This is a genomic window from Micromonospora tulbaghiae (assembly GCF_900091605.1).
Lineage (GTDB): Bacteria > Actinomycetota > Actinomycetes > Mycobacteriales > Micromonosporaceae > Micromonospora > Micromonospora tulbaghiae.
The window spans coordinates 162,873-389,993 of the sequence record NZ_FMCQ01000006.1; the positions used below are offsets into that span (position 1 = coordinate 162,873).

At 73.7% G+C, this 227,121-nt stretch carries 217 protein-coding genes and 2 pseudogenes (1 of these 219 cut by a window edge); 134 read left to right on the top strand and 85 right to left on the bottom strand.

Annotated elements, in window-relative coordinates; translation table 11 throughout:
• Positions 1-89: 89 nt before the first annotated feature.
• A complete protein-coding gene (locus GA0070562_RS18880) occupies positions 90-839 on the top strand; it encodes an SDR family NAD(P)-dependent oxidoreductase (RefSeq protein WP_276526482.1) in 750 nt (249 codons plus the stop codon).
• Positions 840-1,041: 202 nt separating this feature from the next.
• A complete protein-coding gene (locus GA0070562_RS18885) occupies positions 1,042-2,904 on the top strand; it encodes an AMP-dependent synthetase/ligase (protein WP_091423729.1) in 1,863 nt (620 codons plus the stop codon).
• On the opposite strand, the gene GA0070562_RS18890 is transcribed toward GA0070562_RS18885, so the two are convergent.
• Positions 2,812-3,783: an oxygenase MpaB family protein gene (locus GA0070562_RS18890; protein WP_091424537.1), complete on the bottom strand. Its 972-nt coding sequence runs from the start codon at positions 3,781-3,783 to the stop codon at positions 2,812-2,814. The two genes, GA0070562_RS18885 and GA0070562_RS18890, sit on opposite strands and share 93 nt — an antisense overlap.
• Before the next feature lie 153 nt (positions 3,784-3,936).
• Here GA0070562_RS18890 and GA0070562_RS18895 point away from each other — a divergent pair, with 153 nt between their 5' ends.
• Positions 3,937-5,154, top strand: coding sequence for an oxygenase MpaB family protein (locus GA0070562_RS18895; RefSeq protein WP_091423732.1), 1,218 nt, complete (start codon positions 3,937-3,939; stop codon positions 5,152-5,154).
• 13 nt (positions 5,155-5,167) lie between these two features.
• On the opposite strand, the gene GA0070562_RS18900 is transcribed toward GA0070562_RS18895, so the two are convergent.
• On the bottom strand, positions 5,168-6,331 hold the full coding sequence (locus GA0070562_RS18900) for a TetR/AcrR family transcriptional regulator (protein ID WP_175438794.1): 1,164 nt from the start codon (positions 6,329-6,331) through the stop codon (positions 5,168-5,170).
• Between the two features lie 93 nt (positions 6,332-6,424).
• Positions 6,425-7,633 (bottom strand): TetR/AcrR family transcriptional regulator, encoded by a 1,209-nt coding sequence (locus tag GA0070562_RS18905; RefSeq protein WP_091423739.1) that lies wholly within the window; start codon positions 7,631-7,633, stop codon positions 6,425-6,427.
• Between the two features lie 162 nt (positions 7,634-7,795).
• Between GA0070562_RS18905 and GA0070562_RS18910 the strand changes: the two genes are divergently transcribed.
• Together GA0070562_RS18910 and GA0070562_RS18915 are read left to right on the top strand one after the other, a co-directional pair.
• Positions 7,796-9,010 (top strand): acetyl-CoA C-acetyltransferase, encoded by a 1,215-nt coding sequence (locus tag GA0070562_RS18910; protein ID WP_091423743.1) that lies wholly within the window; start codon positions 7,796-7,798, stop codon positions 9,008-9,010.
• A gap of 9 nt (positions 9,011-9,019) precedes the next feature.
• Positions 9,020-11,167: a 3-hydroxyacyl-CoA dehydrogenase NAD-binding domain-containing protein gene (locus GA0070562_RS18915; RefSeq protein WP_091423747.1), complete on the top strand. Its 2,148-nt coding sequence runs from the start codon at positions 9,020-9,022 to the stop codon at positions 11,165-11,167.
• 48 nt (positions 11,168-11,215) lie between these two features.
• Here the strand turns inward: GA0070562_RS18915 and GA0070562_RS18920 are convergent, their stop codons facing one another.
• On the bottom strand, positions 11,216-11,584 hold the full coding sequence (locus tag GA0070562_RS18920; RefSeq protein WP_091423750.1) for a winged helix-turn-helix transcriptional regulator: 369 nt from the start codon (positions 11,582-11,584) through the stop codon (positions 11,216-11,218).
• Positions 11,585-11,679: 95 nt separating this feature from the next.
• Between GA0070562_RS18920 and GA0070562_RS18925 the strand changes: the two genes are divergently transcribed.
• A complete protein-coding gene (locus GA0070562_RS18925; RefSeq protein ID WP_091423753.1) occupies positions 11,680-12,612 on the top strand; it encodes an NAD(P)-dependent oxidoreductase in 933 nt (310 codons plus the stop codon).
• Here GA0070562_RS18925 and GA0070562_RS18930 read toward each other — a convergent pair.
• Entirely contained in the window at positions 12,572-13,723 is a 1,152-nt protein-coding gene (locus GA0070562_RS18930; protein WP_091423756.1) for an acyl-CoA dehydrogenase family protein, read from the bottom strand. The genes GA0070562_RS18925 and GA0070562_RS18930 overlap by 41 nt on opposite strands.
• A 76-nt stretch (positions 13,724-13,799) precedes the next feature.
• Here GA0070562_RS18930 and GA0070562_RS18935 point away from each other — a divergent pair, with 76 nt between their 5' ends.
• Positions 13,800-15,290 carry an aldehyde dehydrogenase family protein gene (locus GA0070562_RS18935; protein WP_091423760.1) on the top strand — a complete coding sequence of 497 codons (1,491 nt, stop codon included), beginning with the start codon at positions 13,800-13,802 and terminating at the stop codon, positions 15,288-15,290.
• Between the two features lies 1 nt (position 15,291).
• Here the strand turns inward: GA0070562_RS18935 and GA0070562_RS18940 are convergent, their stop codons facing one another.
• Complete coding sequence (locus GA0070562_RS18940; RefSeq protein WP_091423763.1) at positions 15,292-15,972, bottom strand: GntR family transcriptional regulator; 681 nt, start codon at positions 15,970-15,972, stop codon at positions 15,292-15,294.
• A gap of 43 nt (positions 15,973-16,015) precedes the next feature.
• On the opposite strand from GA0070562_RS18940, the gene GA0070562_RS18945 reads away from it, so the two are divergent.
• From GA0070562_RS18945 to GA0070562_RS18960, 4 genes are read left to right on the top strand one after another with little or no spacing between them, the layout of a single operon-like run.
• Complete coding sequence (locus GA0070562_RS18945; protein ID WP_225853075.1) at positions 16,016-16,825, top strand: enoyl-CoA hydratase-related protein; 810 nt, start codon at positions 16,016-16,018, stop codon at positions 16,823-16,825.
• Positions 16,822-17,982: a CaiB/BaiF CoA transferase family protein gene (locus GA0070562_RS18950; RefSeq protein WP_091423770.1), complete on the top strand. Its 1,161-nt coding sequence runs from the start codon at positions 16,822-16,824 to the stop codon at positions 17,980-17,982. The genes GA0070562_RS18945 and GA0070562_RS18950 overlap by 4 nt, the downstream gene beginning before the upstream one ends.
• The gene (locus tag GA0070562_RS18955; RefSeq protein WP_091423774.1) at positions 17,982-19,010 is read left to right on the top strand and encodes an LLM class F420-dependent oxidoreductase; all 1,029 of its coding nucleotides are present in this window, start codon (positions 17,982-17,984) and stop codon (positions 19,008-19,010) included. Before GA0070562_RS18950 ends, GA0070562_RS18955 begins: the two co-directional genes overlap by 1 nt.
• A gap of 23 nt (positions 19,011-19,033) precedes the next feature.
• On the top strand, positions 19,034-20,167 hold the full coding sequence (locus GA0070562_RS18960; protein ID WP_091423779.1) for an acyl-CoA dehydrogenase family protein: 1,134 nt from the start codon (positions 19,034-19,036) through the stop codon (positions 20,165-20,167).
• Here the strand turns inward: GA0070562_RS18960 and GA0070562_RS18965 are convergent.
• The 4 genes from GA0070562_RS18965 to GA0070562_RS18980 all read right to left on the bottom strand — a co-directional run bounded on the left by GA0070562_RS18965 (position 20,153) and on the right by GA0070562_RS18980 (position 24,369).
• A complete protein-coding gene (locus GA0070562_RS18965) occupies positions 20,153-20,860 on the bottom strand; it encodes a TetR/AcrR family transcriptional regulator (RefSeq protein ID WP_091423782.1) in 708 nt (235 codons plus the stop codon). The genes GA0070562_RS18960 and GA0070562_RS18965 overlap by 15 nt on opposite strands.
• A gap of 137 nt (positions 20,861-20,997) precedes the next feature.
• Complete coding sequence (locus GA0070562_RS18970) at positions 20,998-21,750, bottom strand: succinate dehydrogenase/fumarate reductase iron-sulfur subunit (RefSeq protein ID WP_091423785.1); 753 nt, start codon at positions 21,748-21,750, stop codon at positions 20,998-21,000.
• Positions 21,747-23,684 (bottom strand): fumarate reductase/succinate dehydrogenase flavoprotein subunit, encoded by a 1,938-nt coding sequence (locus tag GA0070562_RS18975; protein ID WP_091423788.1) that lies wholly within the window; start codon positions 23,682-23,684, stop codon positions 21,747-21,749. Before GA0070562_RS18975 ends, GA0070562_RS18970 begins: the two co-directional genes overlap by 4 nt.
• Before the next feature lies 1 nt (position 23,685).
• A complete protein-coding gene (locus GA0070562_RS18980; protein ID WP_091424539.1) occupies positions 23,686-24,369 on the bottom strand; it encodes a succinate dehydrogenase cytochrome b subunit in 684 nt (227 codons plus the stop codon).
• Positions 24,370-24,452: 83 nt separating this feature from the next.
• Between GA0070562_RS18980 and GA0070562_RS18985 the strand changes: the two genes are divergently transcribed.
• The gene (locus GA0070562_RS18985; RefSeq protein ID WP_091423792.1) at positions 24,453-25,382 is read left to right on the top strand and encodes a LysR family transcriptional regulator; all 930 of its coding nucleotides are present in this window, start codon (positions 24,453-24,455) and stop codon (positions 25,380-25,382) included.
• Between the two features lie 104 nt (positions 25,383-25,486).
• On the opposite strand, the gene hrpA is transcribed toward GA0070562_RS18985, so the two are convergent.
• Positions 25,487-29,482 (bottom strand): ATP-dependent RNA helicase HrpA, encoded by a 3,996-nt coding sequence (hrpA, locus tag GA0070562_RS18990; protein ID WP_091423796.1) that lies wholly within the window; start codon positions 29,480-29,482, stop codon positions 25,487-25,489.
• A gap of 140 nt (positions 29,483-29,622) precedes the next feature.
• Here hrpA and GA0070562_RS18995 point away from each other — a divergent pair, with 140 nt between their 5' ends.
• Positions 29,623-30,096, top strand: a complete 474-nt coding sequence (locus GA0070562_RS18995) for a cytidine deaminase family protein (protein WP_091423799.1) — start codon at positions 29,623-29,625, stop codon at positions 30,094-30,096.
• A gap of 37 nt (positions 30,097-30,133) precedes the next feature.
• Here GA0070562_RS18995 and GA0070562_RS19000 read toward each other — a convergent pair whose 3' ends face one another.
• Positions 30,134-30,493, bottom strand: coding sequence for a YciI family protein (locus tag GA0070562_RS19000; RefSeq protein WP_091423804.1), 360 nt, complete (start codon positions 30,491-30,493; stop codon positions 30,134-30,136).
• A 4-nt stretch (positions 30,494-30,497) separates the two neighbouring features.
• Positions 30,498-31,430, bottom strand: a complete 933-nt coding sequence (locus GA0070562_RS30925) for a MerR family transcriptional regulator (RefSeq protein ID WP_091423809.1) — start codon at positions 31,428-31,430, stop codon at positions 30,498-30,500.
• Positions 31,431-31,549: 119 nt separating this feature from the next.
• Between GA0070562_RS30925 and GA0070562_RS19010 the strand changes: the two genes are divergently transcribed.
• From GA0070562_RS19010 to GA0070562_RS19025, 4 genes are all read left to right on the top strand, one after another.
• Entirely contained in the window at positions 31,550-32,596 is a 1,047-nt protein-coding gene (locus GA0070562_RS19010) for a FecCD family ABC transporter permease (protein WP_091423812.1), read from the top strand.
• 128 nt (positions 32,597-32,724) lie between these two features.
• Positions 32,725-33,735: a FecCD family ABC transporter permease gene (locus GA0070562_RS19015; protein WP_091423816.1), complete on the top strand. Its 1,011-nt coding sequence runs from the start codon at positions 32,725-32,727 to the stop codon at positions 33,733-33,735.
• Entirely contained in the window at positions 33,732-34,634 is a 903-nt protein-coding gene (locus tag GA0070562_RS19020; RefSeq protein ID WP_091423819.1) for an ABC transporter ATP-binding protein, read from the top strand. Before GA0070562_RS19015 ends, GA0070562_RS19020 begins: the two co-directional genes overlap by 4 nt.
• Positions 34,635-34,666: 32 nt before the next feature.
• On the top strand, positions 34,667-35,617 hold the full coding sequence (locus GA0070562_RS19025; protein WP_091423822.1) for an ABC transporter substrate-binding protein: 951 nt from the start codon (positions 34,667-34,669) through the stop codon (positions 35,615-35,617).
• Between the two features lie 55 nt (positions 35,618-35,672).
• Here the strand turns inward: GA0070562_RS19025 and GA0070562_RS19030 are convergent, their stop codons facing one another.
• From GA0070562_RS19030 to GA0070562_RS19045, 4 genes are all read right to left on the bottom strand, one after another.
• The gene (locus tag GA0070562_RS19030) at positions 35,673-36,932 is read right to left on the bottom strand and encodes an Nramp family divalent metal transporter (RefSeq protein ID WP_091423825.1); all 1,260 of its coding nucleotides are present in this window, start codon (positions 36,930-36,932) and stop codon (positions 35,673-35,675) included.
• A gap of 76 nt (positions 36,933-37,008) precedes the next feature.
• Positions 37,009-37,194 carry a hypothetical protein gene (locus GA0070562_RS19035; protein ID WP_091423828.1) on the bottom strand — a complete coding sequence of 62 codons (186 nt, stop codon included), beginning with the start codon at positions 37,192-37,194 and terminating at the stop codon, positions 37,009-37,011.
• Positions 37,195-37,266: 72 nt separating this feature from the next.
• Complete coding sequence (locus GA0070562_RS19040) at positions 37,267-38,136, bottom strand: manganese catalase (RefSeq protein ID WP_091423832.1); 870 nt, start codon at positions 38,134-38,136, stop codon at positions 37,267-37,269.
• A gap of 15 nt (positions 38,137-38,151) precedes the next feature.
• Positions 38,152-38,895, bottom strand: coding sequence for a sensor histidine kinase (locus tag GA0070562_RS19045; protein WP_091423835.1), 744 nt, complete (start codon positions 38,893-38,895; stop codon positions 38,152-38,154).
• Positions 38,896-38,960: 65 nt separating this feature from the next.
• Here GA0070562_RS19045 and GA0070562_RS19050 point away from each other — a divergent pair, with 65 nt between their 5' ends.
• Complete coding sequence (locus GA0070562_RS19050; RefSeq protein ID WP_091423838.1) at positions 38,961-39,611, top strand: response regulator; 651 nt, start codon at positions 38,961-38,963, stop codon at positions 39,609-39,611.
• 227 nt (positions 39,612-39,838) lie between these two features.
• Here the strand turns inward: GA0070562_RS19050 and GA0070562_RS19055 are convergent, their stop codons facing one another.
• The 3 genes from GA0070562_RS19055 to trmB form a co-directional block, all read right to left on the bottom strand.
• Positions 39,839-40,486 carry a hypothetical protein gene (locus GA0070562_RS19055; protein ID WP_091423841.1) on the bottom strand — a complete coding sequence of 216 codons (648 nt, stop codon included), beginning with the start codon at positions 40,484-40,486 and terminating at the stop codon, positions 39,839-39,841.
• Positions 40,487-40,605: 119 nt separating this feature from the next.
• Entirely contained in the window at positions 40,606-43,110 is a 2,505-nt protein-coding gene (locus GA0070562_RS19060; protein WP_091423844.1) for a DEAD/DEAH box helicase, read from the bottom strand.
• A gap of 75 nt (positions 43,111-43,185) precedes the next feature.
• On the bottom strand, positions 43,186-43,812 hold the full coding sequence (gene trmB / locus GA0070562_RS19065; RefSeq protein WP_254663828.1) for a tRNA (guanosine(46)-N7)-methyltransferase TrmB: 627 nt from the start codon (positions 43,810-43,812) through the stop codon (positions 43,186-43,188).
• 139 nt (positions 43,813-43,951) lie between these two features.
• Here trmB and GA0070562_RS19070 point away from each other — a divergent pair, with 139 nt between their 5' ends.
• Entirely contained in the window at positions 43,952-44,533 is a 582-nt protein-coding gene (locus GA0070562_RS19070; protein WP_091423850.1) for a hypothetical protein, read from the top strand.
• A gap of 377 nt (positions 44,534-44,910) precedes the next feature.
• A complete protein-coding gene (locus tag GA0070562_RS30295) occupies positions 44,911-45,579 on the top strand; it encodes a class F sortase (RefSeq protein ID WP_175438796.1) in 669 nt (222 codons plus the stop codon).
• Positions 45,580-45,849: 270 nt separating this feature from the next.
• Here GA0070562_RS30295 and GA0070562_RS19080 read toward each other — a convergent pair whose 3' ends face one another.
• The 3 genes from GA0070562_RS19080 to GA0070562_RS19090 are packed head-to-tail and all read right to left on the bottom strand — an operon-like array spanning position 45,850 to position 47,945.
• Positions 45,850-46,164 (bottom strand): antibiotic biosynthesis monooxygenase family protein, encoded by a 315-nt coding sequence (locus GA0070562_RS19080; protein WP_091423856.1) that lies wholly within the window; start codon positions 46,162-46,164, stop codon positions 45,850-45,852.
• 25 nt (positions 46,165-46,189) lie between these two features.
• Positions 46,190-46,987 (bottom strand): exodeoxyribonuclease III, encoded by a 798-nt coding sequence (locus GA0070562_RS19085; protein ID WP_091423859.1) that lies wholly within the window; start codon positions 46,985-46,987, stop codon positions 46,190-46,192.
• A gap of 37 nt (positions 46,988-47,024) precedes the next feature.
• Positions 47,025-47,945, bottom strand: a complete 921-nt coding sequence (locus tag GA0070562_RS19090; RefSeq protein ID WP_091423861.1) for a proteasome assembly chaperone family protein — start codon at positions 47,943-47,945, stop codon at positions 47,025-47,027.
• 393 nt (positions 47,946-48,338) lie between these two features.
• Here GA0070562_RS19090 and GA0070562_RS19095 point away from each other — a divergent pair, with 393 nt between their 5' ends.
• From GA0070562_RS19095 to GA0070562_RS19100, 3 genes are all read left to right on the top strand, one after another.
• Positions 48,339-49,184 (top strand): peptidase M23, encoded by an 846-nt coding sequence (locus GA0070562_RS19095; protein ID WP_091423864.1) that lies wholly within the window; start codon positions 48,339-48,341, stop codon positions 49,182-49,184.
• 92 nt (positions 49,185-49,276) lie between these two features.
• Positions 49,277-49,423 carry a hypothetical protein gene (locus GA0070562_RS30300; RefSeq protein ID WP_013285352.1) on the top strand — a complete coding sequence of 49 codons (147 nt, stop codon included), beginning with the start codon at positions 49,277-49,279 and terminating at the stop codon, positions 49,421-49,423.
• Positions 49,424-49,463: 40 nt separating this feature from the next.
• Positions 49,464-50,207, top strand: coding sequence for an EcsC family protein (locus tag GA0070562_RS19100; RefSeq protein ID WP_091423867.1), 744 nt, complete (start codon positions 49,464-49,466; stop codon positions 50,205-50,207).
• A gap of 47 nt (positions 50,208-50,254) precedes the next feature.
• Here GA0070562_RS19100 and GA0070562_RS19105 read toward each other — a convergent pair whose 3' ends face one another.
• Positions 50,255-51,097: a GDSL-type esterase/lipase family protein gene (locus GA0070562_RS19105; protein ID WP_091423870.1), complete on the bottom strand. Its 843-nt coding sequence runs from the start codon at positions 51,095-51,097 to the stop codon at positions 50,255-50,257.
• 99 nt (positions 51,098-51,196) lie between these two features.
• Positions 51,197-51,790 carry an antibiotic biosynthesis monooxygenase gene (locus tag GA0070562_RS19110; RefSeq protein ID WP_091423872.1) on the bottom strand — a complete coding sequence of 198 codons (594 nt, stop codon included), beginning with the start codon at positions 51,788-51,790 and terminating at the stop codon, positions 51,197-51,199.
• A gap of 162 nt (positions 51,791-51,952) precedes the next feature.
• Between GA0070562_RS19110 and GA0070562_RS19115 the strand changes: the two genes are divergently transcribed.
• Genes GA0070562_RS19115 through GA0070562_RS19135 form a run of 5 tightly spaced genes read left to right on the top strand, consistent with a single transcriptional unit; the run spans position 51,953 to position 56,520 of the window.
• A complete protein-coding gene (locus GA0070562_RS19115; protein WP_091423875.1) occupies positions 51,953-52,216 on the top strand; it encodes a DUF6343 family protein in 264 nt (87 codons plus the stop codon).
• A 12-nt stretch (positions 52,217-52,228) separates the two neighbouring features.
• Positions 52,229-53,641: an NADP-dependent succinic semialdehyde dehydrogenase gene (locus tag GA0070562_RS19120; RefSeq protein ID WP_091423877.1), complete on the top strand. Its 1,413-nt coding sequence runs from the start codon at positions 52,229-52,231 to the stop codon at positions 53,639-53,641.
• 32 nt (positions 53,642-53,673) lie between these two features.
• Positions 53,674-54,648 (top strand): TIGR03885 family FMN-dependent LLM class oxidoreductase, encoded by a 975-nt coding sequence (locus tag GA0070562_RS19125; RefSeq protein ID WP_255474079.1) that lies wholly within the window; start codon positions 53,674-53,676, stop codon positions 54,646-54,648.
• 37 nt (positions 54,649-54,685) lie between these two features.
• On the top strand, positions 54,686-56,266 hold the full coding sequence (locus GA0070562_RS19130; protein ID WP_091423881.1) for a Na+/H+ antiporter: 1,581 nt from the start codon (positions 54,686-54,688) through the stop codon (positions 56,264-56,266).
• Positions 56,263-56,520, top strand: a complete 258-nt coding sequence (locus tag GA0070562_RS19135) for a UBP-type zinc finger domain-containing protein (protein WP_091423884.1) — start codon at positions 56,263-56,265, stop codon at positions 56,518-56,520. The genes GA0070562_RS19130 and GA0070562_RS19135 overlap by 4 nt, the downstream gene beginning before the upstream one ends.
• A 1-nt stretch (position 56,521) precedes the next feature.
• Here GA0070562_RS19135 and GA0070562_RS19140 read toward each other — a convergent pair whose 3' ends face one another.
• Positions 56,522-57,055 carry a GNAT family N-acetyltransferase gene (locus tag GA0070562_RS19140; protein ID WP_091423887.1) on the bottom strand — a complete coding sequence of 178 codons (534 nt, stop codon included), beginning with the start codon at positions 57,053-57,055 and terminating at the stop codon, positions 56,522-56,524.
• Positions 57,056-57,078: 23 nt separating this feature from the next.
• Positions 57,079-58,326, bottom strand: coding sequence for an MFS transporter (locus GA0070562_RS19145; RefSeq protein WP_091423891.1), 1,248 nt, complete (start codon positions 58,324-58,326; stop codon positions 57,079-57,081).
• Positions 58,327-58,673: 347 nt separating this feature from the next.
• Between GA0070562_RS19145 and GA0070562_RS19150 the strand changes: the two genes are divergently transcribed.
• Entirely contained in the window at positions 58,674-59,204 is a 531-nt protein-coding gene (locus tag GA0070562_RS19150) for a DinB family protein (protein WP_091423894.1), read from the top strand.
• 21 nt (positions 59,205-59,225) lie between these two features.
• Here GA0070562_RS19150 and GA0070562_RS19155 read toward each other — a convergent pair whose 3' ends face one another.
• Positions 59,226-59,546 carry a DMT family transporter gene (locus GA0070562_RS19155; RefSeq protein ID WP_069089914.1) on the bottom strand — a complete coding sequence of 107 codons (321 nt, stop codon included), beginning with the start codon at positions 59,544-59,546 and terminating at the stop codon, positions 59,226-59,228.
• Between the two features lie 53 nt (positions 59,547-59,599).
• Positions 59,600-62,206, bottom strand: a complete 2,607-nt coding sequence (locus GA0070562_RS19160) for a glycoside hydrolase family 9 protein (RefSeq protein ID WP_091423898.1) — start codon at positions 62,204-62,206, stop codon at positions 59,600-59,602.
• 213 nt (positions 62,207-62,419) lie between these two features.
• On the opposite strand from GA0070562_RS19160, the gene GA0070562_RS19165 reads away from it, so the two are divergent.
• Positions 62,420-63,145 (top strand): PP2C family protein-serine/threonine phosphatase, encoded by a 726-nt coding sequence (locus GA0070562_RS19165; protein ID WP_091423904.1) that lies wholly within the window; start codon positions 62,420-62,422, stop codon positions 63,143-63,145.
• Between the two features lie 3 nt (positions 63,146-63,148).
• Here the strand turns inward: GA0070562_RS19165 and hrpB are convergent, their stop codons facing one another.
• The gene (gene hrpB, locus GA0070562_RS19170; protein WP_091423908.1) at positions 63,149-65,758 is read right to left on the bottom strand and encodes an ATP-dependent helicase HrpB; all 2,610 of its coding nucleotides are present in this window, start codon (positions 65,756-65,758) and stop codon (positions 63,149-63,151) included.
• A 131-nt stretch (positions 65,759-65,889) separates the two neighbouring features.
• A complete protein-coding gene (locus GA0070562_RS19175; RefSeq protein ID WP_091423912.1) occupies positions 65,890-66,711 on the bottom strand; it encodes a SigB/SigF/SigG family RNA polymerase sigma factor in 822 nt (273 codons plus the stop codon).
• 333 nt (positions 66,712-67,044) lie between these two features.
• Here GA0070562_RS19175 and GA0070562_RS19180 point away from each other — a divergent pair, with 333 nt between their 5' ends.
• On the top strand, positions 67,045-67,782 hold the full coding sequence (locus GA0070562_RS19180) for a hypothetical protein (protein ID WP_091423915.1): 738 nt from the start codon (positions 67,045-67,047) through the stop codon (positions 67,780-67,782).
• Here the strand turns inward: GA0070562_RS19180 and GA0070562_RS19185 are convergent.
• The gene (locus GA0070562_RS19185; RefSeq protein ID WP_091423917.1) at positions 67,731-69,320 is read right to left on the bottom strand and encodes a phospholipase D family protein; all 1,590 of its coding nucleotides are present in this window, start codon (positions 69,318-69,320) and stop codon (positions 67,731-67,733) included. The genes GA0070562_RS19180 and GA0070562_RS19185 overlap by 52 nt on opposite strands.
• Positions 69,321-69,460: 140 nt before the next feature.
• On the opposite strand from GA0070562_RS19185, the gene GA0070562_RS30930 reads away from it, so the two are divergent.
• Entirely contained in the window at positions 69,461-69,589 is a 129-nt protein-coding gene (locus tag GA0070562_RS30930) for a hypothetical protein (protein ID WP_255292629.1), read from the top strand.
• Between the two features lie 44 nt (positions 69,590-69,633).
• Here GA0070562_RS30930 and GA0070562_RS19190 read toward each other — a convergent pair whose 3' ends face one another.
• Positions 69,634-70,620: a pirin family protein gene (locus GA0070562_RS19190; protein ID WP_091423920.1), complete on the bottom strand. Its 987-nt coding sequence runs from the start codon at positions 70,618-70,620 to the stop codon at positions 69,634-69,636.
• An 11-nt stretch (positions 70,621-70,631) separates the two neighbouring features.
• Positions 70,632-71,114 carry a MarR family winged helix-turn-helix transcriptional regulator gene (locus GA0070562_RS19195; protein ID WP_091423922.1) on the bottom strand — a complete coding sequence of 161 codons (483 nt, stop codon included), beginning with the start codon at positions 71,112-71,114 and terminating at the stop codon, positions 70,632-70,634.
• Positions 71,115-71,227: 113 nt separating this feature from the next.
• Here GA0070562_RS19195 and GA0070562_RS19200 point away from each other — a divergent pair, with 113 nt between their 5' ends.
• Positions 71,228-71,812: a DUF1684 domain-containing protein gene (locus GA0070562_RS19200; protein ID WP_091423925.1), complete on the top strand. Its 585-nt coding sequence runs from the start codon at positions 71,228-71,230 to the stop codon at positions 71,810-71,812.
• A 53-nt stretch (positions 71,813-71,865) separates the two neighbouring features.
• On the opposite strand, the gene GA0070562_RS19205 is transcribed toward GA0070562_RS19200, so the two are convergent.
• A complete protein-coding gene (locus tag GA0070562_RS19205) occupies positions 71,866-72,453 on the bottom strand; it encodes a general stress protein (RefSeq protein WP_091424544.1) in 588 nt (195 codons plus the stop codon).
• Positions 72,454-72,564: 111 nt separating this feature from the next.
• Here GA0070562_RS19205 and GA0070562_RS19210 point away from each other — a divergent pair, with 111 nt between their 5' ends.
• On the top strand, positions 72,565-74,382 hold the full coding sequence (locus tag GA0070562_RS19210; protein WP_091423929.1) for a glycoside hydrolase family 15 protein: 1,818 nt from the start codon (positions 72,565-72,567) through the stop codon (positions 74,380-74,382).
• Between the two features lie 82 nt (positions 74,383-74,464).
• Positions 74,465-74,965, top strand: coding sequence for a metallophosphoesterase family protein (locus GA0070562_RS19215; protein ID WP_091423932.1), 501 nt, complete (start codon positions 74,465-74,467; stop codon positions 74,963-74,965).
• A gap of 2 nt (positions 74,966-74,967) precedes the next feature.
• Here GA0070562_RS19215 and GA0070562_RS19220 read toward each other — a convergent pair whose 3' ends face one another.
• Complete coding sequence (locus GA0070562_RS19220) at positions 74,968-75,192, bottom strand: DUF3072 domain-containing protein (RefSeq protein ID WP_091424546.1); 225 nt, start codon at positions 75,190-75,192, stop codon at positions 74,968-74,970.
• Positions 75,193-75,293: 101 nt separating this feature from the next.
• On the opposite strand from GA0070562_RS19220, the gene GA0070562_RS19225 reads away from it, so the two are divergent.
• The gene (locus GA0070562_RS19225; protein WP_175438806.1) at positions 75,294-76,232 is read left to right on the top strand and encodes an NAD(P)/FAD-dependent oxidoreductase; all 939 of its coding nucleotides are present in this window, start codon (positions 75,294-75,296) and stop codon (positions 76,230-76,232) included.
• A 50-nt stretch (positions 76,233-76,282) separates the two neighbouring features.
• On the opposite strand, the gene GA0070562_RS19230 is transcribed toward GA0070562_RS19225, so the two are convergent.
• The 3 genes from GA0070562_RS19230 to GA0070562_RS19240 form a co-directional block, all read right to left on the bottom strand.
• Positions 76,283-77,572, bottom strand: coding sequence for a cation:proton antiporter (locus GA0070562_RS19230; protein ID WP_091423938.1), 1,290 nt, complete (start codon positions 77,570-77,572; stop codon positions 76,283-76,285).
• A gap of 101 nt (positions 77,573-77,673) precedes the next feature.
• Positions 77,674-78,351, bottom strand: a complete 678-nt coding sequence (locus GA0070562_RS19235) for an HAD family hydrolase (RefSeq protein ID WP_091423941.1) — start codon at positions 78,349-78,351, stop codon at positions 77,674-77,676.
• 9 nt (positions 78,352-78,360) lie between these two features.
• Complete coding sequence (locus tag GA0070562_RS19240) at positions 78,361-80,517, bottom strand: ATP-binding SpoIIE family protein phosphatase (RefSeq protein WP_091423944.1); 2,157 nt, start codon at positions 80,515-80,517, stop codon at positions 78,361-78,363.
• A gap of 200 nt (positions 80,518-80,717) precedes the next feature.
• Here GA0070562_RS19240 and GA0070562_RS19245 point away from each other — a divergent pair, with 200 nt between their 5' ends.
• Positions 80,718-81,578: a mechanosensitive ion channel family protein gene (locus GA0070562_RS19245; protein ID WP_091423949.1), complete on the top strand. Its 861-nt coding sequence runs from the start codon at positions 80,718-80,720 to the stop codon at positions 81,576-81,578.
• Positions 81,579-81,638: 60 nt separating this feature from the next.
• On the opposite strand, the gene GA0070562_RS19250 is transcribed toward GA0070562_RS19245, so the two are convergent.
• The gene (locus tag GA0070562_RS19250; RefSeq protein ID WP_091423954.1) at positions 81,639-82,001 is read right to left on the bottom strand and encodes a DUF6401 family natural product biosynthesis protein; all 363 of its coding nucleotides are present in this window, start codon (positions 81,999-82,001) and stop codon (positions 81,639-81,641) included.
• 163 nt (positions 82,002-82,164) lie between these two features.
• Between GA0070562_RS19250 and GA0070562_RS19255 the strand changes: the two genes are divergently transcribed.
• The gene (locus GA0070562_RS19255) at positions 82,165-82,611 is read left to right on the top strand and encodes a hypothetical protein (protein WP_091423956.1); all 447 of its coding nucleotides are present in this window, start codon (positions 82,165-82,167) and stop codon (positions 82,609-82,611) included.
• 1 nt (position 82,612) lies between these two features.
• On the opposite strand, the gene GA0070562_RS19260 is transcribed toward GA0070562_RS19255, so the two are convergent.
• The 5 genes from GA0070562_RS19260 to GA0070562_RS19280 all read right to left on the bottom strand — a co-directional run bounded on the left by GA0070562_RS19260 (position 82,613) and on the right by GA0070562_RS19280 (position 85,372).
• The gene (locus tag GA0070562_RS19260) at positions 82,613-82,825 is read right to left on the bottom strand and encodes a hypothetical protein (protein WP_018784964.1); all 213 of its coding nucleotides are present in this window, start codon (positions 82,823-82,825) and stop codon (positions 82,613-82,615) included.
• Positions 82,826-82,988: 163 nt separating this feature from the next.
• Positions 82,989-83,249, bottom strand: a complete 261-nt coding sequence (locus GA0070562_RS19265) for a hypothetical protein (protein WP_030499857.1) — start codon at positions 83,247-83,249, stop codon at positions 82,989-82,991.
• Between the two features lie 99 nt (positions 83,250-83,348).
• The gene (locus tag GA0070562_RS19270; RefSeq protein ID WP_091423965.1) at positions 83,349-83,810 is read right to left on the bottom strand and encodes an SRPBCC family protein; all 462 of its coding nucleotides are present in this window, start codon (positions 83,808-83,810) and stop codon (positions 83,349-83,351) included.
• Between the two features lie 56 nt (positions 83,811-83,866).
• A complete protein-coding gene (locus GA0070562_RS19275) occupies positions 83,867-84,283 on the bottom strand; it encodes a DUF2795 domain-containing protein (protein ID WP_091423971.1) in 417 nt (138 codons plus the stop codon).
• Positions 84,284-84,340: 57 nt separating this feature from the next.
• Positions 84,341-85,372, bottom strand: a complete 1,032-nt coding sequence (locus GA0070562_RS19280; protein WP_091423974.1) for a YihY/virulence factor BrkB family protein — start codon at positions 85,370-85,372, stop codon at positions 84,341-84,343.
• A 139-nt stretch (positions 85,373-85,511) separates the two neighbouring features.
• Between GA0070562_RS19280 and GA0070562_RS19285 the strand changes: the two genes are divergently transcribed.
• Positions 85,512-85,916 carry a ChaB family protein gene (locus GA0070562_RS19285; RefSeq protein ID WP_091423977.1) on the top strand — a complete coding sequence of 135 codons (405 nt, stop codon included), beginning with the start codon at positions 85,512-85,514 and terminating at the stop codon, positions 85,914-85,916.
• Positions 85,917-85,990: 74 nt separating this feature from the next.
• Here GA0070562_RS19285 and GA0070562_RS19290 read toward each other — a convergent pair whose 3' ends face one another.
• Positions 85,991-87,424, bottom strand: coding sequence for an aldehyde dehydrogenase family protein (locus GA0070562_RS19290; protein WP_091423982.1), 1,434 nt, complete (start codon positions 87,422-87,424; stop codon positions 85,991-85,993).
• Between the two features lie 72 nt (positions 87,425-87,496).
• Here GA0070562_RS19290 and GA0070562_RS19295 point away from each other — a divergent pair, with 72 nt between their 5' ends.
• The gene (locus GA0070562_RS19295; RefSeq protein WP_091423987.1) at positions 87,497-89,089 is read left to right on the top strand and encodes a phytoene desaturase family protein; all 1,593 of its coding nucleotides are present in this window, start codon (positions 87,497-87,499) and stop codon (positions 89,087-89,089) included.
• A 557-nt stretch (positions 89,090-89,646) separates the two neighbouring features.
• Here GA0070562_RS19295 and GA0070562_RS19300 read toward each other — a convergent pair.
• Complete coding sequence (locus GA0070562_RS19300) at positions 89,647-90,414, bottom strand: polyprenol monophosphomannose synthase (protein ID WP_091423991.1); 768 nt, start codon at positions 90,412-90,414, stop codon at positions 89,647-89,649.
• A gap of 90 nt (positions 90,415-90,504) precedes the next feature.
• Entirely contained in the window at positions 90,505-90,951 is a 447-nt protein-coding gene (locus GA0070562_RS19305) for an SRPBCC family protein (RefSeq protein ID WP_091423995.1), read from the bottom strand.
• A gap of 256 nt (positions 90,952-91,207) precedes the next feature.
• Here GA0070562_RS19305 and GA0070562_RS19310 point away from each other — a divergent pair, with 256 nt between their 5' ends.
• Genes GA0070562_RS19310 through GA0070562_RS19345 form a run of 8 tightly spaced genes read left to right on the top strand, consistent with a single transcriptional unit; the run spans position 91,208 to position 99,850 of the window.
• Complete coding sequence (locus tag GA0070562_RS19310) at positions 91,208-92,797, top strand: HAD-IIIA family hydrolase (protein WP_175438807.1); 1,590 nt, start codon at positions 91,208-91,210, stop codon at positions 92,795-92,797.
• Entirely contained in the window at positions 92,794-93,768 is a 975-nt protein-coding gene (locus tag GA0070562_RS19315; RefSeq protein WP_091424001.1) for a glycosyltransferase, read from the top strand. The genes GA0070562_RS19310 and GA0070562_RS19315 overlap by 4 nt, the downstream gene beginning before the upstream one ends.
• Entirely contained in the window at positions 93,753-94,970 is a 1,218-nt protein-coding gene (locus GA0070562_RS19320) for a glycosyltransferase (protein WP_091424004.1), read from the top strand. Before GA0070562_RS19315 ends, GA0070562_RS19320 begins: the two co-directional genes overlap by 16 nt.
• Positions 94,970-95,677: a D-sedoheptulose-7-phosphate isomerase gene (locus GA0070562_RS19325; RefSeq protein ID WP_091424009.1), complete on the top strand. Its 708-nt coding sequence runs from the start codon at positions 94,970-94,972 to the stop codon at positions 95,675-95,677. Before GA0070562_RS19320 ends, GA0070562_RS19325 begins: the two co-directional genes overlap by 1 nt.
• The gene (locus tag GA0070562_RS19330) at positions 95,674-97,164 is read left to right on the top strand and encodes a PfkB family carbohydrate kinase (RefSeq protein ID WP_091424012.1); all 1,491 of its coding nucleotides are present in this window, start codon (positions 95,674-95,676) and stop codon (positions 97,162-97,164) included. The genes GA0070562_RS19325 and GA0070562_RS19330 overlap by 4 nt, the downstream gene beginning before the upstream one ends.
• 55 nt (positions 97,165-97,219) lie before the next feature.
• Entirely contained in the window at positions 97,220-97,921 is a 702-nt protein-coding gene (locus tag GA0070562_RS19335; RefSeq protein WP_091424016.1) for an SDR family oxidoreductase, read from the top strand.
• Entirely contained in the window at positions 97,918-98,877 is a 960-nt protein-coding gene (locus tag GA0070562_RS19340; protein ID WP_091424018.1) for a glycosyltransferase family 9 protein, read from the top strand. The genes GA0070562_RS19335 and GA0070562_RS19340 overlap by 4 nt, the downstream gene beginning before the upstream one ends.
• On the top strand, positions 98,861-99,850 hold the full coding sequence (locus GA0070562_RS19345; RefSeq protein ID WP_091424021.1) for a DNA topoisomerase IB: 990 nt from the start codon (positions 98,861-98,863) through the stop codon (positions 99,848-99,850). Before GA0070562_RS19340 ends, GA0070562_RS19345 begins: the two co-directional genes overlap by 17 nt.
• Before the next feature lie 173 nt (positions 99,851-100,023).
• Here the strand turns inward: GA0070562_RS19345 and GA0070562_RS19350 are convergent, their stop codons facing one another.
• From GA0070562_RS19350 to GA0070562_RS30935, 5 genes are all read right to left on the bottom strand, one after another.
• Positions 100,024-101,067, bottom strand: coding sequence for an AraC-like ligand-binding domain-containing protein (locus tag GA0070562_RS19350; protein ID WP_091424024.1), 1,044 nt, complete (start codon positions 101,065-101,067; stop codon positions 100,024-100,026).
• A gap of 124 nt (positions 101,068-101,191) precedes the next feature.
• Positions 101,192-101,695: a hypothetical protein gene (locus GA0070562_RS19355; protein WP_091424027.1), complete on the bottom strand. Its 504-nt coding sequence runs from the start codon at positions 101,693-101,695 to the stop codon at positions 101,192-101,194.
• A gap of 63 nt (positions 101,696-101,758) precedes the next feature.
• Positions 101,759-103,390 (bottom strand): RecQ family ATP-dependent DNA helicase, encoded by a 1,632-nt coding sequence (locus GA0070562_RS19360; RefSeq protein WP_091424030.1) that lies wholly within the window; start codon positions 103,388-103,390, stop codon positions 101,759-101,761.
• 49 nt (positions 103,391-103,439) lie between these two features.
• Positions 103,440-104,390: a TIGR03557 family F420-dependent LLM class oxidoreductase gene (locus tag GA0070562_RS19365; protein ID WP_091424033.1), complete on the bottom strand. Its 951-nt coding sequence runs from the start codon at positions 104,388-104,390 to the stop codon at positions 103,440-103,442.
• Between the two features lie 95 nt (positions 104,391-104,485).
• Positions 104,486-104,608: a hypothetical protein gene (locus GA0070562_RS30935; RefSeq protein ID WP_255474080.1), complete on the bottom strand. Its 123-nt coding sequence runs from the start codon at positions 104,606-104,608 to the stop codon at positions 104,486-104,488.
• 139 nt (positions 104,609-104,747) lie between these two features.
• On the opposite strand from GA0070562_RS30935, the gene GA0070562_RS19370 reads away from it, so the two are divergent.
• The gene (locus GA0070562_RS19370; protein WP_091424036.1) at positions 104,748-106,247 is read left to right on the top strand and encodes a glycoside hydrolase family 3 protein; all 1,500 of its coding nucleotides are present in this window, start codon (positions 104,748-104,750) and stop codon (positions 106,245-106,247) included.
• A 45-nt stretch (positions 106,248-106,292) separates the two neighbouring features.
• On the opposite strand, the gene GA0070562_RS19375 is transcribed toward GA0070562_RS19370, so the two are convergent.
• Both GA0070562_RS19375 and GA0070562_RS19380 read right to left on the bottom strand, forming a co-directional pair.
• Complete coding sequence (locus GA0070562_RS19375; protein WP_091424039.1) at positions 106,293-106,580, bottom strand: GNAT family N-acetyltransferase; 288 nt, start codon at positions 106,578-106,580, stop codon at positions 106,293-106,295.
• Positions 106,577-107,803 carry a cysteine desulfurase-like protein gene (locus tag GA0070562_RS19380; protein WP_091424043.1) on the bottom strand — a complete coding sequence of 409 codons (1,227 nt, stop codon included), beginning with the start codon at positions 107,801-107,803 and terminating at the stop codon, positions 106,577-106,579. The genes GA0070562_RS19375 and GA0070562_RS19380 overlap by 4 nt, the downstream gene beginning before the upstream one ends.
• Before the next feature lie 98 nt (positions 107,804-107,901).
• On the opposite strand from GA0070562_RS19380, the gene GA0070562_RS19385 reads away from it, so the two are divergent.
• The 7 genes from GA0070562_RS19385 to GA0070562_RS19415 all read left to right on the top strand — a co-directional run bounded on the left by GA0070562_RS19385 (position 107,902) and on the right by GA0070562_RS19415 (position 112,192).
• Complete coding sequence (locus tag GA0070562_RS19385; RefSeq protein WP_091424045.1) at positions 107,902-108,261, top strand: hypothetical protein; 360 nt, start codon at positions 107,902-107,904, stop codon at positions 108,259-108,261.
• 65 nt (positions 108,262-108,326) lie between these two features.
• Complete coding sequence (locus GA0070562_RS19390) at positions 108,327-109,148, top strand: DUF1206 domain-containing protein (protein ID WP_091424047.1); 822 nt, start codon at positions 108,327-108,329, stop codon at positions 109,146-109,148.
• A 75-nt stretch (positions 109,149-109,223) separates the two neighbouring features.
• A complete protein-coding gene (locus GA0070562_RS19395; protein ID WP_091424049.1) occupies positions 109,224-110,420 on the top strand; it encodes a mechanosensitive ion channel family protein in 1,197 nt (398 codons plus the stop codon).
• A gap of 238 nt (positions 110,421-110,658) precedes the next feature.
• The gene (locus GA0070562_RS19400) at positions 110,659-111,093 is read left to right on the top strand and encodes a phage holin family protein (protein ID WP_013474843.1); all 435 of its coding nucleotides are present in this window, start codon (positions 110,659-110,661) and stop codon (positions 111,091-111,093) included.
• Positions 111,090-111,431, top strand: a complete 342-nt coding sequence (locus tag GA0070562_RS19405) for a DUF3618 domain-containing protein (RefSeq protein WP_013285415.1) — start codon at positions 111,090-111,092, stop codon at positions 111,429-111,431. Before GA0070562_RS19400 ends, GA0070562_RS19405 begins: the two co-directional genes overlap by 4 nt.
• Positions 111,428-111,700 carry a DUF4235 domain-containing protein gene (locus GA0070562_RS19410; RefSeq protein WP_091424052.1) on the top strand — a complete coding sequence of 91 codons (273 nt, stop codon included), beginning with the start codon at positions 111,428-111,430 and terminating at the stop codon, positions 111,698-111,700. Before GA0070562_RS19405 ends, GA0070562_RS19410 begins: the two co-directional genes overlap by 4 nt.
• A 288-nt stretch (positions 111,701-111,988) precedes the next feature.
• Positions 111,989-112,192: a cold-shock protein gene (locus tag GA0070562_RS19415; RefSeq protein WP_091424054.1), complete on the top strand. Its 204-nt coding sequence runs from the start codon at positions 111,989-111,991 to the stop codon at positions 112,190-112,192.
• An 82-nt stretch (positions 112,193-112,274) separates the two neighbouring features.
• Here GA0070562_RS19415 and GA0070562_RS19420 read toward each other — a convergent pair whose 3' ends face one another.
• Together GA0070562_RS19420 and GA0070562_RS19425 are read right to left on the bottom strand one after the other, a co-directional pair.
• Positions 112,275-112,466 carry a hypothetical protein gene (locus tag GA0070562_RS19420; RefSeq protein WP_091424056.1) on the bottom strand — a complete coding sequence of 64 codons (192 nt, stop codon included), beginning with the start codon at positions 112,464-112,466 and terminating at the stop codon, positions 112,275-112,277.
• Positions 112,467-112,548: 82 nt separating this feature from the next.
• Positions 112,549-113,532: an aldo/keto reductase gene (locus GA0070562_RS19425; protein ID WP_091424059.1), complete on the bottom strand. Its 984-nt coding sequence runs from the start codon at positions 113,530-113,532 to the stop codon at positions 112,549-112,551.
• An 84-nt stretch (positions 113,533-113,616) separates the two neighbouring features.
• Between GA0070562_RS19425 and GA0070562_RS19430 the strand changes: the two genes are divergently transcribed.
• Positions 113,617-114,408: a trans-aconitate 2-methyltransferase gene (locus tag GA0070562_RS19430; RefSeq protein WP_091424062.1), complete on the top strand. Its 792-nt coding sequence runs from the start codon at positions 113,617-113,619 to the stop codon at positions 114,406-114,408.
• Positions 114,405-115,430, top strand: a complete 1,026-nt coding sequence (locus GA0070562_RS19435) for an adenosine deaminase (RefSeq protein ID WP_091424067.1) — start codon at positions 114,405-114,407, stop codon at positions 115,428-115,430. Before GA0070562_RS19430 ends, GA0070562_RS19435 begins: the two co-directional genes overlap by 4 nt.
• Here GA0070562_RS19435 and GA0070562_RS19440 read toward each other — a convergent pair.
• The 3 genes from GA0070562_RS19440 to GA0070562_RS19450 form a co-directional block, all read right to left on the bottom strand.
• Complete coding sequence (locus GA0070562_RS19440; protein WP_139135471.1) at positions 115,387-115,662, bottom strand: hypothetical protein; 276 nt, start codon at positions 115,660-115,662, stop codon at positions 115,387-115,389. The genes GA0070562_RS19435 and GA0070562_RS19440 overlap by 44 nt on opposite strands.
• A gap of 234 nt (positions 115,663-115,896) precedes the next feature.
• Positions 115,897-117,288: a HAMP domain-containing sensor histidine kinase gene (locus GA0070562_RS19445; RefSeq protein ID WP_175438808.1), complete on the bottom strand. Its 1,392-nt coding sequence runs from the start codon at positions 117,286-117,288 to the stop codon at positions 115,897-115,899.
• A gap of 29 nt (positions 117,289-117,317) precedes the next feature.
• Entirely contained in the window at positions 117,318-118,007 is a 690-nt protein-coding gene (locus GA0070562_RS19450) for a response regulator transcription factor (protein ID WP_013285422.1), read from the bottom strand.
• A 73-nt stretch (positions 118,008-118,080) separates the two neighbouring features.
• Between GA0070562_RS19450 and GA0070562_RS19455 the strand changes: the two genes are divergently transcribed.
• A complete protein-coding gene (locus tag GA0070562_RS19455) occupies positions 118,081-119,010 on the top strand; it encodes an ADP-ribosylglycohydrolase family protein (RefSeq protein WP_091424076.1) in 930 nt (309 codons plus the stop codon).
• A 90-nt stretch (positions 119,011-119,100) separates the two neighbouring features.
• Here GA0070562_RS19455 and GA0070562_RS19460 read toward each other — a convergent pair whose 3' ends face one another.
• Positions 119,101-119,952, bottom strand: a complete 852-nt coding sequence (locus tag GA0070562_RS19460) for a YcnI family protein (protein ID WP_225853160.1) — start codon at positions 119,950-119,952, stop codon at positions 119,101-119,103.
• A 203-nt stretch (positions 119,953-120,155) separates the two neighbouring features.
• On the opposite strand from GA0070562_RS19460, the gene thrS reads away from it, so the two are divergent.
• The 4 genes from thrS to GA0070562_RS19480 all read left to right on the top strand — a co-directional run bounded on the left by thrS (position 120,156) and on the right by GA0070562_RS19480 (position 124,706).
• A complete protein-coding gene (gene thrS, locus GA0070562_RS19465) occupies positions 120,156-122,174 on the top strand; it encodes a threonine--tRNA ligase (RefSeq protein WP_091424079.1) in 2,019 nt (672 codons plus the stop codon).
• 74 nt (positions 122,175-122,248) lie between these two features.
• Positions 122,249-122,809 carry an HIT family protein gene (locus tag GA0070562_RS19470; RefSeq protein WP_091424084.1) on the top strand — a complete coding sequence of 187 codons (561 nt, stop codon included), beginning with the start codon at positions 122,249-122,251 and terminating at the stop codon, positions 122,807-122,809.
• A 32-nt stretch (positions 122,810-122,841) separates the two neighbouring features.
• Complete coding sequence (locus GA0070562_RS19475) at positions 122,842-123,459, top strand: CG0192-related protein (protein ID WP_091424548.1); 618 nt, start codon at positions 122,842-122,844, stop codon at positions 123,457-123,459.
• Between the two features lie 188 nt (positions 123,460-123,647).
• Entirely contained in the window at positions 123,648-124,706 is a 1,059-nt protein-coding gene (locus GA0070562_RS19480) for an aldo/keto reductase (RefSeq protein ID WP_091424087.1), read from the top strand.
• Positions 124,707-124,846: 140 nt separating this feature from the next.
• Here GA0070562_RS19480 and GA0070562_RS19485 read toward each other — a convergent pair whose 3' ends face one another.
• Positions 124,847-127,003: an elongation factor G-like protein EF-G2 gene (locus GA0070562_RS19485; RefSeq protein ID WP_091424091.1), complete on the bottom strand. Its 2,157-nt coding sequence runs from the start codon at positions 127,001-127,003 to the stop codon at positions 124,847-124,849.
• Between the two features lie 252 nt (positions 127,004-127,255).
• Between GA0070562_RS19485 and pgsA the strand changes: the two genes are divergently transcribed.
• The 7 genes from pgsA to GA0070562_RS19520 all read left to right on the top strand — a co-directional run bounded on the left by pgsA (position 127,256) and on the right by GA0070562_RS19520 (position 133,193).
• Entirely contained in the window at positions 127,256-127,876 is a 621-nt protein-coding gene (pgsA, locus tag GA0070562_RS19490; RefSeq protein WP_091424094.1) for a phosphatidylinositol phosphate synthase, read from the top strand.
• On the top strand, positions 127,873-128,805 hold the full coding sequence (locus GA0070562_RS19495) for a phosphatidylinositol mannoside acyltransferase (RefSeq protein WP_091424098.1): 933 nt from the start codon (positions 127,873-127,875) through the stop codon (positions 128,803-128,805). Before pgsA ends, GA0070562_RS19495 begins: the two co-directional genes overlap by 4 nt.
• Before the next feature lie 9 nt (positions 128,806-128,814).
• Positions 128,815-129,975 carry a glycosyltransferase family 4 protein gene (locus GA0070562_RS19500; protein ID WP_091424101.1) on the top strand — a complete coding sequence of 387 codons (1,161 nt, stop codon included), beginning with the start codon at positions 128,815-128,817 and terminating at the stop codon, positions 129,973-129,975.
• Between the two features lie 83 nt (positions 129,976-130,058).
• Entirely contained in the window at positions 130,059-130,562 is a 504-nt protein-coding gene (locus GA0070562_RS19505; protein WP_091424106.1) for a hypothetical protein, read from the top strand.
• 126 nt (positions 130,563-130,688) lie between these two features.
• Positions 130,689-131,600: a pyridoxal 5'-phosphate synthase lyase subunit PdxS gene (pdxS, locus tag GA0070562_RS19510; protein ID WP_091424110.1), complete on the top strand. Its 912-nt coding sequence runs from the start codon at positions 130,689-130,691 to the stop codon at positions 131,598-131,600.
• Between the two features lie 7 nt (positions 131,601-131,607).
• Positions 131,608-132,213, top strand: a complete 606-nt coding sequence (gene pdxT, locus GA0070562_RS19515) for a pyridoxal 5'-phosphate synthase glutaminase subunit PdxT (RefSeq protein ID WP_091424113.1) — start codon at positions 131,608-131,610, stop codon at positions 132,211-132,213.
• A gap of 230 nt (positions 132,214-132,443) precedes the next feature.
• Positions 132,444-133,193: a YebC/PmpR family DNA-binding transcriptional regulator gene (locus tag GA0070562_RS19520; RefSeq protein ID WP_091424116.1), complete on the top strand. Its 750-nt coding sequence runs from the start codon at positions 132,444-132,446 to the stop codon at positions 133,191-133,193.
• A gap of 67 nt (positions 133,194-133,260) precedes the next feature.
• Here GA0070562_RS19520 and GA0070562_RS19525 read toward each other — a convergent pair whose 3' ends face one another.
• The 4 genes from GA0070562_RS19525 to GA0070562_RS19540 all read right to left on the bottom strand — a co-directional run bounded on the left by GA0070562_RS19525 (position 133,261) and on the right by GA0070562_RS19540 (position 137,257).
• A complete protein-coding gene (locus tag GA0070562_RS19525) occupies positions 133,261-134,322 on the bottom strand; it encodes an ABC transporter permease (RefSeq protein ID WP_091424119.1) in 1,062 nt (353 codons plus the stop codon).
• Positions 134,319-135,212, bottom strand: coding sequence for an ABC transporter ATP-binding protein (locus tag GA0070562_RS19530; RefSeq protein ID WP_091424124.1), 894 nt, complete (start codon positions 135,210-135,212; stop codon positions 134,319-134,321). Before GA0070562_RS19530 ends, GA0070562_RS19525 begins: the two co-directional genes overlap by 4 nt.
• A gap of 81 nt (positions 135,213-135,293) precedes the next feature.
• Positions 135,294-135,971 carry a response regulator gene (locus GA0070562_RS19535; protein ID WP_091424128.1) on the bottom strand — a complete coding sequence of 226 codons (678 nt, stop codon included), beginning with the start codon at positions 135,969-135,971 and terminating at the stop codon, positions 135,294-135,296.
• Positions 135,968-137,257 carry a sensor histidine kinase gene (locus tag GA0070562_RS19540; RefSeq protein WP_091424133.1) on the bottom strand — a complete coding sequence of 430 codons (1,290 nt, stop codon included), beginning with the start codon at positions 137,255-137,257 and terminating at the stop codon, positions 135,968-135,970. The genes GA0070562_RS19535 and GA0070562_RS19540 overlap by 4 nt, the downstream gene beginning before the upstream one ends.
• Before the next feature lie 87 nt (positions 137,258-137,344).
• On the opposite strand from GA0070562_RS19540, the gene GA0070562_RS19545 reads away from it, so the two are divergent.
• Complete coding sequence (locus tag GA0070562_RS19545; protein ID WP_091424137.1) at positions 137,345-137,905, top strand: GNAT family N-acetyltransferase; 561 nt, start codon at positions 137,345-137,347, stop codon at positions 137,903-137,905.
• Positions 137,906-137,951: 46 nt separating this feature from the next.
• On the opposite strand, the gene GA0070562_RS19550 is transcribed toward GA0070562_RS19545, so the two are convergent.
• The gene (locus GA0070562_RS19550) at positions 137,952-138,551 is read right to left on the bottom strand and encodes a hypothetical protein (protein WP_091424141.1); all 600 of its coding nucleotides are present in this window, start codon (positions 138,549-138,551) and stop codon (positions 137,952-137,954) included.
• 119 nt (positions 138,552-138,670) lie between these two features.
• On the opposite strand from GA0070562_RS19550, the gene GA0070562_RS19555 reads away from it, so the two are divergent.
• Positions 138,671-140,083, top strand: coding sequence for a serine/threonine-protein kinase (locus GA0070562_RS19555; RefSeq protein WP_091424145.1), 1,413 nt, complete (start codon positions 138,671-138,673; stop codon positions 140,081-140,083).
• Between the two features lie 9 nt (positions 140,084-140,092).
• Here the strand turns inward: GA0070562_RS19555 and GA0070562_RS19560 are convergent, their stop codons facing one another.
• The 4 genes from GA0070562_RS19560 to GA0070562_RS19575 form a co-directional block, all read right to left on the bottom strand.
• The gene (locus GA0070562_RS19560; RefSeq protein ID WP_091424149.1) at positions 140,093-140,662 is read right to left on the bottom strand and encodes a hypothetical protein; all 570 of its coding nucleotides are present in this window, start codon (positions 140,660-140,662) and stop codon (positions 140,093-140,095) included.
• Positions 140,655-141,194, bottom strand: coding sequence for an RNA polymerase sigma factor (locus GA0070562_RS19565; protein WP_091424153.1), 540 nt, complete (start codon positions 141,192-141,194; stop codon positions 140,655-140,657). The genes GA0070562_RS19560 and GA0070562_RS19565 overlap by 8 nt, the downstream gene beginning before the upstream one ends.
• 172 nt (positions 141,195-141,366) lie before the next feature.
• Positions 141,367-142,311 carry a permease prefix domain 1-containing protein gene (locus GA0070562_RS19570; RefSeq protein WP_091424158.1) on the bottom strand — a complete coding sequence of 315 codons (945 nt, stop codon included), beginning with the start codon at positions 142,309-142,311 and terminating at the stop codon, positions 141,367-141,369.
• Entirely contained in the window at positions 142,308-142,649 is a 342-nt protein-coding gene (locus tag GA0070562_RS19575) for a PadR family transcriptional regulator (RefSeq protein WP_091424162.1), read from the bottom strand. The genes GA0070562_RS19570 and GA0070562_RS19575 overlap by 4 nt, the downstream gene beginning before the upstream one ends.
• A 184-nt stretch (positions 142,650-142,833) precedes the next feature.
• On the opposite strand from GA0070562_RS19575, the gene dnaE reads away from it, so the two are divergent.
• On the top strand, positions 142,834-146,367 hold the full coding sequence (dnaE, locus tag GA0070562_RS19580) for a DNA polymerase III subunit alpha (protein WP_091424165.1): 3,534 nt from the start codon (positions 142,834-142,836) through the stop codon (positions 146,365-146,367).
• Positions 146,368-146,395: 28 nt separating this feature from the next.
• On the opposite strand, the gene GA0070562_RS31045 is transcribed toward dnaE, so the two are convergent.
• Positions 146,396-147,346, bottom strand: coding sequence for a golvesin C-terminal-like domain-containing protein (locus GA0070562_RS31045; RefSeq protein WP_393351431.1), 951 nt, complete (start codon positions 147,344-147,346; stop codon positions 146,396-146,398).
• Between the two features lie 792 nt (positions 147,347-148,138).
• On the opposite strand from GA0070562_RS31045, the gene GA0070562_RS19590 reads away from it, so the two are divergent.
• Positions 148,139-149,017, top strand: coding sequence for a DUF2268 domain-containing putative Zn-dependent protease (locus tag GA0070562_RS19590; RefSeq protein WP_091424550.1), 879 nt, complete (start codon positions 148,139-148,141; stop codon positions 149,015-149,017).
• 218 nt (positions 149,018-149,235) lie between these two features.
• On the top strand, positions 149,236-150,273 hold the full coding sequence (locus GA0070562_RS19595; RefSeq protein ID WP_091424173.1) for an aminotransferase class V-fold PLP-dependent enzyme: 1,038 nt from the start codon (positions 149,236-149,238) through the stop codon (positions 150,271-150,273).
• A gap of 125 nt (positions 150,274-150,398) precedes the next feature.
• Here the strand turns inward: GA0070562_RS19595 and GA0070562_RS19600 are convergent, their stop codons facing one another.
• Positions 150,399-150,914: a peptidoglycan-binding domain-containing protein gene (locus tag GA0070562_RS19600; RefSeq protein ID WP_175438797.1), complete on the bottom strand. Its 516-nt coding sequence runs from the start codon at positions 150,912-150,914 to the stop codon at positions 150,399-150,401.
• A 90-nt stretch (positions 150,915-151,004) separates the two neighbouring features.
• The gene (locus GA0070562_RS19605) at positions 151,005-152,177 is read right to left on the bottom strand and encodes an acyl-CoA dehydrogenase family protein (RefSeq protein WP_091424180.1); all 1,173 of its coding nucleotides are present in this window, start codon (positions 152,175-152,177) and stop codon (positions 151,005-151,007) included.
• Positions 152,178-152,264: 87 nt separating this feature from the next.
• On the opposite strand from GA0070562_RS19605, the gene GA0070562_RS19610 reads away from it, so the two are divergent.
• From GA0070562_RS19610 to GA0070562_RS19625, 4 genes are all read left to right on the top strand, one after another.
• Positions 152,265-152,918 carry a TetR/AcrR family transcriptional regulator gene (locus GA0070562_RS19610; RefSeq protein ID WP_091424185.1) on the top strand — a complete coding sequence of 218 codons (654 nt, stop codon included), beginning with the start codon at positions 152,265-152,267 and terminating at the stop codon, positions 152,916-152,918.
• Between the two features lie 45 nt (positions 152,919-152,963).
• Positions 152,964-154,406, top strand: coding sequence for an aldehyde dehydrogenase family protein (locus tag GA0070562_RS19615; RefSeq protein ID WP_091424189.1), 1,443 nt, complete (start codon positions 152,964-152,966; stop codon positions 154,404-154,406).
• A complete protein-coding gene (locus GA0070562_RS19620) occupies positions 154,403-155,479 on the top strand; it encodes an alcohol dehydrogenase catalytic domain-containing protein (protein WP_175438798.1) in 1,077 nt (358 codons plus the stop codon). The genes GA0070562_RS19615 and GA0070562_RS19620 overlap by 4 nt, the downstream gene beginning before the upstream one ends.
• Positions 155,480-155,568: 89 nt before the next feature.
• Positions 155,569-156,207 (top strand): transcriptional regulator, encoded by a 639-nt coding sequence (locus tag GA0070562_RS19625; protein WP_225853445.1) that lies wholly within the window; start codon positions 155,569-155,571, stop codon positions 156,205-156,207.
• Between the two features lie 77 nt (positions 156,208-156,284).
• Here the strand turns inward: GA0070562_RS19625 and GA0070562_RS19630 are convergent, their stop codons facing one another.
• Entirely contained in the window at positions 156,285-156,842 is a 558-nt protein-coding gene (locus tag GA0070562_RS19630; RefSeq protein ID WP_091424197.1) for a TetR/AcrR family transcriptional regulator, read from the bottom strand.
• A 54-nt stretch (positions 156,843-156,896) separates the two neighbouring features.
• Here GA0070562_RS19630 and GA0070562_RS19635 point away from each other — a divergent pair, with 54 nt between their 5' ends.
• The 3 genes from GA0070562_RS19635 (at position 156,897) to GA0070562_RS19645 (ending at position 160,264) form a co-directional block, all read left to right on the top strand.
• Positions 156,897-157,958, top strand: coding sequence for an FAD-dependent monooxygenase (locus GA0070562_RS19635; RefSeq protein ID WP_091424199.1), 1,062 nt, complete (start codon positions 156,897-156,899; stop codon positions 157,956-157,958).
• A gap of 120 nt (positions 157,959-158,078) precedes the next feature.
• Positions 158,079-159,644, top strand: coding sequence for an MFS transporter (locus tag GA0070562_RS19640; protein ID WP_091424202.1), 1,566 nt, complete (start codon positions 158,079-158,081; stop codon positions 159,642-159,644).
• Positions 159,645-159,655: 11 nt separating this feature from the next.
• Positions 159,656-160,264: a TetR/AcrR family transcriptional regulator gene (locus tag GA0070562_RS19645; RefSeq protein WP_091424205.1), complete on the top strand. Its 609-nt coding sequence runs from the start codon at positions 159,656-159,658 to the stop codon at positions 160,262-160,264.
• Between the two features lie 43 nt (positions 160,265-160,307).
• Here the strand turns inward: GA0070562_RS19645 and GA0070562_RS19650 are convergent, their stop codons facing one another.
• Positions 160,308-162,227, bottom strand: coding sequence for a helix-turn-helix domain-containing protein (locus GA0070562_RS19650; RefSeq protein ID WP_091424207.1), 1,920 nt, complete (start codon positions 162,225-162,227; stop codon positions 160,308-160,310).
• Positions 162,228-162,241: 14 nt separating this feature from the next.
• The gene (locus GA0070562_RS19655) at positions 162,242-163,024 is read right to left on the bottom strand and encodes a 3-hydroxybutyrate dehydrogenase (RefSeq protein ID WP_091424211.1); all 783 of its coding nucleotides are present in this window, start codon (positions 163,022-163,024) and stop codon (positions 162,242-162,244) included.
• Between the two features lie 184 nt (positions 163,025-163,208).
• Between GA0070562_RS19655 and ruvC the strand changes: the two genes are divergently transcribed.
• The 10 genes and pseudogenes from ruvC to GA0070562_RS19700 all read left to right on the top strand — a co-directional run bounded on the left by ruvC (position 163,209) and on the right by GA0070562_RS19700 (position 173,583).
• Positions 163,209-163,736: a crossover junction endodeoxyribonuclease RuvC gene (ruvC, locus tag GA0070562_RS19660; RefSeq protein ID WP_091424213.1), complete on the top strand. Its 528-nt coding sequence runs from the start codon at positions 163,209-163,211 to the stop codon at positions 163,734-163,736.
• Positions 163,733-164,335, top strand: a complete 603-nt coding sequence (gene ruvA / locus GA0070562_RS19665) for a Holliday junction branch migration protein RuvA (protein ID WP_091424215.1) — start codon at positions 163,733-163,735, stop codon at positions 164,333-164,335. Before ruvC ends, ruvA begins: the two co-directional genes overlap by 4 nt.
• Positions 164,336-164,348: 13 nt before the next feature.
• Positions 164,349-164,687, top strand: a pseudogene (locus GA0070562_RS31050) (Holliday junction branch migration DNA helicase RuvB); the annotation flags it as partial.
• A pseudogene (locus tag GA0070562_RS30990) lies at positions 164,667-165,365 on the top strand (LAGLIDADG family homing endonuclease); the annotation flags it as partial. The pseudogenes GA0070562_RS31050 and GA0070562_RS30990, both read left to right, overlap by 21 nt.
• 51 nt (positions 165,366-165,416) lie before the next feature.
• Positions 165,417-166,421 (top strand): Holliday junction branch migration DNA helicase RuvB, encoded by a 1,005-nt coding sequence (gene ruvB, locus GA0070562_RS30715; protein ID WP_225853377.1) that lies wholly within the window; start codon positions 165,417-165,419, stop codon positions 166,419-166,421.
• 140 nt (positions 166,422-166,561) lie between these two features.
• Positions 166,562-166,906 carry a preprotein translocase subunit YajC gene (yajC, locus tag GA0070562_RS19680; RefSeq protein ID WP_175438799.1) on the top strand — a complete coding sequence of 115 codons (345 nt, stop codon included), beginning with the start codon at positions 166,562-166,564 and terminating at the stop codon, positions 166,904-166,906.
• 224 nt (positions 166,907-167,130) lie between these two features.
• A complete protein-coding gene (secD, locus tag GA0070562_RS19685; RefSeq protein ID WP_175438800.1) occupies positions 167,131-169,032 on the top strand; it encodes a protein translocase subunit SecD in 1,902 nt (633 codons plus the stop codon).
• 1 nt (position 169,033) lies between these two features.
• On the top strand, positions 169,034-170,221 hold the full coding sequence (gene secF, locus GA0070562_RS19690) for a protein translocase subunit SecF (RefSeq protein WP_091424224.1): 1,188 nt from the start codon (positions 169,034-169,036) through the stop codon (positions 170,219-170,221).
• 97 nt (positions 170,222-170,318) lie between these two features.
• Positions 170,319-170,885 (top strand): adenine phosphoribosyltransferase, encoded by a 567-nt coding sequence (locus GA0070562_RS19695; protein WP_091424226.1) that lies wholly within the window; start codon positions 170,319-170,321, stop codon positions 170,883-170,885.
• Positions 170,886-171,135: 250 nt separating this feature from the next.
• Complete coding sequence (locus GA0070562_RS19700; protein ID WP_175438810.1) at positions 171,136-173,583, top strand: RelA/SpoT family protein; 2,448 nt, start codon at positions 171,136-171,138, stop codon at positions 173,581-173,583.
• A gap of 71 nt (positions 173,584-173,654) precedes the next feature.
• On the opposite strand, the gene GA0070562_RS19705 is transcribed toward GA0070562_RS19700, so the two are convergent.
• Positions 173,655-174,497 (bottom strand): peptidylprolyl isomerase, encoded by an 843-nt coding sequence (locus tag GA0070562_RS19705; RefSeq protein ID WP_091424564.1) that lies wholly within the window; start codon positions 174,495-174,497, stop codon positions 173,655-173,657.
• A 96-nt stretch (positions 174,498-174,593) separates the two neighbouring features.
• On the bottom strand, positions 174,594-175,463 hold the full coding sequence (locus tag GA0070562_RS19710; RefSeq protein ID WP_091424231.1) for a peptidylprolyl isomerase: 870 nt from the start codon (positions 175,461-175,463) through the stop codon (positions 174,594-174,596).
• Between the two features lie 236 nt (positions 175,464-175,699).
• On the opposite strand from GA0070562_RS19710, the gene GA0070562_RS19715 reads away from it, so the two are divergent.
• From GA0070562_RS19715 to GA0070562_RS19725, 3 genes are read left to right on the top strand one after another with little or no spacing between them, the layout of a single operon-like run.
• Complete coding sequence (locus GA0070562_RS19715) at positions 175,700-176,419, top strand: MBL fold metallo-hydrolase (RefSeq protein ID WP_091424235.1); 720 nt, start codon at positions 175,700-175,702, stop codon at positions 176,417-176,419.
• Positions 176,420-176,473: 54 nt separating this feature from the next.
• Complete coding sequence (gene hisS, locus GA0070562_RS19720; protein WP_091424240.1) at positions 176,474-177,814, top strand: histidine--tRNA ligase; 1,341 nt, start codon at positions 176,474-176,476, stop codon at positions 177,812-177,814.
• Positions 177,815-177,865: 51 nt separating this feature from the next.
• Complete coding sequence (locus GA0070562_RS19725) at positions 177,866-178,804, top strand: acyl-ACP desaturase (protein WP_091424244.1); 939 nt, start codon at positions 177,866-177,868, stop codon at positions 178,802-178,804.
• Between the two features lie 103 nt (positions 178,805-178,907).
• Here the strand turns inward: GA0070562_RS19725 and GA0070562_RS19730 are convergent, their stop codons facing one another.
• Positions 178,908-179,408, bottom strand: a complete 501-nt coding sequence (locus GA0070562_RS19730) for a PaaI family thioesterase (protein WP_091424247.1) — start codon at positions 179,406-179,408, stop codon at positions 178,908-178,910.
• Between the two features lie 56 nt (positions 179,409-179,464).
• On the opposite strand from GA0070562_RS19730, the gene GA0070562_RS19735 reads away from it, so the two are divergent.
• Positions 179,465-179,941 (top strand): winged helix-turn-helix transcriptional regulator, encoded by a 477-nt coding sequence (locus tag GA0070562_RS19735; protein WP_091424250.1) that lies wholly within the window; start codon positions 179,465-179,467, stop codon positions 179,939-179,941.
• A 201-nt stretch (positions 179,942-180,142) separates the two neighbouring features.
• A complete protein-coding gene (locus GA0070562_RS19740; protein ID WP_091424253.1) occupies positions 180,143-181,192 on the top strand; it encodes a S1 family peptidase in 1,050 nt (349 codons plus the stop codon).
• Between the two features lie 58 nt (positions 181,193-181,250).
• On the opposite strand, the gene GA0070562_RS19745 is transcribed toward GA0070562_RS19740, so the two are convergent.
• Positions 181,251-181,949, bottom strand: a complete 699-nt coding sequence (locus tag GA0070562_RS19745; protein ID WP_254663825.1) for a DUF998 domain-containing protein — start codon at positions 181,947-181,949, stop codon at positions 181,251-181,253.
• A 150-nt stretch (positions 181,950-182,099) separates the two neighbouring features.
• On the opposite strand from GA0070562_RS19745, the gene aspS reads away from it, so the two are divergent.
• The 4 genes from aspS (at position 182,100) to GA0070562_RS19765 (ending at position 186,910) form a co-directional block, all read left to right on the top strand.
• Positions 182,100-183,923, top strand: coding sequence for an aspartate--tRNA ligase (gene aspS, locus GA0070562_RS19750; protein WP_091424257.1), 1,824 nt, complete (start codon positions 182,100-182,102; stop codon positions 183,921-183,923).
• Positions 183,924-183,988: 65 nt separating this feature from the next.
• Positions 183,989-184,798 (top strand): sugar nucleotide-binding protein, encoded by an 810-nt coding sequence (locus GA0070562_RS19755; protein ID WP_091424261.1) that lies wholly within the window; start codon positions 183,989-183,991, stop codon positions 184,796-184,798.
• Positions 184,799-184,859: 61 nt separating this feature from the next.
• Positions 184,860-185,474, top strand: coding sequence for a winged helix-turn-helix domain-containing protein (locus GA0070562_RS19760; RefSeq protein ID WP_091424265.1), 615 nt, complete (start codon positions 184,860-184,862; stop codon positions 185,472-185,474).
• Complete coding sequence (locus GA0070562_RS19765; RefSeq protein ID WP_091424269.1) at positions 185,471-186,910, top strand: MFS transporter; 1,440 nt, start codon at positions 185,471-185,473, stop codon at positions 186,908-186,910. Before GA0070562_RS19760 ends, GA0070562_RS19765 begins: the two co-directional genes overlap by 4 nt.
• 414 nt (positions 186,911-187,324) lie before the next feature.
• Here GA0070562_RS19765 and GA0070562_RS30720 read toward each other — a convergent pair whose 3' ends face one another.
• Positions 187,325-187,696, bottom strand: a complete 372-nt coding sequence (locus GA0070562_RS30720; protein WP_254663826.1) for a GNAT family N-acetyltransferase — start codon at positions 187,694-187,696, stop codon at positions 187,325-187,327.
• Positions 187,697-188,198: 502 nt separating this feature from the next.
• Between GA0070562_RS30720 and GA0070562_RS19775 the strand changes: the two genes are divergently transcribed.
• The 11 genes from GA0070562_RS19775 (at position 188,199) to GA0070562_RS19840 (ending at position 201,729) form a co-directional block, all read left to right on the top strand.
• Positions 188,199-188,411, top strand: a complete 213-nt coding sequence (locus tag GA0070562_RS19775) for a hypothetical protein (RefSeq protein ID WP_013285485.1) — start codon at positions 188,199-188,201, stop codon at positions 188,409-188,411.
• A 74-nt stretch (positions 188,412-188,485) separates the two neighbouring features.
• Positions 188,486-189,976, top strand: a complete 1,491-nt coding sequence (locus GA0070562_RS19780; RefSeq protein WP_091424272.1) for a replication-associated recombination protein A — start codon at positions 188,486-188,488, stop codon at positions 189,974-189,976.
• 2,963 nt (positions 189,977-192,939) lie between these two features.
• Positions 192,940-193,557 (top strand): hypothetical protein, encoded by a 618-nt coding sequence (locus GA0070562_RS30995; RefSeq protein WP_091424570.1) that lies wholly within the window; start codon positions 192,940-192,942, stop codon positions 193,555-193,557.
• A gap of 146 nt (positions 193,558-193,703) precedes the next feature.
• Entirely contained in the window at positions 193,704-194,165 is a 462-nt protein-coding gene (locus GA0070562_RS19800; protein ID WP_013285490.1) for a DUF948 domain-containing protein, read from the top strand.
• 32 nt (positions 194,166-194,197) lie between these two features.
• The gene (locus GA0070562_RS19805; protein WP_013285491.1) at positions 194,198-194,503 is read left to right on the top strand and encodes a hypothetical protein; all 306 of its coding nucleotides are present in this window, start codon (positions 194,198-194,200) and stop codon (positions 194,501-194,503) included.
• A complete protein-coding gene (gene alaS / locus GA0070562_RS19810; protein ID WP_091424282.1) occupies positions 194,500-197,181 on the top strand; it encodes an alanine--tRNA ligase in 2,682 nt (893 codons plus the stop codon). Before GA0070562_RS19805 ends, alaS begins: the two co-directional genes overlap by 4 nt.
• 184 nt (positions 197,182-197,365) lie before the next feature.
• Entirely contained in the window at positions 197,366-197,827 is a 462-nt protein-coding gene (gene ruvX, locus GA0070562_RS19820; protein WP_091424289.1) for a Holliday junction resolvase RuvX, read from the top strand.
• Positions 197,824-199,029 (top strand): endolytic transglycosylase MltG, encoded by a 1,206-nt coding sequence (gene mltG, locus GA0070562_RS19825; RefSeq protein ID WP_091424293.1) that lies wholly within the window; start codon positions 197,824-197,826, stop codon positions 199,027-199,029. The genes ruvX and mltG overlap by 4 nt, the downstream gene beginning before the upstream one ends.
• 34 nt (positions 199,030-199,063) lie before the next feature.
• Positions 199,064-199,900, top strand: coding sequence for a shikimate dehydrogenase (locus GA0070562_RS19830; protein ID WP_091424574.1), 837 nt, complete (start codon positions 199,064-199,066; stop codon positions 199,898-199,900).
• An 85-nt stretch (positions 199,901-199,985) separates the two neighbouring features.
• Complete coding sequence (gene aroC / locus GA0070562_RS19835; protein WP_091424577.1) at positions 199,986-201,164, top strand: chorismate synthase; 1,179 nt, start codon at positions 199,986-199,988, stop codon at positions 201,162-201,164.
• Between the two features lie 55 nt (positions 201,165-201,219).
• A complete protein-coding gene (locus GA0070562_RS19840; RefSeq protein ID WP_091424298.1) occupies positions 201,220-201,729 on the top strand; it encodes a shikimate kinase in 510 nt (169 codons plus the stop codon).
• Positions 201,730-201,890: 161 nt separating this feature from the next.
• Here the strand turns inward: GA0070562_RS19840 and GA0070562_RS19845 are convergent, their stop codons facing one another.
• Both GA0070562_RS19845 and GA0070562_RS19850 read right to left on the bottom strand, forming a co-directional pair.
• Positions 201,891-202,712, bottom strand: coding sequence for a cytochrome c oxidase assembly protein (locus GA0070562_RS19845; RefSeq protein ID WP_091424301.1), 822 nt, complete (start codon positions 202,710-202,712; stop codon positions 201,891-201,893).
• Positions 202,709-203,251: a DUF2243 domain-containing protein gene (locus GA0070562_RS19850; RefSeq protein ID WP_091424304.1), complete on the bottom strand. Its 543-nt coding sequence runs from the start codon at positions 203,249-203,251 to the stop codon at positions 202,709-202,711. Before GA0070562_RS19850 ends, GA0070562_RS19845 begins: the two co-directional genes overlap by 4 nt.
• A gap of 92 nt (positions 203,252-203,343) precedes the next feature.
• On the opposite strand from GA0070562_RS19850, the gene aroB reads away from it, so the two are divergent.
• The 4 genes from aroB to nusB all read left to right on the top strand — a co-directional run bounded on the left by aroB (position 203,344) and on the right by nusB (position 205,961).
• On the top strand, positions 203,344-204,420 hold the full coding sequence (aroB, locus tag GA0070562_RS19855) for a 3-dehydroquinate synthase (protein WP_091424306.1): 1,077 nt from the start codon (positions 203,344-203,346) through the stop codon (positions 204,418-204,420).
• Entirely contained in the window at positions 204,417-204,857 is a 441-nt protein-coding gene (gene aroQ, locus GA0070562_RS19860) for a type II 3-dehydroquinate dehydratase (protein ID WP_091424309.1), read from the top strand. Before aroB ends, aroQ begins: the two co-directional genes overlap by 4 nt.
• Positions 204,858-204,969: 112 nt before the next feature.
• Positions 204,970-205,527 carry an elongation factor P gene (gene efp, locus GA0070562_RS19865; RefSeq protein ID WP_091424312.1) on the top strand — a complete coding sequence of 186 codons (558 nt, stop codon included), beginning with the start codon at positions 204,970-204,972 and terminating at the stop codon, positions 205,525-205,527.
• A gap of 23 nt (positions 205,528-205,550) precedes the next feature.
• Entirely contained in the window at positions 205,551-205,961 is a 411-nt protein-coding gene (nusB, locus tag GA0070562_RS19870) for a transcription antitermination factor NusB (protein WP_174361785.1), read from the top strand.
• A 64-nt stretch (positions 205,962-206,025) separates the two neighbouring features.
• Here nusB and bldD read toward each other — a convergent pair whose 3' ends face one another.
• Complete coding sequence (bldD, locus tag GA0070562_RS19875; protein WP_013285505.1) at positions 206,026-206,514, bottom strand: transcriptional regulator BldD; 489 nt, start codon at positions 206,512-206,514, stop codon at positions 206,026-206,028.
• Between the two features lie 286 nt (positions 206,515-206,800).
• Here bldD and pyrR point away from each other — a divergent pair, with 286 nt between their 5' ends.
• From pyrR to fmt, 18 genes are all read left to right on the top strand, one after another.
• Positions 206,801-207,382, top strand: a complete 582-nt coding sequence (gene pyrR, locus GA0070562_RS19880; protein WP_091424314.1) for a bifunctional pyr operon transcriptional regulator/uracil phosphoribosyltransferase PyrR — start codon at positions 206,801-206,803, stop codon at positions 207,380-207,382.
• A gap of 58 nt (positions 207,383-207,440) precedes the next feature.
• Positions 207,441-208,367, top strand: coding sequence for an aspartate carbamoyltransferase catalytic subunit (locus GA0070562_RS19885; protein ID WP_091424316.1), 927 nt, complete (start codon positions 207,441-207,443; stop codon positions 208,365-208,367).
• Entirely contained in the window at positions 208,364-209,641 is a 1,278-nt protein-coding gene (locus GA0070562_RS19890) for a dihydroorotase (protein ID WP_091424319.1), read from the top strand. Before GA0070562_RS19885 ends, GA0070562_RS19890 begins: the two co-directional genes overlap by 4 nt.
• Before the next feature lie 61 nt (positions 209,642-209,702).
• Complete coding sequence (gene carA, locus GA0070562_RS19895; RefSeq protein ID WP_175438811.1) at positions 209,703-210,905, top strand: glutamine-hydrolyzing carbamoyl-phosphate synthase small subunit; 1,203 nt, start codon at positions 209,703-209,705, stop codon at positions 210,903-210,905.
• On the top strand, positions 210,898-214,245 hold the full coding sequence (gene carB, locus GA0070562_RS19900) for a carbamoyl-phosphate synthase large subunit (RefSeq protein ID WP_091424322.1): 3,348 nt from the start codon (positions 210,898-210,900) through the stop codon (positions 214,243-214,245). The genes carA and carB overlap by 8 nt, the downstream gene beginning before the upstream one ends.
• 112 nt (positions 214,246-214,357) lie before the next feature.
• Positions 214,358-215,371: a quinone-dependent dihydroorotate dehydrogenase gene (locus tag GA0070562_RS19905; protein ID WP_091424325.1), complete on the top strand. Its 1,014-nt coding sequence runs from the start codon at positions 214,358-214,360 to the stop codon at positions 215,369-215,371.
• Positions 215,372-215,504: 133 nt separating this feature from the next.
• Positions 215,505-216,779 carry an adenosylmethionine--8-amino-7-oxononanoate transaminase gene (locus tag GA0070562_RS19910; RefSeq protein ID WP_091424327.1) on the top strand — a complete coding sequence of 425 codons (1,275 nt, stop codon included), beginning with the start codon at positions 215,505-215,507 and terminating at the stop codon, positions 216,777-216,779.
• An 86-nt stretch (positions 216,780-216,865) separates the two neighbouring features.
• Positions 216,866-217,705, top strand: coding sequence for an orotidine-5'-phosphate decarboxylase (gene pyrF / locus GA0070562_RS19915; protein ID WP_091424330.1), 840 nt, complete (start codon positions 216,866-216,868; stop codon positions 217,703-217,705).
• Positions 217,706-217,880: 175 nt separating this feature from the next.
• Positions 217,881-218,198 (top strand): integration host factor, actinobacterial type, encoded by a 318-nt coding sequence (mihF, locus tag GA0070562_RS19920; RefSeq protein WP_013285515.1) that lies wholly within the window; start codon positions 217,881-217,883, stop codon positions 218,196-218,198.
• Between the two features lie 25 nt (positions 218,199-218,223).
• Complete coding sequence (locus tag GA0070562_RS19925) at positions 218,224-218,775, top strand: nucleoside/nucleotide kinase family protein (protein ID WP_091424333.1); 552 nt, start codon at positions 218,224-218,226, stop codon at positions 218,773-218,775.
• Positions 218,776-218,778: 3 nt separating this feature from the next.
• A complete protein-coding gene (rpoZ, locus tag GA0070562_RS19930; protein WP_013285517.1) occupies positions 218,779-219,045 on the top strand; it encodes a DNA-directed RNA polymerase subunit omega in 267 nt (88 codons plus the stop codon).
• 14 nt (positions 219,046-219,059) lie between these two features.
• The gene (coaBC, locus tag GA0070562_RS19935) at positions 219,060-220,268 is read left to right on the top strand and encodes a bifunctional phosphopantothenoylcysteine decarboxylase/phosphopantothenate--cysteine ligase CoaBC (protein ID WP_091424336.1); all 1,209 of its coding nucleotides are present in this window, start codon (positions 219,060-219,062) and stop codon (positions 220,266-220,268) included.
• 82 nt (positions 220,269-220,350) lie between these two features.
• Complete coding sequence (gene metK, locus GA0070562_RS19940; RefSeq protein WP_030271053.1) at positions 220,351-221,556, top strand: methionine adenosyltransferase; 1,206 nt, start codon at positions 220,351-220,353, stop codon at positions 221,554-221,556.
• A 59-nt stretch (positions 221,557-221,615) separates the two neighbouring features.
• A complete protein-coding gene (locus GA0070562_RS19945; RefSeq protein ID WP_091424340.1) occupies positions 221,616-223,553 on the top strand; it encodes a primosomal protein N' in 1,938 nt (645 codons plus the stop codon).
• A gap of 226 nt (positions 223,554-223,779) precedes the next feature.
• Positions 223,780-224,757: an AAA family ATPase gene (locus GA0070562_RS19950; protein WP_091424343.1), complete on the top strand. Its 978-nt coding sequence runs from the start codon at positions 223,780-223,782 to the stop codon at positions 224,755-224,757.
• Positions 224,758-224,851: 94 nt separating this feature from the next.
• The gene (locus GA0070562_RS19955; RefSeq protein WP_175438801.1) at positions 224,852-226,114 is read left to right on the top strand and encodes a cytochrome P450; all 1,263 of its coding nucleotides are present in this window, start codon (positions 224,852-224,854) and stop codon (positions 226,112-226,114) included.
• A 42-nt stretch (positions 226,115-226,156) separates the two neighbouring features.
• Entirely contained in the window at positions 226,157-226,717 is a 561-nt protein-coding gene (gene def / locus GA0070562_RS19960) for a peptide deformylase (RefSeq protein WP_091050384.1), read from the top strand.
• A gap of 5 nt (positions 226,718-226,722) precedes the next feature.
• Positions 226,723-227,121 carry the 5' portion of a methionyl-tRNA formyltransferase gene (fmt, locus tag GA0070562_RS19965; RefSeq protein ID WP_091424584.1) on the top strand. 528 nt of this gene lie beyond the right edge of the window, so the window shows 399 of its 927 coding nt (coding positions 1-399); the start codon lies at positions 226,723-226,725; its stop codon lies off the right edge, out of view.

Here is a 227,121-nt window from a genome sequence, read left to right on the forward strand (position 1 = left end):
AGCACGTGGTAACGGTGTCCACAAGGCTCGCGATGACAACTGTCGATGGATCAAGAAGAGGGGAGCCCGCCGTGGCGGTGGTCGAGGGGATGCTGTCGGGCAGGGTCGCGTGGGTGACCGGAGCCAGCCAGGGCATCGGCGCGGCGATCGCCGAAGGGCTGGCGCGGGCCGGCGCGTCGGTGATCCTCCAGTCGCGGCGCCCGGACGCGCTGGACGAGGTGCGGGACCGGATAGCGGCCGGTGGTGGCACAGCGGCAGTGGTCGCCGGTGACGTCGCCGACGAGTCCGCCGCGGACGCCGTGCTGACCCTCGCGCGGCAGCGCTGGGGGCGGCTGGACGTCCTCGTCAACAACGCCGGCATCAGCCCGGCGCTGCACCGCAGCGAACGGCTGAGCCTGGGGGACTGGCAGCAGGTGATCGACACCAACCTGTCCGGGGTGTTCGTCTGCGCCCGCGCGGCCGGCGCCGTCATGGTCGAGCAGGGCGCGGGCAGCATCGTCAACATGTCCTCCGTGCACGGTCAGGTCGGTTTCCCGCGCCTGGCCGCCTACAGCGCCAGCAAGGGCGGCGTCGAGCAGCTCACCCGCACGCTGGCGCTGGAGTGGGCGGCGGCCGGCGTACGCGTCAACGCGGTCGCGCCCGGCTACCTGGAGACCCCGATGACGGAGGGCCTGCGCGGCCACGAGCAGTGGTCGAGGCGGCTGCGTGACCGCATCCCGATGGGCCGGTTCGGCCGCCCCGAGGAGGTCGTCGGCGCGGTGCTGTTCCTGGCCTCGGACGCCGCGAGCTACGTCACCGGCAGCGTGTTGCACGTGGACGGCGGCTGGACCGCGCAGTGAGCCGCGGACCGCTTGGTTAGTCGGCGTTCGTCACCGCGTCACCGTCGCATGTCGATACAGCGCCAGATCGCGGGCGATCCTTCCCAGAAAGTTAACCCTCGTTTACAGTGCTGCCATCGGCTGCGGAACCCGCGCGGGCACCACGGCGGGGTGCGGCCAGCCCTGCCACCACCAGGCCCGGTTGCGTGTGAAGGAGTAGCCCATGGACCCCGCCGACGTCCTCGCCGAGGACTGCGCCAAGAAAGCCGCCGACCTGACCGTCCCGGCGCTGCTGCACCGCAACGCCACCGAGCACGGCGACCGGCCCGCGCTGACCACGCTCGGCCGCGACGACACCCGCACCTGGGCGCAGCTGCGCGACGAGGTCGCCGAGCTGTCCGCCGGCCTGGCCGAGATCGGCCTGGAGGCCGGGCGGCACATGCTGGTCATGATGTCCAGCCGCGCCGAGCACTGGCTGGTCGACCTCGCCGCGGTCCACCTGGGCGCGGTGCCCTCCACGATCTACCCGACGCTCAGCCCCGAGCAGATGCGCTACCTGGCGCGGCACAGCGCCGCCCAGGTGCTCGTGCTGGAGGGCCCGGCCGAGCTGGAGCGCTGGCGGCCGATCCTGCCCGACCTGCCCGACCTGCTCCGGGTGGTGCTGGTGGACGATCCGGGCGAAGCGTCGACGGAGGCCGTGCCGCTGTCCCGCGTGCGTACCCTCGGCCGCACCGCCCGCGAGGCGGACCCGGACGCCTTCGAGCGGCGCTGGCGCACGATCCGGCCCGAGCAGCCGGTGACGCTGCTCTACACGTCCGGGACGACGGGCGACCCGAAGGGCGTCGTGCTCAGCCACCACAACGTGCTCTACCAGGCGGTGGCGCTGGAGGCGATGGTGTCCGTCCCGGACCACGCGCCGACTGTGGCCTACCTGCCGCTCGCGCACATCGCCGAACGGTTCCTCGGCATCTACAACCCGATCTACCGCGCCGGGCACGTGACCATCTGCCCCGACGCCACGCAGCTCGTCGCGGCGCTGCGCACCGTCGGTCCCGCCTCGTTCTTCGGGGTGCCGCGGGTCTGGGAGAAGATGGCCGCCGGCGTCCAGGCCCACCTGGCCGGCGCCGAGCCCGCGGTCCGCGCCGCCGTCGCCGCCGCGACCGCGGTGACCCTGGAGGCGTACGAGCTGCGCGCGGCCGGGAAGCCGGTGCCGGACGAGCTGGCCGCGCGGGTGGCGCAGGCCCGCGACACCGTGCTGCGACCGTTGCAGTCGACACTGGGCCTGCACAACATGGTCTGGCCCGGCAGCGGCGCCGCCCCGATCCCGGTGGACGTGCTGCGGTTCCTCGCCGGGCTCGGCGTCGACGTGCTGGAGGTGTGGGGTCTGACCGAGACCACCGGCACCGCCACCCTCAACACCCCCGACCGATTCCGCACCGGGACCGTCGGCCGTCCCAACGTGGGCATGGAGGTGCGCCTCGCCGACGACGGCGAGGTTCTCGTCCGGGGTCCGCTCGTGTGCTCCGGCTACCTGCGCGAGGACGGCACCGTCGAGCCGGTCGTCGACGCGGACGGCTGGCTGGCCACCGGCGACGTCGGGACGCTCGACGACGACGGCTTCCTCACCATCACCGACCGCAAGAAGGAACTCATCATCACGTCCAGCGGGAAGAACATCTCGCCGGCGCAGATCGAGAACCTGCTGCGGGCGCACCCGCTCATCGGTCAGGCGGTGGCGATCGGCGACCGGCGGCCGTACGTCACGGCGCTGATCGTGCTGGACGAGGAGGTGGCGCCGCAGTGGGCGCGCACGCACGGCGTCGCCGACCCGCAGCTGCCCGCCCTTGCGTCGGACCCGGTGCTGCTGGCCGAGATCCAGGCCGCCGTGGACGCGGCGAACGCGCGGCTCGCCCGGCCCGAGCAGGTCAAGACGTTCCAGGTGCTGCCGTCGGCGTGGACGCCGGAGTCGGGCGAGCTGACCCCGACGTTGAAGCTACGGCGCCGGGTCGTCGTCGACCGGTACGGCGACCGGATCGACGCCCTCTACCGGCCGGGCGACGCGGTGGCGGAGCCCGTCACGGAGTAGCGCCGGGTCGATGCCGGGCGGGGGTGGCGGCGCGCCGAGGTCGGCGGGCCGGTACCCCCGCGGGTAGCCGGGATAGGTGCGGTTGCGCGGCGCGCGGGTCAGCCGGCTCACCGTCCGCGCGGGCAGCAGCCGAACCACGGCGGCCCGGGCGCGCAGCGCGCCGCCGACCAGCGCGGTCAGCGGCCGTGGCGCGGCCGGGAGCCCGAAGGCGGCCCGCATCTCGGGCGGCAGCAGCGCGCGCACGCCGAGGCGCGCGGCCGGGCGCAGCGGCGCCGGGTACCAGGACGCGAACAGGTCCAGCGTGTACGCCGCGACCCGCTCGTTACTCGGCGTGCGGCGGAACGTCTCGCGCTCGTACGCGTCCTTGAAGGCCCGGAACGCGGCGAAGTCCGCCGGGACGTCCCGGATGCCCATGCGCCCGCCGACGGCGCGGTAGTAGTGGAACGCGGCCAGCCGTTCGTGCTCGTGCAGCGGGCGCCAGCCGTAGCGGTCCAGCCAGTCGATGGGCTCGTAGACGAACGTGGACAGCACGTAGCGCATGTCGTCGTTCGAGATCGCGTACCGCCCGTGCGCCCGGTTGACCACCCGCAGCGCCTCCCGGCCGCGCGGCGAGTCGTACCCGTGCTCCAGCAGTTCGGCCATCAGCAGCGCGGTGTCGTCGTAGCGCTGCTGCGCCCGCAGCCGGAACTCGCCGGTCGCGTCGAGCAGCGCGGAGATGCCCGGCACGCAGAACGTGCGCAGCAGCGCCAGCTCCAGCGCCCGCTGGTAGTCGAAGGGGAACTCGTACCCGGCGGAGAGCCGGTAGATCTCGTGGTGGTCGCGTACCGGGTCGAGCGTCTCGATCCGGCGCAACCAGCGGTACCGCCCGTCACGAGCCATCGCGACCACCTCCACCGTCCACCCTTGCCCATGCAGTCAAGCTCCTCTATGTTAATAGAAAATCACATCCCCGGATAACTCGAAACCTGCTTGTGCGCACCTCACGGGCCGGTGTTCAGGGCGATGTCCGGTCGAAACCGGGAAGTGGTGCTAATGGAGAATCTCAGTAGACGAAGCGTCCTGACGCTCGGTGCCGCGCTGGGACTGGTGGCGGTGGCGGACACCCCGAAGGCGTGGGCGTGGTCGTCGTCCGGCTCGATCGCCGGGACCGACACGGTCACCGACCCGTGGGACGTCTGGGACGACGACACCGACCCGCTCGTCGCCTCGCTGCTGGACGCCGGTCAGATCCCGGCGGTGAACACCGCGTTCGCGTCCTGGATCCGCAACGGCGACGCGCTGCCCGCCGGCCTGCCCCCGGCGCTCACCACCTACCTGCGGCGCGTCAACACGCTGCCGTCCTGGGCCGACCAGGCCAAGCTGGACCGCGCCGCCCAGTTCAACAAGCGCATGAGCATGTACCTGTTCCTGCTCTACGGCCTGGGCAGCGGGATCATGAGCACGGTGATCCCGCGCGAGGCCCGCAACGTCTACTGGTCCGAGGGCGGCGCGGACATGAAGTCGCGCGCCGCGAAGACCTTCACCTACGGGTACGACCTGAGCGCTCCCGACGCGTTCAAGGCCACCGGCAGCTTCGTGGTCACCTCGCACAAGACGCGGCTCACCCACGCGGCCGTACGGCACCTGCTGCCGCAGTCCGCGCCGTGGCGCGGCGTCACCGACCACCCGATCCCGATCAGCAACGGCGACATCCTCATCACCTTCCACAGCCTCGGCACCTACGTGCACCGCAAGCTGCTCGACTGGCGTCGCTGGGGCCTGCGGATGTCGGCCGCGGAGGAGGAGGCCTACCTGCACATGTGGCAGGTCGCCCTGCACCTGCTCGGGGTCCGCGACGAGTTCATCCCGAACAGCTGGGCCGCCGCCGAGGAGCAGTCCCGGTACGCGCTGAACCCGCTCCTCGCGCCGACGCCCGAGGGCATCGACCTGGCCGACATCCTGCTGAACCTGACGTCCTCGGTGGACCTGGGCGTCACCCGGGGATTCCAGCGGGAGTTCGCGCGCTACGTGCTCACCGACCGGATCGGCGACTGGCTGCGGCTGCCCCGCGACTACATCTCCCGGGGTGTGATCGAGGCCGGCTGGCCGACGTACGTGATGTTCCGCGAAGGGCTCTCGCCGCTCATGCCGGAGACGTTCGGCCTGTTCGACAGGTTCATCCGCGGGCTGGCGATGCTGTTCCTCAACAACGGCTCGTCCGCGTCGCACACCCCGATCACGATCCCGGTCATGAACCGGCCGGGCACCTGAGGCGCGTGCGGCTTCACAGCGTCAGGGCGCCGGTGACCAGCGCGGTCACCGCGTCCCGGTGGCCGGGCGAGTCCTGCCAGCGCAGGGCCCGCCCGGCCTCCACCGCCACGCCGAAGCCGGCGTGCACGAGCAGCCGGGCCTGCCGCCGGTCCAGGTCCGGCCGGACCGCCCGCAACTGCTGCTCCCAGACCGCGATGTGCTCCCGCTGGGCGAGGATGAGCGGACGCCGGACGTCGTCCGGAAGCCCGGCCACCTCGGCCTCGGCGACGCTGTTGAGGGTGTTGTGCTCGAAGCAGTAGGCCACGTACGCCGCCGCCAGCGCGACCACCGCCTGACGAGGATCGGCCGCCCGCTGGAGGCTGCGGTCCACCGCCTGGGCGAGCAGTTCCGCCGCCTGGAGGCAGGCGGCCACGAGGATGTCCACCTTGCCGGGATAGTGGCGGTAGATCGCGGACGGCGCGAGCCCCACCGCCTGGGCGATCTGCGCGTTGGTGACGGTGGCGAAGCCGTCCCGGGCGAACAGGGGCACGGCCGCGGCCAGGATCTCCGCGCGCCGGGTGCGGGGCACCGGCTGGGCGGGCAGCTCGACCAGCCGCGCCGTCCCGGCGGCGGTCGTCGGGTCGGTGGCCACGACCCGCATCGCGGACCGGAGCACCAGATCCTCGATCCGGCGCTGGGCGATCGAGGTGTGGTGCATGGTCACCGAGCCGATCACACCGAGCGCCGCGACCGCCCGCAGCCGCTCTTCGGGCAGCGGGTACTCCCGCCGTACCATCTCGGTGACCCGGCCCACGACGTGGCCGAACTTCGCGCGGAGCAGGTGGCGGTCCGCGCGCCCGAGGTAGCGGGCCTCCCACCGGTAGATGCCGCCGGAGGCGCGGTGCGCGACGGTGACCCGGGTGAGGGCCACCAGCACGTCGGCCAGCGCCGCGTCGGGCGGCCACTCGTCGACGACCCCGACCAGGTTGTCCACCATGACGTTGGCGCACTCGGCGAACAACGCGTACTTGTTCGGGAAGTGCCGGTACAGCGCCGGCGCGCTGATGCCGACCGCCGCGGCGATCTCCTCCATGGACGCGCCGTGGTAGCCGCGCTCGCTGAACACCTGCCCGGCCGACTCCACGATGACCTGCCTGCGGTTGCGTGGCCGGGTGGCCGCGGCCGGCCCGGTGGTCACCGGACCGTCCGGGCGGACGCGGACGGGCACAGGACCATGGGTGTCAGTCAACCACAGCGGTTCACGCCGCCCGCGCCCTCGCGATGACGCCGCTCAGGCGTGCAGCACGGCGAGCGCGAGCCGGGCGGTCCAGGTGTCGTAGCCCGCGGTGCGGTCGAAGCGGCCGAGCCGTCCGACGTCGGTGACCACGTTCAGCGCGGCGTGCACGAGGACGCGGGCGTCGCCGGCCGGCAGGTCCGGCCGTACCGCCCGGACCAGGCCCACCCACTCCTCGACGTGCAGGCGCTGCGCGCCGCGCAACTCGTGGCGGTCCCGGTCCGGCAGGTTGTTGTTCTCCGCCAGGTACACCGCGACCAGGTCGCTCTGGCCGAACGCGAAGTCGACGTAGGCCCGCACCACCCGGTGCAGCGCGTCGGCCGGGTCGCTCGCGTCGGCGATCGCCGCGGTGGTGGCACCGGTCAGCCGGTCGGTGGCCCGGTAGTAGGCGGCCGCGAGCAGGTCGGCCTTGCCGGGGAAGTAGCGGTACACGCTGGATGCCTGAATGCCCGCGGCGCGGCCGATGTCCTCGACCGCGACGGCGTGGTAGCCGTGCCTGTGGAACAGCCGCATCGCCTCGATCAGCAGCAGCTCGCGGCGCGACGCCGGGCGCACCGGGCCGGTGGCGGGCGTGTCCTCCGGCGCGGGACGCCGCCGCGGCGGCACCGCCGGCGCGTCGGTCCGCAGCAGCGTCCAGGCGACCCGGGTGAGCAGGTGCTCGGTGTCGGTGCCGGTGGCCGCGGCCCGGTACGTGGTAACGCTGCCGAACGCGCTCAGCGCCGCGTTCACCAGCAGGTCCGCCTGCCCGGCGGTCAGCTCGGGACGCAGCTCGCGCAGCGGCGCGGCGACGCGGCCGACGAGCGTGGCCATCGACGCGGCGAACTCCTGCCGGTGCTCGGGCGTCAGGTAGCGGCCCTCCCACTGGTACAGCCCGGCCACCCGCCGCCTGCTCACCGCGACCTCGGCGAGCGCGCGCAGCAGTTCGTCGAGCAGCCCGTCGGCGCTGTTCGCCGCCGGCCGCCCGGTCGCGGCGAGCAGGGCGCCGACGACCTCGCGGGTGGCGTGCACGAGGATCGCGTACTTGTTCGGGAAGTGCCGGTAGACGGCCGGCCCGCTGATGCCGACGGCGGCGGCGATCTCGTCCACCGAGACGCCGTGGTAGCCCCGCTCGCAGAACAGCTCGGCACCGGCGAGCGCGATCCGGGCCTTGCGGTCCTTGGGCCGTCTGACCGGTGCCGGGGCGGTGTCGCTGGCTGTTCGTCGCACCGCTACACGTTAGCGCCCGCTCGCGTGGATCCGGTGACGCCCCTCGGCGGTTTCCGTCGCGGAGCCGGAGCCGGACAGCGCGGAACGCTTCTTGACAAGCGGCGGCAGGCTCAAGAAAAGTTAGGCGAAATTCGCATGCGGGTGAGCAATGAGGAGCTTGGCATGACGACCGATGCGTTCATCTACGACGCGTTGCGCACGCCGCGCGGGCGGGGCAAGCCGACCGGAGCGCTGCACGGGGTGAAGCCGGTTTCGCTGATCACCGGCCTGATCGAGGAGACCCTGCGGCGGATGCCCGGCCTCGATCCGGCGCTGATCGACGACATCGTGCTCGGGGTGGTGTCCCCGCTCGGCGACCAGGGCGCCGACATCGCCCGGACCGCCGCCGTCGCCGCCGGCCTGCCCGACACCGTGGCCGGCGTCCAGCTCAACCGCTTCTGCGCCTCCGGCCTGGAGGCGGTGAACATCGCCGCGCAGAAGGTGCGCTCCGGCTGGGAGGATCTCGTCCTCGCCGGTGGCGTCGAGTCGATGTCCCGGGTGCCGATGGGCTCCGACGGCGGGGCGTGGGCGCTCGATCCGGAGGTCAACTACACCACCGGGTTCGTGCCGCAGGGCATCAGCGCCGACCTCATCGCCACCATCGCCGGCTTCGACCGGGAGACGGTCGACGCGTACGCGCTCCAGTCGCAGGCGCGGGCCGCGAAGGCGTGGGCCAACGGCTACTTCGCCCGGTCCGTGGTGCCGGTCCGCGACCGCAACGGGCTCACCGTCCTGGACCGGGACGAGCACATCCGGGCTGACTCGACGGCGGAGAGCCTCGCCGCGCTGCGCCCCTCGTTCGCCGAGATCGGCCAGAAGGCGGGCTTCGACGCGGTCGCGTTGCAGAAGTACCACTGGGTCGAGCGGATCGAGCACGTCCACACCGCGGGGAACTCCTCCGGCATCGTCGACGGCGCCGCGCTCGTCGTGGTCGGCAGTGAGGCGGCCGGCGCCGCCGCCGGCCTCACCCCGCGAGCCCGCGTCCTGGCGACCGCGCTCAGCGGCGCCGACACCACCATCATGCTCACCGGTCCGGCCCCGGCGGCCCGCAAGGCGCTGGCCAAGGCCGGTCTCGGCGTCGACGACCTCGACCTGGTGGAGATCAACGAGGCGTTCGCCGCGGTGGTCCTTCGGTTCGTCGCCGACCTCGGCCTGAACCCGGACACCGTCAACGTCAACGGCGGGGCGATCGCGATGGGACACCCGCTGGGCGCGACCGGCGCCATGATCCTCGGCACGCTCGTCGACGAACTGGAACGACGCGGCGGCCGCTACGGCCTGGCCACGCTCTGCGCGGGCGGCGGCATGGGCATCGCGACCGTGATCGAACGAATCTGAGGAGCACGAATGGCCAACACCATCCGGTGGGAGCACGGCGACGACGGCATCGTGCTGCTCACCCTCGACCACCCCGGCCGCTCGGCGAACGTGATGAACGCGGAGTTCGGCGCGAGCCTCACGGCCACTGTGGACCGGCTCGAAGCCGAGCGCGACCGGATCACCGGCGTGATCGTCACCTCGGCCAAGAAGACGTTCTTCGCCGGGGGCGACCTGGAGACCCTGGTGCGGCTGACCCCCGCCGACGCCGAGGCGTCAGCGGCCGGCGCGGCCGCGCTCAAGCACGCCGTACGCCGGCTGGAGACGCTCGGCCGGCCGGTCGTCGCCGCGATCAACGGATCCGCCCTCGGCGGCGGACTGGAACTGGCGCTGGGCTGCCACCACCGCGTCGTGCTCGACGACCCGGCGATCGAGATCGGCTTCCCCGAGGTCACGCTCGGCCTGCTGCCCGGCTGCGGTGGCGTGGTGCGTACCGTCCGGCTGCTCGGTGTCACCGCCGCGCTGACCGACTGGCTGCTGCGCGGCCAGCGCCGCCGGCCGCAGGACGCGCTCGCGCACGGGCTGGTCGACGAGCTCGCCACCGACCGGGACGCCCTGATGGCCGCCGCCCGCGACTGGATCGCCGCCCACCCCGACGCGACCCAGCCGTACGACCGTAAGGGCTACCGGATGCCCGGCGGCACCCCGTCCAGCCCGGGGCTCGCGGTCCAGTTGCCGGCCATGCCCGCCCTGCTGCGCAAACAGCTCAAGGGTGCGCCCTACCCGGCGCCCCGCAACATCCTCGCCGCCGCCGTCGAGGGCGCCCAGGTCGACCTGGACACCGCGTTCACCGTCGAGGGGCGGTACTTCACCGAGCTGGCCACCGGCCAGATCGCCAAGAACATGATCAAGGCACTGTTCTTCGACCTCCAGACCGCCCGGTCCCGGGCCGCCGGCGGGGCACACGAGCCGGTGAGCAGCGTCGCGGTGGTCGGCGCGGGCATGATGGGCGCCGCCATCGCGTACGTCTGCGCCCGTGCCGGGATGCGGGTCGTGCTCAAGGACGTCACCGCCGAGGGGGCGGCGCGGGGCAAGGCGTACTCGGCGGGCCTGCTCGACAAGGCGGTCGCCCGGGGCCGGTCCACGCCAGACGAGCGCGACGAGATCCTGGGCCGGATCCACGCCACCGGCGACCTCGCCGACCTGGCCGGCGTCGACCTCGCGATCGAGGCGGTCTTCGAGGACCCGGCGCTCAAGCACAAGGTGTACGCCGAGATCGAGCAGGTCGCGCCGGGCGCGCTCATCGCCTCCAACACGTCCACGCTGCCCATCACGCTGCTCGCCGAGGGCGTCAGCCGGCCGGATGAGTTCGTCGGGCTGCACTTCTTCTCCCCGGTGGACAAGATGCCGCTGGTCGAGGTGATCCGCGGTGAGCGGACCGACGAGACCACGCTGGGCCGAGCGCTGGGCGTCGTACGCCGGCTGCGCAAGACGCCGATCGTGGTCAACGACAGCCGGGGCTTCTTCACCAGCCGGGTCATCGGGACGTTCACCAACGAGGGCGTGGCGATGCTGGCCGAGGGCATCCCGGCGGCGACCGTCGAGCAGGCCAGCAGCCAGGCCGGGTATCCCGCGCCGGTCCTCGCGCTGATGGACGAGCTGACCCTGACCCTGCCCCGGAAGATCCGGCAGGAGACGGCCGCGGCCACAGTCGCCGCCGGTGGCACCTGGACGCCGCACGCGGCCGACGCGGTGATCGACCGGATGATCGACGAGTGCGGCCGGACCGGGCGCTCCGGTGGCGCCGGCTTCTACGACTACCGCGACGGGAAACGGGCCGGGCTCTGGCCGGGGCTGCGGGAGCAGTTCGGCGGCACGAACCTGGACACGCCGTTCGAGGACCTCAAGGAGCGGATGCTGTTCATCGAGGCGATCGAGTCGGTGCGGTGCCTGGACGAGGGCGTGCTGACCTCGGTGGCCGACGCCAACGTCGGCTCGATCCTGGGCATCGGCTACCCGAGTTGGACCGGCGGCGTCCTCCAGTACGTCAACCAGTACGACGGCGGGCTGCCGGGCTTCGTGGCCCGCGCCCGGGTGCTCGCCGAGCGGTACGGGCAGCGGTTCGACCCGCCGCCGCTGCTGGTGGCCATGGCCGAGCGGGGCGAGCGGTTCGAATAGGGTCCGGCCGGCCGCGGCCTCGACGAGTGGCCGCGGCCGGCGCTCTCCTCAGACGCCCCGGCCCGTCTTCGCCAGCCCTCGGGCGATCGGCCGCTCGCGTCCCCAGGCGGCCAGCGGCTCGAGGGCGTCGTTGAGGCGCACGCCGTCCGCGGTCAGCGAGTACTCGACGCGGGGCGGCACCTCGTCGTAGGAGACGCGGTGCACGACGCCGTCCGCCTCCATCTCGCGGAGGTGTGCGGCCAGCACCTTCTCGGTGACCCCCGGCAGCAGTCGACGCAACTCGCCGAAGCGGCGGCAGGGGTGCTCGTGGAGGGCCCAGAGGATCAGCACCTTCCACTTGCCCCCGATCACCTCCATCGCGGTGTCGATCCCGCAGACGTGGCCTCCTGGTGCGCCCGGCCGGTTCAACGTCGCCATGCCCCGCCCCTCCGACGTGCTCGCTCACCTCAGGGTAACCACCTACTCCGAAGTGCGTACTTGATCATCTTTTGGCCTGCGACCAGCCTGAGGGCATGGCACCGAACACTGTCGACAAGACCCCCGTCACGCTGCTGGGCCTCGGCGCGATGGGCACCGCGCTGGCCCGCACCTGGATCGCCGCGGGCCACCCGCTCACCGTCTGGAACCGCACCCCGGCCCGCGCAGCGGCGATCTCCGACGAGGGGGCGGGGCTCGCGGACAGCGCCGCTGCGGCCGTCGCGGCGAACACCCTGGTCGTCGTCTGTCTATTGGACGACGACTCGGTCGGGGAGGTGCTGGCCGGCACCGACCTGACCGGCAAGGATCTGGTCAATCTGACCACCGGCACCCCTGCCGAGGCCCGCTCCCGAGCCGAGTGGGCCCGCGAGCGCGGTGCCCGCTACCTGGACGGCGGGATCATGGCCGTTCCTCCGATGATCGGCCTCCCGGAGGCCGGCGGTTACGTCTTCTACAGCGGCTCGCGGGAGCTGTTCGAGCGGCACCGGGAGACGTTGGGCGTCCCGGCCGGCACCACCTACGTCGGCCGGGACGCGGGCTTCGCCGCCCTGCACGACGTGGCCCTGCTCAGCGCCATGTACGGGATGTTCGCCGGGGCAGCGCACGCCTTCGCCCTGATCCGCAAGGAGGACATCGACCCCGCGTCGCTGGCCCCGCTGCTCGCCGACTGGCTCGTGACGATGGCCCCGGCAGTTCATCAGACCGCCGACCAGCTGCGCGGCGGCGACTACACGAAGGGTGTCGTCTCCAGTCTCGCCATGCAGGTGGCCGGCACGCCGACCTTCCTGAGCACCGCCGAACAGCAGGGCGTCAGCCCGGAACTGCTCAGCCCGTACTTCGAACTGATGCGCCGCCGCCTGGCGCAGGGCGGCGGCGAGGAGGACCTGACGGGCGTGATCGACCTGCTGGTGCGCGGGCCGGATCACGTCAGGACATCTGCTCGGACAGCCCGTACGTCTTGGCGATGATCTCGCGCTGGATCTCGCTGGCGCCGCCGTAGACGGTGGACACGATCGACGAGCGCACCAGGCGCTCCATGTCGAACTCGGTGGTGTAGCCGTAGCCGCCCATCATCTGCATCGCGTCCAGGGCGACCCGGCGGGCGGTCTCGGTGGCCTTGAGCTTCGCCATCGAACTCTCCCGGGGCAGCACCGTGTCCGGCGCCTTGTCGACCTTGGCGGCGGTGTCGTAGACCAGCAGCCGGGCGCACTCGATCTCGGTGGCCAGGTCGGCCAGCCGGTGCCGGAGCACCTGGAACGATCCGATCGGCCGGCGGAACTGCCGCCGGTGCTTCACGTACTCGACGACGTCGCCGAACGCCCGCTGCGCGGTGCCGAGCATGACGCTGGCGAGGATCAGCCGCTCCATGTTGAGCCCGGCCATCAGTTGCCGCCAGCCGTTGTCGACCTCGCCGACCACGGCGTCGGCGGGCAGCACGCAGTCGGTGAAGTAGAGGTCGTTCACCTCCCGGCCGCCCATGGTGTCGATGCCGGAGACGGTCAGGCCGGGCGCCGAGGCGGGGACCAGGAACATGGTCAGGCCGTGGTGGTCGCCGGCCCGGCCGGAGGTGCGGGCGACCAGCAGGATGTGCTCGGCCAGGTGGGCGTTCGAACACCACGTCTTCTGGCCGTTGACGACGTACCCGTCGTCGCGGCGCTCGGCGCGGCAGCTCAGGTTCGCCACGTCGGAGCCGGCCTCGGGCTCGGACATCGCGACCGCCTCGATGACGCCGCGGGCCACTCCGGACAGGATCAGCTTCTTCTGCGCCGGCGTGCCGAACCGCTGGTAGGTGGCGGCCACGATGATCGAGGTGGTGAAGCCGCCGATCGGGGCCATCGCGCGGGCCGTCTCCTCCAGGAACAGGCACAGCTCCGTCATGCCGGCGCCGCCGCCATCGAACTCCTCCGGCAGGGACAGGCCCAGCCAGCCGAGGTCGGCCATCTTGCGGTACAGCTCCGGGCTGTGCGGTTCCCGGCCGCCGTTCGTGAGGTTCTGCCGCTGCTCGCGGGTGCCCACCTCGCGGCGGCAGAAGTCCCGCACCGCCTCGACCAGGGATCGTTGCTCGTCGCTCCACTCCACTGCGGTACCTCCAGCGCGTCAGCAGGGATTGACAGCAAGGCTAGACTATCGAATATCAAATGTCAGGAGGCTGTCGATGACGTCCCTCGTGGAGCACCCTCGCCGGCTGCGCGTCGTCGACCCGGTGACAGGTGAGCACCGCGCCGACTACGAGATCGCCGACGACGCCGCAGTGCGCGCCGCCGTGTCGCGAGCCCGCGAGGCGGCCGGCTGGTGGGCCGGCCTGGACGCCCGGCAACGCCGCCGCCACCTGCTGGCGTACAAGGCGGCAGTCGCCGGCGGTATCGAGGAGCTGGCCGGGATCGTCCGGAGCGAGACCGGCAAGAGCCTCGCCGGGGCGCAGCTCGAGGTGATGCTCGCCGTCGAGCACCTGGACTGGGCGGCCCGGCACGCCGCGCGGGTGCTCAGGCGGCGCTCGGTCCCCTCCGGCCTGCTCGCGTTCAACCAGGCCGCCTCCGTCGAGTACGTGCCGTACGGCGTGGTCGGCGTGATCGGCCCGTGGAACTACCCCGTCTACACGCCGATGGGTGCGGTGTCGCACGCGCTGGCCGCCGGCAACGCTGTGGTGTTCAAGCCCAGCGAGTTCACCCCCGGTGTCGGTGTGTGGCTGGCCGAGCGCTGGCACGAGCTGTTCCCCGACCACCCGGTCCTCCAGGTGGTCACCGGCGACGGCACGACCGGCGCGGCGCTGTGCCGCGCGTCGGTCGACAAGATCGCGTTCACCGGGTCGGCCGCGACCGGGCGCGCGGTCATGGCCGCCTGCGCCGAGAGCCTGACACCGGTGGTGATCGAGGGCGGGGGTAAGGACGCTCTGATCGTCACCGCCGACGCCGACCTCGACGCGGCCGCGCGGGCGGCGGTCTTCGGGGGACTGGGCAACGCCGGGCAGACGTGTGCCGGCGTCGAGCGCGTCTACGTCGAACGGTCCGTCTACCAGCCGTTCCTGGCCACGCTCACCGAGCTGGCGCGGCAGGTCCGGCCGGGCGCCGAGCCGGACGCGCCGTACGGGCCGATGACCACGCCCACCCAGCCGGACGTCGTGCGGCGCCACGTCACCGACGCGCTCGACCGGGGCGCCCGGGCGGTGGTCGGTGACGTGGATTCGGTACGTCCCCCGTTCGTGGAGCCGGTCGTGCTGACCGACGTGCCCGAGGACAGCGCCGCCGTCACCGAGGAGACGTTCGGCCCGGTGCTCGTGGTCAACCCGGTGGCCGACGCCGACGAGGCGGTACGCCGGACGAACGCGACCAGCTACGGGCTCTCCGGTTCGATCTTCACCCGCGACCGTCGCCGTGGCCTGGCGCTCGCCGGGCGGCTGCGGGCCGGCGCGGTGTCGGTCAACTCCGTGCTGGGGTACGCGGGGGTGCCGTCACTGCCCTTCGGCGGTGTGGGCGACTCCGGATTCGGGCGGGTCCACGGCGCGGACGGCCTGCGCGAGTTCAGCCGGGCGCGATCGGTGACGTGGCAGCGGTTCCGGCCGCTGATCGAAGTGATGACGCTCCAGCCGTCCGCCTCCGCGATGAAGCGCTCGCTGGTGATGTTCGCGTGGCGTCATGGCCGCCGGTGACTCACTCGTTCCACACGCCCAGTCCGTCGAGGTGCTTGACCAGCCGTTCCGCGCCGTCGGTGAAGTGCCGGGCCATGACCGGCCGGACGGCCTCCGGGTCGCCTGCCGCGAGCGCGTCGAGCAGCGCCTCGTGATCGGCGACCATGCCGGCCCGCCACTCCGGGTCGGCGGCGTAGAACCGCGACGGCGTGTAGCGGGTCACGGTCCGCAGCAGCCAGGACAGCTTGCGCGCGTCGGCGAGCCGGTTGATCCGGCGGTGGAACTCGTATTCGAGCTGCTCGACCCGGCTGGTCTGCCGGGCCTGGGCGGCGCGGCGCAGCCGTTCGTGCTGCTGCCGCAGGTCGTCGAGCTGGTCCGGCGTGATGCTGACGGCGACCCGGGCGGCCAGCTCACCGGCGATGTGGCCCTGGAGGCTGAACACGTCGATGATGTCCTGCCGGGACAGCGGCGCCACCACGTGCCCGCGTCGCGGTTGCAGCTCGACCATGTCCTCCGCGCGCAGCATCAGCAGCGCCTCACGCACCGGTGTGATGCTCAGCCCGGTCTCCTGGGCGATTTCCTCCAGCCGGATTCGTTCGCCGGGGCGCAGCTGGCCGGACATGATCCGGTCGCGCAGCAAGCTCGCCACCGTCTCGGAGAGCTGGGGCTGGGACACGCTCGGGGTCTTGCCACGTTCCGCCACCGGACAAGGGTATCAAATGTCAAATGTCACAAGGATCGAGTCGGTGAGCGCGTCCGAGCAGGCCGGTGACGGTCTGCGGGCCGCCACCGCCGACGGCGTACGCACCATCTGGTTCGACCGGCCCGACCGGCGCAACGCGATGACGCTGGAGATGTTCCGCGACTACTACGCGGCTCTGGTGGCGGCCGACGCGGACCCGGAGGTACGGGCGGTCGTGGTCACCGGCACCGGCGACTGGTTCTGTGCCGGCGCCGACCCGGAGGCGCTCGCCGCGCTGCTCGACGAGCACAACCGCGATCTGCTGGCGGGCGAGTTCGGCTTCCCGCCGCACCTGCCGTTGACGCTCGGCACGCCGATCGTCGCCGCGGTGAACGGCGGCGCGGCGGGCCTCGGCCTGGTCCACGCGCTCTACGCCGACGTGCGGTTCATGGCGGCGCAGGCGCGCCTGTCCACCACGTTCAGCCGGCTCGGCCTCGTCGCCGAGTACGGCAGCGCCTGGCTGCTGCCCCGGCTGGTCGGCCTCGGCGCCGCGCTGGACCTGCTGGTGTCCGGCCGCAAGGTCGACGCGGTGGAGGCGTTCCGGATCGGGCTCGTGCAACGCGTGCTCCCGCGCGAGGAGGTGCTGGCCGAGGCACAAGCCTATGCGGCGGACCTGGCGCAGCACTGCTCACCGGCCTCCATGGCGGTGATCCGGCGGCAGGTGTTCTCCGGCCTGGAGACCGGCGCCGCCGAGGCCGCCGCCGACGCGATCCGGCTCATGGTCGAGTCGCTGGCCGGCGCCGACTTCGGCGAGGCCCTGATCGGCCGGGCCCAGGGGCGCGCGCCCCGCTTCGCCCCACGGGCCGGCGCGTGAGCGGCCCGCTCGCCGGCGTCCGGGTCGTGGAACTGGCCGGGATCGGCCCCGGCCCGTTCGCCGCCATGCTGCTCGCCGACCTCGGCGCCGACGTGGTGCGCATCGACCGGCCGGAACCCGGCGCGTTCGCGGCCGGCGACCCCGCGCGGAACCTGCTCAACCGGGGCAAGCGCTCGATCGTGGTCGACCTGAAGCACCCCGACGGCGCCGAGGTGGTCCTCGCGCTGGCCGGCCGGGCCGCGATCCTGATCGAGGGCTGGCGCCCCGGTGTCGCCGAGCGGCTCGGCGTCGGACCGGAGGCCGCCCTGGCCCGCAACCCGGGGCTGGTCTACGGGCGGATGACCGGCTGGGGACAGGACGGGCCGCTGGCCCGCGCCGCCGGCCACGACATCGGCTACATCGCGGTGGCCGGGGCGCTGCACCCGATCGGCCGCGCCGGCGGGCCGCCGCAGATCCCGCTCAACCTGGTCGGCGACTTCGGCGGCGGCGCGCTCTACCTGGTCGTCGGCATCCTGGCGGCGCTGCACGTCGCCGGCGCCACCGGGCGTGGGCAGGTCGTCGACGCCGCCATCGTGGACGGCGCGGCCCACCTCACCACCCCGTTCGCCGGGCTGCTCGCGCAGGGCGCCTGGCGACCCGAGCGGGGCCGCAACCTGCTCGACGGCGGCGCGCCGTTCTACGACGTGTACGCCACCGCCGACGGCGGGCACATGGCGGTCGGCGCGCTGGAACCCCAGTTCTACGCCGAACTGCTGCGGCGGCTCGGGCTCGCCGACGCGGACCTGCCGGACCGGCACGACGTCACCGGATGGCCGGTGCTGCGCGCCCGCTTCGCCGAGGTGTTCGCCGGGCGTACCCGCGACGAGTGGACGGCCGTGTTCGACGGCACCGACGCCTGCGTCGCGCCGGTGCTGTCGCTCACCGAGGCGCCGGGTCACCCGCACCTGGCCGCGCGTGGCACGTACGAGGAGCACTTCGGCGTCCGGCAGCCCGCCGTGGCGCCCCGTCTGTCCGGGACACCCGGCCGGGTCGGCGGCCCGCCGCCCGTGCCGGGCGCGGACACCGAGCCCGTCCTCACCGACTGGGGGCTGGACGAACACCTACCGCGGTGGCTGGACGGCGGCGCCGTCGGCCGGAAGCAGGGAGCAGCGCACTGATGCGTATCGGGACGACACTGGCGTACGCCGCCGACCCCCGCAGCGGCGCCGACGACGTGGCCGCCTGGGAAGAGGACGGCCTGGACGTGGTCTGGGTGTCCGAGGCGTACGGCTTCGACGCGCCCACGGTAATGGGTTACCTGGCCGCCCGGACGAGCCGCGTCCACATCGGCTCCGCGATCCTGCCGATCTTCTCGCGTACCCCGGCTCTGCTGGCGCAGACCGCGGCGGGCCTGGACGCGATGTCCGGCGGCCGGGCCATCCTCGGCCTGGGCGCGTCCGGACCGCAGGTGATCGAGGGATGGCACGGCGTCGCGTACGACCGGCCGCTGGCCCGCACCCGTGAGGTGATCGAGATCTGCCGGCGGGTGTGGCGGCGCGAGACGCTGACGAACGACGGCCTCTACCGGCTGCCGCTGCCGCCCGGCGACGGCACCGGGCTGGGCAAGCCGCTGAAGATCCTCACCCACCCGGTACGCGACCGCATCCCGATCCACGTGGCCAGCCTGGGTGACCGCAACGTCCGGATGACCGCCGAGATCGCCGACGGGTGGCTGCCGTTCCTCTACGACCCGCGGCGCGCGGGCGACGTCTGGGGCGCCGCGCTGGCGGCCGGCCGGGCGAAGCGGTCGGCCGATCTCGGGCCGTTGGAGGTGGTGGCCGGTGGGCCGCTGGCCATCGGACCGGACGTGACCGGGCTGCGCGACCTCGCCCGGCCGCTGATCGCCCTGTACGTGGGCGGGATGGGCGCCAAGGGCCGCAACTTCTACCACGACCTGCTGTGCCGCTACGGCTACGCCGCCGAGGCGGACCGCATCCAGGAACTCTACCTGGACGGCCGCAAGGCCGAGGCCGCCGCCGCGGTTCCGGCGGAACTGCTGGAACGCACCAGCCTGATCGGGCCGGAGAGCTACGTGCGCGACCGGGTCCAGGAGTACCGCGACGCCGGCGTGACGATCCTCAACGTCGCGCCGCTGGGCGAGGACCCCCGGCGCCTCGTCGCCGCCGTCGCGGACATGGCCCGGTAGCGCGGAGGAGGGAGCTGACACACATGGACCGCACCGTCTTCACCGCCGACCACCTCGCGTTCGCCGAACTGGTGCGCGCGTTCATCGACAAGGAGATCACCCCGCACCACGAGCGCTGGGAGGCCGACGGCATCGTCGACCGCGGCGTGTGGCGGGCCGCGGGCGCCGCCGGCCTGCTCGGCTTCTTCGTCGACGAACGGTACGGCGGCGCCGGGGTGACCGACCGGCGCTTCCACGCCGTGCTGACCGAGGAACTGGCCCGGGCCGGTGCGAGCGGGCCGGCGTTCGGCCTGCACAACGACATCATCGGGCCGTACCTGACCGACCTGACCACCGAGGAGCAGAAGCAGCGCTGGCTGCCGGGCTTCTGCTCCGGCGAGATCGTCACGGCTATCGCGATGTCCGAGCCCGGCGCCGGCAGCGACCTGGCGGGCATCACCACCACGGCGGTACGCGACGGCGACGACTACGTCCTCAACGGGCAGAAGACGTTCATCAGCAACGGCATCCTGGCCGACCTGGTCGTCGTGGTCGCCCGTACCGATCCCGGGGCCGGGCGGCGGGGGATCAGCCTGCTCGTGGTCGAACGCGGCATGCCCGGGTTCGAGCGTGGCCGCAACCTCGACAAGCTCGGGCAGAAGGCGCAGGACACCGCCGAGCTGTTCTTCGCCGACGTACGGGTGCCCGCGGCCAACCTGCTCGGCACCGAGGGCGAGGGCTTCGCCTACCTGATGCGCAACCTGCCGCTGGAGCGGCTGTCGATAGCCGTCGCGGCGCTCGCCGGCGCCGAGACGGTGTTCGCGCAGACGCTCGACTACTGCAGGCAGCGCCAGGCGTTCGACCGTCCCATCGGCAGTTTCCAGCACAACCGGTTCGTGCTCGCCGAACTCGCCACCGAGCTGCGTCTGGGCCGGGTCTTCGTGGATCAGTGCCTGGTCGCGCCGGACCTCACCGCGGAGACGGCGGCGATGGCGAAGTGGTGGTGCACCGAGTTGCAGCAGCGCGTCGTGGACCGGTGCCTCCAGTTGCACGGCGGCTACGGCTACATGCGCGAGTACCCGGTGGCCCGCGCCTACCTGGACGCCCGCGTCCAGACCATCTACGGCGGCACCACCGAGATCATGAAGGAGGTGATCGGCCGGTCACTCGGCCTGTGAGCCGGGCTCCAGCATGGGTACGAGGAACCGGCGGGCCATGGCGCGCAGCTCGTCGGCGTCGTCGAGGTCGATGACGTGACTCGGGGTGAGCAGGAAGGAGCAGGACAGCCGGGTCATCAGCTCGGCGACCACCTCGACGTCAACAGTGGCGGCGATGGTGCCGGCGCGCTGCTCGCGGCGCAGCTGCCCGGCCACGAACCGCTGCACAGTCGCCAGCGTCCGCCCGCCGTCGCTGATCATCGAGGGGATGAGCACGTCCGGTTCGACGCTCATCAGCCCGCCGATCAGCGGGTTGCGGCGGATCGCGTCCAGCGCGCTGACGAAGCCCAGCACCACCCGGTCGCCGACTGTCTCCGCCTGCTGGATGTCGACCAGGAACCGGTCGAAGTAGCGCCGGAACTCGCGGCGGACCACCTGCTCGACCAGCCGGTCCTTGGTGGCGAACCGGCGGTACGCGGTGATCCGGGAGACGCCCGCCCGCCGGGCCACGTCCTCCATGGTGGAGCGGCGGATGCCCATCCGGCAGAACTGCTCGTAGGCGGCGTCGAGGATCCGGGTGGCCACCTCGTCGGCGTCGTCGGCGCTGTGCAGCGCCTCGGTGAAGGCGCGTTCCAGCAGCGACTCCGGCGGGCCGGCCGGTTCGTCGTGACCCGCATCGGGGGAGGACGCCTGCGCCGGAGCGGTCCGGGCCATGGGTGCCCTCCCGGGAGAGACAGTGACGCGGTTGGCGCTTCACCGTACCAATCGCCGGGGCGTACCCCCGTGCGAGCGCGACCGCCGCGCCCCGCGGATGCGGGGCGCGGCGGTCGCCTGGGTCGTGCGGTGTCCGGTCAGGAGCCGGCGCGCTTGGCCGTCGCCTTCAGGTAGTCCCGGTTGAGCCGGCCGATGGTGTTCAGCGGGATGCCCTTCGGGCAGGCCGAGGCGCACTCGCCGATGTTGGTGCAGCCGCCGAAGCCGGCCTCGTCGTGCGCGTCCACCATGCCGATCACCCGGGTGTAGCGCTCCGGCTGGCCCTGCGGCAGCAGCGAGAGCTGGGTGATCTTCGCGGCGGTGAACAGCATGCCGGAGCCGTTCGGGCAGGCCGCCACGCAGGCGCCGCAGCCGATGCAGGCCGCAGACTCGAACGCGGCGTCCGCGTCGGCCTTCGGCACCGGCACCGAGTGCGCCTCCGGGGCGCTGCCGGTCGGCGCGGTGACGTAGCCGCCGGCGGCGATGATCTGGTCGAACGCGTTGCGGTTGACGACCAGGTCCTTGACGACCGGGAAGGCGCGGGCCCGCCAGGGCTCGATGTCGATCGTGTCGCCGTCGGAGAACTGCCGCATGTGCAGCTGGCAGGCGGTGGTGCCGCGCTGCGGGCCGTGCGCCTCACCGTTGATCATGAGGCTGCACATGCCGCAGATGCCCTCGCGGCAGTCGTGGTCGAACGCGATTGGCTCCTCGCCGTCCAGGATCAGCCGCTCGTTGAGTACGTCGAGCATCTCCAGGAAGGACATGTCCGGGGACACGTCCTGCACCGGGTAGGTCACCATCCGACCCTTGTCCTCGGGGCCGTGCTGGCGCCAGATGCGCAGGGTCAGGTTCACTTGTAGCTCCGCTGCGTGGGGTGGACGTATTCGAAGGTCAGGTCTTCCTTGTGCAGCACGGGCTCACCGGTGCCGGTGTACTCCCAGGCCGCCACGTAGGCGAACCGGTCGTCGTCGCGCTGCGCCTCGCCGTCGGGCGTCTGGTGCTCGGCCCGGAAGTGGCCGCCGCAGGACTCCTCGCGGTGCAGGGCGTCGATGCACATCAGCTCGGCCAGCTCGAAGAAGTCGGCCACCCGGCCGGCCTTCTCCAGCGACTGGTTGAGCCCCTCGCCGTCGCCCGGGACGCGCACCCGCTGCCAGAACTGCTCGCGCAGCGCGCGGATCTCGTCGATCGCCTTGCGCAGCCCGGCCTCGGAGCGCTCCATGCCGCAGTGCTCCCACATGATCTGGCCCAGCTCGCGGTGGAACGAGTCCACGGTGCGGTCGCCGTTGATCGCGAGCAGCCGCTTGATCCGGTCCTCGACCTCGGTACGCGCCGCGACCGCCTCGGGGTGGCTGGCGTCGACCTTGTCCAGCGGGCCGGAGGAGGCCAGGTAGTTGGCGAGCGTGTTCGGCAGCACGAAGTAGCCGTCGGCCAGGCCCTGCATCAGCGCCGAGGCGCCGAGCCGGTTCGCGCCGTGGTCGGAGAAGTTGGCCTCACCGATCACGAACAGGCCGGGGATGCTCGACTGGAGGTCGTAGTCGACCCAGAGACCGCCCATCGTGTAGTGCACGGCGGGGTAGATCCGCATCGGCACCTCGTACGGATCCTCGCCGGTGATCCGCTCGTACATCTCGAAGAGGTTGCCGTACTTGGCCTCGATGGCCTTGCGGCCGAGCCGGTTGATCGCGTCGGCGAAGTCCAGGTAGACGCCGAGGCCGGTCGGGCCGACGCCGCGTCCGGAGTCGCAGACGTTCTTCGCAGCGCGGGAGGCGATGTCGCGGGGGACCAGGTTGCCGAAGGACGGGTAGATCCGCTCCAGGTAGTAGTCCCGCTCGTCCTCGGGGATCTCCCGCGGGCTGCGCTGGTCGCCCTTGGCCTTGGGCACCCACACCCGGCCGTCGTTGCGCAGCGACTCGCTCATCAGGGTCAGCTTCGACTGGTGGTCGCCGGAGACCGGGATGCAGGTCGGGTGGATCTGGGTGTAGCAGGGGTTGGCGAAGTACGCGCCCTTGCGGTGCGCCCGCCAGGAGGCGGTGACGTTGCAGCCCTTGGCGTTCGTGGAGAGGTAGAAGACGTTGCCGTAGCCGCCGGAGGCGAGCACGACCGCGTCGGCCATCTCGGTGCTGATCTCGCCGGTGACCATGTCGCGCACCACGATGCCGCGCGCACGGCCGTCGACGAGGACCAGTTCGAGCATCTCGTGGCGGGCGTTCATCTCCACGTTGCCCAGGCCGATCTGCCGCTCCAGGGCCTGGTACGCGCCGAGCAGCAGCTGCTGGCCCGTCTGGCCCCGGGCGTAGAAGGTGCGCTGCACCTGGGCGCCGCCGAAGGAGCGCGTGTCCAGCAGGCCGCCGTACTCGCGGGCGAACGGCACGCCCTGGGCCACGCACTGGTCGATGATGTTGACCGACACCTCGGCCAGCCGGTGCACGTTCGACTCACGGGAGCGGAAGTCGCCGCCCTTGACCGTGTCGTAGAAGAGCCGGTGCACCGAGTCGCCGTCGTTGCGGTAGTTCTTGGCGGCGTTGATGCCGCCCTGCGCGGCGATCGAGTGGGCCCGGCGCGGGCTGTCCTGGTAGCAGTAGGACCGCACCTGGTAGCCCTGCTCGGCCAGCGTGGCGGCGGCGGAGCCGCCGGCCAGGCCGGTGCCGACCACGATCACCGTCATCTTCCGGCGGTTGGCCGGGTTGACCAGCTTCATCTCGAAGCGGTGGCGCTCCCACCGCGTCTCGACCGGGCCGTCCGGGGCCCGGGTGTCGGCGATCGGGTCGCCCTCGGTGTAGAGATCCATGTCAGGCCACCAATCCGGTGATCACGGCGAACGGGACCAGCAGGTAGCCGCCGACGAGCGCGACGGCGAAGACGAGCGCGGCGATCCGGGCCCGGCGCTCGCCCTTGGGCGTCTGCTGGCCGAGGCTGCGGAACGCGCTGAAGGCGCCGTGGCGCAGGTGGAAGCCGAGGGTCACCAGCGCGAGGGTGTAGAAGAGCGTGACGTACCAGCGCTCCGGCGCGAAGCCGGCGACCACGTTGCCGTACGGGTTCGACGGGTCGCCCTGCGGGTTCAGGTGACCCGTGGTCAGGTCCAGGATGTGGTAGATCACGAAGAGCAGGATGATCACACCACCCCAGCGCATCGTGCGGGCCGCGTAGTTCACGTGGATCTTGCGGCGGTGCGCGTACTTCACCGGGCGGGCGGCCCGGGACCGCATCGCGAGCACGGTGGCGGCACCGATGTGCCCGAGGACGGCCGCGGTGAGCACCGTGCGCTGGATCCACAGGAACCAGGTCGTGGGCAGCAGCGGCGTGCCGATGTCCCGCAGCCAGTGCGCGTAGTGGTCGAACGACGTCTCGCCCGTGAAGATCTTCAGGTTCCCGAGCATGTGCAGGATCAGGAACAGCACAAGGATGATGCCCGTCACCGCCATGACGGCCTTGAGGCCGACGTTCGAGCGGATGGGCGACCGAGTTTTCGTGATTACCACGCGAACGACGCTAGGAGCACTTCGATCAGGCGTCCAATGCATCGAAATCGCAGTGTTGATAGCCGTAAGCTATGTAGATGCAGCTCCATCAGCTTCGGTACTTCGTAGCGGTCGCCGAAGTACGACATTTCACCCAGGCAGCCGATCTTGTCGGCATAACCCAGCCCTCGTTGAGTAAGCAAATTCACGCGCTGGAGGCCGACCTCGGTGCCCCGTTGTTCGAACGGGTAAGGGGCAACATCACACTCACCGCGGCCGGCGAGGTGCTGCTGCCGCTGGCCAAGCGGATCCTGGCCGACGTGGAGACCGCGACCCGCGAGGTGCAGGAGCTGGTGGGGCTGCGCCGTGGCCGGGTCCGGCTCGGCGCCACACCCAGCCTGGCCACCTCGCTCGCCCCGCCGGTGCTGCGGCGGTTCCGCGACGCGTACCCCACTGTCGACCTGCGGGTCGAGGAGGGCGGCTCGCAGGACCTCGTCCGGGACCTGCTCCGCGGCGACCTCGACCTCGCCCTGATCATCATGCCGTCGGCCGGCACCGACCCGGGGCTGCGCGCCGACCCGATCCTGCGCGAGAGCCTCGTGGTCGCCTCGGTCGATCCGCTGCCCGGCGCCTCGCCCGAGGGGGAGCTGCGCATCACCGACCTGCGCGACCAGCCGCTCGTCATGTTCCGCGAGGGCTACGACCTGCGCGACGCCACGCTCCAGGCGTGCCGTGCGGCCGGCTTCGAGCCGACCCTGTCCGTGGACGGCGGGGAGATGGACGCGGTGCTCAGCTTCGTCGAGGCCGGGCTCGGCGTCGCGCTGGTGCCCGGCATCGTGGTGGCCCGCCGGGCCGGCATCCGGGTCACCCGGCTCGTCCCGCCCGGCGTCCGCCGGACCATCGCGGTGGCCCGCCGCCGCGACGTGGTGCCCACCCATGCCGGGCGCGAGCTGCGCCGCATCCTCCTGGAGTACGTCCACGACGCCACCGCCACCGCCGAACTCCCCCCAGGCGTAGAGCCGCTGTAGCCCCGCCCCGCCGCGTCGTTGATCTTGCACATTGGGCCCCGGCGAAAGGGGCGAAAACCCCGGTGCGGGGGCGCCAAGTGCAAGATCAACGCGTCGAGGGGGGGTCAGCGGCCCTCGGCGTCGTCCATGGCTCGGTAGATGCGCTGCTCCGACACCGGGTAGGGGGTTCCCAGGGCCTGGGCGAAGACGTTCACCCGAAGCTCCTCGATCATCCAGCGGATCTGGCGGGCCGCCGGGGTCGCGCGCCTCGGCGGGGGCAGCGCGGCGAGCATGTCCTGGTACTCCTTCTGCACCACGGCGACGCGGTCCTGCTGAGACTTGTCCCGCTGCGGGTTGCCGGCCAGCCGGTCCAGCCGCCGCTCGATCGCGGTCAGGTAGCGCAGCAGGTCGGGCAGGCGCGCGTACCCCGTCTCGGTCACGAAGCCCTTGTGCACCAGGCCGGTGAGCTGGCCGCGGATGTCGGCCAGCGCGGCCACCACCGCCAGGTTGCGGGTGGCGCCGAGCCGCTGCTCCACCGCGTACCCGGCGGCGAGCACCCGCCGCACCCGCTCCATCACCTCGACGACCGTGTCCACCAGGTCGGCGCGCACCCTGTCGCGCAGCGCGGCGAAGCCCTCGGCATCCCAGGCGGGACCGCCCGCGTCACCGATCAGCTTGTCGATCGCCGCGCCGGCCGCGTCCTCGATCAGCTCCGGCACGCTGCCGTGCGGGTTGCGGGACAGCGCCAGTTTCGCCTCGTTGCTCAGCCGCCCCTGGAGGAACTTCGCCGGCGACGGCAGCGTCAGCCGCAGCAGCCGCCGGGTGCCCGCCCAGTGCGCGGCCTCCTGCTCGGCGGCGGAGTCGAACACCTTCACCCCGACCGTCGCGCCCTCGTCCACCAGCGCCGGGTACGCGGTCACCGCGAAGCCGGCGCGTACCTGCTCGATGCTGCGCGGCAGCGCGCCGATCGACCACTCGGTCAGCCCGGTACGGGCCACGTCCGGCGCGGCGGCGGCCACGACCTGGCGTACCTCCTGGCGCAGCTCGCGTTGCAGCGCCGGCAGATCCTTGCCCTCGGCGACCGGCTTGTCGTCGTCGCCGAGCACCCGGAACGTGACCCGCAGGTGCGGCGGCAGCCGGCCCAGGTCCCACGCGTCCGCCGGTACGGTCACGCCGGTCATCCGGCGCAACTCCCGGGTCAGCGCGGCGAGCAGCGGCTCCTCGCCCGGGGTGATCGCGGCCAGCGCGGCGCGGGCGAAGTCGGGCACCGGCACGAAGTTGCGCCGCACCGGCTTGGGCAGCGACCGGATCAGCGCGATCACCAGTTCCTCGCGCAGCCCCGGCACCTGCCAGTCGAAGGTCTCCGCCGGCACCTGGTTGAGCAGCGGCAGCGGGATGTCCACCGTCACGCCGTCGGTGGGCGCGGTCGGGTCGAACGTGTACGTCAGCGGCAGCGTCACGCCGTCGGCCCGCCACTCGTCCGGGAAGTCCCCCTCGTCCACCCCGCTCCGGCCGTCGTTGACGAGCAGTTCGCGGGTGAACGTGAGCAGCTCGGGCTGTTCCCGGCGGGTCTTCTTCCACCAGGAGTCGAAGTGCCGGCCGGAGACCACGTCGGCGGGGATCCGCTGGTCGTAGAAGGCGAAGATGGTCTCGTCGTCGACCAGGATGTCGCGGCGCCGGGCCCGGTTCTCCAGCTCCTCGATCTCGGTCAGGAGCTTCTGGTTGTCCCGCCAGAACTGGTGGTGCGTCTGCCAGTCGCCCTCCACCAGGGCGTGCCGGATGAACAGCTCCCGGCTCAGACCTGCGTCGATCCGCCCGAAGTTCACCTTGCGGGAGGTGACGATCGGGATGCCGTACAGCGTGACCTTCTCGTAGGCCATCACCGCGGCCTGCTTCTTCTCCCAGTGCGGCTCGCTGTAGCTGCGCTTGACCAGGTGCTGGGCCAGCGGCTCGACCCACTCCGGCTCGACCCGCCCGGCCACCCGGCCCCACAGCCGCGACGTCTCCACCAGCTCGGCGGCCATCACCCAGCGCGGCGGCTTCTTGAACAACGCCGACCCGGGGAAGATCCCGAACTTCGCGCCCCGCGCGCCGAGGTACTCGTGCTTCTGCGCGTCCTTGAGGCCGAGGTGCGACAGCAGGCCGGGCAGCAGCGACTGGTGCACCTTCGGGGTGTCGATCTCCTCCGGCAGGTCGGCCCCGGCGCCGCGGCGGCCCTCACCCTTGTCCGAGGTACGCAGGACCTGGCGCAACTGGCTGACGATGTCCTGCCACTCGCGTACCCGAAGGTAGTTGAGGTATTCGGCCTTGCACATCCGGCGGAACGCGCTGGAGGACAGTTCCCGCTGCTTCTCCCGCAGATACCGCCACAGGTTCAGGTACGCGACGAAGTCCGACTCGGAGTCGGCGAACCGGGCGTGCGCCTGGTCGGCCTGGGCCTGCTTGTCGGCCGGGCGTTCGCGCGGGTCCTGGATGGACAGCGCGGCGGCGATCACCACCACCTCGGTGGCGCAGCCGTTGCGCTCGCCCTCCAGGACCATCCGGGCCAGCCGGGGGTCGACCGGGAGCTGGGCCAGCCGCCGCCCCAGGGCGGTGAGTCGCTTCGCCGGGTCGGTCTCGGCCGGGTCCAGCGCGCCCAGCTCGTGCAGCAGGTTGACGCCGTCGGCGACGTTGCGCCGGTCCGGCGGGTCGATGAACGGGAACGCCGCGACGTCGCCGAGCCCGATCGATGTCATCTGGAGGATGACCGAGGCCAGGTTGGTCCGCAGGATCTCCGGGTCGGTGAACTCGGGGCGGGAGGTGAAGTCCTGCTCGTCGTAGAGGCGGATGCAGATGCCGTCCGAGGTACGCCCGCAGCGGCCCTTGCGCTGGTTGGCGCTGGCCTGCGAGACCGGCTCGATCGGCAGCCGCTGCACCTTGAGCCGGCTGGAGTAGCGGGAGATCCGGGCGGTGCCCGGGTCCACCACGTACTTGATGCCGGGCACCGTCAGCGAGGTCTCCGCGACGTTCGTGGCCAGCACCACCCGGCGGTTGCTGTGCGCGGCGAAGACCCGGTGCTGCTCGGCGGTGGAGAGCCGGGCGTACAGCGGCAGGATCTCGGTGCCGAGCAGCGACCGCTTCTTCTGCACCAGCTTGCCCAGCGCGTCGGCGGTGTCCCGGATCTCCCGCTCCCCGCTGAGGAACACGAGGATGTCGCCCGGCCCCTCGGTGGCCAGCTCCTCGACCGCGTCGCCGATCGCCTGGATCTGGTCCCGGACGTTCTCCTCGTCGGCCTCGTCCTCCTCCTCGGTCTCGGTGACCTCGACCAGTGGCCGGTAACGGACCTCCACCGGGTACGTGCGCCCGGACACCTCGACCACGGGCGCCGGGTTGCCGTCGGCGTCGGCGAAGTGCTTCGCGAACCGGTCGGTCTCGATGGTCGCCGAGGTGATGACCACCTTGAGGTCGGGCCGGCGGGGGAGGAGCTGCCTGAGATAGCCGAGGATGAAGTCGATGTTGAGGCTGCGCTCGTGTGCCTCGTCGATGATCAGTGTGTCGTACTGCCGCAGCATCCGGTCGGTCTGCAACTCGGCCAGCAGGATGCCGTCGGTCATCAGCTTGACCAGGCTGTTGTCGCCCACCTGGTCGGTGAAGCGCACCTTGTAGCCGACCACGTCGCCCAGCTCGGTGCCGAGTTCGTCGGCGATCCGGTCGGCGACCGTGCGGGCCGCCAGCCGCCGGGGCTGGGTGTGCCCGATCAGGCCGGTGATGCCGCGCCCCAGCTCCAGGCAGATCTTGGGGAGCTGGGTGGTCTTCCCGGAGCCGGTCTCGCCGGCCACGATCACCACCTGGTGGTCGCGGATCGCGGCGGCGATGTCGTCCTTGCGCTCGCTGACCGGCAACTGCGGCGGATAGGTGATCGCCGGCACGGCCGCGCGGCGCGACGCCAGCCGCGCCTCGGCCCGGGTCACCTCGGCCCCGATCTCGGCCAGCGCCGCCTCCCGCCGCTGCGGGTCGCGCAGCTTGCGCACGCCGTCGAGCCGCCGCTGGAGCCGCCGCTGGTCGCGGAACATCAGGGGGCCGAGGCGGCGGTGCAGGTCGCGGGCGGTCTCAGGGGCGGCGGGTACGGCTGGATTCTGCATGTCGTCGCCAAGGATAGGCAGCCGCGCGGCGGACCGCCCCCGGGTTACCGGCGCCGGGCGTGCCCTCCCTGCCCGGGCCGTCCCCGCCGGATAAAGTTGCCGCCGACGAGGCCGACGGACGAGGCCGACGAGGGGCGGGGATGATCATGCGGGACACCGACCGGGCGCTCGTGCAGGCTGCCACCGCCGTCGCGAAGCTGCGTTGCCGCAGCGACAACCACACCGTCGCCGCCGCCGTGCGGAGCACCGAGGGCCGGGTGTTCAGCGGCGTGAACGTCTACCACTTCACCGGCGGCCCGTGCGCCGAGGTGGTGGCTCTCGGGGCCGCCGCGACACAGGGCGCGGGTGAGCTGGAGGCCATCGTCGCGGTGGGGGACCGGGGCCGGGGCGTCCTGCCGCCGTGCGGGCGCTGCCGTCAGGTGCTCCTCGACTACTTCCCGTCGATCAAGGTGATCGTCGGCCCGCCCGACGGGCTGCGCGCGATCCCGATCGCCGATCTGCTGCCCGAGACGTACGTCTGGTCCGACCAGCAGGTCGAGGTGCCGGCCGGGCCGCGTGCCGCCCTGTGGCCGGTGCCTGTGGTGCCCGGCGTCCGGCAGGCCGCCGAGGACTGAAGCCGGGCCCGGGGCCGGGCGCGGCGAGCCGCGGCACTCAGTCGCCGGCCGCGGCCTCCAGCATCGAGCGGGGGACCGGCACCTCCTCGAAGCGAACCTGACCCTCCGGCACCATCCAGCTGCTGACCTGCGCGACCAGCCGGCCCGCGCGGACCGCCGGGTCGTTCGCGTACAGCTCACGGGCCATCTGCGGGTCCACCGACAGCACCACGAAACCGCGGACGCGCCCGTCGTCGCCGTCCAGGAACGGCCCGGCCGCGAGCACCGCGCCCTGCTCCACCAGCCCGGCCTGGTGCGCCAGGTGGGCGTCCTGGATCCGGTCGAGGGCGTCCTGCGGCAGGTCCGGCGCGTCGTCCGGGCGGACCAGGAGCACCACCGTGTGCCTGTCGAATCGCATGTCCTCAGGCTAGGGGCTGCCGGGCGTGCAGTGCCCGGATCGACCAGTCCAGCACCGGCGCCAGGCTCTCGGGCGGTGGCCAGCCGTTGACCACGGCGAGCAGCTCCAGGTACCGCTCCCGGCGAGGGTCGCGCGCGGTCCGCAACCGGTCCAGCATCCGCCGGCGCAGGCCGGCGTCGTCCGGCCGGCCGCAGAGCCGCGCGTACCGGTCCGCCGCCCGGGCCAGAACGGGGTCTGCCCCGGGTGAGGCCGGGTCGACACCGGCGGCCAGCGCCGGGGCCACCTCCTCCCGGACCACGGCGACCACGTCCCGGCGTACGCCCTCGGCGCCCGCCCGGTCGGCCGCGTGCTGCTCGGCCAGCCGGCGCAGCCCGGCCCGGAACTCCGGGTCCAGAGCCAGCTCGGCCAGCTCCACCCACGCCTCGATCTGGCAGTCGTCCGGATCGTCCGGCAGCTCCGGTGTGAGTGACCGGCGGATGCCCGCGAACCCCGGATCGGTCAGCCCGCCGAAGGACGCGTCGAGGAACTCGTCGACCAGCCGCCGTCGTTCCCGTTCGGCCAGGCCCGCCAGCCGGTGCAGCAGGTCGGCCTGCGACGGGGTGGCCCCGCGCCGGGCGATCACCGTGAGCACCGCGCGGCGCGACCGCAGTAGGCGGATCTGCGCGGTCAGCGCGTCCGCGTGCGCCGAGGCGACCTCGGCCAGGGTGACCTCCCGGGTCACCACCCGGCGCACGGTGGTCAGGTCCACGCCCAGCTCGCGCAACGTCCGTACCAGGTCGAGCCGGGCCACCGCGGCCGCGTCGTAGCGGCGGTGGCCGGCCGGCCCTCGGTCGGTGGGCGGCACGATGCCACGGTCGGACCAGAACCGGATGGTCTTCACCGGCAGCCCGGTCCGCCGGGCCAGGTCACCGATCGAGTAGCGCTCCGCACCGTCCATGCGCCCACCATCGCGCCTCCCCCCGGTGGAGGCGCAACCCCATCGACAGCGCCCGCTTAGGTACGCCTTAGCAGGTCAGTTAAGGTAAGGCGCACCTAACTGGAAGGCCAAGATCCCTCGTGACCACCGTCGCCGTCCGGCCCGCGCGGGCCGGGGCTCCCGTCCGCCGCGGCACCGTACGCCGCGTCGCGGTCACCGTGGCGGCGGCACTCCTGCTCCTGCTGGCGCTGCTGGCCAGCCTGGCGCTCGGCAGCCGGCACCTGCCCGTCGACCAGGTGTGGCACGCGCTGGTGTCCCCGGACGGCGGCGACGCCACCACCGTGGTCCGGGAACTGCGGCTGCCGCGTACCGCCCTCGGGCTCGTCGTCGGCCTCGCGCTGGCGCTGGCCGGGGTGCTGTTCCAGGCGGTCACCCGCAACCCGCTGGCCGAGCCGCGCATCCTCGGCATCAGCGCCGGGGCGTCGTTCGGCGTGGTGCTGGCCATCGCCGTGTTCGGCGTCGGCACGCTCGCCGGGTACGTCTGGTTCGGCATCGCCGGTGCGCTGCTCACCGGGCTGCTCGTGTTCGCCGTCGCCAACCGCGCCCGCGAGGGCGCCAGCCCGGTCACCCTCGCGCTCGTCGGCGCGGCCCTCGACGCCGGTCTCGGCGCCATCGTGTACGCGCTGCTCAGCATCGACGCCCGCACGTTCGAGGAGTACCGCTTCTGGGTGGTCGGCGGGCTGACCGGCCGCGACGTCGGCGTGGCCGGGCAGGTGCTGCCGTTCGTGGTGGCCGGGGTGCTGCTGGCCGCGCTCGCCGCCCGGGGTCTGGACGCGCTCGCCCTCGGCGACGACGTGGCCCGGGGGCTCGGGCACCGGGTCGCCCTGGTCCGGCTCGCCGCCGGGGCTGGTGGCGTGCTGCTCACCGGCGCGGCGGTGGCCGCCGCCGGGCCGATCGCCTTCGTCGGGCTGGCGGTGCCGCACCTGGCCCGGGCGCTCGTCGGCGCGGACCAGCGGTGGACGCTCCTGGTCGCCGCGCTGCTCGGCCCCGCGCTGCTGCTCACGGCCGACGTGGCCGGCCGCCTGGTCGCGCCGCCCGGCGAGATCCCCGCCGGCATCATCACGGCCCTGCTCGGCGCGCCCCTCCTGGCCTTCCTGGTCCACCGAGCCAAGACGGTAACCACATGACCCGCCCCGCCCCCCACTCCCGCGATCTTGCACTCGCTGCCCCGGCGGAAGGGGCATTCCGGGCACCCGCAGGGCCCGAAGTGCAAGATCAACGACGTGGGGACGGTGGGCGGCGGCGCGGGCGAGGGGTGCTGCGGCTCGGGGCGGTGGTGGTGCCGTTCCGGTGGCGGCCCGTCGTGGTGGCGCTTGTTCTGTTCGTGCTGCTCTGCCTCGCCGTGGTGATCAGCCTGTCGCTGGGTACGCCCTACGTCGCCCCGGTGGACGTGGTGCGGTCGCTCTCCGGTGCGGGCACCCCGTACGACCTCGTGGTGCGCGACCTGCGACTGCCTCGCGCGGTCCTCGCGGCGGTGGCCGGCGCGGCCTTCGGCGTGGCCGGCACGCTGATCCAGAGCGTCGCCCGCAACCCCCTTGCCAGCCCCGACGTCATCGGCGTCACCCAGGGCGCCGGGCTGGCCGCGACGATCGCGTTGACCAGCGGCGCGGCGGCGGTGCTGGTGGCGCCGGCGGCGCTGCTCGGCGGCCTGGCCGCGGCGGTGGTGGTGTTCGCGCTCGGCGCCCGGCACGGCCTGGCCGCCCAGCGGTTCGTGCTGGCCGGTGTGGCGGTCGCGTTCGCGTTCCGGGCGCTGATCGAGGTGGTCATGCTCACCGCCGACCCGATCGACGGGCTGCGCGCGCAGATCTGGCTGATCGGCACGCTCGCCGGCAAGGGGTGGAGCGAGGCGGCCTGGATCGCCGGCACGCTCGCCGTCCTGCTGCCGGTGCTGCTCTGGGCCGGGTGGGCGCTGCGCAGCAGCACGCTCGACGACGACACCGCGCGCGGGATCGGTCTGCGGCCGGTGGCCCGGCGGATCGGCCTGGCCGGGACGGGTGTGCTGGCCGCCGCCATGGTCACCGCCCAGGTCGGCGCCGTCGACTTCGTCGCGCTGGTGGCCCCGCAGGTGGCCCGCCGGCTGGTCCGCGCCGAGCGCCCGCCGCTGCTGTGCGCCGCGCTGCTGGGCGCGTTGCTGCTGGTCCTCGCCGACCTGGGCGCCCGCCGGCTGCTGGCGCCCACCCAACTGCCGGCCGGCGTGCTGACCGCCGCGATCGGCGGGCCGTATCTGATCTTCGTGCTGCTCCGCACCCGAGGGAGGCGGTCGTGACCGCGCTGCTGTCCACCCGCGACCTGGTCGTCGGCTACGAGGGCCGCACCGTGCTGGACGGGCTGGACCTCGACCTGCCGGCCGACACGTTCACCGTGATCGTCGGCCCGAACGCCTGCGGCAAGTCGACGCTGCTGCGCACGATGGCCCGGCTGCTCACGCCCCGGCGCGGCGCGGTGCTGCTGGACGGCGCGGCGATCCGGGACCTGCCGACCCGCGACGTGGCCCGGCGGCTCGGCGTCCTGCCGCAGAGCCCGCTGGTGCCCGAGGGGATCACCGTGGCCGACCTGGTCGGGCGCGGCCGGCAGCCCTACCAGCGGTGGTGGCGGCAGTGGTCGGCCGAGGACGGGCGGGCGGTCGAGGAGGCCATGCGGCTGGCCGACGTCGGCGCGCTCGCCGACCGCGCGGTGGACACGCTCTCCGGCGGGCAGCGCCAGCGGGTGTGGATCGCCATGACGCTGGCCCAGGACACCGACGCGCTGCTGCTGGACGAGCCGACCACGTTCCTCGACCTGGCCCACCAGGTCGAGGTGCTGGACCTGCTGCACCGGCTGCGCGCCGAGCGGGGCCGCACCGTGGTGGCCGTGCTGCACGACCTCAACCAGGCGGCCCGGTACGCCGGCCACCTGATCGCCATGCGCGACGGCGCTGTGGTGGCCGCCGGCAAACCGCGCGAGATCCTCACCGCGGACCTGGTCCGCGACGTGTTCGGGCTCGACTGCGTGGTGGTGCCCTGCCCGGTCAGCGGCGCCCCGCTCGTGGTGCCCGCCCTCACCCAGACCGGGTCCACCCAGACCGGGTCGACCCAGGCCGGCCGCACCCAGACCGGCTCCACCCAGACCTCGGCCGTTCCGGCCGTCACGCCGGCCCCGGCCGGCGCCCCCGTCGGCGACGCCTGAGCGCGCCGGCCCGCACCACCGAAAGGAACCTGATGCGTCGTCTCGCCGTCGCACTCACCGCCGCCCTCGCTCTCGGCGTCGGCCTCACCGCATGCGGGGAGAGCGACCCCGTCGCCGGCACCGGCACCGGCACCGGGGAGACCCGGGAGATCACCCACGCCATGGGCACCACGAAGGTGCCCGTCGAGCCCAAGCGCGTGGTCGTGCTCGACACCGACAAGATCGACACCGCGCTGTCGCTGGGCGTCACCCCGGTGGGCGCGGCGACCGCCGGTGAGGCGAAGAGCTGGCCCACCTACTTCGGCGCGGACAAGCTCGCCGGCATCACCGAGGTCGGCGTGCTCACCGAGCCGGACCTGGAGGCGATCAACGCGCTCAACCCGGACCTGATCCTCGGCAGCAAGTTCCGCCAGGAGAAGTTCTACGACGAGCTGGCCAAGATCGCCCCGACCGTGTTCACGGAGAAGGTGGGCGTCACCTGGAAGGAGAACTTCCTCCTCGACGGCGCGGCGCTGGGCAAGGAGCAGCAGGCCAAGGATCTGCTGGCCGAGTACGAGAAGCGGGCGAAGGACTTCGGCGCGAAGCTCGGTGACGCCTCGTCCCGCAAGGTCTCCATCGTGCGCTTCATGCCGACCGAGATCCGCCTGTACGGGCCGGACTCGTTCTCCGGCATCGTCGTCGGCGACACCGGCCTGGGCCGCCCCGAGCGGCAGATGCTCGCCGGCAAGGAGGACAAGCGGATGGACCGGGTCAGCCCGGAGCGCATCGGCGAGGCCGACGGCGACGTGGTGTTCGTGACCGCGTACGGCGAGAAGGCCGCCGCGGAGCAGGCGAAGGTCACCGGCGGCACGCTGTGGAAGGGCCTGTCCGCCGTCAAGGCCGGCAAGGCGCACGTGGTCTCCGACGAGATCTGGATGACCGGCATCGGCGTCGGCGCCGCCAACAAGATCCTGGACGACCTGGAGAAGCACCTGGCCGCCTGAGCCCCGATCACCCGCGCCCGTCCAGCCGTCGTCGGCCGGACGGGCGCGGGTGTGTTCAGGCGGCCAGTTGCCAGAGCAGGAACGCGTTGAGCGCCACCACGAACGCGGTGATCGTCACCGCGGCGGCGGTGGTGGCCCGGCGGTTGACCAGGCTGCCCATCAGGTCCCGGCGGCGCGTGAACATCACCACCGGGATCAGCGCGAACGGTATGCCGAAGCTCAGCACCACCTGGGACAGCACCAGCGCGCGGGTCGGGTCGACGCCGATCGCGAGCACCGCCAGCGCGGGCAGCAGCGTGATCATCCGGCGGATCAGCAGCGGGATCCGGCGGCGCAGGAAGCCCTGCATGATGATCTCGCCGGCGTACGTGCCGACGCTCGTGGAGGCGAGACCGGACAGGAGCAGGGCGACCGCGAAGCCGACCGCCGCGGCCGTGCCGAGCGTGGTGGCGAGCCCGGCGTGGACGCCTTCGAGGGTGTCGGTGCCGGGGATCGAGGTGCCGTGGAAGCTGCTCGCGGCCACGAGCAGCATGGCCAGGTTGACCGCGCCGGCGATGCCGAGCGCGATCAGCACGTCGACCCGCAGGCCCTTGGCGACCACACGCCGCTGCGCCTCGCCCTCGGCCGGCAGGCGGTTCGGTGTCAGCGCCGAGTGCACGTAGATGACGTGTGGCATCACCGTCGCGCCGAGGATGCCGGCGGCGAGCAGCATGCTGTCGGTTCCCTGCATCCGGGGCAGCAGCCCGGCCGCGGCGTCGGACACGTCCGGCTGCGCGCTGACCAGGTTGACCGCGAACGCCAGCACGATCACGCCGAGCAGCACCGCGATGGCGATCTCGAACGTCCGGAAACCCCTGGCGCGCAGCGCCAGGATGGCGAACGAGGCGGCGCCGACGATCAGGCCGCCGGGCAGCAGCGGGACGCCGAACAGCAGGTACAGCGCGACCGCCCCGCCGATCACCTCGGCCAGGTCGGTGGCCATGGCGACCAGTTCGGCCTGCGCCCACATGACCCGGTTGAGTGGCCGGGGCAGGTGTTCCCGGCACAGTTCGGGCAGGCTTCGCCCGGTCGCCAGGCCGAGCTTGGCGGTGAGCGTCTGCACCAGCATGGCTGCGAGGTTCGCCGCCACCACCACCCAGACCAGCAGGTATCCGTACCGGGCCCCGGCCGTGGAGTTGGTGGCGAAATTGCCGGGGTCGACGTAGGCGACCGCCGCAACGAACGCCGGCCCGAGCAGGATGAGACGCCCACGGACCGGGCGCGGGGCGCGGGCGGTCCGTAGCGGGGGTAGGACTGGCGAATCGTTGGTTACCACTGGTGCTCCTCGACGACGGACGACGGGATACAGACGACGGACGGCGGGGGCGGCCGGGGTGGCGGGCAGGGGCGGGTCAGGCGGGTTCGTGCCGGGCGGTCGCCCGGTGGGCGGCCGGGTCGCGCTCCAGCGCGTCCGCGAACGGGACCAGCGCGGTGAGGGCGGCCAGCGCGACGACGGCGGGCAGGGCCAGGCCGGCGCCCACGGAGACGAGCGTGAGCAGGGCGAGGACGGCTGTCCTGATGCAGTTGGACGTGGACATGACGACTCCCGGGCGGGTGCGGTGCGGGGTGGCGCGCCGGGCCGCCGCGCGGACGGCCCGGCGCGGGCGAGGTCAGGTGAGCTTGCTCTTGACGGTGTTGGCGACCTTGCCGGCCATCCCCGGGTTGGTGCCGTACAGGCGCGGGTCACCGGGGGCGAGCACCGGCTCGGGGGCGTGCGCCCGCGGGCTGCTGTCGTAGCGGAACTCGCCCTTGCCGTCCGGCGTCGGACCGGAGGCCCACCGGCCCTCGGCGGCGTCCCGGCCGGGGGAGAAGTCCAGGTACGTGTAGCTGAACTCCTCGGTGAACTCGGGCGAGTCGGGGAAGGCGTCCGGCACCGGCATCTCCTCCAGGCCGTCTTCCTTGAGCTGCTCGATGGCCGCCATCCACATGTTCTGGTGCATGGTGTCGCGGGCCAGCAGGAACCGCAGCATCTGCTTGACGCCGGGGTCGTCGGTCATGTTGAACAGGCGGGCCACCTGGAGCCGGCCCTGGGCCTCGGCGGTGACGTTCAGGTGGAAGTCCGCCATCAGGTTGCCGCTGGCGGTGATGAAGTTGCCGTTCCACGGCACGCCGGCGCTGTCGACCGCCAGGGCCCCGCCGCCGCCGTGGATGAAGTGCGCCGGGTTGGACCCGCCGTAGATGGCGCCGACCATCGGGTTCTCCTCGGCGGCCTCCTCCAGCGACAGCGGCGCGTTCTCCAGCAGCCGGGTGATCATCGTGGCAATCATCTCGACGTGGCCCATCTCCTCGGTGCCGACGTCGAGCAGCAGGTCCTTGTACTTGCCGGGCAGCCGGCAGTTCCAGCCCTGGAACAGGTACTGGTTGGCGACCGTCATCTCACCCCACTTGCCGCCGAGGACCTCCTGGAGGCGGCGGGCGAACGCGGCGTCGGGTCCGTCCGGCTTGGCCTCGAACTGCAGGTCCTTCATGTGCGTGAACATGTCGTCTCCTCCGGTTCACCGATGCTGTCCGCTCCCGGGTGCCCGCTGCGGCGGCCCGCCGGGGCCGATCCGTGTCCCGGACGGGACAGCCCGCACCGGGACCGGCAGCCGGACGTCCACCGCCAGCCCGCCGCCGCGGGGGCGGCGGGCGCGCACGATCCCGCCGTACGCGTCGACGAGCCGCCGCACGATCCACAGCCCGAGGCCGTGCCCGGCGGCTGACGGGACGGGCCGGGTCAGCGCCACGCGCAGCGCGGGACAGGGGCCGCCCTGGTCGAGGACCGACAGCGTCAGCGTGGAACCGCGCGTCGCGGCGCGGACGACGATCTCGCCGCCGGCCGGGCCGTGGCACAGCGCGTTGTCCACCAGGTTGGCGAGGATCTGCCGGACGTGCTGCTCGGGCACGGGCAGGCCGGCGGCGGCCCGGTCGAGCCGCGCGCGCAGCCGGGAACCGGTACCGGCCGTCACCGCGCGGACCACGGCGGCGAGGGGAGCGTGGCGGGGCGGTTCCGGCTCGTCGCGAGTGCCGGGCGCGCCGAGGTCGTCCAGCAACGACCCCAGGTGTACGGCGTGCTCGTGGGCCAGCGCGGCGATGGCCCGGCGGTCCGGCGTGGTGAGCGTCGGCTGCTCGGCGAGCGCGCGGGTGAGGGCCGCCAGCGCCCGCACCGGGGTCCGCAGCTCGTGGCAGAGCAGCCGGATCGACAGCGACTCGTCCCGGTCGTCCGGGCGTCCCCACGGGGGCATGGACTCCACAGCCATGCCGGGTTGTTCCCGACGGTTACTCGCATATGCCACTAACCTGAAGCGGAAGGGGGAAAGCCGACATGGGGGACGGCACCGTCCGGCTCGCGGTGGTGGACGACCATGCGCTGTTCGTCCGCGGCCTGGAACTGCTGCTGTCCGCCACCACCGACGGCCGGGCCCATGTCGTCGGCTCGACCACCGACGCGGCCGGAGCCGCCGCGCTCGTCGCCCGGTGCGCACCTGATCTCGCCCTCGTGGACCTGCACATGCCGCCGCCCGGCGGCCTCCGGGCGATCGCCGCCGTCCGCCGTACCAGCCCGCGGGTCCGCATCGTCGCCATGTCCGGCTCGGACGATCCGGCGCCGGCGGTGGAGGCGCTGCGCTGCGGTGCCGAGGGCTACCTGCCCAAGACCAGCGAGCCGGAGGATCTGCTACCTCCGCTGCTGGCCGTGCTGGACGGCTGGGCGGTGATGCCGGGCGCGCTGCTGCGGCGGCTGGTCGGGCACGCCCGGGCGCCCGGGCTCAACCTCGACGACGAGGAACGCCGGCTGCTGCGGGCGATCGCGACCGGAGAGGGCCCGGCGACGATCGCCGAGCGGATGCACACCTCCGAACGGACGGTGAAGCGGATGACCGCCTCCCTGCTGCGCAAGCTGCGGGTGACCAACCGGGTGGAGGCCGCCGCGCTGGCCGGGCGGGCCGGGCTGCTGGACGAGCGCCCCGACCGGTGAGGCGCCGACCCGGCCCGGCCGGGTCGGCGCCTGCGGCGCGGTCCGGACCGGGTCACCCTGCGGCGGCCGGCCCGGGACGGCGAACGGCCGCCCCGGGGAGCGGGGCGGCCGTTCGGTCGGGCGGTGGTGGACGGGTCGCCGCCTGCGCCACTGCCGTTCGGCGAGCCGGCCGCCGCCGGATGGGCGGTCGGGCGTGCCCCGGTTCGCCGCACGGCGGGCGGCGGTGGTCAGGCGGCGGTGGACCAGATGGCCCGGAACGCGGCTGCCTCACCGGCCAGCCACTGCTCGATCTGCTCGGGCTTGGCGTCGGCGGGCATCCGGTGCGCCTCGCCTCGCCGCACGTCGACCAGGACCGGCTCGGCGTGCGGCAGCACCGCGTCCATGTGCCGGGCCATCAGGTGCAGCGTGGCGAGCGTGGCCTCCTCGCTCGGCGGCGCCTCGTCGAAGTGCAGCCGGATCGCCTCGGCCCGGCCGTCGGCGAAGCGCACGCCGAACTGCGGGTTGATCTTCACGGGCAGGTCACCCAGCATGGCCAGCGCGTCGCGAGCCTGGGCCAGGTCGACGCCGGACGGCTCGCCGAGCGAGTGCAGCCAGCGGGTCGCGCCCGGTACGAGCGCCTCGTAGAGCGGCCGCCAGCGCGGCTTGACCACGTCGGCGACCTGCGCGAGGTGCGTGCCGCCGGTGTGGAAGGCGACGTCGGCCTTGAGCGCCTTGACGAACTGGCCGTGCGGGTTGAAGCCGTGCCGGCTGGCCCGTTGCCGGCGCAGACCGCCGACGAAGGTTGCCTTGGTGGGGCCTGTGCGGTCGACGTACCGGGTGAAGCCGAGGAGGGTGGCGTAGGGGGTGACAGGGGCGGCGGAGGTGGGCGCGGTCACTGGCGTCCTCCCAGGTCAACGACTGGATTAGTACATACATTCTAATCGACGGATCTGACATCGCCCAGGGTACGAAAAGGGCCGCCCGGACATCCCGGGCGGCCCTTTTTCGCGTAGTCCTAGAGCTGGCCGACGTCGGTGATCCGGACCACCGCCGCGCCGGTCTCGTCCGAGGCGGCGAGGTCGATCTCGGCGCTGATCCCCCAGTCGTGGTCGCCGTCCGGGTCGTCCAGGATCTGCCGCACGGTCCACCTCTCGCGGCCCTGCTCGATCATCAGCAGCGCCGGCCCGCGCGCGTCCGGCCCCACCCCGATCGAGTCGTACGCCTCGAAGTACGGCTCCAGCGCGTCGGCCCAGGCGTCGGCGTTCCAGCCGTCGCCGGCGTCCAGCTCGCCGAGCAGATCCCAGCGGCGCAGCGCGGCCAGCTCCACGCGGCGGAACATCGCGTTGCGCACCAGCACCCGGAACGCCCGCGCGTTGCGGGTCACCGCCGGCGGCCGGTCGTCCAGCGAGGCGGCCACCTCGGCCACGTCCGACGGGTTGCGCAGCCGTTCCCACTCGTCGATGAGGCTGGAGTCGACCTGGCGGACCAGTTCGCCCAGCCACTCGATGAGGTCGATCAGCTCCTCGGTCTTGGCGTCCTCGGGGACGGTCTGGCGCAGCGTCTTGTACGCGTCGGCGAGGTAGCGCAGCACCAGCCCTTCGGACCGGGACAGCCCGTAGAACTGGACGTACTCGGGGAACGTCATGGCCCGCTCGTACATGTCCCGGACCACCGACTTGGGGGAGAGCTGGTGGTCGGCGACCCAGGGGTGGCCCTGCCGGTACATCTCGTACGCGGACTCCAGCAGCTCGGCCAGGGGCTTTGGCCAGGTCACGTCGTCGAGCAGCTCCATGCGGGCCTCGTACTCGATGCCCTCGGCCTTCATCGCGGCGACCGCCTCACCGCGGGCCTTGAACTGCTGCGCGGACAGCACCTGGCGCGGGTCGTCGAGGATCGACTCGATCACGCTGAGCACGTCGAGCGCGTACGACGGCGACTCCCGGTCGAGCAGCTCGACGGTGGCCAGCGCCAGCGGCGACAGCGGCTGGTTGAGCGCGAAGTCGAGCTGGAGGTCGACGGTGAGGCGCACCCGGCGGCCGGTCTCGTCCGGCTCCGGCAGTTCCTCGACCACGCCGCCCGCGCGCAGCGCCCGGTAGATGGCGATGGCCCGCCGGATGTGCCGGCGCTGCGCGGCCGGGTCCTCGTGGTTGTCGGTGAGCAGGTGCCGCATCGAGGCGAACGCGTCGCCGGGGCGGCCGATCACGTTGAGCAGCATCGAGTGGCTGACCTGGAAGCTGGAGGTGAGCGGCTCCGGCTCGGCCTCGACCAGGCGCTGGAAGGTCGGCTCGCCCCAGCCGATCGAGCCCTCCGGCGGCTTCTTCTTCACCACCTTGCGGCGCTTGCGCGGGTCGTCACCGGCCTTCGCGAGCGCCTTCTCGTTCTCGATCACGTGCTCGGGCGCCTGCACCACGACCCGGCCCAGCGTGTCGAACCCGGCCCGCCCGGCCCGGCCGGCGATCTGGTGGAACTCGCGGGCCTTGAGCAGCCGGGTGCGGGTGCCGTCGTACTTGCTCAGGCCGGTGAACAGCACGGTACGGATCGGCACGTTGATGCCGACGCCGAGCGTGTCCGTACCGCAGATGACCTTGAGCAGGCCGGCCTGGGCGAGCGTCTCCACCAGGCGGCGGTACTTCGGGAGCATGCCCGCGTGGTGCACGCCGATGCCGTGCCGGACCAGCCGGGACAGCGTCTTGCCGAAGCCCGAGGTGAACCGGAAGTTCCCGATCGCCTGGGCGATCATGTCCTTCTCGGCGCGGGTGCAGACGTTCACGCTCATCAGCGCCTGCGCGCGTTCCAGCGCGGCGGCCTGGGTGAAGTGCACGACGTACACCGGGGCCTGCTTGGTCTCCAGCAGCTCTTCGAGCGTCTCGTGCATCGGCGTGGTCGCGTACGAGAAGAGGAGCGGGACCGGCCGCTCGGCCGAGCGGACGACGGCGGTCGGCCGCCCGGTGCGCCGGGTCAGGTCGCCGACGAAGCGGGTGGTGTCGCCGAGGGTGGCGGACATCAGCACGAACTGGGCCTGCGGCAGCTCGATCAGCGGCACCTGCCAGGCCCAGCCCCGGTCCGGCTCGGCGTAGAAGTGGAACTCGTCCATGACGACCTGGCCGACGTCGGCACGGCGGCCCTCGCGCAGCGCCAGGTTGGCCAGGATCTCCGCGGTGCAGCAGATGATCGGCGCGTCCGCGTTGACGCTGGCGTCGCCGGTGAGCATGCCGACGTTCTCGGCGCCGAAGACCTCGCAGAGCGCGAAGAACTTCTCCGAGACCAGCGCCTTGATGGGCGCGGTGTAGAAGGTCGTCCGGTCGTCGGCCAGCGCCGCGAAGTGCGCCGCGATCGCCACCAGGCTCTTGCCCGAGCCGGTCGGCGTATTCATGATCACGTTCGCGCCGGAGACGATCTCGATGACCGCCTCCTCCTGATGCGGATAGAGGTCCAGGCCGCGCTCGGACGCCCAGGAGGCGAACGCGTCGTAGAGGGTGTCGGGGTCGGCGGTCTTCGGCAGCGCGGCGGTGAGAGTCATGGCGGCTCCCATCGTGCCTGGATCACACCGCGCCGCGCCAACCGGGTTCAGCGCACCGGCTTCAGGGCACCGGCTTCAGCGCCGCCGGTGGATCAGGTCGAAGACCTCCCGGCCGGCGGTCAGCGCACGGCGTTCGAACTTCGTCACCGGCCGGTGCTCGGGGCGGGGCGCGTAGCCGCCGTGCACGTCGACCAGCTCCGGGTCGGCGGTGAGCGTCTCGCGCATCGACTCGGCGTACTCGGCCCAGTCCGTCGCGCAGTGCAGCGTGCCGCCCGGCGCCAGCCGGGACCGCAGCAGCGCCACGTGCGCCGGCGCGATGATCCGCCGCTTGTGGTGCCGCGTCTTCGGCCAGGGGTCGGGGAAGTAGACGTGCACCGCGTCCAGGCAGCCCTCCGGCATGGCCCGGACCAGGTCCAGCGCGTCGCCCTCGGCCACTCGAACGTTGTCCAGACCGTGGCGTTCGACCAGGTCGAGCAGGTTGGCGATTCCCGGCGTATGGACCTCGACCGCCAGATAGTGTCGGTCCCGGTCGGCCGCCGCCATCGCTGCGGTGGCGTCGCCCATGCCGGAGCCGATCTCCAGCACCAGCGGCGCCCGCCGTCCGAACAGCGCCGTCGGATCGCACGGCCCGTCGAGGGCGGCGATCTCGAGGCCGTACGCGGGCCAGAGCCGGGTGAGCGCGTCGCGCTGCCGCTCGCTCATCCGTCCGCGACGCGGATGGAAGGTACGGATGCGGCCGGCGGCGATGTCGGGGAGGGTCACAGCGACCCGAGCCTAGCCCGGACCGGATGTGATGTGCGCCCAGGGGTGAGAGGATTCATCCCGTACGCCGGGAGGGGTCATGGGGTCGTTCAGGGTACGTGAGGCGCTGCTGGTCGCGGTCGCCGCGTGCGCCGCCCCGCTGGTCGGCGCGCTGCCCGCCCAGGCCGCGCCGCGCGCCGCCGAACCGGTGCCGGAACAGCCCCCGGCCGACGTGATCTTCGTGGAGGTCACGCCGGGCACCGTCTCGCCCGGCTACCTCGTCGGCATCCGGGCGAGCTGCCGGAACAACTCCGTGCCGGCGATCGTCACCTCGGACGCGTTCGGCAAGATCCAGGTGCAGCCGCAGCGCGGCCTGCTCACCGCCTCGCCGATGGTTCACGAGCGCACCCGGCCCGGCAACTACCGGGTCAAGCTGGAGTGCCCGGGCGGGGAGACCGCCTCCACCATGCTCCAGGTGGTCAAGCAGGGGCAGCCCACCCGGCAGCCGAGCCACGGTCCCAGTCATCTGCCCAGCCGCGGCCCGGCGACCGGTTTCGGCGGCACCGCCGGCCCCGGGCTCGGTGGTTTGCTGGTGCCGGTCGGGCTGGCGGTGACGGTGGTCGGCGCCGGGCTCGGTGTGGCAGCGTCCCGCCGGCACGGCCGCGGCGCCGCCAGAGGCTGAGGCCGGCGATGGCCGAGCACTTCGTCCCGCCGCCCGCCGGGTCCCGGCGCCCGGGCCGGCCGTCCCTGGCCCTGCCCCCACCCGCCGCGCCGCCGGCCGACGCCGCCCGTCCGTCCCGGACCGGTCCGCCGGCCGCGCCGTCCACCGACGTGGCCCGTCCGTCGCGGGCCGGCTCGCCCCACGGAAGCGGATCGGGTGCCTCTGTGGGCTCGCCTCGCCCGGCCGGCCGGAGCGGACCGACCGCCCAGACCGGATCGTCTGCCGTACCGGTCTCCGGGGCGCGGCCGTGGATGCCGCCGCCCGCCGCGTCGCGGCCGTGGTATCCGCCGTCGGCCGATCCGCCGGCCGTGCGCCCGCGGCCCGCGGGGCCACCGCCGGTGGAGCCGCCACCGGCGTCGCCGAACGGGCGGGGCCGGGGCTCCTGGTCGAAGCCGCTCGCAGTGGTGCTGGTGCTGGTCGGCGTGTTCGCCACCGGGGCCGGGCTCGGCCGCACGGCCGGGCCGTTCGACTTCGCCGACGCGTCGGCCGAGTCGAGCCGATCGAACGGGTCGGGCGCGGCGGCCCCGGCGAGCGCTGCCGCCCCGGTCCGGAAGCCGGCGAGCCGGCCGGTGCGCCTGGCGGTGCCCGCCATCAAGGTCAACGCGCCGGTCACCCCGGTCGGGCAGGCGAAGGACGGCTCGGTGGACGTGCCGCCGCTGACCGAGCACGACCAGACCGGCTGGTACGACCGCGGAGCGGTGCCCGGCGATCCCGGCCGGGCGATCATCGTCGGCCACGTCGACACCAAGAGCGGCCCGGCCGTCTTCTACCGGCTGCGCTCGCTCAAGCCCGGCGCGCGGATCCAGGTGACCCGCGCCGATCGCAGCGTGGTGACCTTCAAGGTGGACAGCGTCGAGTACTTCGACAAGGCGAACCTGCCGGCCGGCCGGGTCTACGGCGACTCGGGTCCGGCCGAGTTGCGCCTGATCACCTGCGGCGGCGAGTGGGTCGGCGGCCGTACCGGCTACCAGGACAACGTGATCGTCTTCGCGTCCCTAGCGAGCTGACCGCTCCCGCCCTGACCGCGTCGATCATGAGGTTGGCGGCGCAGGTTGCCCGTTTCGTCACCGCCAACTCCATGATCGCCGAGCGGAGACCCGGAGCGCGCCGGGGCCGTGGGAGATCTTGGTACGAAACGGCCCCTATGGGGGCGCGGATCTTCCAAGATCCGCGCGCGCCCCGGCCCTAAGCGCGTCGATCATGAGGTTGGCGGGGACAAAGTGGCCCGGGGAGTGCCGCCAACCTCATGATCGACGGAGAAGGGGAGGGGGAGGGGGTCAGGGGTTGGCGGGGACCTGCTGGACCACCTCGAACTCCAGCAGGGTGGCGCCGGTGGCGACGGGCTTGCGGGGTTCGCCGCCCTCGGCGTGCGCGGCCCGGGACGGGCCCTGCGCCCACGCCTGGTACGCCTCCTCGCTCTCCCAGCGCGTGTACACGAAGTAGCGGGTGTCCCCGGCGACCGGGCGCAGCAGCTCGAAGCCGAGGAAGCCGGGGGAGTTCTCCACCGCGCCGGCCCGGGCCGCGAACCGCTTCTCCAGCTCCTCGCCGGCGCCGGGCGGGACGTCGATCGCGTTGATCTTCACGACAGCCATACGTCCACCCTAACCAGCCTCGGACTCAGAACGTCTCGACGGCCGGTGCCAGGTCCGCGTCGACCACGATCGGGGCGTGGTCGGAGGGGCCCTTGCCCTTGCGGGCCTCCCGGTCCACGTACGCGGAGCGGACCGCGCGGGCGAACGACGCGCTGGCGTACACCAGGTCGATCCGCATGCCCTTGTTCTGGTGGAACATCCCGGCCCGGTAGTCCCAGTACGTGAACGGGTGCGGCCCCTTCATCGGCGTCGGCACCACGTCCTCCAGTCCCAGGTCGCGCAACGCGGCCAGGGCGGCCCGCTCGGCCGGGGTGACGTGGGTGGAGGTGACGAACAGCGCGGGATCCCAGACGTCGGCGTCGGTGGGCGCCACGTTGAAGTCACCGCACACGGCCACCGGCAGCGCGCCGGCGACCTCCGGTTCGAGGGCGTCGCGCAGCGCCGCGAACCAGGCCAGCTTGTACGCGTAGTGCGGGTCGTCCGGTGCGCGGCCGTTCGGCACGTACACCGACCAGACCCGCAGCCCGTCGCAGGTGGCCGAGATGGCACGGGCCTCGGGCTCGGGGAACCCGGGTTCGCCCGGGAAGCCGACCGCCACGTCGGCAAGCCCGACCCGGGACAGCACCGCGACGCCGTTCCATCGCCCGTCGCTGTGGCTGGCCACCTCGTAGCCCATCTCGCCCACCTCGGCGACCGGGAACGCCCCGTCGGGGCACTTGGTCTCCTGCAGGCACACGACGTCGGGTTTCGTGGTGGCCAGCCAGTCGAGCAGCCGGGGCAGGCGGGCCTTCACCGAGTTGACGTTCCAGGTCGCCAGGCGCATGCCCCCAGCCTGCCGCATCCCCGCCCGCCCCGCCCGGTCAGCGCTCCGGGGTGTCGCCGGGGCGGGTCTGCTCGGCGAGGAAGCGTTCCAGCTCGGCACCGAGCTCGTCGGCGGTGGGCAGCGGCCCGGTCTCGCCGGCGAGCAGGCTCTTCTCGCCCCGGCCACGGGCGAACGCGTCGTACTGCTCCTCCAGCGCCTGGACCAGCGTCGCCGCCTCCTCGGTCTGGGTGACCTGACGGTCGATCTCCACCCGGACCGCCTCGGCGGAGGTCCGCAGAGCCTCGACGGGCAGCAGCAGGCCGGTGCTGCGGGACACGGCGGACAGCAGAGCCTCGGCGGCGGCCGGGTACTCGGCCTGGGCCACGTAGTGCGGCACGTGCGCGGCGAAGCCGAGGGCGTCGCGCCCCTGCTCGCCGAGGCGGTACTCCAGCAGGTGACCGACGCCGGCCGGCACCTGCACCTTCTGCAGCCACGGCTCGTGCCCGGCGATCAGCTCCTTGCGGGTGGCGTGCGCCGTGACGCCGCTGGGCCGGGTGTGCGGCACCGCCATCGGGATCGAGTTGAGCCCTACGGTGAGCCGCACGTCGAGGCGGGCGCAGAGCCCGGCGACGGCGGCCACGAAACGCTCCCACTGCAGATCCGGCTCGGGGCCGGTGAGCAGCAGGAACGGGGTCTCGTCGTCGTCGCGCAGCAGGTGCAGCTCCAGCGCCGGGGCGTCGTAGGACTCCCAGTGGTCCTCGACGAACGTCATCACCGGGCGGCGGGAGCGGTAGTCGAAGACCTGGTCGACGTCGAAGCGGGCGATCACCCGGGCGTCGAGCGAGGTGAGCAGCTGTTCCCGGGCCAGCCGGGTGGCGTTGCCGGCGTCGACGAAGCCGGTGAGCGCCTGGATCAGCACCGGCTGGCCGAGCTCGGGCAGCTCGTCGGTGAGTTCGTAGAGCTCGTGTGGATCGAGCACCGGTGGGGTCCTCCCTGTCGACGCGTACGGGGGAGCGCCGTGCGTGCGGTCTCCCCGGTTCCGCCAACGTACCGGGGCGGGTGGTCCATTCCGTTACGGCCACATCCGATGCCCGGATGATGATCACGATTCGGCTACGCCCCGGTCCGGCGACCGATATCCCGATCGTCCGAACGGACGAGTTAGTCGATCATCGGGCGGGACCGGGAGGTCTGCGAGGTTCGTACCCGCGTCGCGGCCGCCCCGGGCGCAAGGGTGATTGGCCCGGTTCCCGAGGTCTGTCGCGCCCTGCGGCGGGCTGTGGCGCGGTGCCGGGGTTGCGGCGGCCGAAGTGTGGCGAGGACCACCTTTTGGGCCTGGGTGATCCCGGTTTGCCCTGCCTAGCCTCGTCGGATGCGTAACGACGGCAACCTCGACGACCCGAACGGCTCCGGCCGGCCGGCTGACCGTTCGGACGATACCCCCTCCACCAACCGGTTGGCCGCACTCCGGGGACTGGCCCGGCGTACCCGCTTCTGGGCACCGATGAACCCCCGGCCCGGCCGGACGAAGCTGGCGGTCGCCACGGGCGCGGCCTGCTGCCTGGGCCTGGTCGGCGTCAGCCAGGCCGGCATCGGCGCCCCGGACCGCGCCGCCGACCCGGCGCCCTCGGCGGAGGTCGCCGAGCGCGCGGCGGTCGACCCGGCCTCCCGGGCGATGGCCCGGCCGAGCACCGCCCCCGCCACCCCCAGCGCCGCCCCGTCCGCGACGGCGAGCCCGAAGGCGACCGCCAAGCCCAAGCCGAAGAAGACGGTCCGGCAGATCGTTCCGGTCGCCGGCCTGGACCGTACCCAGATGAACAACGCCAAGAAGATCGTGCAGGCCGGCAAGGAGATGGGCATGCCGCGCCGCGCCCTGGTCATCGCGGTGGCGACCGCCATGCAGGAGAGCACCCTGCTCAACTACGCCAGCGGCGTGCTGCCCGAGTCGCAGAGCTACCCGCACCAGGCCATCGGCTGGGACCACGACTCGGTCGGGTTGTTCCAGCAGCGTCCGAGCAGCGGCTGGGGCACCGTCGAGCAGCTCATGGACCCCGAGTACGCGACGAAGGCGTTCCTGTCCGCGCTGGCGGAGATCCCCGGCTGGAAGGACCTGCCGCTCTCGGTCGCCGCGCAGGCGGTGCAGATCTCGGCGTTCCCGGACGCGTACGCCCAGCACGAGTGGCGGGCCGGCGAGGTGGTGGCCGAGATCCTGGGCTGACCCGGACGGGTGGTTGCCGAAGGGCCGATTCGGGTATCAGGGACTTGCCGGTCCCAGGTACACATGAAGGGGACCGCGGGACGGAGGACACCATGTCGCTGATGCAACGGATCACCGCCTTCCTGCGGTCGCCGCGGGGCCAGCAGTTGGTCGACCGCGGCCGGCGTGAGATGTCGAAGCCGGAGAACCAGGCCCGGCTGCGGCAGATCGCGAACCGGCTGCAGTCGCGCCGGCGCTGACCCGCGTCACCCCCGCCGCACGAGCCCTCCGGAGCCCTTCGTGACCGACCCCGCCCCCGTCGACGGGGAGCCCAACGCCGTCCCCACCGCCCCCGTCCCGCCGGTGGAGGCGCCCGAGGCGCCGCCGGCCAAGCTGTGGGACCGGATGCGGGAGGATCCGCAGTACGCGCCGGAGCACCTGGCCCTGGAGGCGGTACGCCGGCTCGGCCCGGAGGCCGCCCAGTGGGCCGCCCGGGAGCGGGCACTGCGGCCGGGCGTGCCGCCGGAGCAGTTGGCCGACCAGGCGGTGCGCAAGTTCGTCAACCACGCCCGGCTCTCCGGCGCGGTCTCCGGCGCGGCCGGGCTGCCCGGTGCGGTGATCGACGTGGGCGTGCTGGCCTGGACCCAGGCCCGGCTGGTGCTGCACGTCGCGGCCGCCTACGGCGCCGACCCGACGCACGTCGACCGGGCCACCGACCTGCTGGTCCTCCAGCGCGTGCACAAGGCCGCCCAGACCGCCCGCCTGGCGCTCGGGGTGGCCGCCGGCCGGGAGCGGGCCGGCGCGTTGTTCGGCTCCGCCGCCGACCGGGCGCTGGGCCGGGTGATGCTCCAGCTCGGCGTCCGGCTGGCCCGGATGGCCGGGGTGCGGGCCGCCAAGCGGATGTTCGCCAAGGTCGTGCCGGGCGCCGCGATCGTGCTCGGCACCTGGGCCAACTCGTCGGCCACAAAGGAACTGGCCGACCGCACGCGTGCCCTCTACCGTGCCGCCGGCCCTCGGCAGCTACCCGGCCCGCGCCAGCCCTGACCAGCCTTGCGCCGGCCGCTCCACCCGGGACGGCCGGCGCCGGCCGGTCAGCTCGCCCAGCCGGAGGCGTTCCAGGCCACCTCGGCCAGCCGGCCCTGCCCGGCCGCGTTCGGGTGGAACCAGTCGAGCGCGTTGACCTGGTCCAGGTCGAAGCGGTGGCGGTGCACCGCGCCGCCGTCGAAGCGGCAGCGTGACCCGTACGCCCGGCAGGCGGCACGGAGCTGCCCGTCGTACGCCTCGATCCGGTCCTTGACGCGTGCCCGCCTGGCGACCGCGGCGGGCGCGCTCGACGTGGCGTCGGCCAGCAGCGCCGGGCAGACGCCCCGCGACCAGGCCCGCACGGCGCGGGGCTCGGTGTGCCCGATCTGCCAGAGCCGGTACAGGTCCGGGATGCTGACCACCAGCACCCGGGCCTTCGGCCGGCCCTCACGCAGCACGCCCAGCGCCGCGTCGACCTGGTCACGGAAGGTCGCGACAGGCGTCATGTCGTCGACGTCGCCCCGGCAGACGTCGTTCGCCCCGATCAGCACGGTGACCAGGTCGGCCTTGTCGCGTACCGCCGACCGGGCCTGGCCGGTCAGCGCGGACGCGCGGGCGCCGGGCGCGGCCCGGTTGTACGCCCGCAGCCCCGGCGCGTCGGCGCGCAGCCGCCGGTAGAGGCTCTCCACCCGCAGGCCGTCCCCGGTCGACCAGGAGTTGCGTTCGCAGCTCACCAGCACCAGGCAGGAGCCGTAGCCGGTGGTGACCGAGTCGCCGAGCGCGGCGATGACCCGGGGCTCGCCGGGGCGGGGCGTGCCGGACGGCCGGGGTGACGCCTCGCCGGAGCCGTCACAGGCGAGCGCCACGAGCGCCGCCAGGCAGGCCAGCGCGGCGATCCAGCGTCGAGGCATCGGTCCCCCGTCCGGCGGCGGCAACGGGCGCGTCGACCCTATGCCCCGGCGGGATCCCGGCGGCGGTTCTGTCGGCTATCGGGCATCGACCACCGTCGTTCACATCTGTCGTGTCGGCGCAGGGCGGCCGTGCAGCCAGCGGTGCAGCGCCCGGGTGATCCGGGGCAGCACCAGGTAGGTCATCAGCGGGGTGAGCACGAGCGTCATCAGCAGCGTCCGGCCGGCCAGCGGCACGTCGGCGAGGAACCGGGTGGTCAGCAGCGTGGCGGCCAGGCTGAGCGGGAAGAACGCCAGCCAGATCGTGACCGCCTGCTTCCAGCGCGGCGGCGCGGCCGGCTCCGGCTCGCCGAACGTCTCGACCACGTGATCCACCGGCGGGTCGAACCAGCCCTCGATGCCGGTGCGCCGCTCCACCCGGGTGTGCTCGACCATGCCCTGCGCCGAGCCGAGCCACCAGCGCCGCTGCGGCGAGTCCTCCCAGTCGCGCAGCGTGTCCGCGTCGGCGAAGCGGTACATCACGTGCCACTCGCCCGAGCCGGGGGCGCTGCGGACGAAACCGGCGCCGAGGAAGCCCGGGAAGCTCTCCGCGAGCGCCGTCCCGGCCCGCATCCACGCCACCACCTCGTCGGTACGCGCCGGGTCGGCGCGCCGGGACACGGCGACGGTCACGGGTACGGCCTGCGTCGTGGTCATGCCATCCTCTCCACCGGCCCGCGGGATCTCCGCCGGAACCGGCACCCGAAGTAACGCACCCGCCCGCCGGCCGCATCCGGCGACCGCCCGCCGGGTGTCCCGGATCACCGGCGTTCCCGCGCCGGCCGGTTATCCCCGCCCGTGCCGGGGTAGGCCCCAGGAATGACCCGATCACAGCCCCGTCGCGCCCGTGGCACGGTCGGCCACGCGAACAGCGCCCTGAACCTGCGGCTCGTGCTCGCCACGTTCGGTCTGGTCGTGATGACCGTCTTCGCGGTGCTCGCGTTCGCCGCGGACATCGCCTGGCTGGGTGTCGTCTGCGCGCTGCTCGCCGTGGTGGCGGTGGTCGACCTGGTCGTGATCCAGCGCCGCCGCGCCGCGCGCCGCCGCGAGGAACCGGGCGTGCGGCACTCGCTGTTCGAGTGACAGGAGTACGAGATGCCCATCGCCACCACCAACCCCGCCACCGGACAGGTGCTCAAGACGTACGAGGCGATGTCGGACGAGCAGATCGACGCCGCGATCGAGCGGGCCGACCTCGCCTTCCGGCAGTTGCGTGAGACCACCGTCGCGCAGCGGGCCCGGTGGCTCACCGCCGCCGCCGACCTGCTCGACGCCGAACGCGACGAGACGGCGCGGCTGATGACCACCGAGATGGGCAAGACGTACGCCGCCGCGAAGGCGGAGGTCACCAAGTGCGCCACCGCCTGCCGCTTCTACGCCGACAACGCGCCGGGGATGCTCGCCGACGAGCCCGCCGACGCCGCCGCGGTCAAGGCGAAGCGGGCGTACGTGCGCTACCAGCCGATCGGCCCCGTCCTGGCGGTGATGCCGTGGAACTTCCCGCTGTGGCAGGTGATGCGCTTCGCCGCCCCGGCCCTGATGGCCGGCAACACCGGCCTGCTCAAGCACGCCTCCAACGTGCCGCAGACCGCGCTCTTCCTGGAGGACCTGTTCCGCCGGGCCGGTTTCCCCGAGGGCGCGTTCACCACGCTGCTGGTCGGCTCCGACGCGGTCGACCGGATCCTCAGCGACCCCCGCGTCCGCGCCGCCACGCTCACCGGCAGCGAGCCGGCCGGCCGGTCCATCGCCCAGATCGCCGGGCGGGAGATCAAGAAGACGGTGCTGGAGCTGGGCGGCAGCGACCCGTTCGTGGTGATGCCCTCGGCCGACCTGGACACCGCCGCCGAGGTCGCCACCACCGCCCGCTGCCAGAACAACGGGCAGTCCTGCATCGCCGCGAAGCGGTTCATCGTGCACACCGACGTCTTCGACGCGTTCGCCGAGAAGTTCGCCGCCCGGATGGCGGCGCTGCGCGTCGGCGACCCGATGGACGACGGCACCGACGTCGGCCCGCTGGCCAGCGAGCGCGGCCGCGACGAGGTGCACGCCCAGGTCACCGACGCGGTGGACCAGGGCGCGACGGTGCTGTGCGGCGGCGAGAAGCCCTCCGGGGACGGCTGGTACTACCCGCCGACCGTGGTCACCGACCTGCGCCCGGAGATGCGGATGTGGAGCGAGGAGGTGTTCGGGCCGGTCGCCGGGCTCTACCGGGTCGGCTCGTACGACGAGGCGATCGAGGTCGCCAACGGCACCAGCTTCGGCCTCGGCTCGAACGCCTGGACCAACGACCCGGCCGAGCAGGAGCGCTTCGCCGTCGACCTGAACGCCGGCAACGTGTTCATCAACGGGATGACCACGTCCTACCCGGAGCTGCCGTTCGGCGGCGTGAAGAACTCCGGGTACGGCCGCGAGCTGTCCGCCGCCGGCATGCGCGAGTTCTGCAACACCAAGACCGTGTGGATCGGCGCGGGCGAGGCCGGCGCGGGCGCCGGCGCGCACTCCGAGTAGGGGCGATTGGCCGGACGCCGTCACGGGTAGGAGTGGCCACCATGACGGCGTTCGGCTTCCACGCATCCCACGAGCAGATCCACCCGGCCCGGCTGCTGGAGGCGGTGATCCACGCCGAACGCGCCGGCTTCGACGCGGCCATGTGCTCCGACCACTTCTCGCCGTGGAGCGAGCGGCAGGGCCAGTCCGGGTTCGCCTGGTCCTGGCTCGGCGCCGCGCTCCAGGCCACGAACCTGTCCTTCGGCGTGGTGAACGCGCCCGGCCAGCGCTACCACCCGGCGATCATCGCGCAGGCCATCGGCACGCTCGGCGCCATGTACCCGGGCCGGTTCTGGGCCGCGCTGGGCACCGGCGAGGCGGCCAACGAGCACATCACCGGCGAGGTCTGGCCGCGCAAGGACGTCCGCACCGCGCGGCTTCGCGAGTGCGTCGACGTGATCCGGGCGCTGCTGGCCGGCGAAGAGGTCAGCCACGACGGGCTCGTCACCGTGGACCGGGCGAAGCTGTGGACCCGGCCGGAGGAGCCGCCCGCGCTGGTCGGCGCCGCGGTCAGCGTCGCCACCGCGCGCTGGTGCGCCGAGTGGGCCGACGGACTGATCACCGTCAACGCGCCGGTCGAGCACCTGCGGCAGATGATCGACGCGTACCGGGACGCGGGTGGACGCGGTCCGCTGCACCTCCAGGTGCACGTGAGCTGGGCGCCCGAGCAGGAGCAGGCCGAGGCGATCGCGTACGAGCAGTGGCGCAGCAACGTGTTCGCGCCGCCGGTCTGCTGGGACCTGGAGACCCCCGAGCACTTCGACGTGGCGAGCGCCGACGTGCCGATGTCCAAGGTCGCCGAGACCGTGAACGTCTCCGCCGACCTGGGCCGGCACATCGGCTGGCTGGAGGAGTACGTGGCGCTGGGCTTCGACCAGATCGCGCTGCACCACGTCGGGCAGGAGCAGCGCGCGTTCATCGACACGTTCGGCGCCGAGGTGCTGCCGAAGCTGCGCTCCGCCGCCTGATCACACATCGGCCCTCCGGCGCTTAGGCTCCACGTTCGTGGATGCTCTGTTCGAGGTCGTGGTCTTCCTGGCCATCGCGACCTTCGGCGCGGCGCTGGCCCGCCGGCTCGGCCTGCTGGCGCCGATCCTGCTGGTGGTGCTCGGCCTCGCCCTGTCCTTCCTGCCGTTCTTCCCGCACGTGCGGCTGGACCCGGACCTGGTGCTGGTGGGCATCCTGCCGCCGCTGCTCTACGTGGCGGCGCTGGAGACGTCGGTGCCGGCGTTCCGGCTCAACCTGCGGCCGATCCTGCTCCTCGCGGTCGGGCTGGTCATCTTCACCGCGTTCGTGGTGGGCACCGTCGTGCACTGGTTCCTGCCCGAGCTGCCGTACGCGATCTGCCTGGCGCTGGGCGCGGTGGTGGCGCCGCCGGACGCGGTCGCCGCCACCGCGGTGGCGCGGCGGGTCGGCCTGCCCCGGCGGGTCGTCACCATCCTGGAGGGCGAGAGTCTGGTCAACGACGCCACCGCGTTGGTGCTGCTGCGGGTGGCGATCGTCGCCGCGACCGCCACCACCGGCGGCGTCGGCGTCGGCGACGTGGCCCGGGAGGTGGTCGTCGCGGCCGGCGGCGGCATCCTGGTCGGTCTGCTGGGCGTGGTGGTCTTCGGCTACCTGCACAAACGCATCACCGACCCGGTGCTGGACAACGCGCTGTCGCTGATCGTGCCGTTCGCCGTGGTCTTCGCCGCCGAGGAGATCCACGCCTCCGGCGTGGTCGCGGTGGTGGTGACCGGCCTGGGCATCGGGCACAAGCTGCCCACGCTGCTGTCGGCCGCCTCGCGGCTCCAGGTGACCGCGTTCTGGCGGCTGATCCGGTTCCTGCTGGAAGGACTGGTGTTCCTGCTGGTCGGCCTGCAACTGCCGGAGGTGGTACGCGACCTCGACGAGCCGTTCGGCTCGCTGGTGGCGATCACCGCGGCGGTGCTGGCCGCCGTCTTCCTGACCCGGTTCGTCTGGGTCTTCCCGGCCACCTACGTGGCGCGGCTCGTGCCCCGGGTCCGGCAGCGCGATCCGGCGCCGCCGGTGCAGTTCCCGGTCGTCATCGGCTGGGCCGGCATGCGGGGCGTGGTGACGCTCGCCGCCGCGCTGGGCCTGCCGCTCACCCTCGCCGGCGACACGCAGTACCCGCGCGGGCTGCTCATCTGGCTGGCCTTCGCGGTGATCGTCGCGACGCTGGTCGGGCAGGGCGCCACGCTGCCCTGGGTGGCCCGGCGGCTGCGGCTGCCCCCGGACGACCCGGTGCAGGACGCGTTGTCCGCCGCCGGGGTGCAGCAGCGGGCCAGCCGGGCGGCCCGGGACCGGCTCGACGAACTGGCCGCCGGCGCGCCGGAGGCGGTGGTGGAACGCCTGCGCGGGCTGACCACCTCCCGCGCCAACCTGGCCTGGGAACGGCTCGGCGGCACCGAACGGGAAACCCCCTCCCAGGCGTACGCGCGCCTCCGGCAGGAGATGATCGACGCCGAGCGGGAGGTGTTCCGGGCCGCCCGCGACTCCGGGCAGATCCCGGAGGAGGCGCTCACCCGCGCCTATCGTGATCTGGATCTGGAGGAGTCCATGCTGCGACAGGAGGCCGTCGAATGAGTTGCCAGCACCTGGCCGAGGCGGGCACGGCCGAGCCCGACACGACCACCGAGTGCCCCGACTGCGTGGCCATCGGCAACCCGGACTGGGTGCACCTGCGCGCCTGCCTGGCCTGCGGGCACGTGGGCTGCTGCGACTCCTCGCCGTACCAGCACGCCACGAAGCACTTCGAGTCCACCGGGCACCCGGTGATGCGGTCGATCCAGCCGGGGGAGTCGTGGCGCTGGTGCTTCGTGGACGAGGAGATCGGCTGACTCAGCCGACCCGGCGTTCCAGCACCTGCCCGGTCCACGTCGGACGGCCCGGCCGCTCCACGGTGAACGGCTCGGTGGCGGTGAAACCGCAGCGCTCGTAGAACCGCACGAGTGCCCGGTCCGGGCTGCGGAAGCAGTCCACCCGCAGCAGGCCGACGCCGCGTTCGCGGGCCAGCTCCGCCGCGTACGCCAGCAGCCGCGCCCCGACCCCGCGTCCCGCGTACGCCCGGTCGGTGACCAGCAGGTTCACGTACAGCTCCGGTTCGGTGGCCGGCGGCACGTACTCGGTCGCCGCGCCCACCACCAGCGCGCCCACCACAGTCGCGTCGATCTCGGCGAGGTGCAGGCCGTTCCCGGCCGCCCACGCGTCGGCCTGGGCGATGCGGCGCGGGTCGATCGACGCCGGCTCGGTGCCCCACTGGTCGGTACGCCCGCGTTCGGCCAGCCATGCGGTGGCGCTGTCGAGCAGCCGCAGCAGCGTGGGCGCGTCGCCGGGCCCACCCGGTCGGATGGTGATGCTCTGCTGGTCGGTCATCCCGCCATGCTGCTACACCGGGCTCAGCCGGGCACCCCGGCGGGCCGTGCCTCCGGAGCCGGCCGATCGGCTATCGCCCGGCGGGCCAGCGCCGGGGCGGCCAGACCGGCGGCGGCGAAGATCCCGCCGAGCGCCAGCCAGCCGACCGGACCGCCGCCGAGCACCAGCAGTGTGAGCAGGCCCCGGCCGAGCGCCTGGGCCAGCCCGGCGAGCAGGCCGTCCGCGCCCTGGTAGGCGCCGATCGCACCAGCCGGGGCCAGGTCGTAGGCGAGGCCCGCGCCGGCCGCGCTGTGCCACAGGTCGCCCACCGTCCACACCGCCGTCGCGACGAGCAGCAGGACGACCGCCGGGAGCACCGGCAGGACGCCCGTCACGGCGTACAGGGGCGTCGCCGCGGCGAGCACCAGCCCGGCCCGGCGTAGCTTCCGGGCGGCCGGCGCGGCTCGCTCCGCGCCCCGGCTCAGCCGTACCGCGAGCAGCACCGTGAGCACCGTGTTGACGAGCAGCACCGCCGACACCACCGGTGGCGGCGCGCCGGCCCGGTTCACCGTCCACAGCGGCACGACGAGCACGAGCACCGTCACGTGCGTGCTCAGCACCGCCGACGCGCCGCTGACGGCGAGGAACCGTCCGTCCCGCAGCGGTCCGCCGCGCCGCAGTGTTCCCGGCGTGCGTCGTGCGCCGTCGGCGGCCGGTTGCGGCGGCAGGCGCAGCAGCAGCGCCGCCGAGAGCAGGTAGGTGGCCGCGTTGCCGACCACGAGCACCTGGTACGCCCGGTGTGTGTCCACTGCCAGGGCGATCCCGGCCAGCGCGGTGCCGACGGTGATGCCCAGGTTCGCCACCGCGCGCAGCGTGGCGAAGGCGTGCACCCGGCCGTCCGGGCCGCCCACCGAGGCGACGAGCGCCGCCCGTACCGCCAGGTTGCCGGCCGCGAGCAGCGCCTCCGGCACCGCCACCGCCAGGAACGCCGGGAACGAGTCGACCAGCAGGTACGCCAGCGCGGCGACCGCCTGGCCCACCTGGAGGACGGCCCGGAGCGTACGCGGATCCCACCTGTCGGCCAGCCCGCCCAGCGGCACGCTCGCGCTCAGCCCGACCAGCCCGGCGGCGGTCAGTCCGGCGCCCACCGAGGTGGCGGAGAGGCCCACGTCCCGGGTCACGTAGAGCGCCCCGCCCGCCAGCCACAGCCCAGCGCCGACTGTGTTGACCAGCGTGGCGTACGCGAGCGTGCGCAGCGGCCCGGGCGGCGGGAGCGGCGAGACGCGTCCCATCAGTAGTGGGGTCCGGCGAGGGCCATGGGGTCGACGCTAGGCGCACCCGCAGTGGGTCCGATGCCCCGGACGGAGCGACGCCGCTCACACAGCGGACCGGCTGTGGCGCTCCGCTCCGGGCGGTGCCGCCGGGCGACGACCGTTCGGGTGGGCCGCCGCGCGGTCCCGTCCGGCAGTTCCCGCCCGAAAGAAGGGTGAGCTTCCAAGCGGTATGACTCTCAGGCATAAATATGACCGAGAGTCATATCGGACGATGGGCATCTCTTCTGTTCCGGAGCGGCACGCCGCCTGCCGGAAAGCGCCGTTAACCGGTCGACCAGGGGCTCGGGCCGTGCCACGATCGCGCGGTGCCCGCCTCCGTGACCGCCCTGCTGCGCCGGCAGTTCGACCTGACCTGGGCGCTCGCCGAATATCACCTCGACCGGCTGGAGCCGGCGGACCTCCTCTGGGAGCCGGCCGCGCTGTGCTGGACGATGCGCCCCGACCCGGCGGGCGGGTGGCGTCCCGACTGGGCCGACACCGAGCCGGACCCGGTCCCGGCGCCCACGGTCGGCTGGCTCACCTGGCACATCGGCTGGTGGTGGTCGGTCGCCGCCGACCACGTGCGGCAGCGGCCGGCGCGGGAACGTGACGACATCCGCTGGCCCGGGCCGGGCGGGGACACGGTCGCCTGGCTGCGAGGGCTGCGGGCGGAGTGGACGGACGCACTGGACGGGCTGACCGAGGACGACCTGGACCGGCCGGCCGCGTACCCCTGGCCCGCCGACGCGGGGTTGACCGTCGCGGACCTGGCGGCGTGGGTGAACGCCGAGCTGATGAAGAACGTGGCCGAGATCGGGCAGCTCCGGCTGCTGCGCGCGGCGGGGCTGCCGGGCTGAGCGGGGCCGGGCGGGCCGCGCTCAGTGCGCGCCGCCGAGGTTGAGCACCACCACCCCGGCGATGACCAGCCCCGCCCCGACCACCTTCGCGACGCTCAGCGGCTCACCCAGGAACGCCGCGCCGATCGCCATGATGGCGGCGGTGCCGAGGCCGGACCAGACCGCGTACGCGACGCCGACCGGGATGTCCTTGACGGCCAGCGAGAGCAACCCGAACGCGGACAGGTACGCCACGGCGAGGCCGAGCGTGGGCCAGAGCCGGGTGAAGCCGTCGGTGGCCTTGAGCAGACTGGTGCCGATCACCTCGGCGGTGATCGCGCCGAGCAGGAACAGGTACGCCATCGCAGGACCGTACCCGGTCCTGCGATGGCGCCCGGTTGGAGCGGCAAAGCCGGTCAGGAGACCGTGCAGGCCTTTCCGTTCAGCGTGACCAGCCCGGGGTCGGGGTTGGGACCGGGGGAGGAGACGCCGTTGAAGCCGAACGTGGTGCTGGCGCCGGGCGCCAGCTTCGCGTTCCACGACAGGTTCTTCGCGGTGACCGTGGCGCCGCTCTGGCCGACCTGCGCCGACCAGGACTGGCTCACCTTCTGACCACTGAGGAAGGCCCAGCGCAGGTTCCAGCCGTTCACCGCCGTCGTGCCGGTGTTGCGGACCGTCACCTGGGTGGTGAAGCCGGACGGCCAGCTCCCGTGCGTGGTGTAGGTGACCGCGCAGGACGGCGCCGGCACCGCGCCGGCGTCACCCTGGTCGGCCAGGAACGACGCGAGCCACGCCAGCGCCGAGTTCCAGTTGATCGCCACCTCGTTCGTCGCGTACGAGTTGATGTCGTCGACGTAGCAGAACATCGGCGCGCACCCGGCGAGCAGGTTCGCCGCGAACGGGTCCTGGAGTGCGGCGTTCGGACCACCGGCGAGCGAGCCGGCCGGCGGACGCGGCAGGTCCGGGTTCAGCTGGTGGCCGAAGATCCGGCTGTGCTGGTTGCGGGCGTGCTGCTCGCCCCACCCGGTCACGTACGACATGTTCAGCGCGTTGCGGCCGAACAGGTAGTCGGCGGCCTGCACCGCGCCGTCCCGGTACTTCGCGTCCCGGCTCAGGTCGAACGCGGTGCCCAGCACGATCGCGTTGTTCACCAGGTTGCTGTTGCTGCCCCAGACGTACGCGTCGGCGCTGCCGGGGAACGGCAGGCCGTACGCCTGGCCGGCGATCGTGGCCAGGTAGCTGTCGGCGGCGGCGGTGATGGACTCGCGGATGCGGGTCTTCTCCGCCGCGGGCAGCGTGTTCGGCACGGTGGCCAGGTCCAGGCGGCCCAACGCGGCGACGCTCTGCCAGCCGAACGCGCCGTTCGGGGCGAACACGTCGGCGGTGTGCAGCGGCGAGCCGGTGACGTCGGCCAGGTACGCCTTGTCGCCGGTGGTCAGCCACAGCTCGGCCGCGGCCCAGTAGAACTCGTCGCTGACGTTGGTGTCGTCGTACGCGCCGCCGCCGGTGCTGTCGCTGGCCGGGGCGTAGATCGCCGGGTTCGCCTTGGCCGCGGCGTACGCGGTCTTGGCGGCGGTGCCGCAGCGCGCGGCGAACGCGGCGTCGTACGGGGCGTACAGCCGCTGGCACTGCGCCGCGACGGCGGCCAGGTTCAGCGTGGCGGCGGTGGACGGCGGGTGCAGCTCACGCGGCTGCGGGTCGTCCTGCGGCTGCAGCGGCAGGCCGGTCCAGTTCCGGTCGTGGATCTTGTGGTGGACCATCCCGGCCAGCGGCTTGCCCGCCGGCACCTGCATGCGCAGCAGGAACTCCAGCTCCCAGCGGGCCTCGTCGAGCACGTCCGGCACGTCGTTGCCGCGCTCGGGCAGCCGCAGCGTGGAGTCGCCCAGAGCGGCGCCGCCGCCGGCGGTCTCGGCGGTCTTGGTCCGCTCGAAGGTGCTCAGCAGCTGGTAGGTGGCGATTCCGCCGTTGACGACGTACTTGCCGTGGTCACCGGCGTCGTACCAGCCGCCGCGCACGTCCAGCGAGTAGTCGCAGACGCCGGCCTGGCACGGCACGTCGGTGTCGCCCTGGTTGGGCTCGACGCCGAGGTGCCCGGCCGGCCGGGCGTACTCCTCGCCGATCAGGTCGCCGTCGATGGCGATGCCGCTGCGCTGGGCGTAGAAGAACTGGAGCGAGTCGGCGCGCAGCCGGTCGTAGAGCGCGCCGGAGATGTCGAACGGGTGGCTGGTCTCGCCGTCCACGGTCAGCGTGTAGCCGGTGCCCGGCTTGCGGTAGGCGGAGAAGTCGACGGTCTGCACGTTCTGCGCCGAGGCGGCGTCGGTGCCGCGCGGCGTGGTCTGCCCGCTGGCGACCACCGCGCCGCCGCCCGACTTGAGCTGCCAGGGCAGCGCGTCGGTGGCTTCGGTGACCACAGTCGCGTGCTTCGGCCCGCCGGGCAGGTAGCCGACCTGGTTGACCCGGACCCGGGGACCGGTGTCCGGCTCGTACGGCGGCGCCGGCTCCCCGCCGCGCAGCGACACGTTGTCCAGGCAGAACGTCTGCGCCTGGGCGCTGCCGCCGACCTGGAAGATCAGCTGGGCGGTGGGGTTGTCGGCCGGCGAGGTGAACGTGGTGGTGACGCGCTGGGCGGTGCCGGTGGCTGTCGCGTCGACGCTGGCGTAAGTGGTGTAGGGGGCGCTGCCGAGCTGGAGCACCGCCTTGACGGCCGCGCCGGGGGTCGCGGAGACGTCGAAGGCCAGCTCGTACTCGGCGCCCTGGGTCAGCGGCACCGCGTCCTGGCCGATGCCGGCGTCCCACGGGTTCGCGGTGCCCGCCGCGACGGAGGTGCAGAGCCGGCCGTCGACGACCGCGAGGTCGCCGGTGCCGTACGAGAACCAGGGTGAGACACCGGCGCTGAAGTCGCCGTTGCGGAGTTGTTCGGGGGCGTCCGGCGGCACCTCGGCGCTCGCCGGGCCGGCGGTGAGGCCGGTGAGCGCCAGCGTGGTGGCCGCGAGTGCGGCGAGCCGACGACGGGATCGGGTCACGGAGGTTCCTTCCGTGCTCGGGGGTGGTGGGGGAGACCGGGAGCTGGGAGCGCTCCCAATATCAGCCCGATGTTTCCACCGCGTTCCGCCGCTGTCAATCGATCCGGCCCGATGAGGGGCGCGCGCCCGCGCGCGGTGGGATTCGGCGCGCCACGTACGATGTCAGTGATCTCCTAGAGACATCCGAGCCCTCGACCTGGCAGGCTGCGATCCATGACCCTGAAGCTTCGTTCCGTCGGAGCGAGCGACCGTGGGCTGATCCGCAGCGGTAACCAGGACGCGCAGCACGCGGGCGCCTGGCTGGTCGCGGTCGCCGACGGCATGGGCGGCATGGCGGCCGGCGACCTGGCCAGCCGCATCGCCATCGACGCGGTCGCCCCGCTGGACGTGGAGACGCCGGAGCACGCACTCGTCGCCGCGCTCCAGGGCGGGATCGAGCTGGCCACCGCGCGGATCCGCGGGGCCGTCGAGGAGGACCCGGAACGCCAGGGCATGGGCACCACGCTCACCGCGCTGCTGTTCGCCCGTACCGGCAGCTGCCTCGCGCTGGCGCACGTCGGCGACTCGCGGGCCTACCTGTACCGCGAGGGCGTGCTCAAGCAGGTCACCCGCGACGACACGTTCGTGCAGATGCTCGTCGACCAGGGCGTCATCACCGCCGAACAGGCCAGCAGCCACCCCCGGCGGGCCGTGGTGACCCAGGCGCTGCAGGGCGACGAGGTCTCCCCGTCGTACGCCACGATGGTGCCCCGGGCCGGTGACCGCTGGCTGCTGTGCAGCGACGGCCTCTCCAACGTGGTCCGCGCGGACACGCTTACCGAGGTGCTCAGCGAGCAGCCGGAACGCGACGCCTGCGCGGCCCGGCTGATCGACCTGGCGCTGCGGGCCGGCGGCCCGGACAACATCACCGTCGTGATCGCCGACGTGGTCGAGGAGTAGCCCTCACCGCCGGCGCGGGCTGGCCCGGCGGGTCGGCTCGGCGGTGGTCGGGTCCTCCGGCCAGGGATGGCGCGGGTAGCGTCCGCGCAGCTCCGCCCGCACCTGCGGGTACCCGGTGCGCCAGAACGAGGCCAGGTCGGCGGTGACCGCCACCGGCCGCCCGGCGGGGGAGAGCAGGTGCAGCAGCACCGGCATCCGCCCGTCGGCGATGCGCGGCACGTCCCGCCAGCCGAACGTCTCCTGGAGCTTGACCGCCAGCACCGGTGCGGCCGGGTCGGCGTAGTCGACCCGGATCCGCGAGCCGCTGGGCACCTCCAGGCGCTCCGGGGCCAGCTCGTCCAGCCGCGCCGCCTGCCGCCAGTCCAGCAGCCGCCGCAACGCCGCCGCCACGTCCACCCGGCCGAGGTCGGCCCGGCGCCGGGCGCGGGCCAGCTCCGGGCCGAGCCAGACGGGCGCGTCGGCGAGCAGCGCCACGTCGGAGACATCCGGCCAGTCGTCACCGAGCGCCTGACGGCAGAACGCCAGCCGGTGGCGCAGCGCGGTCGCCTCGGGCGTCCACCGCAGCAGCCCCGGCCCTTCCTGCCGCAGCCCGTCCAGCAGTGCCGCCGCGACCAGCTCCGGCTCCGGCGCGGTGAGCGGCCGGTCGACCAGCTCGACAGCGCCGAGCCGCTCCACCTCGCGGGCCACCACGTCCCCGCCGGACCAGGCCACCTCCCGTTCGGCGCGCAGCAGCGCCGCCCCGGCCTCCCGGGCGGTCGCCTCGTCGATCGGCGCGGCCAGCCGCACCCGGGCGGCCGGCGCGCCGGGGGAGCGGTCGGCCACCGCGACGGCCAGCCACGCCGCTCCGGCCAGCCCCGACCCGGGCGCCAGCCCCGCGGCGGTGCCGCCGGCCATCAGGTACGCGGACCCGCCCGGCCGCCGCGCCCGGGCCAGCCGTTCCGGGTACGCGAGCCCGGCGAGCAGCCCCGCGGCCAGATCGTCCGGCAGACGATCCCGCTCGTCTCCCGACGACCGCCCCGCGTCGCGCCGCTGCGCCGCCCGGCCGGCGGGCGCGCCGGTCTGTCGCCGGTCCGCCGGGCCGACGGGTGAGCCGGAGGGCTCGTCCGCGCCGTCGGCGGGCAGGGCGGCGCGTAGGCGGCGTACCTCGGTGCGCCAGCGCGCGGTGGCGGCCGGGTCGGCGCCGTCGCGCAGCCGCCGCCATCGGGCGGGCAGGTCGTCCCCCGTCCCGCCCAGCGTGTCCTCGCCGAGGATCGCCACCACCTGGGCGGCCCGTTCTGCGCCGACCCGGGGCGCGCCGTCCAGCAGCGCCCGCGCCAGCCGGGGATGCGTGCCCGCCGCCGCGACCGCCCGCCCGCGCGCGGTGATCCGGCCGTCGTGGTCCACCGCGCCGAGCGTGGTGAGCGTCTCCCGCGCCACTGTCAGCGCGGCCGGCGGCGGCGGGTCGGGCAGCGCCAGCCCGGTGCCGTCCGGTGTGCCCCAGGCCGCCAGCTCCAGCGCGAACCCGGTCAGGTCGGCGGTGGCGATCTCCGGTTCGGGCTGCGGTGCGAGCCGCGCGTGCGTCGCGGCGGACCAGCAGCGGTAGACCGCGCCGGGCGCCTCCCGTCCGGCCCGGCCGGCGCGCTGGGTGGCCCCGGCCCGCGACACCGGCACTGTGACCAGCGAACCCAGTCCTCGCGCCAGGTCGGTACGCGGCACCCGGCTCAGTCCGCCGTCCACGACCACCCGTACGCCGGGGACGGTCAGGCTGCTCTCCGCCACCGCGGTCGCCAGCACCACGCGCCGTCCGGCGGCCGGCGTGAGTGCCGCGTCCTGGGCGGGCCCCGGCAGCCGTCCGTGCAACGGCAGCACAGCGGTGTCGCGCAGGCCTGCGAGCCGGCCCGCGACGGCGGCGATCTCACCCGCGCCGGGCAGGAAGACCAGCACGTCGCCGTCGCGTTCGCGCAGCGCCCGGCGGACGGTGGCGGCCACGTGGTCGAGCAGCGCCGGGTCGACCCGGCCGGCGCCGGGCGGCGTCACCGGGCGCGGCGGCGGCGCCCACACCCGCTCGACCGGGTGCAGCGCGGCCTCGGCGCGTACCACGGGGGCGGGGTCACCGGCGCCGAGCAGCGCCGCGAACCGGTCCGTCTGCGGGGTGGCCGACATCGCCAGCAGCCACAGGTCCGGGCGCAGCGTCGCGCGGGCCTCGACGCTGAACGCCAGCGCCAGGTCGGCGTCGAGGTGCCGCTCGTGGCACTCGTCGAGCAGTACCGCGTCCACCCCCGGCAGCTCCGGGTCGTGGTGCAGGCGGCGGACCAGCAGGCCGGTGGTGACGACCTCGACCCGGGTACGCGGCCCGGCACGGCGCTCGCCGCGCACCGCGTACCCGATCCGGTCGCCGACCCGCTCGCCGAGCAGGGCGGCCATCCGGTGCGCGGCGGCGCGGGCGGCCACCCGCCGGGGCTGGGCGATCACCACGCGGCCGGTGACCGCGTCGGCGACCGCGAGCGGCGCGGTGGTGGTCTTGCCGGTGCCCGGTGGCGCCACCAGGACGGCGGCGCCGCGCTCGCGCAAGGCGCCGACGAGCGCCGGCAGGACCGGGCGGACCGGCAGGTCGAGCGGGACGTCGGCGAGCACCGACCCACTCTCGCACCGCGCCGCCGGACGGTCCGCGTCGCCCCCGGGACGCGGAACGGCCCGGCCGGCGCACCGCCGACCGGGCCCGGTGGGCCGCCGCGCCGGGTCCGCCGACCCGGCCGCCCCCCTTGCTAGTACGTTCCGTCGAGCTGACCGCGCAGCTTCGTCAGGGCCCGGGCCAGCAGCCGGGACACGTGCATCTGCGAGACGCCGATCTGCTCGGCGATCTGCGACTGGGTCAGGTTGCCGTAGAAGCGCAGCGTGAGGATCTTCTGCTCGCGCTGGTCGAGCGTGGCGAGCGCCGGGCCGAGGGCCACCCGCATCTCGGCCAGCTCGAACTCGCCGTCCTCGCCGCCGAGCAGGTCACCCAGCTCGGTGGCCCGCTCGCCGTCGCCGGTGGGGGTGGACAGCGACACCGCGTTGTACGCGCGGGCGCCCTCCAGGCCCTCCAGCACCTCTTCCTCGGTGAGCTTGAGGTGGGCGGCGATGTCGGCGACCGTCGGCGAGCGGCCGAGCGTCTGCAGCAGCGTGCTGTTGGCGTCGGAGATCGCCAGGCGCAGCTCCTGGAGCCGGCGGGGCACCCGGATGTCCCAGGTGCGGTCGCGGAAGTGGCGCTTCAGCTCGCCGATGATGGTGGGGATGGCGTAGCCGGCGAAGTCGACGCCGCGCGACGGGTCGAACTTGTCGATCGCCTTGATCAGACCGATCGCGGCGGTCTGCGCCAGGTCGTCGTTGGGCTCGCCCCGGCCGCTGTAGCGGTGGGCCAGATGGTTCGCCAGTGGCAGCCACGCCTCGATGGCGCGGTCGCGCAGCGCGGGCCGGGACGGGTGGTCGGCGGGCAGCGCGGCCATCGCGGCTAGCAGGTCGGCTGCGCTGTCGGTGAGCGAGCGGGGGTCGAGCTTCGCGGCGGCGGCCGGCGTGGTCGCCGGGGCGCTGATCGTGGGAGCGGTCATGGGTGGTCCTCCCTGCACCTCGTCCACGGAAGAAAAAAGACGTGACGCTTAGGTTTAGGTGTCGGTCGTACGTTCGGAAGCCACCATAGCCCGATCGTGCTGCGGAAATCTAGCCGAAAGTACGATGTACTTAAGGTGTAAGCAGCCACGAAAGGCGTGAGGCGGGCGATATCTCGCTCGGCAGGGTGGCGAGCGGCGTCGACCGGTCGGCCCCGGTCCTACCCCGGCCGGTCAACGTGGAATCCGACAGGTGGCCGAAGTGTCGCCTTTCTGTCGTTGTCCCGCCGACGGGACCGCCCGTACCGTCCGTAGCGACACGTCAACGGAGGCACCGTGCTGGATCCCGCCGCGCCGCAACTCGTCATCAACGCCCGGACGCTGCTGTTCAGCTGGCTCCCGGCGGATCCCGGCGCGGTCGACACGCTGCTGCCCGCCGGTTTGCGCCCGCACCCGCAGCGGCAGGTGTTCGTCAACCAGTACGTGGTCGACGACGAGACGCAGACCTCCGGCTTCGGGGCGTACTCGCTCACCTACGTCGGTGTCTCACTGGCGGACATGGACCCGCCCGACGGCGAGACGCCCGGTGGCTGGTGGACGCACTACTTCTCCTCCAGTGAGCGGGTCCGGCGGTACGCCGCCGCGCGGGGCGCGCCGGCCGCCGCCGGGGAGACCCGCCTCGACCTGCGAGGTGATCAGCTCACCGCCGAGACCCGGGCCGCCGACGGCACGCTGCTGATCCGGGTCACCGCCCGGGTCGGGTACACCGGCACCGAGGCGCACAACGGCCACCACCGCTACCTCACCCGCAGCGACGGTGAGCTGATCGTCACCGACTACCCGTACGTGGCCGAGCCGGTGTCACCGTTCGAGGTCGAGTCGGTGGAGTTCCCGGCCCGGGAGCACCCGGTCCACGCGCTGCGTCCGGCCAACCCGCTGCACGTGTGCTGGGGCTTCTACTCACCGCGCGTGTCGTTCGCGTACCCGGCCCGCCCGAACGTGCCGGACGAGGTGTCAGACCTTCACCAGGTGCCCGCCCGCCGGGCACGCAGCGGCCTGCCGTCCGGGTCGTAGACCAGCCGGTACGCGGGCAGCGCCCAGAGCCGCGTACGCCAGGGCAACCGCTCCGGGCGGTGCGGCCGCAACCGGCCCGGCGGACGGGGACCGGCCCGGCCCCCGGCGTGCCAGCGGTCCAGCTCGTCGGCCGCCGCGGTGACCGCCGCCACCGCGTCCGCCGGGTCCAGCAGGTCGTCGTCCTGCGCGCCGCCGGGATCGCGGTCCAGGTGCTCGCGCCACAGCCGCAGCCGCAGGTCGCGGGCGAACACGCGGGCGCCGTCGCCCAGCCCGGCCGGATCGGCCGGCGCCCGCTCGTCACGGGTGTCGTCGAGCACCGCGCAGGACAGCTCGCTGTCGTGCGTCCAGGACCGGCGGTTGAAGTTGTCGCTGCCCACGCTGGCCCAGACGTCGTCCACCACGCAGACCTTCGCGTGCACGTACACCGGCGTGCCGTCGTGGTTCTCCACGTCGAACACGTGCACCCGCTCCGGCGCGGCCCGGTGGCACAGCGACAGCGCCTGCTCCCGGCCGACCATGTTCGGCGGCAGCGCGAGCCGGCCGTCCACGTCCGGGTGCCGGGGGACGACCGCCACCAGGTGCAGGTCCGGGTGCTCGTGCAGCGCCTGCGCGAACAGCTCCGCCACCTCGGTCGACCAGAGGTACTGGTCCTCCAGATAGATCAGCCGCCGGGCCCGGCGTACGGCCTTGGTGTAGCCGCGGGCCACCGTGCGCTCGCCGTCCGGGGCGAACGAGTAGCGGGGCCGCACGGCCGGGTAGGTGCGCAGCACCTGCACGTGGTGCGGCCCGCATGGCGGCGGGTCGGCGGGCTGCTCGGGCAGCGGGTCCGGGCGCAGGTCCGAGCCGCGCAGCCGGTCCCGCAGGTATGCCATCGGGTTCTCCGAGTCCAGCGGCATCGGATCGGTCCACCGCTCCCGGAACGTGGTGTCGAGCGCGCCGACCACCGGCCCGCGTACCGCCAGCTGCACGTCGTGCCAGGGCGGTGTGGGGCCGTACCGGGGGGACATGCCGACCGGCTGCGGGTCGCCGGAGTGACCGGCGTCGTCGCGGCGGCTGTGGCACAGGTCGATCCCGCCGGCGAACGCGATGTCGCGGCTCGGGTCGCCGGGCCGGCGCAGCACCACGAGCTTCTGGTGGTGCGAGCCGCCGCGCCGGACCCGCTGGTCGAGCAGCACCTCGCCGCCGGCCGCGCGGATCGCCTCGCTGAGGTCGCGGTTCTCCGACTCGCTGTAGGAGAGCGTGTCGAGGTGGGAGCGCCAGACCAGCCCTTTGACGATCACGCCGCGCTGGGCGGCCTGGGCGAACAACTGCGCCACCGTCGGGCCGTCCGGGCGCAGCCGCTCGTCCGGGTCACCACGCCAGTCGGTGAAGAACAGGTGGTCGCCCGCCGAGAGTGACTCCACTTCGCTGACCAGGCGGTCGAAGTACGCGGCACCGTGAATCAGCGGCTCGGCGAGGTTTCCATCGGTCCAGACGGGTAATTCAGAGCCCGGGTTGGCGCGTTCCTGTGCGGTGAGGAACCAGTCCCGCAGAGTCACGTTCCACCCCCCGAGGTCGACGACGTCCTCACACGGTAGGACCCCCGGCAGGGCCCCGCACGTCGAGCAGCAGGTCGGCGTCGGTGCGCGCGTCAGGGGTGCGCCGGACCCCTGGACCGCGAAACCGAGGAGGCACCGACATGCCCGCCGAGACGACGAACACCGTGACCGACGACCGCGACCAGGCGGTGGAGGGGGAGCGGGGTGCGCTGGTGGCGGTCCTGTTGATGGTGATCCTCGGGGTGGCCGGGATCTTCGCCGTCTCCTGAGGCCGCGGCCGGGCGCCCCGGCGAACCGGGGCGCCCGTAGCAGGTCAGGGGCGGTCGCCCTGGCCGTCGCTGTGCGGCACCCGCCCGGTCGGGATCACCCCGAGCCGGCCGGCCTGGAAGTCCTCGACCGCCTGGATCAGCTCGGCCCGCGTGTTCATCACGAACGGACCGTAGTGGGCCACCGGCTCGCGGATCGGCTGGCCGCCCATCAGGTAGAGCTCCAGCGCCGGGGCGTTGGAGTCCTGCGTCCGGTCGGCGGTGATCCGCAGCGCCTCACCGGGCCCGTGCACGGCGAGCTGGCCGAGCTGGATCGGCCGCCGGTCGGTCCCGACCGTGCCTCGGCCGGCCAGCACGTACACCAGCGCGTTGAAGTCCGACCGCCACGGCAGGCTCAGCTCGGCGCCGGGCTGCAACGTGACGTGCGCGATGGTGATCGGCGTGTGCGTCGAGCCCGGACCCTGGTGCCCGGCGACCTCGCCGGCGATGACCCGGATCAGGCCGCCGCCGTCGGGCGTGGTCAGCAGCGCCGACTCCCGGCCGCGGATGTCCTGGTAGCGGGGCGCGCTCATCTTGGCCACCCGGGGCAGGTTGACCCAGAGCTGGAGGCCGTGGAACAGCCCGCCGCTCATCACCAGGTGCTCCGGCGGGGCCTCGATGTGCAACAGGCCACTGCCTGCCGTCATCCACTGGGTGTCGCCGTCGGTGATGGTGCCGCCGCCACCGGTCGAGTCCTGGTGGTCCATGATCCCGTCGATCATGTAGGTCACGGTCTCGAAGCCGCGGTGCGGGTGCCAGGAGGTGCCCTTCGGCTCGCCCGGCGCGTAGTCCACCTCGCCCATCTGGTCGAGGTGGATGAACGGGTCCAGCTCGGTCATCGGCACCCCGGCGAAGGCCCGGCGGACCGGGAAGCCCTCGCCCTCGTAGCCGCTGGGCGCGGTGGTGACCCGGCGGACCGCACGGTATTCGGTCGCCTCGCCGAGCTTCGGCAGGCGGGGCAGGACGAGGACGTCGTCGACGGTGATCGCGGGCATCGCGGGACTCCTTACTTGTCGGCCGGGGTGGACGACGCGGTGCGGTCGGCGCGCAGGCGCCGGCCGAGCCGCTCGAAGACCCGGGTGAGGCAGGCGACCTCGGCGTCGTCGAGGTCGTCGATCAGGTGGGCGCGCACGGAGCGCAGGTGGTGCGGCGCGGCCTCGCGCAGGGCGAGCAGGCCGGCCGCGGTGAGCACGGCCTCGCTGCCGCGCCGGTCGGCCGGACACGCCTCCTTCGCCACCAGGCCGCGCTTGCGCATCGTGGCGACCTGGTAGGTCAGTCGGCTCGGTGAGAACACCAGCCGGTCGGCCAGCTCACCCATGCGCAGCCGCTGACCGGGTGCCTCGGAGAGCAGCACCAGCACGTGGTAGTCGGCGAAGCTCAGGTCGCTGTCGGCGCGCAGGTCGTCCTCGAGCTGGGTGAACAGCCGCTGGCTCGACTCGATGTACGCGCGCCAACAGGCCATTCGCTCCGCGTCCAGGCTCTCCGTCATGGCCCCGAGAGTAGCACTATTTAAAATTTTAACAAGGGTGTCTGCCGTGGGTGGGTTCGCTAGACCGCAGTCTTATTAGAAGTTTGAACGTATGACCCGGCTAGGGTCGGGGGATGGGCGATCTCGACCTGCTCGACTGGCGGGAGCGGGTGGCCCGGCTCTACCTGTCCGACCTCGACCTGACCGGGTTCCGGGCCGCGCGCGACGAACTGTTCCGCACCCACCCGAGCAGCCCGGTGCCGCCCGCCGACCGGGCCGGCTTCACCGGGCTGCGCTGGTACCCGCCCGACCCGTCGGCCGTGGTGGAGGCACCGCTGCGCCCCGCTTCCGGGGAGCTGCGCATCGACACCGGCGGCCCGGACGGGGTGGTCGCCTACCGGCGCGCGGCAGTCGCCGAGACGCCGTGGGGACCGCTCACGCTGTGGTGGATCGAGGCGTACGGGGGCGGACTGTTCCTGCCGCTGCGCGACGCCACCTGTGGCGACGGCTCGTACGGCGGGGGCCGGTATCTCACCGACACCGTCAAGGGCACGTTCGGTCGCGGCCTGACCGTGCTGGCCGGCGACCGGGTCCGGCTGGACCCCAACTACCTCTACAACCCCAGCTGCGCGTACGACGACAGGTGGGCCTGCCCGCTGGCCCCGCCGGAGAACCGGGTGGACGTGCCGCTGCGCGCCGGTGAGCGGGCGTACCACTGACGCGGCGAGGGAGGACCCAGGCTGGGCCCTCCCTCGATGTCGCGTACCGCCGGTCAGCGGGCGGTGGCGCCGGTCGGTGTCAGGTGCATCCGGCTGAGCAGCTGCTGGGCCTGACCGGCCAGCTCCGCGTCCACCGTGACCGCGTACTGGGCGGCCCGCAGCGAACTCGCAGACGTGAAGTCACGCTGCCCACCGCTCATGGCGTGCGCGACCGCGCCGAACACAGCACCCCAGATCGCGCCGATCACCAGCCCGACCAGGATCACCGCCAGCCAGTTGCCCGCGGTGAAGATGCCGAACAGCAACCCGATGAACAGACCGAACCAGGCGCCGGTGCCGGCCCCGAGCAGGGCCGCCCGGCCCGTGGTGAGCCGTCCCATCACGGTCTCCACGAGTGTGAGGTCCGTACCGACGATCGAGGTACGTTCCACCGGGAACCTGTTGTCGGCCAGATAGTCCACCACGCGCTGGGCGGACGGATAGTCCGGATACGAACCGATCGTGACGGTAGTGGCCCCGGCCTGCGGGCCGTGCCCGTCCCCGCTCGGCGGCGTCGGGCGACCGCCCGGGCCGGACGGGAGGTTGTCGCTGCCCGGCATTCCGGGCTGCCAGGCCGCGGTCGGAGTCGAGGGTCTGGTCATGAGCATCCTCCTTCGTCAACCCGCCGCGTTCCCGCCGCCGGGCAGCGGTAACGCGCCGACCGGGACCGATGTGGCCAGGCATGGTGGCACCCGGGCCGGGTAGCCACAGTCGTGCCGACCCGACGGATCAGCGAGCACGGGTTCCTCGCCGACGGGCGCAGCGCCGCCCTGGTCGACCGGGACGGCGCGGTCAACTGGTGGTGCCCGCCCCGGTTCGACGCGCCGTCGGTGTTCGGGCGCCTGCTCGACGAGGACGCCGGCCACTGGAGCATCCGTCCCGAGGGCCCGGCCACCAGCAGCCGGTCCTACCTGGACGACACGCTGGTGCTGCGTACCGTCTTCACCACGGCGACCGGCACGGTCGCCGTCACCGACGCGCTGGCGCTGGAGCCCGGCGCGCGCGGTCACGACATCGGGATGCGCTCGCCGCGGGTGCTCGCCCGGCTGGTCGAAGGGCTGACCGGCGAGGTGCCGATGCGCGTCGAGTACGCGCCGCGTTTCGAGTACGGCCGGGTCGGCGCCTACCTCACCGAACGTGACGGGGTGGTGGCCGCCACGGCCGGCGCCTGCCGGCTGGAGTTGCGCGCCGACGTCCCGCTGACCATCGCCGAGGGGGCCGCCGCAGGACGGTTCACCGCCCGCGCCGCCAGCACCCACCGCTTCACCCTCGGGTACGCCCCGACGTATGCCGGCGGCGAACCGGCGCTGCCCGACGCCGCCGAGGTGGTGGCCGAGACAATCGCCGGCTGGCGGTCCTGGTCGGCGCTGCACGACTACCAGGGCGAGTACCGCGACGAGGTGCGGCGCAGCGCGCTCGCGGTGCAGGGGATGACCTACGCGCCCAGCGGTGCTGTCGTCGCGGCGGCCACCACGTCGGTGCCGGAGCGGCTCGGCGGCGACCGCAACTACGACTACCGCTACGTGTGGCTGCGCGACTTCAGCCTCACCCTCCAGGCGCTCTGGCGGGCGGCCTGTCCGGACGAGGCGGACCGGCAGTTCACCTGGGTGGCCCGGGCGATGGGCCGGATCGGCGACGAGCCGGTGCCGATCATGTACGGCGTCGAGGGGGAGCGGGACCTGACCGAGCACGACCTCGACCACCTGGCCGGGTACGAGCACAGCCGGCCGGTGCTCGTCGGCAACGACGCCTGGCGGCAGCGGCAGAACGACGTGCTGGGCGAGGTGCTCGACGCCGCCTGGCTGATGCGGTACTACCTCGACCCCATGTCACCGGAGGTCCGCGATCTGCTGCGGACGCTCGCCGACCAGGCCGAGCGCGGCTGGCACCGGCCCGACGCGGGGATGTGGGAGGGGCGCGGCCCGGAGCGGCACTACGTGTCGTCGAAGGTGGAGTGCTGGACCGCGCTGGACCGGGCGGTGCGGTTCGGCTCCCGCATCGGCGAGCCCGCCGACGTGGCACGCTGGGCCTCCGCACGCGACGAGGTACGGGCGGCGGTGCTCGCCCACGGCTGGAACGAGCGGGTCGGCGCGTACACCGGGGCGTTCGGCTCGGACGACCTGGACGCCTCGGTGCTGGTCATGCCGCTCGTCGGTTTCCTGCCGGCGGACGACGACCGGATGCGCGCCACGATGGACGTGCTGGAGCGGCGGCTGTCCCGCGACGGGCTGCTGCGCCGCTGGGACGGCGACCCGGCCGGGTTCGTGATCTGTTCGTTCTGGCTGGCCGCCTGCCTGGCCGAGGCGGGGGAACTGGACCGGGCGCGGCGGTTGGTCGAACGCCTCGCCGCCCGCACCAACGACCTCGGCCTGTACGCCGAGCAGATCGACCCGGACACCGGCGAGCAGGTGGGCAACTTTCCGCAGGCGTACTCACACATCGGCCTGATCGTCGCCGCCGGCCGGATCACCGACGCCGCCGCCCGCGCCGCCGCCGAGCGCCGCCCCGCCACCTCTTCCCGTCGATCATGAGGTTGACGGCGAAGTCGATCTCCCTGAGTGCCGCCAACTTCATGATCGACGGTGCAGGGAGGGAGTGGGGGAGGATGGGGGTGTGGAACTCGTGATCATGGCCGACACGCATGTGCCCAAGCGGGCGCGGGATCTGCCCGCGCCGCTGTGGGGGGCGGTGGAGGCCGCGGATGTCGTCGTGCACGCCGGGGACTGGGTGGACGTGGCGCTGCTGGACGCGCTGGAGGAGCGGTCGCGCCGGCTGGTCGGGGTGTACGGCAACAACGACGGGCCGGCGCTGCGCGCCCGGCTGCCCGAGGTGGCCCGCGTCGAGCTGGACGGCCTGCGGGTCGCCGTCGTGCACGAGACCGGCCCGAAGACCCGTCGCGAGGAGCGCTGCGCCGCCGCGTACGGCGACTGCGACCTGCTCGTCTTCGGGCACTCGCACATCCCGTGGGACAGTGTCGCCCCGGGCGGCCTGCGGCTGCTCAACCCCGGCTCACCCACCGACCGGCGGGCGCAGCCGTACGCCACGTACCTGACCGCCCGGGTGGCGGCGGGGCGGCTCGACCGGGTCGAGCTGCACCGCCTGCCCCCGCGCTGACCTCAGCGGCCCCGGCCGGTCTCCGCCTGGAGCTCGTCGATCCGCCGGGACGCCTCGGCCTTGGTCAGGCCCTCCGGCACCGGCTCGCCCGCCTCCTGGGCCAGGGTGTGCAGGTACGACTCCTGGGCGGCGGTGGGCGGCTCGTCGCCGGTGACCCAGTCGTCCGGGTCCTTGACGGCGGCGTCCGGGTTCACGTTCCTGCCGCTGGCGTTGTTGCGGTCGGCCATGTCGATCACCTCTCCTCGAACAGGTGTACCACTACCCCAGGCTCGGCGGGTTCATGCCGCCCGCCGCCTACGATCACCTGGTGACGGCGGACCGGACGGGCGTGGTGGTGGTCGGTGCGGGCATCGCCGGGGTGGCGTGCGCGACCGAGCTGGCGCGGGCCGGCGTCCCGGTGCGGGTACGCGAACGGGCCCGGGTCACCGGCGGGCGGATGGCCAGCAAGCGCTTCGACGGCCGCCCGGCCGACCTGGGCGCCGCGTACTTCACCGTGGACGACCCGGACTTCGCCGCCGTGGCCGACCGGTGGCGGGCCGCCGGGCTGGCGCGGGAGTGGACCGACACGCTCGTCGCGTACGGGCCGGGCGGGCGTCGGCAGGTCGCCGGCCCGATGCGCTGGGCCGCCCCGCGCGGGCTGCGCTCACTCGTCGAGCACCTGGCCGGCGACCTGCCGGTGACGCACGACCGGCTGGTGATGAGCGTCGACCCCGGCCCCCGGGTGGACGGCACCGAGGCCGAGGCGGTCGTGCTCGCCATGCCCGGCCCGCAGGCCGCGCTGCTGCTGGATCCGGCGCTGGCCGAGGCCACCCGGGCGGTGGCCGCGCAGCGCTGGTCGCCGGCGCTGAGCGGGGTGCTGCACTTCCCGGCCCGCCGCTGGCCGGACTTCCGGGGCGCGTTCGTCAACGACCACCCCGTGCTCAGCCTGGTCTGCGACGACGGCGACCGGCGCGGCGACGGCGCGCCGGTGCTCGTCGCGCACACCACCGCCGGGTTCGCCGCCGGGCACCTGCTCCAGCCCACCGCCGCCCGCCCGGCGATCGAGCAGGCGGTCCGCGACCTGCTCGCACTGCCCGAGCCGGCCGTGTCGGCCCACGTGCACCGCTGGACGTACGCGACCCCGGCCGCGCTCGCCGGGAGCGCCACGTTCCACCTGGACGACGACGGGATCGGCCTGGCCGGTGACGCGTTCGGCCGCCCGCGCGTGCAGACCGCCTGGCGCTCCGGTCGGGACCTGGGCCGCGCGCTCGCCGCCCGGCTGGCCTGATCCGGGTCGCCACCGGTCGGCTGGGCTGATCCGGGTCGCCGCCCGGACGCTCAGCCGGTGGCGCCCACGGGTTGCGCCGCCGACCCGGCCCGCGTGTCCTCGCCGGTGCGTTCGCCCTCCCGGTCCAGCAACTGCATGACCGGTGTCGCGGCGATGCCGTGCGCCACCACCGACACCACCACCACGAGACCGACAGTGGCCCAGACCAGATCCGCCTGCGGGAAGTCGGTCTTGCTGGTGGCGTACGCCAGGTAGTAGAACGAGCCGACGCCCCGGATGCCGAACAGCGAGATCACCCAGTGCTCGGCCGGTTTGCCCGGCGCCCCGCGCAGCGACAGCCACCCGGCCAGCGGCCGGATCACCAGCACCAGGGCCAGCCCGGCCAGCGCGGCCGGCCAGGTCAGCGGCGCGAGCAGCCCGCCGATCACGGCACCGCCGAACAGCAGCAGCAACAGCACCGTGAGCAGCCGCTCCACCTGTTCGGCGAAGTCGTGCAGCACGGAGTGGAACTCGTGCGTACGCTCGGCGGCCCGGATCGCGCGGGCGGCCACGAACACGGCCAGGAAGCCGTACCCGCCGATCACCTCGACCAGCCCGTACGCGAGGAACGTCGCGGCCAGCGCGAGGAAGCCCTCGGAGTGCTTGGCCAGCCGCAGCTTGCTCGGGGCGCGGAAGAACAGCTTGCCGAGCAGCCAGCCGACGAGCAGCCCGCCGCCCACCCCGGCGGCCAGCTTGTAGAGCACGTCCACGGCGAACCACTCGCCCAGCCAGCCGGACGGCGCGAGCCCGGTGGTGGCGATCGCGATGGCCGCGTACACGAACGGGAAGGCCAGCCCGTCGTTGAGGCCCGCCTCCGAGGTGAGCGCGAAGCGCACCTCGTCCTCCGAGTCCTCCACATCGGTCGGTTCGCCCACCTGCACGTCGGAGGCGAGCACCGGGTCGGTGGGGGCGAGCGCCGCGCCGAGCAGCAGCGCCGCGGCCGGTACCAGACCGGCCCACCACCAGCCGAGCAGCGCCACCGCGGCGATGCACAGCGGCATGGCGATCGCCAGCAGCCGCCAGGTCGACGACCAGCGGGACCAGCTCAGCGGACGGTCGATCTTCAAGCCGGCGCCCATCAGCGCGACGATCACCCCGACCTCGGTGAGGTGGGTGGTCAGCTCGGGCCAGCGCAGCGGGTCCGGTGTGGGCAGACCGGTGGGCAGCACGAAGACGAGCATGCCGAGCCCGAGGAACGCGATGGGCATCGACAGTGGCCGTCTCTCCAGCACCCGGGGAAGCACCCCGGCCAGCAGCGCACCGACGCCCAGCAGAGCGAACGCGACATCGACCGGTTCCACGGCACCACCCTTCCGTCGCCCGTAGGCCGGGCGGTGGAGTCCAGCAGTGCCCCGAAGCGGGCCCGGCTAAGCCTGCGCGTGCCCGCCGGTTGACCGGCCGGTCAACCGAGCGTGCCGATGGCGCTTTCCGGCAGGGCGTCCAGCAGCGCGGCCGGGTCGTCGTAGACCGCCACCGCGCCCGCCCCGGCCAGCTCAGCCCGGCCGGTGCCGCCGCAGGTCAGGCCGATGCAGGGGATGTCCAGCTTGCCGGCGGCGGCCACGTCCCAGACCGAGTCGCCGACGAACACCACCCGCTCGGCGGTCAGCCCCGACTGGTCCAGCGCGGCGACCAGGATGTCCGGTGCCGGCTTGCTCTCCTGCGCGTCCGCCGACGAGGTGACCGAGTCGATCACGTCGTCCACGTCCAGCGCGGCGCGCAGCGCGGTGACCTCGTGCTCGGCGGCCGAGGTCGCGAGCACCACCCGCAGCCCGCGCTCCGCGCAGGCACGCAGCAGCTCCCGCGCGCCGGGCAGCGGCGCGAGCCGCTCCCAGTACTCGCCGTAGAGCGCGTCGTGCGCGTCGCGCAGCCGGCCGTCGGCGTCCCGGTCCCGCTCCGCCCCCAGCAGGTGGTCGAGGAGCTTGTCCGAGCCCATGCCGATGGACCTGTGGATCCGCGCCATCGGCACCCGGTGGTCGGCCTGGCGCAGCGCCTCCCACCAGCTCACCGTGTGCAGGTACGTCGTGTCGACCAGGGTGCCGTCCACGTCGAAGAGGACACCGCGGCGCTTGTCGTCGCTCATGTCGGGCTCCTACCCGGCCGGGGCGTCGCCGACGCGCGACCCACCCGCCGGAATGAGGATTTCGAACCACACAGTCGAGCCGCGGACGGTCGGGTCGGTGCCCCAGGCGTCGCTCAGCTCCTCGATCAGGCCGAGCCCGCGGCCCCGGCTGCTGAGCGTGTCGGTCTGCGCCCGGGTGACCTGACCGCGGGTGCCGGAGTCGGCCACCGACACCAGCAACCGCTCGGCGGACAGGTCGACCTCGACCCGGGCGGCGGTGCCGGCGTGCAGCAGCGCGTTCGTGGTCAGCTCGCTCGTGCACAGCACGGCCGCGCCGATCACCGCCTCGGGCACGTGCCACTCGCCGAGCTGCGCGGTCATCCAGTGCCGGACCCGGCTCGGCGCGGTCGGCTCGGCCGGCACCTCCATGCTCGCCGACCGGCTGGGGCGCACCGCGTACTCCACCGCGAGCACCGCCACGTCGTCCTCGGTGGCGCCCGGCACCGACGCGGTCGCCACCGCGCACAGCGCGCGCGGATCGCCGCCGGCCGCCCCGGTCACCGCCGCGCCCAGCCCGGCCATCCCGGCGGCCAGGTCCTGCCAGCGCCGCTCCACCACGCCGTCGCTGTAGAGCAGCAGGGTGTCGCCCGGGCGGAACGGCACGGTGGCGGTACGCGCCCGCCCACCACCCAGGCCCAGCGGAGGGGCGGGCGGCACGTCGACGAACTCGGCCACCGCCGCGTCGGGTCCGGCGCGCCGGATCAGCGGCGCGGGATGACCGGCGCTGGCGAGCGTGATCAGCTCGCGGTCCGCCTCGACCACGCCGAAGACCACTGTCACGAACAGCTCCTGGGTGCCGCCCTCGACACCGAGGCTGCTGACCAGCCGATCCAGGCCGTCGAGCACCGCGTCCGGGCGGGAGTCGACCAGGGCGAGCGCGCGCAGCGCGGCGCGTACCTGGCCCATCCGTGCGGCGGCCTGCACGTCGTGCCCGGCCACATCGCCCAGCACCACGCCAAGCGCGCCGGTGGGCAGCAGGAACGCGTCGTAGAAGTCGCCGCCGGCCGCGTTGCCGTCCACGCCCGGGTCGTAGCGGGCGGCGATGCGCAGCCGGGGCAGGTCCGGCAGCCGTTCCGGCAGCATGCTGCGCTGCAGCATCTGGGCGGTGCCGTGCTGGGTCTCGAAGCGGCGGGCCCGCTCGGCGGCCTGGCCGACCAGCTCCGCGGACGCGGTCAGCAGCGCCCGTTCGGCCGGGGACCAGGGACGCGGCGTCCGGTAGCCCACCGTGAGCGAGCCCCGGACCGCGGTGGTACGCAGCGGCAGCGCCGCCAGCGCGCGGATCTTCTCGTCGTGCCGGTCGGCCGCGACGCCGCGCAGCGGCTGCCCGTCGGCGGTGAACCAGGCCACGCCGCTGCGCGCGGTCACCACGGCCGGCAGCGGCGACTCGGCGGGCATCCGGCGCCACAGCGGGGGCAGCCGCTCGTCGGCCTCGTCGAGCAGTTCGCCGCGGATGCGGCGGACCAGCCGCCACGCGCTGCCCTCGTCCACCGCGAAGGACACCCGGTCGGCGTCGAAGGAGTGCAGGCAGTAGCGCAGCGTCACCCGCGCCACGTCGTCGAGCGTGAGCGTGCCGGCCAGCGCCGCCGCGAAGTCGCTCAGGCTCTGCAACTGCTGGGTCAGCTGGGTGGTCTGCGCCGAGACGGTGAGCACGCCGACGATGCGGCCGGCGGAGTCGCGGACCGGGCAGTGGCCCCGGGTGAACACGGCCGGCTCGGCCGGGCCCTGCCGGTCGGCCGACAGCACCGCCTCTCGTTGCAGGAACGGCTCGCCGTGCCGGTAGACCCGCTCCAGCGCCTCGCCGGCGCCCGGGTCGCGCCACACCTCGGCGAACGCCTCGGCCGCCGGCCGGCCCAGCGCGTCCGGGTGCCGGTCGCCGATCAGCTCGGCGTACCCGTCGTTGTAGAAGACCACCAGGTCGTCGCCGAGGAGCAGAGCCATCGGCACGGGGGAGGCGAGCACCACGTCCGTCACGGCGCGTACCGCGGGATCCCAGGTGTGCGGGGCGCCCAGCGGCGTGCCGGCCCAGGGGTGGGCGGCCCCGGCCGTCTGCCCGCCGACGACGGGATCGGTGGGCGCTCCCGGTGCGGGGGCGGACGGTGTGGGAACCCGACCGGCGGTGCCTGGCATGACCGCAGCCTAACCGGAGCGTGGCCGGCGGGTTCCGATCATGCGTCCGTGGCGGGTGCCGGCGCCGGTCGGCGTGGACGTTCGGGCAGGTCAGGGCCGGTTCGGTGGGGCATGTCGGGAAATTGCCCCGGTTCGGTCCGGCGTGCTGCCCAGACCACTGGGTATGCGGGCGGCGCAGTTCACGCGACAGGAGGGACATCATGCCGAAAACCCTCGCGGTCGGCCAGGTCGACATCAGTGCGGCCTGGACCGACTTCTGGAGGTCGGTGCTGCTCTTCGTACCGCGGGCGATCGCGTTCATCGCGATCCTCGTCGTGGGTTGGCTCATCGCCCGAGCCGTCCTCAAAATCGTGGACGCGGCACTGGAACGGGTCGGATTCGACCGCGCCGTCGAGCGCGGTGGCATCAAACGGGCCCTGGAACGCACCAAGTACGACGCCAGCGACATCCTGGCCAAACTGGCCTACTACGCGGTCCTGCTGTTCACCCTGCAGTTCGCCTTCGGGGTGTGGGGACCGAACGCGATCAGCGACCTGATCCGCGGGGTGGTGTCCTGGCTGCCGCGGGCCTTCGTGGCGATCGTGATCGTGGTGATCGCGGCCGCCATCGCCAACGCCGTCCGGGACCTGGTGTCCGGCGCGCTCGGCGGGCTCTCGTACGGCCGCGTGCTGGCCGACGTGACGGCGATCTTCATCCTGGCGCTCGGGGTGATCGCCGCGCTGAACCAGGTGGGCATCGCCACCACGGTGACCACACCGGTGCTGGTGGCGTTCCTCGCCACCGTGGCCGGCATCCTGATCATCGGTGTCGGTGGTGGTCTGGTGAAGCCGATGCAGGACCGCTGGGACGGGTGGCTGCACCGGGCCTCGGAGGAGTCCCGGGCGTTCCGGGAGCAGCGGCAGGCCCAGCAGGCCGGCCGGGGCGACTACGAACGCCGGATGGCCGACCGGGGCGGGCAGCCCGCGCCGGCGGCGCAGCAGTCGTCCATGTCGGGCGCGGGCACGTACCGCTCCGGCGAGGCGGGCGACGAGACGCAGCAGTTCCGTCGGCCGGGCGGCTGACGGCAACGGGTGACGGGGTGTCCGCGGGGCGATCGCGGGCGCCCCGTAGCCGTCTCCGGGTCAGGCCAGGTGACGCGGGTCCAGCCCGCGGGCCAGCAGGCAGACCGCGAGCAGGCGGGTGAGCACCCAGTCCGGCTCGGACCAGTCCACAGACTCCGCGGGTGGCGTCCACCCGTGCTCCGACGCCGCGTCGCGGAGCCCTTCGGCGTACCCGGCGAGCGCCGCCACGGTCAGCGGGCAGCGGTCGCCGTCGAGGCTGTCGCGCACCCCCGCCGCGTGCTGGTCGACCTCGGCGAGCAGCCCGGGGTTGGCGTGGGCCGCGGCGAGGCCGGCGGTGCCGACGGCGGCGGTAAGCGTGGTGAGGGTCGACCGCGCGGCCACCGCCGCGGAGCGGGTCGCGACCCGGTTGTTCGGCACGCGCATGGTGTCCGAGGCTATCGCCGGTCACCGCGGGCCGACCTCGGCCGAGCGGCGGATGCCCGGGTCGTCCGGGGGAGCGGTCGCCTCCTCCGCCGGGATTGAGTCGCCCGTGCGGGGGCAGAAGTCCGGTACGCAGACCACACGATCGGGGTCACGGAGGGACACGATGGGACAGCGGGCCGACGGACCGGACCGGGCACACCGGCGCCCGGACGGAGTGAGTGACGCCACGGTCGAGGCGCTGGGCAAGCTCAGCGAGGCCCTGGAGTGCGTCGAGCGGGCCCGCGGCCACCTGTACGAGCTGCACCAGCTCATCGGCCACGCCGACCTGATGCTCGACGACGCGGTGGAGATGTTCCGCTCCGCCGGTCATCCGGCGCTCGCCGAGCGGATCGACAGGGAAATGCTCGGCCGCAACGTCATCGCCGGGCGGTGGACGTTCCAGATCGTCGAGGACTTCGACGACGGGTACTACGCGCTCTTCCGGGAGCTGGACCGGCAGGCCCGCGACGAGCTGGTCGAGGGCCGGCGGCACCTCTACGAGGCGGAGATGAAGGAGCGCCGCCGCAGCCGGGGGGTGCCGGGGCACGAGGCGCGTCCCGGCACGGGCTGACTCAGTCGGAGGAGCGGGCTTCGGCCGGGCGACGGCGGGCACCGTCGTCGGCGATGATCACGGTCGCGACCATCAGTGCCACCACCAGGCTGAACAGCCAGGAGCTGTCCTCGGTGAACCGGGCGGAGACCGGAGCCTGGATGGCGGCGAGCAGGAAGCCCAGCCAGGCGAGCTTGCGCTGACGGTTGGAGAGGAAACCGGAGCCCTGTTGCATCCCGAAAGTCTTGCGCGCATCAGGGGGAGTGCCGTCAGCCGTTCGGCCGATTCTAGATGGGCTGTCCGTTTTTCCGGCTGTCCGTACCGCACTTTTTGTCGTTTCGGCCGAGCATGAATCCGGCGGCTGCGGGCATCGGCACGGATGCCCGCAGCCGGCGGAATCACATGCTGTCCGGGCCGGTCCGCCCGATCGTCGACGGCCGGTAGGCCCGGTCCGCGTCGGTCATCTCACGGCGCTCGGCCTCCGGGCCGGCGCCCCGGTCCACCGCCTCCGGGCCGTGGCCGAACGCGGCCTCCTCGCCGGCGTCGTTGGCGGTGACGTCGTCGCCCTGGCCGTCCGTGGCCGACCGGGCGATGGCCTGGTCCAGCTCGTGCAGGGGAGTACGGTCCTCGTCGCGCCACTGGCGGTCGTTGTCGGTCATTCCCCTGCGGTACCCGGACCGGATGACCGCAAACGGCCGGGCACGGCGATGGCCGCCGGCATCGCCGGCGGCCATCGAAACTCGGGTACGGGGGATGGATCAGGGGGTCGGCCGGTCGACCGCGCCGCGCCAGGCGCCCGTCTCCTGACCGCGTCGCTCGATGAACTGCTTGAACCGGTCCAGGTCGCCCTTGGCGCGCCGGTCGACCACGCCCAGCTTGTCGCCGGCCTTCTCGACCACGCCGTGCGGCTCGAACTCCATCTGGAGCGTGACCCGGGTGTGCCCCTCGTCGAGGCGGTGGAAGGTCACCACGCCCGCCTGCTGGGTGCCCCCGGTGGAGCGCCAGGCCACCCGCTCGTCGGGCAGCTGCTCGGTGATCTCGGCGTCGAACTCGCGCTTCACGCCCGCGATCTCGACGGTCCAGTGGGTCATCGTGTCCGAGAGCTGCCGGACCTCCTGCACGCCCTCCATGAAGTGCGGGAACTCCTCGAACTGGGTCCACTGGTCGTACGCGGTCCGGATCGGTACGTCAACGTCCACGTGCTCGGTAACGCCGCTCATGTCGGGGTTCCTCCTGTTCCGCTGGGTGTCTTCGTACGGGCCGTGGGCCGGCCCGCTCACCAGCGCGTCGTCTCGTTCCTGTGCCCGAGGGCGGCCCACACCTCGGAGATCGTCTGGTAACGGGTGCCCTCGGGCAGGGTCTCCAGGGCGGCGACGATGTCCGCCGGCGCCTCGTTCTCCCGCGCGTTGGCAAGCAGCGCCTCCCGGTCGCCGGGCAGGGCGGTCATCGTGATGAACCGCCCCAGACGGCTGCGCGCCTCGACGTCCTCGGAGCTCATGCCCTGCGGCGCGCCGCTGCGCAGCTCCCCGGCCGGCGCCGTGGTGGCCTCCGGCTGGTCCTCGCCGGCCGGCTCCGGGACCCGGAACTCCTCGGCCCGCGAACCGCCGGTGCCGGCGCCTTGGACGAGACCGCTGACCTCGCTGCTCATCTGGTCGTCGACCCTGGGCGAGTGCTTGCTGCTGCCACGTTCCATACCTTGGGAGATGCCCCGGGGGGCCGCCGGTAAACCGGCGCCGGCCGGGGGAGCCGGTCATCCGGGCGGCAACCGGTCGGCCGTCTTCTCCCCGTCCGCCTTCTCTGCCTTGTCCTCGTCGGCCGGGGCGCGCGGCGGCAGCACCGGGTCGTCCGGTTCCTCCACCCCGGCCTGCATCGCCCGCCCGCGTTGCAGCTCGGCGTTCACCTGGACGCCGAGCATCAACGCGCAGTTGGACAGGTAGAGCCACACCAGGAACGCGATGACCGCGCCGAGACTGCCGTAGGTGACGTCGTACGAGCCGAAGTTGGCCACGTACAGGCCGAAACCGAAGGAGGCGAGCACCCAGGCCACGAGCGCGAGCGCGCCGCCCGGGGTGAGCCAGCGGAACCGCGGCTGGCGCACGTTCGGCGCGATCCAGAACAGCAGCGACAGCAGTGTCATGGCGACCACCGCGAGCAGCGGCCACTTCGCCACCGACCACGTCGTGCGGGCCACCGCACCGGCGTGCAGCAGGTCGCCGACCGCGTCGGTGACCGGGCCGCTGACGATCAGCCCGGTGGCCACCACCGCGAGCAGTACGATCGTCACCGCGGCCATGCCGATCTGCAACGGACGCAGCCGGTAGAACGGCCGGCCCTCCCGCACCGCGTAGATGGCGTTGGAGGCGCGGGTGAACGCGCCGATGAATCCGGACGCGGACCAGAGCGCGCCGAGCAGACCGAAGCTGAGCAGCACCTTCGCCGAACCCTGCTGCTCGACCACGTTGCGCACCACGCCCACGAACGCGTCGTTGCCGACCACCGAGCCGGCGCCGATCTCCCGGGCCAGGTCGATCACGGTGTCGACGGTGCGCGGGCCGTCCGAGACCAGGCCGACCAGTGCGACCACCACGATCGTGGACGGGAACAGCGCCAGCACCCCGTAGTAGGTGAGCGCCGCCGCCCAGTCGGCGCAGTTGTCGGTGACGAAACCCTTGCCGCTACGCACCAGCACGCCCCGCCAGGTACGCCAGTTGAGCTGACGGATCCGCCGGGGGAGACGGGACCGCGTCCGGCCGCCGGCCGTCTGGGGTGTCGTCACGGTCATGTCCGCCTCCTCCAGGCCCGTGCCACCGGGCGTGGGCGGGCGGTACCCCCGGGCGGAAATCGACAAACCGGGTGCCGGTTTGCCCGCCGGGCGGGCGGGAACCACACCAGACACCCGATCGAGACTCCAGGAGGACGAGATGCCCGGGCGCGAGGTACTGCCCAGCACGCTGCGGCGCTCCCCGGCGAAGGCGCAGCGGACCTGGGAGAAGACGCACGACTCGGCGGTCGAGACGTACGGCGAGGGGGAGCGGGCGCACCGCACCGCCTTCGCCGCGGTCAAGCACGAGTTCGAGAAGGTGGGTGACCACTGGGAGCCCAAGGGCCGCAAGGGGCCCAGCGACAAGCAGGCCGAGGGCGGCGGCCCGGCCCGGCGCGCGAAGACGGCCGGCGGGGTGGACGCCAACGCCACCAAGGACCACCTCATGGAGGTGGCGAAGAAGCTGGACGTGCGCGGCCGGTCCAGGATGACCAAACCGGAACTGGTCGAGGCGATCGAGAAGGCCAACAACAACGCGACCCGCAAGGCCCGCGGGGGTCGCTGAACCCTGGGGGTACGCGTCGAGCCCGGGACCGATGCGGTCCCGGGCTCGTGTCGTCCGGCCTCAGTCGTACGCTCTCACCAGTGGCCGCCGCCCGGCGCCTCCAGGTGCACCGCCTTCACGCTGCTGAACTCGTCCAGCAGCTCCGGGCCGTACCCGAAGCCCTGACCACTGCCCCGGCGCGGCTGGGCCGCCCCGCCGGGCGCCCCGCCGAACACCGAGTTGATCTTTACGGTGCCGACCGGCAGTTCCCGCCAGGCGCGCTGGGCGTGGCTCATCGAGCCGGTCAGCACGGTGGCGGCCAGGCCGTACGGGGAGTCGGCCGCACAGCGCAGCCCTTCGCTGAACGAGTCGACGACCACCACCGGGGCGACCGGCCCGAACGTCTCCTCGCGGACCAGCGCCATGTCGTGGCGGCAGCCCTCGATCACCGTTGCCGGGTAGAACGCGCCGGGCCCGTCGGGCAGCACGCCGCCGGTGCGTACCCGGGCCCCGTCGGCGAGTGCGGCGGTGACCTGCCCGTGCACGTGGTCCCGGTGCCGCCGGTCGACGAGCGGCGCGAGCTGCGTGCCCGCGTCACGGCCGGGGCCCACGGTGAGCGCCTCGGCGCGCGCCACGAGCGCGTCGACGAAACCCTCGGCGACATCGCGGTGCACGTAGATCCGCTCCACCGCCACGCAGATCTGACCGGCGTTGGCGAAGCAGCCCAGCGCCGCCTGTTCGGCCGCCCAGACCGGGTCGACGTCCGCGTCGACCACGAGCGGGTCGCTGCCGCCGTTCTCCAGCAGCACCTTCGCCCCGGTGCGCGCGCCCGCGGCGGCGATCGCCCGGCCGGTGGCCGTGGAACCGACGTGGGCGATCACGTCCAGCTCCTGCCCGGCGAGCGCGGCGCCCACCTCGCCGCCGCCGGTGAGCAGCGACAGCACCCCGGCCGGCAACGCCGAGTCCAGCGCCCGGGCCAGCAGCCAGCCGGTCGCCGGGGTCCGCTCGCTCGGCTTGTAGACCACCACGTTGCCGGTGACCAGCGCCGCGCCGAGCAGTCCGCAGGACACCGCCACCGGGTCGTTCCACGGGGTGATCGCGGCGACCACGCCGCGCGGCTCGGGGGCCATGAAATCCAGCGCGTCGTGGCCGCCGTGCAGCGTCCGGCCGCCCCGGACCGGTGCCAGCTCGGCGTACTGTCGTAGCGTGCCGACGCCCGCCGCCACCCCGCCCCGCGCGTCGTCGAGCGGCTTGCCCATCTCCGCTGTGGTCGCCTCGGCCAGCTCCCCGGCCGCCGCCTCGACCGCGTCCGCCGCCCGGTGCAGCGCCGCGGCCCGTTCCGCGGGTGCGGTCGCCGCCCACTCCGCCGCCGCGCCCCGCGCCGCCTCCACCGCCTTGGCCACCTCGTCGGCGGTGGCCACCGGGGCCCGCGTCACCGGCGACCCGTCCGCCGGATCGTGGACGACCATCTCGCCGCCCTCGCCGCCGGCGCCCCACACTCCACCAATGAGCTGCGCAACCGTGTACATGCGGCCGTGCTTGCCCCGGCCTGGGCGGGACAAACGCGTTTCGCCCGGTGACCGGCCGGGTAGGCGGATCCGATGACCTCCACCGCAGACGCCGTCGTCATCGGGGCCGGGCACAACGGGCTGGTGGCCGCGAACCTGCTCGTGGACGCCGGCTGGGACGTCGAGGTCCTGGAGGCCACCGAGGCGCCCGGCGGAGCCGTCCGCTCCGCGTACGTGACCGCGCCGGGTTACCTCAGCGACCTCTACAGCTCCTTCTACCCGCTCGGCTACGCCTCCCCGGTGCTCGACGGGCTGGACCTGGAACGGCACGGCCTGTCCTGGACTCACGCGCCGGACGTGCTGGCGCATCTGCTCCCGGACGGGCGGGCGGCCGTGGTCAACCGCGACCTCGACGTCACCGCCGCCTCGCTGGAGGCGTTCGCGCCCGGCGACGGGGAGCGCTGGCGGCACGCGTACGCCGACTGGTGCCAGGTCGCCGAGCCGATGCTGCAGACCATCACCACCCCGTTCCCGCCGGTACGCGGCGGGCTGGGCCTGCTGCGGCAACTCCGGGTCGGCGGGGCGCTCCGGCTCGCGCGCCGCCTCGTGCTCCCGGTCCGCAAGCTCGGCGCCGAGCTGTTCGAGGGCGAGGGCGGCACGGTGCTGCTGGCCGGCTGCGCCCTGCACACCGACCTGTCCCCGGAGGAGGCCGGCTCCGGGGTGTACGGCTGGCTGCTCGCCATGCTCGGCCAGCAGGTCGGCTGGCCGGTGCCGGTCGGCGGCGCCCAGCGGATCACCGACGCGCTCGTGACCCGTCTGGTCGAGCGTGGGGGGCGGATCACGTACGGCGCCCGGGTGGAGCGGGTGCTCACCGCCCGGGGCCGGGCGATGGGCGTACGCACCGCGGGCGGCACCGACTGGCGGGCCCGGCGCGCGGTGCTCGCCGACGTGCCCGCGCCGGCGCTCTTCCTCGATCTGGTCGGCGCGGCGGCGCTGCCGCCCCGGATGGTCGAGGACCTGGCGCACTTCAAGTGGGACGGCTCCACGCTCAAGGTCGACTGGGCGCTGTCCGCGCCGGTGCCGTGGAAGAACCGCGACCTGGCCGGTGCCGGCACCGTGCACCTGGGCGCAGACCTCGACGGCCTCACCACGTACGCGGCCGAGCTGGCCCGCGGCGAGCTGCCGCGGGATCCGTTCCTGCTGGTGGGGCAGATGTCGGTGGCCGACCCGAGCCACTCACCGCCCGGCACCGAGTCGCTCTGGGCCTACACCCATCTGCCGTTCCGCCGGGACTGGCGGGCCGAGGAGGTGGCGGGGCACGTGGAGCGGATGGAGGAGGTGCTGGAGGCGGCGGCGCCCGGTTTCCGGGCGTCGATCGTCGGGCGGCACGTGGCCGGCCCGGCCGACCTGGAGGCCGCCGAACCGAGCCTGGTCGGGGGAGCGCTCGGCGGCGGCACGGCCGCGGCGTACCAGCAGTTGTTCCTGCGGCCGATCCCCGGCCTGGGCCGGGCCGACACCCCGGTGGACCGGCTCTACCTGGCCAGCGCCTCCGCGCACCCCGGCGGCGGCGTCCACGGTGCGCCGGGGGCGAACGCGGCGCGGGCCGCGCTGGCCCGCGACCGGGCCGTCACCGGCCCGGTGTACGCCCGGACGATCGCCGCCGCCCACCGCACCGTCTACCGCTGACCCGACCGCATCTCCACCACCGCCGCTCCCGCCGAGGCTGACCGCCGCCCGCCCCAACTGTGGAACACCCGGCGACCTCGCCGACGGGCCGGACGATCCCGGCGCACGAGACAGCAGCCCACATCCCGGGAGCGCCAGAGATCTTGGTAGGAAAGTGCCCCCAGAGGGGCTGTTTCCTACCAAGATCTACGGGCTTGGCTGGGGCGAGGCGCTCGCGGTGCATCGGCTGACCGGTCGACTCCGCCGATGCGCTGATCGCCGGGCTCGCACTCGCTCGGTCGGCGGCCGTTCAGGTGGGGCACGCTCAGTGTTCGGCACCGCCCCGGCGGGATGACCGCACCGCCGCCTTTGCTCTGCAGCCTGATAGGCATCGGTTACGCGCCGTGCCAAGCGTGCGTTTGCGGCACGGCGGCGGTCCGGCGAGCGCCCCTGCTCAGAGCGGTGCTGCGCCGACGGCTGCAGAGCAAAGGCGGCGACGGGCGATGTGGCCGGATGAACGCGCCCTCACGCGCGGTGACGGTGACGCGGCGTGAGGGCGCGATGAAGTGCGGGAGCGGTCAGGAGTCGAGGTTGCGGTGCCGGCTGCGCAGCTTGAACGGCATCAGCGCGCTCTCGATCTTCGTGGCGGTGGTCATCTTCGAGTCGCCGTCGCGGCGCTCCTCGAAGCGGATCGGCACCTCGAGGATCGTGTGGCCGAGCTTGGTGGCGAGGTAGTGCATCTCCACCTGGAAGCTGTAGCCGTTCGACTGGACCCGGTCCAGCCCGATCGCGCGCAGCGCATCGGCCTGCCAGATCTTGAACCCGGCGGTCAGGTCGCGGATGCGTACCCGCAGCAGCGTGTGCACGTAGAGGTTGGCCCAGCCGCTGAGCGCGCGCCGGTACAGCGGCCAGTTCTCGTCCAGCTCACCGCCGGGCACGTAGCGCGAGCCGATGACCACCGAAGCCTGGGTGGACAGCAGCGCGCCGAGCATCCCGGGCAGCGCCTCCGGCGGGTGCGACAGGTCGGCGTCCATCTGGGCGACGAAGTCCGCGCCGTCGTCGAGCGCCCGTCCGATGCCGTCCACGTACGCCCGGCCGAGACCCTCCTTGCCCGGGCGGTGCAGCACCGTCACCCGCTCCGGGTGCTCGATGGCCAGTTTGTCGGCGACCTCACCGGTGCCGTCCGGGGAGTTGTCGTCGGCGACCAGCACCTTCAGCCCCGGCAGCGGCAGCGCGAGGAGGCGCTCGACCAGCACCGGGAGGTTGCCCGCCTCGTTGTAGGTCGGAACGACGACGGTCAGGCGCGCATCCCCCCACGGGGAGGGTAACTGCACGGGTTCGATCATCACGGACATCCTCGGTCAGCCGACAGGTTCACCTGAGAGGGTAGCCAGTCCCTCGGGCGGCGGCCGCACAGACGCCCCGCCACCGATCGATCACCGCTCCGGCTTCTGCCTCGTCGCGATGTCGGAGAGCCGGGCCAGCGTCTCCCGGTTGCGCAGATGCAGCACCAGGTCGTTGAGCTTGGTCCGGACCCATCGCAGCGGACCGGCGGCGAAGTCCTCGCCGATGGTCACCCGGGTCCGGCCGCCCTCCAGCGGTTCCAGGGCGAACGCCACGATCGCCTCGCCGGCCGGCCACAGCCCCGCGCGCAGCACCAACCGGTGGGGCGCCTGGCACTCCAGCACCGTCGACTTGTCCTGGAGCGAGAACGGCCAGGGCCCGGCCCGATGGTGCAGGTTGCTGCCGACGCGCGGCCACGTGTCGTCCACGTCCCGCACGTGCGCGGTGCCCACCACCCAGTCGCTGTACGTCCACCCGTCCGCGAGCACCTCGAAGACCTGCTCCGGGGGCGCGTCGATCACCTTCTCCACAACCGCCATCACCGAGCGGTACCCCGGTGAGGGCGGTCGCTAACGGCGGACGGGTTAGCTTCTCCGGGGCGGCGGGTATCGCCGGACCGGGCAGGTCGTGGCAGGGCGTGCACCGGTCGTGCGGCACCGGCGGGGACGCCTGGCGCCGACGTCGACGTTTACTCCTCGGGGCCTCGGGAACCCGCCGCCCGTGCGACGGGACCAGGAGCGGGATCAGTGCAGGTCAGCCCGGGTTGACCCGGGTGCTGACCGGTTCCCGTCCGGCCTGTACGACGCCGTCCTGCTGGACCGGGACGGCACGCTGGTGGAGGACGTGCCGTACAACGGCGACCCGGAGAAGGTACGACCGGTGCCCGGCGCCCGGGAGGCGCTGGACCGGTTGCGGGCCGCCGGGTTGCGACTGGCGGTGGTGACGAACCAGTCCGGTCTTGCCCGGGGCTGCTTCACGGCGCACGACCTGCGCCTTGTCAACGCCCGGGTGGAGGAGCTGCTCGGGCCCTTCGACCACTGGGCGATCTGCCCGCACGCGGAGGCCGACGGGTGCGCCTGCCGCAAGCCCGCGCCCGGGCTGGTGCACGAAGCCGCGGCCGCGCTCGGGACCACGCCGACCCGGTGCGTACTGATCGGGGACATCGGCGCGGACACGGCAGCCGCCGCCGCGGCCGGCGCCGCAGCGATCATGGTGCCCACGCCCGCCACCCGGGCCGCCGAGGTGGCCGCCGCGCCCACCGTCGCCGCCGACCTGCCGGACGCGGTGGGCATCGTGCTGGCCCGGATGCGCCTGACGGCGGCGCCGCAGCCCGCGGGACGGTCGCGCCGGGGCACAGTGCTGGTGGTGCGCAGCGACGCGGCGGGCGACGTGCTGGTGACCGGTCCGGGCATCCGGGCGGTCGCGGCCGGCGCGGCCCGGGTGGTGCTGCTGTGCGGGCCACGCGGCCGGGCCGCCGCCGAGCTGCTACCCGGCGTGGACGAGATCATCGAGGCACCGCTGCCGTGGATCGACGCGCCCGCCCCGCCGGTCGACCCCGGCGCCGTGCGCGCGCTGACCGACCGGCTCGCCGCGGTACGCGCCGACGAGGCGGTCGTCTTCACCTCCTTCCACCAGTCCGCCCTTCCCCTGGCCCTGCTGCTACGCCTGGCCGGCGTACACCGGATCAGCGCCATCAGCGACGACTACCCCGGCAGCCTGCTCGACGTACGCCACCGCGTCCCGGCCGGCGTACCCGAACCCGAACGCGCCCTGTCCCTCGCCGCCGCAGCCGGCTTCGCGCTGCCCGACCACGACGAACCGGCGCTGCGCATCCGCACCGACCGGCTTCCGCCGCCCGCGGCCGAGGCCGGGGCGCCCGGCTACGTGGTCCTGCACCCGGGATCCTCGGTGGAGACCCGCGCCTGCCCGGAGGAACTGGCCACCCGCGTGGTCCGCGTGCTCGGCGCCGCCGGATACCGGGTCGTGGTCACCGGCGGGCCGGACGAGCGGGAGCTGACCGCGCGCGTCGCCGCGGCCGGCGGCGTCGACCTGGGCGGGCGGACCGGGCTGGACGACCTGGCGGCGGTGATCGCCGGAGCCGGCGCGCTGGTGGTCGGCAACACCGGGCCGGCGCACCTGGCCGCGGCACTCGGTGTGCCGGTGGTGAGCCTGTTCGCCCCGACGGTGCCGTTCGGACAGTGGGGGCCGTACCGGGTGCCGACCGTACGGCTCGGTGACGCGGGTGCCGCCTGCCGGGACACCCGTGCCACCGTCTGCCCGGTTCCCGGGCACCCGTGCCTGTCAGCGGTCGAGCCGGGGCGGGTGCTGGAGGCGCTGCGGCTGATCGGCGTGCCGGCACCGGTCGCGGGCGGGGTGGCCGGATGAACATCCTGCTGTGGCACGTCCACGGGTCGTGGACGACGTCCTTCGTGCACGGCAAGCACCGCTACCTGGTGCCGGTCACCCCTGATCGCGGCCCGTACGGGCTGGGCCGGGCCCGCACCTATCCGTGGCCGGACAGCGCCATGGAGGTCACTCCCGAGGACCTACGCCACACCGACGTGGACCTGGTGATCCTGCAACGCCCGGAAGAACTCGACCTGGCAGCCGAGTGGCTCGGCCGCCGACCCGGCCGCGACGTGCCGGCGATCTACGTCGAGCACAACACCCCGAAAGGCGACGTACCGAACACCCGCCACCCCATGGCCGACCGCGACGACCTGCTCCTCACCCACGTCACCGCGTTCAACGAACTGTTCTGGGACAACGGCGGCACCCGCACCACAGTCGTCGACCACGGCGTCGTACCACCGAACGTGGAGTGGACCGGGGAACTCGACCGCCTCGCCGTCGTGATCAACGAGCCGGTACGCCGCTGGCGCGTCACCGGCACCGACCTGCTCGCCCGGTTCGCCGCGCTGGCGCCGCTGGACGTCTACGGGATGAAGGTGGACGGTCTCGCCGCCCACCTCGGCCTGCCCGAGGACCGGCTGATCAGCCACGACGACGTGCCCCAGCACGCCATGCACGCCGAACTCGCCAAACGGCGCGCGTACCTGCACCTGTGCCGCTGGACCTCACTCGGCCTCAGCCTCATCGAGGCCATGACCATGGGCATGCCCGTGGTGGCACTGGCCACCACCGAAGCGGTGGAAGCGGTGCCGCCTGCCGCGGGCGCGCTGTCCACCCGCGTCGACACGCTCGTCGACGCCGCCCGTGGCCTGCTGGACGAACCGGAGTCCGCCCGCCGGGCGGGCGCTGTGGCCCGGGCCGCCGCCCGGGACCGCTACGGCCTGGAGCGATTCCTCGCCGACTGGGACCGGCTGCTGGAGGAGGAAGTATGCGCATCGCGATGATCTCGGAGCATGCCAGCCCGCTCGCCGTCCTCGGCGGGGAGGACGCCGGTGGCCAGAACACGCATGTCGCGGAGCTCTCCGCCGCGCTCACGGCCGCCGGTCACGACGTGCGCGTCTACACCCGGCTCGACGCGGTGGACCTGCCGGTGAGCGTCCGCACCCCGGACGGGTACGAGGTGGTGCACGTACCGGCCGGGCCGGCCGAACCGGTGGCCAAGGACGACCTGCTGCCGTACATGCCGGCGTTCGGGCAGTGGCTGGCCGACCGGTGGCGCACCGGCGACTGGCAGCCCGAGGTGGTGCACGCGCACTTCTGGATGAGCGGGCTGGCGGGTCTCGCCGCGGCCCGCCGGGCCGGCGTGCCGGTGGTGCAGACGTACCACGCGCTCGGCACCGTCAAGCGCCGCCACCAGGGCGTGCAGGACACCAGCCCACCCGGCCGGGCCGAGCACGAGCGGAAGCTGGGCCGCTCGGTGGACCGGGTGGTCGCCCAGTGCCAGGACGAGGTCGCCGAACTGGTCCGGATGGGCGTGCCCCGGTCCCGGATGACCGTCGTGCCGTCGGGGGTGAACCTGACGACGTTCTCCCCGCTCGGCCCGGTCGCCGATCGCGACGGCGGCCGGGCCCGCATCCTCACCGTCGGCCGGCTGGTCGAGCGCAAGGGCTTCCAGGACGTCATCAGGGCCGTCGCCGAGGTGCCGGACGCCGAGTGCGTGGTCGTGGGCGGGCCGCCGGCCGGGCTGCTGGAGACCGACCCGTACGCGTTGCGCCTGCGCGCGCTGGCCCACTCGCTCGGCGTCGCAGACCGGGTACGGCTGGTCGGCGCGGTCCCCCGGGAGGAGATGGGCCGCTGGTACCGGTCGGCCGACGTGCTCGTCGCCGCCCCCTGGTACGAGCCGTTCGGGCTCACCCCGCTGGAGGCGATGGCCTGCGGCGTGCCGGTGGTCGCGACTGCGGTCGGCGGGCTGATCGACACGGTGGTTGCCGGACGCACCGGCGACCTGGTGCCGCCGCGTGAGCCGGCCGCGCTCGGCGCGGCCCTCCGGGGCCTGCTCGGCGACCGGATCCGCCGCTTCGCCTACGCCACCGCCGCGCTGGAACGGGCCCGCACCCGCTACTCCTGGGCCACCACCGCGGACCGCCTCACCGAGCTGTACGGCGAGGTGGCCACCGTGCGCCGCCCGACCCGGGTGGTCGCCTGATGGCGGCCGGGACGCCGGACGCCGGCGCAACGGTGCTGGAGGACCACCTGAGCCTGCTGGCCGCCGCGCTGCTGCCGCTGCGGGAGGCGGAACAGATGCTGGCCCGCTGGGGTGCGGAACTGGCGCAGCGGCTGGCCGCCGGTGGCCGGCTGCTGGTGGCGGGCAACGGCGGCAGCGCCGCCGAAGCCCAGCACCTCACCGCCGAACTCGTCGGCAAACTCCGCCACGACCGCCAACCCCTCTCCGCCATCGCACTGCACGCCGAAACCAGCGCCCTCACCGCCATCGCCAACGACTACGGATACGACGAAACCTTCGCCCGGCAGGTCCGCGCCCACGGCCGACCCCACGACCACCTCCTCCTCATGACCACCAGCGGCACCAGCACCAACCTCCTCACCGCCGCCCACGCCGCACACCAGACCGGCCTACGCTGCTGGGCCTTCACCGGACCCGCACCCAACCCCCTCGCCGACCTCTGCCACGAGCACCTGGCGATCGACTCGCCGGACGGGCAGGTGGTGCAGGAACTGCACCTGGTGGCCTCGCACGTGCTCTGCGAGTACGTCGAACTGGCGCTGCCCGCCGCGCTCGCCGCCCAGCCGGCGGCCGGGCCGGTACGCGCCGGCGTCGAGGTCGTCGTCGACGAGCCGGATCTCACCGAGCCGGACCCGACGGCGCCGGCCGGCCGGGGAGGCGCGGCATGAGGGGACCGGTGGTGGTGCTCGGTGACACGCTGCTGGACCGCGACGTCGAAGGTCTGGTGAACCGGCTCTGCCCGGACTCCCCGGTGCCGGTGCTGGACGAGACCGTATCCGTGGACCGTCCCGGCGGCGCCGGCCTGGCCGCCGTCTTCGCCGCCGCGCAGGGCGCCGAGGTCGCGCTGGTCACCGCCGTCGCCGACGACGCGGGCGGGGCGCGGCTGGGCACGCTGCTCGCCGCCGCCGGGGTCCGGTTGTACGCGCTTCCGCTCGCCGGCACCACCCCGGAGAAGGTCCGGCTGCGGGCGCGCGGCCGGGTGCTGCTGCGCCACGACCGGGGCGGGACGGCCGGCGCGCCGGGTCAGCCGAGCGACGCCGTGCTGCGGCTGCTCGCCGACGCGTCCGCGGTGCTGGTCAGCGACTACGGCCGGGGCGTGGCGGGGCATCCGGCGCTGCGCGCCGCGCTGGCCGCCACCCGGGCGCCGGTGGTGTGGGATCCGCATCCGCGCGGGCCGGCCGCCGTTCCCGGCGTGCACCTGGCCACCCCGAACGAGCCGGAGGCCCGCGAGCTGGCCAAGACGCCGCCGGGCGGCTCCCGCCTGGCCGTCGCGTCGCGCAGCGCGCACGCGTTGCGCCGCCGCTGGCAGGCGCGCGCGGTCGCGGTGACGCTCGGCGGGGACGGCGCCCTGCTCAGCCACGCGGGCTCCACGCCCCTGGTGGTGCCGGCGCCGCCCGCCGAGGGGGACACCTGCGGGGCGGGCGACCGGTTCGCGGCCACCGCGACGCTGGCGCTGGCCCGGGGCGCGCTGGTGTCCGAGGCGGTGCAGGAGGCGGTCGCCGAGGCGTCGGCGTACGTGGCCGGGGGCGGCGTGGCCGCCGCGCTGCCCGCACCGGTGCGGGCGGTGGCCCCCGCGGTGGTCACCGGCGGCGGGGACCGGATCGGCGCCGGGGCGGCCGGCGAGGTGGTGGCCCGGGTACGCGCGGCCGGCGGCACAGTGGTGGCCACCGGCGGCTGCTTCGACCTGCTGCACGCCGGGCACGTGGCGACGCTCCAGGCGGCCCGGCAGCTCGGCGACTGCCTGGTGGTCTGCCTCAACTCCGACGCCAGCGTGGCCGGGCTGAAGGGCCCGGAGCGCCCGGTCGTGCCGCAGGGCGACCGGGGACGGCTGCTCGCCGCGCTCGGCTGCGTCGACGCGGTGCTGATCTTCGACGAGCCGACCCCGGAGGCGGCGCTGTCCTGGCTGCGCCCGGACATCTGGGTCAAGGGCGGCGACTACGCCAGCGGCGGCGGCCCGGAGACGCTGCCCGAGACGGAGATCCTGGCCCGCTGGGGCGGTCACACGGTGGTCGTGCCGTACCTCGACGGGCGCTCGACCACCGACATGATCGCGGCGGCGCGGGCCGGGCGGGGCAGCGGCGGCTGGCCGGCCGCGCCGGTCGACCCGGCCGAGGCTGCCGCGCAGGTCCGGTCCACGGCGAAGGGAGCACGATGAACGAGCGACGCATCCGACCAGGCGCGGTCGCGCCCGCCGGTCCGACGGTGGCGGCGTGAGCGCCGGCGCGCCCGGAGCCGGGCCGACCGTCCTGGTCACCGGCGGCTCCAGCGGGCTCGGCGCGGCCGTGGTCGCCGCGGTGGCCCGCGCCGGCGGACGCCCGCTGGTGCTGGACCGGCAGCGTCCCGCCGACGGGGTGCCCTGGGCCGAGTGCGACCTGGCCGACACCCGCGCCGCCGAGGCCGCCACCCGCGATCTCGCGGAACGCTCCGGCGGGCTGGACGCCGTGGTCACCGCCGCCGGGATGGACGTCCCCGGGAAGCTGGCCGACATCCCGGCGGAGACCTGGGAGCGGATCGTCACCGTGGACCTGCTCGCCACGGCCGCGGTGATCCGGGCCGCGCTGCCCTGGCTGGAGGCGTCCCGGGGCAGCATCGTCACGGTGGCCTCCACGCTCGGGGTGAAGGCGGTCAGCGACGCGACCGCGTACTGCGCGGCGAAGTTCGGGGTGGTCGGCTTCACCCGGGCGCTCGCCGCCGAACTGGCCGGCGCGGTCGGCGTGACGCTGTTGATCCCCGGCGGGATGCGGACCGCGTTCTTCGACGAGCGGGACGCGCAGTACCGCCCCGGCCCGGACGCGGTGCTCAACGAGCCGGCCGACACCGCCGCCGCCGTCATGTTCGCGCTGTCCCAGCCGGCCGGTTGCGCGGTACGCGAGATGGTGGTCTGCGCCGCGCAGGAGTCCTCGTACCCGTGATCCTGGTGCTGCGTGCGCTCGGGGTCGGCGACCTGGCCACCGCCGTGCCGGCGCTGCGCGGCCTGCGCGCCGGCCTGCCGGGCCGGGAGCTGGTGCTCGCCGCCCCGGCCTGGCTGGCGCCGCTCGCGGAGCTGACCGGGGCGGTGGACCGGGTGCTGCCCACCACCGGGCCGGACCGGATCGCCTGGACCGGCCCGCCGCCCGAGGTGGCGGTCAACCTGCACGGCCGCGGGCCGCTGTCGCACCGGGCACTGGCCGCCGTCCGCCCCGGCCGGCTGCTCGCCCACCGCAACCCGGACGCCGGCCACCCGGACGGCCCGGTCTGGGACGACGACGAGCACGAGGTCCGCCGCTGGTGCCGGTTGCTGCACGCGTACGGCCTGCCGGCCGACCCGGGGGACCTGGCGCTGCGGCGTCCGGCGGTGACCGGCGTACCGGCCGGCGTGACGCTGCTGCACCCGGGCAGCAAGATCCCGGCGAAGCGCTGGCCGGCGGACCGGTTCGCCGGGCTGGCCCGGGAGCTGGCCGCGCGCGGGCACCGGGTGGCGGTCACCGGCTCGCCGGACGAGCGGGCGCTGGCCGAGCGGGTCGCCCGCGACGCCGGGCTGCCGCCGGCGGCGGTGCTGGCGGGCCGGACCGGACTGGCCGAGCTGGCCGCGCTCGTCGCAGGCGCGCGGCTGGTGGTCAGCGGGGACACCGGCGTGGCCCACCTCGCCACCGGCTACGGCACCGCGTCGGTGGTGCTGTTCGGGCCGGTGCCGGCCGCGCACTGGGGTCCACCGCCGGACCGGCCCCGGCACCGGGCGCTGGGTGCGGTCGAGCGCACCACCGTCAACCGGGATTCGACCGGGTCGGGCAGGGTAGGAACCCACCCGACGTTGGATGCCATCGGGATCGACGAGGTGGTGGCTGCGGTGGTCGACGTGGAACGGGTCTCCGGTGCGGTTGCGGCGTAGCGATCCGGGCCGGCCGGGGTACGCGCGCCGGCGGCGTGGCAAGGGCTGGCTGTTCCTCGACCCGGCCGGCGAGCCTGTGCGCGACGCCGGGGAGCTGGCCCGGCTGCGCGAGCTGGTGATCCCGCCCGCCTGGCGGGACGTGTGGATCTCGCCGTACCCGAACGGTCACATCCAGGCCACCGGCATCGACGCGGCGGGCCGCAAGCAGTACCTCTACCACCCGCGCTGGCGGCGCAAACGCGACGAGGCCAAGTTCGACCACGTGCTGGAGGTGGCCCACCGGCTGCCCGCGCTGCGCGACCGGGTCACGCACGACCTGTCGCTGCGCGGACTGCGCCGGGAGCGGGTGCTGGCCACCGTCGCCCGGCTGCTCGACATGGGCGCGTTCCGGGTCGGCAGCGACCAGTACGCCACCGGCGACGACCCCACGTTCGGGGTGTCCACGCTGCGCCCCGAGCACGCCCGCTCGCGGGGCGGCTGCGTGGTGTTCGAGTTCCCGGCCAAGGGCGGCATCGACCAGGTCCGCCGGATCGAGGACGCCGAGTTGTGCCGGGTGCTGCTCAACCTGCGCCGCCGCCGGCGCGCCCAGGAACGGCTGTTCGGCTACTGGGACGGCCGGGCCTGGCGCGACGTGCGCAGCGACGAGGTGAACGACTACCTGCGCGACGCCAGCGGCGGCGAGATGACCGCGAAGGACTTCCGCACCTGGCACGCGACGGTACTGGCCGCCGCCGAACTGGCCACAGTCGGTCCGCAGCGCTCCGCGACCGCCCGCAAGCGGGCCGTGGCGGCGGTGATGCGGTCGGTGGCCGACCTGCTCGGCAACACCCCGACGGTGGCCCGGACCTCGTACGTGGACCCGCGCGTGGTCGACCTCTACCACGACGGGGTTCTGGCGCCGGTGCAGCCGGAGATGCCGCGCGAGGCGGTGGAGAAGTCGGTGCTGGCGCTGCTGGAGGAGGAGGCCGGCTGACCGCCGACCGGCCCCGTCGGTCCTGGGGGGGATGCACGACGGGGCCGGAAACCTCGGCCGCCGGTGCGGTCCGGGGGCACCTACCGGGCGGGGCCGCCCGCGGCCGGGACCGCCGCGGACGCCACGCCCGGCCCCCCGATATCCGTGGGCCACCGCGAGCGGTGGCCCAGGTTTCAGTATGTACGGGACAGGTTGACGGCGGATGCCGTGCTGTTGACGATCCGTGCCGATTCCAGGTGACGAGCCCGGTACGTCTGCGGCGTCTCACCCTGCGCGGCCCGGAAGACCCGGCTGAAGTGCGCCTTGTCCCGGAAACCCCAGCGGGCGGCGATGACCTGGATCGAGCGGTCACTCAGCGCCGGGTCGGCGAGGTCACGACGGCACCGGGCCAGTCGCTCGTCCCGGATGTAGGCGGCCACCGTGGTCTCCTCGTCCTCGAAGAGCCGGTGCAGCGAGCGCACCGAGATGTGGTGCGCGTCGGCGACCGCGCCCGGGTCCAGCGTGGCGTCGCCGAGGCGCTGGCGCACGTACGCGCGCACCTGGGCCAGCAGGGCACGCCGCCGGACCTCGGTGGGCACCGCGTCCTCGGAGACGAGGTTGCGGCCGAGCAGCGTGGCGACCAGGTCCAGGCCGACGGCGCCGAGCCGCTCCGCGTCGGCCGCGTGGTACTGCTCGGGGTTCGTCGTGATCCGGACGAGGAAGTCGGCGACCAGGCCGCCGACACCCTCGGAGCCGGACATCCGGCCGGCGAACAGGGGAGCGAGCCGGCGGGGCGGCAACGGCAGCGCGTCGTACGGCATCAGGGCCACGATCGACCGGGCGTACCCGGGCCCGGCGGCGTCGGCGTGGTGACTGACCTCGTGTGGACGGGAGCAGTCGTAGAAGGTGAGGTCGCCGGGGCGGCACCGGGCGCGCTGCCCCTCCTGGTCGGCCTGGCTGGTCCCGCTGAGCGTCAGCGCGAGCAGGTAGTAGTCGGGGTCGGAGCGCTGGATCAGTTTCGAGGTGCGCACGCAGTCCACCGAGGGGTAGCGGTAGCGGATGAGCTGCATCCGGCCCAGGTCGATGAACTCGGCCCGGGCGACGAAGTCGTCGGCGTGCGCGGTGTGCACCCGCAGCGGCGTCGGCGTGCTCGCCATCATGTCCAGCCACATGCCGAAGCGCTCCGGTGGCGGCAGCACCTCCGTGTCGAGGACCTGACGTTGCAGCTTCCCGTCCATCAACGACCCCCCGTGGCTCGTCACTCCTGCTGTAAGCAGGACGCCCCACGGGGCCCGAAAGCGACACCGGTGGGGCGTGATGTCCGTCATTGACGGACCTGCGAGCCTTCTGTTAGGAGTCCGTTCAGTCGTTCAGCACCTGGGCCAGCCGGTCCCGGAACCGGCGCTCGGAATCGGTCACCGCGTCGCCGCCCAGACCGAGGATGCCGCCGGTGGAGGCCGCGCCCACCACCTGCTCGGCGATCTCCACCAGCCAGTGCCGGTACGCTCCGGCCTGCCCCTCGTCCACCCGCGCGGCGAGCAGCGCGGACGCCTGCCCGGCCCGGCCCAGCACGTCCTCGATCATCGCCTTCGGATCCTGCGGCGTGAGAACCGGCAGCTCCGCGCCGGTCTCCGGGTCGCCCACCCGGTCGACGATCTCACCGGCCACCGCGGCGACCAGCGGACTGGCCGACTCGCGGCCGGCGGCGATGGTCTCCAGCCCGGCGGCGTTCTCGGCCATGGTGCGGCGGGTGCCGTCGGACTCGGCGGCGGCCGCCGCGGTGAGCACCGACTGCGGCAGCCCCACAAGCAGTCCCCACTCCTCGTCGGAGACGCCGAACCGGGTGTACGCCGGCTGCTCGATCACGATCAGGCCCCTTTCGCCGTGGTCGTCGTTGTCGACGGGCGCCCCCGCGGCGCCCGGGTCAGGCTAGTCCAGCTCCAGCAGGCCCTGTTCGGACACCACGCGCACGGACAGCGTCTTGTAGCCCACCTCGTCGAAGAGGACGGTCATCCGGTCCTCCTCGTAGCTGAGCACCAGGCCGGCGCCCCACTCGGGGTGGCGTACCTGGCTGTGCACCGGGAACGGCCCGACGGCGCCGTCACCCGCCACACTGGTGCCCGCGTGGCAGTTGTCGCAGTGCCCGCAGACCTCGTTCATCTGCTCACCGAAGTACGCCAGCAGGGCCTGGCCCCGGCAGCCGGTGGTCTCGGCGAACGCGCGCATCATGTCGGTACGCGACCGGGTCACGGTCTGCTGCCGTTCCGCCTCGGCCAGCGCGGCGCGGCCGGACTCGGCGGCGGCCGGGGCGTACCGGGGCGCGCCGATACGCTGCTTGGCCCGTGGCTCGGCCGCCCCGACCTGCTCCAGCAGGGACAGGTACTGCCCCAGCTTGCGCGGGCCGAGGCCGGTCAGCTCGCGCAGCTCCTTGCGGTTGCGGGCCTTGCCGCGCAGCACCGCGGCGAGCTCGGTCAGTTCTTTCTCGTCCGGCAGGCCGCCGCTGAAGTAGCGCTGGAGGCCGACGTCCTCGGAGCGCCACAGCAGCAGCACCCGGGCGGGCGAGCCGTCGCGTCCGGCCCGGCCGATCTCCTGGAAGTAGCTGTCCGGCGAGTCGGGCAGCGCCATGTGCGCCACCCAGGCGATGTTCGGCTTGTCGATGCCCATGCCGAACGCCGACGTGGCCACCATGATCGGCACCCGGTCGGCCAGGAACGCCTCGTGCAGCTCGTGCCGGGCCGCTGTGGGCATGCCGCCGTGGTAGAAGTCGGCCGGGTAGCCGGCGCCGGTGAGGCGCTCGGCCAGCTCCTCGGCCGCCCTGCGGGTCGGCACGTAGATGATGCCGGGCCGCTCGTCGTCGCTCAGCAGCGCGATGAGCCGACGCCACCGGTAGTCCTCGGTCGGGCAGTGGGCCACCTCCAGGAAGAGGTTCGGCCGGTCCAGCCCGGAGACCACCACCTCCGGCTCGCGCAGCCGAAGCCGGGCGATGATGTCGTCGCGTACCGGCGGGGAGGCGGTCGCGGTGAGCGCCACCACGGGCGGCCGGCCCAGACCGTCGATCAGGTGACCGAGGGCCAGGTAGTCCGGCCGGAAGTCGTGACCCCACGCCGAGATGCAGTGCGCCTCGTCGATCGCCACCAGCGCCGGCTTCAGCTCGCGTACCTCGGCGAGCCGGTCCGGGTTGCTCAGCGCCTCCGGCGTGATGAACAGGAACTCCGCGCGCCCGGCGCGGATGTCCTCGATCGCCTCGGCCTGCTGGGCGGCGCTCTCGTCCGAGCTGATCCGCACCGCGCGCAGCTCCGGACGCTGCCGTTCGTTGAGCGCGGCGATCTGGTCCTGCTGCAACGCCAGCAGCGGGGAGATCACCACCGTCGGGCCGGGGATCAGGCTGGCCGGGATCTGGTAGATCGCCGACTTGCCGGCGCCGGTGGGCAGCACCACCAGGGCGTCGCGGCGCTTCATGACGGCGCGCATGGCGGCGAGCTGGTTGGGCCGCAGCGCGGTCCAGCCGAACAGGTTCCGCGCCGCCCGGCGCAGGCTGGTGGAGTGCGTGGTCAGTTTCATCAAGCGCCTCAGCTACCCCCGGCGATCCCGCGCGAAACCGCCGCCCGGCTCACCGGAGCCGGGGCAGTACCTCGCGCCGGTACAGGTCGAACAGGCCCTGCCAGTGCGGGCCGGTGTTCGCCACGTAGACCTCGTCGTAGCCGGCCTTGGCGTACTCGTCGATCATCTCCAGGTGGGCGTCGGCGTCGCGGCCGCAGACGAACGCCTCCCGCACCTGCTCGGGCCGCACCAGTTCGGCGGCCTGCTCGAAGTGCCGGGGCGAGGGGAGCACCTGGGACAGCTCGCCCGGCACGCCCGCGTTGGGCCAGCGCTCGTACGCGATCCGCGCGCCCTCGTCGGCGGTGTCGGCGTACGCCGCCTTGAAGCCGCCCTGGCACGGCTTGTCGCCGCCGCCGGACTCGCGGAACCGGCGCACCATGTCGGCGTCGGGCATGGTGCTGACGTAGCCGTCGCCGATCCGGCCGGCCAGCTCGATCGACTTCGGGCCGAACCCCGAGACGTAGATCGGCGGGGGCGTGTCCGGCCGGGTGTAGATCCGGGCGTGCTCGATCGTGTAGTGCTTGCCGTGGTGGTTGACGAACTCGCCGCGCCACAGCTCGCGGATCACCTCGACCGCCTCCTCCAGCATCTCCAGCCGCACGTCGGTCTGCGGCCAGGCGTCGCCGAAGATGTGCTCGTTGAGAGCCTCGCCGGTGCCCACCCCGAGCACGAATCGACCCTCGTGCAGCACCGCGCTGGTGGCCGCCGCCTGCGCGATCACGGCCGGGTGGATGCGCATGGTCGGGCAGGTGACCGCCGTGGTCACCGGCAGCCGGCAGACCTGGCTGAGCGCCCCGATGGTGGACCAGACGAACGGGCTCTGGCCCTGCGCGTCGACCCACGGGTGGTAGTGGTCGGAGATCCACAGTGCCTCGAAGCCGGCCTGCTCGGCGCCGCGCGCCTGGGCCAGCAGTTCCGCCGGGGTGTACTCCTCGCTGGACAGGAAGTAGCCGATCTTCATGGTGTGCCCTCTCCGCTGCGACCGGACGGCTTCGTCGTGTCCGGACAGGGCAAGCCCTACCCCCGGCGGCGGGCTCCAACCCGGCGGGCGCGGGATCAGCGCCGGAACATGGCCCGGATCGCGATCAGCAGGAACAGGCCGCCGACCACCAGGCCGAGCAGGCGTACGCCGGGGATGTCGGCGGCGCTGGTGGCGTCGGCGAGCGGCAGAGCGGGCATGTGGGAACTCTCCCACGGGCCGTCGCGGGGCGCCAGCGGCTAACAGTAAGGATTGTTGACTATTTAGCTGCGCGGTGTGACCATGGCAGCACCCGCCGGCCCTGGCGGGTCCGTGGGGGAGACGGGGGTACGACAGCACATGAGCGAGCGGACCGTGGGATCGACCGGAGACCTGGCGGCGCTCGCCGCCGCCGTCCTGCAACCGGGCTTCGTCGGCACCACACCGCCGCCGTGGGTGTGCCGCTGGCTCGGCGAGGGCCTCGGCTCGGTCGTCCTGTTCGCCCGCAACGTCGTCGACCACGAGCAGGTCGCCACGCTCACCGCGACCCTGCGCGCCGAGCGGCCCGACGTCATCGTGGCGATCGACGAGGAAGCCGGCGACGTCACCCGGATCGAGTCCGCCCGGGGCAGCTCCCGTCCCGGCAACTACGCGCTCGGCGCGGTCGACGACCCGGCCCTGACCGAGGAGGTCGCCCGCGACCTCGGCGCCGAACTGGCAGCCGTCGGCGTCACGCTCGACTACGCCCCGGACGCCGACGTCAACTCCAACCCGGCCAACCCGGTCATCGGGGTGCGCTCGTTCGGCGCCGACCCGGACCTGGTCGCCCGGCACACCGCCGCCTGGGTACGCGGCCTGCAGTCCGGCGGCGTCGCCGCCTGCGCCAAGCACTTCCCCGGACACGGCGACACCCGGGTCGACTCGCACCACGCCCTGCCCCGCATCGGCGGCGACCGGGCCCGCCTCGACGCGGTCGAGTTGGCCCCGTTCCGCGCCGCCGTGGCGGCCGGCGCGCAGGCGGTGATGACCGGCCACCTGCTGGTGCCGGCGCTGGACCCGGAGCTGCCCGCCACGCTCAGCCCGCGCGTGCTCGGCGGCCTGCTGCGCGAGGAGATGGGCTTCGGCGGCGTGGTGGTCACCGACGCGGTGGAGATGCGCGCGGTGGCCGACCGGTACGGCTTCGCCGGCGCCGCGGTGCGCGCTCTCGTGGCCGGCGCCGACGCGATCTGCGTGGGCGGGGAACGGGCGACCGAGGCGGACGCCCGCGAGCTGCGCGACGCGATCGTCGCCGCGGTGATCGGCGGGGAGCTGCCCGAGGAACGGCTCGCCGAGGCGGCGAAGCGGGTCGGTCAGCTCGCCGCGTGGAGCGTCGCCGCCCGCGCCCGCCGGGTCGCCGGCCCGCCGTCCGCCGACGGGTCACCGATCGGGCTGGCGGCCGCCCGCCGCGCGGTACGGATCACCGGCGACGCCGGGCTGCTGCCGCTGACCGGTCCGGCGCACGTGGTGGAGTTCGCGCCTCCGCGCAACATCGCCATCGGCGAGGAGACGCCGTGGGGCATCGCCGCGCCGCTGGCCCACCTGGCGCCCGGCACCACCACCGCCCGCTACGCCGCCGACGCCGTACCGGCCGACCCGGGCGCGTCGCCCGCCGGCCGGCCGCTGGTGCTCGTGGTACGAGACCTGCACCGCCACGACTGGATGCGGGACGCGGTACGCCGGGCGCTCGCCGCCCGCCCGGACGCGGTGGTGGTCGAGCTGGGCGTGCCCGAGCTGGTCACCGGCGCGGTGCACCTGGCCACCCACGGCGCCACCGCCGCCGCGGCGCGAGCCGCCGCCGAGGTGCTGACCGGGGCGCGCTGACTCCCGGCCCGGCCGGGCGGGGAGGTCCCCCGGCCGGGCCGGGCCTCACGGCTCGTCGACCACCAGGTCGGCGTACTCCGGGTGGCGCTCGATGAACGAGGCCACGAACGGGCACTGCGCCACCACCCGGCCGCCCCGGGCGCGGACCTGGTCCAGTGCGCCCCGGACCAGCGCCGCGCCGACGCCCTGACCCTGGAACCGGTCGTCGACCTCGGTGTGGGTGAAGACCAGCGTCTCGCCCCGGAGCGTGTAGGCGGCGAACCCGCCCAGCGCGTCGTCCACCAGGATCTCGAAGCGGCGCTTGGCGGCGTTCTCCTCGACCAGAAAACTCACCGGATCATTCTCCCTCCGGGCCCGGCCAGCCGGTCAAGTTCGGCCAGCAGCCGGTCCACCTCGTCGACGGTGTTGTAGTGGTAGACACTGGCCCGCACGGCGCCGCCGCTGCCTCGCAGACCCATGGCGTGGAAGTACTCGTAGGCGTAGTAGTCACCGTTCGACAGGCACAGGCCCGCCTCGCCGAGCGCCGCCGCGGTCTGCGCCGGGGTCAGTCCGGCCACCCGGAACGACACCGTCGGGCAGCGCCGGGCGGGTGAGCCGTACACGGTCACGAACGGGCGGTCGGCCAGCCCGGCGAGCAGCCGGTCGAAGACGGCCTCCTCGTGCGCCTGCGCGGCGGCCAGCCCGGCGCGTACCCGCTCCCGCCGGTCGCCGGTCGCGGCCGGATCCAGGCCGGCCAGGTGGTCCACCGCGGCAGTCACGCCGGCCAGCAGCGGGAAACTCGGCGTGCCGTACTCGAACCGGTCCGGCGCCCCGTCGGCGGAGGGGAGCAGCTTCGCCGGGCGCAGCGCCTCCCAGCGCGCCGGGTCGGCGACCATCGCCGCCAGGTGCGGCCCGGACCACTTGTACGCGCTCGTCACCAGGAAGTCCGCGCCGAGCGAAGCCAGATCGGTCGGGCCGTGCGGCACCGAGTGCACGCCGTCCACGCACACCAGCGCGCCGGCGGCGTGCGCGATCTTGGCGATCGCCGCCACGTCCGGCACGGTGCCGATCGCGTTGCTGCCGGCAGTCACCGCCACCAGCCGGGTGCGTTCGGTGACCAGGTCGGCGTACTGGCCGGCGGGCAGTTCGCCGGTCGCCGGGTCGAACTCGGCCCAGCGCACCGCGGCGCCGGACGCCTGCGCGGCCTGCACCCACGGGCGGACGTTCGCGTCGTGGTCCAGCCGGGAGACCACCACCTCGTCGCCCGGACGCCAGCCGGCGCCGAGCGTCCGGGCCAGCGTGTACGTCAGCGCTGTGGCGCTCGGCCCGAGCACCACGCCCGACGGCTGCGCGCCGAGCAGGTCGGCGACCGCGGCCCGCGCCCCGGCGACCAGGCCCAGCGCCCGGCGGCCGGGCAGGAAGGCGGTGCTGCGGTTGCCCGTCGCGGCGCGCATCGCGCCGGCCACCGCCTCGACGACAGCGGCGGCGGTCTGGGTGCCCCCGGCGCCGTCGAAGTGGGCGAATCCCTCGCCCAGGGCAGGGTAGGCGGCCCGGACCCGGGCGACGTCGAAAGCCATCCCGGCACCCTAGCGCGCACCACGGACACCCCGCCCGGCGTGGCCGCCCCGCGCTCGCCCCGCCGCCGCGGTGGAACGGGCCGCCTATCCTTGGGCGGGTGACGATCCGACGCGCCACCTCCGCCCCCGCCCGCCGCGCCGCCGGTCTGCTCGCCGGCCTCGCCCTCGGCGCCGCACTGCTCGCCGGATGCAGCTCCGAAGGTGCCGAGACCGACTGCGGCCTCGACGCCTGCACGATCACCTTCGACCGCGGCGTGGCGGCCAGCGCCCGGATCCTCGGCGTCGAGGCGAAGCTGATCGGCGCCGACGGCGACCAGGTCACGGTCGAGGTCGCCGGGGAACAGCTCTCGCTCACGGTGGGCCAGCAGGCCACCGAGGTCGCCGGCTTCCAGGTCAGCCTGGACAGCGTCGACGAGCAGCAGGTGGTGGTGCGGGTCGCCCGCGACCTCGCCGGCTGATCCGTTTCGGCCGTCCCGGCGGGCGGCGACGTTTGGAAAATCGCCCGCCGGGAGATTGAGGGCTCATGTCTCTCACCCGGAACGCCGGAGCCACCGCCACCCAGGCTCGAAACAGCCGGTGGCTCGAACTGTTGACCCGTGCCGGCTTCATCGGTTACGGAATCGTGCACCTCCTCCTCGCCTGGCTGGCGCTGCAGATCGCCTTCGGCAAGTCGGGCGAGGAGGGAAACCAGAACGGCGCGCTGCGCACCCTCGGTGAACAGCCGCTCGGGAAGTTCCTCCTGATCGCGATGGCGGTCGGCCTGTTCGCCATGGCGGTCTGGCAGGCCTTCGAGGCGATCTCCGGCCACGTGTCCCGGACCGGCAAGGAACGACTGTTCGAACGGATCGCCTCGGTGGTCCGGGTCGTCGTCTTCGTCTGGCTCGGCTGGACCGCGATCAAGGTCTTCCAGGACGCCAGCTCCAACGCCTCCGACCAGCAGCAGCAGCTCTCCGAGAAGCTGATGGCCTCCGACGGCGGCCGGTGGCTGGTCGGGCTGGCCGGCCTCGCGCTCGCCGCGCTCGGCATCGGCATGGTGATCTACGGCCTGAAGAAGAAGTTCGAGCGCAACCTCAAGACCGGCGAGATGAGCCCGAAGACCCGGCAGCTCACCCGTCGGCTCGGCATGGCCGGGTACGCCTCCCGGGGCGCCGTGTTCGCCATCGCCGGCGTGCTGGTCGTGCTCGCGGCCGTCAACTACGACCCGGAGAAGGCGCGTGGCCTGGACGCCGCGCTGCGTACGCTGCGCGACCAGTCCTACGGGCCGTGGCTGCTGGCGCTCATGGCGCTCGGCATCGCCGCGTTCGGTGTCTACTGCTTCTTCCAGTCCCGGTACCGCAAGGTCTGATCCTGGTCGATACCCGGGCCGCCGGGCACCATTGGGCCTTTGCCCGATTCCGCCCGTCGGAGGGAGAGAGAGTTCGTGCAGAGTTACGTCGTGACCATCGCCGCCGCGCTCGCCGCGGCGGCGATCGCGTTGGTGCTGGCCCAGGTGGTGCACCGGGTCACCCGCCGCCTCGGCCGCCGCTCGCTGCTGATGACCGAGCTGACCGAGCACGCGCACCGCGCGTTCCAGGTCGCGGTCACGGTGGCCGCGGTGCAGTTCGCAGTCCGGTTCACCACCGCGTACGCGGTCGGCAGCCCGTGGCGGCAGTTCGTCCTGCACACGCTCGTGCTGGCGACGATCGCCGCCGTCGCCTGGCTGGTGGCCTCGCTGCTGGTGGTGGCGGAGGACACCGCGCTGGCCCGGTTCCGGGTCGACGTGCCGAACAACAGGCACGCCCGCCGGGTGCGTACACAGGTGGTGCTGCTGCGCCGGCTCACCATCGCGGTGATCGTGATCCTCACGGTCGGCGTGATGCTGATGACGTTCCCGGCCGTACGCGGAGTCGGCGCCGGTGTGCTGACCTCCGCCGGTGTGATCGCCGCGGTCGCCGCGCTCGCCGCGCAGAGCCTGCTCGCCAACGTCTTCGCCGGCCTGCAGCTCGCGTTCAGCGACGCGGTACGCCTGGACGACGTGGTGGTGGTCGAGGGGGAGTGGGGCCGGATCGAGGAGCTGACGCTCAGCTACGTGGTGGTGCAGATCTGGGACGACCGCCGGCTGATCCTGCCCACCTCGTACTTCACCAGCCGGCCGTTCCAGAACTGGACCCGTACCGAGGCGGCGGTACTCGGCACCGCCGAGTTCGAGCTGGACTGGGCAGTTCCGGTGCAGGCGATGCGGGAGGAACTGCGCCGCCTGTGCGAAGGCACCGAGCTGTGGGACGGCCGGGTCTGCGTGCTCCAGGTGACCGACGCGACCGGCGGCATGGTCAAGGCCCGCGCGCTGGTCAGCGCCGCCGACGCGGGCAGCCTGTGGGACCTGCGGTGCCTGGTCCGCGAGCACCTGGTGACCTGGGTACGTGACCAGCGCCCGACCGCCCTGCCCCGGCTGCGCGCCGAGTTCGGCGACACCACCGGCCCGCTGCCCTGGCAGGCGATGCAGCCGCGCCGCCCGGTGCGCCGTCCGGCCGGCACCGAGGCGCCCGACGACGCGCGTGTCTTCGGCGGCAGCGACGACGGTGAGGCCCGCAGCGAGACGTTCGTGGGCCGGGAGGAGCACGCCGAGGCACGTCGCTGACCCGTACCCCGATCGGGACCCCCGGCCGCCCACGGCGCCGGGGGTTCCCGCGTTCGAGCGGCTTTCGGGCCGGACGGGTTTGGCCGGGCGGTTGCGGGGGACGTGGTGCGCACGCCCCGGATCCGGTGCCCGGCACCGGATTGCGGCGGCGGGCGGCCGGGTGGACCGGCCGCTCCGCGCAGGATTGACGGGCGGCGACTCCGGGCATACAGCGCGGTGATGACGAAAGGAGGACAGCATGGCTGACGTCGCGAGTCGCAGCACGTCGCGGACCGGGAGCGAGCCGTCCACCGCCGAACTGGTGCAGCGCGCCACCGAGCAGGTCACCCGCCTGGTGCGGGACGAGCTGGCCCTGGCCCGTGCGGAGCTGACCCAGAAGGGCAAGCACGCCGGGATCGGGATCGGTCTGTTCGGCGGCGGCGGGGTGATGGCGCTCTACGGCGCCGGCGCCCTGGTCGCCACCGTGATCCTGCTGCTGGCGCTTGTCATGCCGGCGTGGCTGGCCGCCCTGATCGTGGCGGTGGCGCTGTTCCTGCTCGCCGGGATCCTGGCGCTGGTGGGCAAGAAGCAGGTCAGCCGTGCCGTCCCGCCGGTGCCCGAGGCGGCGGTCCGCAGCGTTCGGGCGGACGTCGACACGGTCACCGCCGCGGTGAAGGACGGGAGGCGGGCATGACCGGTAACGGGACCGGGGACGTGGCGGCGCTCCGGGAGGAGATCCGCCGGACCCGGGTGGAGCTCGGTGAGACGATGGAGCTGCTCGCGGCCAGGGCCGATCCGAAGGCGCTGGTGCGGCACTCCGCCGAGGCGGCGAAGGCGCGGATGCGTGAGCAGGCGTCGCTGACCGCGGCCCGGGTGCGCGGGCGGGCGGCGGAGCGGGCCCGGCTGGTCCGGGCGCAGGCGTACGAGAAGGGTGAGGCGGTCGGGCGCAACCCGTTGCCGTGGGCGGCCATCGCGGCCGGCGCGCTGGTGACCGCGGTTGTGCTGGTGATCGTCCGAGGGAGGCGCAGGTGAGCGGGAAGATCGGCAAGGCGGCGTACCGACCGGTGGGGGTGCTGCTCGGCCTGGCCGCCGGTACCGTCGCCGGAGCGATCTTCCGCCAGGTCTGGAAGGTGACGGCGGGCGACGGTGAGGCGCCGAGCGCCACCGACGAGGAGCGCCGCTGGGGTGAGGTGCTGGCCGCCGCGGCCCTGCAGGGGGCCATCTTCGCGGTGGTGCGGGCCGCCGTCGACCGGGGCGGAGCGGTGGGCGTACGCCGGCTGACCGGTCGCTGGCCGGACTGACGAAAAGGCCGGAAAGGCCCCTTTCCCGAGCGTGGGGAGGGGGCCTTTCGCATGGCTCCGGCAGGGCCGCGCAGCGCCGTCCGCGCGACCTTCAGGTCACATGTCGGAGAATTTCGTCCGCTAGGCTGTGCGAAGTTTTTGCGTACGTGGTTTGCTGTCTCACGCTGTTGAGAGACGCGTGGGTTGAGAGAAGTCTCCTGCATTGGGGGCCGCCTCAGGCGCCGCTGCTCGAAAACGGCCAATCGGCCGCACGGCGTGCTCGGCCGCCAGTTTTAGAAGGAGATACACATGGCGCAGGGAACCGTGAAGTGGTTCAACGCTGACAAGGGCTTCGGCTTCATCACCGTCGACGGCGGGGGTGCTGACGTGTTCGTCCACTTCTCGGCCATCCAGTCCAGCGGCTACCGCACGCTGGAGGAGAACCAGCGGGTGGAGTTCGAGATCGCCCAGGGTCAGAAGGGTCCGCAGGCCGAGCAGGTCCGCCCCATCTGAGTCTCACCGCACCGGCCGCGCCGGCCGGTGCCGGAAGCCCCGCATCCCGCACGGGAGGCGGGGCTTCGCCGTGCCCGGCGCCTCAGCGGCGCCGTGCCCGCATGCCCCACCAGAGCCCGGCCAGTCCGAACAGGACGAGCACCGGCCCGGCCAGCGCCCAGATCCGCTGATCGCTGATCGCGCTGCCCTCGACGTACCCGAGGCCCAGCACCGTCCACAGCGCACCGAGCACCACGGCGAGCAGCCCCAGGGTGAGCCGGAACCAACCCCTCATCGTTCCCCCTCCGACGACGACAGTCCCGCTCCAGCATGCCCGCCGCCGCGAGCGCCCGGCGATGCCGCGCCGGCCGGCCGGCTCACCACCGGTCGTGCACCTGCGGGCGGATCAGCTCGTCGTAGGTGGCCCGCACCGCGGCCAGCTCCACCTCGGTCAGTGCCGGCTGCCCGGCCGCCTCGGCGTTGCGCCGTGCCTGCTCTGGGGAGCGGGCGCCGGGGATCACCACCGTCACGCCGGGCTGGTCGAGGATCCATCGCAGCGCGAACTGCGCCATCGTGCGGTCGTCGCCGACCAGCGGCGCGAGCCGGCGTACCGCGGCCAGGCCGCTGTCGTAGTCGACGCCGGAGAACGTCTCGCCCACGTCGAACGACTCGCCGTGCCGGTTGAACGTGCGGTGGTCGTTCGCCGGGAACGTGGTGTTCTCGTCGTACCGGCCGGAGAGCAGACCGCTCGCAAGCGGCACCCGGGCGATGATCCCGACTCCGGCGGCAGCGGCGGCGGGCAGCACCTGCTCCAGGGGCTTGTGCCGGACCGCGTTGAGGATGATCTGCACGCTGGCCACACCGGGCCGGGCGATGGCCGTGAGCGCCTGGTCGCAGGTCTCCACGCTGACGCCGTACCCGGCCACGCGACCCTCGGCGACGAGCGTGTCCAGCGCGTCGAAGACCCGGTCGTCGGCGAAGACGGCGGTGGGCGGGCAGTGCAGTTGCACCAGGTCGAGCGTGTCGACGCCGAGGTTGGCGCGGGACCTGTCGGTCCAGGCCCGGAAATTGTCGAGGGTGTACGCCTCGGGCGTCTGCTCCACCCGGCGGCCCATCTTGGTCGCCACCGTCAGCCCGTGTCCGGGGCGGGAGCGCAGGAACCGGCCGATCAGGGCCTCGCTGCGGCCGTCGCCGTACACGTCGGCGGTGTCCAGGAAGGTGACGCCCGCGTCGACGGCGGCGGCGAGCACGGCGAGCGCCGCGTCCTCGCTGACCTCGCCCCAGTCCGCGCCGAGCTGCCACGCGCCGAGTCCGATGATGCCGACGTGCCGGCCGAGCCGGTCGAAGCTGCGCTGTTCCACCCGGTCGAGCCTAGTGAGCGGGTTGCCGTCGCGCGCGGCGGGCCGTACGGTCTAGCAAGACGTACGTACGGTTTGGAGGCTGTCATGTGGGATCCGCGCACCTACCTGCGCTACGGCGACGAGCGCTCCCGGCCCTTCCACGACCTGCTGGCCCGCGTCGGCGCCGCGCACCCGCGCGCCGTGGTCGACCTCGGCTGCGGCCCCGGCACCCTCACCGCCACGCTCGCCGGCCGCTGGCCCGCCAGCCGGATCACCGGCGTCGACTCCTCCCCGGAGATGATCGAACGGGCGAGCGCCGAGGGCGGCCCGGTCACGTACGCCGTCGGCGACGTCCGCGACTGGCGGCCGGAGCCGGACGTGGACGTGCTGGTCGGCAACGCCGTGCTCCAGTGGGTGCCCGAACACCGCGACCTGCTCCGCCGCTGGGCGGGCGCGTTGCCGGCCGGCGCGTGGATGGCGTTCCAGGTGCCCGGCAACTTCGACGCTCCCTCGCACCGGCTGCTGCGCTCCGTCGCCGCGGAGGACCGGTGGCGCGACGCGCTCGCCGGAAAGCTGCGCGAGGCACCAGTCGACGAGCCGGTCGGCTACGCCACGCTGCTGACCGACGCGGGCTGCGCGGTCGACGCCTGGGAGACTACGTACGTGCATCTGCTGCCCGCCACCGGCACCGGCCATCCGGTGCTGGCCTGGATGGAGGGCACGGCGCTGCGCCCGGTCCGCGCCGCGCTGGACGCCGCCGGCTGGGCCGCCTTCCGCGCCGAGCTGGGGGTACGGCTCGCGCAGGCGTACCCGGTGCGGCAGGGTCAGGTGTACTTCCCGTTCCGCCGGATCTTCATGGTGGCGCGTACCGGCGCCCGCGCAGAGGAGAACTCGTGACCGACCTGCCCACCTTCATCGCCGGACTGCCCAAGGTGGAGCTGCACGTGCACCACGTCGGCTCGGCCTCGCCCCGGATCGTCGCCGAGCTGGCCGCCCGGCACGAGGGACGCAGCCCTGTCCCGGCCGACCCGGAGGCGCTCGCCGACTACTTCGCGTTCCGCGACTTCGCCCACTTCATCGAGGTCTACCTCAGCGTGGTGGACCTGATCCGCGACGCCGACGACGTCTGGCTGCTCACCCACGAGGTCGCCCGGGAACTGGCCCGCCAGCAGGTCCGCTACGCCGAGCTGACCGTCACGCCGTACTCGCACGTCAACCGCGGCATCCCGGCCCCGGCGTTCTGCGAGGCGATCGAGGACGCCCGCAAGCGCGCCGAGGCCGACTTCGGCATCGCGCTGCGCTGGTGCTTCGACATCCCCGGCGAGGCCGGGCTGCCCGCCGCCGAGCAGACGCTGCGGATCGCGCTCGACGAACGACCGGACGGGCTGATCAGCTTCGGCCTCGGCGGCCCCGAGATCGGGGTGCCCCGGCCGCAGTTCAAGCCCTGGTTCGACCAGGCCCGGGCCGCCGGGCTGCGCTCGGTCCCGCACGCCGGCGAGACCACCGGCCCGGAGACGATCTGGGACGCGCTGCGCGAGCTGGGCGCCGAACGGATCGGCCACGGCATCTCCGCCGCGCAGGACCCGGCGCTGCTGGCCCACCTCGCCGAGCAGCGCATCCCGCTGGAGATCTCGCCGACCTCCAACGTGCGCACGCGGGCCGTACCGAGCCTGGACGAGCACCCGCTGCCCCGGCTGGTCGACGCCGGCGTGCCGATCAGCATCAACTCCGACGACCCGCCGATGTTCGGCACCACGCTCAACGACGAGTACGCGGTGGCCGCCCGGCTGCTGCGACTCGGCCCGGACGGGGTGGCCGCGCTGGCCCGCGACGCGGTCGCCGCGGCGTTCCTGGCACCGGCCGAGCAGGCCCGGATCACCGCCGAGATCGACGCGTACCTGGCGAGCGCGGCGCGCTGAGCGGCCGTACCGGCGCCGGCCGCCGGGACAACCGGGGCGGCCGGCGCCGCGCGGTCAGCAGCAGCCCGGACAGCACCAGCGCGGACAGCGCGGCGGCGGGGCCGGGAGCCACGGGCGCGGGCCGGACGGGACCGTGCGCGAGCACCGGATCCTGCCAGGCCGCGAGCGTGAGCGCGACGCCCAGGCCGATGACGGCGGCCCAGCGGAGCAGACGACTGACGGCCGGTGGCATGACGGTCACCTCGCGCCCGGGATCGACGGGGGAGAGAGCGCGCGCGACGGGAGCGAGGTGTGGGGGGACCGGACTCCCGCCGCGCGCATGATCCGTCGGCCGGAAGGTCTTACGGGGCGTCCCGGCCGACGGAACTGATGGGTTCTGTCAGCGATCCTGACAGTTCACGCCGGTTTTTCGGCCGTCGTTAAACCACCTTTAAGGAGAACTTGCGCCCGTACACAGCCACGGGGGTCAGCGCGGGCGCGGCCAGCGCCGCCCGGGACGCGGCTCGCGTGCCTCCCGGGCCATCCGCCCGACCAGCCCGAACCGGTTCACCGGCCGGGGCGCCGCGTCCGGGTCGGCCAGCAGCATCACCACGCTCGCCCCGCCGAGCCGGGCCCGGTCGATGCTCACCGAACCGTTCGCCTGCAACGCGACCCGCTTGGCGATGTCCAGTCCGAGCCCGGTGGAGCCCTTGTCGCTCTCGCCCCGCCGCAACGCCCGGTCCGGGTCGGCGATGCCCGGCCCGGCGTCGTCGATGCGGATCGCCACCCAGCCGTCCCGGCGGCTCACCGCCACCTCGAACGCGGTGCCCTGCGGCGTGTACCGGAACACGTTGCCGATCACCGCGTCCAGCGCGGCGGCCAGCTCGGCGCGGGGCACCGGCGCCGGGATCCGCAACTGCGCGCCGACCACCCGGTGCGGCCGGTTCTGGTCCCCGGCCAGCGCCGACCAGAAGACCATCCGGTCCCGGACCACCTCGCTCACGTCGCACGACGCCGGCGCGGTCTCCTGGGCGACCGCCTTGCGGGTCGTCTTGATGAGCTGGTCGACCTCGCCCTCCAGAGTGACGATCGCCTGCCGGATACGCCGGATGCCGCGCCGCCGGTCCAGCTCCGCCTCACTGAACGTGCCGATGCTCGTGTCGTCGGACTCCAGCGCCTCGGCGTCCAGCCGCAGCGCGGTCAGCGGCGTACGCAGCCGGTGCGACAGGTCGGCGACCAGTTCGTGCTCGTCGGCGCGCAGCGCCACCAGCCGTTCCGTCATCCGGTTGAACGCGTGCCCGGCCTCGGCCAGCTCACGCGGGCCGGTCGGCTCGACCCGTACCTCCAGCTCGCCGTCGCCCACCGCGAGCGCCGCCTTGACCAGGTCGCCGGTGGCGTCCACGGCCCGGGCCGCCACCCGGTCGACCACCGCGACCGCCGCGCCGACCAGCGCCAGGCCGATCGCGAGCAGCAGCAGCCAACGCCCGCCCTCGCCGGAGTCGAGCACCTCGTCGGGGACGAAGACCTCCACCACGGCGACCCGGTCACCGAGCACCACCGGGTCCAGCCGCAGCACCCCGCCGTCCACCTCGGTCACCACCGAACGCCGCTGCGCGGCGGCGTCGGCCAGCACGCGCGCGTTCGCCCGGCCGGCCGACTCGTCCGCGCCGATGCCGTGCACGACCGGACGCAGGGCCGGATCGTCGCCGGCCGCGGCGGCCACCGCCCGTTCGATCGTCGCGGTGTCCGTGCTGACCGCCAGCGCGCCGGTCACCAGCGCGGCCCGTCGGGCGGCGTCGGCCAGCTCCGCCTCCCGGGTCCGGTCGGCGAGGGTGAGCCCGAGCGGGACGAGGAAGGCGAGCGCGATCAGGCCGCACAGGCCGGCGGTGAGCCCGGCGAGCGTGAGCCTCAGTCCGGCGCCACCAGCCGGAAGCCGACCCCCCGCACGGTGCGCAGGTAGCGCGGCTTCGCCGCGGACTCGCCCATTTTGCGGCGGAGCCAGTACAGGTGAACGTCGATGGTCTGGTCCTCGCCGACCGATGGCTGCCGCCATACCTCCTCCAAGAGTTCCCGCCGGGACACTACCCGGCCGGGACGTGCGGCGAGATACGCCAGCAGGTCGAATTCCTTGCGGGTCAGGGCCAGCGCCTCCCCGTCCAGCACCGCGCTGCGCTCGCCCACGTCCACGCGCAGGCCGCCGACCGTGTGCACGGCCGGAGCCACGGTACGGCTGGCCCGGCCGGCCCGGCGCAGCACAGTGGTGATCCGGGCGTCCAGGTGCGCCCCGGTGAACGGCTTGACCATGTAGTCGTCCGCCCCGGCGCGCAGCAGCCGTACCACCGACTGCTCGTCGTCGCGGGCGGTGGCGATGATGATCGGCACGTCGGTGATGCCGCGCAGCATGCGCAGCGCGTCCGAGCCGTCCAGGTCGGGCAGACCGAGATCGAGCACCACGAGATCGGGTGTCTCCGCGGCGACCCGGCGCAGCGCGTCCAGCGCGGTGCCGACGGCGTGCACCGCGTGCCCCCGGTCGGTCAGCGACCGCAGCATGGCGCCGCGCACGACGTGGTCGTCTTCGACCAGCAGGACGGTTGCCACGTCAGCACCGTACTCGGCGTGGCAAGCCGGTCGCGTTGCGGCGGTCCGCGGAAGCGGGCAAGCTGGGACGGCGATGACGTTCACGCTCTTCCCCGACACCCGCCTCGCGCTCGCCCGCGACGCGCTGGCCGGCCTGTCGGTGGGCGACGCCCTCGGCTCCCAGTTCTTCGTCCCCGGCCGGCACCCGGACGACCTCGCCGCCGGCCGGCTGCCCGCGCCGCCGTGGGAGTGGACCGACGACACCGAGATGGCCTGCTCGGTGGTGGCCGAGCTGGCCGCCGCCGGCCGCATCGACCGGGACCGGCTGGCGCTGGCGTTCGCGCAGCGCTGCGAGCCGTACCGCGGATACGGGCCCGGCGCGGTGACGATCCTGCGGCTGATCCGCACCGGCACGCCCTGGCCGGTGGCCGCCGCTTCCGCGTTCGACGGGCAGGGCTCCTGCGGCAACGGCGCGGCCATGCGCGTCGCGCCGCTCGGCGCCTGGCACGCCGACTCCACCCGGCGCGCCGCCGAGCAGGCCCGCGCCTCCGCCGAGGTGACCCACGCGCACCCGGAGGGCGTCGCCGGTGCGGTGGCTGTGGCGGTGGCCGCGTCGCTCGCCGCCCGGGCCCGCCTCGACGGCGGCCGGCCCGAACCGGCCCGGCTGCTCACCGCCGTCGCCGGGGCGCTCGACCCGGCCGGTGAGGTGTACCGGGGGGTACGCCGGGCCGCCGCGCTGCTCGGTCACTCCGCCGCCGAGGCGGCCGACTCGCTCGGCAACGGCTCCCGGGTCACCGCACAGGACACCGTCCCGTTCACGCTCTGGGTCGCCGCCACGCTGCTGCACGACTACCCCGCCGCGATCCGCGCCTGCGTGGAGGCGGGCGGGGACGTGGACACCACAGCCGCCATCGTGGGCGGGATCGTGGCCGCGTACACCGGAGTCGGCGGGCCCGGCGGCGTGCTGGAGGGCTGGCTGACCGCCCGCGAGCCGCTGCCCGCTTGGCTCACCGCCCCCACCTGACGGGTCCACCGCGGCGAGCCCGAGATCTTGGTGGCAAAGGGCCCTCACAGGGGCACTTTCGCACCAGGATCTTCGGTGGTCCCGGGGCGGTCAGGGACGCGCGGTGACGGCGCCGGCGGTGACGGGCTCGCCGGCTTCGAGGGCGCCGTTGCTGTCGTGCGGGAGGGTCATGGTGTCGCGCCGGCGGCGACTGAGCAGCCAGCCGATCGCCGCGCCACCGGCCAGCCCGGCGAGCAGGCCGCCGCCGAGCAGCAGGTCCGCGCTCGGTCCGTCGTCGGCCGCCGGTGCCGCGTCGCCTGCCGCACCGCCCTGCGCCCCACCGGCAGCGCCGGGGCCGCCCGCCGCGCCGTGACCGCCGTGCGCGCCGCCGTTCGTACCGGCGCCGCCGTCGTGCGTCACGGTGCCCGGCAGCGGCGGCAGCAGCTCGACCGTCGGCGCCGGGTGTGCGCCACCCGCCGGGTCCGCCCACCGGACCACGGTGCCGTCGTCGTACGTCTGCACGACCGTGAACGTGAGCCGGTCGGTGGCGGGCATCGGCCCCATGCCCAGCGGCAGCCGGGCCGGCCCGGTGCCGGTGCCGGGCATCCGCAGCCAGCTCACCGCGTGGGTCACCTGGTTCAGCTCGGCCGCGTGCATGCCGGGGACGGGCTGGTCGAGCGTGCGGGTGGTGATGGTCGGCGCCCAGTCCGGCACCGACAGCGGGTACACCTCGCCGATCGGGGCGTCGGCGGGCATGGTCAGCTCGATCCGGGTGGTCCGCGTGCCGGGCCTGTCCGCCGGCACCAGCACCGACAGTTCGATCGCGTCGCCCTGGCGTACCTGGGCGGGCGAGGTCGTGACGGTCACCCCGGCCGCGTTCGCCGCGCCCGGCCAGCTCACCGCCCCGGCGAGTACGGCCGCCAGCAGCGCAGCCGCCCACCGGCCCTGACGGGTCATCCTCATGGTCGTCCCCATCCTTCTCGGCTGGGGCCGGCTCCGGCTCCGGCCCCACCTGGTAGTTCGGGCGGCGGGGCGAAAAGGTTCAACACGGCACGGAACTCGCCGAGGACGGGCACCGGCGTCGGCGGCGGTCCGGGTCCGGGCGACCGATAGCATCGCAGGGGCCGGTCACCGGCCCTTCCGTACCGTCGACGACAGGAGTCACCGTGTTCGCACCCCGTACCCCCGTCGTGGCCGACCCCGTCGTCGTCGCCGCCGGGACCACGGCGGCCGACGCGGTGGCCGCGGCCGGCCTGCCGACGAGCGGGCCGAAGGCGATCGTGGTGGTCCGCGATCCGCAGGGCCAGCTCCGCGACCTGGACTGGCGCCCGGCCGAGGACGTCGCGGTCGAGCCGGTCACCCTGGACAGCCCGGACGGGTTGAACGTGCTGCGTCACTCCACCGCACACGTGCTGGCCCAGGCGGTGCAGGACGTCTTCCCGGACGCGAAGCTCGGCATCGGCCCGCCGATCGAGAACGGCTTCTACTACGACTTCGGCGTCGACAAGCCGTTCCAGCCGGACGACCTGGCCAAGCTCGAGAAGCGCATGCAGGAGATCGTCAAGTCCGGCCAGCGGTTCCGCCGCCGCCGGTTCGCCGACCTGGACGAGGCGCGAACCGAGCTGGCCGCCGAGCCGTTCAAGCTGGAGCTGATCGACGTCAAGGGGGAGGGGCTGGACTCCTCCGAGGTGATGGAGGTGGGCGGCGGCGAGCTGACCATCTACGACAACCTCGCCGCGAACGAGGACAAGGTCTGCTGGTCGGACCTGTGCCGCGGCCCGCACCTGCCGAACACCCGGCTGATCGGCGCGTTCAAGCTGATGCGCTCGGCCGCCGCGTACTGGCGCGGGTCGGAGAAGAACCCGCAGCTCCAGCGCGTGTACGGCACCGCGTGGCCGACCCGGGACGAGCTCAAGGCGTACCTGAAGCTGCTGGAGGAGGCCGCCCGCCGCGACCACCGCAAGCTCGGCGCGGACCTCGACCTGTTCAGCTTCCCCGACGAGATCGGGTCCGGCCTGCCGGTCTTCCACCCCAAGGGCGGCGTGCTCAAGCGGGTGATGGAGGACTACGTCCGGGCACGCCACATCGAGGAGGGCTTCGACTACGTCGGCACGCCGCACATCTCCAAGGAAGGTCTCTTCCACACCTCGGGACACCTGCCCTACTACAAGGACACGATGTTCCCGCCGATGGAGATGGAGGGCAGCGACTACTACCTCAAGGCCATGAACTGCCCGATGCACAACCTGATCTACCGGTCGCGCGGGCGGTCCTACCGGCAGCTGCCGCTGCGGCTGTTCGAGTTCGGGTCGGTCTACCGGTACGAGAAGTCGGGTGTGATCCACGGCCTGACCCGGGTGCGCGGCTTCACCCAGGACGACTCGCACTCCTACTGCACGAAGGAGCAGGCGCCGGCCGAGATCAAGCACCTGCTCGGCTTCGTGCTCAGCCTGCTGCGCGACTTCGGCATCGACGACTTCTACCTGGAGCTGTCGACCCGCGACGACTCCCGGCCGGACAAGTTCGTCGGCTCCGACTCCGACTGGGCGACGGCCACCGCCGTGCTGGAGCAGTGCGCGCTGGAGACCGGCCTCGAGCTGGTGCCGGACCCGGGCGGCGCGGCGTTCTACGGCCCGAAGATCTCGGTGCAGGCCAAGGACGCGATCGGCCGGACCTGGCAGATGTCGACCATCCAGTACGACTTCAACCAGCCCAAGGGCTTCGGGCTGGAGTACCAGGCCGCCGACGGCACCCGGCAGCAGCCGGTGATGATCCACTGCGCCAAGTTCGGGTCGATCGAGCGGTTCATCGGCGTGCTCACCGAGCACTACGCGGGCGCGTTCCCGGCCTGGCTGGCGCCGGTGCAGGTGGTCGGCATCCCGATCCGCGAGGAGCACGGCGACTACCTGGCCGACTTCACCGCGACGCTGCGCCGGCACGGCATCCGCGCCGAGGTGGACCTGGGCGACGACCGGATGCAGAAGAAGATCCGCAACGCGCAGCAGCAGAAGATCCCGTTCATGGTGATCGCCGGGGACGACGACGTGGCCGCCGGCACCGTCTCGTTCCGCTACCGCGACGGCTCGCAGCGCAACGGCGTACCGATCGACGAGGCGGTGGCGCACGTCCGCGAGGTGGTGGAGTCCCGCACCAACGCCGGCCCCACCGCCACCGCCGCCGAGTAGACGGTCCGCGACCGCGCCGCCGGGGCGGCGGCGCGGTTCGGCGGCGGCCCGGCCCGGATCGTAGGATCGCCTGTGTGACAGGGGCGGAGCGGGACACCGGGTACGGCGGCGACAACGGTCTGGCGGACGGGCTGGACCGGCTCTGGACGCCGCACCGGATGACCTACATCTCCGGCGAGGACCGGCCCGAGGGCGGGTACGAGAAGCCGACCGGCTGCCCGTTCTGCCTGGCACCCGGGCTGCCGGCGGAGGAGAGCCTGGTGGTGGCCCGGGGTGAGCACGTCTTCGCGGTGCTCAACCTGTACCCGTACAACCCCGGGCACCTGCTGGTCTGCCCCTACCGGCACGTGGCCGACTACACCGAGCTGGACGAGCCGGAGACGGTCGAGCTTGCCGCGTTCACCAAGGCCGCCATGCGGGTGGTCCGGCACGTCTCCAGCGCGCACGGCTTCAACCTGGGCATGAACCAGGGCGGCGTGGCGGGCGCGGGCATCGCCGCGCACCTGCACCAGCACGTGGTGCCGCGCTGGGGCGGCGACGCCAACTTCATGCCGGTGATCGGCCGGACGAAGGTGCTGCCGCAGCTGCTCGCCGACACCCGGGAACTGCTCGCCAAGGCGTGGGCGGCGGCCTGACGGCGGACCGTTCCGACAGTACGATCTTGCGCATGGCCCTCCTGCACCGCGCGGAACTGCGCCCCTCGAAACTGGAGCTGCTCGTACCCTGGCTGCCCGGCCGGTCCTGGTTCGCCGGCGAGGCGGGCGCGGAGGTCACCCGCGTCGCGGCGTACCGGTTCGACGACCCGGCCGGCGAGGTCGGCGTCGAGACACTGCTCGTCCGCGCCGGTGACGGCCCGGTGCTCCAGGTGCCGCTGACCTACCGGGGCGCGCCGTTGGACGGGGCGGACGACTTCTTCGTGGGCCTCGTCGAGCACTCGGTACTCGGCCGCCGCTGGGTGTACGACGCATGCGGCGACCCGGTGTACCTGCCGCTGCTGGCCGCCGCCGTGCTCGCCGACGCCGGGCAGGCCGAGGAGTATTTCGAGGTCGACGGGAAGCGCGAGGTGCGCCCGGCGAGCATGACGCTGTCGGGCAGCCGTGGTTCTTCCGACGGTGGCTCGGCGGCCGGTGCTCCGGCCGTCGGTCCCGTCACGGCGGTCCGGGGCGGAGGCGTCGAGCTGGCGCTGGTCCGGCGGCCCGTACCGGCCGACGTCCCGGCGACCGGCGGGCTCACCGGTGCCTGGCCGGGCCAGGACGCGCCGGTGCTGCTGGCCTACGCCCGCTGAGGTCTTCCGGCACATCTCCGGCCGAGAGGACCACCTCGGAGCGATATGACTCCTGGTCATATCTATGACTCTGGGGTATATCGCTCTCCAGCACGACCGTCGGCGCGGGGGCCACGATGCGTCACCGGGGCCGCACGGTGAGGTGACGAATCGGCCCGCGGGTGCCCGGAAGATGACAGGATGCGGCGGTGGCAGTCGACAAGCGACAGTTGGGGCGCAGCGGCATCGAGGTGAGCGCCCTCGGCATGGGCTGCTGGGCGATCGGCGGCCCGTGGGCCGAGGGCGCCCGCCCGCTGGGCTGGGGCCAAGTCGACGACGACGAGTCGGTACGCGCCGTCCGCCGCGCGCTCGACCTCGGCGTCACGCTGTTCGACACCGCCGACACGTACGGCGCCGGGCACGGCGAGCGGGTGCTCGGGCGGGCGCTCGCCGGCCGGCGCGACGAGGCGGTGATCGCCACGAAGTTCGGCTACACGTTCGACGAGCGCGCCCGGCAGGCCACCGGGGAGAACGCCTCCCCGCACTACCTGCGCCGGGCGGTGACCGACTCGCTGCGCCGGCTGGGCACCGACTGGATCGACCTCTACCAACTGCACCTCGGCGACCTGCCGCTGCCCCGGGCCGAGGCACTCGTCGGCACGCTCGACGACCTGGTCGACGCCGGCCTGGTCCGCTCGTACGGGTGGAGCACCGACCGGGCCGACCGGGCCGCCGCCTTCGCCCAGGTCGCCCGCGGCGCCGCCGCCGTGCAGCACGCGCTGTCGGTGCTCCGGGACGCCCCGGCCATGCTCGACGCCTGCGACAAGCACGACCTGGCCAGCCTGGCCCGGGGGCCGCTCGGAATGGGTCTGCTCACCGGCAAGTACACGCCGGAGTCCACGCTGCCCCGCGACGACGTACGCGGACTCGGGCCGACCTGGCTGGAGTGGTTCCGCAGCGGCCGGCCCGCCCCGGAGTGGCTGCGCCGGGTCGCCGCCGTGCGCGACGCGCTGACCGCCGACGGGCGCACCCTCGCGCAGGGGGCGATCGGGTGGATCTGGGCGCGCAGCGACAGGGCCGTGCCGATCCCCGGCGCCCGGACCGTGGCCCAGGTCGAGGAGAACGCGGCCGCGCTGGTCCGGGGCCCGCTCGCCCCGGACCACTTCGCCGAGGTGGAGCGGCAGTTGGCGGCGGTACGCTCGGCCGCCCTCCGGGACGCCGACCGCCCCCACTGGCCGATGCCCCCCGTCCCCGCCGTCCGCCCCTGACCCGAAGGACGCCCGCCTCCGCCCTCTCGTCGCCGATCTTGCGGTTGCGGCCCTTGAGGTGCCCGAAATGCTCACCTTGTGAGGGCCGCAAGTGCAAGATCGCGGGACCGAAGGGGAGGGCGCGGGGAGGGGAGGCGGGGTCAGCGGGTTGTGGACTCCTTGCGGGCCTGGTCGGCCAGGTGCGCGGGCATGGGCTCGTGGCGGGCGAACTCGCGGCGGAACGTGCCCGTGCCGGCGGTCATCGAGCGCAGCTCTACCGCGTACCGCAGCAACTCGGTCGCGGGCACCTCGGCGCGGACCACCGTGCGGCCCTCGGCGTCCGGGTCCGGCTCGGTGCCGAGCACCCGGCCACGCCGCCCGGACAGGTCGCCCATCACCGCGCCGACCGACGCGTCCGGCACCCGCACGGTGATCTCGTCGACCGGTTCCAGCAGCGCCGGCTGGCCCTTCTCCGCGGCGTCGCGCAGCGCCAGCGCCCCGGCGGTCTGGAACGCCGCGTCGGAGGAGTCGACGCTGTGCGCCTTGCCGTCGACGAGCGTCACCCGCAGGTCCACCACGGGGTAGCCGGCGACCAGGCCGCGTTCCATCTGCGCCCGCACCCCCTTCTCCACCGACGGGATGTAGTTGTGCGGGACCGCGCCGCCGACCACCCGGTCGACGAACTCGAAGCCGGCGCCCCGGGGCAGCGGCTCCACCTCGATGTCGCAGACCGCGTACTGGCCGTGGCCGCCGGACTGCTTGACGTGCCGGCCGTGCCCGCGCGCGGCGGCGGTGAACGTCTCGCGCAGCGCCACCCGGACCGGCTCGGTGTCCAGCTCGACCCCACCGCCGCGCAGCCGGTCGAGCACCACGTCGGCGTGCGCCTCGCCCATGCACCAGAGCACCAGCTGGTGGGTCTCCGGGTTGCGTTCGAGCCGCAGCGTCGGGTCACCGGCGACCAGCCGGGACAGGTTGCGGGCCAGCGCGTCCTCGTCGGCCCGGCTGCGCGCCACGATCGCCACCGGCAGCAGCGGCTCCGGCATCTCCCAGGGCGCGATCAGCAGCGGGTCGTCCTTGGCCGAGATGGTGTCGCCGGTCTCGGCGCTGCCCGACTTGGTGATCGCGCACAGGTCACCGGCGACGCAGGCGGGCACCTCCCGCAGCGTCGCGCCCAGCGGGCTGTAGACGTGGCCGACCCGCTCGTCGGCGTCGTGGTCCGGGTGGCCGCGCTCGGCCATGCCGTGGCCGGACACGTGGATCACCTGGTCGGGGCGGAGCGTGCCGGAGAAGACGCGTACCAGCGAGACCCGCCCGACGTGACGGTCGACTGTCGTCTTGACCACCTCGGCGACGAGCGGGCCGTCCGGGTCGCAGGTCAGCGGCGGGCGGGGCGAGCCGTCCACGCCGGTCACCGCGGGCAGGTCGTGCTCCAGCGGCGACGGGAACGCCGCGACGAGGCCGTCGAGCAGCGCGTCCAGGCCGACGCCGGTCTCCGCACAGACCGGCACCACGGGGTAGAAGTGGCCGCGGGCGACAGCCGTCTCCAGGTCGGTGATCAGCACCTCGGGGTCGATCTCCTCACCGCCGAGGTAGCGGTCCATCAGGGTCTCGTCCTCGCTCTCCGCGATGATCCCCTCGATCAGCTCGTTGCGGGACTCCTGGATGGCCGGCAGGTGCTCCGGGTCCGGCTCGCGCACCGCCGCCGGCAGCCCGTCGGAGTAGTCGAACACCCGGCGGGTGATCAGCCCCATCAGGCCGGCCACCGACTCGCCGTCGTCGCCGAGCATGGGCAGGTAGAGCGGGAGCACGTTGTCGCCGAAGACGCGCTGGCACAGCGCCACCGCCTCGTCGAAGTCGGCGCGCGGGTGGTCCAGCCGGGAGACGGCCACCGCCCGGGGCATGTCGACGGCGGCGCACTCCTCCCAGAGGGCGGCGGTGGCGGCGTCCATGCCGTCCACGGCGGAGACCACGAACAGCGCCGCGTCGGCGGCGCGCAGCCCGGCGCGCAGCTCGCCGACGAAGTCGCCGTACCCCGGGGTGTCCAGCAGGTTGACCTTGACGTCGCGGTGCATCAGCGGGGCGCAGGCCAGGCTCACCGAGCGCTGCTGGCGTACGGCGGCGGGGTCGTGGTCGCAGACGGTGGTGCCCTCGGTGACGGCGCCGGCCCGGCCGATCGTGCCGGCGGCGGCCAGCAGCGCCTCGACGAGCGTCGTCTTGCCGGCGCCGGAGTGCCCGACGAGCACCACGTTGCGAACCCTGCCGGGCTCGGTCACCACCGGCGCGCCGCCGGTGACACCCTTCTCGTTCTTCTGCGCCATCGCGGCGCACCTCCCTCAACCGGTGGTGGTGGCGACCGCCGCGGGCGACGGGGGAGCGGACCCGGGACGGGCGCCGCGGCGATATCTTCCGGTGATCTCCTGCTGGACGCGAACGCGGACCGGTGATCCGGTGAACTGGCTCACCTCCTGGCTCGATCTCACACCCGCACGGGTGCCCGCACAAGGGCCGTCGGGCGGGTCGTACGCCCGGCTGTGTCCCCGGCGGTCGCGGGCCGTTATCGTGGGACCGCCATGGCGAAGATCTTCCAAGTGACGGCCCGCGCGGGCATGACCCGCGTCGTGGAGCCGATCGCCCGCGCGCTGCTGCGTGCGGGCGTGTCCCCCAACGCGGTCACCGTGACCGGCACCGTCGGCGTGCTCGTCGGCGCGCTCGGCTTCGGCGCGCGCGGCCACCTGGTCGCCGGTGCGCTGATCGTCACGGTCTTCGCTCTCACCGACCTGCTCGACGGCACGATGGCGCGGATGAGCGGCGGGTCCACCCGGTTCGGGGCGTTCCTCGACTCGAGCATGGACCGGGTCGCCGACAGCGCGGTGTTCGGCGCGGTCGCGTACTGGCTGGCCACCGAGCACGACTACTCGGGCGTGGCGGCGGCGCTGATCTGCCTGGCCGCGGGCGGGCTGGTCTCCTACGTCAAGGCCCGCGCCGAGGGCCTCGGGATGACCTGCAACGTGGGCATCGCCGAGCGCACCGAGCGGCTGCTCATCGTCGGCGTCGGCGGCCTGCTCACCGGCCTCGGCGTCCGTCACGCCCTGGAGATCGCGCTCTGGCTGCTCGCCGCCGTCTCGATCTTCACCGTGGGGCAGCGGATGGCCCACGTGTACCGGCAGGCCCAGCGGGTCGGCGCGGAGTGAACCTCACCGAGGCGGGCTTCGTCGCGGGCTGGCGCCTGGTCCGGGCGCTGCCCCGGCCCGTCGCGGCCGCGGCCTTCCGGGTGGGCGCCGACCGCGCCCACCGCAAGGACGGCGGGGGTACGCGTCGACTGCGCGCCAACCTGCGCCGGGTGGTCGGCCCGGAGATGCCCGACGCGGAGCTGGACGCGCTGGTGCGCGCCGGGCTGCGCTCGTACGCCCGGTACTGGATGGAGGCGTTCCGGCTGCCCGGCCTGAGCCGCACGGAGATCCTCGCCGGGTTCCGCCTCGACGGGCAGGAACTGCTCGCCGCCGACGTGGCGGCCGGGCGGGGCGCCGTGGTGGCGCTGCCGCACGCCGGCAACTGGGACGCCGCGGGCGCCTGGGTGGCGGCCACCGGCTGGCCGATGACCACGGTGGCCGAGCGGCTTCCGGACGGCGTCTACGAGCGGTTCGTCGGGTTCCGGGAAGGGCTGGGGATGGAGATCCTGCCCAACACCGGCGGCCCGCGTCCCGCGTTCGACGTGCTGGTGGACCGGCTGCGCGCCGGTCACGTGGTGCCGCTGCTGGCGGACCGGGACCTCTCCGCCCGGGGCGTGGAGGTCGACTTCTTCGGCGGCCGGACCCGGATGCCGGCCGGTCCCGCACTGCTCGCCATCCGCACCGGCGCCCCGCTCTACGTGGCCTCGATGTGGTACGAACCGGACGCGGCGTGCGCCTCGCTCGAGGGCCCGCTGCCGCTGCCGGACCCGGACAGCGCCCCGCTCGACGCGCGGGTGCGCGCGGTGACGCAGCGGATTGCCGACGGTCTGGCGGCGGGCATCGCCCGGCATCCGCAAGACTGGCACATGTTGCAGCGGATGTGGCTGGACCAGGGCCGGGACGGTACGCCCACGTCGGCGCGGCCACCGGCCACCACCGGGACGGTCTAGGGGGGCGCAGTGCGTATCGGCATCGTGTGCCCGTACTCGTTCGACGTGCCGGGCGGCGTGCAGAACCACGTCATGGACCTGGCCGAGGCGCTGCTCGGGCTCGGCCACGAGGTGAGCGTGCTGGCGCCCGCCGACGAGGACTCGGCGCTGCCGCCGTACGTGGTGTCGGCGGGCCGGGCGGTGCCGCTGCCGTACAACGGGTCGGTGGCCCGGATCGCCTTCGGCCCGGTCTCCACCGCCCGGGTGCGGCGCTGGATCACCCGTGGCGACTTCGACGTGCTGCACGTGCACGAGCCGCTGACGCCGAGCCTGTCGATGCTGGCCGTGCTCTGCGCCCGGGGCCCGGTGGTGGCCACGTTCCACACCGCGATGACCCGCTCCCGGGTGCTGTCGGCCGCGCAGGGCGCGCTCCAGATCGTGCTGGAGCGGATCACCGCCCGGATCGCGGTCAGCGCGCTGGCCCGCAAGGTGCAGGTCGAGCACATGGACGGCGGCGCGGTGGAGATCCCGAACGGGGTGGCGGTGGCGAAGTTCGCCGGGGTGCCGCCGCTACCGGGCTGGCCGGGGGAGTGCGCCCCGGGCACCGGCGGGACGCTGGGGTTCCTGGGCCGTTTCACCGAGCCGCGCAAGGGCTTCCCGATCCTGCGGGACGCGTTCGTCGCGCTGGCGCCGCACCGCCCCGGGCTGCGCCTGCTGGTCGCCGGCCCGGGTGACGCCGACGAGCTGTACGGGCGGTTCCCGGCCGGTCTGCGCGACCGGGTCACGTTCCTCGGCCTGGTCTCCGAGGCGGACAAGGCACGCATGCTGCGCAGCGTGCACCTCTACGTCGCACCGAACACCGGAGGGGAGTCCTTCGGGATGATCCTCACCGAGGCGCTGGCCGCCGGCACCACTGTCGTCGCGAGCGACCTGGACGCGTTCCGCCGGGTGCTCGACGCCGGGCGGGCCGGCCGGCTGTTCCCGACCGGCGACGCGGCCGCGCTGGGCGCCGCGGTGTCCGAGCTGCTCGACGACGACGGCCGCCGCGCCGGGCTGACCGCCTGCGGCGACCAGGTGGTGGCGAATTTCGACTGGCCCGTGGTTGCCCGCCGCGTTCTGGAGGTATACGCAGCCGCGATCGAGGCCACCGATGGCCGGGTCATGGACCAGGAGTGGGCGGGTCTGGGCTGACCGCTGTGGCCGCTGCGGCCGCTGTGACGAGCGCGTCGACCGGTGCACCGCGCCGGCCGGCCGGGATGAGGAGCAGCACTACGATGCCGGGCATGTGGTGGGTGGTGGGCGCGGTCGCGGTGCTCGGGCTGCTCTCGGCGTACCTGATCTGGACCTCCGGCCGCGTGCAGCGGCTGCAGGTCCGCGCGGACTCGGCGGCCCGCGCGCTGGACGCGCACCTGCTGCGCCGCGCGGCCGCCGCCGCGGTCCTGGCCGAGCAGCGGTACGGCGTGGAGCTGTACGCCGCCGCCCGGATCGCGCTGGACGCCGTACCGGAGGAGCGCGAGGCGGCCGAGAACGACCTGACCCGGCAGTTGCGCGCGGTGCGGCTGGACCCGGACGACCCGGCCTGCGCGGCGGTGATCGCGGCCAGCCGGCGGCTGGCGCTGGCCCGGCAGGTGCACACCGACCTGGTCCGGGATGCCCGCTCGGCGCGGGGTCGTCCGGTGGTGCGGCTGTTCCGGATGGGGCGCGGGCGGGAGTGGCCGCGCTACTTCGACATCGACGACCCCACGCTGGCCTCGCACGCGGACGTGACCACCGGCTGACGCACCGGCCGTGACGGGGGCCACACGGGAGGCCACCGGGGGTTCGATTGGCGCTCGGACCGGTGTCGCGCCGGTCGTAGCATTCCTGCGCAGTCACCTCCCGAGCACGCCGAGGAGCGATGTCCCGTGTCTGAATCCGCAGCCCCGACCACCGCCACCGCCGTCGGCACCGCCCGCGTCAAGCGCGGCATGGCCGAGATGCTCAAGGGCGGTGTGATCATGGACGTGGTCACCGCCGAGCAGGCGAAGATCGCCGAGGACGCCGGCGCTGTCGCCGTGATGGCCCTGGAACGCGTGCCGGCCGACATCCGCGCGCAGGGCGGCGTGTCCCGGATGAGCGACCCCGACATGATCGACGGCATCATCCAGGCCGTCTCGATCCCGGTGATGGCCAAGGCCCGCATCGGCCACTTCGTCGAGGCGCAGATCCTCCAGGCGCTGGGCGTCGACTACGTCGACGAGTCCGAGGTGCTGACCCCGGCCGACTACGCCAACCACATCGACAAGTGGGCGTTCACCGTCCCGTTCGTGTGCGGGGCGACGAACCTGGGCGAGGCGCTGCGCCGGATCACCGAGGGCGCCGCGATGATCCGCTCGAAGGGCGAGGCGGGCACCGGGGACGTCTCCAACGCCACCACCCACATGCGCCAGATCCGGCAGGAGATCCGCCGCCTCCAGTCGCTGCCCTCCGACGAGCTGTACGTGGCGGCCAAGGAGTTGCAGGCCCCGTACGAGCTGGTCAAGGAGGTCGCCGAGCAGGGCAAGCTGCCGGTCGTGCTGTTCACCGCCGGCGGCATCGCGACCCCGGCGGACGCGGCCATGATGATGCAGCTCGGCGCCGAGGGCGTCTTCGTCGGCTCCGGCATCTTCAAGTCCGGCAACCCGGCCCAGCGGGCCGCCGCGATCGTCAAGGCGACCACGTTCCACGACGACCCGGACGTGCTCGCCAAGGTCTCCCGCGGCCTCGGCGAGGCGATGGTCGGCATCAACGTCGACGAGATCCCCCAGCCGCACCGGCTCGCCGAGCGCGGCTGGTGAGCCGGGCGTGACCGTACCCGTGATCGGCGTGCTCGCCCTCCAGGGCGACGTACGCGAGCACGTCGCCGCGCTGGCCGGGGTGGGCGCCGACGCCCGGCCGGTGCGGCGCCCGGGCGAGCTGGACGCGGTCGACGGCCTGGTGGTGCCCGGCGGCGAGTCGACCACGATCAGCAAGCTGGTGGACATCTTCGAGATGCGCGAGCCGATCGACAAGCGGATCGCCGCGGGCATGCCGGTCTACGGCTCCTGCGCCGGCATGATCATGCTGGCGGCCGAGGTGCTGGACGGCCGTCCCGACCAGCGCGGCTTCGCCGGCGTCGACATGACGGTCCGGCGCAACGCGTTCGGCCGCCAGGTCGACTCGTTCGAGGCGCCGGTGGCGCTCACCGGCGTCGACGGCGGCCCGTTCCACGCGGTGTTCATCCGGGCGCCCTGGGTGGAGCGCGTCGGCCCGGACGTGGAGGTGCTCGGCCGGGTCACCGAGGGCCCGGCCACGGGCCGGATCGTCGCGGTGCGGCAGGGCAACCTGCTGGCCACGTCGTTCCACCCCGAGCTGACCGGCGACCCGCGGCTGCACCGCCACTTCGTGGAGCTGGTCCGGACCGCCGCCTGAGCGGCCGGTCCGTCCCCGGTTGTGCCGGTTCGGGCGGGCCGGGACGGGCCGCTGCCGTGCGGCGCGTGACAGTGCCCCGCCTCCCGCCGGTAGGATTGCGGAGATTCGGCAGGGCCATCAGCCCGCCGCGGCTCCCGGCGAAGATCACGGCACCTCGACGTGCGCCGCCTTGGGAGCGGGGCGTGTGCGATGCGGTCGATGCAGACGGCGGGTAGCAACGGAGGTAACAGATGTCCGGCCACTCAAAGTGGGCGACGACCAAGCACAAGAAGGCGGTCATCGACGCCAAGCGCGGCAAGATGTTCGCCAAGCTGATCAAGAACGTCGAGGTGGCGGCCCGTACCGGCGGCGGCGACCCGGCCGGCAACCCGACTCTCTACGACGCCATCCAGAAGGCGAAGAAGAACTCGGTCCCGAACGACAACATCGACCGCGCGGTCAAGCGCGGCTCCGGCCTGGAGGCCGGCGGCGCCGACTGGCAGACGATCATGTACGAGGGTTACGGCCCGAACGGCGTGGCGATGCTGATCGAGTGCCTCACCGACAACCGCAACCGTGCCGCCACCGAGGTGCGCACCGCGCTGACCCGCAACGGCGGCTCGCTGGCCGACGCGGGCTCGGTGTCGTACATGTTCTCCCGCAAGGGCGTGGTGATCGTCCCCCAGGGCGGCACGACCGAGGACGACGTGATGATGGCGGTGCTCGACGCGGGCGCCGAGGAGGTCAACGACCTCGGTGAGGCGTACGAGGTGGTCTCCGAGCCGGGCGACCTGGTCGCGGTGCGCACCGCGCTGCAGGACGCCGGCATCGAGTACGAGTCGGCCGAGTCCTCCCTCATCCCCAGCGTGAACGTGCCGCTGGACGAGGAGGGCGCGCGCAAGATCTTCAAGCTGATCGACGTGCTGGAGGACTGCGACGACGTGCAGAACGTCTACGCCAACTTCGACGTCTCCGACGAGGTGATGGCCGCCGTCGGCTGATCCCGGCCCGACGTGCCGAGCGCCGGCCCCCGATCACGGGGTTGCCGGCGCTCGGCGTCTCGCGTGGTCAGCCGATCGGCTCGCGCTGCCGCCACGCCGTCCGCACCGAGGTCCGGCCGTTGGTGCGCAGCAGCGAACCCTCGTAGATCCGCGCCCCGGCGAGCAGGAACCCGGCCGCCGCGAGCAGCAGCAGCGCCAGCGACACGAACGGCTCCCACGGTGCCGCGTCGCCGGTGAACAGCCGTACCGGCATCGCCGTCGGCGACGAGATCGGCAGGTACGACAGGACCCGCATCGCGGCGGCGTTGTCGTTGAGGAACACCACGGCGAAGAACGGCGCCATCACCGCGAGCTGCACCGGGGTGGACGCCCCCGCGATGTCCTCCTGCCGGTTCACCAGCGCCCCGGCGGCCGCCCACATCGCCGCGAGCAGCAGGAAGCCGCACAGGAAGAACGGCACGAACCAGCCGACCGCCGGTGCGATCAGGCTCAGCAGGTCGCCGCCGCCGGTCAGGCGCATCCCGATCAGCGCGGCGGCCGCGATCAGGGTGATCTGCCCCAGCGCCAGCGCGCCCGCGGCGAGGATCTTGCCGGCCAGCAGCGCCCGGGCCGGCACGGCGGCCACCAGGATCTCCACGATCCGGGTCTGCTTCTCCTCGGTGACGCTCTGCGCGATCTGCAACCCGAACGTCTGGGACATGAAGAAGAAGACGAACGCGAAGGCGAACGGCACCAGATAGGCGGTGAGCGGGTCCACCGCGTCCGGGTCCAGCAGCCGTACCTGCGGTGCCGCGCTGAGCGCGGAGACCACGTCGTCCGGGGCCCGCTCGTCGGCGACCACGACCGGGCCGGACACCACCGCGGCGTCCGCGTCGCCGTCGCGTACCGCCTGTTCGGCGGCGCCGTCGTCGGCGACCAGCACGACGTCCAGCCCGGCCGCCCGCAGCGGTTCGGCGCCGGCGGCGGTCACCGCCACGGTGGACGGTCCGCTGCTCAGCATCGCCGGCACCACTGTGGCGACGACGGCGAGCAGCAGGAAGATCAAAGTGCTGTAGAGGAACGTCTTGTCGCGGACCTTGACCTTGATCTCGCGGGCCGCGACCAGCCGGGTGGCCTGGAACGTGTTCACTGGTTGACCTCTCGGAAGATCTCGGCGAGGGACGGGGTGACCGGGCCGAACGCGCGCACCGGGCCGCGGTCCAGCGCCGCGCGCAGCACCGCCTGGTCGTCGGCGGGCGGGTCCACCTCGAACACGGCGCGCGCGCCGTCGAGGTCGACCAGCCGCACACCGGGCTGGTCCCGCAGCCAGCCGGCGTCGCCGTCGACCACGATCGAGAACCGGGGCAGCGTGTACGCGGCGCGCAGCTCCTCGCGGGCGCCGGCGGCCCGGATCGTGCCGCCGGCGATGAGCACCAGGTCGTCGCAGAGCCGTTCCACCACGTCGAGCTGGTGGCTGGAGAACAGCACCGGCGCTCCGGCGGCGGCCCGTTCCCGCAGCACCGTCACCACCATGTCGACGGCGAGCGGATCGAGCCCGGAGAACGGCTCGTCCAGGATCAGCACCTCCGGGTCGTGCACCAGCGCGGCGGCGATCTGCGCCCGCTGCTGGTTGCCCAGCGACAGCGTCTCCAGCAGGTCGTCGGCCCGCTCGCCGAGACCGACCCGCTCCAGCAGCGCGTCGGTACGCCGGCGGGCCCCGGCGGCGTCCAGCCCGTACAGGCGGCCGAGGTGGACCACCTGCTCGCGGGGCGTCATCTTCGGGTAGAGGCCACGTTCCTCGGGCATGTAGCCGAACCGGGCGCGGGCCTCGCGCGCGAGCGGCTGTCCCCGCCACGTCACCTGCCCGGCGTCCGGGGCGAGCACGCCGAGGATGATCCGCATGGTGGTGGTCTTGCCGGCGCCGTTGCCGCCGACGAATCCGGTCATGCGCCCGGCGGTCACGTCGAAGGAGACGTCTTTGAGCACCTGACGGCCGCCGAAGCTGCGGTCGACGCCGTCGAGGCGGAGCACGCTGGTCATGATCCCGACGCTACGGGCGGTCCTGGCCCCCGTCGTCCCACCACGGGGCGATCATGGGGTCCGTCGCACGGCGGACGGGCGTCATCCGCCGGGCCGCACCACCCCGTGCTCGTACGCGAACACCACCGCCTGCACCCGGTCGCGCAGCCCGAGCTTGGCCAGCACGCGGCTGACGTGGGTCTTCACAGTCGCCTCCCCGACGCGCAGGACGTCCGCGATCTCGGCGTTGCTGGCCCCCCGCGCGACGAGTTCCAGCACCTCGCGCTCGCGTGGCGTCAGGTCCGCGGTCGCGGCGTCGTACCGGGGGTCCGGCGGCACCGCGCCGGGACGGGCGAACGTGGAGATCACCCGCCGGGTGAGGGCCGGCGCGATCAACCCTTCGCCGCGCGCCACCACCCGGACCGCCTCGATCAGGTCCTCCGGGGTGCCGTTCTTGAGCAGGAAGCCGCTCGCCCCGGCGCGCAGCGCGGCGAACAGGTAGTCGTCGCGGTCGAACGTGGTGAGGATCAGCACCGCCGGCCCGCCCGGCGTCGCGTCCCCGGTGATGCGGCGGGTGGCCTCCAGCCCGTCGAGCACCGGCATCTCCACATCCATCAGGACCACGTCCGGCCGCAGCGCGGTCGCCATCGACACGGCGCGCTGCCCGTCGGCGGCCTCGCCGACCACCTCGATGTCGTCCTCGATCTCCAGGATCACCCGGAAACCGGTCCGGACCAGGTGCTGGTCGTCGACGAGCAGCACCCGCACCGGCGCGCTCACGCCGCCCGCCCGGCTGCTTCGACCGGCAGCGGCATGCGGGCCCGGACCCGGAACCCGCCGCCGGGGCGCGGCCCGGCCTCCACCTCACCGCCGTGCGCGGCGACCCGCTCCCGCATGCCGATCAGGCCCAGCCCGGCCCCGCCGGCCGGTACGCCGCCGTGTCCGTCGTCGCTCACGTCGATCTCCAGTTCCCTCGCCAGATAGCGGATCCGCACGTCCAGCGTGGTGGCGTGGGCATGCTTGACCACGTTCGTCACCGCCTCCTGCACGATCCGGTACGCCGCCTGCGACACCGAGCGGGGCAGCGGCGCCGGTTCCCCGTACACCCCGAGTTCGGCCCGCAGCCCGGTGTCCCGCGCCCGGTCGACGAGCGCGGCGACCTGGTCGATGCCGGCGGTGTCCTCCGGCGCGGCGGCCGCGCCGGCCGCGGCGGCCGGGTCGCGCAGCACGCCGAGCATCCGGCGCAGCTCGTCGACCGAGGTGCGGGCCGTCTCCTCGATCGCGGCCAGGGCGGTCCGCGCCTTGTCCCGGTCCCGGTCGAACACGCGCCGGCACGCGGCGGCCTGCACGCCCATCACCGACACGTGGTGGGCGACCACGTCGTGCAGCTCGCGGGCGATGCGGACCCGCTCACCCATCACCGCGCGCTCGCGCGCCTCGACCTGTGACCGGCGCAGTTGCTCGGCCTGCTCCCGCAGTTCGTGCCGGCGACGCGCGGCCACCCAGGCGGTCTGGCCGGCGTAGTAGGCGAACCCGAAGAACAGCACGTTGTAGAGGACGCCGTTCACCACGGCGGCGAGCACCGGCGGCACCGGACCGGCGGCGTCGGCGAAGGAGGCCGCCGAGATCTGGTCGGCCCGCAGCGCGAGGGACAGCGCGAGCCAGCCGAACATCGCCACGATGATGCCGGCCCGGAGCCGCCCGGCCAGCCGCCGGTCGGCGCCCCACGCGCCGAGCGTGAAGAGGGCGGCGAACAGCGCGCCCGACGGGAGCTGGGCCAGCGGGACGGCCCGCGCCTGCCCGGCGACGAAGGCGATCGAGACGAGCACCGCGACGGTGGCGGGCCACCGCCGCCGTACGGCCAGCGGTGCGGTCACCGCGACGGTCCACCAGACCTGCTCGGCCACGCTCGGCGGCGGCCCGAGCAGGAACGCCCCGGTGCTGTGCGCCAGGGTCAGCTCGAACAGGGCCAGCACGGTGACCGCGAGCCCGATCCAGAGGTCGGCACGGAACTGCGCGGCGGTGGGAGCCGGCCGTCGCCAGGCGGTGGTGGGTGCGGTGCTCACCGTACGACCATGCCACCGGCCGGGCCGCCGTGGTGCCCGGGGCGTAATCGGGTGGGCCGGACGACAGCCGCGACGTAGCCTGCCGGGATGTTCGTGCCCGATCTGCCGATACGCACCGACCGGCTGCTGCTACGCGCCTTCACCGCCGGCGACCTCGCGGTGCTCCGGGACTACCGGGGCCGCCCGGAGGTCACCCGGTTCCTCTACCACGAGCCGTACGACGACGCCGCCGCCCGGGCCGCGATCGACCGGCTGGTCCGGCGGACCGCGCTGCGCGCTCCCGGCGACGTGCTCAACCTGGCGGTGACGCTGGCGGACACCGGTGAGTTCGTCGGCGACGTGCTGCTGAGCTGGATCAGCGGGGAGCACCGGCAGGGCGAGATCGGATACGTGGCGCACCCCGATCACACCGGCCGGGGCTACGTCACCGAGGCGGCCCGGGAGATGCTGCGGGTCGGATTCGAAGGGCTGGGGCTGCACCGGATCGTCGGCCGGCTGGACGCCCGCAACACCGCGTCGGCCCGGGTGCTGGAGCGGCTGGGAATGCGCCGGGAGGCGCACCTGCGGGAGAACGAGTTCGTCAAGGGGGAGTGGGCCGACGAGGTGGTCTACGCGCTGCTGGTCCGTGAGTGGCGGGCGGCGGCCTGAGCGACTGCGGGCGCGGGCCCGGCGCGACGGCCGGGCCCGCCACCCCTCAGCAGCAGCCCCGCCGGAACGACCGCTCGACGTACGACGCCAGACCGGCGGAGTAGAAGCCGACCCCGGGCCGGATCGGGTGGTCGCTGAACAGCTCGACCCGCGACCCGAACCGGACCAGGTAGGCGTCGGCGTCCCCTGCGTCGTTGCGGATCATGCGGCCGCGCGGCCCGTAGATGCGCTCCAGCTCGGCGAAGGACATCCCGACCGACCCGCCGGCCGGGGAACGCGGCGGGGCGGTGGCCGTGCCGACGGACACGAGCCGGCCGTCCCGGAAGGTCAGCATGATCGCCCCGGCCCAGGAGCCGGTGACACCGGCGTGCACGATTCCGGGACAGCCCGGCGCGGTCCAGTCGATCAGCCCGGCCGCGACGAGCCGGTCCAGCCGGACGCCGATCCGGTACGGCCCGGCGCCACGGACGCTGAGCACCTCGTTCTCCGCGACGGTCGACCGCACGCGGGCAGGCGTGCCGTCGCCGCCGCCGGCGGCCGCCGGGTGCGCGGGCGCGGCGGAGGCGGCCGGCGCGCCGACGGTGACCGGCGCGATCCCGGCCAGCGCCAGCAGACCGGCGAGGATGGTGGACGGGAGACGGTTCATGGTGGATCTCCTTCGGTCGGGTTCTCCTGTCCTGTTGGTCTCCGGCGGGACCGGTTCGGTTCGGTGGATCGTCTACCGTCGAGGTGACGGCCCGGGGTGACGGTCCCGGAGGTGGTGCGATGATCACGCCGGCGCGGATCGGGGCGTACCGGGTGGAGCGTCTGCTCGGGACGGGGTCCTTCGCCACGGTCTGGCTCGCGTACGACCCGGCGCTCGCGGACCGGGTGGCGATCAAGGTCCTGGCCGAGAACTGGAGCCACGACCTGCGGGTGCGGGAACGGTTCCTCGACGAGGCGCGGCTGTTGCGGCGGCTGGACCACCACCGCCTGGTCCGGGTGCACGCCGTGGGGGAGTTGCCCGACGGCCGTCCGTACGCCGTGCTGGCCTGGGCGGACGGCGGCAGCCTGCGGGACCGGCTGGCACACGGTCCGCTGCCGGTGGGACGGGCGCTGACGGTGCTCGACGAGATCGCGGCGGGCGTGGCGGTGCTGCACCGGCACCGGGTGGTGCACCGTGACCTCACGCCGAGCAACGTCCTGTTCCACTCGGCGCCCGGCGGCGACCGGGTGCTCGTCGCCGACCTCGGGCTGGCCAAGGCGCTCGCCTCCGCCTCCGGGCTGACCGCGCGGGCCGGCACGCCCGGCTACATGGCGCCCGAGCAGGACGACCCGCTCGCCGTCGTCGACACCCGCGCCGACGTGTTCGGGCTGGGCCGCCTCGGGCTGCGGCTCCTCGGCCGGGAACGTCCACCGGCCGGTTCGGCCGACGGCCGGACGGCCGGCTCGCCGCTGCGTGCCGGGGTGCCCGCCGCTGTGGACATGGTGCTGCGGACCGCCACCGCCCTGCGCCCCGCCGACCGCTACCCGGACGCGGACGCGTTCCGGCAGGCGCTGCGACGCGCGGTGGAGGGCGTGCCGGCGGGTGACGACGCGTGGCGCGCGGTGGAGGATGACGCACCCGCGGGTGGCGGCGCGCGGCGCGCGCCCCGGCCGCGCCTGCTCTCCGCGGTGGCGGCGGTCGCGGTGACGCTCGCCGTCGCCGCCACGAGCGCGGGGGACGCGGTCCGCCCCGCCCCGGCCGGTGCGGTGGGCCGCAGCGGGCCGCTGACAGTGGTCCTGCCGGCCGGCTGGCGGGCCGAGGGGACCGGCTGGGCAGGACGGTACGGCGACGACGGCGACCTCGAACCGGCGCTGGTGATCTCCCCGGACCCCGGGAACTGGGCGGCCGACCCGACGCTGCCCGGTGCCTTCGTCGGCCTCTCCACCGGTGCGGAGGGCCGGGCCGGTCCGGCGGCCTTCCTCACCGGACGGGCCCACGCGGACTGTGCCGCGGCTGCGCCGCGTCGCAGCCGGCCGGGTGGCGTCGACTGGACGGTCGTCACGTACGCCTGCCCCACCGGCCGCCCGGTGATCGTCGAGGCGGCCGCGCCGGCCACCGGCCGCGCCGGTCTGCTCTACGTCCAGCTCGTGCCGCCGCCGGACGCGGGCGCGGACTTCGTCGACCGCGTGCTCGCCGGGGTGCGGGCCGGGTAGGCGGCGCGCTCAGACCACCACCACAGTGATCGGGTACGCGCGGCCGCCCTGCGGGACGGTGACCACTACCGTGCCGGTGCGCACGAACCGGATGTCCACCACACCGGCCTCGTAGCTGCGCGAGACCAGGTCCTCCCGGTCCACTGTGACCTCGCCCGGCCCGATCCCCTCGATGCGCAGTATCCCGCCGGCGGCGAAACAGAGGGACTTCAGCAGCGCCAGCTCGGTCTCGGCGAGCACCAGGTCGTAGCGGACCGGGCCGAAGCACGCGGCCGGGGCCGTGGTGCGTACCGACGGGGTGGGCCGGGTGGCCCGGGGCACGACCGGCGGTCGTGACCGCGTACCCGGGCTCGTCGGCGCGGCCCCGGACGGTTCCGGGACCGGCGTGCTCGCGCCTCGCGGAGCCGGGGTGGGGCCGGGCGGGGTCGCGGCGGTGGGCGGCGCGACGGCGACGGCGCTGGTCACCGCCGGCCGTACCGGCAGCGGCGACACGGGGTGGTCGGCGCAGGCGGGCGTCCCGGCGAGGGCGACGAGGGCGACGGCCGCGACACGGCATCGCCGGCGGACCGGGTCAGGCATCGGAGAGCCGCCGCCGGAGCTGCCGGCGGGCCTCGTGGATCCGCGACTTCACCGTCCCCTCCGGCACGCCGAGCAGGCCGGCGATGTCCCGGTAGCTGAGTTCGAGCACGTCCCGCAGGGTCACCGCCTCGGCGAGGTCCGGCGGGACCGCGTCGAGCGCGTCGAGCAGGTCGAGCCGGGTGCCGGCCACCACGCTGGTCCGGCGTGGGTCGGGCCGGTCCGGCAGCGGTACGCCGCCGGCCTCCCGCTGCCACCGCCGCCGCAACGTGCGGTAGGTGGACCGGGCCCGGTTGGCGGTGATCCGGTACAGCCAGGTGTCGAACGACGAGCGGCCCTCGAACCCGGTGATCGCGTGGGCGAGCGCGAGCAGCGCGTCCTGGCAGGCCTCCTCGGCGTCCTGCCGGTGGGGCAGCAGCCGGGCGCACTGCCGCAGCACCTCCGGCCGCACGGCGGCCAGCAGGGCGTCGAGGGCCTCGCGGTCGCCGCGTGCCGCCGACCGGGCCAGCTCGTCCGTGCCGTCGGGGAGGGGCATCAGGGGCGTCCCAGTGCTCGCCGTTGGTCCTGCCACCAGGCTATGCCCCGGGAGGCGGTGCCGCCCCGGCCGAGTCGGGCAGCCGACGGCGTCTCGCCCCGGCGCCGACGGCACCGGGGCGAGAAGGGGAGTCGGTCCGGCGGCCTCTCGACCGCCGGACCGGAGCGGTGCGTCAGCGGGCGGCGCGGGTGGCCTTGACCGCGCTGTCGATCACGTCCCAGATCGCGACCAGCACCACCACCGCGCCCGCCACCCGGGCGAACTCCACGGTCCCGCCGTCCCGCAGCCAGGCGAACCGCTCGACCAGCTCCGGGTTGAGCAGCCGGTCGGTGGCGAGCAGCCAGAGCACCGGGGCGGCGAAGGCCACGTTGAGCACCGCGTTCACCGCCACCAGCGGCCAGGTCCACCGCCCGGACCGGTACTTCGCGATCTCCAGGCCGACGGTGGCCAGCAGCACCACGATCAGGGCGGGCAGCCAGAAGCTCCAGAGCGCCGGGTCGAGCGCCGGCAGCCGGGTGCCGTCGTCGGTGGTCCAGCGCTGGAAGTGCTGGCCGACCAGGAGGCCGATGGTGGCGAGCAGGAACACCACGGAGGCGATGCTGTCGGAGTGGCTGATCTGCCGGTCCCGGGTCTCCTCGGGGAGCTCGTCGACGGTCCACTCGGGCAGGCCGAGCGGGGTCCGGGTGCGCTCCAGCACGGCGAACACCAGCGTGACCCAGAACGCGATCTGCACCGCCGTCTGCATCGCGGCGACGACGGCCGTCCCGATCGCCGCGCCCGGCTCGCCGTCGACGAGCGCCTTGGTGAGGCCGGCGAGCACACCGACGATCGCCGGGATCCAGGTGAGCAGCAGCCGCAGCAACCGCCACCACATCAGGAAGTAGCGCGGGCCGATGAGCTGTAGCGTGCGGTCGCTGTAGCGGGCCGCGAGCTGCTCGGGGTTGCCCAGCTCGGTGAGCACCTCGCGCTCGGCGGAGGCGGGGTCCTGCCCGGAGGCGGTCCGGTCGTCGATCATGTCGGCGATGGAGCCGCGCAACTCGTCGGCGAGTTCCAGGCGGCGCTGCGCGGGCACGGCCCGCATGGTGGCGGCGACGTAACGGTCGGTCAGGGAACTCATCGTTCCGCTCCTTCGATCAGTTCGGTGACGGACGACCGCACCGCGGTCATGTCGTCGAGCAGGCGGTTCAGGACGTCCTGGCCGTCGTCGCTGGTCCGGTAGAACTTGCGCGGCCGGCTCTCCTCGGTGTTCCACTCGCTGGTCAGCAGGCCCTGGTCCTCCAGCCGGCGCAGCAGCGGGTAGAGCGTGTTGGCGTCGACCGCGAAGCCGTGCGCGGCCAGCCGTTGCAGCAGTGCGTATCCGTAGTCGGGGCGGCGCAGGGCGACCAGGCTGGCCACCACGACAGTGCCGCGTCGTAGCTCCTGGAGGTGGGTCCGGAGGACCTCTTCGCTGACCATGTTCAACACGATAGTGTGTGTCACACACCATTGCAATAGAGAAGAACATCGCGTGCCGCACACCGGCCACTCGGAGAGACCCGGGCCACCCTCGGCGCGGACGGTGGAGCCCGCGAGATCACCTCGGTAGGGTGGGTCGGTCGACTCCGACGCAGCTTGATCCACAACCCGGGGGGCGCCACGCATGGGCGATTCGTTCGCGCATCTGCACGTACACACCGAGTACTCGATGCTCGACGGGGCGGCCCGGCTCAAGGACCTCTTCGCCGAGGCGGCGCGGCTCGGCATGCCGGCGGTGGCGATCACCGACCACGGCAACATGCACGGCGCGAACGACTTCTACAAGCAGGCCATGGACGCCGGGGTCAAACCCATCCTCGGCGTCGAGGCGTACGTCGCGCCGGAGTCGCGCTTCCACAAGGCCCGGGTCAAGTGGGGCCGCCCCGAGCAGAAGAGCGACGACGTCTCCGGCAACGGCGCGATCACCCACATGACCATGTGGGCGAAGAACCGCGACGGCCTGCAGAACCTGTTCAAGCTCAACTCCCGCGCCTCCATGGAGGGCCACTACGTGAAGTGGCCCCGGATGGACATGGAGCTGATCGCCGAGCACGCCGAGGGCATCATGGCCACCACCGGCTGCCCGTCCGGCGCGGTGCAGACCCGGCTGCGGCTGGGCCAGTTCGACGAGGCGCTCAAGGTCGCCGCCGCGTACCAGGACATCTTCGGCAAGGACAACTACTTCCTGGAGATCATGGACCACGGCCTCGACATCGAGCGCCGGGTCCGCGAAGGGCTCACCGAGATCGCCCGCAAGCTCGACATCCCGCCGGTGGTCACGAACGACTCGCACTACACCCACGAGGCGCAGGCCGAGGCGCACGACGTGCTGCTCTGCGTGCAGACCGGCAGCAACGTCGCCGACCCGAACCGCTTCCGCTTCGAGGGCGGCGGCTACTTCGTCAAGTCCGCCGACCAGATGCGCGCCGTCGACTCCTCCGAGCTGTGGCAGCAGGGCTGCCGCAACACGCTGCTGGTGGCCGAGAAGGTCGACCCGGCCGGCATGTTCACGTTCCACAACCTGATGCCGCGGTTCCCGATCCCCGAGGGCGAGACCGAGGAGTCCTGGTTCCGCAAGGAGACGTTCGCCGGTCTGAAGCGCCGCTTCCCGAACGGCATCCCCGAGGGCCACGTCGTCCAGGCCGAGTACGAGCTGGGCGTCATCATCCAGATGGGCTTCCCGTCGTACTTCCTCGTGGTCGCCGACTTCATCCAGTGGGCCAAGAGCCAGGGCATCGCGGTCGGCCCCGGCCGTGGCTCGGCGGCCGGCTCGCTCGTGGCGTACGCGCTGGGCATCACCGACCTCGACCCGATCCCGCACGGCCTGATCTTCGAGCGGTTCCTCAACCCCGAGCGCGTCTCCATGCCGGATGTCGACATCGACTTCGACGAGCGCCGGCGCGGCGAGGTCATCAAGTACGTGACCGACAAGTGGGGCGAGGACAAGGTCGCGCAGATCGCCACGTTCGGCACGATCAAGGCGAAGGCCGCGATCAAGGACTCGGCCCGCGTGCTCGGCTTCCCGTACGCCGTCGGCGACCGGATCACCAAGGCCATGCCCCCGGCGGTGATGGGCAAGGACATCCCGCTGTCCGGCATCTTCGACCCGAAGCACCCGCGCTACGCCGAGGCGGGCGAGATCCGCGGCCTCTACGAGTCCGACCCGGACGTCAAGAAGGTCATCGAGACCGCCAAGGGCATCGAGGGCCTGATCCGGCAGACCGGCGTGCACGCCGCCGGCGTCATCATGTCCGCCGAGCCGATCATCGAGCACATCCCGCTCATGCGACGCGACTCCGACGGCGTCATCATCACGCAGTTCGACTACCCGACCTGCGAGTCGCTCGGGCTGCTGAAGATGGACTTCCTCGGCCTGCGCAACCTGACGATCATCGACGACGCGGTGAAGAACATTCAGCTCAACCACGGCCGCGAGCTGGACCTGCTCGGCCTGCCGCTGGACGACAGGCAGGCGTACGAGCTGCTCGCCCGCGGCGACACCCTCGGCGTATTCCAGCTCGACGGCGGGCCGATGCGCTCGCTGCTGCGGCTGATGAAGCCGGACAACTTCGAGGACATCTCCGCCGTCCTGGCGCTCTACCGGCCCGGCCCGATGGGCGTGGACTCGCACACCAACTACGCGCTGCGCAAGAACGGGCTCCAGGAGATCACCCCGATCCACCCGGAGCTGGAGGAGCCGCTGCGCGAGATCCTCGCGCCCACGTACGGCCTGATCGTCTACCAGGAGCAGGTGCAGCGCGCCGCGCAGATCCTCGCCGGTTACACGCTCGGTCAGGCCGACCTGCTGCGCCGCGCGATGGGCAAGAAGAAGAAGGAGATCCTCGACAAGGAGTTCATCCCGTTCCGGGACGGCTGCCGCGAGCGCGGCTACTCCGACGAGGCCATCCAGGCCGTGTGGGACGTGCTGGTGCCGTTCGCCGGCTACGCGTTCAACAAGGCCCACTCCGCCGCGTACGGCCTTGTCTCCTACTGGACCGCGTACCTGAAGGCGCACTACCCGGCCGAGTACATGGCCGCCTTGCTCACCTCGGTCGGTGACGACAAGGACAAGATGGCCCTGTACCTGTCCGAGTGCCGCCGGATGCGCATCCAGGTGCTCCCGCCGGACGTCAACACCTCGGCCGGCCCGTTCACCCCGGTCGGCAAGGAGATCCGCTTCGGTCTCGGCGCGGTCCGCAACGTCGGCGCGAACGTGGTCGCCTCGATCATGCGGTGCCGGGGGGAGAAGGGCGACTACACCGACTTCTACGACTTCCTGTCCAAGGTCGACGCCGTGGTCTGCAACAAGAAGACAATCGAATCGCTGATCAAGGCCGGCGCGTTCGACTCCCTCAAGCACCCCCGCAAGGGCCTGCTCGCCGTGCACGCCGACGCCATCGACGCGTACGCCGACGTCAAGCGCAAGGAGGCGGTCGGCCAGTACGACCTGTTCGGCGCCGGCTTCGGCGAGGCGGACACCGGCGGCAGCACCACAGTCATGCCGGTCATCGGCGAGGGGGAGTGGGACAAGCGCGACAAGCTCGCGTTCGAGCGCGAGATGCTCGGCCTGTACGTCTCCGACCACCCGCTGTTCGGGCTGGAGCACGTGCTCGGCGCCGCCGCCGACACCACCATCGCCGCGCTGTCCGAGGAGGGCACAGTGCCCGACGGTGCGGTGGTCACGCTTGCGGGCATCCTCTCCGGTGTGCAGCGCCGCGTCACCAAGCAGGGCCGGGCGTGGGCGTCGGCCACCCTGGAGGACCTGGCCGGCGGCGTGGAGACGCTGTTCTTCCCGAACACGTACGAGGTGATCGGGCAGTACATCGCCGAGGACGCCATCGTGGTGGTCAAGGGCCGGGTCGACCGGCGCGACGACACCCCGCGCATCATGGCGATGGACATGTCCATGCCGGACGTCAGCAGCACCCCGGGGAGCAAGCCGATCACGCTCACCATCCCGGTGCACCGCTGCACCCCGCCGCTCGTGGAACGGCTCAAGGAGACGCTCGTGCTGCACCCCGGCGACACCGAGGTGCACGTCAAGCTGCTCAACGGCGGCAAGGTCACCACGCTGCGCCTCGGCCCGTTCCGGGTCGCGCCGACCACCGCGCTAATGGGTGACCTGAAGAGCGTCCTCGGCCCGGCCAACGTGAGCTGACCGGGCCGAGCGCCTCCGGCTCAGCGAGCTAGACGCGGGTGACGCGGATGGCGTCGGCGATCACGTACCCGGTGCTGCCGGACCACCGGCTGACACCCACCTTGTTGGCGTCCCCGGCGGCCAGGGTGAAGGTGCCCAGCGAGCGCCAGGCGCCGCCGTTCGCCGTCTGGTTCACCGAGACCGTCTGGTTGCCGCTGGTGGTCGCGACGATGTACGGCGTGCTGGTGTTGTAGCCGACCACGGCCGGATACCAGACCTCCACCCGGTAGGTGGCTGTCGCCGGGATGTTCACCTTGTACCAGGCGGTGTCGCTGGCCGCGACGGGGTTGGCGTACCGGTAGTCGGCGCCGTAGCGCTGCGCCGAGTACGTCGAGGTGCTCCAGTTGGCGCTCGCGGTGAACCGGCCGGCCGTGGTGTTGTCCACGATGGTCGACCAGGCGGTCGGCGGGGGCGTGGTGCCGCCGGTGACCAGCTGCATGTAGTAGGTCCAGTTCCAGTTCGACCCCGGGTCGGTGTGCGTGGCGCCCGGCACCTGGTTGTGCCCGATGATGTTGTTGCGGGTCTTCGGGATGCCGTACTTGTCGCACAGGTACCGGGTCAGCGCCGCCGACGACCGGTACATCGCGTCGGTGTACCAGGAGGCGTTGTCGACGTACCCCTCGTGCTCGATGCCGATCGACTGGGTGTTGTAGGTCCAGTTGCCGGCGTGCCAGGCGATGTCCTTGTCCCGCACCATCTGGGTCACCGCGCCGTCGGAGGAGCGGAGCAGGTAGTGCGCGCTGGTGCCGGCGGCGGCGTTCTGGAACCAGCTGATCGAGCCGGCGTAGCTGCCCTGCATCGTGTGGATGACGATGTAGTTGATCGGGTACGCCGACTCGCGGCTGGAGACCGTGTAGTTGGACGAGTTGGCCGGCACCCAGGCCGCCGGGCCGTAGTCGGTGCTCAGGGTGCCGAAGTCGCCGGTGCCCAGCGGCGCCACGTCGGCGTACCGCCCCCGCCGGGGTGCGACCGGGCGGCCGTCCACGCTGACCTCGCCGCCGGCCGTGGTCGCGATGAAGCCCCGGGCGAGCAGGTCGTACACGGAGTCGGCGTACAGCCGGGCGGTGGCCGCGTCCGCCGAGCCGCCGTAGCGGGCGATCGGGCCGTACCACTGGTTGACGTCGTCCCGCTGCGCCGCGGTCAGCCCGGCCGCGTCGGCGTAGGAGCGCAGAACCGCCGCCGCGCCGGCCACGTTCGCCGCGTCCCGGGTACGCAGCTCGGCGCGGTCCAGCCGGGTCCGGCGCGCGGCCTCGTCGAGGGTCCGCACCTTCGGGTTGCTGGTCAGGTGCATCACGCCGTACCCGCCGGAGGCGCTGGGCTCGCCGCCGTGGCCGTCCAGGCGGGTTTCGGCGTACCCGAGCGCGGCGAGCAGGTCGCGCGGCACGTCGGAGCCGGCGGCGGCCCGGTCGAAGGCGGCGGCGAGCGGCTGCGCGCCGTGCTGTGGCGCGGCCTGGGCCGGCTGGCCGGCCAGACCGATCACGATGATCAGGGCGCCGCCGAGCAGGTGGCTCATCCGACGCGAGGGTCTCCGAATCGTCACAGGCACTCCTCGTCCACTACAGGGGGCGACTGTGCTCACGTCGCCGGTTCGCCGCACCCTATAGCGTGACGTTTGTCTATGTCGATACCTTGCATTGACGGCCTCTTTGATGAAGACTTCCTTCAGATTGCGATCTGATCCCGTACCGTGGCGGTCTTGCCCGGCGCGCCACGGCCGGGCAGCATCGGGCGGATGCCGCCCCCCGACCTGCTGCGCGTCCGCGACCTGGTGCCCGACTTCCTCGCCTGCGCCGGCCGGTCCGGCCCGCCCGAGCCGTGGACCTCCCGCTACCTGGCCGGACACCCCGACGTGCTGCGGGCGCTCCGCCGCGACGGCGACTGGTCCGACGCCGCCGGGGTGGCGTCCGTCCTGGACGGGCTCCGCGACCGCGCCGCCGACCTGGCGGCAAGAGCCGAGACGGTACGCGCGTCTCTGCCCGACGGTGTGGCGGCGGTGGCCGGTGCGCTGGGCTGGTCCGGCGACGGCGGGCCGGTCGAGTGCGTGGTGCTGGTCGGGCTGAACCAGACCAACGGCTGGGCGGGCGAGCTGAACGGCAGGTACGCGCTCTTCCTCGCCGTGGAACAGCTCGGGCCGCCGGAGGACCTCGACCTGCTGGTCCGGCACGAGGCCGCGCACGTGGTGCACGACCGCAGCGCCGCGATCCGCGACTGGCCCGAGCACGGGGTCGCGAACGCCCTGTTCACCGAAGGGCTCGCCACGCAGGTCACTGCGGAACTCGACGCCGGACGGCCGGACGAGGCGTACCTCTGGTTCGGCCGCCCCGGCCACCGGCAGTGGCTCGACGAGTGCCGCCGCCGGTGGCCGGAGATCCTGCGCCGGGTGCGCGCCGACCTCGACGCCACCGGCGCCGACCGTCACGCCCCGTACTTCCTGATGCGGGACTCGCCACTGGCCGGCGGCCTGCCCAAGCGCTGCGGCTACCTGGTCGGCCTGGCGGCCGTACGCCGCCTGCGCCACCACCACACCCTGCGCGACCTGGTCACCTGGCCCTTGCCGAGGGTGCGATCAGAGATGGCCGCAGCGCTGGCCGACCTCCCCCCACCACCCTGACCCCCTCGCCCTACCCCACCCCACTCCGCCGCGCGATCTTGCAGTTTCGGCCCTGCGTTTCGCGGCTTTGCACCATTTGTCAGGGCCGAGAGTGCAAGATCGCGCGGGTCGGGGTGCCGAGGGCCGGGGGCGGGGTGGCGCCGGGGCGGGCGTGCGCGGGGCCACGGGGGTGGGATTGGCGGTGTCGGGGCGGGGGAGGGGGTGGTTAGCGTCGGGCTATGGAGCTGGAGCAGGCGCAGAAGTTGTGGCAACCGGAGCCGGGCTGGTTGAACACGGCCACCTATGGACTGCCGCCGGAACCGGTGTGGGACGCCCTGCAGCGGGTGCTCGCCGACTGGCGGACCGGGCGGGTGTCGTTCGAGGTGTGGGAGGAGTCGGTGGACCGGTCCCGGGCCGCGTTCGCCCGGCTGACCGGGGTGGACGTCGCCGACGTGAGCGTCGGCGCCAGCGCGTCACAACTCGTCGCGCCGATCGCGGCCGGGCTGCCGGCGGGCGCGACTGTGGTGGTGCCCGAGACCGAGTTCACGTCGATCCTGTTTCCGTGGCTGGTCCAGCAGGAGCGCGGCGTACGGGTACGCACCGTGCCGCTGGCCGGCCTGGTAGACGCGATCGACGCCGACACGGACCTGGTGGCGTTCAGCGTGGTGCAGTCCGCCGACGGCACTGTGACTCCGTACGACGAGATCGTCGCGGCGGCCCGGGCGCACGGCGCGTTCGTGGTGGCGGACGCCACGCAGGCGTGCGGGTGGCTGCCGTTCGCGGCGGACCGGGCCGACGCGGTGGTGGTGGCGGCGTACAAGTGGTTGATGGCGCCGCGCGGCTCGGCCTTCGCCTACCTGGCCCCGGCGCTGCGCGAGCGGATGCGCCCGGACGCGGCCGGGTGGTACGCCGGTCGCGACCCGCACGCCTCCTACTACGGTCTGCCGCTACGCCTGGCCGACGACGCCCGGCGTTTCGACATCTCCCCGGCCTGGATGAGCTACGCCGGGGCGGCTCCGGCGCTGGAACTGCTCGCCGACCTGGACCCGGAGGCGGTGCGCGCGTACGACGTGGGGCTGGCCAACCGGTTCCTGGCCGGGCTGGGCCGCCCGCCCGGCGACAGCGCGATCGTCTCGGTGGACGTGCCGGACGCGCAGGAGCGGCTGGCCCGCGCCGGGGTGCGTGCGGCGGTACGGGCCGGCCGGGTGCGCGCCTCGTTCCACCTCTACACGACCGAGGCGGACGTGGACCGGGCGGTCGAGGCGCTGACCGGCTGACCTCGCGGCCGGAGAACGGCCAGAACGCCCGAGAAGGGCCGGGGAGCGGCCCGAGAACAGTCGGAGAGCGGCCGAGAACAGCCAGAACGGCCGGCGCGCCACCGCGCGCCGGCCGTCCCGATCGGTCAGCAGACGTCGAAGGTCGCGGACGTGTAGGAGAGCAGTTTCCATCCGCGGTCCGGGCCGAGGGTCATGTCCCACCTGCCGTCGGTCCGGCGACCGAGCTGGAAGTAGTCGGTCGCTCCGTCGTAGGCGTACCAGCCCTCGCCCTCCCAGACGACGAGCCGGGTGGCCGCCCGGGAGAGAGTCCTGGCGCCGACGACGCCGTCGCTGACAAGGCCCCGGGCGCTCTGCCACCGCTTGGTGGCGGCAGTCGTCTGCGGCCCGAACCGGCAGTCGACGTCGGAGTGGGTGAGGTAGCCGTCGGCCCACAGGATCATCTGCCACATGGCGACGACGTTGCTGTAGGAGCGTGTCGACGCCGAGATCGGGCCCTCGTCGCCCCAGTCGTCCCGCCAGTCGCCGGAACCGGTGATGTATCCCTGACTCACGCTCGCCGAGGCCGGTGCGGCCGAGACCGCGAGGACTCCGAGCATGGCGGCGGCCATCGTGAGCGCGACGGCCGTGGTTCGAGTGCGCATGTGCATCTCCTCCGGCTGGTGGTGCCTTTGCCGGGGACACACCTGGCGCCCGCGCCCGGTTGCGCAGAGTCAGAGTTGGGACACAATGCGTCAGGCCAGGTGGCCGCCGATCTTCGTGTACCCGCGCAACAGGTCGCGGGAGATGATCAGCCGCTGCATCTCGTCGGTGCCCTCGAAGATCCGGTACAGCCGGACCTGCCGGTACCAGCGTTCGATCGGCAGCTCCCGGGTGTAGCCCATGCCGCCGTGGATCTGGAGCACCCGGTCCACCACCCGGTTGACCATGCCGGCGCCGTAGAGCTTGCCCATCGAGGAGGCGTGCCGGGGGTCGAGGCCCTGGTCGACCGTCCAGGCCGAGCGCAGGATCAGCCAGCGGGCCGCCTCCAGTTCGGTCTCCGAGTCGGCGATCATCCACTGGATGGCCTGGTTGGTGCCGATCGGCGCGCCGAACGTCTCCCGCGTGTTGGCGTGGTCGATGGCCATCTGGAGGACTCGTTCGGCGATGCCGATGGCGTGCGACGGGATGGTGTAGCGGCCCTTGCCGATCCACTCCATGCCGAGCGTGAAGCCCTGCCCGATCTCGCCGAGGATGTTGCGGTGCGGCACCCGTACGCCGTCGAAGATCAGCGAGGCCGGGCCGCCCTCGCCCATGGTCTGGATGAACTCGGACCGCCAGCCCATCGCGCGGTCCACCAGGAACGCGGTCGCGCCGCCGCGGCGGGCGCCCTTCTCCGGGTCGGTCACCGCGACCACGATGGCGAAGTCGGCGTCGTTGCCGTTGGTGATGAACGTCTTCTCGCCGTCGAGGACCCACTCGTCGCCGTCGCGGCGGGCGCGCAGCTTGATGTTCGCCGCGTCGGAGCCCGCGCCGGGCTCGGTGATGGCGAAGCAGGAGATCCGTTCCCCCTCGATGGTGGGGATCAGGAACTCGCGCTTCTGCTCCTCGGTGGCGTGGAACAGGATGTTGTCGGCCTCGCCGCCGAAGCGGAACGGCACGAAGCTGCGGCCCAGCTCGGTCCAGATCAGCGACTGCATGACCGCAGGCAGGGCCATCCCGCCGTACTCCTCGGGCGTGGCCAGCCCCCAGAAGCCGAACTTCTTGGCCTTGAGCTGGAGTTCGCGCAGCTCGGAGCGGTCCAGGCCGGGCTGGTGGGCGCGCTCGCGGCGCAGGACCTCCGCTTCCAGCGGCATCACCTCGCGGGTGACGAACGTGCGAACGGTGTCCCGGATCGCGCGTTCCTCGTCGGACAGTGCGAAGTCCACGGTGCCCCCTCAGGTCGACTGCCTCTAAACTAGCGCTGGAAGTTTTCCCGCGTCCAGACCCGGTGTCGAAGAGAGGATGATGACCAGGTGCCCCGACCCCGACAGGCCCTGCTCACCCGCGACCGGATCGTCGAGACCGCGCTGGCGCTGATCGACGCCGACGGGCTGGACGCGCTCTCGACCCGGCGGCTCGCCGCCGCGCTGGGCGTACGCGGCCCCTCGCTCTACAACCACTTCGCCACCAAGGAGGAGATCCTCGACGCGGTGGCGGACGGCGTCGCGGCGACGGTCGACATCGGCGTCTTCGACGAGTACGACTGGCTCGACGCGCTCGGCCGCTGGGCGCGCTCGTACCGGGCCGCGCTGGCCGCGCACCCGAACATCGTGCCGTACCTGGCGCAGGGGCCGGGCCGCCGTCCGGCCGCGCTCGCCATGGCCGACGCGGTCTACGGCGCGCTGGTCCGGGCCGGCTGGCCGCCCGCGCGGGCCACCCACATCGGCGCCGCGATGCGCTACTTCGTGGCCGGGTCCGCGCTCGGCTCGTTCGCCCGCGGTTTCGTCGAGGACCCCTCGCTCTACGCCGCGCACCCGCACCTCAACCAGGCCCACCGCCTGGCCGGCCACCAGCGCAGCGTGGACGAGGGGGCGTTCGCGCTCGGCCTGGACGCGTTGCTGCACGGGTTCGCCGCCGAGTACGCGGCCACCGTCGCCCCGCTGGAACGGGTCGGCGGTCCGGAGTAGCGTCGAAACTCCCACCGCTAGTTTCCACCGCCCCCGAAGGACGCCATGGATCTCGCCGCCGCCCCTCCCGCCCTGCTGACGCGCCGCCACCTGCACGTCGCCGGTGACTGGGTCGACCCGTCGTCGGGCGACACCATCCCGGTCGAGAACCCGGCCACCGGGAGCATCGTCGGCGAGGTGCCCGCCGGCACGCCGGCCGACGTGGACCGCGCGGTCGCCGCCGCCCGCGCCGCGTTCCCCGGCTGGGCCGCCACCGCCCCCGAGCAGCGGGCCGCGCACCTGGACCGGCTGCACGCCGCGCTCGCCGCCCGCGCCGACGAGATCGCCCGCACCGTGGCGACCGAGCTGGGCACCCCGCTCAAGCTCGCCACGCGCGTCCAGGCCGGGCTGCCGCTCACCGTGCTGCGGAGCATGGTCGACCTGGCCGCCCGCCCGGCCGCCGAGCACACGGTCGGCAACTCGCTCGTGGTCCGGGAGCCGGTCGGCGTGGTCGGGGCGATCACCCCGTGGAACTACCCGCTGCACCAGGTGGTCGCCAAGGTCGCGCCCGCGCTCGCCGCCGGGTGCACAGTGGTGCTCAAGCCCAGCGAGCTGACGCCGCTCACCGCGTACCTGCTGTTCGACGCGATCACCGAGGCCGGCCTGCCGCCCGGCGTGGTGAACCTGGTGCCCGGCACCGGCCCGGTGGCCGGCGAGGCGCTCGCCGCCCACCCCGACGTCGACCTGGTCTCGTTCACCGGCTCCACCGCCACCGGCCGGCGCATCGCCCGCCTGGCCGCCGAGCGGCTCGCCCGGGTCTCGCTGGAACTCGGCGGCAAGTCGGCGAACGTCGTCCTGGCCGACGCCGACCTGCCCACCGCGGTCAAGGTCGGCGTCGGCAACGCGCTGCTGAACTCCGGGCAGACCTGCACCGCCTGGACCCGGATGCTCGTACACCGCGACCGCTACGCCGAGGCGCTGGACCTGGTCGCGGCGGCGGTGGCCGGCTACCGGCTCGGCGACCCGTTCGACCCGGCCACCCGGCTCGGCCCGCTCGCCTCCGCCGCGCAGGCCCAGCGGGTACGCGACCACGTCGACCGGGCGCTCGCCGACGGCGCCCGGCTCGTTGCCGGTGGTCCGGACGCACCGCTGCCGTCGCAGGGGCACTTCGTGGCGCCCACCGTCTTCGCCGACGTGCACCCGGACAGCGCGCTCGCCCAGGAGGAGGTGTTCGGGCCGGTGCTCGCGGTGATCCCGTTCGCCGACACCGACGAGGCGGTCGCCATTGCCAACAACTCCCGGTACGGGCTGGCCGGCGCGGTCTGGTCGGCCGACGAGGACGCGGCGCTGGCAGTGGCGCGGCGGATGCGTACCGGCCAGGTGGACGTCAACGGCGGCGCGTTCAATCCGCTCGCCCCGTTCGGCGGCTACAAGCAGTCCGGCCTCGGCCGGGAGTTGGGCGCGTACGGCGTGGAGGAGTTCACCGAGCTGAAGGCGATCCAGCGATGAGGGCGCTCGTGGTACGCGGCCGGGGCGAGACACCGGCGGTCGAGGACGTACGCCTGCCCGCGCCCGGCCCGGGCGAGCTGCGGGTACGCATCCGCGCCGCCGGCATCTGCCACTCCGACCTGGCCATGGTGGACGGCACGCTGGCGCCCGCGTACCCGCTGGTGCTGGGGCACGAGGCGACGGGCGTGGTGGCCGAGGCCGGGCCCGGCACGACGCTCGCGGTCGGCACACCCGTGGTGCTCAACTGGGCGCCCGCCTGCCGGGAGTGCTGGCACTGCCGGCACGGCGAACCGTGGCTCTGCGCCGCCAACCCCAACCCGTCCACACCCCGGGGCGAGACGGCCGCCGGTGAGCCCCTTCAGGTCACGCTCGGACTCGGCGCGCTCGCCGAGGAGGTGGTGGTGCCGCAGCACGCCGCCGTACCGGTGCCGGCCGGACTGCCGCCGGAGCAGGCCGCGGTGCTGGGCTGCGCGGTGCTCACCGGCGTCGGCGCGGTCCGCAACACCGCACGGGTCGCACCCGGCGAGTCGGTGGCGGTGATCGGGCTCGGCGGGGTGGGGCTGGCCGTGCTGACCGCCGCGCGGCGGGCCGGCGCGGCGCCGATCCTCGCCGTGGACGTGGTGGAGGCCAAGCGGGAGCTGGCGCTCGCCGCCGGTGCCACCGACTTCCTGCGCTCGGACGACCGGCTGGGCAAGGAGATCCGGGTCCGCACCGACGGACGCGGCGTGGACCACGCGTTCGAGTGCGTCGGCCGGTCCGCCACCATCCGCGCCGCCTGGCGGGCGACGCGGCGCGGGGGAGCGGTCACGGTGGTCGGCATGGGCGGCAAGGACGACATGCTCAGCCTCTCCGCGCTGGACATCTTCCACTCCGCGCGCACGCTGCGCTCCTCGGTGTACGGCTCGACCGACCCGGACCGGGAGGTGCCGGAGCTGGCCGAAGCGCTCGCCGCCGGTGACCTGGATCTGGGACCGCTGGTGAGTGGCACGGTGCCGCTGGCCGAGGCGCCCGCCGCGCTGGAGCGGCTGGCCCGGGGCGAGGGCGCCCGCTGGGTCGTCACCTTCCCGGACTGACCGGGTTCCGGCCGGATTCACCGGTGGCGCATCCGGATCGGGCCGTGCGGACGAACCCTGGGTAGGAGAGCTACCCGGGGGTACGTCCGTTGCTGACCGAGAACATGCCGGCCGGGGCCGTCGAGACGGCCCGCAAACGGCTGACCGCCGCCGCCGAGGACCTGGACGACAACCGGGTCGCCGGGCTGGTGCTCGACCTGGCCGCCGAGGTCGGGGTGGTGCCGGCCTGGGAGCAGGTCTGCCTGCCGCTGCTGGGGACGCTGCGTGGCGACAGCGCCGCCGAGATCGCCGTCGAGCACGCCCTCTCCGAGGGGGTACGCGTCGGCTTGGACGTGTTCGGCCGTGAGCCTTCCCGGCCGCTTCCCGCCCAGGGCGTCCTGCTCGCAGGCGCCGAGCACGAGACGCACTGCCTCGGGCTGCACGCCCTCGCCGCGGCGCTGCGCGAACGCGGCCGGGGCGCGCTGCACCTCGGCCCGGCGCTGCCCTGGTCCGCGCTGGCCAGCGCCGTGGTCCAGGTCCGCCCGCGGGTGGTGGTGGTCTGGTCGCAGTCGCCGCTGACGGGCCGCGCGTACCGCCTGGTGCGTCTGCGGCGGGACCTGCCCGGGGTACGCGTGCTCGCCGCCGGCCCGGGGTGGATCGAGCCGTTCCCGCCCTCGTCGGCCGTGCCGCGGCGCCTCACCACCCTCGGTGAGGCGACGCTGGCCTGCCTGGCCGGAGGCGGCGCCTGACCTCGGGGCGTCTGATCGGCCCGCGCCTGACGCCGGCTGCCTGTGGGCCCGCCTGACGCCTGCCGCCTGGCATCCGGTCAGCCGGCGCGGAGGCCGCGCAGCAGCGTGGCGACGGCGGCCTCCGGGTCGAAGCCGTCATCGGGGGAGGCGAGCTGGTTGCTCAGCAGCCCGTCGACGAGTGCCAGCAGCATCCGGAAGTGGGCGGGCGGATCGGTCGAGCCGAGCGTGGCGAGCAGCGGCTCGCCCCAGCCGGCCAGCCGTGCCCGGGCGGCCTCGATCGCCGGGCGCAGGTCGGGCCGCACGGCCGCCTCGACGAACAGCGCGTACCGGGCCAGGGTGAGCACCCGCTGCTGGTCGGTGAACTCCCGGATCAGCCGGCCGACCACGGCGGCGAACGCGGCGACGTCGCCCGGCGGCAGGTCCGCGGCGAGCCGTTGCCAGGCCGCCGTCTCCACCTCGACCAGCCGGTCGAAGACGCCGGTGACCAGCGCCTCCCGGGTGCGGAACCGGTTGGACGCGGAGCCTTCGGGCAGGCCCGCCTCCGCGTCCACGGCCCGGTGGGTGAGCTGCCGCGGCCCTCCGGTGCCGAGCACCCGGATGGCGGCGTCGAGCAGGAGCTGCCGGCGATCGGTCACCCGGTCAGACTACAGCCGTAGTGCGGCCGACTACATCTGTAGTACGGTGACCGCATGGGCGGACGCGCGGTCGTGGTCGGGGGCGGGATCGGCGGGCTCGCGGCGGGCATCGGCCTGCGCGCGGCGGGCTGGGAGGTGACGGTCCTGGAGCGGTCGGCCGCGTTGCCGCACAGCGGCACCGGGCTCGGCATCTGGCCCGCCGCGATGCGCGCCCTGGACGCCCTCGGCGTCGGCGACGAGGTGCGCCGCCGGGGCAGCCGTCAGGCCGGCGGGTCGATCCGGCGTCCCGACGGCAGCCGGATCGCCGCCGTCGACGTCGGACGGCTGGAACGCCGGCACGGCGAGCCGGTGCACCTGGTCACCCGGCCGGTGCTGCTCGCCGTCCTGGCCGGCGCGCTACCCGGCCCGGCGCTGCGCCTCGGCGCCCCGGTGACCGACCCGGGGTCGCTGCTCGATTCGTACGACCTGGTGGTGGGCGCGGACGGGATCAACAGCGTGGTGCGCGCGCAGATGTACGGGCGGCGGTACCCGCTGCGGTACGCGGGCGCGGTGGCCTGGCGCGGTGTGGTCGACCTGGATCTGGCCGAGGGTGGCGAGACCTGGGGGCGGGGGCGCAAGTTCGGGCTCACCCCGGCCGGGCCGGGCCGCACCAACTGGTATGCGGCGATGCGGCTGCCCGAGGGGCGCCCGGCGCCGCCGGACGACCGCGCCGAGCTGCGCCGCCTCTTCGGCGACTGGCACCTCCCGGTGCCGGAGGTGGTCGACGCGCTGACCCCGGAGGGGATCCTGCGGCACGAGATCCGCGACCTGACGCCGCTGCCGTCGTACGTGTCCGGCCGCACGGCGCTGCTCGGCGACGCGGCGCACGCGATGACCCCGGACCTCGGGCAGGGCGCCTGTCAGGCGTTGATCGACGCGGTCGCGCTCGCCGACTGCGTACGCGACGCCGTCGACGTGCCGGCCGCGCTGCGGAAGTACGACAGGCGACGCCGGCGGCCCACGCAGCGGATCGCGGCCGGCGCGCGGTGGGCCGGGCGGCTGTCCGGCGTGCGGCGGCTGCTGCCGGTGCGGGACGCGCTGCTGCGGCTGGCGCTGGCGGCCGGTCCGCCCGCGTGACATGAGACACATCCGATACGAACCCGTTCCGTATCGAAACCGGCTCACCTACGCTCGGCAACGTTACGAGTCTGACCCGTATCGTATTTCGAACGCGGGTGAACCGGGGGGAGAACGGCAGTGGAACCACACGAGAACACCGGACACCCGAGGAGGTGGGCGATCCTCGGGGTGCTGGTGATCAGCCTCCTCGTGGTCGTCCTCGACAACACCATCCTCAACGTCGCGCTGCGCACCCTGGCCGACCCGGTGCACGGCCTCGGCGCCACCCAGGGCGAGCTGGAGTGGGCGATCAACTCCTACACGCTCGTCTTCGCCGGGCTGCTGTTCACCTTCGGCGTGCTCGGTGACCGGCTCGGCCGCCGCCGCTTCCTGATCCTCGGGCTGGCGCTGTTCGGCCTGTCCTCGCTGCTGTCCGCGTACGCGCAGGACCCGGGCCAGCTCATCGCGGCCCGCGCGCTGATGGGCGTCGGCGGCGCGGCCATCATGCCGGTGACGCTCTCGATCATCTCCAACGTCTTCGACCCGCGCGAGCGCGCCAAGGCGATCGGCGTCTGGGCCGGCGCGGTCGGCCTCGCGGTGGCGATCGGCCCGGTGCTCGGCGGCGCGCTGCTGGAGCACTTCTGGTGGGGCTCGGTCTTCCTGATCAACGTGCCGGTGGTGGCGCTCGGCGTGGTGCTCGTCGCGGCCCTGGTCCCCGAGTCGCGCGACCCGAAGCCCGGCCGGGTCGACCTGCTCGGTGTGCTGCTGTCGGTGGTCGGCCTGGTCGCGCTCACCTACGGCATCATCGACGGCGGCGAGCACGGCTTCGGCCGCCCGCAGGTCTGGGTCGCGGTGCTCGGCGGCCTCGCGGTGCTCGGCTGGTTCGTCGCCCACGAGCTGCGCAGCGACCACCCGTCGCTGGACGTACGGCTGTTCCGGGTGCCCCGCTTCGCCGCCCCGGTGGCCCTGGTCGGGCTGGTCTTCTTCGCCGCCATGGGCGTGATGTTCTTCGGCGCGTTCTATCTCCAGCTCGTCCGCGGCTACAGCCCGCTGGAGAGCGGCCTGCTGTTCCTGCCGTTCGCCGCGGCCCAGCTCATCTTCGCGCCGCGCAGCGCGGCGATGGTCCGCCGCTACGGCGGCCGGGCGGTCGCGGCCGTCGGACTGCTGCTCACCACTGTGGCGCTCGCCGCGTTCGTCTTCATCGACGCGGACACCCCGATCTGGATCTTCTCGGCGCTCGGGTTCCTCCAGGGCGCCGGGATGGCCAACATCATGCCGCCGGCCACCGAGTCGATCATGTCGTCGCTGCCCCGGGAGAAGGCCGGCGTCGGTTCCGCGGTGAGCAACACCGTGCGCCAGGTGGCCGGCGCGCTCGGCGTGGCGGTGCTCGGCTCGGTGCTCTCCGCGGTCTACCGCGACCAGGTCGGCCCGGCGGTGGCGGCCCTGCCCGCCCCGATCCGCGACGCGGCCCGCGAGTCGGTGTCCGGGGCGTACGCGGTGGCCGGCCGGCTCGGCCCCGACGCGCCGCGACTGATCGACGCGGCAAACGACTCGTTCGTCTCGGCCATGCACTGGGCGGCGGGCGCCTCCGCGGTGGTGGCCGCCCTCGGCATCGTGATCGTGCTGCGCTGGATGCCGGGCCGGCCGGTCGTCGCCCCGAACGCGACACCGGTCACCGACCGGGAGTTGGCCGGTACCGCGTAGGTTCGTGGACAATGTCTGACATGACTTCCACGGCGGATGCTCCGCGGTCGCCCGGGCGACCGCGGAGCACCCGCGCGGACGAGGCGATCGTCGACGCCACCCTCGACCTGCTGGCCGAGGGCAGCACCATAGAGTCGCTGTCCATCGAGGCGATCGCGGCCCGCGCCGGAGTCGGCAAGGCCACCATCTACCGCCGCTGGGCGGGCAAGGACGCGTTGCTGCTGGACGCGTTGCGCACGCTCAAGGGGCCCGCGCCCCGCACCGCCGGGCGCTCCGTCCGCGACGACCTGGTGCTGCTCGTCGGCGCGGTCGGCCAGCACGCCGACCCCCGGGTCCGCAAGATCATGCCCTGCCTGGTGCCCGAGGTGAACCGCAGCTCGGCCCACCGGCAGGCGTACGAGGCGATCGTCGAGCCCCGGCGCGCGGCGTTGCGCGAGGTGCTGGGCCGCGCGATCGAGCGGGGCGAGCTGCGCGCCGACCTCGACATCGAGGTGACCATGTCGCTGCTCACCGCGCCGATGCTCACCCAGCGGATGCTGCGCTGGCACCCCGAGCGCGACGAGCGGATGCTGCCCGAGCGGATCGTGGACACGGTCCTGGACGGCCTGCGGGCCCGCTGACCCGGCTCGGTCGGCCTGCCCGGGCCGGGCCGCCGCCCGCCGCTCAGCGGGCGGGCGTGCGCAGCCGGTGCAGGCGCAGCGCGAGCTGCACCTCCAGCGCCCGCTCCGGCCGCTGCCAGTCCGCGCCGAGCAGGTGCCCGACCCGTTCCAGCCGCTGGGTGACCGTGTTCACGTGCACGTGCAGCTGCTCGGCGGCCCGCGCCAGGCTGCCGCCCACCCCGAAGTACGCCTCCAGCGTCTTCACCAGCGCGGTGCCCCGCCGGGCGTCGTAGTCCAGCACCGGGCCCACCGTCGTGGCGAGGAACCGGGCCACGTCCCGGTCCCCGGCGTCGCCGACCGCGCCCAGCAGCAGCCCGACGAACCCCAGCTCGGCGGTGCTCGCCCCCTGCCCGGCCCGGCCCAGCGCACCGAGCGCGGACAGGCAGCGCTCCGCCTCGGCGAACGTGACGGCCAGCGACGCCGGACCGGTCGACGGCCCGCTCGCCCCGGCGGTCACCGGCCGGCCGGTCACCCGGGACAGATCCCGGGCCACCGCGCGTGCCGCGCCACCGGCGTCGTGGCCGGGCAGCATCAGCACCACCCGCCCGTCGCGCGCCGCCGCCAGGCCACCCCGGGTCGAGGCGTACGTGGTGGCCCAGGACAGCACCCGCTGCCGGGCCGAGCCGGTCTCGGCGAACGCGTCGTCGCCGACCGCCACCAGCACGTGCGGGGCGTCCAGGTCCACCCCGATCCGGCGGGCCCGCGCCCGTAGCGCGTCGGCGTCGCGCAGCGGCCGGGCGATCAGGTCGTCCAGCAGCTCGCCGCGTACCCGTCCCTCCGCCTCGGCCACGGTCCGGCGGAACAGCAGCAGCAACGCGGTCACCAGCGCGGCGCGCTCCAGGATGCGCTGGTCGGCGTCGACCAGCTCGTCGTCCGGGCGCAGCACCAGCGCGCCCAGGTTCTCCGCGCCGGCCACCACCGCGGCGTACCAGAGCGGGCCCCGGCGCACGCTGCGCCCCTCGGTACGCGACGCGGCCACCGCCTCCACGATGTCGGCCCGGTCCGGCTCCTCGATCTCGCCGACCCGGGCCAGCCGCCGGCCCTCGGCGTCCAGCGCCAGCAGCTCCCCGCCGAGCACCTCGGTGACCGCCGCCGCCACGTCCTCCATCCCGCCGCCGCGCACCACCAGGGCGGTCATCCGGTCGTGCGCCGCGGCGGCGCGCTCCACCGAACTGCTGTGCGCCCGGATGGTGCTGTTCGCCGCCGACAGCTCCGCCAGCGCCGCGCGGGTCTCGGCGAGCAGCCGCGCGGTGTCGATCGCCACCGCCGCGTGCGCCGCGAGCGACACCAGCAGCGACACCTCCTCGCGGGCGAACGGCCGGGCCGAGCGGTTCGCCGCGTACAGCACGCCGATCACGCTGGACCCGAGCCGCAGCGGCACGCCGAGGATGGCCACCAGGCCTTCCTCGCCCACGCCGCCGTCGATCTCCCCGGTGTGCCGGAACCGCTCGTCCTCCTGGTAGTTCGAGGTGACGTACGGGGTGCCGGTCTGCGCGACCAGCCCGCCGAGCCCGTCGCCCAGCTCCAGCCGCAGCCGCTGGAACCGGGCCGAGATGGAGCCGTCGGTGACCCGCATGTACGTGTCGCCGCGCTCGTCGTCGTTCAGCGTCATGTACGCCACGTCGGTGCCGAGCAGGATCCGCGCCCGGTGCACGATCGCGCGCAGCACGTCGTCCAGATCCCGCAGGCCGGCCAGGTCGCTCGCGGTGTCGTACAGGCCGGACAGCTCGGTCTCCCGGCGGCGCCGGCGCGCCAGCAGCGCCCGTACCCGCAGCGCCACCACCTTCGCCTGCTCCAGCTCGGCCAGCCGCTCGGCGGGCAGGCCGGCGGCGCGCGCGGCCACCAGCGGGCCCTCGAACTCGACCGCGGCGGCCTCGCGCGCCAGCAGCTCCAGGAACTCGACCGGCGACGACATGACCGACATTGTGCGCGGGGCCACTAGTTCGCCGTCCAGCCCCCGTCGAGGGCGATCGAGGTGCCGGTGAGGAACGCGGCGGGCGGGGAGCACAGGTACGCCACCAGTTCCGCCACCTCCGCCGGCTCGATCAGCCGCTTGATCGCCGCCCGGGCCAGCATGATCTTCTCGACCACCTCGTCCTCGCCGATGCCGTGGGTGGCCGCCTGGTCGGCGATCTGGCTCTCCACCAGTGCGGTGCGCACGTACGCCGGGTTGATGCAGTTGGCGGTGACGCCGTGCGCGGCGCCCTCCAGCGCGACCACCTTGGACAGGCCCTCCAGCGCGTGCTTGGCCGAGACGTACGCCGACTTGAACGGGGACGCGCGCAGCCCGTGCACCGAGGAGATGTTCACGATCCGGCCCCAGCCGTTCGCGTACATCCGGGGCAGCGCGCGGCGGATCAGCAGGAACGGCGCCTCCACCATCACCCGCTGGATGTACTCGAAGCGCTCGACCGGGAAGTCCTGCACCGGTGCGACGTGTTGCAGCCCGGCGTTGTTGACCACGATGTCGGCGTCGATGTCGAGCGCGTCCACCGCCGCCGGGTCGGCCAGGTCGATCCCGACGGCCCGGCCGCCGGTCTCGGCGGCCACCGCCTCGGCCGCCGCCACGTCGCGGTCCAGCACCACCACTGTCGCGCCGGCTGCCGCCAGGCGCAGGGCGCAGGCCCGTCCGATGCCGCCGCCACCACCTGTGACCAGCGCGGTGCGACCGGTCAGGTCGACGTGTACGACGTAGGGGACCGCCACGGGTTCTGCCGTCATGGCGCATGAACGTACGAGCCGGGTGCCCCCTGGCACATGGGGCGGCGACACATACTCCACCGCCCGCGTGTGTGGTGCGCCGCGTCACCGTCCGCGCCCGGCGTGTCCGGCCGTCCCGGTGTCGGCGGCCACCAGTAGGGTGGGTCGAACACACGTACTGCTGGCGGCTCGGGGAGGAGGCGGCGTGCGCGTGCTGGGCGTCGACCCGGGGCTGACCCGGTGCGGGGTCGGCGTGGTCGAGGGCGTGCCGGGCCGCCCCTGCACGCTCGTGGCCTACTACGTGGTCTACACCGACCCCGAGGACGACCTCGCGCTGCGCCTGCTGCACCTGGACCGCTCGCTCACCGACCTGGTCGCCGAGCACCGGCCGGACGCCGTCGCCGTGGAGCGCGTGTTCAGCCAGCACAACGTCCGCACCGTCATGGGCACCGCGCAGGCCAGCGGCGTCGCGGTGCTCGCCGGGGCCCGGGCCGGGCTGCCGGTGACGACGTACACGCCGAGCGAGGTGAAGGCGGCGGTGACCGGCTCCGGTCAGGCCGACAAGGCGCAGATGACCGCGATGGTCACCCGGCTGCTGCGGCTGCCCGAGCCGCCGAAGCCGGCCGACGCCGCCGACGCCCTGGCGCTGGCCATCTGCCACGTGTGGCGCGGCGGCACCCGGTCGAAGCTGGCCGCGGCCGCCCAACGGGCCCGACGAGGAGGGACGCGATGATCGCGAGCGTACGCGGCACGGTGACCGCCACCGGCCCGGATCACGCGGTGGTGGAGGTGGGTGGCATCGGCCTGGCCGTGCAGTGCGCCCCCGGCACGCTCGCCGACCTGCGCGTGGGCCAGCCCGCCCGGCTGGCCACCAGCCTGGTGGTCCGGGAGGACTCGCTCACCCTCTACGGCTTCGCCGACGACGACGCCAAGCAGCTGTTCGAGCTGCTCCAGACCGCCAGCGGGGTCGGTCCCCGGCTGGCCCAGGCAGTGCTCGCCGTGCACACGCCGGACGCGGTCCGCAAGGCCATCGCCAACGCCGACACCGCCGCGCTGACCCGGGTGCCGGGCATCGGCAAGAAGGGCGCCGAGCGGCTGGTGCTGGAGCTGCGCGACCGGGTCGGCCCGGTGCCGGTGGGCGCCGACGGCGCGGCCGGGGTGACCGCGGGCGCCTGGCCGGAGCAGGTCCGCCAGGCCCTCGTCGGGCTCGGCTGGACGGCGAGCCAGGCCGAGCAGGCCGTGGCCGCGGTGGGGGAGACCGTCGACGGCGAGACCCCGCCGGTGCCGGTCCTGCTCAAGCAGGCCATCCGCCTCCTGGGCCGGACCCGGTGACGGGCCCGCGCGGATGAGCGACGACAACCTGGTCTCGGCGTACGTGGACGACGCCGAGCGGGACGCCGAGGCGAGCGTCCGCCCGAAGCGGCTCGACGAGTTCATCGCCCAGCACCGCGTCCGTGACCAGCTCGACCTGTTGTTGCAGGGCGCGATGCGGCGCGGCTCCCCGCCCGACCACATCCTCCTGTCGGGCCCGCCGGGTCTCGGGAAGCCGGTGTCCGTGGAGGCTCTGGTCCTGTTGGAGAACGGATCACGGCGTCGGCTCGGTGACATCGAGGTGGGTGACCGGGTCATCACCCGAACCGGGGCGGGCGCCGCCGTGCTGGCGGTGCACGAGCAGGGTGAACTGGAGTCGGTCAGGATCCGGACCACGAGCGGGCGGGATGTCGTCGCGGCGCCCGACCACCCCTTCTGGACCACCGAGGGCTGGACGAAGGCGGGAGATCTCACCGACCGCGACTTCGTCGCCAACGTCCTGTGCCCGGAACTGGTCGCGGACACCGTTCAGGATGTCGCCGAGTACAAGCTCGCCGGCTATCTCATCGGCGACGGATGCACGACGAATCAGGTCACCTTCACGGGGGGTGACGAGGACGTGCTGGCCGACTTCCGGTCTGTTTGTGACCGGATCGGGCACGGCCACGTGACCAGGCCCAACAGTGCCCGCAGTTCGATGATCCGCATCTCGGGTCTTCAGCCCTGGCTGGCCGAACATGGCCTGCTCGGCAAGAACGCCTGGCAGAAGCGAGTGCCCGACTTCGTCTTCGAAGGTGACGCCTTGCAGGTGTCGGCGTTTCTCGGCGCCTACTTCGCCTGCGACGGTACGGTGAGCCGCCGGGGACGTGACCGGTACGACGTGGTCGTCGAGTTCTACAGCGTCGCACGGGGGCTGCTGGAGGACGTACAACACCTGCTGCTGCGGCTCGGTGTTCAGTCACGGCTCAAGCTCAAGCGCGGGCGTTACCAGGGTCGGCCGCACGAGTCCTGGCGGTTGAGCGTCACCAGCCAGGACGATGTGGCGCGGTTCGCGCAGCGTGTGACGGTGATCGGTGAGCGAGGTCGGCGGCTCGCCGAGTGGATGCCGCGTCGAGATCGATTCGACGAACGGCTCGCCGCCGACCGGGTGGCCTCCGTCGAGGCGGTCGGCCTGCAGGAGTGCCGGTGCCTGACCGTCGACGGCGACCACACCTTCACGGTGAACGACTTCGTGGTGCACAACACGACCCTGGCCAACATCGTCGCCGCCGAGCTGGGTACCGGGATCCGGGTGACCAGCGGCCCGGCCATCGAGCGCTCCGGCGACCTGGCCGCGATCCTGACCAGCCTCGCCGAGGGTGACGTGCTGTTCATCGACGAGATCCACCGGATCGCCAAGCCGGCCGAGGAACTGCTCTACAGCGCCATGGAGGACTTCCGGGTCGACGTGGTGGTGGGCAAGGGGCCGGGCGCGACCGCGATCCCGCTCGACGTGGAGCCGTTCACGCTCGTCGGCGCCACCACCCGGTCCGGCCTGCTGACCGGCCCGATGCGTGACCGGTTCGGCTTCGTCGCGCACCTCGACTTCTACGCGCCGGCCGACCTGGAGACGCTGCTGCACCGGTCGGCCCGGATCCTCGGCGTGCCGATCACCGCCGAGGGTGCGGCGGAGGTCGCCGGCCGGTCCCGGGGCACGCCGCGTATTGCCAACCGGCTGCTGCGCCGGGTCCGCGACTACGCCGAGGTCCGCGCCGACGGCGTGGTCACGCTGGAGACGGCGCGGGCCGCGCTGGCCGTCTACGACGTGGACGCGCTCGGCCTGGACCGGCTCGACCGGGCGGTGCTGACCGCGCTCGTCGACTCGTTCCGGGGCGGCCCGGTGGGCCTGTCCACGCTCGCCGTGGCGGTGGGCGAACAGCCGGACACGGTCGAGGAGGTCTGCGAGCCCTTCCTGGTGCGGGCCGGGCTCCTGGCCCGCACCCCACGCGGGCGGGTGGCCACCGAGGCCGCCTGGCGCCATCTGGGCCGTACGCCCCCGAATGGTACATTTGGTACGGATGCCCCTCCGGGGCCCGATCTGTTCTCGGTGCAGACCGACCAGCCGTGATCCGTTCGTGATCTGTGCCGCATTCGGTCTTCTCAGGAGCAGGGACTAGACTTCGCCGCGGTTTGTACAGGACGTGAGAATCCGCTTCCGCTGCGGCGCCCTCCGGCGCCGGGGTGGAGGCCAACCGGAAGGTCTACACCGTGCTTTACGCAGCAGCGAGTGGCGGGGGAGCCGGCAGTCTGACGCCGATCCTCATGATCGCTCTGCTTTTCGTCGTCATGTACTTCATGATGATCCGTCCGCAGCAGAAGCGCCGCCGCGAGGCCGAGCAGATGCAGGCCGCACTCGCCCCGGGCGACGAGGTGGTCACCATCGGCGGCCTGCACGGCACGGTCACCGCGATCGAGGACGAGACGGTCCTGCTCGAGGTCGCCCCGGGCGTGCAGACCCGGTACGCCCGTCCCGCCGTCGCGCGGGTGATCAAGCGCTCCGAGGCGCCGGCGGCCGAGACGATCACCGAGGAAGCCGAGCCGGTCAAGGAGTGACCACCCGTCCCGGACGGGGCAGCGGATTCATCCGTACAAGTGGATAGTTGGGGTCGGCGCGCGGCGCCGGCATCCGGCCGGGCCGTGCGGCGCCCCCGCGCCGCGCTCCAGCCGGCGTGCCGTCCTCCGGTGCCGACCCGCCGGAGCAGTCGGGCGGACACCCCCGGCCCGACAGTTGTCGCCGCCGTGGAAGCGGCGCGACCGTACAGGGAGACAGGACAGCCGTGGCACCACCTCAGGGACAGATGCGGCCCGGACGGCAGCTCGCCGTGCTCGGGCTCATCTTCGTCGTCCTCTATCTATTGGTGTTCTTCTCGGGCGGCGCCAGCGGTGGCTGGAAGGACCGGTTGGAGCCCCGGCTCGGCCTGGACCTCGTCGGCGGCACCCGGCTGACGCTCGAGGCCACCAACACGGTGGACGGCAAGCCCCCGACCGCCGACAACCTCGAGGAGGCCCGCCAGATCATCGAGAGCCGGGTCAACGCCTACGGCGTGGCCGAGGCCGAGGTGGTCACCGAGGGCAACCGCAACATCGTCATCTCCCTGCCCGGCCAGAACCGGGACCTGACCGACGTCGGTGAGGCCGCCGAGCTGCGCTTCCGCAAGGTGCTCAAGGCCACCGACGGCAGCGGCGCCGCGCTCGCGCCCGCGCCGACGCCCAGCGCCACCCCGTCCGGAGCGGCCACCCCGTCGGGCAGCGCGTCGCCGAAGGCGAGCACGAGTCCCAAGGTGAGCGGGTCGCCGAGCGCCGGCGGGCAGGGCGGCATGGCCCCCACGCCGAGCGCCAGCGCCTCCGCGTCCCCGTCGGCCTCGCCGAGCGCCGGCGCGCCGAGCCCGAGCGCCAGCGCCGAGCCGGTGCCGCAGAGCATCGAGCAGCAGCGCAAGGCCGTCGAGCAGAAGGTCGGCGCGGCCGCCTGGGCCGCCGCCTCGGGCCTGCAGGCCCCGGCGGACCTCACCACCGACCCGTCGCTGGCGGACAAGCTCAAGCCGTTCGGCACGCTCTCCCCGCAGGAGGTCGCGGTCCTGCCGGTGGAGATGCAGTTCAACGTCCCGACCATCACCTGCGCCCAGCTCGACAAGCGGCCCGCCGCCTCGATCAAGGACGAGAAGCAGAAGGCGGTCGCCTGCGAGTCCGGCGCGAAGTACCTGCTGGACGTGGCAAAGGTGCTCGGCACCGACGTGAAGAACGCCTCCGCCCAGCTCGACCAGACCAGCTCCTGGGTGGTCAGCCTCAACTTCACCGGCGGCGGCCAGGAGAAGTGGACCGCGCTGACCCGCGAGGCGTTCACCAACGAGGGCCAGGCCTGCGACCAGACCGCGCTCGGCCAGGACGGCAAGTGCCGGGTCGCCGTGGTGCTGGACAACGAGATCGTCTCGTCCCCGGAGATCCAGGGCGTGCTGACCGGTGACTCGCAGATCACCGGCAGCTTCGACAACAAGGCCGCGAACGCGCTCGCCAGCCAGCTGCGCTACGGCGCGCTGCCGGTCACGTTCGAGCCGCAGGAGCAGCAGAACGTCACCGCGACGCTCGGTGACAGCCACCTCAAGGCGGGTCTGCTGGCGGCCGGCATCGGCATGCTGCTGGTCATCATCTACTCGTTCTTCTACTACCGCCTGCTCGGCTCGGTCATCTTCCTGAGCCTGGTGCTCTCCGCGCTGCTGGTCTTCGGCGCGCTGGTGGTGCTCGGCCGGTCGATCGGCTTCACGCTCACGCTCGCCGGCATCGCCGGCATGATCGTGTCGCTGGGCGTCGCCGCGGACTCGTTCGTCATCTACTTCGAACGACTGAAAGACGAGATCCGGGAGGGCCGCAGTCCACGCAGCGCGGTGCCGCGCGCCTGGATCCGGGCCCGCCGGACGATCATCTCGGCCAACGCCATCACGCTGATGTCGGCAGTGGTCCTCTACATCGTGTCCGTCGGCGCGGTGAAGGGCTTCGCCTTCGCGCTCGGCCTGGCGACCGTGCTCGACCTGCTCGTCGTGTTCCTCTTCCGCCACCCGATCATGACGATGTTCGCCCGGACCCGGGCGTTCCTGTCGCCGCGGGTCAGCGGTCTGGGCCGGGCGCTGCCGGCCCGGTCGGCCGAGCCGGGCACCGCCCGCAACCCGCGTGTGAAGGAGGCCTGAGATGGCTAAGAGCGGTCTGGCCGCCCGGCTCTACCGGGGCGAGGCGGATCTCAACATCGTCGGGCGGCGCAAGCTGTGGTTCGGCGTGGCCGGCGTGCTCGTGCTGATCGCCGTGCTGAGCTTCGCGATCAGCGGCTTCAAGCTGGGCATCGAGTTCGCGGGCGGCAACTCGTTCCAGGTGCCGGCCAGCGTCGGCACGCTGGACCAGGCCGAGCGGACCGTCGACGAGGTGCTGGTCGACGAGGCGCCGGGCGTCGAGGTGGTCAGCGCCCAGAAGGTCGGCGGCACCAGCGGCGAGTTCTACGAGATGCGCACCGGCCAGCTCTCCGCCGAGCAGGCCAACGCGGCCAAGACCGCGATGGCGCAGGAGTTCGGCATCCCGGCCGACCAGATCAGCGGCAGCCAGGTCTCCGAGGCCTGGGGCAGCCAGGTCACCTCGCGCGCCTTCCTCGGCCTGGTGATCTTCATCGCGGTGGTGTCGATCTACCTGGTGCTGCGCTTCGAGTGGCGGATGGCGGCCGCCGCGATCGTCTCGCTGCTGACCAACCTGGCCCTGACCGCCGGCATCTACTCGATCGTCGGCTTCGAGGTCACCCCGTCGACGATCATCGGCTTCCTCACGATCCTGGGCTTCGCGCTCTACGACGTGGTGGTGGTCTTCGACAAGGTGCAGGAGAACACACGCGGCATCACCGCGAACAACAACGTCACCTACGGCGAGGCGTCCAACCTGGCGCTCAACCAGAGCCTCATGCGTTCGCTGAACACCTCGGTGGTGGCGCTGCTGCCGGTCGGCGGCCTGCTCTTCATCGGCGCCGGCCTGCTCGGCGCGGGCACGCTGAAGGACCTCGGCCTGGTGCTGTTCGTCGGTATGGCGGTGGCGTTCCTGACCTCGATCGTGCTGGCCACGCCGCTGCTGGTGCTGCTGAAGAACATGGACCCGCGGATCAGCGCCCACAACAAGCGGGTGCTGTCCCGCCGGGCCGCGCTCGCCCGGGGCGAGATCACGCCGAAGGGCCCGCGTACCGCAGCGCCGGCCGCCGACGCGCCGATCGACCCGGAGGCGGCGGCGTTGGCCGGTGCCGCACCCAAGGTGGGTGCCCGGCCGGCGGGCAAGCGCCCCAGCGGCGCCCGCGGCGGCCGTCCCGCAGGTGGCGGCGGCAACCGGCCCGGCGGCAAGCGCCGCTGACCGCAGGGCCGGACGGAATCGGTCCGACGGCGTCCGTCATGCTGATGTCACGGCATGACGGACGCCGTCGTCGTTTCGAGAGGACATGGGACGCACAGTGACGGAGACCCACACCGCAGGGGTACGGGGAGACAGCGGCCCGGAGGTCGCCCAGCTCGTTGCCAGCCGGTTGCTGGACGTGCCGGACTTCCCCAAGCCGGGTGTCGTGTTCAAGGACCTGATGCCGCTGTTCGCCGACGGTGAGGCGTTCCGGGCGGTGATCGACGGCATCATCGCCTACCACGGGCCGGAGTCGTTCGACACTGTCGCCGGCATCGAGGCGCGCGGGTTCGTGCTGGCGGCGGCGGTCGCGTACGCCACCGGCGTCGGCGTGGTGCCGGTGCGCAAGGCCGGCAAGCTGCCCCGGGCCACCCACTCCGCCTCCTACGCGCTGGAGTACGGCGAGGCGACGCTGGAGGTGCACCAGGACGCGTTCACCGCGGGCCACCGGGTGCTTGTGCTCGACGACGTGCTCGCCACCGGCGGGACCGCCGAGGCCACGCTCGACCTGGTGGAACGGGCCGGCGGGACGGTGGCCGGGTTCACCGTGCTGCTGGAGCTGGGCTTCCTTGAGGGCCGTAAGCGGCTGGCGCAGCGCCCGGTCCATGCCCTGTTGACCGTTTGACCAGGCCGGCCCGTCGGGCCGGTCGGTGCCGACCGTCCGGGGGAGCGGTGGCGTACCCTGCGTACGGGTAGCATTGCCCTTTGCCCGACCCGGCCGAGATCTCCGGGGCGGCGAAGGCGCCGGGGCCCGGCCCCGGTGACCGCGTGGAACAACACCGGCCCCCGGGCCGGTTGAACCAGACGTCGGCCGGACGGCCGGCGCATTCCGGCGAGCGGTGAGGAGGCCGGTGTCCCACGATGTCGTCCCTCCGGTGGAGGGCACGGTGCACCCGACAGGCGACGCGGACGGCTCGGTGACCGAGCGCAGCGGCAACCCGCAGGCCCGGGCGACCGGCGCCACCGGCGGCGCGCCCGACGCGACGGCCGACGGCGGGGCGGTCGTGGTGCCGTTCCCGACCGAGGGTTCCACCGAGTCCACGCCCGGCAGCGGGTTCGCCCTCTCCAACGCGCCCACCGGCCGGCGGGTACGCGCCCGGCTGGCCCGGTTCAACGCGCCCTGGCAGACCTCGCAGGTCAGTGAGGTGCTGGAGCCGCTGATCGCGACGCACCGGGAGAACCACCCCAAGGCCGACGCGCGGCTGCTCCAGCGCGCCTTCGACACGGCCGCGCGGTGGCACTCGGGGCAGTACCGCAAGTCCGGCGACCCCTACATCACGCACCCGCTCGCGGTGGCGACCATCCTGGCGAACCTGGGCATGGACACCACCACGCTGGTCGCGGCGCTGCTGCACGACACCATCGAGGACACCGAATACACGCTCGACCAGATGCGCGCCGACTTCGGCGGTGAGGTCGCGCTGCTCGTCGACGGCGTCACCAAGCTCGACAAGGTCAAGCTCGGCGACGCGGCGAAGGCCGAGACCATCCGCAAGATGGTCGTCGCGATGGCGAAGGATCCGCGGGTCCTGGTGATCAAGCTGGCCGACCGGCTGCACAACATGCGGACCCTGACCTTTCTGCCCCGCCCGAAGCAGGAGCAGAAGGCCAAGGAGACGCTGGAGATCCTGGCCCCGCTGGCGCACCGCCTCGGTATGAACACGATCAAGTGGGAGCTGGAGGATCTCGCCTTCGGCACGCTGTTCCCGAAGCGGTTCGAGGAGATCAACCGGCTGATCGGGGAACACCAGCCGCAGCGCGAGGCGCTGCTGCGCCAGGTGACCCAGAAGGTGTCCACCGACCTGAAGGCCGCCAAGATCAAGGCGGAGACGACCGGGCGGCCGAAGCACCTCTACTCGATCTACCAGAAGATGATCGTGCGGGGGCGCGACTTCAACGACATCTACGACCTGGTCGGTGTGCGGATCCTGGTCGACACGGTTCGTGACTGCTACGCGGCGCTGGGGGTCATCCACGCCAACTGGCAGCCGGTGCCGGGCCGGTTCAAGGACTACATCGCCATGCCCAAGTTCAACATGTACCAGTCGTTGCACACGACTGTCATCGGGCCCACCGGCAAGCCGGTGGAGATGCAGATCCGCACGTACGCGATGCACCGCACCGCCGAGTTCGGCATCGCCGCGCACTGGAAGTACAAGGAGCACAAGGGCACCCCGGTGGTGGGCCCGCCGGCGCACATCGACGAGATGACCTGGCTGCGGCAGCTGCTGGACTGGCAGCGCGAGGCGGCCGACCCGAGCGAGTTCCTGGACGCGCTGCGGTTCGACCTGTCCAGCCAGGAGGTGTACGTCTTCACCCCGAAGGGTGACGTCATCCCGCTGCCGACCGGGTCGACGCCTGTCGACTTCGCGTACGCGGTGCACACCGAGGTCGGGCACAAGTGCATCGGCGCGCGGGTCAACGGCAAGCTGGTGCCCCTCGAATCGACGCTGTCGAACGGCGACGTGATCGAGATCTTCACGTCGAAGTCCGACACGGCCGGCCCGACGCAGGACTGGCTGGGCTTCGTCAAGAGCCCGCGCGCCCGTACGAAGATCCGCCAGTACTTCAACAAGGAGCGGCGCGAGGAGGCGATCGAGGCCGGCAAGGACGCGATCGTCAAGGCGATGCGCAAGCAGGGCATGCCCCTGCAGCGGATGCTCACCTCGGACGCGCTGATGGCCATCGCCCGCGACCTGCACCTGGCCGACGTGGCCTCGCTGTACGCGGCGGTCGGCGACAGCCAGGTCTCCGCGCAGTCGGTCGTGCAGAAGCTGATGGCGTCCTACGGCGGCGAGGAGGGTGCGGCGGAGGACATCGCCGAGACCGCCGTCGCCACCCGGCCGCCGCGCAGCCGGCAGAGCAGCGCCGACCCGGGCGTGGTGGTCCGCGGCGTCAGCGACGTCTGGATCAAGCTGGCTCGCTGCTGCACGCCCGTGCCGCCGGACTCGGTGTTCGGGTTCGTCACCCGCTCCGGCGGGGTCAGCGTGCACCGGGACGACTGCGCCAACGCCGAGGACCTGCGCGCCCAGCCCGAGCGGGTGGTCGAGGTGAGCTGGAAGCTCACGTCCGCCTCCACGTTCCTGGTGGCCATCCAGGTCGAGGCGCTGGACCGGCACAAGTTGCTCGCCGACGTGACGCGGGTGCTGTCCGAGGAGCGGGTGAACATCCTCTCCGCGACCGTCACCACCACGCGCGACCGGGTGGCGGTGAGCCGGTTCAGCTTCGAGATGGCCGACCCGAAGCACCTCGGCCACCTGCTGGCCACCGTGCGCAAGGTCGACGGCGTGTTCGACGCGTACCGGGTCACCTCGGGGGCCTGAGCCACCACGCACGCGAAAGCGCCCGCCGGCTGCGATCAGCCGGCGGGCGCTTCGTCGTCGTACGGGTGCGGTCAGCCGCCCTCGACCGGGCTCATCGTCACCTTGGTCATGGTGATCTCCTTCTTCGGGTGACCACCGCCGGCCTGCTTGGCGAACGCGCCGTCGTCACCGGCCGCGGCGACCTGCTTCACCACGTCCATGCCACCGGTGATGGTGCCCAGCACCGTGTAGTTCGGGTCGAGCGGCGAGTCGCCGTACACGATGAAGAACTGGCTGCCGGTGCTGCCCGGCTGGCCGGAGTTGGCCATCGCGATGACACCGTCCGGGTACGGCGGGCGCTTGTCGGTGGGGAGGTTCTCCTCGGCCAGGTTGTACGACGGGCCGCCGGTGCCGTCGGTGTCCCGCCAGCCCTTGCCGGTGGCGCTCGGGTCACCGCACTGGAGCACCTTGATGCCCTCGGTGACCAGCCGGTGGCACTTGGTGTTGTCGAAGAAGCCCTTGCTCGCCAGGTGCGTGAAGCTGCCGGCGGTGCAGGGCACCTTGGCGCGGTCGATCTTGGCGGTGATCGGGCCCAGGTTGGTGTCGATCGTCATCGTCTGGGAGCCCTTGCCGGCCTGCTGGGCCGGCGGGAGGCCGACGTCCTTGATCTGCGGCGGCCGGCCCTCCTTGGGCACCTCCGTGTACGCACACTGCACGGCGCCGGCCCCGGCGGGGGTGCCGCCCTGCTTCTCGTCGTCGTCGCCGAGCGCGGCGACGAGCCAGACCGTGCCGGCCACGACGAGCACCAGCACGGCCGCGGCCCCGACGATCGCCTGGGTCTGCCGGCGCTTACGGGCCCGGCCGGCCCGTTCCGCCATCTCCCGCTCGAGCTTGGCCCGCGCCGCCGCGCGCTGGCGGTCTCTGGTGGACGTCACGGTCACTCCTCACCTGCTGCGTATGGGGTCGGCGCGCGCGCCGCCGGATCACGTGTGTGGGTCACCGGCGGCGGGCCGCCGGATCGAGTTGTCGGGTCAGCCCGCGCTGGCGCTGGGCGAGGGCGCGGGGCTTTCGGCCGGCGCCGCGCCGGGCTCGCCGACTGTGACGCTCTGGACCAGCACCTGCGTCTTCGGCTTGACCTTGGCGCCGTTGCCATTGTCCTCCGTCGGCATGGCGCCGATCTTCTCCACCACGTCGAGCCCGCCGGTGACCTTGCCGACCACCGAGTAGGCCGGCTTGGCCGGGCTGGCGTCCTTGAAGAAGATCAGGAACTGGCTGCTGTTGCTGCCGGGCGGGTTGCCGATCATGGCGACCGTGCCCTTCGGGTACGTCGCCGGCTGCCCGGGCGCCGGCGAGGCCGACGGGCTGGGCTCCGGCGCGGCCGGGACGTTCTCGTCGTAGAACGAGTAGGTCGGGCCGCCGAGCCCGGTGCCGGTCGGGTCACCGCAGCGCAGCGCGCCCTCGGCGGTGATCTCGTGGCAGGTGGTGTTGTCGAAGAACGACCGGCCGGCCAGGTAGCTCAGGCTCGCCGCACCGCACGGCGCGTCGGTCTGGTCCAGCTCGACGGTGATCGGCCCACCCTGGTTGGTGGTGATCGTCATCGGGCGGGTGCCCGAGGTCGGCAGGCCCGTGGTGGGCGGCTGGCCGACGTCCTTGAGGTTGGTGTTGACGGCGCCGTCCTCGGCGGTCCAGAGACAGACGTCATCGGCGGCCTTCTTCTCCGGCTCGGAGTCGAACGCGCCGAGTGCCCAGGCCGAGCCGGCCACGATCAGCACGAGCACCACCGCGGCGCCCACACCGGCCCGGATCTGCCGGCGGCGCTTCGCGACCGCCGCCCGCCGGGCGAGCTGCCGGTCGAGCTTGGCGCGCGCCAGTTTGCGCTGCCGGTCCCTGCTGGAAGCCACGTGCGCTCCCCTTCCTCTGCCTGATCGCCGCCGGCGCCGGGCGCCGTCCGCCGTTCCGATCGGGGTGCGCCACGCCACACGCCCGCCAGAGTGTACGGGTAGCGACTGTGAAAGTGGTGTACGAGGTCCCGTCATCTCAGCCCGGCCGGCTCGGACGGGGCCGGTGGCGGACGGAACTCGCTCGCCGTTACGACTAGGCTGCAAGCAGACGACGACCGGACGGAAAGGGGAGCGACGTGCTCGTGGCCGGCTTTCCCGCGGACGCCTTCGGCACCAACTGCTATGTGGTGGCGACCGGGCCGGGGGAGCAGTGCGTGGTGGTCGACCCCGGCATCGGGGTGCTCGACCGGCTCGACGCCGTGCTCGCCGAGCACCGCCTGCACCCGGCCGCCGTGCTGCTCACCCACGGCCACCTGGACCACACCTTCTCCGTCGCCCCGGTCTGCGGCGCGCGGGGCATCCCCGCCTACGTCCACCCGGAGGACCGGGAACTGCTGGCCGACCCGAGCAAGGCGCTGTCGATGGACCTGACCCAGCTGTTCGGTGGCCGGCTGCCGTACGCCGAGCCGGACGACGTGGCCGAGCTGACCGACGGCGCGACGTTGTCGCTGGCCGGGTTGGAGATCACCGTCGACCACGCCCCGGGCCATACCGGCGGGTCGGTGCTGTTCCGGTTGCCCGGCGCCGGCTCGCCCTGGGAGGCGGAGCAGATCTGCCTCTCCGGTGACGTGCTGTTCGCCGGCTCGATCGGCCGCACCGACCTGCCGGGCGGCAGCATGCCCCGCATGCTGTCCAGCCTGCGGGAGAAGGTTCTCCCGCAGGCCGACGACACAGTCGTCCTGCCCGGCCACGGCCCCCGGACCACCATCGGCCGCGAGCGCGCGACCAACCCGTACCTCGTCGAGGTGGCGGGCACCGGCGGCGCGCGCCCGGCCGCGCCCACCCGCGGCCTCTGACCGCCGCGGCCCACGACGTTCGCCCGCGCGCCGCGCGGGATCGAGGAGTACGCCATGAGCAAGCCCACGCCCATCTCCGGCTTCCCCGAGTGGACGCCGGCGCAGCGGATGATCGAGCAGTTCGTGCTCGACCGGATCCGCGCGACGTTCGAGCTGTACGGCTTCGCGCCGCTGGAGACCCGCTCGGTCGAGCCGCTGGACCAGCTCCTGCGCAAGGGTGAGACCTCCAAGGAGGTCTACCTGCTGCGCCGGTTGCAGGCCGACACCGACGGCCCGGCCGGTGACGACGCGCTCGGCCTGCACTTCGACCTGACCGTGCCGTTCGCCCGCTACGTGCTGGAGAACGCCGGCAAGCTCCAGTTCCCGTTCCGCCGCTACCAGATCCAGAAGGTGTGGCGGGGTGAGCGCCCGCAGGAGGGCCGGTACCGGGAGTTCCTCCAGGCCGACATCGACATCGTCGACCGGGACACCCTGCCGGCCCACTACGAGGCCGAGATGCCGCTGGTCATCGGCGACGCGCTGCGGTCGCTGCCGATCCCGCCGGTGCGTATCCAGGTCAACAACCGCAAGATCTGCGAGGGGTTCTACCGGGGCATCGGGCTGACCGACGCGGAGGCGGCGCTGCGCGCCGTCGACAAGCTCGACAAGATCGGCCCGGCCGGGGTCACGGAGCTGCTGGCGAGCACCGCCGGGGCGAGCGAGGCGCAGGCCAAGGCGGTGCTGGCGCTGGCCGAGATCTCCGCGCCGGACGCGTCCTTCGCCGACGCGGTGCGCGGCCTCGGGGTGAGCGACCCGCTGCTCGACGAGGGCGTCGCGGAGCTGACCGCCGTGGTGGAGACCGCCGCCGCGCACGCGCCCGGCCTCTGCGTGGCCGACCTGCGCATCGCCCGGGGCCTGGACTACTACACGGGTACGGTCTACGAGACGCAGATGATCGGCTACGAGCGGTTCGGCTCGATCTGCTCCGGCGGCCGGTACGACAACCTGGCCAGCTCGGGCAACGTCCGGTTCCCCGGCGTGGGCATCTCGATCGGGGTGACCCGGCTGCTCGGCCTGCTGTTCGGCGCCGAGGCGCTGTCGGTGTCCCGTTCGGTGCCCACCTGCGTGCTGGTGGCGGTCACCGCCGAGGAGGACCGGGCGGCGAGCGACGCGGTCGCGGCGGCGCTGCGCTCGCGTGGTGTGCCCACCGAGGTGTCCCCGTCGGCGGCCAAGTTCGGCAAGCAGATCCGGTACGCCGAGCGGCGTGGCATTCCGTACGTCTGGTTCCCCGGCGCGGACGGCGACGAGGTCAAGGACATCCGTTCCGGCGAGCAGGTGGCCGCCGCGGCGGGGGAGTGGACGCCGCCCCGGGCGGACCTGAAGCCGCTGGTCGGCCCGGCCGGCACTGGCGTCTGAAGACGTTTCGACCTACGGTGGCGTAAGTTACGCCACCGTAGGGAGAACGTCGTGACCGTGCTCAGCCAGACCGCTCTGCTCACCGAACTCGAGCCGGTGGTCGAGAAGAACCTCGACCGCCACCTGTCGCTGGCCAAGGAGTGGTTCCCGCACGAGTACGTGCCGTGGAGCGAAGGCCGCACCTTCGACGGCCCGCTGGGCGGCGAGGCCTGGTCGCCGGAGGACTCGACGCTGCCCGAGGTGGCCCGGACCGCGCTGATCGTCAACCTGCTCACCGAGGACAACCTGCCCTCGTACCACCACGAGATCGCCACGCTGTTCGGGCGCGACGGCGCGTGGGGCACCTGGGTGCACCGGTGGACCGCCGAGGAGGGGCGGCACGGCACCGCGATCCGCGACTACCTCACGGTGACCCGGGCGGTGGACCCGGTGGCCCTGGAGCGGGCCCGCATGGTGCACATGTCGGCCGGCTACCAGAACGTCCACGACCAGGAGATGCTGCACTCGCTGGCGTACGTGTCGTTCCAGGAACTGGCCACCCGCATCTCGCACCGCAACACCGGCCGGGCCACCGGCGACCCGACGTGCGAGGCGCTGCTGGCCCGGGTGGCGGCGGACGAGAACCTGCACATGGTCTTCTACCGCAACCTGCTGGCTGCCGCGTTCGAGGTGGCGCCGTCGCAGGCCATGCGCGCCGTCGCCGACGTGCTGGCCAACTTCCAGATGCCCGGCGTGGGCATCGACGGCTTCGCCCGCAAGTCGGTGGCGATCGCGCTGGCCGGCATCTACGACCTGCGCCAGCACCGCGACGATGTGGTGATGCCGGTGCTGCGGCAGTGGAACCTGTTCGACGTGACCGGCCTGAACGCCGACGGCGAGGCCGCCCGCGAGCAGATCGCCGCCCAGCTGGACACCCTGGAGACCCAGGCGTCCCGCTTCGAGGAGAAGCGCGCAGCCCGCGCGGCCCGCGTCTCCGCCCGCACCGCCTGACCCCTCCCGCCCCGCCCGCCCGCCCGCGCGATCTTGCACTTACGGCCCCCGCAAATGCCGCTGAACCGGCGCCGCGGGGGCCGCAACTGCAAGATCGCCGGGGTCAGGGGAGGGGGAAGATCAGGCAGGTTGAGGTGGCGTGGGCTACCAGGCGGCCGGCCGGGTCCGTCAGGCGGGCCTCGGCCAGGGCGGTACGGCGGCCCCGCTGGAGCACGGTGCCCTCGCACCGCAGCAGGCCGCTGTCGACGGTGACCGGGCGCAGGAACTTCACGTTGAGGTCCAGCGACGTGTAGCCGACGCCGGCCGGCAGCGTGGTGTGCACGGCGCACGCCGCGGCGGTGTCCAGCAGCGTGGAGATGACGCCGCCGTGCACGGTGCCGAGCGGGTTGTAGTGGAACTCCTGCGGCAGCAGCTCGACCGCGACGCGGCCCTCCTCGGCCTCCATCCGGGACATGTCGACGAGGTGCATGATCGGCGGTGCGGCCAGCTCGCCGGCGATCATCGCCTGCATCAGCTCCAGGCCGCTGCGCCGGCCCAGGTGCGCGGCGCCGGCCGCCGGGTCGGACCAGGTGAACGTGCGGGTGCGGCCCTGCGTCTGAGTCATGGACTCAGCCTCGCAGCGCGTTGCTGAGTCTGTCAATCAGACCTAGCCTGGTCGGCATGAGACCCGCGGCACTGGACTGGTCGGTGGAGAACTGCACCATCGCGCGCGCCATGGAGATCCTCGGCGAGCGGTGGACCCTCGTCGTGCTGCGCGAGGTCTTCAACGGCGTACGCCGGTTCGACGACATGCGGGTGCGCACCGGCATCCCGCGCCAGGTGCTGACGAACCGGCTCGCCATGCTCGTCGAGCGCGGCGTGCTGCGCCGTGAGCCGTACCGGGAGCCGGGCAGCCGGCCGCGCCACGAGTACCGGCTCACCGAGATGGGCCTGGACCTGTGGCCGGTGCTCGTCGCGGTGCTCGGGTGGGGTGACCGCTACCTGGCCGACCCGGAGGGCTCGCCGCTGAGCGTCGCGCACCGCGACTGCGGCGCGGAGGTCCGGGTCGGGTTGCGCTGCGCCGAGGGGCACGAGATCACCGAGGCGCGCGACGTGCTGCCCCGCCCGGGTCCGGGGGTCCGCCGCCGCAACCCCTGACCGGCTCTGACAGATGGTGTCGATGTTGTTGCTTCGGCGTTACATCGGGCGCCGGTGCGAATCCGGGCAAAGCCATGTCTTGTTTACGATCTTAAATGTGTGAATACTTTGGGCACCCGGGCGGTTTCCCCAGGTCGCCCGGGTTGTCCTCGGGCGTGCCCCCATGACAGCGCCCGTTCACCCCCATTCGGAGGTTGTTACATGCGACCCACGAGGTCCACGCTCCGCCGCGCCGCCGCAGTCGCCGTCGCCGGCACCCTGGTCACCGGCTCGCTGCTCGGCGCACCCGCGCAGGCCGCCCCCACGGCCCTCTCGCCGGACGCCGCCGCCACCCTCGCCGAGAAGCTCGGCGACCGCGCGGCCGGCACGTACGCCGACGCCAGCGGCAAGATGATCGTCACGGTGACCGACACCGCGACCGCCCGCCAGGTGCGCGACGCCGGCGCCATCCCGAAGATCGTGGCGCGCGGCGCGGACAAGCTCAACGCCGCCACCAGCGAGCTGGAGCGCTCCGCGAAGATCCCCGGCACCGCCTGGTGGACCGACCCGGCCACGAACCAGGTCGTCGTCTCCGTCGACAGCACCGTCACCGGCGCCAAGCTGGAGCGGGTCAAGGCCGCCGCCGCCCGTCACAACGGCGCGATCCGCGTCGAGGCCGAGGCCGGCGTGCTGAGCACCCGGATCTCCGGCGGCCAGGCGATCTACGCCGGCGGCGGGGGCCGCTGCTCGCTCGGGTTCAACGTCCGCAGCGGCTCGACCTACTACTTCCTCACCGCGGGCCACTGCACCAACATCTCGTCGAGCTGGTACAGCAACTCCGGGCAGACCAGCCTGCTCGGCACCCGGACCGGCACCAGCTTCCCGGGCAACGACTACGGCATCGTCCGGCACAGCAACTCGGCCAACGCGGCCGGCAACGTCTCGCTCTACAACGGCAGCTTCCAGGACATCACCTCGGCCGGCAACGCGTACGTCGGCCAGTCCGTCCGCCGTTCCGGCAGCACCACCGGCCTGCGCAGCGGCAGCGTCAGCGCGCTGAACGCGACCGTGAACTACGCCGAGGGCAGCGTCTCCGGCCTCATCCGCACCAACGTCTGCGCCGAGCCGGGCGACAGCGGCGGCTCGCTGTTCGCCGGCACCGTCGCGCTCGGCCTCACCTCCGGCGGTAGCGGCAACTGCCGCACCGGTGGCACCACCTACTTCCAGCCGGTCACCGAGGCCCTCAGCCGCTACGGCGTGAGCGTCTTCTGATCCACGCACTCCCACGAACGGGCCGCCGGGTGACCGGCGGCCCGTTCCGCGTACCCGGTCAGGTGCCCGCTCCGAGGCGGCCCGGACCGACCGGCGGGCCGTCCGGCCGGGGCGGCCCGGCCGTCCGGGCCGTCCAGTGCCGGTGGGCCCGCCGCGCGGACAGCACCGCCGCCAGTGGCCAGAGCGTCACCGCGAGCGCTGCCACCCGCTCGGCCAGCCCGGTCCGGGAGCCGCCCGTCACCTCGGCCGCCGACCAGCCGAACAACGCCAGCAGCACCGCCGTGACGGCCAGCGCCACCGGCCGGCGGAACGCCCACGGCGGCCGGCCCAGCGGGGAGGCGGCCACCGCACGCGGCACCCGGCGGGGCAGGCGCAGCGCCGTCCCGGCCGGCCACAGCGCCAGCGCGAGCACCGCCACAGTGGCCACCACGCCGTGCGCCGGGGAGCCGCCCACCTGCGGCCGGGGGAACGCGATGAGCGCGACGGTGGCCACCCCGCCGGCCGCCAGCAGGAAGCGGCTGGGCAGCCCGGCGGCGTGCAGCGCGGCAGCGGTGGCGCAGTAGCAGCAGCCGAGCAGCACCAGCGCGCCGCCCATCAGCCACGGATCGGTGGCGCCCTCGCCGGCCAGCTCGCTGATCGTGTCCCGCACCGGGTCGTATCCCGGCCCCTGTCGGGCGCCCGCGACCGTCCAGCCCGCCACCAGCAGCGCGGGCGCGGCGGCCGCGGTGGCCACGGCCCAGGTCGGTACGGCACGCACCCGGCCACGGTAAACCGCCGGACCCGGCCCGCACCGCGCTTTCGCCACGCCCCCGGGGCGGCCCGGCTCGACGGGTGCCGGGGAGCGGGCCCGCCCGTCCTGACAGAATGCGGGGAGCAGTGAGTGGACCAGATTGAGGAGACGCCAGCCGTGATCCGTACCCACAATGCCGGAAGCCTGCGCGCCGCGGACGCCGGCTCGACGGTGACGCTCGCCGGGTGGGTGGCCCGCCGGCGCGACCACGGCGGTGTCATCTTCGTCGACCTGCGCGACGCCTCCGGCGTGGTGCAGGTGGTCTTCCGCGAGGAGGACGCGCACGCGCTGCGCAACGAGTTCTGCGTCAAGGTCACCGGCGAGGTGACCCGCCGCCCGGAGGGCAACGAGAACCCGGACCTGCCCACCGGCGAGGTCGAGGTGACCGCGAGCGCGCTGGAGGTGCTCTCCGAGGCCGCGCCGCTGCCGCTGCCGGTGGACGACCAGATCGAGGCCGGCGACGACATCCGGCTCAAGTACCGCTACCTGGACCTGCGCCGGGGCGGCCCGGCCAAGGCCATGCGGTTGCGCTCGCGGGCCAACCAGATCGCCCGTGGCGTGCTGCACGAGCGGGACTTCCTGGAGATCGAGACGCCGACGCTGACCCGCTCCACCCCGGAGGGCGCCCGCGACTTCCTGGTGCCGGTGCGCCTCCAGCCCGGTAGCTGGTACGCGCTGCCGCAGTCGCCGCAGCTGTTCAAGCAGCTGCTGATGGTCGGCGGCATGGAGCGGTACTACCAGATCGCCCGCTGCTACCGCGACGAGGACTTCCGCGCCGACCGGCAGCCGGAGTTCACCCAGCTCGACATCGAGATGTCGTTCGTGACCGAGGACGACGTGATCGACCTCGGCGAGGCGATCGTCTCCGCGCTGTGGAAGGACCTCGCCGGCTACGAGATCTCCCGGCCGATCCCGCGCATCACCTGGCACGACGCCATGTCCCGGTACGGCTCCGACAAGCCGGACCTGCGCTACGGCGTGGAGCTGACCGAGCTGACCGACTACCTGCGCGGCACCGAGTTCCGGGTGTTCGCCGGCGCGATCGACGCGGGCGGCTACGTCGGCGCGGTGGTCATGCCCGGCGGCGCGTCGCAGACCCGCAAGGAGCTGGACGGCTGGCAGGACTGGGCCAAGGCGCGCGGCGCGCGTGGCCTGGCGTACGTGGTGCTGGACGCGGAGACCGGCGAGCCGCGCGGCCCGGTGGCGAAGAACCTGTCCGAGGCGCACCTGTCCGGCCTGGCCGACGCGGTCGGCGCGAAGCCCGGCGACGCGATCTTCTTCGCCGCCAGCACGAACACCCGCGAGGCACAGGAGCTGCTCGGCGCCGCCCGGATCGAGATCGCCAAGCGGTCGAACCTGATCGACGAGAGCGCCTGGGCGTTCTGCTGGGTGGTGGATGCGCCGATGTTCGAGCCGACCTCCGACCAGGAGAACGGCGGAGCGGGCGGCTGGACCGCCGTGCACCACCCGTTCACCTCGCCGAACGCCGAGTGGGTGGACCGGTTCGAGGAGGCACCGGACCGGGCGCTGGCCTACGCGTACGACATCGTCTGCAACGGCAACGAGATCGGCGGCGGCTCGATCCGTATCCACCGGGGCGACGTGCAGCAGCGGGTGTTCGACCTGCTCGGCATCACCGCCGACGAGGCGCAGGACAAGTTCGGCTTCCTGCTGGAGGCGTTCAAGTACGGCGCTCCGCCGCACGGCGGCATCGCGTTCGGCTGGGACCGGGTCTGCATGCTGCTCGCCGGCGCGGACTCGATCCGCGAGGTGATCGCGTTCCCGAAGACCCGGGGCGGCTTCGACCCGCTGACCGGCGCGCCCACCCCGATCACCGGGCAGCAGCGCGCAGAGGCCGGCATCGACGCCAAGCCGAAGGCGCCGGCCGGCCCGCACGCCGGCACCGCCGGCCCGGCCGCCCCGGTGGCCGACCCCACCTGATCGCTCGCCTGCCGGAACGGCCCGCGTCATGATGACGCGGGCCGTTCCGATCTTCAGGAGGACTGATGCACCTGCTCGTGGTGGGAGCCGGCGGCTTCCTCGGCGCCGAGGTGTGCCGGCAGGCGGTCGCCGCCGGGCACCGGGTCACCGGCACGTACCACCGCGCCGCCGTCACGGTGCCGGGCGTCGCGCCGCACCGGCTCGACGTGACCGACCGCACCGCCGTGCGTGAGCTGCTGATTCGGGTACGCCCCGACGCGGTCGTCGCCACCCCCTACCGGTACGACGACTGGGCGGTCACCGCGGACGGGGCGGCCCACATCGCGGTAGCCGCCGCCGAGGCGGGCGCCCGCCTGGTGCACCTGTCCAGCGACGCGCTGCACGCCGGGCGGCCCACGCCGTACGCGGACGAGGACGTGCCCACGCCGCTGCACCCGTACGGAGCGGCGAAGGCGGCGGCGGAGACGGCCGTGCGGGCGGTGGATCCGGGCGCGGCGGTGGTGCGTACCTCGCTGATCGTGGGGGAGGGCAGCAAGCAGATCCAGCTCTGCCGGGACGCGCTGGCCGGGCGGGCCACGTTGTTCACCGACGAGCTGCGCTGCCCGGTGCACGTCGCCGACCTCGCCGCCGCGGTGCTGGAGCTGGTGCCGGGCGACTACGCCGGGCTGCTCAACGTGGCCGGGCCGGAGGCGGTGAGCCGCGCCGAGCTGGGCGTGCTGGTGGCCCGGCACGACGGGGTGGACACGGGCGGGCTGCGCACGACCACGATCGCCGCCGCCGCCCAGCACCGCCCGGGTGAGGTGGTGCTGGACTCCACCCGCGCCGCGGGGCTGCTGCGGACCCGGCTGCGCGGGATCGCCGAGCTGTACGGCTAGTTGCACAGATTCTTTGCAAGCCTCTTGTGCATGGAATGTGTGCACAGATATTGTGCATCACATGGAGGAGAAGAAGGAGCGCACCGTACGCATCGACCACCGCCAGGTTCGTGCCCTGGCCCAACCGCTGCGCATGCGGCTGGTCGGGGCGCTGCGCGTGGGCGGCCCGGCCACCGCCACCGCCCTCGCCGAGGCGCTCGGCACCAACAGCGGCGCGACCAGCTACCACCTGCGCCAACTCGCCGAGGTGGGCCTCGTGGTGGAGGACCGGAGCCTCGGCACCGGCCGTCAGCGCTACTGGCGGGCCGCGCACGACGTCACCAACTGGGAGTCCAGCGACTTCGACGACGACCCCGACGCGCGGGCGGCCATCGAGTGGATCGAGGCGGACTACGTCCGCTTCTTCGCCGGGCACGCCGAACGCTGGTTCGCCCAGCGGCACCGGTGGTCGCCGGCCTGGCGTGACGCGTTCGGCATGGGTGACTTCTTCATGCGGATTCCGGTCGACCGCCTCAAGGCGATCCAGGAGGAGGTGTTCGCGGTCTTCGAGCGGCACCGCGACGAGACCGACCCCGACGACCCCGACGCCGAGACGGTCCAGCTCTACCTCGCCGCCCTCCCGATGGACGCGGCGTTGCCGCAGTCCACCCCGCCGCCTGCCGAGGAGAAGCCGTGACCGCGCTGTCCGTACGCCAGATCCGGTTCCGCTACCTCACGCTGTACGGCCTGCGCTGGCTGCCCAGCGGCCTGCTCATGCCGGTGATGATCCTGCTGATGCAGGAGCGCGGGCTGACGCTGTCCCAGATCGGCCTGGTCGCCACCGCGCAGGGCCTCGTCGTGCTGGCGCTGGAGTTGCCCACCGGCGGCTTCGCCGACGCGCTCGGCCGCAAGCCGGTGCTTGTCGTCGCCTGGGCCGTCGGCCTCGGCTCGCTGGCGCTGATGGCGGTGGCCGACTCGTTCTGGATGTTCTTCCTGGTCTGGGCGTTGCAGGGCATCTACCGGGCGCTCGACAGCGGCCCGATGGAATCCTGGTACGTCGACGCCACGCTCGCCGCCGACCCGAAGGCCGAGTACGAGCGCGGCCTCGGCTGGGCCGGCACCGTGGTCGGCGTCGCCATCGGCGCGGGCGCACTGCTCAGCGGCGGCCTCGTCGCGCTCGGCCCGATCGGCCCGGTCAGCGCCCTCGCGCTGCCGGTGATCGTCGCCGCCGTGCTCCAGGGCGTCTCCATCGTGGCCCTGCTGGCGCTGATGGCCGAGCGGCGGCCCGCGTCCGGCCCGGCCGCGCTGCGCGCCTCGGTGGTCGACGCGCCCCGCATGGTCGGGCAGGCCGTCGGGCTGCTGCGCCGCAACCGGGTGCTGCTGGCCCTGGTCGCCGTCGAACTGTTCTGGGGGTTCGGCATGGTCACCTTCGAGTCGCTGCTCCCGGTACGCCTCGCCGAGGTGCTCGACAACCCGGACCGCGCGGCGGCGCTGCTCGGCCCCGCCGGCACGGCGGCCTGGCTCGCCAACGCCGCCGGCGCCGCGCTCACCCCGTTCCTGCTGCGCCGCCTCGGCGCCGCCCCGGCCGCTGCGCTGATGCGGATCCTCCAAGGCGTGACGGTGGTCGGCATGGGCCTGCTGGCCGGTCCGGTCGGCATCCTCATCGCGTACCTGGCCTGCTACGCCGTGCACGGCGCGTCGAACCCGCTGCACATGGGACTGCTGCACCGGCAGGTCGACGGCCCGTACCGGACGAGTGTGCTGTCGCTCAACTCGATGGCCGGCCAGCCGGCCGGCGCGCTCGGCGCGGTCACGCTGACCGCGCTGGCCGACGCCACGAGCGTCAGCATCGCCATGATCGTCGGCGGGGTGATGCTCGCCGTGGCCGCGCCGCTCTACCTGCCGGCCTGGCGCGCCGCCCGCCGTACCCCGTCGGACGTCACAGTGGAACCGGAGGGGACGGGCGGCGGACCGGGCCGAGCCGGTCTGGCCCCCGAGCCGTCCGGCTCCGCCCTTGACGCCGCCGACAGTGCCTCCGCCGTCGCTGCGGACGGGACCGCCGGTCGGGGCGAGGCAGTCGGTCGGGGTGAGGCCGGGTCGGTGGTCGTGCCGGCGTCGACGGCCCGCGACTGAGCCGCTGCGGCCCGCACCCAGCGCTGGCCGCCGGGTGCGGGCGGCAGGCGTCGCCGGTCGGCTCGGCAGTACTTCCGGCGCCGCCCCGTCGACCGCTCCGCCACCGCACGGGCCGCGGCCCGCTCGTCACGGCCGCGCCTCGTTCGCCACAACGCGGGGTGGAACGCCACGGGTGTCTCCGCCCTCGTTTGACGTTCCACTCCCGCGGCAGGGCAGCGCCAGCGTGTTCGCTCTTGGGATATGAGTTCCGCGAAGTGAGACGCGGAGAGATCTTGGTGCGCGGACGCCCCTATGAGGGCCGTTTCGTACCAAGATCTCGCGTGGCGGCGGGGGTCCGGTGGTGCGATGGTCGCGGAGCGGGGCGGCGAGGCGGAATGCCGGGGCGGCCACGTTGCGGGCGGGCCGTCTGCCGCGTCAGGCGAGCTTGATGGACGTGCGGCGTTCGGCGGCGGTGAAGCCGAGCCGGCGGTAGAGGCGGATCGCGCCCACGTTGTCCGGGTAGACGCCCAGCGCAACGGCGTCGTACCGGCCGAACAGGGCGCGCGTCATCCCGGCGGTCAGCGCCGCGCCCAGCCCTCGGCCGCGATGCCCGGGCGCGACCGTCAGCCCGGCCAGGAAGCCGATGTCGCCCCGGCTGCGATCGGCGCCGCCGGCGAGCAGGCGGTCACCGTCGCGGATGCCGTACCAGTCGACGACGCCCGGGTCGCCCGGCCGGGAGGTGGTGCTCGGGAACGCCTCCTCGATCAGCGCGGCCAGCGCGGGACGGTCCGCCCCGGTCAGGCGCACCACCCGCTCCTGCTCCGGCTGCCGCGGCGGGGGGGCCTGTGGTCCAGAGGAAGTCCCACTCGATCAGCCGGGCCACCGGCAGCCGCGCGGACACCTCGTCCGGATCCGCCCGCGGCAGGTTGATCGACTGGCCGGCCGACAGCGTCCCGTCCGCCCGCTGGGCGGCGAAGACGTCGAGCGCCGGGCCGGGAGCGCCGACCGCGCCGCCCGCCGACCACTCGCCCGGCGGGAGCAGCCATCCGACCGCGCCGTCGTGCCGCCACCCCCGCGCGGCCTGGTCACGCCGGAGCGCGTGCCGGGCGTACGGGTGGTTGCCCGTCGCGGCGAGCAGTGCCTCCGGCCCGGTCAGCGCCTCGTCGACCGTGATCATTGCCCCAGCCTACGAGCACCCGCGGTCCGTACCGGCGGCCGTGCATCTCCTGTTCCAGGGTGGAGATTGACGAACAGACCGATTGGGTACATCCGTCGCCGACCTGCTGGGAACCCCCACCGGAGGAACGACATGCTCGCCATTCTCGCGGCCATCGTGTTCGGCTTCGCGCTGCTGCTCGACTTCATGAACACCGACCTCGGCGCGCCCGATCTGTTCAGCACCACGACGCTCATGCTCATCGGCTTCCTGCTGCTCTCGCTCTACCTGGCCGGCGTCGGCTCCGGCCCGCGCGGCGGCGGTGGCGGCCGGTGGTACCGGGGCCGGCGGCCGGGTCGCGGCTGACCGGAAAAGACCACCCGGGTCGGGGCGGCGGCGCGATTCCGGCGTCGTCGGCCCGGCCCGGTACTGTTCTCGTGATGGAATCGGACGCCCTCTTCACCCTCGGCGAGCCGGCCGGCGCACCCGCGGGCGCGGGCGGCGCCGACGGCTTCACCGACGCCCGGGCGGACTCGCCCCTGCCGGTGCGGATGCGGCCGGCGGGCATCGACGAGCTGGTCGGGCAGGAGCACCTGCTCGCGCCGGGCGCGCCGCTGCGTCAGCTGGTCGAGGGCGCGGCGCCGATGTCGGTGATCCTCTGGGGTCCGCCGGGCAGCGGCAAGACCACCGTCGCCCACCTCGTGGCCCGGGCCACCGACCGGCGGTTCGTCGCGATGTCCGCGCTCACCGCCGGCGTGAAGGACGTCCGCGCCGTGATCGAGACCGCGCGGCGGCAACGCCGGTCCGGCGGCCCGCCCACAGTGCTGTTCATCGACGAGGTGCACCGGTTCAGCAAGACCCAGCAGGACTCGCTGCTCGCCGCCGTCGAGGACCGGACGGTCACGCTGCTCGCGGCGACCACGGAGAATCCGTACTTCTCGGTCATCTCGCCTCTGCTGTCGCGCTGCGTGCTGCTCACCCTTCAGGCCCTGGACGACGACGACGTACGCGGGCTGCTGCGCCGCGCGGTGGCCGACGAGCGCGGACTCGGCGGCGCGCTGGTCCTGGCGCGGGAGGCGGAGGACCACCTGGTCCGGCTCGCCGGGGGCGACGTGCGCAAGGCGCTCACCGCGCTGGAGGCGGCGGCGGCCACCGCGACCGCCCTGGGCGCCGGCCGGATCGACCTGGCCGTGGCCGAGCAGGCGGTCGACGTGGCGGCGGTGCGCTACGACCGGGACGGCGACGCGCACTACGACGTGACGAGCGCGTTCATCAAGAGCATGCGCGGCTCGGACGTGGACGCGGCACTGCACTGGCTGGCCCGGATGCTGGTGGCCGGCGAGGACGCCCGGTTCATCGCCCGCCGGCTGGTGATCTTCGCGAGTGAGGACGTCGGCATGGCCGATCCCACCGCGCTGACAGTGGCCACCGCGGCCGCCCACGCGGTCGAGTACGTGGGCCTGCCGGAGGCACAGCTCAACCTGGCCCAGGCGGTCATCCACCTGGCCACCGCGCCGAAGTCGAACTCGGCCACCACGGCGATCGGCGCGGCCGTCGCGGACGTACGCGCGGGTCGGGGCGGCGCGGTGCCGCGCGGCCTGCGCGACGCCCACTACTCCGGCGCGCGGGGCCTCGGCCACGGCGCCGGCTACCGCTACCCGCACGACGACCACCGGGGGGTGGTCACCCAGCAGTACGCTCCGGACGACCTCGTCGGAACCGACTACTACCAGCCCAGCGGGCACGGCGCGGAGCGGGCGGTGGCCACCCGGCTGCCGCTGCTGCGCCGGATCGTGCGCGGGCTGCCGGCTCCGGCGCCCCGGGCGGAGGCCGGCGCCCCGGCCGCCGCGAACGGGGCCCGGGTGGGGGGCGGCGAGCAGGCCAGCGGGGCGAGTGAGGGCGGCAGCGACGCCGCCGAGGGGGGTCAGTAGTGATGGCGCGTGGTCCGGAGCGGCCGGCGGACGGCCCCGACGAGCGGCGCGACCCGCGCGGCAAGGGCCGCCGGTGGGGGCGCGGCCGGCCCGAGCCCGAGCTCGACCCGACTGTCGTCGGCGAGGAACTCGGCTGGATCGACGACCTGCGCAGCGCCAAGCAGCAGGGCGGTGAACTCGGACCGGACGGGGGCGTCCCCGCGCCGCGTCCCGGCGCCGACCCGTCCTGGCCGGACGGCGAGCCCGCCCGGCCGCCCCGCCCGGCCGCCGCGCCCGGTCCGGGTCCCGGCGTGCCGCCGGCCGCCCGGCAGGCTCCGCGGCCGCCGGCGCCGGGGGCCCAGCCGCCCTCGACCGGTCAGCCGGTTCCGCCGCCTTCGCCCGCCGGCCGGCCCGGCACTCCGTCGGCGGGCGCGCCCCAGGCTCCCGGCCGGCCGGTTCCGCCGCCGGCCGCCGCGCCGCAGGCTCCCGGCCGGTCCCATCCGGGCGGGCCCGCTCCGGTCGGCCGCACCGACCCGACGATGCCACCCGTGACCGGCCGCCCCGGTCCGGCTGCGCCCCCGGCCGCCGGGCGTCCCGGCGGACCGGTCACCGGGCGTCCCGGTACCGACCTGCCCCCGGCTCCCGGTCGACCGGGCGTGGACACGCCTCCGCCAGCCGGACGGTCCCGCGTGGACACCGCCCCGCCGTCCGGCCGGCCCGGAGTGGACATGCCCCCGGCTCCCGGGCGTCCGGCCGCGGACACGCCGCCGGGGGTCCGCCCGCCGGTTGTGGACGCGCCCTCCGGCGGTGGCCGCCCCGGCCCGGAGACGCCGCCCGGTGGTGGCCGGCCCGGTCCGCGTCCGCCGGTCATGCGCCGCCCCGACACGCCCGGTCCGGCCGCGCCGCCGGTGCGCACCGGCGGTCCCGAGACCGGTGCCCCGCGCCGGGCCGGTGACGGCCCTTGGCCCGGCGGCCCCGAAGCCGGCGCCCCGCGCCGCCCCGCCGACGGTCCGTGGCCCGGCGTGCCCGAGGCTCCCCGTCCGGCCGACGCGCCGTACCGCCGCCGCGTGGACGGCCCCACCGGCCAGCAGCCGCCCGTCGCCGGCACCCGCGTCCCGCCCGCTCCACCCGGCCGCGCACCGGCCGACCCGGGCCGGCCACCCGCCGACGGCGACACCCGCGTACCGCCGACGCCCCGCGGCCGGCACGGAGCCGGACCCGAGGTCCCGCACCAGGCCGATCCGACGATCCCGCCGCCGTCGGGTGGCCGACGCGCCCGGGCGGACGACACCGCCGGCATCCAGCCGGTCTCCGGTGGTGCCCGCCGTGCCCGCGCCGAGGACACCGACGCCGTCCAGCCGGTCCCCGGTGGAGCACGCCGGGCACGGCCCGACGACGTGGCACCCGGCACCCAGCCGGTCTCCGGTGCGGGCCGCCGTGCCCGTGCCGACGACGTACCGCCCGGAACCCGTCCCGTCTCCGGTGCGGGCCGTCGCGCCGCGCCGGAAGGGGCCGTACCCGGCGGGCCGGCCGGACGGGCTGTTCCGGACGCCGCCCCGGTCTCCGGTGGCGGGCGACGCGCCCGGCACGACGAGCCCACCGGCGGCCACCATGTGCCCGCGCCCGGCGGCGGATCCGCAGCCGGGCCCACGCCGGGCACCGGCCGGCGGGCCACCCCGGAGCGTCCCCCGGTCGTCCCGCGCAGCGGAAACGCGCCGGACCTGCCGGGCGCGCCCGTGTCCGGCACTCCGGCGACGGGTCCGAACCCGCCTGCCGGCCGCCGCGGCGCGCCCGCCGGCCGCGGTGCCGCACCCGACGTACCCGGCGGTCGGCGGTCCGCGCCCGATGCAGCCGGCGGTCGGCGGTCCGTGCCCGACGAGCCGGTCGGTCCCGGCGCCGGCGCCGAGGCGCCCGGTCGCCGGGCCGCCCGCGACGACACCGGTGAGCCGCGGCCGCAACGGCCCGACCGGCCCGCCGACTGGCTGCGGCAGGCCGGTCGCACGTCGCACACCGACCCGGCCATGCCGGTCACCCGCCGCCCGGCCGGCCCTCCGGCCGAGGAGCCGTCCGGTCGTCCCGGCGGGCCCGCCGGCCGGGCGGGCCTCGCGGTCCCGCCGGTGCGTCCCGAGCCGGGTACGCCGTCTCCGCGCCCCGGACAGCCCGGCCCCGATGTACCGCCGCGCGCCGAACCGGCGATCCGCCCCGACCAGCCCGGCGCGGTCGTGCCCCCGGCCAGGCCCCAGCCGTCCGACCCGACGCCCGGTAGGCCCGGTCCGGCCCGCGGCGCGGCCCGCCCCGGTGTCGCGTCCGTTCCCGGTCCGGCCGGTCCCGGTCCGCGTGGCGACCTCGATCGCACCGGCGGGGTTCCCGCGGGTGGTGGCCGTCCCGGTGGTGCTCCGACAGGTCCGGCCGGTCCCGGTCCGCGCGGCGACCTCGATCGCACGGGCGGGATTCCAGCCGGCGGTGGCCGCCCCGGTGGCGGCCCGACGGGTCCGGCCGGTCCCGGTCCGCGTGGCGACGTCGATCGCACCGGTGGGACGGCGGTCGGGTCCGGCCGCCCCGGTGGCGGTCCGGCCGGACCCGGTGGCGAGGGGCGCGGGGTGGCCCGCCCCGACGACACCCGGCCTGGCGCCGGGCCTCGTCCGCCGATGGCACCCGGCACCCGAGGGCCGGCCGGCGACGGCCCGGTGCCGCCCGGTGCGCCGGTGACCGCCCGCGCGGCAGCCGGTGTGGCCCGCCCGGTCGCGCCGGACGAGCGGACCACCGGACGTGCGACACCACCCGGACCGGAGCCGGGCCGGCCCGGACCGGGCAACGCGGCGACACCGGCGGCGGCCCGGGCGGCTGTGGTCGTACCCCCGGGGGAGCCCGCGGGGCCACGGCCCGCAGCGGGCGGCGCGCCACGGCCCGGCGGTCCCGGACCGGACGACAGCGGCGCGGAGGCCGGGGGCCTGCGCGGCGCCCGGTCCGAGCTGCGCCGGCAGATGCGCGAGCGCACCCGGCTGCGGCTGGGCATCCTCGCCCTGGTCAGCCTCGTGCTGCTCGGCGCGGTGCCGCTGTACTTCGGGATGCGGACGCTCAGCCGCGACCCGGTCTTCGACACCCTCGACGCGCTCGCCGTGCCCGCCTGGGCGCAGAGCAACACCGTCGACAACGTCAGCGGCAGCCGCTGGTGCCTCCAGGACTGCCGCCTGCGTGAACGTTCCGTCGAGTCGGAGCAGGGGTGGAAGGAGACCGTCGCGGTCTACGAGAAGGCGCTGACCGGGGACGGGTGGCGGCGCTGGAAGGTCGACCGCTGCCCGGACGAGAAGGTCCCTGGTAGCTACACCTGCTGGCGCCGGGACGAACTGACGCTCGACCTGTGGGTACGCGACCGCACCTGCACGCCCCCGCCGGTGGACGGGGCGCCCGCGCCGACCGCACCGGCCACGCCCGCAGCGGCGGAGTGCACCGGCTCGTTGGTGTCGGTGAAGGTGCGCAACGCGATCGACGACGAGCGCACCGGCCCGACACCGACCACCGATCCGTCACTCACCGGTGAGGATCCGTACCCGACCCTGACCGACGACCCGCTGGGCGAGGCGACCCCCTCACCGTCGTGAGCCGACTTTCATCACGGACGGTAGGGTCTGGGGCTGGCACGCCCGTCCGCGCCCGGTGACCGGGTCGGCGTGGCGCGAAGTGGGTAGGTACGGTCGCGCGTTCCGGGGCGTCGGGTCCCGGGACACTGCTTGAGGAGGACTTTCGCGTGAGTGGTGGAGAGATCGCTGCGCTGATCGCGGCCGGCGCGTTCCTGATGCTGGTGCTCGTGCTGGCGGTGCCGATCCTGCGGCTGCGGCACACCGTGGACGCGACGACCCGCATGATCACCGACGTGAACGAGCGCACCGCGCCGCTGCTCGGCGACGTGAACACCACGGTGAAGAACGTCAACGTGGCGCTGGAGCAGGTGCAGACCTCGCTGGACGGGGTGAACCTCCAGCTCGCCAAGGTGGACACCATGACCAGCCACGCGCAGAACGTCACCGCGAACGTGGCGAACCTGGCCACCGTGGTCTCCGCCGCCGCGGCGAACCCGCTGGTCAAGGTGGCCGCGTTCGGGTACGGCGTGCGCCGGGCCGCCTCCGCCCGCCGGCACGCCGAGACCGAGCGCGAGGTGCGCGACACCATCAAGCAGCAGCGTCGCGCCGCCAAGCGCGGCAACCGCTGACCCCGACCGGCGTACGCGGGAAGGATGAGAACATGAGGCGGTTGTTCTGGCTGGGCATCGGGCTGGCCGTTGGCGTCCTGGTGGTGCGCAAGGCCACCCGGACCGCGCAGGCGTACACCCCGGCCGGCATCGCCAGCGGGCTGTCCGAGTCCGCCGGCGGTCTGGTCGAGTCGCTGCGGGCGTTCGTGGACGACGTCCGGGTCGGCATGGCCGAGCGTGAGCAGGAGATCCACGAGGCCTTCGCCCGCGGCGAGGTGTATGACGACCAGTTCGCCGAGCTGCGGGAGGACCCGCGGATCGGTGACCGAGAGATTTTCCCGGAGGACCACCAGCGATGAAGACGGCGGAGATCAAGCGGCGGTTCCTCGCCCACTTCGAGGCGAACGGGCACACCGTGGTGCCGTCCGCTCCGCTGCCCGCCATCAGCGACCCGAACCTGCTGTTCATCAACGCGGGCATGGTGCAGTTCGTGCCCTACTTCCTGGGCCAGCAGACCCCGCCGTACGCGCGGGCGACGAGCGTGCAGAAGTGCATCCGGACGCCGGACATCGACGAGGTCGGCAAGACCAGCCGGCACGGCACGTTCTTCCAGATGAACGGCAACTTCTCCTTCGGTGACTACTTCAAGTCCGGTGCGATCCCGCTCGCCTGGGACCTGGCCACGAAGCCGGTCGAGGCGGGCGGCTTCGGGCTGGACCCGGAGCGGATCTGGGCCACCGTCTACCTGGACGACGACGAGGCGTACGACATCTGGCGCGCCACCGGCGTGCCGGCCGAGCGGATCGTGCGCCGCGGCAAGGCCGACAACTTCTGGTCGATGGGCATCCCCGGCCCGTGCGGCCCGTGCTCCGAGCTGTACTACGACCGGGGCCCGGCCTACGGCCGCGAGGGCGGCCCGGAGGTCGACGAGGACCGCTACCTGGAGTTCTGGAACCTCGTCTTCATGCAGTTCGAGCGCGGTCCGGGCGTCGGCAAGGAGGACTTCCCGATCCTCGGCGACCTGCCGGCGAAGAACATCGACACCGGCATGGGCCTGGAGCGGATGGCCTCGCTGCTGCAGGGCGTGGACAACCTCTACGAGATCGACGAGGTCAAGCCGATCCTGGACAAGGCCGCCGAGCTGACTGGCAAGCGCTACGGCGTGCACTCCGGCCACGCGGCGAACGAGTCGCACCCGGACGACGTACGGCTCCGGGTGATCGCCGACCACGTGCGCACCTCGCTGATGCTCATCGGCGACGGCGTGACCCCGTCGAACGAGGGCCGGGGTTACGTGCTGCGCCGCATCATGCGGCGGGCGATCCGGGCGGTGCGGCTGCTGGGCTACCAGGACCGGGCGCTGCCGGAGCTGCTGCCGGTGGCCCGCGACTGCATGGCGCCGTCGTACCCGGAGCTGGCCGAGGACTTCGGCCGGATCTCGCAGTACGCGTACGCCGAGGAGGACGCGTTCCTGGCCACGCTGCGCGCCGGCACCACGATCCTGGACACCGCCATCGCCGAGACCAAGTCGGCCGGCAAGGCGGCGCTCTCCGGTGACAAGGCGTTCCAGCTGCACGACACGTACGGCTTCCCGATCGACCTGACCCTGGAGATCGCCGCCGAGCAGGGCTTGCAGGTCGACGCGGAGGGCTTCCGCCGGCTGATGGCCGACCAGCGCAGCCGGGCCAAGGCCGACGCGCAGGCGCGCAAGACCGGGCACACCGACGTGTCGGCGTACCGGTCGGTGCTCGACGGCGGCGGGCCGGTGGAGTTCACCGGCTACACCGAGCTGAGCCGGGAGTCCCGGGTACGCGCGCTGCTGTCCGGCGGCGCCGCGATCTCCGCGGCGGTCGAGGGCGACACGATCGAGCTGGTGCTCGACACCACCCCGTTCTACGCCGAGGGCGGTGGGCAGCAGCCCGACCAGGGGCTCATCACCGTCGGCGGCGGCCAGGTCGAGGTTTTCGACGTGCAGCAGCCGGTGCCCGGCCTGATCGTGCACCGGGCCAAGGTGGTGCGCGGCGAGGTGCGTTCCGGGGAGACCGGGTACGCCGAGATCGACGTGTCCCGCCGTCGGGCGATCTCCCGCTCGCACACCGCGACGCACCTGGTGCACCAGACGATGCGCAACTTCCTCGGCGAGTCGGCGACCCAGGCGGGTTCACTCAACGCGCCGGGCCGGCTGCGGTTCGACTTCAACACCCCGACGGGTGTGGCGCCGAGCGTGCTGCACGACGTCGAGCAGCAGGTCAACGAGGTGCTGCTGGCCGACCTGGAGGTGCACGCGTTCGTCACCAGCCAGGAGGAGGCGCGCCGGATCGGGGCGATGGCGCTGTTCGGCGAGAAGTACGGCGAGCGGGTCCGGGTCGTCGAGGTCGGCGACTACGCCCGTGAGCTGTGCGGCGGCACGCACGTGGCCCGTTCCGCCCAGCTCGGCCTGGTGAAGGTCCTCTCCGAGGCGTCGGTGGGTTCCGGGGTACGCCGGATCGAGGCGCTCGTCGGCATGGACGCGTTCGGCTTCCTGGCCCGCGAGCACCTGCTGGTGTCCCGGCTGGCCGAGCTGTTCCGGGTGCCGGGGGAGCAGGTGGCCGACCGGGTGGAGCAGACCGTCACCCAGCTGCGCGACGCGGAGAAGGAGCTGGAGAAGCTGCGCGCGCAGCTCGTGCTCGGCGGGGCCGGTGCCCTGGCGGCGCAGGCGAAGGACGTGCGCGGCGTCGCGTATGTCGGCACCGAGGCGCCGGAGGGCGCGGCGGCAAACGACGTGCGGACCCTCGCCCAGGAGATCCGGGGCCGGATCGACGCGGCCCGCCCGGCGGTGGTGGCGGTGGCCGCCCGGGCCAACGGCAAGGCGTCGCTCGTGGTGGCCGTCAACCAGGCCGCCCGGGGACGGAACCTCAGCGCGAAGGACCTGGTCAAGGCCGCGTTCTCCGGCCGGGGCGGCGGCAGCGACGACCTGGCCCAGGGCGGCGGGCTGCCCGCGACGGAGGCGCCGAACCTGCTGGTCACCGTCGAGCGGGCGGTCGCCGACGCGGCATGAGCGAACGCACCGAGCGGAGCGAGGGCCGTGAGGGCATGCCCAGCCGACGCGGCATGAGCGAACGCACCGAGCGGAGCGAGGGCCGTGAGGGCATGCCCAGCCGGCACGGCATGAGCGCAACGATCGACGCCAGGGCGGACCACCCGGTCCGCCCTGGCCCGTACCGGCGGGGAGGTGTCCGCTCGTGACCGAGCTGTCCCGTGGCGTCCGGCTGGGTGTCGACGTCGGCCAGGTCCGGGTGGGGGTGGCGCGTTGTGATCCGCACGGCATTCTCGCCACGCCGCTGGTGACGCTGGCCCGCGACCTGACGACGGAACCGGACGCGGTGCCCGCCGACATGGCCGAGCTGGTCCGGCTCGCCGCCGAGCACGAGGCGGTGGGGATCGTGGTCGGGCTGCCGGTCAACCTCGCCGGAAAGCACGGCCCGGCGGCGGTGAACGTATCAGCATATGCCAGCCGTTTGGCTGATGTAATGAGGCCGATTCCGGTGACGCTGACGGACGAGAGGATGTCTACCGTCGTCGCGAGTCGTAGGCTGGCCGAACGGGGCGTCCGAGGAAAGCGCCAACGAGCGGTGGTCGACCAGGCCGCCGCGGTGGAGATTCTGCAGAGCTGGCTGGACGCACAGCGGAGGCGGACGCAATGATCGACGATCTTGATCTGGGGTTCGACGAGCCGGACAGGGGGGAGAAGGGCCGGCACCGGCGCGGCGCGGTGCGCCGGCGCCAGGGCAAGTCCGGCGGCGGCCGGGGCAAGACCCTTCTCGCACTCGCACTCGCGCTGGTCCTGCTGGGCGGCATCGGCGGCGGCGCGTTCTACGGCTTCGACCGGGTCCAGAACTACTTCGTCACCCCCGACTACGACGGCTCCGGCAGCGGTGAGGTGACCGTCGAGATCAAGCAGGGCGCGCTGATCGCCGACATGGCCGACGCGCTCGTCGCCGTCGACGTGGTGAAGAGCACCAAGGCGTTCATCGAGGCCGCCGAGGAGAACTCGCGCAGCAAGAACATCCAGCCCGGCACGTACAAGCTGCGCAAGCAGATGAGCGGTGACGCGGCGGTCGTGGCGCTGCTGGACCTCAAGAACAAGATCGTCAACGGGATCACCATCCCCGAGGGCCTCACCGCGAAGACGGTCTACAAGCGGCTGTCCGAGAAGACCGACATCCCGGTCAAGGACTTCGAGGCCGCCGCGAAGGACCCGGAGGCGCTCGGCGTACCGGACTGGTGGTTCAAGCGCTCCGACGGCAAGAAGCTCAAGCCGTCAATCGAGGGATTCCTGTTCCCCGACACCTACGAGATCCCGCCGAAGGCCACCGCCGAGACCGTGCTCAAGCTGATGGTGGACAACTTCCTCACCGTCACCGGGAACCTGAAGTTCGCCGAGAACGTGCAGGCGAACCGCGGCGGCATCAGCCCGTACGAGGTGCTCATCGTGGCGTCGCTCTCGCAGGCGGAGGCGGGCAACAAGGACGACCTCGGCAAGATCGCCCGCGTCGCCTACAACCGGGTCTACAGCGGCAACTTCCCCTGCAGCTGTCTGCAGTTCGACGTGTCGGTCAACTACTACTGGGAGCTGACCGGCAAGCCGACAAAGGCGTCGAAGGACATGCGCAGAGAGGAGCTGTACGACGAGAAGAACCCGTACAGCACCCACGCCCGCCCGGGTCTGCCCCCGACTCCCATCAACAACCCGGGGAAGCAGGCCCTGGAGGGGGCGCTGAACCCGCCGAACGAGAAGTGGCTCTTCTTCGTCGCCATCGACAAGCAGGGACACTCGGCCTTCGCGACGACGAACGCCGAGCATGAGCGCAACATCGAGAAGGCCAAGGAGAACGGCGTTCTCTAGGCACGACGTCACTCGGGGGACAGAGGCTGTGCACATTTCGGCTGCCCGCCGCGCCGCTGTTGTCGGCAAGCCGATCGCCCACTCGCTCTCCCCGGTGATCCACACCGCCGGGTATGCGGCGGCCGGGCTGACCGGCTGGTCGTACACCCGGATCGAAGCCGGCGCCGACGACCTGCCCGGCCTGGTCGCGGGCCTCGGCCCGGAGTGGGCCGGGCTGTCGGTGACCATGCCCGGCAAGGAGGCGGCGCTCGCGCTGGCCGACGAGGTCTCGCCGCTCGCCGCCGCCGTCGGCGCCGCCAACACGCTGGTACGCCGGCCCGACGGCACCTGGTACGCGGACAACACCGACGTCACCGGCATGGTCGAAGTGCTCACCGGCGCCGGCTGCGTGGCCGGGGCGGTCGTCACCGTGCTCGGCGCGGGCGGCACCGCCCGGGCCGCGATCGCGGCGGCGGCCCGGATCGGGGCGGCCGAGGTGACAGTGGTGGCCCGCCGCCCCGAGGCGGTCGACGAGATGCGCCCGGTCGCGGAGGCGGCCGGCGTGCCGCTCGCCGGCGCCGAATGGGACGGCGCGCCGGCCCACGCCCGCGCCGACCTGGTGATCTCCACAGTTCCCAAGGGCGTCGCCGACCCCCTCGCGGACAACTTCGACTGGCGGCCGGAGTCCGTCTTCTTCGACGTCGTCTACGACCCGTGGCCCACGCCGCTCGCGGCGGCGGCGCTCGCCGCCGGATGCCGGGTCGTCTCCGGGCTGGACCTGCTGCTGGCCCAGGCGTTCGGCCAGTTCGAGCAGTTCACCGGCGTCGCCGCGCCACGCGCCGCGATGGCCGACGCCCTGGCACGGGAACGGGTCGGCGCCGGACCGGTGTGACCGGTGCGCGGACGGGCCCGTCCGCAGGGCGGGACGCGGCGGGCGGCGTACGCCGGTGACCACCGGGCGTGACAGACTGACCGTCGTGTTGCGCTGGCTGACTGCAGGTGAATCGCACGGACCCGCCCTCGTCGCGATGCTGGAGGGCGTACCCGCCGGCATCGAGGTGACCACCGGGGAGATCTCCGGCGAGCTGGCCCGGCGCCGGCTCGGCTACGGCAGGGGTGCCCGGATGTCGTTCGAGCAGGACGAGATCGAGATCATCGGCGGGCTCCGGCACGGCGTGACGCTCGGGAGCCCCGTCGCGATCCGGGTCGGCAACTCCGAGTGGCCCAAGTGGCGCACCGTGATGGCCGCCGACCCGGTCGACCCGGAGGAGCTGGCGAGCCAGGCCCGCAACGCGCCGCTGACCCGTCCCCGCCCGGGGCACGCCGACCTGGCCGGCATGCAGAAGTACGGGCACACCGACGCCCGGCCGATCCTGGAGCGCGCCAGCGCCCGGGAGACCGCCGCCCGGGTCGCTGTGGGCACCGTCGCCAAGGCGCTCGTGCGCCAGGCGCTCGGCGTGGAGATCGTCTCGCACGTGGTCGAGCTGGGGCCGGTGGCGGTCAAGCCGGGTCTGCGCCCCACGCCGGAGGACGCCGCGCGCATCGACGCCGACCCGCTGCGCTGCCTCGACGCCGAGGCCAGCGCCCGGATGGTCGCCGAGGTCGACGCCGCGAAGAAGGCCGCCGACACGCTCGGCGGCGTGGTCGAGGTGCTCGCGTACGGGGTACCGCCGGGCCTGGGCAGCCACGTGCAGTGGGACCGCAAGCTCGACGCCCGCCTCGCCACCGCACTCATGTCGATCCAGGCGATCAAGGGCGTGGAGATCGGCGACGGCTGGCAGCAGGCCCGCTCGCGCGGCTCCGAGGCGCACGACGAGATCGTGCCCACCGCGACCGGCGTGCGGCGGATCACCGACCGGGCCGGTGGCCTGGAGGGCGGCATCACCACCGGTGAGCCGCTGCGGGTGAAGGCGGCCATGAAGCCGATCTCGTCGCTGAACCGGGCCCTCGCGACGATCGACGTGACCACCGGCGAGCCGGCCACCGCGATCAACCAGCGCTCCGACGTGTGCGCGGTCCCGGCGGCGGCGGTGGTGGCCGAGGCGATGGTCGCGCTGGTGCTGGCCGAGGCGGCGGTGGAGAAGTTCGGCGGCGACTCGGTCGCCGAGATGCGCCGCAACCTGGCCGGCTACCTCGACAGCCTGGTCGTCCGGTGAGCGCGAGGAACGCAGCGCAGCGGAGTCCCGCAGTCGCGAACGAAAGGTGGCAACGATGAGCACCCGGCCGGTCTGTGTGCTGGTCGGTGCGCCCGGCTCCGGCAAGACCACAGTCGGCACGGCGCTCGCCGAGGCGCTCGGCGTCGGCTTCCGGGACACCGACGCCGACATCGAGAACCTCGCCGGCAAGCCGATCCCGGAGATCTTCGTGGACGAGGGGGAGGAGCACTTCCGTACCCTCGAACGGGCCGCCGTGGCGGCGGCGCTCGCGTCGCACGCGGGCGTGCTCGCGCTCGGCGGCGGCGCGGTCCTGGCCGAGGAGAACCGGGCCGCGCTGATCGGCCACACGGTGGTGCACCTGTCGGTGGAGCTGCCGGACGCGCTCAAGCGGGTCGGTCTCGGCGCCGGCCGGCCGCTGCTCGCACTGAACCCGCGCGCCACGCTCAAGCACCTGATGGACCAGCGCCGCCCGCTCTACGCCGAGGTGGCGACCGCGACCGTGGTCACCGACGGGCGTACGCCGCAGGAGCTGGCGGCGGAGATCGCCGCGCTGCTCAAGCCCTGACCCGCCCCGCCCGGCTGCGCCCGGCGCCCGGCTCCTTCGGTGGAACGCCGTGGGTGTCTCCCGGGCGTTGTGGCACACGTGGTGTTCCAGTCGGCGCGCGTGACGTCGGTGGGTGGAACGTCATGGGCGAGTGAGACGGCGTGCCGGCGCGAGGTGGACGGTCAGGCGTTGGCCGCAGCGGTCCCGGCCGTCCGGCGTCCGGCCCGGCGGCGAGAGCTCCGCGCCCGGCGCCGAGGGCTCCGCTCCGGTCGCCAGGTGGCGAGCAGCGCCAGCGCCAGCGCGATCTCGGCCAGGTCACCCAGGTAGTACATGAGCGTCGCCCCGGCCCGCAGCTCGGCGGCGGTGGCGGGCACGTCCACGAACAGCCCGGCGTAGAGCAGCTGGGCGATGGTGGCGTGCGCGGCCACCCCGACGCCGATCACCACCAGCCGCACCGGTACGCGGGGGCGGTGCGGGCCCGGGTCCGGACCGGCGATCGACCAGGCGAACAGGCAGCCGCTGAGCAGGAAGTGCAGGTTCACCAGTGTGTGCAGGACCGGGCTGTCCAGCGTGGCCCGGTACAGCGGGGTGAGGTAGAGCAGCCAGAGCCCGCCCGCGGTGAGCAGCAGCCCGGTCACCGGGTGGCCGAGCACCCGCGCGACCGGGTGCCGCAGCAGGTGTACCAGCCTCCGGCCGGTACGCCGGTCCAGCGTGCGCAGCAGCAGTGTGACCGGGGCGCCGAGCACCAGCGCCAGCGGCGCCAGCATGCCGATCAGCAGGTGCTGCCACATGTGCCCGACGAAGTCACCGGCCGGCCACAGCAGCCCGGCCGTCAGCAGCAGCGCGCCCAGCCCGAAGCTCGCCGTGCGGGCGTGCGCCCAGCCCGGTCCGCCCGGGTCGCGCAGCCGCAGCGCGGCGGCCAGGTACACCCAGAACAACGCCACCGGGATCAGCGCGGTCGCCGGGAAGTCACCGGCGGCGTGCCCGGCGTGGGCCACTGTCACCGGCGCTCCGGCGCGCAGAGGTCGACCGCGCGGGCGCGGCGCTGGATCGCCCAGCCTACAGCGATCAGCACCACGCCGAGGGCGAGGAACCCGAGGTCCCACCAGAGCTGGTTCGGGCCGCTGCGCACATGGTGGATGCCGAGCAGGTGATGGTCGATGATGCCCTCGACCAGGTTGAACAGGCCCCAGCCGATGAGCGCCCAGCCCCACAGCATCGGCGAGCGCCACAGCCGGCCCCGGGAGTGTGTGACACGGGAGTAGAGCAGGGCCAGGCCGGTCAGCACCGCCACCCAGGTGACCACGTGGAACAGGCCGTCCCAGAGCGTGTTCATCTGCAACCCGGGCACGGTGTCCACCGGGTACTCCCGGACGCCGATGCGGTCGCTGCCGGTGCTGCTGAGCAGGTGGTGCCACTGGAGGACCTGGTGCAGGACGATGCCGTCGACGAAGCCGCCGAGCCCGACGCCGAGGATCGTGGCGGGCAGCCGGATGCTCGTGGCCGTCTCCGGCCGGGTCGTGTGTGCCGTCGTCTCACTCATTCCGGCCGCCCTACCCGCCGTGCGGCCGGGCAAACACCCAGCCAGTGGACAACGGCCGCGCGGGGGCGGCGCGCTGGACTAGGCTGCCCGCGATGGACGAGGTGACCCGGATCCCGGTCGGCGGCGAGCGGCCGTACGACGTGCTGGTGGGACGTGACCTGCTGGCCCCGCCGCCCCGGCTGCTGCCCGGCGCCGAGCGGGTGGCCTTCCTGCACGCGCCGCCGCTCAAGGCGCTCGCCGACAAGCTCGCCGACGCGGTCCGCGAGGGCGGCGTGACACCGCTGCTGATCGAGGTGCCGGACGCGGAGGCGGGCAAGCACGTCGACGTGGCGGCGGCCTGCTGGGACCGGCTCGGCGACGCCGGGTTCACCCGTACCGACGCGGTGGTCGGGGTGGGCGGCGGCGCGGTCACCGACCTGGCCGGGTTCGTCGCGGCCACGTGGCTGCGCGGCGTGCGCTGGGTGCCGGTCGCGACGTCGCTGCTCGGCATGGTCGACGCCGCCGTGGGCGGCAAGACCGGCATCAACACGGCCGCCGGCAAGAACCTGGTCGGCGCGTTCCACCCGCCGGCCGGAGTGCTGGCCGACCTGGCGACGCTGGACAGCCTGCCCCCGGCCGACCTGGCCGCCGGGATGGCCGAGGTGGTCAAGTGCGGGTTCATCGCCGACCCGGTCATCCTCGACCTGGTCGAGCGGGATCCGGCCGCCGCGCTGGACCCGGCCGGGCCGGTGCTGCGGGAACTGGTCGAGCGCGCGGTTCGCGTGAAGGCCGACGTGGTCGCCGGGGACCTGCGCGAATCCGGGGTACGCGAGGTGCTCAACTACGGGCACACGCTGGCGCACGCGATCGAGAAGGTGGAGGGCTACCGCTGGCGGCACGGCCACGCGGTGGCGGTCGGCCTGGTCTACGCCGCCACGCTGGCCCGGCTCGCCGGTCGGCTCGACGCGGCCGACGCGGAGCGGCACCGCCGGGTGCTGACCGCGCTCGGCCTGCCCACCGGCTACCGGGCCGACGCCTGGCCCGATCTGCTGGCCGCGATGCGGGTGGACAAGAAGGCCCGGGGCAGCCGGCTGCGGTTCGTGGTGCTCGACGGGCCGGCCCGCCCGGCGATCCTGGAGGCGCCGCCGGACGACCTGCTCGCCGCCGCGTACGAGGAGATCAGCTCGTGAGGGTGTACGTGCTGAACGGGCCGAACCTGGGCCGGCTCGGCACCCGTCAGGTCGACGTGTACGGGGTGACCAGCTACGCCCAGCTCGTGGCCGACTGCGAGCGGCACGGCCGGGAGCTGGGCCTGGACGTGGTGGTCCGGCAGACCGACGCCGAGCACGAGATGCTCGCCTGGCTGCACGAGGCGGCCGACGAACAGGCCGCGGTGGTGCTCAACCCGGCCGCCTGGTCGCACTACTCGATCGCGGTGCGGGACGCCTGCGCCATGCTGCGCGGCCCGCTGGTCGAGGTGCACATCTCCAACATCCACGCCCGGGAGGAGTTCCGGCACCACTCGGTGGTCTCCGCGGTGGCCACCGGGGTGATCTGCGGCCTGGGCGTGGACGGCTACCGGCTGGCGCTGCACCACGTGGCCGCCCGGTCGGCCGCAGGCGCCTGAGCCGGTCCCGCTCGGCGGCGCTCGCGCGGGGTCCGTTCCGTGGCGCGAGTCCGATTCGACAGAGCGAGTAGACTTGGACGGTCTGTCCGCCAATTGATGATCAAGGCAGGAAATGGCCACCACCAACGACCTGAAGAACGGCCTGGTACTCAACCTGGACGGCGAGCTGTGGGCCGTCGTCGAGTTCCAGCACGTCAAGCCCGGTAAGGGTGGTGCCTTCGTGCGCACCACGCTGAAGAACGTGCTGTCCGGCAAGGTGGTCGACAAGACCTTCAACGCGGGCACCAAGGTCGAGACCGCGACCGTCGACAAGCGCACCATGCAATACCTCTACGCCGACGGCGAGGACTACGTCTTCATGGATCTGGAGACGTTCGACCAGATCACCGTCCCCGGCGCCACCGTCGGCGAGGCCGCCAACTACCTCCTCCCCGAGGCCGAGGCGACAGTCGCCACCCACGAGAGCGTGCCGCTGTACATCGAGCTGCCGACCTCGGTCGTGCTCGAGATCACCTACACCGAGCCGGGCCTTCAGGGCGACCGGTCGACCGGCGGCAACAAGCCGGCCACCGTCGAGACGGGCGCGACCGTGCAGGTGCCGCTGTTCATCACCACCGGTGAGAAGATCAAGGTCGACACCCGCGACGGCCGTTACCTCGGCCGAGCCTGATGGCCGAGGGCCCCAAGCAGCAGATGCCGGCGCGTCGCAAGGCGCGCAAGCGGGCGCTGGACGTGCTCTTCGAGGCCGACCTGCGGGACCGCCCGCCGGTCGAGGTGCTCGCCGGTTATCTGGAACGGATCGAGCAGCCGCGCCCCGACCACCTCGGCTACGCGGTCGGGCTGGTCGAGGGCGTGGCGGCGCACCTCGACCGGATCGACGAGACGATCGCCAGCTACGCCGAGGGGTGGACGCTGGAGCGGATGCCCGTGGTCGACCGCAACCTGGCCCGGATCGCCGTGTACGAGCTGCTCTACGTCGACGAGATCGACGACGCGGTGGCGATCAGCGAGGCCGTGGAGCTGGCCCGGCAGATGTCGACCGACGACTCGCCCCGCTTCCTCAACGGCATCCTCGGCCGGATCGCCGAGTACGCCACGCGCTGACGCGCGCCGGAACGACGAAGGGCCCGTGCCAGCCGGCACGGGCCCTTCTCGTCGTACGGGGGTGTCAGGACGCGAAGAACGCCCGGGGGTCGGCGACCAGCACGCCGTGCTCGGTCAGCCGCTCGATCAGGCCCGACGGCGAGGCGTCGTAGACGATCGCGAGGGCGCGCAGGTCGTCGGCGCGGATCGAGAGCACCCGGCCGTTGTAGTCGCCGCGCTGCTGCTGGATGGCGCGCGCGTAGCGGGCCACGTACGCGAGGTCCTCGGAGGCCTCGTCGTAGAGCCGCTCCAGGTCCAGCACGATCTTGCTGGTGGGCTCGTGACGCACCCCGCTGCCGTCGGGCAGCAGCTCCGAGACGGGAACGCGGTAGAAGTCGGCCAGCTCCGCCAGGCGGGACACGGTGACGGCGCGGTCGCCGCGCTCGTACGAGCCGACCACCACGGCCTTCCACCGCCCGTTCGACTTCTCCTCCACCCCCTGCAGGGACAGACCCTGCTGCTGGCGGATGGAGCGCAGGCGGGCGCCCAGCGACTTGGCGTATTCAGAGGGCATTCGGACACTCCCAGTGCTGTTCGGGTTCCCCGAGCTATCGCTACGGAGCGTGACGGTACGGGGATTGCGACATGTGGTCAAGTGTTGCTGTCCACCGGGTCCGGCACCCACGTGTGGCTTGTCCCCATTTCTCCGGGCTGACCAGCAGCTCAGGACCGGCGGTGGGCGGCCCGGTGACCGCTGGTAACGTGGCGTGAAGCCCCGGTCCGGGCCCCGCGCGGGCCTGCCGGAGCCGACCAGACGTCCTTTAACGACCCGTCCCGTGAGGCGGGGAAGGAGGTCCGCCGTGGCCTACCCACCGGCTGCCCACTCGTCGCCGCCGCGACAACCCTCGGTGAAGGTGATCCTCGCCGCAGCGGACGTGTCGCGGGTGGTCGACCGCATCGCCCACCAGATCCTGGAGAAGACCCAGGGCGCCGCCGACACCGTGCTGCTCGGCATCCCCACCCGGGGCGTGCCGCTGGCCCACCGCCTCGCGGACCGGATCAGCACCTTCGAGGACGTCACAGTCCCGGTCGGCGTGCTCGACATCACGCTCTACCGCGACGACCTGCGCCGGCACGCCACCCGCGCGGTCGGCCCGACCGACCTGCCGCCCGGCGGGATCGACGGCAAGCGGGTGATCCTCGTCGACGACGTGCTGTTCTCCGGCCGCACCGTGCGGGCCGCGCTGGACGCGCTCAGCGACGTCGGCCGGCCGGCGTCCGTGCAGCTCGCGGTCCTCGTCGACCGCGGCCACCGGCAGCTGCCGATCCGCGCCGACTACGTCGGCAAGAACATCCCCACCGCGCTGGCCGAGAACGTCAAGGTCACCCTCGCCGAGACCGACGGCACCGACGAGGTACGGCTGTACGGAGGCTCACTGTGAGCGCGAGGAGCGCAGCGAAGCGGAGCCCCGCAGTCGCGAACGAAAGGCGGCGACGCGCATGATCCGGCACCTGCTCTCCGGCGCCGACCTGGACGCCGGCACCGCCACCCTGGTCCTGGACACGGCCGCGGAGATGGCGACGGTGGCCGGCCGCGAGGTCAAGAAGCTGCCCGCGCTGCGCGGGCGCACCGTGGTCAACCTCTTCTACGAGGACTCCACCCGCACCCGGATCTCGTTCGAGGCGGCCGCCAAGCGACTCAGCGCCGACGTGATCAACTTTTCCGCCAAGGGCTCCAGCGTGGCCAAGGGCGAGAGCCTGAAGGACACCGCGCTGACGCTCCAGGCCATGGGCGCGGACGCGGTGGTCGTCCGGCACCCCGCCTCCGGCGCCCCGCACCGGCTCGCCGAATGGGTGGACGGGTCGGTGGTCAACGCCGGTGACGGCACCCACGAGCACCCCACCCAGGCGCTGCTCGACGCGTACACGATGCGGTCCCGGCTGGGCCGCCTCGACGGCCTGCACGTGGCGATCGTCGGCGACGTGCTGCACTCCCGGGTGGCCCGCTCCAACGTGCTGCTGCTGTCCACGCTCGGCGCGAAGGTCACACTGGTCGGCCCGCCCACGCTCATCCCGGTCGACATCGCCGCCGCCCTGGCGCCCGGCACCGACGTCTGTTACGACCTCGACGCCGTTCTCCCAGATGTGGACGTGGTGATGATGCTGCGGGTGCAGCGCGAGCGGATGGGTGACTCCTACTTCCCGTCCGCCCGGGAGTACGCCCGCCGCTACGGGCTCGACGGGCCGCGCATGCGCCGGCTGCCCGGGCACGCGATCGTCATGCACCCCGGCCCGATGAACCGGGGGATGGAGATCACGCCCGAGGTGGCCGACTCGCCCCGCTCCACCATCGTCGAACAGGTCGCCAACGGGGTCTCCGTGCGGATGGCCGTGCTCTACCTGCTGCTCGGAGGGAACAACCGGTGACCGCGTACCTCATCACAGGCGTCAGTGTGGTCGGCGGCGAGCCGACCGACCTGCTCATCCGCGACGGCGTGGTGGCCGGGACGGGCCGCGGGCTCGCCGCGGACGGCGCCACAGTCATCGACGCGACCGGCCTGGTCGCGCTGCCCGGCCTGGTCGACCTGCACACTCACCTGCGCGAGCCCGGCCGGGAGGACGCCGAGACGGTCGAGTCCGGTTCCCGGGCGGCGGCGCTCGGCGGCTACACGGCGGTGTGCGCGATGGCGAACACCTCGCCGGTCGCCGACACCGCCGGTGTGGTGGAGCAGGTCTGGCGCCTCGGCCGGGAGGCCGGCCTGGTCGACGTGCAGCCGATCGGGGCGGTCACGGTCGGGCTGGCCGGCGAGCGCCTGGCCGAGCTGGGCGCGATGGCCGACTCGGCGGCCGGGGTGCGGATCTTCTCCGACGACGGGCACTGCGTGTCGGACCCGCGGCTGATGCGCCGGGCGCTGGAGTACGTCAAGGCGTTCGACGGCGTGATCGCCCAGCACGCCGAGGAGCCCCGGCTGACCGAGGGCGCGCAGATGCACGAGGGCGAGGTGTCCACCCGCCTCGGCCTGACCGGCTGGCCGGCCGTCGCCGAGGAGGCGATCATCGCCCGGGACGTGCTGCTGGCCGAGCACGTCGGCAGCCGCCTGCACGTCTGCCACGTCTCCACCGCCGGCAGCGTCGAGGTGCTGCGTCAGGCCAAGGCGCGCGGGGTACGCGTCACCGCCGAGGTGACGCCGCACCACCTGCTGCTGACCGACGCCAAGGCGGAGAGCTACGACCCCGTCTTCAAGGTCAACCCGCCGCTGCGTACCGCCGCCGACATCGCCGCGCTGCGGGAGGCGCTGGCCGAGGGCGTGATCGACATCATCGCCACCGACCACGCGCCGCACGCCGTGGAGGACAAGGAGTGCGAGTGGGCGTACGCCCGGCCGGGCATGCTCGGTCTGGAGACGGCGCTGTCGATCGCGCTCGACGTGTTCGGCCCCCGCTGGGACCTGATCGCCGAGCGGATGTCCCGCACGCCGGCCCGGATCGCCGGGCTGGCCGGGCACGGCCTCGACCCGGCGCCCGGCGTACCGGCCAACCTGACCCTGGTCGACCCGGCCGCCCGCCGCGTCATCGAACCCGCGGAGCTGGCCAGCCGTAGTCGCAACACCCCGTACGCCCGCATGACGCTGCCGGGTCGCATCGTGGCGACCTTCCTGCGCGGCGAGCCGACGGTCCTGGACGGAAAGGCTGTCAAGTGAGCGCGAGGAATGCAGCGGAGCGGAGTCCCGCAGTCGCGAACGAAAGGCGGGCCCGGTGATGGTGAAGCGTAGATCGGCGATCCTCGTCCTGGAGGACGGGCGCACGTTCCACGGCGAGGCGTACGGCAGCGTCGGGGAGACCTTCGGCGAAGCCGTCTTCAACACCGGCATGACCGGCTACCAGGAGACGCTCACCGATCCCTCGTACCACCGGCAGGTGGTGGTGCAGACCGCGCCGCACATCGGCAACACCGGCGTCAACGGCGAGGACGACGAGTCCGACCGGATCTGGGTGGCCGGGTACGTGGTGCGCGACCCGGCCCGGATCAGCTCGAACTGGCGGGCCGGCGGCGGCCTGGAGGACCGGCTCGCCGCCGAGGGTGTCGTCGGCATCAGCGGGGTGGACACCCGGGCGCTGACCCGGCACCTGCGCGACCGCGGCGCGATGCGGGTCGGCATCTCCAGCGTCGAGGACGACCCGGCCGCCCTGCTGGAGCGGGTGCGCCGCTCGCCGCAGATGGTCGGCGCGAACCTGTCCGACGAGGTGACCACCGCCAAGCCGTACGTCGTCGAGGCGCAGGGCGAGCACCGGTTCACGGTGGCGGCGGTGGACCTGGGCATCAAGCGCAACGTGCCGCGGCGGCTCGCCGCCCGCGGCGTCACCACCCACGTGCTGCCCGCCGGGTCGACGATCGAGGACCTGCTCGCCACCGGCGCGGACGCGGTCTTCTTCTCGCCCGGCCCGGGTGACCCGGCGACCGCCGACGGCCCGGTGGCGCTGGCCCGGGAGGTGCTGACCCGGCGGATCCCGCTGTTCGGCATCTGCTTCGGCAGCCAGATCCTCGGCCGGGCGCTCGGCTTCGGCACCTACAAGCTCGGGTACGGCCACCGCGGCATCAACCAGCCGGTGCTCGACCGGGCCACCGGCAAGGTCGAGGTGACCAGCCACAACCACGGCTTCGCGGTGCAGGTGCCGGGCGCCGGGGACGGCGCGGTGGTGCCGGATCAGGTGATCCAGACCGAGTTCGGCGGTGTCCAGGTGTCACACGTCTGCCTCAATGACAACGTGGTCGAGGGGCTGCGGGCCGTGGACGTGCCCGCCTTCACCGTCCAGTACCACCCGGAGGCGGCGGCCGGCCCGCACGACGCGGACTACCTCTTCGACCGCTTCGCCGAGCTGATCGAGGGCGGCGGCCTCGACCGGAAGCAGAGCGAGGGCGGCGGCCTCGACCGGAAGCAGACTGAGGGGCGCGACAATGCCTAAGCGGACCGACCTCAAGCACGTCCTGGTGATCGGCTCCGGGCCGATCGTGATCGGACAGGCCTGCGAGTTCGACTACTCCGGCACCCAGGCCTGCCGGGTGCTGCGCAGCGAGGGGATCCGGGTCAGCCTGGTCAACTCCAACCCGGCGACGATCATGACGGATCCGGAGTTCGCCGACGCCACGTACGTCGAGCCGATCACCCCGGAGTTCGTCGAGCTGGTCATCGCCAAGGAGCGCCCCGATGCGCTGCTGCCGACCCTCGGCGGGCAGACCGCGCTGAACACCGCCGTCGCCCTGCACGAGGCGGGCGTGCTGGAGAAGTACGGCGTCGAGCTGATCGGCGCGAACATCGAGGCGATCAACCGGGGCGAGGACCGGCAGCTGTTCAAGGAGATCGTCGCGAAGGCCGGCGTACGGCTGGGCCTGGAGGATCCGTCCGCGCTGGTGCCGCGATCACGGGTCTGCCACTCGATGGACGAGGTCCGCGAGACGGTCACCGAGCTGGGCCTGCCGGTGGTCATCCGGCCGTCGTTCACCATGGGCGGTCTCGGCTCCGGCATGGCGCACACCGACGAGGACCTGGAGCGCATCGCCGGCGCGGGCCTGGCGGCCAGCCCGGTGCACGAGGTGCTCATCGAGGAGAGCGTGCTCGGCTGGAAGGAGTACGAGCTCGAACTGATGCGCGACCGCCACGACAACGTGGTGGTGGTCTGCTCGATCGAGAACGTCGACCCGATGGGCGTGCACACCGGCGACAGCGTCACCGTCGCCCCGTCGATGACGCTCACCGACCGGGAGTACCAGCGGCTGCGTGACCTCGGCATCGCGGTGCTGCGCGAGGTCGGTGTGGACACCGGCGGCTGCAACATCCAGTTCGCGGTGAACCCGGCCGACGGCCGGATCGTCGTGATCGAGATGAACCCGCGCGTGTCGCGCTCCTCGGCGCTGGCGTCGAAGGCCACCGGCTTCCCGATCGCGAAGATCGCCGCGAAGCTCGCCATCGGTTACACGCTCGACGAGATCCCGAACGACATCACGCTGAAGACGCCGGCCGCGTTCGAGCCGACGCTCGACTACGTGGTGGTGAAGATCCCCCGGTTCGCGTTCGAGAAGTTCCCCGGCGCGGACCCGGAGCTGACCACCACGATGAAGTCGGTCGGCGAGGCGATGAGCCTGGGCCGCAACTTCACCGAGGCGCTGAACAAGGCGATGCGCTCGATGGAAACCAAATCATCTGGTTTCTGGACCGTCCCCGACCCTCAGGGCGCGACCCGGGAGAACACCCTGGCGGCGCTGCGGACGCCGCACGACGGCCGGCTCTACACCGTCGAGCGGGCGCTGCGCCTCGGCGCGTCGATCGCCGAGGTGTCCGAGGCGTCCGGCGGCATCGACCCGTGGTTCCTGGACCAGATCGCCTCGCTGGTCGAGCTGCGTGCCGAGATCGTGGACGCGCCGGTGCTCGACGCCGGCCTCCTGCGCCGGGCCAAGCGGGCCGGCCTGTCCGACCGGCAGCTCGCCGCGCTGCGTCCCGAGCTGGCCGCCGAGGACGGCGTACGCACGCTGCGGCACCGGCTCGGCGTCCGGCCGGTCTACAAGACGGTGGACACCTGCGCGGCCGAGTTCGAGGCGACCACGCCGTACCACTACTCGACGTACGACTCGGAGACCGAGGTGGCGCCCTCGGCCCGGCCGAAGGTGCTCATCCTGGGCTCCGGGCCGAACCGGATCGGGCAGGGCATCGAGTTCGACTACTCGTGCGTGCACGCCGTCCAGGCGCTGCGGGACGTGGACTACGAGACCGTCATGGTCAACTGCAACCCGGAGACCGTCTCCACCGACTACGACACCGCCGACCGGCTCTACTTCGAGCCGCTGACGTTCGAGGACGTGCTGGAGGTCTGGCACGCCGAGGACACCTCCGGCAAGGAGGCGGGCGGCCCCGGCGTGATCGGGGTGATCGTGCAGCTCGGCGGGCAGACCCCGCTCGGCCTGGCGCAGCGGCTCAAGGACGCCGGGGTGCCGATCGTCGGCACCTCCCCGGAGTCGATCCACCTGGCCGAGGAGCGCGGCGCGTTCGGCGCGGTGCTGGCCCGGGCCGGGCTGCGCGCGCCCGCGCACGGCATGGCCACCTCGTACGACGAGGCGAAGGCGATCGCCGACGAGATCGGGTACCCGGTCCTGGTCCGCCCCTCGTACGTACTCGGCGGGCGCGGCATGGAGATCGTGTACGACGACGCCACGCTGCGCGACTACATCGGCCGGGCAACCGCCATCTCGCCGGACCGCCCGGTGCTGGTGGACCGGTTCCTGGACGACGCCATCGAGATCGACGTGGACGCGCTCGTGGACGCCGACGGTGACGTCTACCTGGGCGGCGTGATGGAGCACATCGAGGAGGCCGGCATCCACTCCGGCGACTCGTCCTGCGCGCTGCCGCCGATCACGCTGGCCGGCTCGCACCTGGCCCAGGTGCGGCACTACACCGAGCAGATCGCCCGCGGCGTCGGGGTGCGCGGCCTGCTCAACGTCCAGTACGCGTTGCAGGGCGACATGCTCTACGTGCTGGAGGCCAACCCGCGCGCCTCCCGGACCGTACCGTTCGTCTCGAAGGCCACGGCGGTGCCGCTGGCGAAGGCGGCGGCCCGGATCGCGCTCGGCGCCACCATCGCGCAGCTGCGCGACGAGGGGATGCTGCCGCCCACCGGCGACGGCGGCACCATGCCGGCCGACGCGCCGATCGCGGTCAAGGAGGCGGTGCTGCCGTTCAAGCGGTTCCGCACCCCGTCCGGCAAGGGCATCGACGTGCTGCTCGGCCCGGAGATGAAGTCCACCGGCGAGGTGATGGGCATCGACACCGGCTTCGGCCAGGCGTTCGCCAAGTCGCAGGCCGCAGCGTACGGGTCGCTGCCGACCGCCGGGAAGATCTTCGTCTCGGTCGCCAACCGGGACAAGCGGGGCATGATTTTCCCGATCAAGCGCCTGGCCGACCTGGGCTTCGAGATCGTGGCCACCACCGGCACGGCCGAGGTGCTGCGCCGGCACGGCATCGCCTGCGAGCAGATCCGCAAGCACTACGAGTCGGGTGAGGGCGCGGACGCGGTCTCGCTGATCCTCGGCGGGGACGTGGCGCTGGTGGTGAACACGCCGCAGGGCTCCGGGGCGAGCGCCCGTTCCGACGGGTACGAGATCCGCAGCGCGGCGGTGAGCGTGGACATCCCGTGCGTCACCACCGTCCCCGGCGCCGCCGCGGCCGTCATGGGCATCGAGGCCCGCATCCGGGGCGATCTCAAGGTCCGCCCGCTCCAGGACCTCCACGCCGCCCTCCGGGCGGGCGAGTGACCCCGCGCCTCCACGCGCCGATCATGAGGTTGGCGGCGGATTTGGAGATCCACATCGCCGCCAACTTCATGATCGCCGGGCCGGCCGGGTGGGCCGGACGCGGGGGTGGGGCGTGATCTTCGAGAAGGTGGTGCGGCCCCGGCTGTTCTCGCTCGCGGGCGGGGACGCGGAGGGGGCGCACGAGTGGACGCTGGCGCGGCTGGCCACTGTGTCGCGGCAGCCGGCGGTGCTCGCCGCGCTGCGGGCGGCGTACTTCCGGCCGGCGCCGCGCACCGTGTTCGGGGTGCGCTTCCCCAACCCGGTCGGACTGGCGGCCGGCATGGACAAGAACGGACTCGCGTTGCCGGCCTGGCCGGCGCTGGGCTTCGGCTTCGTCGAGGTCGGCACCGTGACCGCGCACGCCCAGCCGGGCAACCCCCGACCCCGGCTGTTCCGGCTGCGCGACAGCGAAGCGGTGATCAACCGGATGGGCTTCAACAACGCGGGCGCGGCGGCGCTCGCGGACCGGCTGGCCGCGTTGCCGCGCCCGCTCGGCGTGCCGCTGGGCATCTCGCTCGGCAAGTCCAAGGTGACACCGCTGGACGAGGCGGTCGAGGACTACCTCGCCTCCTACCGGGCGCTCAAGGAGCACGGCGACTACTTCGCGGTGAACGTGTCCTCACCGAACACCCCGGGTCTGCGGTCGCTTCAGGACCGGTCCCATCTGGACGCGCTGCTCGCCGCGCTGGTGGGGGAGAAGCCGGTGCTGGTGAAGATCGCCCCGGACCTGACCGAGCCGGCCGTGGCCGAGCTGCTGGAGGTGTGCCTCGACCGGGGCGCGGCCGGGGTCATCGCCACCAACACCACGCTCGCCCGTGACGGGCTCGCCCCGGCCGACCGGGAGCGCGCCGCCGAGGCCGGCGGGCTGTCCGGCCGGCCGCTGACCGCCCGGGCCCGGGAGATGGTCGCCTTCGTGCACCGGGAGACCGGGGGACGGCTGCCCGTGATCGGGGTGGGCGGCATCCTCCACCCCGACGACGCCAGCCGCATGTTCGACGCCGGCGCCGCCCTGCTCCAGCTCTACACCGGCTTCATCTACCGGGGCCCCGCCCTGACCCGAGCCATAACCCGGACCACCCGACCCTGACCCACCCACCCCCTCTCGCACCCGCGCGATCTTGCACGTCCGGCCCCGGCACACCGCCTCATTCCGGGCGCGGCCGGGGCGGCAACTGCAAGATCGCGGGGGTGAGAGGGGGAGGGGTGACGGAGGAGGAGACGTGACGCCTGAGGAGATTCTGGAGGCCGACCGGCGGCACGTGTGGCATCCGTACGCGGCCATGCCTTCCGCCGGCGCGCCGTACGTCGTCGACAGCGCCGAAGGGGTGCGGCTGCGGCTGGCGGACGGGCGGGAGCTGGTCGACGGCATGTCGTCGTGGTGGGCGGCGATCCACGGCTACCGGCACCCGGTGCTCGACGCCGCGGTGACCGACCAGCTCGGGCGGATGAGCCATGTGATGTTCGGCGGGCTCACCCACGAGCCCGCCGTACGCCTGGCGCGCACGCTCGTCGAGCTGACCCCGGACGGCCTGGAACACGTCTTCCTGGCCGACTCCGGCTCGGTGAGCGTCGAGGTCGCGGTGAAGATGTGCCTGCAGTACCAGCGGGCGCTGGGACGCCCGCAGCGCCGCCGGCTGGGCACCTGGCGGGGTGGCTACCACGGCGACACGTTCCACCCGATGAGCGTCTGCGACCCGGAGGGCGGCATGCACCACCTCTGGGGCGACGTGCTGCCCCGGCAGGTGTTCGCGCCGGTGCCGCCGCCCGGCTTCGACGCGGCGCCGGACCCGGCGTACGAGGCGGCGCTGGTGGAGGCGGTGGAGCGGCACGCCGACGAGCTGGCCGCGGTGATCGTGGAGCCGGTGGTCCAGGGCGCCGGCGGGATGCGGTTCCACCACCCGCACTACCTGCGCGTGCTGCGCGAGGTGACCCGCAGGCACGGCATCCTGCTGGTGTTCGACGAGATCGCCACCGGCTTCGGCCGGACCGGCCGGATGTTCGCCGCCGAGCACGCCGCTGTCACCCCGGACGTGCTCTGCGTCGGCAAGGCGCTCACCGGCGGGTACCTGACGCTCGCCGCGGCGCTGTGCACGCCCGAGGTGGCGTGGGCCATCTCCGCCGACGGGGTGCTGGCGCACGGGCCGACGTTCATGGGCAACCCCCTCGCCTGCGCCGTCGCCAACGCCTCCCTGGACCTGCTGCGGGCCGGGGACTGGGCGGGGCGGGTGGCGGGCATCTCCGAGGGCCTGCAGGGCGGCCTGGAGCCGTTGCGGGGCGCGCCCGGCGTCGCCGACGTACGCGTGCTCGGCGCGATCGGGGTGGTGCAGCTCGACCACGAGGTGGACCTGCCCCGGGCGACCGCCGCGGCGGTCGCCGAGGGGGTGTGGCTGCGCCCGTTCCGGGATCTCGTCTACACGATGCCGCCGTACGTCTGCGATGCCGCGGACGTGGCGCGGATCGCGGCCGGAGTGGCCGCGGCGGTCAAGGCCGGCTGAGCCCGGCCGGGTTCGACAGGGCGCGACGGGAGGCCGTCGCCGGACACGCCAGGCGGCCCGGAGCCGCCGGGAGAGGGAGAGACGCGATGGAGACTTTTGGCACCCGTCTGCACCGGGCCGTGGCGGAACGAGGGCCGCTCTGTGTGGGGATCGACCCGCACCCCGGGTTGCTGACCGCCTGGGGCCTGTCCGACGACGTGGCGGGCCTGGAGCGGTTCTGCGCCACCGTGGTGGAGGCGATCGGTGACCGGGTCGCCGTGGTCAAGCCGCAGTCGGCGTTCTTCGAGCGCTTCGGCGCCCGGGGCGTGGGTGTGCTTGAGTCAACTATCCGACAGTTGCGAGATTTGGGAGCGCTCACTCTGCTTGACGTCAAGCGTGGTGACATCGGCTCGACAGTCGCCGCGTACGCGTCGGCGTACCTCGATCCATCCAGCCCTTTGTATGTCGACGCGGTCACCGCGAGCCCCTACCTGGGAGTAGGTTCGCTCGCCCCGATGTTCTCCACCGCCGCCGAGCACGGTGGCGGGGTCTTCGTCCTGGCGCTCACCTCCAACCCGGAGGGCGCCTCCGTGCAGCGCGCCGTGGGTGCCGACGGGCGCACCGTCGCGCAGACCGTGATCGACGAGATTTCCCAGCTCAACCGGGGTGCGGAGCCGCTCGGCAGCTTCGGTCTGGTGGTCGGCGCGACAGTTGGTGAGACGGGTCACGATCTGGACTCGGTCAACGGTCCGCTGCTCGCGCCGGGGCTGGGCGCGCAGGGCGGAACGCCCGCCGGGTTGCGTACCGTGTTCGGTGCCGCGCTGCCGTCGGTGCTTCCGTCGTACTCCCGGGAGGTGCTCGGCGCGGGCCCCGACCCGGCCGACCTGCGGGCCGCCACCGAGCGGGTGCTGGCCGACTGCCGGGCCGCCCTGGGCACGGCGGACTGACTGACGGCTCGGTCACTTTGGGTTGATCATCGCGCGTCCACGTTGCCGAAATCTCCGTTGACCGCTAGTTTTCCCCGCGCTGGGAACCACGGACCCCTTTGGTTTCCAGCGACACCACGTTTCACAGATGCGGTGGGGCGCTCAGCCCGCCGTACTAGGGACCTGAGGAGAACTGGTGCCGCTCCCGTCACTGACCCCCGAGCAGCGCGCTGCCGCGCTGGAGAAGGCCGCGGAGATCCGCAAGGCCCGCGCTGAGCTGAAGGAGCAGCTCAAGCAGGGCAAGACCACCCTCGCCACCGTCCTCGAGCGGGCCGAGTCCGACGACGTCGTGGGCAAGCTGAAGGTTTCGGCCGTGCTCCAGGCGATGCCGGGCATCGGCAAGATCCGGGCCACCCAGATCATGGAGAAGCTCAAGATCGCGGACAGCCGTCGCCTGCGCGGCCTCGGCGAGCAGCAGCGCAAGGCTCTGCTCGGAGAGTTCGCCGCCAACTGAACGGCCCGCCGTGTAGAAACAAGCGGTGAGCACGGATGACGAGGCGCGCTCGGCGGCTCGGCTCACTGTCCTGTCCGGTCCCTCCGGGGCCGGCCGGAGCAGTGTCGTCGAGGCGGTCCGGGCGCGCCTTGCGTCTGTCTGGGTGCCGGTGGTCGCCACCACCCGCCCACCCCGTCCGGACGAACGCGACGGCGCCGGCCGCGTCTTCCTCGACGCGCCGGGCTTCGACCGGCTGATCGCCGCCGGGGAGCTGCTGGAGTGGTGCCGGATCGGGCCGTACCGCCGGGGGGTGCCCCGGGCCGAGGTGCGGGCGCGGCTCGCCGAGGGGCGGCCGGTGCTGCTGCCGCTGGACCTGGCCGGCGCGCTGGCGGTACGGGCGGCGGCGCCCGGCGCCCGGCTGGTGCTGCTCACGCCGCCGGCGTACCGGGCCGACCCGGACGTCGCGGCCGTCTTCGCCCACACCGTGGCACACGACCACACCGAGCGCGCCGCGGCGGAGCTGGTAGGATTGCTCGGTTCGTCCTTCCTGGCTCCGGCCCGACCGCCCGCGGGCGGCGCACGAGACGCAGAGGTTTAATTCGTGGGATCCATCGCCACCAACCCCGAGGGCATCACCAACCCGCCGATCGACGAGCTGCTCGAGAAGACCACCTCGAAGTACGCGCTGGTCATCTTCGCCGCCAAGCGCGCCCGTCAGGTCAACGCCTACTACAGCCAGCTCGGTGAGGGCCTCCTGGAGTACGTCGGCCCGCTCGTGGAGACCACCCCGCAGGAGAAGCCGCTCTCCATCGCCATGCGCGAGATCAACGCGGGCCTGCTCACCGCCGAGCCGACCGACCAGCCGTAACCGCGCCCGCGCCGATGCCCGCCGAGATCGTCCTCGGGGTCGGCGGCGGCATCGCCGCCTACAAGGCGTGTGAGCTGCTCCGGCTCTTCACCGAGTCGGGTCACCGGGTCCGGGTGGTGCCGACCGCCTCGGCGCTCCGTTTCGTCGGTGCTCCGACCTGGGCGGCCCTGTCCGGCCGGCCGGTCGCCGACGACGTCTGGTCCGACGTGCACGAGGTGCCGCACGTGCGGCTCGGGCAGCACGCCGACCTGGTCGTGGTCGCCCCGGCCACCGCCGACCTGCTCGCCAAGGCCGCCCACGGCCTCGCCGACGACCTGCTCACCAACACGCTGCTGACCGCGCGCTGCCCGGTGCTGCTGGCCCCGGCCATGCACACCGAGATGTGGGAGCACCCGGCCACGGTCGCGAACGTGGCGACGCTGCGCTCGCGGGGCGTCCGCGTGATCGAGCCGGCCGTGGGCCGGCTCACCGGGCGGGACACCGGCAAGGGCCGGCTGCCCGACCCGGCGGAGATCTTCGCGGTGGCCCGCCGGGCGCTGGCCCGCGGCGTCGAGGCCGAGGCCGACCTGGCCGGCCGGCACGTGGTGGTCACCGCCGGGGGCACCCGCGAGCCGCTTGACCCGGTCCGGTTCCTGGGCAACCGGTCGTCCGGCAAGCAGGGGTACGCGTTCGCCCGCGCCGCCGTGGCCCGGGGCGCCCGGGTCACGCTCGTCGCGGCCAACGTGGCGCTGCCCGACCCGGCCGGGGTGGACCTGGTCCGGGTGGGCACCACCGAGGAGCTGCGCGACGCCACGCTCGCGGCGGCCGCCGGCGCGGACGCCGTGGTGATGGCCGCCGCGCCCGCCGACTTCCGGCCGGCCAGCTACGCCAGCGGGAAGATCAAGAAGTCCGACGACGGTGTCGCGCCGGCCATCGAGCTGGTCACCAACCCGGACATCGCCGTCGAGCTGGGGCGGCGTCGCCGGCCCGGACAGGTGCTGGTGATCTTCGCCGCGGAGACCGACGACGCGGAGGCCAACGGCCGGGCCAAGCTGGCCCGCAAGGGAGCCGACATGATCGTGGTCAACGAGGTCGGCGTGGACAAGGTCTTCGGCGCCGACACGAACGCGGCCACCGTGATCAGCGCCGACGGCGCCGTGCACCGGTTACCCGAGCAGCCCAAGGAGGCCCTGGCCGACGCCGTCTGGGACCTCGTCCGTCAGCGGTTGCCGTCGCGTTCCTGACGGTTGGTCGACCCGCGTTCGTCGGGTCGCGGCGGAACGATGATGACTAAACTGCCGCCGAGCGACCTTTAAAAGTCTTCACATGCTTAGGAGTGCCGTGACACGTCTCTTCACGTCCGAATCGGTCACGGAGGGCCACCCGGACAAGATCGCCGACCAGATCAGTGACGGCATTCTCGACGCGCTGCTCGCCCAGGACCCGCACAGCCGGGTCGCGGTGGAGACGTTGATCACCACCGGTCAGGTGCACGTGGCCGGCGAGGTGACCACCAAGGCGTACGCCGACATCCCGACCATCGTCCGCGAGACCATCCTCGGCATCGGCTACGACTCGTCGAAGAAGGGCTTCGACGGCGCGTCCTGCGGCGTCAGCGTGTCCATCGGCGCCCAGTCGCCGGACATCGCCCAGGGTGTCGACAACGCCTTCGAGCTGCGTACCGGTGGGTCGGAGAGCGCGCTGGACGCGCAGGGCGCCGGTGACCAGGGCATGATGTTCGGCTTCGCCTGCTCCGAGACGCCCGAGCTGATGCCGCTGCCGATCGCGCTGGCGCACCGGCTGGCCCGCCGGCTCGCCGCGGTCCGCAAGGACGGCACGATCCCGTACCTGCGGCCGGACGGCAAGACCCAGGTCACCATCGAGTACGACGGGCTGCGCCCGGTCCGGCTCGACACCGTCGTCGTGTCCAGCCAGCACGCGGCGGACATCTCGCTGGAGTCGCTGCTCACCCCGGACATCCGGGACCACGTCATCGCCCCGGAGCTGGAGGGCCTCGGCCTGGAGACCGAGGGCTACCGGCTGCTGGTCAACCCGACCGGGCGGTTCGAGATCGGCGGCCCGATGGGTGACGCCGGCCTGACCGGCCGGAAGATCATCGTGGACACGTACGGCGGGTACGCCCGGCACGGCGGCGGCGCGTTCTCCGGCAAGGACCCGTCGAAGGTCGACCGGTCGGCCGCGTACGCGATGCGCTGGGTGGCAAAGAACGTGGTCGCCGCCGGGCTGGCCGAGCGGTGCGAGGCGCAGGTCGCGTACGCGATCGGCAAGGCGCACCCGGTGAGCCTGTTCATCGAGACGTTCGGCACCGAGACCGTGCCGGTCGCCTCGATCGAGAAGGCCGTGGCCGAGGTGTTCGACCTGCGTCCGGCCGCCATCATCCGGGACCTGCACCTGCTGCGCCCGATCTACCAGCAGACCGCCGCGTACGGTCACTTCGGCCGGGAACTGCCGGAGCTGACCTGGGAGGGCACCGACCGGGCCGCCGACCTCAAGTCGGCCGCGGGAGCCTGACCGCCACCACGCGCCGCGACCGGCGACCCGCACAGGGGTCGCCGGTCGCGCGCGTCTGCGTGGACGTGCCGCTGCCCCACCTCGACCGCCCCTTCGACTACCTGGTGCCCGAGGCGCTCGACGCCGACGCCCGGCCGGGGGTACGCGTGAAGGTGCGGTTCGCCGGGCAGCTCGTCGACGGCTGGCTGCTGGAGCGCACCGAGTCGTCCGAGCACCCGAAGCTGGCGTACCTGGAGAAGGTCGTGTCCCCGGTGCCGGTGCTGTCCCCGGAGGTGGCCCGCCTGGCCCGCGCGGTCGCCGACAGGTACGCCGGCAGCCTCGCCGACGTGCTCCGGCTGGCGGTGCCGCCCCGGCACGCCCGCGCCGAGAAGGCCGTCACGGCCGCGGACGCGCCACCGTCCGAGGACACCGACACCGACACCCGGCCGGGCGGCCGGGCGGAGGTGGATCCGCGGGGCTGGCGGGACTACCCGGCCGGGCCGGCGCTGCTGCGCGCGCTCACCGACGGCAAGCCCGCCCGCGCGGTCTGGTCGGCGCTGCCGGGGGAGGACTGGGCCGACCGGTACGCCGACGCGGTCGCCGCGACAGTGGCCGGCGGCCGGGGCGCCGTGGTCGTGGTGGCCGACGCCCGTGACCTGGACCGCCTCGACGCAGCCCTGACCGCCGTGCTCGGCGCGGGACGGCACGTCCGGCTCACCGCCGCCGACGGCCCGGCCCGCCGCTACCGGGCCTTCCTCACCGCCCGGACGGGCGAGGTGGACGTGGTCATCGGCACCCGGGCCGCGATGTTCGCCCCGGTGCGGCGGCTCGGCCTGGTGGCCATCTGGGACGACGGCGACGACCTGCACGCCGAACCCCGCGCGCCCTACCCGCACGCCCGGGACGTGCTGCTCACCCGGGCGCAGCTCGGCGACGTCGCCGCCCTGGTCGGCGGGTACGCGCGTACCGCCGAGGCGCAGCTGCTGGTGGAGACCGGCTGGGCGCGCGAGGTGGTGGCCGACCGGGCGGTGGTGCGTTCGCGTACCCCGGCCATGGCCCCCACCGGCGACGACCCGCAACTGGCCCGCGATCCGGGCGCGGCCTCGGCGCGGCTGCCGAGCCTGGCCTGGACCACCGCGCGGGACGCGTTACGCGCCGACCTGCCGGTGCTGGTGCAGGTGCCGCGTCGGGGATACGTGCCGTCGGTGGCCTGCGCCGACTGCCGCGCCCCGGCCCGCTGCCCGCACTGCGCCGGGCCGCTCGCGCTGCCCTCGGCGCAGGGCACGCCCGCCTGCCGCTGGTGCGGCCGGGTGGCCGCCGCGTACGCCTGCCCGGAGTGCGGCGGGCGGCGGCTGCGCGCCTCGGTGACCGGTGCCCGGCGGACCGCCGAGGAGCTGGGCCGGGCGTTCCCGGGCGTGCCGGTGCGGACGTCGGGGCGGGAGGAGGTGCTGGCGGGCGTACCGGGCGGGGCCGGGCTGGTGGTCGCCACCCCGGGCGCCGAGCCGGTCGCCGAGGGCGGCTACGGCGCGGTGCTGCTGCTCGACTCGTGGGCCCTGCTGACCCGGGCCGACCTGCGGGCCGGCGAGGAGGCGCTGCGGCGGTGGATGGCCGCCGCCGCCCTGGCCCGGCCAGGTACGGCCGGCGGCCGGGTGGTGGTGGTCGCCGACGGGGCGCTGTCCCCGGTGCAGGCTTTGCTGCGCTGGGACTCCGCCTGGTTCGCCGCCCGGGAACTGGCCGAGCGGCGGGAGCTGGGCTTCCCTCCGGCGGTACGGATGGCGAGCGTCACCGGCGTGGCCGAGGCGGTGGCAGACCTGCTCGCCGGTGCCCGGCTGCCGGGCGACGCCGAGGTGCTCGGCCCGGTGCCGGCCGACGAGGGCCGGGAGCGGATGCTGGTACGCGTGCCCCGGTCCCGGGCCGCCGCGATGGCCGAGGCGCTGCACGCCGCCGCCGGGCAGCGCAGCGCCCGCAAGGCGGCCGACCCGGTACGCCTCCAGGTCGATCCGCTCACCCTGTTCTGATCGCACGCGATCCGCGTGACGGTGCGCACGCGGACCCTCGCGCACGGTCGTGAGCTGGGGTTTGCCGCACACCTGGTCCGGCAATCGAGTAGCGGGCGGTGATAGCATCGCCCGTCATGCCCAGCCGCGCGGTTTCGCCGCGCGGGACGCGGCGCGGCGGGTGCCAGAGCACGTCGGGCCGACACTCGATGTCGTCAGTCAGCCGGTGAGCAGGGGTGGACCAGTCGTGACCGTTCGTCAGTCGATCGTCTTCAACGGTGACCTCGGCAGTGGCAAGAGCACCGTCTCGGTCGAGATCGCCAAGCGGCTCGGGCTGCGCCGGGTCAGCGTCGGCGACCTCTACCGCCAGATGGCCCAGGAGCGGCAGATGACCGCTCTCCAGCTCAACCTGCACGCCGAGCTGGACCAGGCCGTCGACGGCTACGTCGACCAGCTCCAGCGCGACATCGCCGCCTCCGGCGAGTCCCTGGTCATGGACTCCCGCCTGGCCTGGCACTTCTTCACCGACGCGCTCAAGGTGCACATGATCACCGAGCCGACCGAGGCGGCCCGGCGGGTGCTGGCCCGCCCGTCCGGCCCGGCCGAGAGCTACACCTCGCTGGAGGAGGCGCGCGCCAAGCTGCGCGAGCGCAGCGAGAGCGAGCGGAGCCGGTTCATCGTCCGGTACGGCGTCGACAAGGCCCGCCTGCGCAACTACGACCTGGTCTGTGACACCACCCGGGCCGACCCGGAGCAGGTCATCCAGCACGTCATCGACGTCTACGAGGGCCGCCTCGGCGCCGACGTGCTGCGCGCCGGCCAGCCGTTGCTGCTGCTCGACCCGACCCGGGTGTACCCGACCGAGGACGTGTCGACGCTGCGCGGCCTCTGGGACTCCGACGCCGCCGAGGCGGCCGGCAGCGGCGAGGAGCCGGAGCCGCTGAGCATCGGCTACACCGGGGAGTACTTCTTCGTCGTGGACGGGCACCGGCGGCTCAGCGCGGCGGTGCGCGCCGGCCTGCCGATGGTTCCCGCCCGGCTGGTCGCCGAGGTGGACGAGCCGGTGGTCGGCGGGATGAGCGCGATCGACTTCTTCACCGCGCAGGCCCGCCCGGGGCTGATCCACGACTGGGAGGACGCGCACGGCATCACGCTGCCGCTGCCGGAGCACGCGCTGCTCGGCGGCGGCCCGGTGCTCGCCGGGGAGCCGGGCGCCGGCGCCTGACCGCGCGGGACACCGCCACCTCGCCGTCACGGGTTCACCCGGCCCGGCGCGCCGGAGCATGATGAAGGCCTCCGATGCCTGGGGAGGCGGAATCGTGGATCCGACCGACGCGCTCGCGCTGCTGATGTCCCCCGAGGGTCGGCTCGACCCCTATCCGACGTACGAGCGGCTGCGCGCGCACGGCCCGGTGGTCCAGGCCGGGCCGGTCTTCTACGTGGTCACCGGCTACGCGGAGGCCGACGCGATCCTGCGCGACGCCCGGTTCGGTGTGATGGACGACGCGCTGCGCGACCAGTTCATGCCCGGCTGGCGGGAGAGCCCGGCGGTGCTGTCGATCTCCCGGTCGATGCTGCGCACCAACCCGCCCGACCACAGCCGGATGCGGCGGCTGGCCGCGGGCGCGTTCACCCCGCGCCGGATCGCCGCCATGCGCGACGTCGTGCGGGCACAGGCCGACGAGCTGGTCGACGCGATGCTCGCCGCCGACGGGCCGGTCGACTTCATGACCGCGTTCGCGTACCCCCTGCCGGTCGGCGTGATCTGCGCGCTGCTCGGTGTGCCGGCGGCGGACCGGCCGCTGTTCCGGCGCTGGGCCACCGACCTGACCGGCGTGCTCGAACCGGAGATCACCGCCGACGAGCTGGCAGTGGCCGACCGGGGCGCGACCGAGCTGCGGGGCTACTTCACCGAGCTGGTGGCGGCCCGCCGCCGCGCTCCGGCCGACGACCTCACCACCGCGCTGGTGCAGGCCCACGACGGCGGTGACCGGCTCTCCGGCGACGAGCTGCTGGCCAACCTGATCGTGCTGCTGGTGGCAGGTTTCGAGACCACCACCAACCTGCTCGGCAACGGCCTGGTGGCGCTGCTGGACCATCCGCGCGCCGCGGCGGCGCTGCGCGAGCGGCCCGACCTCGCGCCCGCCTACGTCGACGAGCTGCTGCGCTACGACTCGCCCGTGCAGCTCACCTCGCGGATGAGCACCGCGCCGTCCCGGTACGGCGACGTCGACCTGCCGCCGGAGAGCTGGGTCATCGTGCTGCTCGGCGCCGCCAACCGCGATCCCCGCCGCTATCCGGATCCGGCCCGCTTCGACCCGTGGCGGGCGCAGATCGCGCCGCTGTCCTTCGGCGCCGGGCCGCACTACTGCCTCGGCGCGGCGCTGGCCCGGCTGGAGGCGCAGGTGGCGTTCCCGCTGCTGCTGCGCCGGCTGCCAGGGCTGGCAGTGGCGGGCCGGCCCGAGCGGCGGGTCCGGCTCACCCTGCGTGGTCACGCCACGCTGCCGGTGAGCGTGGGGCGGGAGGCGGCCCCGGTCACCGTTCCCGGTACGCGACCCGGGGCGGCCGGGCCGACTCCGTAGACTGGACGCGCATCGTTCGACCCACACAAGGAGCCACGCCGAGTGACCGTCCAGCCCATCCGTCTGTTCGGCGATCCGGTGCTGCGCACGCCGGCCGACCCGGTCGTCGACTTCGACGCCGAGCTGCGCAAGTTGATCGCCGACCTGACCGACACGATGCGCGAGCAGAGCGGCGCCGGCCTGGCCGCGCCGCAGCTCGGGGTGGGCCTGCGGGTGTTCACCTTCGACGTCGACGACGTCCTCGGTCACCTGGTCAACCCGGTGCTGGAGTTCCCCGACTCCGAGGAACAGGACGGCCCGGAGGGCTGCCTGTCCATCCCCGGGCTCTACTTCGACACCAAGCGCCGGCAGAACGTGATCGCCAAGGGCTTCAACGGCTACGGCGACCCGGTGCAGATCGTCGGCACCGGCCTGATGGCCCGCTGCGTGCAGCACGAGACCGACCACCTCGACGGCGTGCTCTTCGTCGATCGGCTCGACCCGGCCGGCCGCAAGGAGGCCATGAAGGCGATCCGCCAGGCCGAGTGGTACGACCAGGCCGCGCCGCCCACCGTGAAGCTCAGCCCGCACGCCGCCGGCAACCCGTTCGGCCTGGGGCGGTGACCCGGATGCGCCTGGTCTTCGCCGGCACGCCGGCTGTCGCCGTACCGGCCCTGGACGCGATCGCCGCCTCCGGGCACGAGCTGCTCGCCGTGGTCACCCGCCCCGACGCCCCGGCCGGCCGTGGCCGCGGGCTGGTCCGCTCGCCGGTCGGCGCGTGGGCCGACGCGCACGGCGTCGAGGTGCTCACCCCCGCCCGCCCGCGTGAGCCGGAGTTCCTGGACCGGCTGCGCGAGCTGGCGCCGGACTGCGTACCGGTGGTCGCCTACGGCGCCCTGGTGCCGCCGGTGGCGCTGGAGATCCCCCGGCACGGCTGGATCAACCTGCACTTCTCGCTGCTGCCCGCCTGGCGCGGCGCCGCGCCCGTGCAGCACGCCGTGCTGCACGGCGACGAGCTGACCGGGGCC

Coding starts and splice junctions, on each gene's coding strand:
- GA0070562_RS18880 (WP_276526482.1), top strand. CDS start 90: ATGCTGTCGGGCAGGGTCGCGTGGGTGACCGGAGCCAGCCAGGGCATC.
- GA0070562_RS18885 (WP_091423729.1), top strand. CDS start 1,042: ATGGACCCCGCCGACGTCCTCGCCGAGGACTGCGCCAAGAAAGCCGCC.
- GA0070562_RS18890 (WP_091424537.1), bottom strand. CDS start 3,783: ATGGCTCGTGACGGGCGGTACCGCTGGTTGCGCCGGATCGAGACGCTC.
- GA0070562_RS18895 (WP_091423732.1), top strand. CDS start 3,937: ATGGAGAATCTCAGTAGACGAAGCGTCCTGACGCTCGGTGCCGCGCTG.
- GA0070562_RS18910 (WP_091423743.1), top strand. CDS start 7,796: ATGACGACCGATGCGTTCATCTACGACGCGTTGCGCACGCCGCGCGGG.
- GA0070562_RS18915 (WP_091423747.1), top strand. CDS start 9,020: ATGGCCAACACCATCCGGTGGGAGCACGGCGACGACGGCATCGTGCTG.
- GA0070562_RS18920 (WP_091423750.1), bottom strand. CDS start 11,584: ATGGCGACGTTGAACCGGCCGGGCGCACCAGGAGGCCACGTCTGCGGG.
- GA0070562_RS18925 (WP_091423753.1), top strand. CDS start 11,680: ATGGCACCGAACACTGTCGACAAGACCCCCGTCACGCTGCTGGGCCTC.
- GA0070562_RS18935 (WP_091423760.1), top strand. CDS start 13,800: ATGACGTCCCTCGTGGAGCACCCTCGCCGGCTGCGCGTCGTCGACCCG.
- GA0070562_RS18955 (WP_091423774.1), top strand. CDS start 17,982: ATGCGTATCGGGACGACACTGGCGTACGCCGCCGACCCCCGCAGCGGC.
- GA0070562_RS18960 (WP_091423779.1), top strand. CDS start 19,034: ATGGACCGCACCGTCTTCACCGCCGACCACCTCGCGTTCGCCGAACTG.
- GA0070562_RS18965 (WP_091423782.1), bottom strand. CDS start 20,860: ATGGCCCGGACCGCTCCGGCGCAGGCGTCCTCCCCCGATGCGGGTCAC.
- GA0070562_RS18975 (WP_091423788.1), bottom strand. CDS start 23,684: ATGGATCTCTACACCGAGGGCGACCCGATCGCCGACACCCGGGCCCCG.
- GA0070562_RS18985 (WP_091423792.1), top strand. CDS start 24,453: ATGCAGCTCCATCAGCTTCGGTACTTCGTAGCGGTCGCCGAAGTACGA.
- hrpA (WP_091423796.1), bottom strand. CDS start 29,482: ATGCAGAATCCAGCCGTACCCGCCGCCCCTGAGACCGCCCGCGACCTG.
- GA0070562_RS18995 (WP_091423799.1), top strand. CDS start 29,623: ATGATCATGCGGGACACCGACCGGGCGCTCGTGCAGGCTGCCACCGCC.
- GA0070562_RS19000 (WP_091423804.1), bottom strand. CDS start 30,493: ATGCGATTCGACAGGCACACGGTGGTGCTCCTGGTCCGCCCGGACGAC.
- GA0070562_RS30925 (WP_091423809.1), bottom strand. CDS start 31,430: ATGGACGGTGCGGAGCGCTACTCGATCGGTGACCTGGCCCGGCGGACC.
- GA0070562_RS19025 (WP_091423822.1), top strand. CDS start 34,667: ATGCGTCGTCTCGCCGTCGCACTCACCGCCGCCCTCGCTCTCGGCGTC.
- GA0070562_RS19035 (WP_091423828.1), bottom strand. CDS start 37,194: ATGTCCACGTCCAACTGCATCAGGACAGCCGTCCTCGCCCTGCTCACG.
- GA0070562_RS19040 (WP_091423832.1), bottom strand. CDS start 38,136: ATGTTCACGCACATGAAGGACCTGCAGTTCGAGGCCAAGCCGGACGGA.
- GA0070562_RS19045 (WP_091423835.1), bottom strand. CDS start 38,895: ATGGCTGTGGAGTCCATGCCCCCGTGGGGACGCCCGGACGACCGGGAC.
- GA0070562_RS19050 (WP_091423838.1), top strand. CDS start 38,961: ATGGGGGACGGCACCGTCCGGCTCGCGGTGGTGGACGACCATGCGCTG.
- GA0070562_RS19060 (WP_091423844.1), bottom strand. CDS start 43,110: ATGACTCTCACCGCCGCGCTGCCGAAGACCGCCGACCCCGACACCCTC.
- trmB (WP_254663828.1), bottom strand. CDS start 43,812: ATGAGCGAGCGGCAGCGCGACGCGCTCACCCGGCTCTGGCCCGCGTAC.
- GA0070562_RS19070 (WP_091423850.1), top strand. CDS start 43,952: ATGGGGTCGTTCAGGGTACGTGAGGCGCTGCTGGTCGCGGTCGCCGCG.
- GA0070562_RS19080 (WP_091423856.1), bottom strand. CDS start 46,164: ATGGCTGTCGTGAAGATCAACGCGATCGACGTCCCGCCCGGCGCCGGC.
- GA0070562_RS19085 (WP_091423859.1), bottom strand. CDS start 46,987: ATGCGCCTGGCGACCTGGAACGTCAACTCGGTGAAGGCCCGCCTGCCC.
- GA0070562_RS19095 (WP_091423864.1), top strand. CDS start 48,339: ATGCGTAACGACGGCAACCTCGACGACCCGAACGGCTCCGGCCGGCCG.
- GA0070562_RS30300 (WP_013285352.1), top strand. CDS start 49,277: ATGTCGCTGATGCAACGGATCACCGCCTTCCTGCGGTCGCCGCGGGGC.
- GA0070562_RS19105 (WP_091423870.1), bottom strand. CDS start 51,097: ATGCCTCGACGCTGGATCGCCGCGCTGGCCTGCCTGGCGGCGCTCGTG.
- GA0070562_RS19110 (WP_091423872.1), bottom strand. CDS start 51,790: ATGACCACGACGCAGGCCGTACCCGTGACCGTCGCCGTGTCCCGGCGC.
- GA0070562_RS19115 (WP_091423875.1), top strand. CDS start 51,953: ATGACCCGATCACAGCCCCGTCGCGCCCGTGGCACGGTCGGCCACGCG.
- GA0070562_RS19120 (WP_091423877.1), top strand. CDS start 52,229: ATGCCCATCGCCACCACCAACCCCGCCACCGGACAGGTGCTCAAGACG.
- GA0070562_RS19135 (WP_091423884.1), top strand. CDS start 56,263: ATGAGTTGCCAGCACCTGGCCGAGGCGGGCACGGCCGAGCCCGACACG.
- GA0070562_RS19140 (WP_091423887.1), bottom strand. CDS start 57,055: ATGACCGACCAGCAGAGCATCACCATCCGACCGGGTGGGCCCGGCGAC.
- GA0070562_RS19145 (WP_091423891.1), bottom strand. CDS start 58,326: ATGGGACGCGTCTCGCCGCTCCCGCCGCCCGGGCCGCTGCGCACGCTC.
- GA0070562_RS19155 (WP_069089914.1), bottom strand. CDS start 59,546: ATGGCGTACCTGTTCCTGCTCGGCGCGATCACCGCCGAGGTGATCGGC.
- GA0070562_RS19165 (WP_091423904.1), top strand. CDS start 62,420: ATGACCCTGAAGCTTCGTTCCGTCGGAGCGAGCGACCGTGGGCTGATC.
- GA0070562_RS19175 (WP_091423912.1), bottom strand. CDS start 66,711: ATGACCGCTCCCACGATCAGCGCCCCGGCGACCACGCCGGCCGCCGCC.
- GA0070562_RS30930 (WP_255292629.1), top strand. CDS start 69,461: ATGCCCGCCGAGACGACGAACACCGTGACCGACGACCGCGACCAGGCG.
- GA0070562_RS19190 (WP_091423920.1), bottom strand. CDS start 70,620: ATGCCCGCGATCACCGTCGACGACGTCCTCGTCCTGCCCCGCCTGCCG.
- GA0070562_RS19195 (WP_091423922.1), bottom strand. CDS start 71,114: ATGACGGAGAGCCTGGACGCGGAGCGAATGGCCTGTTGGCGCGCGTAC.
- GA0070562_RS19200 (WP_091423925.1), top strand. CDS start 71,228: ATGGGCGATCTCGACCTGCTCGACTGGCGGGAGCGGGTGGCCCGGCTC.
- GA0070562_RS19205 (WP_091424544.1), bottom strand. CDS start 72,453: ATGACCAGACCCTCGACTCCGACCGCGGCCTGGCAGCCCGGAATGCCG.
- GA0070562_RS19220 (WP_091424546.1), bottom strand. CDS start 75,192: ATGGCCGACCGCAACAACGCCAGCGGCAGGAACGTGAACCCGGACGCC.
- GA0070562_RS19235 (WP_091423941.1), bottom strand. CDS start 78,351: ATGAGCGACGACAAGCGCCGCGGTGTCCTCTTCGACGTGGACGGCACC.
- GA0070562_RS19240 (WP_091423944.1), bottom strand. CDS start 80,517: ATGCCAGGCACCGCCGGTCGGGTTCCCACACCGTCCGCCCCCGCACCG.
- GA0070562_RS19245 (WP_091423949.1), top strand. CDS start 80,718: ATGCCGAAAACCCTCGCGGTCGGCCAGGTCGACATCAGTGCGGCCTGG.
- GA0070562_RS19250 (WP_091423954.1), bottom strand. CDS start 82,001: ATGCGCGTGCCGAACAACCGGGTCGCGACCCGCTCCGCGGCGGTGGCC.
- GA0070562_RS19255 (WP_091423956.1), top strand. CDS start 82,165: ATGGGACAGCGGGCCGACGGACCGGACCGGGCACACCGGCGCCCGGAC.
- GA0070562_RS19260 (WP_018784964.1), bottom strand. CDS start 82,825: ATGCAACAGGGCTCCGGTTTCCTCTCCAACCGTCAGCGCAAGCTCGCC.
- GA0070562_RS19265 (WP_030499857.1), bottom strand. CDS start 83,249: ATGACCGACAACGACCGCCAGTGGCGCGACGAGGACCGTACTCCCCTG.
- GA0070562_RS19270 (WP_091423965.1), bottom strand. CDS start 83,810: ATGAGCGGCGTTACCGAGCACGTGGACGTTGACGTACCGATCCGGACC.
- GA0070562_RS19275 (WP_091423971.1), bottom strand. CDS start 84,283: ATGGAACGTGGCAGCAGCAAGCACTCGCCCAGGGTCGACGACCAGATG.
- GA0070562_RS19280 (WP_091423974.1), bottom strand. CDS start 85,372: ATGACCGTGACGACACCCCAGACGGCCGGCGGCCGGACGCGGTCCCGT.
- GA0070562_RS19285 (WP_091423977.1), top strand. CDS start 85,512: ATGCCCGGGCGCGAGGTACTGCCCAGCACGCTGCGGCGCTCCCCGGCG.
- GA0070562_RS19290 (WP_091423982.1), bottom strand. CDS start 87,424: ATGTACACGGTTGCGCAGCTCATTGGTGGAGTGTGGGGCGCCGGCGGC.
- GA0070562_RS19295 (WP_091423987.1), top strand. CDS start 87,497: ATGACCTCCACCGCAGACGCCGTCGTCATCGGGGCCGGGCACAACGGG.
- GA0070562_RS19300 (WP_091423991.1), bottom strand. CDS start 90,414: ATGATCGAACCCGTGCAGTTACCCTCCCCGTGGGGGGATGCGCGCCTG.
- GA0070562_RS19305 (WP_091423995.1), bottom strand. CDS start 90,951: ATGGCGGTTGTGGAGAAGGTGATCGACGCGCCCCCGGAGCAGGTCTTC.
- GA0070562_RS19315 (WP_091424001.1), top strand. CDS start 92,794: ATGAACATCCTGCTGTGGCACGTCCACGGGTCGTGGACGACGTCCTTC.
- GA0070562_RS19320 (WP_091424004.1), top strand. CDS start 93,753: ATGCGCATCGCGATGATCTCGGAGCATGCCAGCCCGCTCGCCGTCCTC.
- GA0070562_RS19325 (WP_091424009.1), top strand. CDS start 94,970: ATGGCGGCCGGGACGCCGGACGCCGGCGCAACGGTGCTGGAGGACCAC.
- GA0070562_RS19330 (WP_091424012.1), top strand. CDS start 95,674: ATGAGGGGACCGGTGGTGGTGCTCGGTGACACGCTGCTGGACCGCGAC.
- GA0070562_RS19350 (WP_091424024.1), bottom strand. CDS start 101,067: ATGGACGGGAAGCTGCAACGTCAGGTCCTCGACACGGAGGTGCTGCCG.
- GA0070562_RS19360 (WP_091424030.1), bottom strand. CDS start 103,390: ATGAAACTGACCACGCACTCCACCAGCCTGCGCCGGGCGGCGCGGAAC.
- GA0070562_RS19365 (WP_091424033.1), bottom strand. CDS start 104,390: ATGAAGATCGGCTACTTCCTGTCCAGCGAGGAGTACACCCCGGCGGAA.
- GA0070562_RS30935 (WP_255474080.1), bottom strand. CDS start 104,608: ATGCCCGCTCTGCCGCTCGCCGACGCCACCAGCGCCGCCGACATCCCC.
- GA0070562_RS19370 (WP_091424036.1), top strand. CDS start 104,748: ATGAGCGAGCGGACCGTGGGATCGACCGGAGACCTGGCGGCGCTCGCC.
- GA0070562_RS19380 (WP_091424043.1), bottom strand. CDS start 107,803: ATGGCTTTCGACGTCGCCCGGGTCCGGGCCGCCTACCCTGCCCTGGGC.
- GA0070562_RS19390 (WP_091424047.1), top strand. CDS start 108,327: ATGTCTCTCACCCGGAACGCCGGAGCCACCGCCACCCAGGCTCGAAAC.
- GA0070562_RS19400 (WP_013474843.1), top strand. CDS start 110,659: ATGGCTGACGTCGCGAGTCGCAGCACGTCGCGGACCGGGAGCGAGCCG.
- GA0070562_RS19405 (WP_013285415.1), top strand. CDS start 111,090: ATGACCGGTAACGGGACCGGGGACGTGGCGGCGCTCCGGGAGGAGATC.
- GA0070562_RS19415 (WP_091424054.1), top strand. CDS start 111,989: ATGGCGCAGGGAACCGTGAAGTGGTTCAACGCTGACAAGGGCTTCGGC.
- GA0070562_RS19420 (WP_091424056.1), bottom strand. CDS start 112,466: ATGAGGGGTTGGTTCCGGCTCACCCTGGGGCTGCTCGCCGTGGTGCTC.
- GA0070562_RS19430 (WP_091424062.1), top strand. CDS start 113,617: ATGTGGGATCCGCGCACCTACCTGCGCTACGGCGACGAGCGCTCCCGG.
- GA0070562_RS19440 (WP_139135471.1), bottom strand. CDS start 115,662: ATGCCACCGGCCGTCAGTCGTCTGCTCCGCTGGGCCGCCGTCATCGGC.
- GA0070562_RS19455 (WP_091424076.1), top strand. CDS start 118,081: ATGACGTTCACGCTCTTCCCCGACACCCGCCTCGCGCTCGCCCGCGAC.
- GA0070562_RS19460 (WP_225853160.1), bottom strand. CDS start 119,952: ATGAGGATGACCCGTCAGGGCCGGTGGGCGGCTGCGCTGCTGGCGGCC.
- GA0070562_RS19475 (WP_091424548.1), top strand. CDS start 122,842: ATGGCCCTCCTGCACCGCGCGGAACTGCGCCCCTCGAAACTGGAGCTG.
- GA0070562_RS19485 (WP_091424091.1), bottom strand. CDS start 127,003: ATGGCGCAGAAGAACGAGAAGGGTGTCACCGGCGGCGCGCCGGTGGTG.
- pgsA (WP_091424094.1), top strand. CDS start 127,256: ATGGCGAAGATCTTCCAAGTGACGGCCCGCGCGGGCATGACCCGCGTC.
- GA0070562_RS19505 (WP_091424106.1), top strand. CDS start 130,059: ATGCCGGGCATGTGGTGGGTGGTGGGCGCGGTCGCGGTGCTCGGGCTG.
- GA0070562_RS19520 (WP_091424116.1), top strand. CDS start 132,444: ATGTCCGGCCACTCAAAGTGGGCGACGACCAAGCACAAGAAGGCGGTC.
- GA0070562_RS19530 (WP_091424124.1), bottom strand. CDS start 135,212: ATGACCAGCGTGCTCCGCCTCGACGGCGTCGACCGCAGCTTCGGCGGC.
- GA0070562_RS19545 (WP_091424137.1), top strand. CDS start 137,345: ATGTTCGTGCCCGATCTGCCGATACGCACCGACCGGCTGCTGCTACGC.
- GA0070562_RS19550 (WP_091424141.1), bottom strand. CDS start 138,551: ATGAACCGTCTCCCGTCCACCATCCTCGCCGGTCTGCTGGCGCTGGCC.
- GA0070562_RS19555 (WP_091424145.1), top strand. CDS start 138,671: ATGATCACGCCGGCGCGGATCGGGGCGTACCGGGTGGAGCGTCTGCTC.
- GA0070562_RS19560 (WP_091424149.1), bottom strand. CDS start 140,662: ATGCCTGACCCGGTCCGCCGGCGATGCCGTGTCGCGGCCGTCGCCCTC.
- GA0070562_RS19565 (WP_091424153.1), bottom strand. CDS start 141,194: ATGCCCCTCCCCGACGGCACGGACGAGCTGGCCCGGTCGGCGGCACGC.
- GA0070562_RS19570 (WP_091424158.1), bottom strand. CDS start 142,311: ATGAGTTCCCTGACCGACCGTTACGTCGCCGCCACCATGCGGGCCGTG.
- GA0070562_RS19575 (WP_091424162.1), bottom strand. CDS start 142,649: ATGGTCAGCGAAGAGGTCCTCCGGACCCACCTCCAGGAGCTACGACGC.
- dnaE (WP_091424165.1), top strand. CDS start 142,834: ATGGGCGATTCGTTCGCGCATCTGCACGTACACACCGAGTACTCGATG.
- GA0070562_RS19590 (WP_091424550.1), top strand. CDS start 148,139: ATGCCGCCCCCCGACCTGCTGCGCGTCCGCGACCTGGTGCCCGACTTC.
- GA0070562_RS19595 (WP_091424173.1), top strand. CDS start 149,236: ATGGAGCTGGAGCAGGCGCAGAAGTTGTGGCAACCGGAGCCGGGCTGG.
- GA0070562_RS19600 (WP_175438797.1), bottom strand. CDS start 150,914: ATGCGCACTCGAACCACGGCCGTCGCGCTCACGATGGCCGCCGCCATG.
- GA0070562_RS19615 (WP_091424189.1), top strand. CDS start 152,964: ATGGATCTCGCCGCCGCCCCTCCCGCCCTGCTGACGCGCCGCCACCTG.
- GA0070562_RS19620 (WP_175438798.1), top strand. CDS start 154,403: ATGAGGGCGCTCGTGGTACGCGGCCGGGGCGAGACACCGGCGGTCGAG.
- GA0070562_RS19635 (WP_091424199.1), top strand. CDS start 156,897: ATGGGCGGACGCGCGGTCGTGGTCGGGGGCGGGATCGGCGGGCTCGCG.
- GA0070562_RS19645 (WP_091424205.1), top strand. CDS start 159,656: ATGTCTGACATGACTTCCACGGCGGATGCTCCGCGGTCGCCCGGGCGA.
- GA0070562_RS19650 (WP_091424207.1), bottom strand. CDS start 162,227: ATGTCGGTCATGTCGTCGCCGGTCGAGTTCCTGGAGCTGCTGGCGCGC.
- GA0070562_RS19655 (WP_091424211.1), bottom strand. CDS start 163,024: ATGACGGCAGAACCCGTGGCGGTCCCCTACGTCGTACACGTCGACCTG.
- ruvA (WP_091424215.1), top strand. CDS start 163,733: ATGATCGCGAGCGTACGCGGCACGGTGACCGCCACCGGCCCGGATCAC.
- ruvB (WP_225853377.1), top strand. CDS start 165,417: ATGCCGCGTCGAGATCGATTCGACGAACGGCTCGCCGCCGACCGGGTG.
- secF (WP_091424224.1), top strand. CDS start 169,034: ATGGCTAAGAGCGGTCTGGCCGCCCGGCTCTACCGGGGCGAGGCGGAT.
- hisS (WP_091424240.1), top strand. CDS start 176,474: ATGAGCAAGCCCACGCCCATCTCCGGCTTCCCCGAGTGGACGCCGGCG.
- GA0070562_RS19730 (WP_091424247.1), bottom strand. CDS start 179,408: ATGACTCAGACGCAGGGCCGCACCCGCACGTTCACCTGGTCCGACCCG.
- GA0070562_RS19735 (WP_091424250.1), top strand. CDS start 179,465: ATGAGACCCGCGGCACTGGACTGGTCGGTGGAGAACTGCACCATCGCG.
- GA0070562_RS19740 (WP_091424253.1), top strand. CDS start 180,143: ATGCGACCCACGAGGTCCACGCTCCGCCGCGCCGCCGCAGTCGCCGTC.
- GA0070562_RS19755 (WP_091424261.1), top strand. CDS start 183,989: ATGCACCTGCTCGTGGTGGGAGCCGGCGGCTTCCTCGGCGCCGAGGTG.
- GA0070562_RS19760 (WP_091424265.1), top strand. CDS start 184,860: ATGGAGGAGAAGAAGGAGCGCACCGTACGCATCGACCACCGCCAGGTT.
- GA0070562_RS19775 (WP_013285485.1), top strand. CDS start 188,199: ATGCTCGCCATTCTCGCGGCCATCGTGTTCGGCTTCGCGCTGCTGCTC.
- GA0070562_RS19780 (WP_091424272.1), top strand. CDS start 188,486: ATGGAATCGGACGCCCTCTTCACCCTCGGCGAGCCGGCCGGCGCACCC.
- GA0070562_RS30995 (WP_091424570.1), top strand. CDS start 192,940: ATGCGCGAGCGCACCCGGCTGCGGCTGGGCATCCTCGCCCTGGTCAGC.
- GA0070562_RS19805 (WP_013285491.1), top strand. CDS start 194,198: ATGAGGCGGTTGTTCTGGCTGGGCATCGGGCTGGCCGTTGGCGTCCTG.
- alaS (WP_091424282.1), top strand. CDS start 194,500: ATGAAGACGGCGGAGATCAAGCGGCGGTTCCTCGCCCACTTCGAGGCG.
- mltG (WP_091424293.1), top strand. CDS start 197,824: ATGATCGACGATCTTGATCTGGGGTTCGACGAGCCGGACAGGGGGGAG.
- GA0070562_RS19840 (WP_091424298.1), top strand. CDS start 201,220: ATGAGCACCCGGCCGGTCTGTGTGCTGGTCGGTGCGCCCGGCTCCGGC.
- GA0070562_RS19850 (WP_091424304.1), bottom strand. CDS start 203,251: ATGAGTGAGACGACGGCACACACGACCCGGCCGGAGACGGCCACGAGC.
- aroB (WP_091424306.1), top strand. CDS start 203,344: ATGGACGAGGTGACCCGGATCCCGGTCGGCGGCGAGCGGCCGTACGAC.
- efp (WP_091424312.1), top strand. CDS start 204,970: ATGGCCACCACCAACGACCTGAAGAACGGCCTGGTACTCAACCTGGAC.
- nusB (WP_174361785.1), top strand. CDS start 205,551: ATGCCGGCGCGTCGCAAGGCGCGCAAGCGGGCGCTGGACGTGCTCTTC.
- bldD (WP_013285505.1), bottom strand. CDS start 206,514: ATGCCCTCTGAATACGCCAAGTCGCTGGGCGCCCGCCTGCGCTCCATC.
- GA0070562_RS19885 (WP_091424316.1), top strand. CDS start 207,441: ATGATCCGGCACCTGCTCTCCGGCGCCGACCTGGACGCCGGCACCGCC.
- carB (WP_091424322.1), top strand. CDS start 210,898: ATGCCTAAGCGGACCGACCTCAAGCACGTCCTGGTGATCGGCTCCGGG.
- pyrF (WP_091424330.1), top strand. CDS start 216,866: ATGGAGACTTTTGGCACCCGTCTGCACCGGGCCGTGGCGGAACGAGGG.
- coaBC (WP_091424336.1), top strand. CDS start 219,060: ATGCCCGCCGAGATCGTCCTCGGGGTCGGCGGCGGCATCGCCGCCTAC.
- metK (WP_030271053.1), top strand. CDS start 220,351: ATGCTTAGGAGTGCCGTGACACGTCTCTTCACGTCCGAATCGGTCACG.